Origin of the sequence: Kribbella pratensis (assembly GCF_004365355.1) — a bacterium.
GTDB lineage: Bacteria > Actinomycetota > Actinomycetes > Propionibacteriales > Kribbellaceae > Kribbella.
In genome coordinates this window covers 1,041,534-1,271,494 of sequence record NZ_SODP01000001.1, presented here as the reverse complement: position 1 = coordinate 1,271,494, position 229,961 = coordinate 1,041,534, and the positions used below count along the sequence as shown (strand labels likewise).

Here is a 229,961-nt window from a genome sequence, read left to right as displayed (position 1 = left end):
TCGATCTGGCCCTTGGTCGGCTTCACGATCACCTCGGGGTCGACCAGACCGGTCGGCCGGATGATCTGCTCGACGAACCCGTCGGACTTGTCCTGCTCGTACTGCCCCGGGGTCGCGGACAGGTAGACGGTCTGGCCGATCCGCTCGAGGAACTCCTCCCAGCGCAGCGGCCGGTTGTCCATCGCCGACGGCAGCCGGAACCCGTGCTCGACCAGGGTCCGCTTGCGGGACATGTCGCCCTCGTACATCCCGCCGATCTGCGGGACGGTCACGTGCGACTCGTCGATGACCAGCAGGAAGTCCTCGGGGAAGTAGTCGAGCAGGCAGTGCGGCGCCGTCCCGGCCTCCCGGCCGTCGGTGTGCCGCGAGTAGTTCTCGATCCCCGAGCAGGTCCCGATCTGGCGCATCATCTCGATGTCGTACGTCGTACGCATCCGGAGCCGCTGGGCTTCGAGCAGCTGCCCGTTGCGCTCGAGCTCGGCCAGCCGCTCCTCCAGCTCGGCCTCGATCGAGGTGATCGCGCGCTCCATCCGCTCCGGCGCGGTCACGTAGTGCGTGGCGGCGCCGATGTAGACCTCGTCCTCCTCGCTGATGACCTCGCCGGTCAGCGGGTGCAGCGTCATCACGCGCTCGATCTCGTCGCCGAAGAACTCCACCCGGACGGCGAGCTCCTGGTAGACCGGGAAGACCTCGAGCGTGTCGCCGCGGACCCGGAACGTGCCGCGGGTACCGGCCAGGTCGTTGCGCGCGTACTGCACGCCGACGAGCTTGCGGAGCAGGCCGTCGCGGTCCATCTCGGCGCCGACCTTCACGTGGATCATGCGGTTCAGGTACTCGTCGGCGGAGCCCAGGCCGTAGATGCAGGACACGGTCGCGACCACGATCACGTCGCGGCGGGTCAGCAGCGACCAGGTCGCGGAGTGGCGGAGGCGCTCGACCTCCTCGTTGATCGAGGAGTCCTTCTCGATGTAGGTGTCCGTCTGCGGTACATACGCCTCGGGCTGGTAGTAGTCGTAGTACGACACGAAGTACTCGACGGCGTTGGCGGGGAAGAACTGGCGCAACTCGTTCGCGAACTGGGCGGCGAGCGTCTTGTTCGGCTGCAGGATCAGCATCGGACGCTGGATCTTCTCGGCCAGCCACGCGATCGTCGCGGTCTTACCCGTACCGGTGGCGCCCAGTAGTACGACGTCCTGCTCGCCGGCGTTGATCCGCCGCTCCAGGTCCGCGATCGCAGCCGGTTGGTCACCCGCCGGATCGAAATCCGACACCACCTTCAGCGGGGCGACCATACGCTGGAGATCCGAGACCTGTCTCATGCCCTCCACCGTACGGCCCCACTCCGACAGTTTCTAAAAACCCCAGGTCAGAACCCCAAAAACACACCCGCCTCGCTCCGCTCGGCGGGTGGAAGTAGACGCAAGCCCCGCCTCGCGGTGGGAGGCGGCGCAAGCCCCGCACGTGGTGGGTCATGGCCTAGCCCCCGTGGCGGAGGCGGTGTGCCCGCCCGTGGCGGAGGCGGCGTAGCCCGCCCGTGGCGGGAGGCGGCTGCCCCGCCCGTGGCTGGCGCGCAAGCCCGCCCAGGGTGGGGCTAGAAGCTTTTGATGACGCTGTTGTTCATGTAGATGAGTTCGTTGACGCGGCGGGCGTAGACCCTTGCCTCCAGGGCTGCGTCGGTGGCGGTGACGCGCTTGAACTTGTCCTGGTAGGCGGTGACGAAGCCCCTCATCGCGATCTTCGCGCCGGTCTTGGTCACGTAGGTGCCGTTGTACTGGACCGCGTAGCAAGCCGTGATGTTCGGGTTCGGGGTCCGGCAGGCCACGGTCTTGCCGATCTTCACGCCCTGGTAGCTGGCCGACTCGATGTCGACGAGGTGCTCGGCGAAGCCCTTGGCGTCGTACAGCTCGGTCTGCCGGACCCAGTAGTACCCGTCGATCAGGCCGCGAGCGTTGAACTGCTGCAGGATCCAGTTCTGCCCGGAGTAGCTCTTGTCAGGCGACTTCAGCCAGCCCTTGGACGGGGTGAACCAGATCCCCCAGCCAACCTCGACACCGACGTCGTTCGGTCCCTTGGAGTCGTTCGGCGTCGGAGTCGGCGACGGCGTGTACAGCGTGCCGACCGGGTCGGGCGTCTGCTGGCTCACCGGCTTGTCCTTGCCGCTGCCGTTCACCAGCAGCACCACACCGGTCGCGACCAGCAGCACCGCGACGATCGCACCGGCCATGATGATCCACGCCGTACGGTTCGACTTCGGCGGCTGATGCGGCCGCTGCGGCCCCGGCCCCCAACCACCGCCAGGACGCCCACCACCAGCACCGCCGGCCCCCGCCGGTCCCCAGCCGCCAGGCGCCGTACCCGGCCCAGCGGTTCCCCAACCACCAGGAGCGGGAGCAGGTGCGGGCGGCGGGCCCGGGGGCGGACCGTACGGCTGACTCATAGTGTTTCCTCGCGGTAGTTCCGGTGGTTCGTCACAGGCTGTCGATCACGGACTTCTTCATGATCGCGGCGTCCGCCTCGGCCTTCTGGGCGAAGTCGACCCGGGTCCGAAAGTCCAGTGCGGTGACCACGTTGTCCTTGCGCCGGTACACCTCGACCGAGCCCTGGACCTTCACGTCCGCGCCGTTCTCCTTGGCCGTGGAGGTGTAGTCGATCGCGACGCACTCCACCAAGACGTCCTTCGGGCACGGCAGGTTCCGTACGTTGCCGAGCTGCGCGACCTCTTCCTCGGTCTCGCCCTCGACGATCCCGAGCAGGTACGCCTGAGCGGTGACGTTCTGCTTCTGCCGCACCCACAGGAACGCCCGCGCGTGCACGCTGTCGTTCGGCGGATACGTCGCGACCTGCTTGCCCTGCGTCTCCTTGGTGTACAGGCTCCAGCCCTGCACCGGGACGATCGAGACACCGAAGCCGACCGGTATCGCATTCGGCGGCGGCTGGTACGACGACTTCGGCGCGGTCGGCGTACCCACCGGCGTACTCGGCGTCGGATCGGCCTTGTCGTCGCCACCGCCGGACAGCAGCACCAGCGCGACGGCTACCAGCGCAACGACGATCAGACCGGCGCCGACCGGAATCAGCAGCGGCGGGATGCCGCGCTTCTTCTCCGGCGGCGGGCGCCGCAGCGACGGCGGCCCGACGTTCTCACCCCAGGCCGACGACGTCTCCGTAGCCGGACCTGGTCCCGGACCAGGTGCACCACCGCCGCCCCACGGCGACGGTGGTGGTGGCACCTCGAGATTCCACGGCGACGGCGGGAGCTGCTCCTCCGGCTCGGTGTCGTCAGCCTCCGGCCCGGGCTGGTTGACCCAGGGGTTGGTGCTGGAACCCTTGTCGCGTTTTCCGCTCACTGACTCTTGACCACCGACAACAACATCGCGTCCGAGTCCGTCTGGATCGTCGCGACCTTGTCCTTTCGCCCGTACACCCGGACGATCGTGATCACGCCGTCGTTGCGCTCGATCACGCCGACGAAGCCGACCACCGGGATGCTGCCGTTCTGGCTGCTGGAGATCGCGCTGAAGTTCTGCGTGGTGACGACCTTGACCGGAGTCTTGTCGTCCGGCCCGGGCTTGGTCACCTTCGGCTGACCGGTCTTCACCGAGGACAGGTCCTTGGTCTCGGCGTTCAGCAGCTTCGGCAGCACGGTGTCGGTGTTCTCGTCGGCCGCGGCCTTCCACGCGTCGACCATGAAGTACGCCTCACCCTGCTTGAGCAGGTACACACCGTCGAACCCGTCCAGGCTCTTGCGGATGTAGCCCGGCTGCGGCTTCACGTAGACGCCCTGGGAGACCTCGATGCCCTCGTCGACGTTCGTCGGCTGGGTGCTCTGGCCGGTCGTCGGCTGGGAGGTCGGCGTCGGGCTCGGGTCGGCCTTCTTGTCGTCACCCTTGAAGACGAGCGCCAGTACGACGCCGATGACCGCGACCACGGCGAACGCGCCACCGGCGATCAGCAGGGTCTTGCTGCCACCGCCCTTGCGCCGCGGCTGCTGGCTGTACTGAGCCCATGGCTGCTGGCCGCCGTACTGCGGCTGCTGGCCCGGATACCCCTGCTGGTACTGCTGCTGACCGGGGTAACCCTGTTGCTGGGGGTACTGCTGCTGCCCCGGGTAGCCCTGCTGCGGCGGCTGGCCCGGCTGAGGAGGCTGACCCTGCTGCGGCGGCTGGCCCTGCGGCGGGTACGGCGGCTGCGGCGGCTGCGGCGGACGCCCGTAGCCGGGCTGTCCCTGCGGCGGCTGCCCGTATCCAGGCTGGCCCTGCGGCTGGCCGTACCCGGGCGGCGGGCCATACCCAGGCTGCCCGCCCGGCTGCTGACCAGGCTGACCAGGCTGACCAGGCTGACCAGTCTGGCCCGGCCGGCCTCCGTACGGCTGCTGTCCGCCCTGGCCACCGCCGTACGGCGGCTGCTGGTTGCTCATGCCTGCGTCTCCCCAGTCGTCGCGGCGGTCGGTGCGGATACCCCGCGGGCGGACTTCGGCACGGAGCGCACCGAGTTGCCACAGGCGGAGCAGAAGTCGGACTGCGGGAGCAGCGGCATCTCACAGCGCGAGCAGAACGCCATGTCGCCCGACGCGTGGTTGGAGCCGCCCCGCGCGGCCGACTCGAGTGCAGCCTCGAGCAGGCCCTTGTGGAGCACGGTCCGCACCCGGATGATCAGCGCGCCGAGCAGCAGCAGGCCCCAGACCACACCGAGGATCGAGCCGATCGTCGAGCCGTGTCCGCCGACGAAGCCGAGCAGGTAGACACCGCCCTGGAAGAGCGCGTTCACCACCATCGCCTGGAGCAGACCGGCCACCCAGCGCGGTGTGAACCCGTCGTACCCCTCGCCGAGGCCGGAGAACTCCGCACCGGCCAGACCGGTCGCCGAGCCGTACACCAGCGGCTTGATGAAGCCGTGCAACAAGACAATCGAGATCCACGTGCCGGCACTGCTGCCCGGACCGGCGAAGCCGCCGCTGATCCAGCCCCAGTGCAGCACCAGCGTCTCGAAGCAGGCGTAGCCGACACCGGCCACCACACCGAAGGTGAAGCCGTCCATCAGGTCGTCGTACCGCGGCCGCGAGGCCAGGTAGAGCGGGCCGATCTGCCGGATGAGCTCCGAGACCACCGGCACAAGCAACAACAGGATCAGCAGGTCACGCCCGGACGGACCGGCGCTGTTGCCGCCGATGGTGTCCAGCGAGAGCGCCAGCTTGTCCTTCCACAGCCAGGTGAAGACAGCCGCGAGTACGCCGGTCAGCACGAAGGCCGCGGCGACCACCGGGATCGGCTCGTCCTCCCAGAGGTTCACGTCGTACAAGTAGATGATGTAGACGATCGGGATGGCGAAGGCCGCGATCATGATCGCCACCGGCAGCGCGCCCAGCGCGGCCGTCACCACGGTCAGCAGCAGGGCGATGCCGAGCGCGACCTTGTAGGTGTACGGCTGCTGGCCGGACCCCTGGGGCATGATCGTCGAGACCAGTCGGAACGACGCCACCGGCTCATCAGGCCTGGCGGCGTACGCCTTCTTGCGCTCGGCATCCCCGGTCCGCATGTCGTTGCCACAGTGGTGACAGAAATGCGAGACCTCGGGGACGTCAGAGCTGCAGCGCGGACACACCACGCCTTCCTCCCTACTTCGGACGTCCGGACCGGCGCGGGGCGCGCCGTCGGTGGCCGGCCTGCAGGCGTCACCCCGGGCCGGACCGGGACAGATTCTTGTACAGCCGGTCCCGGATTCATCATTTACCGCGCAGGGGTCACCTTTTCGTGTCCGGACCGTGGCCTGTGAGTTGTTCCCACACCTGGTCGAGCTGGCGGTCCAGGTCGGCCAGGCTGCCGGAGTTGTCCACCACCACGTCCGCGGCCGCGAGCCGGTCCTCCCGGGACGCCTGGCTGGCGATCCGCTGGTTCGCTTCCGCGTCAGTCATCCCGCGCTGCGCCGTCAGTCGCTGCACCTGCACATCGACCGGTACGTCGACCACGAGGACGACGTCGAACTTGCCGGCCTGCCCGGTCTCCACCAGCAGCGGGATGTCGTGCACCACGATCGCGTGCTCCGACGCCTGGTGCTCGATCTCGGCGGCGCGCGCCCGTACCCGCGGATGGATGATCGCCTCCAGCTTCCGCCGGGCGGTCTCGTCGCCGAACACGATCTTGCCGAGCGCCGGCCGGTCCAGCTCCCCGTCCGCAGTCAGTACGCCGGAACCGAACGCCGCGACCACCTCATCCAGCCCGTCGGTCCCCCGCGCGACGACCTCCCGAGCCAGTACGTCGGAGTCGATCACCACCGCGCCCCGCTCAGCCAGCCGCGACGACACCGCACTCTTCCCGGCCCCGATCCCGCCAGTCAGTCCCACTCTCAGCACCCCAGCACCCTATCCAGCGGCCTAGCATGGCGTATGGGGTGGTTACGACGGGGACGGGATGCGCAGGAGCTGAAGCATGTCCGCCGGATGGCCGAGGAGGACGTCGTCCAGTTCGGGGAGGAGCTGGCTCGGCTCGGTGAGCTGCTGGAGGGCGGTGCGCTCGACGCGGAGACCAGGCACGATTACCAGACCGCGCTGGACGCGTACGAGACCGCCGAGCGGCTGGTGGACCGGCTCAGCTCGTTCGAGGCGATCAGTGCGATCGTCGACACCCTGACCGCGGGTAGGTACGCGCTGGCGTGCGTCCGCGCCCGGGTCGCCGGCGATCCGCTGCCGGAACGCCGTACGCCGTGCTTCTTCAACCCGCAGCATGGTCCGGCCGCGCGCGAAGTGGTCTGGACACCACGCAGCGGCCCGACCCGGAAGGTGCCGGCCTGCGCACAGGACGCGGCCCGGATCCAGGCGGGCGAGGATCCGCCGGTCCGCCTGGTCCGGTACGGCGAGCAGGACGTCCCGGCCTGGGAAGCGGGCGCCCCGAACGAGCCGTACCGCATCGGCTTCTTCTCCGCCAGCGGCGCCCGCGCCCACGTTGTGGAACTGAAAATGCGCCTCAAAGGCGAAGGCCGCGGCCAATGGGGCACCGACCTAGGCAAACCCCGCATCCGCCGCCCCTACGACTGACACGAGCCTCGCCGAGTCGTGGCGAACGGTTCCGACCCCGAACGCCGAGTCGTGGATCCCGGCAGATTTTCCGAACCAATCTCCACGACTCGGCGAGCGGGCGGGGTTCGGCGGTCGGCGAAGCGAGCTGCTTGGGGAATGCGAGAACCCCCGCACCTGGTGGTGCGAGGGTTCTCGTTGGTACGACCGGAGGAACTCTCCGGGCAGGGGATCAGCCCTGGCCGGTGAGCTTCTCGCGGAGGGCCTGCAGGGCCTCGTCGGAAGCGAGCGCGCCCTCGACGGGGGCGTCGTCCTTCGGGGCAGCGGCCGAGGAGTACGTCGATGCCTCGCCGGCCTCGACGTCCGCCGTCTTGGCGTCCTCGATCTGCTTCTTGTGGGCCTCCCAGCGCTGGTGGGCCTCGGCGTACTGCCGCTCCCACTCCTCACGCTGCGCGTCGAAGCCCTCGAGCCACTCGCCCGTCTCCGGGTCGAAGCCCTCGGGGTAGATGTAGTTGCCCTGGTCGTCGTACGTCGCCGTCATGCCGTAGAGCGTCGGGTCGAAGTCGTCCGAGACCGGGTCCAGCCCCTCGTTGGCCTGCTTCAGCGACAGCGAGATCCGGCGACGCTCGAGGTCGATGTCGATGATCTTGACCATCGTGTCGTCGTTGACCTGGACGACCTGCTCCGGGATCTCGACGTGACGCTCGGCCAGCTCGGAGATGTGCACCAGACCCTCGATGCCCTCCTCCACGCGGACGAACGCACCGAACGGAACCAGCTTGGTGACCTTGCCGGGCACGATCTGGCCCATCTGGTGGGTCCGGGCGAACTGCTGCCACGGGTCTTCCTGGGTCGCCTTCAGCGACAGCGAGACGCGCTCGCGGTCCATGTCGACGTCCAGCACCTCGACGGTGACCTCCTGGCCGACCTCGACGACCTCGGTCGGGTGGTCGATGTGCTTCCAGGACAGCTCCGAGACGTGCACCAGACCGTCGACGCCGCCGAGGTCCACGAACGCACCGAAGTTGACGATCGAGGACACGACACCCTTGCGGATCTGGCCCTTCTGCAGCTGGGTGAGGAAGTTCATCCGCACCTCGGACTGCGTCTGCTCCAGCCACGCCCGGCGGGACAGGACCACGTTGTTGCGGTTCTTGTCCAGCTCGATGATCTTGGCCTCGATCTCCTGGCCGACGTACGGCTGGAGGTCGCGGACGCGACGCATCTCGACGAGCGAGGCCGGCAGGAAGCCACGGAGGCCGATGTCGAGGATGAGTCCACCCTTGACGACCTCGATGACGGTGCCGGTGACGACGCCGTCCTCTTCCTTGATCTTCTCGATCGTGCCCCAGGCCTTCTCGTACTGGGCGCGCTTCTTCGAGAGGATCAGACGGCCTTCCTTGTCCTCCTTCTGGAGAACCAGGGCCTCGACGTGATCGCCGACGTTGACGACCTCGTTCGGGTCGACGTCGTGCTTGATCGACAGCTCGCGGGAGGGGATCACGCCTTCGGTCTTGTAACCGATGTCGAGCAGGACCTCGTCCCGGTCGACCTTGACGATGGTGCCCTCGACGATGTCGCCGTCGTTGAAGTACTTGATGGTCTGATCGATCGCCGCGAGGAAGTCTTCCTCCGACCCGATGTCATTGACCGCTACCTGCGGGGTGTTGCGCACTGCGGGGTCGAGGGGAGCCTCGATGCTGGCCGTCATGTGGTGGGTTGCTCCGTGGACTGGTGGTGTCGTGCGGTTGCGTCATGAACCTTTGGATCGCACCAAACCGCGGGATTGCCTGAAGACGACAGATTCACCACCGACTGCTGCGAGTCACGAGCCTGCTCGGTCCGAGGTCGCGCGGGCCCATAGCGCATCTGACAGAATACCGGTCTTCACGAAGGCAGCACAACCTGGGGCACCCAGTGCCTACCGAGCGCCCGCCGAGGTCTCACGACGTGCCATTGACTTCAGAGTACGACGTCCAGGTCCGGACGGCCTGCGGAGAGGTCTCCCGTGTCCGCCATTCGGAAGACCAGCCGGTGCGCCGCGGCGGCGACCTCGTGCTCAGCCGACCGCGTGGCGAGGTCCAGCAGCGCCCACAGATCCGCCGCCCGGCCCAGATCGACGAGCCGCTCCCCCAGCCCGGTCGCCTGTAGCAGCCCGCTCCCCCGCAGTACGTCGAGGACGGCTCCCGCCAGCACCTGGTCCGTGCTGAAGCGCAACAGGTTGCCCAGGTCGGCGTACGGCGAACCGGCGTGGGCGAACTCCCAGTCGATGAGACCGGTGATGCGGCCCGTCGTCGGGTCGACCAGCAGGTTCTTCGGGTTGAAGTCGCTGTGCACGAGGCAGAACCGCTCGACGCCCTCGGCCAGCAGGTCCTCGGCGTACCTGAACACGCTCTCAAGGCCCTCCCGCTGCGTCGGGGTCATCCCGAGGTCCAGGCTGTCGACGTACTGCTCCAGGTCCCCGCGCAGCGGCTCGATCGCGAGGTCCCCGTCGCGGAACAGCCCGAACGAGCGGAACGGCATCCCGCTCAACCGCGCGAGCAGCTCGCCCAGCTGCTTCCCGACGTACCGCCGCTCGTCCTCCCCGGCCGTCGAGAGGTAGACCTCCAGGTTCACGCCCGGCAGCCGCTCGGTCAGCAGGTACGGCGGGTCGTCCGACGCGCCCTCCCGCTTCACGTCGAGCACTCGCGGCACCGGGAGCAGTCCACGTACCAACTGCAACAGCGCAGCGTCCACAGCTGCCCGCCCGGGGTCCTTCAGATAGAGCTTGAGTACGGCGTCCTCGCCGCCCGCACTGACCGCGTATGTCTGGCCCTGATAACCGCCTGGCAACGGAACAGCACTAGCGGCGAAGTCGCTCATGGTTTCGACACTAGAGTGTGCGAGGTGAACAGGCCGGTACGGGTGGAGCTGACCGAGGTGGAGACCTCGCGAGCCAGTCGTACCTACTGGGACTCGGCAGCTGACGAGTATCTGGAGGAGCACGGCGACTTCCTCGGCTCCGACCGGTTCATCTGGTCTCCGGAGGGTGTCGACGAGGAGGCAGCCCAGCTACTGGGGCTGGTCCGGGGCAAGCGCATCCTCGAGGTCGGCTGCGGCGCGGCCCAGTGCTCGCGGTGGCTGGTCGGCCAGGGCGCCGATGTCGTTGCCTTCGACATCTCTCTCGAGCAGCTCCGCATCGCGAAGGACCTCGATGCCCGGACCGGTACGTCGGTCCGCACCGTCGCCGCAGACGCGGTGGCGCTGCCGTACGCCGACAGCACGTTCGACATCGCCTGCTCAGCCTTCGGCGCACTGCCCTTCGTCGCCGACGTCGGTACTGCGTTCCGCCAACTGGAGCGCGTCCTCAAGCCAGGTGGTCTGCTCGTGTTCTCGGTGACCCACCCGTTCCGCTGGACCATGCCCGACGACCCGTCGCCGGCCGGACTACGCATCACCCACTCGTACTTCGACCGGACGCCGTACGTCGAGGTCGACGAGTCCGGTACGCCGGTGTACGCCGAGCATCACCGCACCGCCGGCGACTGGATCCGCGAACTGACCGGTGCGGGCTTCGTCGTCGATGACCTCCTCGAGCCGGAGTGGCCGGCCGGACACGAGCTGGTCTGGGGCGGTTGGGGTCCGGAGCGCGGCCGGTACGTCCCCGGAACTGCCATCTGGACCGCACACAAGGCACCGAACGCATGACCCGCTTCCCAGCAGTGGATGGGCTGCGGGCAATTGCAGCGCTCGCAGTGGTGACCGCACAGGTCGGTCTGCACACGCATGCGCCGCTCGCTGGCCTCGTGTCCCGGCTGGACGTCGGCTGGGCGATCTTCTGCGCGATCTCCGGCTTCCTGCTCTACCGGCCGCACGTCGTCGCGTGGTTCTCAGCCACCGAGCCGCCGCTCACATTGCCCTATCTGCGTGGCCGAGCGCTGCGGATCCTCCCGGCCTTGCTAATCACCGTCGTGCTGTCGATCGCCTTCGTAGCTCACCCGGCGACCACCTACCTCCGGTGGGCCGTCCTAACGCCACTCCCCTTCTACCTGCTCCTCCCGGGCCTGGGCAGACTGCTCACCGGGTACGAGCGACCGACTCGCCGCAGCGTCCGCTGGCGCCTCCTTGTCCTGGTCGCCCTGACTGTGCTCGGCCCGGTGTGGATGGCGGCGGTGACGGCGACCGATCACCCGCAGGCGAGCCTCTGGCTGCCCGGGTACCTCGGCTGGTTCGCAGTCGGCATGGGTCTGGCTCTGTGGCAGGTCTCCCGCGCCACAGGTCGGCTCGGTCCGTCGGCACTCGACACGTTGACCAGAGTCCCCGGAACCCTCTGGGGAATCGCCGCAGCGCTCCTCCTGGTCTCCGCGACCCCGCTCGCCGGACCGTACGACCACTCCGCTCCCACACCGGCACAAGCGCTGCTCAAGAGCCTGCTCTATACCGCTGTCGTGGCCTGCGTGCTGTTCCCGATCCTGACGCCCTCCGCGAAGACGGTCCGCGTGCTGGGTGGTCGCCCGGCGCAGATCGGTGCGCGACTCTCGTACGGCGTGGTGGTGTACGGGTTCGTCGTACTGGGCGTGATGCGCGGGCCGTTCGCAGTACAGCTGCTGGTGACGCTGGGCTGCGCGGTCGTGCTGGCCGCCGCGAGTTACCGCCTGATAGAGCGGCCAGTCCTGCGTTTCGGGAAGAAGACTCCAACGGCTAGGACGGTCAGCAGTGTGATCAGCCCGAGCAACAGCCCGGCGCGGTAGGTCCGTGCCGGCATGAAGCTGGCCGTGACGACCTGTTCGGGTCCGGCCGGCAGGACCCACCCCTGCTGCCAGCCGCCGATCCGGATCGGCGTCAGCTTCTGGCCGGTGCTGTCGTACGCCTCCCAGCCCTCGTTGTAGTTCTGCGCGACCGCCAGCACGGACTGGTCGTCCGCGTCGGGCACCTCGACGGTCAGCTCCGCCGGATTCGGACGCCAGACGTCCACGCCCTGCACCGGCGTCACAGACACGTCGCCGAATCCAGCCTTGACCAGCGTGGTCTCGATCGGCACGAAACCACCGCCTGCGAGCACCTCCACGTGGTGGCTCCCGGACCGCAGCGCTACCGACGTCGCCCCGCACAGGCTGAACGGCACCGTCCGCCGCTGCAGCACGTCCCGCATGGTCGCTGTCACCTGTGTCCGAGCCGGTACGCCGTCGACGCGTACCGCCGGACCGTTCCCGCAGTACGTCGGGACGCGGCGGTCCGGATCCACTGCCTTGCGCAGCTCGTCCGCGCCGAGCACGGCGACCTCTGTCACCCCGACCGGGCTCCGACGCGCGTCCTGCAACGGCTTCGTCGCAGTGAAGTCGATCTTGATCGTCCGCACGTGCCGCGCCGCGAACCGGACATACCCCTCGGCGTCGACTGTGGCCCGGATCGGTACGCCGCCGTCGAAATGCAGCATGACCTCGGCCGGCCGCGAGCCGTCCAGGTAGGTGTCGGACTGGAACCGCAGCCCGGCTACATCCCTTGCCACCGGCAACTTCAGTGTGAGACTCGGCTTCGGGTCATCCGGATCCGCCAGCCAGCTCGTCCCGGGATCACGGTCGACAGCCGCACCCGGCCGGCCCTCCGGCGCCGTGACCGCCCGCGAGGACGCCGTCGCGGTGATCGCACCCTGCACCGGCAACAGCCGTTCGAGCACATCACCGTCCTTGGGCAACGCCGTGCCCCGCAGCTCGTACGACGCAGCCTGCGGCAGCTGCACGCTCCGACTGAGGCCGTTCTCGGCCGCAGGGGTCGCCTGCTCCTGGTTGCACAACGCCCGCGCCCCGACATGCAGACAGCCGGATCGCCCGATCTGCTGAGTCCGCAGCACCACCGCACTCGGCTGCTCATCGACCGGCTTGCTGACCTCGGTCTCGATCAACGGCAGCCCGTCGACCTTGCCCGTAGCGTCTGACCGCAGTACCGCGCCCCCAGTCCCGCCAAGCGCTGTCACGACAGTCGGTACGTCGTCAGCGGTACCGACGACTGCCACGAGCCGGGACCGCGGGATCAGCCGCCCCGGCGTGGTCGCGCCGACGTCGTAGATCTCCACGCTCGGGTACGGGATGCGGGTATGCCCGCCAGGACCGAAGTACGCGACACGTCCGATGCCTGCGTCGGCCAGGCTCTCGTGGATCGCGAGCGTGTCCTCCAGGTCATTGCGCACCACGACGTACCGGACGCCATCGCGAGTGAGCTCCTGCCGCAGTGTCTGGTCGCCCACGCCGGAGCCGACGCGGCGCTCCACATCGTCGGTCAGAGCAGCCATCGGTCGCTTGACCAATGCGGTCAGCGGCTCGGTCGTGCTGGAGAGGAGTAGGACGCTGCCGGGGGCGGACTGCGAGTCCAGCCATGCTGCGGCTGCATTCCAGTGCCCTGGGATCGCGGCGGATGCTCCGTCCGGTCGTAGCAGCACGACGGGCGCGGCTGCAGCCACAGCCAGACATGCGACCACCGCCGGTACGACGCGACGGTTGACACCCCGAGATACGGACAGATTGGCCAGCCGGCGCAGGTACTGCGCTGCAGCGAGTGCGAGCGGCAGCCCGATGACCACTCCAATAACGGGCAACCAGCGCGGTCCCGGCGGCGCATCGCCGTACTGGAGGAGCAGCGCAAGCGGCGCCAGCCACCAGATCGACACGGCCACCACAAAGCCCAGCCAGCCCAGTGCGAGCTTCAGCTTGCGGTGGCTGACCAACCAGATCGCCGGTACGACAAGTGTCGCGGCGCCTGCGACCGGGTCTGCGCCGCCGATCAGCGCGAACGCCAGCGCCGACCAGCTGGCGCGCCACCAACCGGAGCGGGCGCGGGGCGACACGAGCGGCAGCATGATCCACGGAGCCATGGCCATCGGCCACACCTCGATCGGGAACTCACCGAAGACCCTTGGCACGAGCGCGTAGAGCAGTGCAACCGCGAAGCGGGTCCACGGGACGCCGTACTCCAGGACGTTGCAGAGCTTCCAGATACCGAGGAAGGCGACGCAGAGGACCAGCGACCACCACAGGCGTTGAGTGATCCAGTCCGGCACGGACAAGGCGTCCAGCAGCCAATGGAACGGCCCGATCGGCAGGAGGTAGCCGAAGGCGTCGCTCTGCACCTGACCGAAGGCGGTGTGCGGGTCCCACAAGTGCAGAGCCCGGGACAGGAACCGGCCAGGTGCCGCGGTCAGCTCGATCCTGCTGTCGGCAAGAATCTTGCCCGGAGCCTGCTGGAAGCACAGGGCCACCAGAGCCAGGCAGCCCAGCACGAGCCGCGCTCGCCAGACCACCTGCTCCGAACTGCCTGCTTTCAGCCTCCCCACCGGCGGGACATTAACGGATCCGGCGGCCTCCCGACGGCATCGTTGCCGTACCGTGAGGTCGGCAATATCACCCCATCGATATCCCACCGATCCGAGGCCGCACAGAATGACGTCGGGCACCACCCAACCGCAGGCGCCCCGCAGTGCCTTCCTGCGCAGCGCCACGGTGGTCGCCGTCGCGATGGCGATCATGAACGTGGCCGCCTACGGGTTCACGCTGATCGCCTCCCGCCGGCTGATACCGGAGCAGTTCGGAGCGATCACCGCCCTCCTGGGTCTGCTGCTGATCGGTAACGTCGCCTCACTCGGTCTGCAGGCTGCCGGCGCTCGCCAGCTCGCCACGCACACCGGGAAGGGCGCAGCCGCGCTGGCCGACGCGATGCTGCGTGCAGGCCGTCGGGCTGCTCTCGGGCTCACAGCGCTCTGCCTGGTACTGACGCCGCTGTTCATGTGGCTGCTCCACATCGACTCGATCGTCGCCATCCTGCTGCTCGCTCCGACGTTGGGCGGCCTCACGCTGATGGGTTCGCAGCTCGGCGTACTGCAGGGCAGCCAGCGCTGGACCGAGCTGGCCGCCGTCTATTTCTCCACCGGGGTCGGCCGGCTGGTCCTCGGCGGCGGTGCACTGCTGATCCACCCGTCGCTCGACTGGGCCATGGCCGGTCTCGCGCTCGGTGCCGCCGTACCGGCTGTGCTCGGTCAGTTCTTCCTGCGCGGCTCCAGCGGCTCGACAACTCAGCAGGTCAAGGACGTACTGCGAGAATCTGTGCACGGCACGCACACGCTGCTCGCGTTCTTCGCTCTGGCCAACGCCGATGTCCTCTTCGCCCGCGCCCTGCTCGACGAGAAGGACAGCGGGTACTACGCGGCCGGTCTGATCATCGCGAAAGCCTGCCTGTTCCTGCCGCAGTTCGTCATCGTGCTCGTGTTCCCATCGCTGGCCAACTCCCCCGGCGACACCCTCCGGCTGCGACGCTCGATCATGGCCGTCGCGGGTCTGGGCGTCTGCGCGGTCGTCGGCACGTTGATCCTGCCCGGCATCGTCGTCGAGGTCATCGGCGGCAAGGAGAAGTACGCGCCGCTCGGCCCGTACACCTGGCTGTTCGCAGTCGCCGGCTCGGCGTACGCCGTACTGCAGCTCGTCGTATACGCCGCGATCGCGCAGCAGGAGAAACGCGCGGCGCTGGTGATCTGGATCGGCCTCGTCGTCCTCGCGGTGGCCGCCGGAATCGTGCTCGGCACCGACATCGCCACCGGCCTGAACGGCGTGAAGGTGCTGGTCGCGATGACCAGCACCTGCGCGCTCCTGCTCTCGGCCGTCCTGGCGACCGGACTGCACCGGCAGGCCGCCGAGTAGCCCACCAGAGACTCGCCTACCAAAGACTGGCCTACCAAAGACTGCTTCGCGCGAATCGGCGGGCGAAGGTGTTCGCCAGCACCAGCAGCACCAAGCCGATCACCGATCTGAAAAGCCCGATCGCGGTCGCGTAGCTGAACTGCGGCACGGACGACGCCAGACCGATCTTGTAGACGTAGGTGTCGATCACCTCGGCCACGTCGAGATTCAGGCTGTTCTGCATCAGCAGCACCTTCTCGAACCCGACGGACAGGATCCTGCCGATGTCCAGGATCAGCAGGATCACCGCCACCGGCACGATCGCCGGCAGGTCGATGTGCCACATCCGCCGCAGCCGCGAGGCTCCGTCCACGATCGCCGCCTCGTGCAGCTCCGGCGGCACACTGGTCAGCGCGGCCAGGTAGATGATCGCCGCGAATCCCATCGTCTGCCACGCGCCGGACCAGACGTAGAGGTGCCGGAACATCCCCGAGTCCCCCATCAGGTTCTGCGGCCCGATGCCGAACAGACCGAGGAGCTTGTTGGTCACGCCGGTGTTCGGGCTGGTCAGCACGACGAGCAGACCCACCACAACGACCGTGGAGATGAAGTGCGGCGCGTAGGTGATCAGCTGCGAGGCCCGGCTGAACCACTTCTTGCGGATCGTGTTCAGGCACAGCGCGAGGATGATCGGCAACGGGAACGTCGCCACCAACTCGTAGACGTGCAGGTACACGGTGTTCTTGATCAACCGCCAGAACTGGTACGACTCGACGAACCGGTGGAAGTACTTCATGCCGGCCCACGGGCTGCCCCAGATCCCGGACACCACGTTGTAGTCCTTGAAGGCGATGATCACGCCGTACATCGGCCAGTAGGCGAAGATCGCCAGCCAGAGCAGCGGTAGCGCGAGCATCGCGTACAGCTGCCAGTTGCGGCGCATCCGCAGCCCGAGGCCGACCGCGTTCTTCGCCGTCCGGGTCCGCTTGTGGGCCGCGGACCGGACGGCCGAACGAGCTTCTGTCGAGGTCGTCATGCCGTCATCCCTTCAGCGAGCCGACCATGGCTCCCTTGACGAAGTGCTTCTGCACGAACGGATAGACCAGCAGCGGCGGGATCATGCCGATCACGATCAGCGAGTACTTCAGCTGCTGCTGCAGCTCCTGCATCTGCAGCAACTTGCTGGTGTCCTGCATCTGCGACGGGTCGACCTTCGACTGGATCAGGATCTGCCGCAGCACCACCTGCAGTGGGAACAGGTGCTCGTTGGTCAGGTAGATCAGCGCGTTGAAGAACGAGTTCCACTGCCCGACCGCGTAGAACAACAGGTTCACCGCGATGATCGGCTTGCTCAGCGGCAGCACGACCCGCCAGAAGAAGCCGAAGTCGCTGCAACCGTCGACCTTCCCGGCCTCGACCAGCTCCTCCGGGATCGTCACCATGAAGTAGGTCCGGGTGATGATCACGTTCCAGACCGCCATCGCGGTCGGCAGGATGATCGCCCACCGCGTGTTCAGCAGTCCCAGCTGGTCGACCACGAGGTACGTCGGGATCAGGCCGCCGTTGAACATCATCGTGAACACGAACGCGCCCATGATGATGCCCTTGCCCGGCAGCCCCTTGCGCGACAGCGGGTACGCCGCGAGCAGCGTGAGAACCGTTGCCACGAGCGCGCCGACGAGCGCGTAGTACACCGAGTTGCCGAAACTGCTGACGATCGCCTTGTAGTCGAAGATCGCCCGGTAGGCATCCAGCGTGAAGCCGACCGGCCACAGCCAGACCTCTCCGGCCGACACCTTCCTGGTGTTGCTGACCGACGCGCTGAGGACATAGACCAGCGGGTAGAGGATCGCCAGGCAGAACAGGCCGAGCGCGGTGTAGATGCAGGCCATCGCGATCTTGTCACCGCGGGTGTCCTGGATCGACGCGCCCACCGCCAGCCGCTGCTCGTCAGGCGGCAGAGTCCCGGCGCTCATGAGTTATACGTCTCGTAGGCGGCCTGCTGGAGCTCGAGATACGGCTTCACGCCGATCTTGCTGACCCGGTCCTTGTAGTCGTTCCAGGCGCCGTCGTCGTTCGGGTCGAGCTGCCCGGTGAGGAACTTCGCGAACGACTGATTCACCTCACCCTTGAGGTTGGTCTTCAGCTCCGCCTCCTGCGCGGCCTGGTCCTGATCCAGCGTGACCGGCGGGAACTGCATCTCCTGCGGCTGCTTCAGCGGGAAGAAGCGCTCCTTGGTCTGCTCGTAGAGTGGCTTCTCGAAGGTCAGATCGCCCGGCAGCACCCGTTCGCCCAGCCGGAAGTCCTGGGAGCGGTACATCGGGTTGTCCTGACCCCAGTTGAGGTTCTTCTGCGAGTTCCAGGTCGCGTCGAACCCGTACACCGCCTGCTTGCCGTTGATCCCGAGGTCACCCTTCTTCGCCCACGCGAACTTCGGACCGCCGTACCCGCGCAGGATCGCCTCCAGCTCGTACTGCGCGTCGGCCCACTGCACCAGCAGGTCCGGCTTGGCGCACTTCTTGGTGATCACCAGGTGCGCGACCTCGACGCCGACGTTCAGGTAGTCCCACGCGGCGTACTGGACGCCGTTCGGTCCCTTGAGCGGCGGGCAGGCCTCGTACTGGCGCCAACGCGCGTTCAGGTCCTTCTGGTCGATGTCGAGGAAGTTGCCCCAGTAGTTCGACCGGGCACCGCCGATCAGCGGTTTGCCCGGCGCGTTGCCGTAGCGCTTCAACTGGTCCCCGTCGGCGGTGAAGACGTCCCGGCTGATCAGACCTTCCTTGTAGAGACCGTTCACGTACTTCAGGCCCTCGCGCCATTCGTCCTTGTCGAACGCGACATCGACCTTGCCGTCCTTGACCACCAGCCACGGCTCGCCCGGATCGTAGAGGAACGCGTTCATGAAGAACGGGTCGAGCGGAGCCTCGTTGTAGCCCGCGAACGGGATCGTCTTGCCGTTGCCGGCCAGGTCCGCCTTCTTGAACGCACGCAGTACTTCGCGGAACTCGTCGGTGGTCTTCGGCATCGCCAGGCCGACCTGCTTGATCCAGTCGACGTTCAGCCATCCACGTCCGTCGATGGCCCGGCAGTGGAAGCAGTCGTTGATCCCCGGGAACGAGTAGATCTTCTTGTCCGGCGCCTGGATCAGCTTGCGCGTCTCCGGGTAGTCCTTCATCGCCTGCTGCAGGTTCAGTGCGTAGGCGTCGATGTGCTGACCGACGTCGGTGAAGAGCCCTTGGGCGCCGTACAGGAACAGCTGGGAGCGGGTGAAGCCGATACCCAGGAACGCGTCCGGGATGTCGCCGGCCGCGATCATCGCGTTGACCTTGGTCATCACGTCGTCGTCGGTGCCGCCGATCTGGCTCCACTCGATGTGCACGCCGGTCTTCTGCTCGAGCCACTTCGTGAAGGCGTTGGTCTTCCAGTCCCCGATCGTCACGTCCTGCTTGACGACGATCTTGAACGTCACCTTCTCGGTGGTGAGCGGTTGCAGCGTGCGGGCGACCGGCCCGACGTACCCCGGCGGGTACTGCACGGTGGTCAGCTTCGGGCCGAGGGTCACGCTCGGGGCGGCCTCGCCGGCGCCCGCGGCCGCGGCGCCGGCGTTGCTCTTGCCACTACACCCACTGAGCAGGCCGCCGCCGGCAGTCACCGCGGTCAGGCCGAGGGCCCCCGCGATCAATGATCGACGGCTGACTCCAAGGCGCGCGTCATCGTTCGGCATGGTTCCTCCTGGCGGCTGGTCGGAACAAAAGACGAAATATCCGAGAGCGATATCCGATAGGATCTCGGATCTTTGCCCCGGAGAATGACATAGAAAGCAGTTGCGCGGAAGACCTCATCGGACACTGACCGAGATCGGTCCATCACTGTCGGTATCTTGCGCGGCAAACGCTTACCGCTTGCGTTCGGTGACCAAACTTTCTTGCAGAAAGAAACCGCAACGGCCCGTTCTATAGGGTTTCGCTCATGGCGACCCCGAAGTTCATCCTCGACCTCCGCACGAAGATCGGGCACGACCTGCTCTGGCTCACGGGCATCACCGGTGTCGTCCTCAACGACGCGGACGAGGTCCTGCTGGTCCGGCGCGCGGACAACGGCCGCTGGAGCCTGGTCGCCGGCATCCTGGAGCCCGGCGAACAGCCGGCCGTCGGCCTGATCCGCGAGATCCAGGAGGAGACCGCGGTCGAGGCAGAGATCGTGCGGCTGGTCAGCATGGAGTCGCTCCCACCGGCCAGTTACCCGAACGGCGACCGGGTCCAGTTCCTCGACCTGTGCTTCCGCTGCCGTCCGCTGCGCGGTGAGCCGCGCGTCAACGACGACGAGTCACTCGACGTCCGTTGGTGGCCGCTGAACGACCTGCCCGACTTGACGGACCGGGAGCGGGCGTCCATCGAGAACGCCCTTTCCCCCGATCCGATGCCGGTGTACGTGACTCCCTAGTGGCTGTCCAGAGACCGTCCAGTGGGCGGCTAGTGGGCAGCTTCGTGCCAGGTGCGGCCGACGCCGACCGAGACATCCAGCGGAACGGCCATGTCGACGGCGTGGCCCATGTCGTGGCGGACCAGTTCCTCGAGGGCCTCGCGTTCGCCGGGGGCGATCTCGAAGACCAGTTCGTCGTGGACCTGGAGGAGCATCCGGGACTTCAGGCCGGAGTCACGCAGGGACGCGTCGACCTTGAGCATCGCCATCTTGATGACGTCGGCGGCCGAGCCCTGGATCGGTGCGTTCAGGGCCATCCGCTCGGCCATCTCGCGGCGCTGGCGGTTGTCGCTGGTCAGGTCCGGCAGGTACCGCCGGCGGCCCAGGATCGTCTCGGTGTACCCGGTCTTACCGGCGTCGATCACGATCGACCGCAGGTAGTCCCGCACGCCGCCGAAGCCCTCGAAGTACTCGTCCATCAGGCCCTTGGCCTCGTCCACGCCGATCTTCAGCTGCTGACTCAGTCCGTACGCCGACAGGCCGTAGGCGAGGCCGTAGTTCATCGCCTTGATCTTGGCGCGCTGCTCCTGCGTCACCGCCGACGGCTCGACCGAGAACACCCGGGACGCGGTCACCGAGTGGAAGTCCATCCCGGAGTTGAACGCGTCGATCAGGCCCTGGTCCTTCGACACGTGCGCCATGATCCGCATCTCGATCTGGCTGTAGTCCGCCGACATCAGCGACTCGTTGCCCTCGCCGACGATGAAGGCCTGCCGGATCCGGCGGCCCTCCTCGGTCCGGATCGGGATGTTCTGCAGGTTCGGGTCGGTGGAGCTGAGTCGCCCGGTCGCCGCGATCGTCTGGTTGAACGTGGTGTGGATCCGGCCGTCGCGCGGGCTGATCGTCTTCAGCAGGCCCTCGACCGTCTGCCGCAGCCGGGTCGCGTCCCGGTGCGCCAGCAGGTACGCCAGGAAGGGGTGCTCGGTCTTCTCGAACAGCGCCTGCAGCGAGTCGGCGTCCGTGGTGTACCCGGTCTTGGTCCGCTTGGTCTTCGGCATCTGCAGCTCGTCGAACAGCACCACCTGCAGTTGCTTCGGCGACCCGAGGTTGATCTCCTTGCCGATCACCTCGTACGCCGAGGTGGCGGCGTCCCGCACTCCGGTGGCGAACCGGTCCTCGAGCTGCTCCAGGTACGGCCGGTCGACCGCGATGCCGTCGCGCTCCATGGCGGCGATGACCTGGATCAACGGCAGCTCGACGTCCGCGAGCAGCCGAGTGCCGGCCTGCTTCTCGAGCTCGGCATCCAGCGTGTCGGCGAGATCGGCGATCGCGCGGGCGCGCAGCATCGTGTGGTCCGCGGCCGGGCCGCCCTCCACGTCGTCGAAGCTGAGCTGACCGTTCTCGGCCTCCTCGTTGCGCAGCTCGCGCTTGAGATACCGCACGGTCAGGTCGGCCAGGTCGTACGCACGCTGGTCCGGGCGGACCAGATACGCGCTCAGTTGGGTGTCCGAGCTCAGACCGCCGAGCGTCCAGCCACGCTCCATGAAGCCGAGGAGCGGACCGTTCACGTCGTGGAGCGCCTTCGGCTGCTTCTCGTCGGCCAGCCACGCCTGCCAGGCGGACTCGTCGTCAGGCGTCATCGTCGTCGGGTCGAACCAGGCTGCCGCTCCGGAGGTGTTCGCCAGGGCCAGCCCGGTGATCTGGCCGGTCCCGCCGCCCCAGCTGCCCTGCACCGCGACGCCGACGCGCTCACCCGTCATCACGTGTTCCTTCAGCCAGGCAGCCACCTCGCCCGGCTTCAGCTGCGTTCCCTCCAGCTCGAACCCGTGGTCGACGGTCGCGTCGACCTCCTCGTGCTCGGCGACGAGCCGCTCGCGCAACACCCGGAACTCCAGGCTGTCGAAGAGCGTGTGCACCTTGTCGCGGTCCCACGGTGTCCGGACCAGGTCGTCGACCGTGACGTCCAGGGTCAGGTCGCGGACCAGCTCGTTGATCTGGCGGTTCCGGATCACGTCGGCGAGGTGCTCGCGCAGCGACTCGCCGGCTTTGCCCTTGATCTCGTTGACCCGGTCGACCACATCGTTCAGCGAGCCGAACTGGTTCAGCCACTTGGCCGCGGTCTTCGGCCCGACACCGGGCACGCCCGGCAGGTTGTCGCTCTGCTCCCCGACCAGCGCGGCGAGATCCGGATACAGCTGCGGGGTGACGCCGTACTTCTCCTCGACCGCGGCCGGGTCCATCCGGGCGATCTCGGACACGCCACGCTTCGGGTACAGCACCGTGACGTCGTCGCTGACCAGCTGGAACGAATCCCGGTCACCGCTGCTGATCAGCACCTCGAAGCCCTGCTCGGACGCCTGCGTGGCGAGCGTGGCGATGATGTCGTCGGCCTCCCAGCCGTCGATCTCGGTGGTCGGGATCCGGAGTGCCTCCAGCACCTCCTTGACCAGCGAGACCTGCCCCTTGAACTCGTCCGGGGACTTCGAGCGACCCGCCTTGTACTCCGCGTACTGCTCCGAGCGGAAGGTCTTGCGGGACACGTCGAACGCCACGCAGATATGCGTCGGCTGCTCGTCGCGGAGCATGTTGATCAGCATCGAGGTGAACCCGTACACCGCGTTGGTGTGCTGCCCGGTGGTCGTGGAGAAGTTCTCCACCGGGAGCGCGTAGAACGCCCGGTACGCCAGCGAGTGCCCGTCCAGCAGCAGGATCCGCGGCCGGCCCGTGCCCGGGGCCGCGGCATCCTTGGTCATGGTCGAGGTGTTGGTATCTGGAGCCACACACCGACTCTAGTGGGTCCCGTGGACAGTTCTGACACACTGCTTCCGTGACAGATGAAACCAACCTCGGCCCGGGCATGGGCATGGAGGGCACGCTCCTCCAGCTGATGGGAATCGTTGTCAGCGAAGCGTCACCCGAGCGGGTGGTCGCGACGATGCCCGTCAAGGGCAACACCCAGCCGTACGGTCTGCTCCACGGCGGCGCGTCCTGCGTCCTGGCCGAGAGTCTCGGCTCGATCGGCTCCGCGCTGCACGCGGCGACGTACGGGAAGGTCGCGGTCGGCGTCGACATCAACGCGACCCATCACCGCGCGGTCCGCGAGGGCGTCGTCACAGGTGTCGCGACCCCGATCTACCTCGGCCGTACGACGACGTCGTACGAGGTGATCGTCACCGACGAGCGGGACAAACGGGTCTGCACCGCGCGGATCACTTGCCAGCTGATTCAGGCTCCGCCGGGGAGCTGACCACCGTGCCGTCGACCGTGCCGCCCACAGAGCCACCGGCAGTGCTGCCGCCAGAGCCGCCGAGCTGAGCGCGGCGGGCGAAGGCGGAGCGGCGGGACGAGAGCAGGGCCAGCAGGTTCGGCGCGTGCTCGGCGGCGAGCCGGCGACGGACCGTGTGCGTGTTCGCGAACCGCAGTACGCCGGCCTGTCCGAGACCGAGGCGGGCCAGGAACCGGTTCGCCTCGCGGGCGATCGCGGGCGCGACGACGGCCAGGTGCGCGCAGCCCTCGTGCTCGGCCCACGCGACCGCTTCCGCGATCAGGGCCTTGCCGAGACCGTGCCGGCGGGCGGAGTCGCTGACATGCAGGTATTCGACGGTGACCGTGGTGTCGTCGTGCAGCGGGCTGACCGCCGTCCGGCGCAGGTACGCCATGCCGTGGATCTCGCCGTCCAGTTCACCCACCAGCAGACGGCCGGACGGATCGTCCAGGTGCTTGCTCACGGCAACCTCGGCGGCGGCCGTCGACGGCGGCGCGGGCAACCGGGACGGCAGCCCGGCGGTGGTCAGCTCACGCCACAACGCGACCAGGTCGGCGGCGTCACTCACGCGCGCGTCCCTCACCTCGATGGCAGCCACCACAGCGACCTCCTGGGTCCGGTCCACCCCCGAGGTGAACGGACGGGCCGATACGCTCGTCCTCGCGCAACAGTAGGCCCTCGGGGGTCACATGCAAAGCTGACCAGAGCTGTCCGGAGGGACCAGTTTGTTCATCGGAATCGGGACCGTCGTGAACGTCGCGACGGTGCTCGTCGGATCGGTACTCGGCGTACTCGTCGGACATCGGCTCAGTCACCGCACCAGGGATCTGGTCACCGACGCGATCGGCCTGGTCACGCTGCTGATCGCGATCTCCTCCGCACTGACCGTCGGGGACAAGGCGCTCAGCGACGCGGTCGGTGACAGCGCCCCGGTCCTGATCGTGCTGGGCGCGATGCTGATCGGCGGGATCATCGGCTCGCTGCTGCACATCGAGGAACGGCTGGAAGGTTTCGGCGCCTGGATGCAGCGCCGGTTCGACCGCGGCGAAGGGCAGAGCACGTTCGTCGAAGGGTTCGTGTCGGCGTCGATGGTGTTCTGCGTCGGGCCGCTGACGTTCCTCGGTTCACTGTCCGACGGTCTCGGCCGCGGCGCGGATCAGCTGTATCTGAAGGCGGTTCTCGACGGTTTCACCTCGATCGCCTTCGCCGCATCCTTCGGCTGGGGTGTCGCGGCGTCGGCTCTCGTCGTACTCGTCGTCCAGGGGTCGATGACAGCAGTAGGTGCCCTGCTGGGCGACGTACTGCCGGACGCGCATGTGACGGCCCTCGGCGCTACCGGCGGCGTGATGCTGATCGGCGTAGCGCTCAGACTCCTGAAACTGAAGCAGGTAGCGGTCGCAGACCTGCTACCTGCCTTGATCGTGGCGCCGCTGCTGGTTCAGTTGCTCGTTGTCATCCGCAACTGAACCAGCAGCGACGACCTCTCAGTCCTCGCCCAGATAGGCTTTACGGACCGAGTCGTTCACCAAGAGATCGCTGCCGGAACCCGACAGCACGATCTTCCCGACCTCGAGCACGTAGCCGTAGTCGGCCCGCTTCAACGCAGCCTGCGCGTTCTGCTCGACCAGCAGGATCGTCGTCCCCTGCCGCTGCAGTTCGGTCACCGTGGACATGATCCGCTTCATCATGATCGGCGACAGACCCATCGACGGCTCGTCCAGCATCAGCAGCTTCGGCCGGCTCATCATCGCCCGGCCCATCGCCAGCATCTGCTGCTCACCGCCGGAGAACGTGCCGGCCGGCTGCTTGCGCCGCTCCCCCAGGATCGGGAACAGGTCGTACGCCGCGTCCAGATCGGTCCGCACGCCCGAGGGGTCCTTGCGGGCGAACGCGCCGAGCATCAGGTTCTCCTCGACCGACAGCCGGGGGAAGATCCGCCGGCCTTCCGGCGAGTGCGCCAGCCCACGCGCCACGATGTCGTGCGCGGCCACCTGCTCGATCCGCTCACCCTGGAACAGGATCTCGCCCGACGTCGGCCGGAGCAGCCCCGAGATCGTCCGCAGCGTGGTGGTCTTGCCGGCGCCGTTGGTGCCGATCAGCGACACCACCTGCCCCTGCTCCACGCTGAAGCTGATCTTCTTCACCGCAACGATCTTGCCGTAGGCAACTTCCAGGTCACGGACCTCGAGCATCGCGCTCACGGGGTCTCCTCCCCTTCGGCGGGGGCGTCCTGGAGGCGCTCCACCTCTTCCTCGTCGTCCTCCTCGCCGGTGCCGATGTAGGCCTCGATCACCCGCGGGTCGGACTGCACCTCGTGCGGCGTGCCCTCGATCAGGGCCTCGCCGCGGACCAGGCAGAGCACCCGGTCGCAGAGGTTGAAGATGAACCGCATGTCGTGCTCGATCACCACGACCGACAGCCCCGAGTCCCGGATCTTGAAGATCAGGTCACTGGCCTGCCGGGTCTCCAGCGGGTTCATACCGGCCGTCGGCTCGTCCAGCAGGATGAGCTTCGGGTCGGTGGCCAGCGCCCGCGCGATCTCGAGCCGGCGCTGGTCGCCGTACGGCATGTTCCGGGCCAGGTGCTCGGTCGACTTGCCAAGGCCCACGAACTCCAGGAGCTCCTGGGCGCGCGCCGTGGTGGCAGCCTCCTCGCGGCGGAACTTCGGCCCCCGCAGGACCGACGTGAGCGCGCCCGAGCTGGTCCGGCAGTACCGGCCGACCATCACGTTCTCGAGCGCGGTCATGTTGGCGAACAGGCGGATGTTCTGGAACGTCCGCGCCATCCCGGCCTTGACGACCGCCCGTGGCTTGGGCGGCAGCGGCGTACCGGAGAACCTGACCTGGCCGCTGGTCGGCTTGTAGAGGCCGGTCAGGCAGTTGAAGAAGGTCGTCTTGCCGGCCCCGTTCGGGCCGATCAGGCCGACGATCTCGCCTTCCCGGACGGTCAGGTTGACGTCGTTGACCGCGAGCAGACCACCGAACCGCATGGTCACGCCAGTGGCCTCCAGCACCGCGGCGCCAGGTGCTCGCGCCGGGGCCGGGTTCGATTCGGTGACGGTCATTTCGCCTCCTCCACCAGTAGGTGCTCATCGTCGATCTCGACGGCCAGCTGTTCGTCCTCTTCGTGGAACTCCAGCTGGCGGCGTCTGTTCGCGACCAGACCCTCGGGCCGGAACCGCATCATCAGCACCAGCAGCAGACCGAACAGCAGCAGCCGGTACTCCGAGAAGAACCGCAGCTTCTCCGGCAGCAGCTTCAGGATCGTTGCACCCAGCAACACACCGGCGATGGTGCCCATACCGCCGAGCACGATCGCGGCGAGCAGGAACGCCGACTCCAGGAAGATGTACTGGTCCGGGCTGACCGCGCCGTCCTGGTGGGCCTTGATGGTGCCCGCCAGGCCGGCCAGGAAGGCACCGACCGCGAACGCGAGCAGCTTCAGCCCGAACGTGTTCACGCCCATTGCCTCGGCTGCCTTCTCGTCCTCGCGGATCGCCACCCAGCCACGGCCGATCCGGCTGTTGTTCAGCCGGGAGAAGACCAGGATGACGAACGCGGTCAGGACCAGCAGCAGGAAGTAGTAGTTCGAGAACCGGCCGAGCTCGATCCCGGCGACCGTGTGCACCTCACCGAAGTTGAATCCGCCGATCTCCAGGTCCGGGATGCCGGGGACGCCGTTCGGGCCGTTGGTCAGGTTCGGGCCGTTGTTGCCGTCCAGGTTGAACATCGAGAACCGGAAGATCTCACCGAAGCCCAGCGTCACGATGGCCAGGTAGTCACCCGAGACCCGCAGGGTCGGCGTACCGATGATCAGACCCAGGGTCGCCGCGACGCCGGCACCGATCAGCATGACGACCAGGAACGGCGGCTTCCACCCGACGGTGGCGAACGCCGAGGTCGACATGGTGGCGGCGACGTATGCACCGGACCCGAGGAACGCGATGTACCCGAGGTCCAGCAGGCCGGCCAGACCGACCACGATGTTCAGGCCCATCGCGGTCGCCGCGAAGACCAGCACCTGAGTGGCGATCGACATGTTCGCGTCCGACCCGCCCTGGGTGAACGGGAACAGGAACGCGACCAGGAACGCCGACAGCGTGAGCACCTTGCGGTTGCGCTGGCTGACGTGGCCGATCCAGGTCAGCGACCCGGTCCGGAACAGTACGGTCACGAGTGCCGCGAGGAAGACCAGGCAGAGGATGAACGACCAGGCGTCCTCCAGGCCGAGCGCGTACGCCGCGACGAACAGCACCGCGGCCATCAGGACCGCGATCGCGAGGATCTCGAACCAGGCCGGCAGTCGCGCTTCGCTCATGTCCCGCAAGTGCCGCAACGGCAGCATCCAGGCGCTGACCAGGATCAGCACGGCGCCGCCGAGCGAGACGTAAGCACCGGGGTTCACGTTGATCAGGCCGTCGGAGTCGGCCGTGATCGCGATCACGACCAGCACCATGTACAGGGTGAGAGTCACGCCCAGTGCCCGCAGACCGGCGGTGGCGTCGAGCCACGCGCCCAGCTTGGTCAACGGACCCTTCTCGGCCAGCAGCAGGACCAGCGCGACCACAGCGAGAATGATCGCCAGGATCTGCAGGCCGCCGGGATAGAAGTTGATCGACAGGTCACCCAGGATCGAGCTGTCGTAGCTCCAGGACAGGAAGGAGCCGACGATCACGAGCACCACCCCGGCCAGACCGAGCGGCCAGGCCAGCGGCTTGGCTTCCGGCTCGGCCGCGGTCCCCGGCTCCGCCGGAGGCGTCTTCACATCGGTCATGCCCGGTCCACCACCCTCGCGCCGAGCAGGCCCTGCGGCCTGAACACCAGTACCAGAATCAGGATCACGAAGGCCCAGACGTCCTTCCAGGTGCTACCACCGAACTGGCCCGGGATGTACTGCGTCGCCATCGCCTCGATGACACCGAGCACCAGCCCGCCGACGACAGCGCCGTAGACGTTGCCGATACCACCCAGAACGGCGGCGGTGAACGCCTTCAGACCGGCCAGGAAGCCCATCCGGAAGTCGATGTTGTTGTTCTGCAGTCCCTGCGAGACACCCGCGATGGCCGCGAGTACGGCACCGAGCGCGAACGCGACCACGATGATCCGGTCGACGTTGATACCCATCAGCCGGGCGGTGTCCGGGTCCTGCGACACCGCCTGCATGCCACGTCCGAGCCTGGTCCGGTTGATGAAGAACCACAGCAGGGCGGCACAGATCGCCAGCGCGGCCATGGTGAAGATCGCGGACCGCTGGATCGTCACGCCGCCGACATCGAACGCGGTCCCGGTCACCACATCGATCTGCGGGAACGGGATGCGCTGCTTGGCGCTCGGCCAGGTGATGCTGCTGATGAGCTTCTCGAAGAGCACCCAGCCCACCACCGCGGCCACGGCCGCAGCGGCCGCAGCCGCGGCGATCGCCTGGATCTTGATCTCCGTGCGCGCCCTCCGGCGTACCACGAGACCGGCCAGCCAGCCGATCGCCGTACCGACGACCGCGCCGCCGACGATGACGAGCGCCACCATCACAGCGGTCAGGTCGCTGTCGACCTGCCGCACCACGACCCAGACGGCGACGGCGCCGACCACGGCGCCGATCAGCGCGGCACGGTCGTACCACTTGCTCACCGGGTGGTTCAGCTCGGCCTTCGCCACTCGCGCGCCGACGTAGTAGCCGACGCCCAGCGCCGCGAAGGCGAAGGCGAACAACGTCCAGCCCGGGCGCTCGTAGAACAGCCGGACGAACTCCTGCAAGAAGACCGAGATGCCGATCGCGGTGATCAGCGGTGCGAGTCGTGGCGCGTTCCGCAGGGGACGGTACGCGACACGTTCCATCGCCACGGCCGTGCCGACCGAGGCGAGGATGGCACCGATGATCATGATCGGCAGGATCCACAGGCTGGTCTTGCCGTCGAAGAACAACAGGTACGTCGTCAGTGCGCCGAACGCACCGATCATGAAGACCTCGCCGTGGGCGAAGTTGATGAGCTGCACGATGCCGTAGACGACGGTGTAGCCCACCGCGATCAAGGCGTACAGCGAGCCCAAGGTCAGCCCGTTGACGAGCTGCTGGAAGAACTGGTCCACGTCGACCTCCCATCTGCCTCAGTTATGACACGCCACGGGGGTGGGAGGATCGCTCCCACCCCCGAGACATGAGGGTCAACTTTGCTTACTTGTCTTCGAACGCCTTGGTCTCGACGGTGGCCCACTTGCCGCCGGCAACCTTGTAGACGGTGAGCACCTTCGAGGTGGTGTCGCCGTACTGGTCGAAGGAGACCTTGCCGGTCACGCCGTCGAACGAGACCTTGCTCATCGCGTCGACCGTCGCCTGACGCGCGGACTCGACGTCCTTGGCGTCCTTCAGCGAGGTCTTCAGCGCCGCGATGATCGCGTTGGCCGCGTCGAAGGAGTAGCCGCCGTACGCCGCGTACGGGTCCTTGTAGCCCGCCGCGTTGTAGTCGGAGACGAACTTCTTCGCCGACTCCAGCGTGTCGACCGGCGCACCGACCGAGGTGGCCAGGTCGTTGTCGCTGGTCTTACCGGCCAGGGTGATGTACTTCGGGTCGTAGATGCCGTCGCCGCCCATCAGCGGGACGTTCAGACCGGCGGCCTTCATCTGCTGCGAGAGCGGACCGGCCTGCGGGTACTCACCACCGTAGTAGACCGCCTGCGGGCCGGACGGCTTGATCGACGAGATCACGGCCTGGTAGTTCGAGTCGTCCGGGTTGATGGTCTGCGCCGCGACGACCTGACCACCCAGCTTCTTGAACTCCTCGGTGAAGGTGCCGACCAGGCCCTGGCCGTAGGCCTTCTTGTCGTGGATCGTGGCGACCTTGGTGATCTTCGCCGTCTCGTACAGGTACCGGGCCGCGAACGGACCCTGCACCGCGTCGGTGGTGCAGGTGCGGAAGTACGTCGGGTACGGCCGCTTCGGGTCGGTCTGCCAGTTGGCGCCCTGGGTCAGGCCCGGGCCGGTGTTGGCCGGCGAGACCTGGACGATCTTCGCCGAGGCGAGAACCGGCTGAACCTGCTGGCTGACGCTGGTGTTCAGCGTGCCGACGACGCCGACCACGTCCTTGTCACCGGCAAGCGCGGTGGCCGCGTTCTTACCCGGGTCCGGCTTCGCCTCGTCGTCCTTCGGCACGACCTCGAGCTTCCAGCCCGGAATCGCGTTGGAGTCGTTGGCCTGCTTCACGGCCAGCTCGACGGAGTGCTGGATACCCAGACCCAGGGCCGACAAGTCTCCGGACAGCGGCGCGATGACGCCGATCTTGGCAGTCTTCGTCGAACCCCCGGAGCTGCCCCCGGAGTCGTTGCCACTGCGTGAGCCGCAGGCAGTCAGGGCCAACGACGCAACGATCAGCGACGCGCCGACCCTTACTACGGAACGCTGGTGCACTGTTCCTCCCATGTCTGGATAGTCCGGCAAATCCCCGGACTCCCGCGTTTGCCGCGAGCATCCGCAGGTTAGACCTCGTGCGGCTCTCCAGGCGATGTGACAGAGCGTGTGTTGTGAGGTCGTTACAGCGGTAAGCAGCATGGGTTCGAATGGTGCTGTACCACCGCTCAGGGCGTTGAGCGGAGAGTGATTCAGTCGCTACTGCCAGCCTCGTCAACCACCAACTGCGCGACCTGGCGCATCGAAACTCTTTTATCCATTGCGGTTTTCTGGATCCAGCGGAACGAGTCCGGCTCGGACAACCCGAACTTGGTCTGCAGGATCGACTTGGCCCGGTCGACCAGCTTGCGCGTCTCCAGCCGCTCGGCCAGGTCCGCGACCTCGCGCTCCAGCTCGGCGAGCTCGACGTACCGGGACGCGGCGATCTCGATCGCGGGCAGCAGATCGGCCTTGGAGAACGGTTTCACCAAGTACGCCATCGCGCCGGCGTCACGCGCCCGCTCGACCAGCTCCCGCTGCGAGAACGCGGTCAGCATCAGCACCGGCGCGATCCGCTCCCCCGCGATCTTCTCCGCCGCACTCAACCCGTCCAGCTTGGGCATCTTCACATCGAGAATCACCAGATCCGGCCGCTGCTCCTCCGCCAGCCGGATCGCCTCTTCCCCGTCCCCCGCCTGCCCGACGACGTCATACCCCTCTTCCGCGAGCATCTCGGCCAGATCCATCCGAATCAGAGCCTCGTCCTCAGCGATCACCACACGCTTAGCAGTCACGCCCACACCTTAGCGACCTCACCCCTTAACCCCCACGAACCCGTCCAACACCGCCACCGCATCTTTCCGGCTGACCGCGATCGCGTTACGCCTCGGCTGCCGCCAGGCGATCCCCAACAGATCCAACGCATCGGTGAGAATCTTGCGGATGTCCTCCGACTCGTTCGAGAACATGTAGCGAACGTAGTAGTACCGCTTCTCACTCGCCGGCTTGCTAGCCCAGTTCACAAACCTGCACCCGTCCGAGTGAAACAGCCCTCGCAACAACTGTTCGGGGTACTTGGCAACTATCTCCAACTGCCACTCCTCGAGCGCGATCTTCCTCTCATGCTTCCGCCCGGGCCCATGCTGCGGGAAGAGGCATGGCCAGTGCTTCCACCGCGCCTCGATCCGGATCGCGTGACCGTTCCGCAGGCAGGGACTGGCGGTAGGTTTCACCAGTCGCATCGTGGCTGCGATCTCCTGGTTGAGGACCGGGTACTTCGGATCGTTCGAGATCGACAACACGTACACGCCCCGCCTGGCTTTCGCGATGTGGCCGTCGCCCAGGTACCACCCGAGCAACAACGCGTACGCCGACTCGTCCAACTCCGCCCCGTCACACCGAGGACAAGGAGTTCCCGGGTATGCAGTCCCTCGCGGCAAGCCACGCCGCTGGTACAGCCGACGCCACCGGCGAATCGTCTTGATGGCAACACCGTGGATCTCGGCGTTGATCTTGTCGCTGACCCCGTCATCCGACATCCGCAACGCAGAGTCCACCGTCTCCTGCGACCTGAAGTGAGCCATGCCCAAGCATCCGCAACCGCACCGACAGTTTCGGTAGTCATGTCGATGCGCGATGAGCCACGTCGATGCGCTAACATCTCTCTGGCCACGCCCTGGTATTCCAATTGGCAGAGAATGCGGATTCAAAACCCGTACAGTGTGGGTTCGAGTCCCACCCAGGGCACCTTCGTCATCGACCGCGATCTGTCGGTCGTCTCTGCGAGTCTCTCGTCATGTACGACGAGCAGATGCGCGTGATTGCCCGCGCCGCAATGGCTCGTGGGGAGAGTCTCAACTCGATCAGTCAGCGGCTCGGGGTGAGTCGGGCTACCCTGCGTGACTGGCGTGACCGCGACGGGCGTGCGTCGTACCCGGGCGACTGCCCGCGATGCACGAACGGCAAGCTGGAGGCTGCGTCGTACGCGCATTTGCTGGGGTTGTATCTGGGTGACGGAAGCCTGTCGAAGCACCGGCGCGAGGTGTACGCCCTCAGGATCGCGTGCGACGACGCCTACCCTCGGCTGATCGACGAGGCTGCCGAGGCGGTTGTCGCCGTACGTCCGGGTCGGCCGGTGCACCGGGTCCGGGCCGTGGGATACACGTCGCTCGTCGCCTACTGGAAGCACTGGCCGTGCTTGTTCCCCCAGCACGGCCCCGGCCCGAAGCATCACCGCCGCATCGAGCTGATGCCTTGGCAACAGGAGATCGTTGCCAACCACCCCGAACTCTTCCTCCGCGGCCTGTTCAACTCCGACGGCTGCCGAGTCGCAAACTGGACCGCCCGCACAGTCCGCGGCGAGGTCAAGCGCTACGAATACCCCCGCTACATGTTCGCCAACGAGTCCCCCGACATCATGCACCTCTGCCAGAGGTCCCTAGACCTACTAGCCATCCCCTGGCGCATGCCCCGCCCCAACGCCCTATCAGTCGCCCGCCGAGAAGCAGTCGCCCAACTAGACACCTTCATCGGCCCAAAGTCATAAGCAAACCAACCCAACCTCCAGCCGCCCGACCACCAAACCCGCCCAGTCCCAATCCCAGTTCTTCGCCCTTGCTCTTTCCCTGCACGAGCACCACCGATCCGCCAGCCGGCCACCCAAGCCAGCCACTTCTCAAATCTCTGTTTCTGGCTCGTACATGGGTGAGCCGGGCAGATGGTTGGCTGCCCGGCTCTGTTCAAGCTGTTGTTACGGGTTTTGGCTGCGGTAGGCGGGGGCTATTCCTTCGATGGCGTCGCCCATGCGGTGGACTCGGAGGGCGTTGGTGGAGCCGGGGATGCTGGGTGGGGAGCCGGCGACGATGACGACCAGGTCGCCCTTCTGGAGCTTGCCGAGTTCCAGGAGGCGCTGGTCTACTTGGCGGACCATTTCGTCGGTGTGTTCGACGGTCGGGACGATGTACGTCTCGATGCCCCACACGACGCTCAGCCAGGAGCTGACCGACGGGACCGGGGTGAAGGCGAGCAGCGGTACTTCGGTGCGGTACCGCGCCAACCTCAGCGCGGTGTCACCCGACTGCGTGAAGGCGATCAGGTACTTCGCGTCCAGCCGCTCGGCGACATCCGCGGCGGCCCGGGCGATCACGCCGCCCTTGGTCTTCGGCTCCCACTCGATCGCCTGGACCCGGCTGAGGCCGTGCTCCTCGGTGGACTCCACGATCCGCGCCATCGTCTTGACGGTCTCGATCGGGAACCGGCCGACGCTGGTCTCGCCGGACAGCATGACCGCGTCCGCACCGTCGAGTACGGCGTTCGCGACGTCGGATGCCTCGGCCCGCGTCGGGCGCGGCGCGGAGATCATCGACTCGAGCATCTGGGTGGCGACGATGACCGGCTTCGCGTTCAGCCGGGCCTGGTCGATGATCAGCTTCTGGACCAGCGGGACCTCCTCGAGCGGGAGCTCCACGCCGAGGTCGCCGCGGGCGACCATGAACCCGTCGAACGCCTCGATGATCTCGTCCAGGTTGGCGACCGCCTGCGGCTTCTCGATCTTGGCGATGACCGGGAGCCGCAGCCCCTCCTCGTCCATGATCTTGTGCACGAGCTGGATGTCGGCCGCGTTCCGCACGAACGACAGCGCGATCATGTCGGCCGGCAGGTGCAAGGCCCAGCGCAGGTCCTCGACGTCCTTCTCGGACATCGCCGGCACGCTGACCGCGACACCGGGCAGGTTGATGCCCTTGTGGTTCGACACCGGCCCGCCGACGGTGACCCGGCAGACCACGTCGGTCTCGGTCACCTCCTCGGCCACCAGCGCGATCCGGCCGTCGTCGATCAGCAGCTGGTCGCCCGGCCGCACGTCACGCGGCAGGCCGTCGTACGTCGTCCCGCAGATGGTCTGATCGCCCGGCACCTCCCGGGTGGTGATCGTGAAGCGTTCGCCGTAGGTCAGCGTTGCCTTGCCCTCGGCGAACTCGGCCAGCCGGATCTTCGGTCCCTGCAGGTCGACCAGGATGCCGACGTTGCTCCCGGTCTCCGCCGCAGCGGTGCGGATCCGCTGGTAGATGCGCTCATGCTCGGCATGGGCCCCATGGCTCAGGTTGAGCCTTGCGACGTCCATACCTGCTTGGACGAGTTCCGTGATGCGCTCCGGGGCGGCCGTAGCCGGGCCGAGCGTACAAACGATCTTTGCGCGACGCACGTCACAAAACCCTACTCCTGCAAACCACTGACCCCGCTGGTCCACCCCCGTTACTGGACGGTTAACACCTGATGGCAATCGTCCACAGAGCCTGAATCGTCAAGAACTCAAGGGGTTGTAGGGCCCGACCGTCACATCGCCGCTGGGTTGCGCGGTGACCGTCTGCAGGCCGACCGGCAGCCCCTTCTGGTACGTGATGAGGGTGACCTCGCCGGGCTTCCGCAGCGTGTAGCCCAGGGCGAAGGCGTACGCCGCTCCCCCGGTCGTCCCGTTCGTGTACGTCGTGACCTCGCGGTCGCCGACCGGCCCGGTCGTGGGGCCGACCTGGCGGTGCAGATGTCCGGACAGCAGCAGTGACGCACACCCGCGCTCGGCAGTGGCGGCGAACGAGGACGGGTCGTGCACGACCATCGTCGAGATCCGCTTGTCCTCCGGCTGGTCGCAGGCGATGTCCGCGAGCCGCTGGGACTGGTGCTCGATCGTCTCGTCCCCCGGGGTGTCCGCACTGCCCAGCCCGGTCTTGGTCGGGTCGCTGTCGCCGAGGAACCGGATCCCCTCCACCTCGACCGGCTTGCTGTCGAGCACGGTGAACCCGGCCTTGCGCATGAATTCCTCGACGTGTCCGCCCGCGTCGTGGTTGCCCGCCACCGCGACCACCTTGAAGTCCTTGAAGTGCTGCCGCAGCGAGTTGATGCTGAACGCTTCCCAACTCTGTCCCGACGAGGTGTCGTCACCGGCGTCGATCAGGAGCTTGGCGCCGCCGGCCTTCGCCACCTCGGACGCGAATCCGTCGATCCCGATGTTGTCGTGCCGGTCCGACACCAGCAGCGCGACCGTCTGCTCCTTGCCCGGCTGGTGGATCTCCGGCGCGACGTCGGCGACCCGGTTCTTGAGCCGGCCGTACAGCTCGGTGGACTTCCGATACGTCTCGACCAGCGTCCGGATCACCCCGACGCCGCCGGTGGTCGAGAACCCGGACGCGACCTCGACCTTCTTCAACCGGTTGTCGAACGACATCTCCGGCAGCAGCTTGAACAACGGCTGCCACTGCGTGGGCGGTACTTCGGCCGGTCGCATCCGGCCGGGTCCGTAGATCGAGGCGATCGTGATCAGCATCGCGACCAGGACGACGATGGCGCGGTGCTCGAACCGGCGTTCGTGCCGGTGGACCAGGTGCCACAGTTCGCGCCGGCGGCGTGCGCCGACGGCTGTCCAGAGCGTCGCGACCACGACGACCACGAGCAGGCCGGTACCGGCTCCGGCGACCGCGTTGTCGACGGCCATCTGCTGGATGACCTGCTTGATCTGCCCGATTTCACCGTCGGGCTGGGACGCGATCAGGGTGTCGCGGGTGAGCAGCTCGGTGAGGTTGTCGGCATCGGTCTCCTGGACGTCGATGTTGACGCCGATGCTGCCCGGAGTGTCGGCCGGGATCCGCAGCCGCGGGAGTACGGCGCCGAGGTCGAGCGTCGCGTACCCGTCGAAGGTGGGCGACACCGTGGCCGCGTGCGCACCGATCGTGACCCGCTCGGAGTCGTTCACGAAGCCGAGCAGACCCACCACGACCGACGTCACCACAAAGAGCAAGCTCAGCGCGGCCCACGGCGCAATTGCCCTGAGCCGCGCTCTTGTCACCAACCGCCCGACCACACCTACAACCTAGCGAAGCTCACACGGCGAGCGGACGTGCTGTCGGCGGGATCGGGGTCGGGAGGGTCGACGAGCCGGTGAGGTGACTGTCCACGCCGTTGGCGCAGGAGCGGCCCTCGGCGATCGCCCAGACGATCAGGGACTGACCGCGACCGGCGTCACCGCAGGCGAACACGCCCGCGACCGAGGTCTGGTAGTCCTTGTCCCGCTTGACGTTGCCGCGCTCGTCGAGCTCCACGCCGAGCTGCTCGAGGAAGCCCTCGCGCTCCGGGCCGAGGAAGCCCATCGCGAGCAGCACGAGCTGCGCCGGGATGGTCCGCTCGGTCCCTTCGACCGGGTTGAACCGGCCCTCGGAGAACTCGACCTCGACCAGCTTCAGGCCCGACACGTTGCCGTCGGCATCGGCCTCGAAGTTCACCGTCGAGACGGCGTACACGCGGTCGCCGCCCTCCTCGTGCGCGGAGGCAACCCGGTAGATCATCGGGTACGTCGGCCACGGCTGGTGGTCGGGCCGGTCGTCACCCGGGCGCGGCATGATCTCCAGCTGGGTCACCGTCCGGGCGCCCTGCCGGTGCGCCGTACCGAGGCAGTCGGCGCCGGTGTCGCCGCCGCCGATGATCACCACGTCCTTGCCGGTAGCAACGATCTGGTCGTCGACGGTCTGCCCGAGAGCGACCCGGTTGGCCTGCGGCAGGTACTCCATCGCCTGGTGGATGCCGCCGTACTCACGACCCGGCACGGGCAGGTCGCGGGCCGCGGTGGATCCGGTCGCGATGACGACAGCGTCGTACCGCTGCTTGAGCTGGGTGCCGGTCACGTCCACGCCGACGTTCACGCCCGAGCGGAAGACCGTGCCCTCCTCCTTCATCTGCTGGATCCGGCGGTCGACCTGGATCTTCTCCATCTTGAACTCGGGGATGCCGTACCGCAGCAGGCCGCCCGGGGCGTCGGCGCGCTCGTAGACCGCGACCGTGTGCCCCGCGCGGGTCAGCTGCTGCGCGGCGGCCAGGCCCGACGGACCGGAGCCGACGACCGCGATCGTCTTGCCGGTCAGCCACTCCGGCGGCTGGGGCCGGACGTCGCCCGCCTCCCACGCCTTGTCGATGATCGCGACCTCGACGTTCTTGATCGTCACCGGGTCCTGGTTGATGCCGAGCACGCAGGCGGTCTCGCACGGCGCCGGGCAGAGCCGGCCGGTGAACTCCGGGAAGTTGTTGGTCGCGTGCAGCCGCTCGATCGCGCTCGACCAGTCGTCCCGCCAGACCAGGTCGTTCCACTCCGGGATCAGGTTGCCCAGCGGGCAGCCGTTGTGGCAGAACGGGATACCGCAGTCCATACACCGGCCGGCCTGCTTGGTGATGATCGGCAGCAGCGCCTTGCCCGGCCCACCGGGGTAGACCTCTTTCCAGTCCTGCTTGCGTTCCTCCACCGGCCGCCGGTCGGCGACCTCCCGCGGGGTGGTCAGGAATCCCTTGGGATCAGCCATCAGATGGCCTCCATCATCGCTCGCGTGGTGGCGTCCTCGTCCAGCCCGTCGCGCTCGGCGGCCGCCTTGGCCGCCAGCACCCGGGCATAGTCGCGGGGCATCACCGTGGTGAACCTGGCGGCCGCGGCGGGCCAGTCGGCGAGCAGCTTGGCCGCCCGTTCCGATCCGGTCTCCTCGAAGTGCCTGCGGACCAGGTCGTGCAGCAGTTCGGACTCGTCGGTGGTGACCGGGTGCAGATCCACCAGTTCCGGGTTCACCAGGGTGTGGTCCAGGTCGATCACGTGGGCCACGCCGCCCGACATGCCGGCCGCGAAGTTCCTCCCGACGGCGCCCAGTACGACGACGCGGCCGCCGGTCATGTACTCGCAGGCGTGGTCGCCGACCGACTCGACGATCGCGGTCGCACCGGAGTTCCGGACGCAGAACCGTTGCCCGACGCCACCGCTGATGAACAGTTCACCCGACGTCGCGCCGTACGCGATCACGTTGCCGGCGATGATCTGGTCGGCCGCGTCGAACCGCGCACGGCGGTCCGGGCGGATGACCACGCGGCCGCCGGACAGGCCCTTGCCGACGTAGTCGTTGGCGTCACCCTCGAGTCGCAGGGTGACCCCGCTCGGCACGAAGGCGGCGAACGAGTTGCCGGCCGAACCGGTGAAGGTCAGGTCGATCGTCCCGTCGGCCAGGCCGGCCGCGCGGTACCGCTTGGTGATCTCGTGGCCGAGCATCGTGCCGACGGTGCGGTTGACGTTCCGGATCGCGAGCTGTGCCCGGACCGGTTCGCCGTTCTCCAGCGCCGGCCGGCAGATCCGGATCAGCTCGTTGTCGAGCGCCTTGTCCAGGCCGTGGTTCTGCTCGACGACCTGGTGCCGCGAGGCACCCTCCGGCAGCGACGGCACGTGCAGGATCGGCGTCAGGTCGAGGCCGTCCGCCTTCCAGTGGTCGACCGCGCGCTGCACGTCCAGCACCTCGGCGTGCCCGATCGCCTCATCCAGGGTCCGGAATCCCAGCTCTGCAAGGTATTCCCGGACTTCCTCGGCGATGAACTCGAAGAAGTTCACGACGAATTCGGGCTTGCCGGAGAAGCGCTCCCGCAGTACCGGGTTCTGCGTCGCGACGCCGACCGGGCACGTGTCGAGGTGGCACACCCGCATCATGATGCAGCCCGACACCACCAGCGGCGCGGTCGCGAAACCGAACTCCTCGGCGCCGAGCAGCGCCGCGATGATCACGTCCCGGCCGGTCTTCAGCTGGCCGTCGGTCTGCACGACGATGCGGTCGCGCAAACCGTTCAGCAGCAGGGTCTGCTGCGTCTCGGCGAGACCCAGCTCCCACGGACCACCGGCGTGCTTCAGCGACGTCAACGGCGCCGCGCCGGTACCGCCATCGTGGCCAGAGATCAGTACGACGTCCGCGTGAGCCTTCGAGACACCCGCGGCGATCGTGCCGACACCGACCTCGGAGACCAGCTTCACGTGGATCCGTGCAGACGGGTTCGCGTTCTTCAGGTCGTGGATCAGCTGGGCGAGATCCTCGATCGAGTAGATGTCGTGGTGCGGAGGCGGCGAGATCAGGCCGACACCCGGCGTCGAGTGCCGCGTGCTCGCCACCCACGGGTACACCTTCGGGCCGGGCAGCTGCCCGCCCTCGCCGGGCTTCGCACCCTGCGCCATCTTGATCTGGATGTCGTCGGAGTTCGTCAGGTACTCCGCGGTGACGCCGAACCGTCCCGAGGCGACCTGCTTGATCGAGCTCCGCCGGCTCGGGTCGTACAGCCGGTCGGCGTCCTCGCCGCCCTCACCGGTGTTCGACTTGCCGCCGAGCTGGTTCATCGCGATCGCCAGCGTCTGGTGCGCCTCGGCGCTGATCGAGCCGTAGCTCATCGCACCGGTGGAGAATCGCTTGACGATCTCGCTGACCGGCTCGACCTCGTCGATCGGGATCGGCTGCCTGTCACTGCCGAACCCGAACAGACCGCGCAGCGTCATCAGCCGCTCGGACTGCTCGTTCACCCGCGACGTGTACTGCTTGAAGATGTCGTAGCGGCCGGTCCGGGTGCTGTGCTGCAGGCGGAAGACCGTGTCCGGGTCGAACAGGTGCGGCTCGCCTTCGCGGCGCCACTGGTACTCGCCGCCGATCTCCAGCTTGCGGTGCGCAGGCAGGATCCCGTCCGCCGGGTACGCGCGCAGGTGCCGGCGGCGTACCTCCTCGGCGATCGTGTCCAGGCCGACGCCGCCGATCCTCGACGACGTACCGGTGAAGTAGATGTCGACCAGGAACGGGGACAGCCCGTTCGCCTCGAAGATCTGGGCGCCGGTGTACGACGCGACCGTCGAGACACCCATCTTCGACATGACCTTGAGCACGCCCTTGCCGAGCGACTTCACCACGTTGCGCACGGCCTGCTCGGGCTCGATACCCGGCAGGTAGGTGCCGTGCCGGCAGAGGTCCTCGACCGATTCGAGCGCAAGATACGGGTTGATCGCGGCCGCGCCGTACCCCATCAGGAGCGCGACGTGGTGCACCTCGCGGACGTCACCGGCCTCGACGACCAGACCGACCTGGGTGCGGGTCTTCTTCCGCACCAGGTGGTGATGAACCGCGGAGGTCAGCAGCAGCGACGGGATCGGCGCGCTGTCGGCGTTCGAGTGCCGGTCGGACAGCACCAGGATGCGGGTGCCGTCGCTGATCGCGGCGTCGGCCTCGGCGCAGATCTCGTCGAGGCGGGTCCGCAGCGCCTCGCCACCGCCCTCGACGTCGTACACACCGCGCAGGACCGTGGTGGCCAGGCCGGGCATGTCGCCGTCGAGGTTGATGTGCCGGAGCTTGGCCAGCTCGTCGTTGGTGATCACCGGGAACGGGATCACCACCTGCCGGCAGGACGCCGGGCTCGGGCTGAGCAGGTTCGACTCCGGGCCGAGGGACGACGACAGCGAGGTGACGAGCTCCTCGCGGATCGCGTCCAGCGGCGGGTTCGTGACCTGGGCGAACAGCTGCGCGAAGTAGTCGAACAGCAGCCGCGGCCGGTCGCTCAGCACCGCGATCGGCGTGTCGGTGCCCATCGAGCCGATCGGCTCGGCGCCGGACTTCGCCATCGGGGTGAGGATGAGACGCAGCTCCTCCTCGGTGTACCCGAAGACCTGCTGGCGCCGGGTCACCGACGCGTGGCTGTGGACGACGTGCTCGCGCTCGTGCAGGTCCTCGAACCGGATCAGGCCGCCGTGCAGCCATTCGTCGTACGGGTGTTCGTTGGCGAGGGCGTTCTTCACCTCGGCGTCGGTGATGATCCGGTGCGCGTCGACGTCGACCAGGAAGATCCGGCCCGGCTCGAGCCGGCCCTTCTCGGTCACGGTGGCCGGGTCGATGTCGAGCACGCCGGCCTCGGACGCAAGGACGACGAGGCCGTCCTCGGTCACCCAGTACCGCGAGGGGCGCAGACCGTTGCGGTCGAGGACCGCGCCGACCTTGGTGCCGTCGGAGAAGACCACCGACGCCGGGCCGTCCCACGGCTCCATCAGCGTCGAGTGGAACTCGTAGAACGCGCGCCGCTTCGGATCCATCGTGGTGGCGTTCTCCCACGCCTCCGGGATCATCATCAGCATCGCGTGCGGTAGCGAGCGGCCGCCGAGGTGCAGGAGCTCGAGCACCTCGTCGAACGACGCGGAGTCCGAGGCGCCCGGCGTACAGATCGGGTAGAGCTGCTCGAGGTCGCCGGGGATCAGGTCGCTGGCGAGGAGAGCCTCGCGGGCGCGCATCCAGTTCCGGTTGCCCTGGACGGTGTTGATCTCACCGTTGTGGGCGATGTAGCGGTACGGGTGGGCCAGCGGCCAGGAGGGGAACGTGTTCGTCGAGAACCGCGAGTGCACGATGCCGATCGCCGAGGCGAGATCGGGGTCGGTCAGCTCGGGGAAGAACTTGTCCAGCTGGTCGGTGGTGAGCATCCCCTTGTAGGTGATGGTCCGGCCGGACAGCGACGGGAAGTAGGTCTCCGTCTCCTTCTCGGCGCGCTTGCGCAGCCGGAACGCCATCCGCTCCAGCGCCAGGCCGAGCACGCGGCCGGCCTTCGCGCTGACGAACAGCTGCTTGAACGTCGGCATCACCGAACGCGCGGTCGCGCCGAGCAGGTCGGGCGTGGTCGGGATGTCCCGCCAGCCGACGACACTCAACTGCTCCTCGGCGGCCAGCTCCTCGATCCGGTTGATCGCCTTGGCGGCGTCGTCGGGATCGGCGGGCAGGAACGCGATACCGGTCGCGTAGCTGTGCGGCGCCGGCAGCTCGAACTCGCACACCTTGCGGTAGAAGGCGTCCGGGACCTGCAGCAGGATGCCGGCGCCGTCGCCGGAGTCCGGTTCGGCGCCGGACGCGCCGCGATGCTCGAGATTGCGCAGCGCAGTCAAGGCCTTGGCCACGATGTCGTGGCTCGGTTCACCGGTCAGGGTCGCGACGAACGCAACACCACAAGCGTCGTGCTCGTGCTGCCCGTCGTAGAGTCCCTCGCTGGGGCGGTGCCGGTCAAAGATGGGGGGGCGACCATACATCCAGGAGCTCCCGTCGTCCTACGGTCAAACAACTGGCCGCGGGACAACATTGGCCCAAGCCGGGTGTCCCGAGACTACCTCATGACGCCCACCAGATGGACTTTCCGTCCACCGCGCAACGCCTTGATGACCCACAGTAAGCAAGCGCTCACTACTAGCCTCCTATCTTCCCAGTCCACTGCCCCCACAACCACCCACGAGGCCTGAAATTCACCTGTCGAGACCGCCGGATCCTGATAGGCCGTTCCTATGTCCTGGCAGCCCTCCCCCGACTGGCGACCACTCACCTCCGGCACCGGCCAAGCCACCGGCGGTGTCTGGCTGACTCCCGACGGCCAGGTGGTCAAACGGCTGCTGCCCGGCGTCGAGGATCTACGCCATCACGCCTATTGGGAGCGCCAGGCGCTGGTCGCCGAGTCCGGCATCGTTGCGGGTACGCCGGGGCTTCGGGCGCCCGCCTGCTTGGCTGTGGATCGAGACGCGGCGGGGATCACGCTGCGGATGGCCTACGCGCCTGCCGCCTCATGGACTCCAGAGGGGCTGGCTGGGGCTCTGGGGCGGTTCGCGGGCTGTTCGGTGGCTGAGCCTGGATGGGGTGCTCGGGACGTACTGCGGACCGTCTGCGGACCGTGGAGCTGCGGGGTGGGTGGGATGCGCTGACACGAGCAGGCCTGAGTTCGCCGGCGATCGAGGAGCTGTGGGCTCGGCGCGAGGCGGCGCTGGCCGTACTGGATGGGCTTTCACGGGTGCCTACGCACGGGGACGCGCATCCGGTGAACCTGCTCGGACGGGACGGCGATGACGTGGTCGCGATCGACTGGGAGCAGTTCGGCCTCGGCCCGGCCGGCTTCGACCTGGGCTACCTACTGCTGGCAACCGACGCCCCACTGGACGACCTCGTGACGGCGTACGGAGGTGGGAGGTGCGGGGCGGTGTTGGTGGCGGCGTACACCGGCGTCTCCCGCGTCGCATGGGCGGTAGACCGACCGGACCCCGGCGAGCACCTCCAGCGGCTGGCGAAGCTGGCCGCGACCGTGGAGGAGGGGGTTGAGCTCGTGACGTGATCACGTCGAGTGTCCGTTCATGACCCTTGGTGGTGATAAATCTCCGCGATGCGATGGAGGCCTGGGGACGCCTGGACATTGCTCGCGCCCGCAAAGGGGATCGCGCACGCCGGCGTGTGGCGAACCCCGGACGGGACCGTGGTCAAAAGGCTGGTGCCCGGAGACGAACGACCGGGGCGGTACGGGTACTGGCGGCGTGAGGCCGAGGTCGCGCGGAGCGGCGTACTCGAGTGGACCAAGGGACTGCGGGCACCGAGAGCCGTGAAGGTCGAGAGCGATCCGGACGGGATCACGCTGAGGACCGAGGCGGTCGAACCAGGCCCGGTGTCAGTGGCCGAGGCAGCCGAGGCGATCGGCCGGTTCGGGCTCAACCGGGTGGAGCCGGCGAGCTGGTTCGCCCGGCGGATCCTGCGGGACCGGCTCGACGACGACGCGGCCCACGGCGGGTGGGCGGGCTGTGCGACGGCCGACGTCCTGCCGGCCGACGTACGGCGACTGTGCCGGGAGCTGTGGAACCGCCGGACGGACGTACTCCTGGAGCTCGATCGGCTGCCGCACCTGCTCGTGCACGGCGACATCCATCCGCCGAACCTGCTCCGGCGCGACGGTGACGACGTGATCGCGGTGGACTTCGACCAGTTCGGCATCGGACCGCTCGGGTTCGACCTCGGCTACCTGCTGCAGTCCACCCGGGCGCCGATCGACGAACTCGTCGACGCTTATCAGGCAGGCAGTTCTGGCGCGTGGCAGACGGCCGACGTACGCCGGGGCGCCGTGCTGACTGCGGCGATCACCCTCGTCGCCCGAGCCGCCTGGGCGCTGACGCAGCCCGACCCTGGCGAGCACCTCGACCGCCTGGTCGCTCAGCCGTCGATCGTGGACGAGGCGGTCAGCCATGCCTCGTGAAAGGCCCGGTAGGTCGGGAAGCGGGTTGTGGTGGCTTCGGTGAGTACGGCGTCGAGGGATGACCGTGGGTCCGTGAGGAAGATCTGGGCCGTGCGGGCCATCACGTAGGCGGTGGTTCGGGTGTCGATGAGGGCTCCCAGGACGTGCTCCTCGGGAGCCATGTAGCGGCTGGAGCCGAACATGCGGCCCATCGTGTTGACGAATGGGCCGCGGTGGTAGCTGTCGAGGTCTATGACCGTCAGGCGTTGCGCCGGGAAGTCGTACAGCATCGAGGAGTCGTAGAAGTCGCCTTCGACCCAGCCGGCCTCGTCGAGGGCGGCGTGGAGGTCGTACAGACTGTTGAGTGCGGCGAGGATCTCCTCGGTGGGGAGCGCCTTGAAGCGGTCGCGGGAGGCGCCGAGTAGCTCGCCGTCGCGCCATTCGTAGACGAGCACCGGGCCGGCTGGGGATTCGATTACCGCGTGCAGGGTCGGCAGGGCGGGATGGTCGACCGAGCGCGCGAACTCGACGGCGTTGCGGAGGAGAGCTACGCGGCCGTCGAAGTCGAGGTACGGCGTGGGGTTGTCCGGGTCGCCGGCGGTCTTGACGAAGTACCTGGCGTCGGCGGTTCGGACGCCGTACGAGATGTTTCCGGAGTCCTGGGTGTCGTTGCCGAAGCGGGCGAAGATGGTGCCGACTTGTTCGAGATAGGCGGCCGGGCGGAGGTCGGTCTCGGGCGGGAACACCCAGCTGACGGTAGTCCAACTGAGGAGGATCCATGTCGCTTGCCGACTTTCCGAGGTATCCGTTGTTGTTCGGTCCCAGCCCGGTGCATCCGCTCGAGCGGCTGTCGGCGTACTTGGGTGGGGCGAAGGTGTGGGCCAAGCGGGAGGACTGCAACTCGGGACTGGCGTACGGCGGGAACAAGACGCGGAAGCTCGAGTACCTGATCCCGGACGCGCTCGCGCAAGGAGCCGACACGTTGGTGTCGATCGGCGGGTACCAGTCGAACCACACCCGCCAGGTCGCCGCGGTCGCCGCGAAGGTGGGGTTGAAGGCGGTGCTGGTCCAGGAGAACTGGGTGGACTGGCCGGATGCGCTCAACGACCGGGTCGGCAACATTCTCCTCAGCCGGATCATGGGCGCCGAGGTGCGGCTCGATCCGGCCGGGTTCGGGATCGGGTTCAAGGACAGCTGGAAGCAGGCGCTCGAGGACGTGCAGGCACGCGGCGGTACGCCGTACGCCATCCCGGCCGGCGCCTCGGACCATCGGCTCGGCGGACTCGGGTTCGCGCAGTGGGCGTACGAGGTGGAGCAGCAGGAACAGGAGCTCGGGATCTTCTTCGACACGATCGTGGTGTGCTCGGTCACCGGATCGACGCACGCGGGGATGATCGCCGGGTTTGCCGGGCAGGACCGGCCGCGGCGGGTGATCGGGATCGACGCGAGCGCGAAACTGCAGGAGACGCGAGATCAGGTCGAGCGGATCGCCCGGGCGACCGCTTCGCTGATCGCATTGGGCCGCGAACTGCGGGACGACGAGATCACGGTGCTGGAGGGCTGGGCCGGGGACGAGTACGGCATCCCTGTGCAATCCACGCTCGACGCGATCCGGCTGACCGGGCAGCTCGAGGGGATGATCATCGACCCGGTCTACGAGGGGAAGTCGATGGCGGGCCTGATCGACCTGATCCGGAACGGCGACATCCCGAAGGACTCCACCGTCCTGTACGCCCACCTCGGCGGCCAGCCTGCACTCAACGCCTACAGCGGCCTGTTCACGCAGTCTCAGCCGATACAGCTACCAGCCGCCGGCGAAGAAGGATTCGAGGCCGGGTAGCGGCTGGGCCGCGGTGGTCGCGTTCGCCACCACGATGACTGCCAGTGCCAGCGTCAGCAGCGGGATGAAGACGCCGTACGCCGCCAGCAGTCGCCTGGCCCGCCGCTCGGCCCGATCCGTCCTCCTGAACCCGCGCCACAGCACGACGCTGAGGACGACGAGAACGATGACCACGATCGTGCCCTCCACAGCCATCACCGCGTGGAACTTGACATAGTCGCTGCGGATCACCTCCAGGGCGGGCGAGTTCTGCCCGTCGGCCAGGCGTTGCCTGATCTGGGACAGGGTGTCCGGCAGCGGGCCGGTTGAGGCGTTAGGAGCGCCGAACAGCATCGGTAAGAGGGAGCCGAACGGCGCCGCCATTCCGTGGATATTGGCCATCACCGCCGCCAGTGAGACCACCGCCAGAGCGGTCGACAGGACACCACTCACTGCGAGGCCGGCTGCGCGGACACCGCTGACCCGGAGGGACGTCCGCCAGCTCAGTACGCCGAGGACGATCAGTACCGCCAGCAACGCCGCGGCGAGGAGCGCCTTGGCCACGTGGTAGCGGAACCAGTAGTCGACGACAGGCTGGAGCTCAGAGCCGAAGCCGGCGGCACCGGTACGCCAGTAGCCGACGAACGCGCTGCGAAAGGTCGCGATGAGCCGGCTCTCACTCGCGAGGCCGGAGGTCGCCGCGGTGCTCGCGAGTGTGGCCGGAGCCAGCACGAAGGCGACGACGAGCGCCGCAGCAGTGAGTGCGACGGCGCTGAGCGCCTGCCACGGACGGAGGAAGGTGGTCGACGTCATGCGCTCAAGCTAAGGCGGAGCCGGCGGTCCGAACCATCACGCTGGATCGACTCCGTAGGTAGCGCCGGCGATACCCCGCCGTCGGTTCTCGGTCAGCCGATTCCTGGCCCGACCAGGGTGCCGACGAAGTAGGTGAGGGCGGCTGCGGCGGCGCCGAGGAGGAGCTGGCGGAGCCCGGAGTACCACCAGGAACGGCTGGTGACGCGGGAGACGACCGCGCCGCAGACGAACAGGGCCGTCAGGGAGAGGATCAGGGACGGTACGACGCTGCCTGCGCCGAACAGGTACGGCGCCAGCGGGATGAAGGCGCCGACCGCGAAGCAGATGAACGACGAGGCCGCCGCGATCACCGGATTCGGGAGGTCGGCGGGATCGATGCCGAGCTCTTCGCGGACGTGTTCCTCGAGGGCCTGCTCCGGGTTCGCGTGGAACTGCTTGGCGACCTTGCTGGCCAGGTCCGGGTCGAGGCCCTTCGCGCGGTACGTCTCGGCGAGCTCGATCTCCTCGTCGACGGGGTGCTTGTGGATCTCCTTGCGCTCGATCTCGATCTCGGCGTGGGCGAGCTCGCGCTGGGAGGCGACCGAGGTGTACTCCCCCGCCGCCATCGAGAACGCGCCCGCGGCCAGGCCGGCGAGGCCCGCCAGGATGATGAACTTCGAACCGGAGCTGGTGCCGCCGTCCATGCCGGCGATCAGCGCGAAGTTCGACACCAGGCCGTCCATCGCGCCGAACACGGCCGGCCTGAGCCAGCCGCCGTTCACATCACGGTGCGTGTGGTCCCCGTGATGCTCGTTCGAAGCCTGAGGCGACTCAGTCACGAGACCTATCTGAATCGGTGCCGTTCTTCACGTCAACCTTCGGCTGCGGTTTCCCCTCGGCAGCGGAGTCACCATCTGCGTCCGGGGCGCCGGACTCGGCCGGCGGCTCGCTCGCAGTCGCAGGGTCGGACGTCTCGTCTGTGGTCGCGTCCGCGTTCGCTTCGGTCGGCTCGACGGAGGCCTCCGTGGCCGGCTTGCCGGCGGCGGGCCCGGTGGAGATGTCTTCCTGGCCCGGGTAGCGCTTGGCGCTCACGATGAAGGCGACTACGGCGAGGACGAACAGGATCAGGGCGGTCCAGACGTTCAGGCGCAGGCCCAAAAAGTGGTTCACGGTGTCGATGCGCATGTTCTCGATCCAGGCGCGGCCGGCGGTGTAGCCGGCGACGTACAGGAAGAAGGCGCGGCCGTGGCCCAGTTTGTAGCGGCGGTCCACCAGGATGACCAGGGCGACGACACCCAGGTTCCAGACCGCTTCGTACAGGAACGTCGGGTGGAAGGTGGCGAAGTCGGCGTACCCGGCCGGGCGGTGTTCGGGTGAGATCTCCAGGCCCCACGGCTTCGTGGTCGGGCGGCCGAAGAGTTCCTGGTTGAAGTAGTTGCCGAAGCGGCCGAACACCTGCGCCAGCGCGATCCCGGGCGCCATCGCGTCCGCGACCGCCAGGAACGGGACCTTCGCGCGCCGGCAGGCGATCCACGCCCCAAGTGCGCCGAATCCGACCGCACCCCAGATGCCGAGCCCGCCGTGCCAGATCTTCAGCGCGTCGATCGGATGCCGGCCCTCGCCGAAGTACAGCTCGGCGTCGGTGACCACGTGGTAGATCCGCGCGCCGACCAGCCCGAACGGGATGGCCCAGAACATGATGTCGGCGAGCACCGGCGCGGACCCGCCGCGCGCCACCCAGCGGCGGCGACCGAGCCAGTAGCCGACGAAGATGCCAGCCAGGATGCACAGCGCGTACGCGCGGATCGGAAGGCCGAAGACGTGCCAGACACCCTGGCTCGGGCTGGGGATGAACGCCGGAACCATCACGGCGGGAATCAGACTAGACATGGCAAGGGGGAACGCTACTCGACCCACCAGACCACTGCCAGGAACGCACGGTCACGATGGGGCCTCAGCTTGCAACCGCGTCGACGGCGTTCTGCAGCCCCTCGGAGCTGAGCTGGTCCGCCGGCAACTGCTTGCCGTTGACGTAGACCGTCGGCGTCCCGGTCACCCCGCGCTCGTCGGCCGCCTTGCCGACCGACTCCAGCCAGCCCGCGTACGTGTTGTCCTGCAACGCCTGCTGGAACTTCTCGTCGCCGACGTCGAGCTGCTTGCCGAGTTCGATCAGCTGGTCCGTGGTCCAGGACTTCGAGAAGTCGCCGTACATCTCGTCGGCGAAGCTCAGCGCCTTGCCGTTGGCGGCGGCCGCGGCGAACGCGTTGGCCAGCCGCGGCGAGGCGTCCGGGTTCACGAACTGCAGCGGCCAGTAGGTCAGCGTGGCCGTACCGTCCTGGACGAGCTTGTCGACGGTCGCACCGCTCGCCTCCTCGAACTCCGCGCAGTGCGGGCAGCGGAAGTCGAGGTACAGGTCGATGTTGACCTTCGCGCCGGCCTTGCCGACCGTGATGCCCTTGCCGGACGTGCCCGGGCCGGTGATGACCGCGGGCTCGGGCCGGCCGTTCGAGCTGACCTCGACCTTGGAGTGACCGCGGTAGTACTGCACGCCGACGCCGGCGGCGAGCGCCAGGACCAGGACGATCACCACGACGATCCCAGGTGAGATCCGGCGCTTGTTCTGCTGCAGCAGCGGATTGGTGGTGCTCACGACGCGGTGACTCCTTGCGGTTCGGATACGACTGCGAACTTGCTGACCGGGTATATCCACAGCCAGACGGCCAGCGCCAGCAGGCCGACGTCCCGGAGGATCTCCTGCAGGTACTTCGTCTGGCCCGCGGCGACCTGACCGCCGCCGCCGAAGCAGCCGCAGTCGATCGACAGGCCGCGCGCCCAGGCGGACGACACCGCGGCGATGAACACGATCATGAAAACACCGGCGGCGACGGCCGAGGCGCGGACACCGAAACCGACGATCAACAGCAACCCGATCGCGATCTCCAGGAACGGCAGCCCCCAGCCGACCGGCTGGACCAGCGACGACGGCAGCAGCTCGTACGCGCGGACCGCCTGGGCAGCCGTCTCTGGATCGGTGACCTTCAACGCGCCGGCGACCAGCATCACACTGCCGAGGACGAGCCGCGCGATGAGCGAGACCCAGAGGAACCAAGCCTTCACTGGTTGTCCGCCACCAGCTTGCCGAAGTCGTGCGCCAGATCACCGATGGCGGCGTTGGACAGCCAGATCACGTTCGCCTTGTCGTTCTTGCCGAAGCCGATCACCTGCGCTCCGTGACCGACCTCGTACCCTCCGGACGGAAGCTTCTGCATCCCTTCCACCGGTACGCCGACCGCCTTGGCGACGTCCTTGATCGACGTCAGCGACCCGGTCAGCCCGGTGAACGACGGGTCGAACCGGTCCAGGTACTTGCGAATCACCGGACCGGTGTCGCGCGACGGGTCGGTGGTGATGAACAGCATCTGGATCTGGTCACGCGTCGGCTGATCGAGCTTCGTCAGCGCGGACGCCACATCGGCCATCACCGTCGGGCACACGTCCGGGCAGTTCGTGTAACCGAAGAACACCAGCGTGACCGGTTTCTTCGTCGAGGTGACCAGGTTGAACGGGTTCCCGCCGGTGTCGGTCAGTGTGGTCGCGGGCATCGAGTACGGCTGGTCGAGCGTGGCGCCGCGCAAGCCGTTCGGGTCCTGGCTGCTGCGAATGATCGCTCCGCCCGGATTGTCGGCCTTCTCTTGCTTGCCACTGCAGCCCGCGAGGGCGAGCAGAGCCACCGCGGCCAGGAGAAGCGCCCCTCCCTTGATCGGCCACACGGTTCTGGTTCGACTCACGGCGGGTCTAACGTTCGGCGGGCGCACGGGGTTCCCGGCGTACTCCGGCGGCCAGGTCCTCGGTCAGTGCCCGGACACCGGCCGCGCCGCCGTCTCCCAGGGCTCTGACGAGCGCCGCTCCGACGATCACCGCGTCTGCGAAGGCTCCCATTCCCGCGGCCTGGTCGCCGTTCGAGATCCCCAGCCCGACACCGACCGGCAGCTCGGTCGCCGCCTTGACCCGCGCCACCAGCGGCGCCGCGAGCTCCGACGGCTTGTCCCGGGCGCCGGTGACCCCCATCACAGCGGTCGCGTAGACGAATCCGCGACAGGCGGCCGTCGTCATCGCGATCCGCGCGTCCGTCGACGACGGCGAGACCAGGAACACCTTGTCCAGTTCGTGCTTGTCCGCGGCCGCGATCCACTCCGCGCCCTCGTCCGGGATCAGGTCCGGCGTGATCAGGCCCGCTCCCCCGACGCCGGCGAAGTCGGCGGCGAACCGGTCCACGCCGTACCGCTCGATCGGGTTCCAGTACGTCATCACCAGCACCGGGACGTCGGAGTACGCCGCGATCTTCTCGACTGTGCTGAGGACGTCGCGGGTCCGCACGCCACCCGCGAGCGCGATCTCGGTGGCGCGCTGGATCGTCACGCCGTCCATCACCGGGTCGCTGTACGGCAGACCGAGTTCGATCACGTCCGCACCGCCGTCGACCAGTGCCTTCAGGCCGTCGAGTGCGCCGTCGTACGACGGGAAGCCGGCCGGCAGGTACCCGACCACGGCCGCCCGGCCCTCGGCGTTCGCGGACCGGATCGCCGCGCCGGCCTTGCCCAGGGCAACGAGCTCACTCATCGCCGGCCTCCGTCCCGCCGAGGCCGAACCAGGTGGCGGCCGTGTCCATGTCCTTGTCCCCGCGCCCCGAGAGGTTCACCAGAATGGTTGCCTCTGGCCCCAACTCGCGCGCGATGTCCAGCGCACCGGCGACCGCGTGCGCGGACTCGATGGCCGGGATGATGCCCTCGGTCCGGGACAGCAACTGGAACGCGTCCATCGCCTCGGCGTCGGTGATCGGCCGGTACGACGCGCGCCCGGTCTCCGCCAGCCATGCGTGCTCCGGGCCGACGCCCGGATAATCCAGACCCGCGGAGATCGAGTGCGACTCGATCGTCTGCCCGTCGTCGTCCTGCAGCAGGAACGACCGCGCACCATGCAGTACGCCGACCTGCCCGGCGGTGATCGTCGCCGCGTGCCGACCGGTCTCGAACCCGTCGCCGCCCGGCTCGATGCCGTACAGCTTCACGGACTCGTCCGGGATGAACGCGGTGAACAGGCCGATCGCGTTCGACCCGCCGCCGACCGACGCGACCGCGGCGTCCGGCAGCTTGCCCAGCAGCTCGAGCGACTGCTCCCGCGCCTCGTCACCGATGCCGCGAACGAAGTCGCGAACCATCGCCGGGAACGGGTGCGAGCCCGCCGCCGTACCGAGGATGTAATGCGTCTTGTCCACACTGGCGACCCAGTCGCGCAGTGCCTCGTTGATCGCGTCCTTCAGCGTCCGGCTGCCGGTCTTGACCGAGATCACCTCGGCGCCGAGCAGCCGCATCCGGGCCACGTTCAGCGCCTGGCGCTCGGTGTCGACCTCGCCCATGTAGACGACGCACTCCAGGCCCAGGTACGCGCACGCGGTCGCCGTCGCGACGCCGTGCTGGCCGGCGCCGGTCTCGGCGATCACCCGCGGCTTGCCCATCCGCTTGGTCAGCAGCGCCTGGCCGATCGCGTTGCGGATCTTGTGCGCGCCGGTGTGGTTCAGGTCCTCGCGCTTCAGCAGGATCCGCGCGCCGGCCGCGTTGGACAGCCGGGTCGCGTCGTACAGCAGGCTCGGGGCGCCGATGTACTCGCGCAGCATCCGCTCGAACTCACCGGTGAACTCCGGGTCGGCCATGGCGTCGCGCCAGGCCTGGGTGAGCTCGTCGAGCGGCGCGATCAGCGCCTCCGGCATGAACCTGCCGCCGAAACGGCCGAAGTGCCCGAACTGGTCGGGCAGCACAGTAGACATCCGACAAACCTTCCAAACCCGGCTTTTACAGCACGGGAGAGTCTCTGTCCCGAGCCGTTTGGACCGGCCGGGAAGTACTAGTGCTCTAGGTGTGGTGTAGGTCGAGTGATAACGGTGTCCAGGTGCGTGCATCGTGGTGCTTGAGTAGTGGCCTCGATGCGGAGCATCGTGGGCGCTGCTCAAGTGCCGCGAGGTGCGTGCCTGGGCGCCGGTAGCGCCGACCTACACCACACCTAGAGCACTCTAGTGCCGCTGCTGGATGGCGGGGTGCGATCCGGCGGCGACGAGGTCGGCGACCGAGGCGCGAGGATCGCGGCCGGTCACCAGGGTTTCACCGACGAGGACGACATCGGCCCCGGCGCGCGCGAACTCGATTACATCATGCGGCCCGCGGACGCCGGACTCGGCCACCCGGACCAGCTCGGTCGGGATCGTCGGCGCGACCCGCGCGAACGTGTCCCGGTCGACCTCGAGCGTCTTCAGGTTGCGGTTGTTCACGCCGATCAGCTGAGCGCCGGCGTCCACCGCACGCCGGGTCTCCTCCTCGTCGTGCACCTCGACCAGCGGGCACAGGCCGATCGAGTGCGCACGCTCGATCAGCGAGACCAGGGCCTCCTGCTCCAGCGCGGCCGCGATCAGCAGGATCATGTCGGCGCCGGCCGCCCGGGCCTCCCACAGCTGGTACGACGAGATGACGAAGTCCTTGCGCAGGACGGGCACGTCGACCCGGCCGCGGACCGCGCGCAGGTCGTCGAGGCTGCCGTTGAAGCGGCGCTCTTCGGTGAGGACCGAAATCGCCGCCGCGCCGCCCAACTCGTACTCCCCGGCCAGCGCGGCGGGGTCGGTGATCTCGGCCAGCTCACCCTTGGACGGGCTGGACCGTTTCACCTCGGCGATCACCGCGATCCCGTCACCGCGGAACACCGGCATCGGGTCCTTCGCGTCGGGCTTGCGCTGGGCCTCCTGCTTCAGATCGTCCAGGCTGACCCGCGCCTGGCGCTCCGCAAGGTCCTCGCGGACCCCAGCGAGAATGTCGTCAAGCACAGTCATGTCCGTCCGCCCCTCAGTGGTCGCCGTCAGTCGGGACCCCGAAGCCCAGCAACTGCAGCACCTTACCGGCCAGCGCACCGAGCACCGCGATCGCGACGGAGATCCAGAACAGCACCCAGTTCGGCCCGAGCACCATCGCGATGGCGCCGAGCGTGAATGCGACCAGCACGATCACCACCGCGGTCCACGCCGCGGGGCTGTTGCCGTGCAGATCGTGAGGGGCTTCCTCGTCGATCCGACTGGACCCTTGATCCGCCACCGTATTGTCCATAGTTGGCGCCACTCCTCCTCGTCGTCCCGTCCTATTGTGGCGGTAGCCCGCCGCGATCAGAGAGTCGGGTCCTCCCCGGCGTCGATCGCCTTCCACTGATCGGCCGGTGAGGCAGCCGGATCACGCTCGTATCGTGCGGTCGGTCGCCGCCACTTGTGCGCCGTCAAGGCGGTGATCACACCCGCCGCGACCAGGGCGATGCCGCCTGTCAGTGCGAACCACGGCGCCACCCCCAGGCTCTGCGTGACCTGGTCGGCGATCACATCGCTCAGCTCGGGCCGCAGCCTGCTCAGCTCGGCGCCGCCAGGGCGCACGGTCAGCGCGACGATGACCGCGACCGCTCCGAGCAGCGCCACCAGACCGCCCAGAACTCTCCGCAGCAGCGTGCCGGCCAGCTTCGTGACCACGACCGCCACCACCGACGCCAGAGCCAGCGTGACCGGCGCCTTGGTGATCGTGTAGCCGTTGAACACCACGTCGGCGCGCCCGTTGCCCGGGTTGGCCGAGACCCACGTCAGGTATCCGGACAGCCCGAGCAGCACCAGCGCTACCAGCGCGAGCAGGTCGACCAGCCGTTGCGCCTTCATACGTCACTGCATACGTCGCTGAAGGTTCCTGCGACCGCGATCGCGTTGAGTACGGCGGCCGCCTTGGTCCGGCACTCGGCATCCTCCGCGGCCGGGTCGGAGTCCGCGACGATCCCGGCGCCGGCCTGCACGTACGCCGTTCCGCCGCGCAGCACCGCGGTGCGGATCGCGATCGCGGTATCCGCGTCGCCGGCGAAGTCCAGGTAGCCGACAACCCCGCCGTACACGCCGCGGCGGGTGACCTCGAGCTTGTCGATGATCTCCATCGCCCGCGGTTTCGGTGCCCCGGACAACGTTCCGGCCGGGAACGCGGCGGTCAGCGCGTCGAACGCGGTCATGCCGGCCTTGAGCTGCCCGGTGACGGTCGACTCGAGATGCATGACGTGGCTGTAGCGCCGCACGTCCATGAAGTCGACCACCTCGACCGTGCCGGGCGCGCACACCTTGCCGACGTCGTTGCGGCCGAGGTCGACCAGCATCAGGTGCTCGGCGCGCTCCTTGGCGTCGGCGCGCAGCTCCTCCTCCAGCGCGTGGTCCTCCTCCGGGGTCGCGCCGCGGCGGCGGGTGCCGGCGATCGGGTGCAGGATCACCTTGTTCTCGGTGACCTTGACCAGCGCCTCGGGGCTCGAGCCGACGATGTCGAAGCCGTCGAGACGGACCAGGTACATGTACGGGCTCGGGTTGGACCGGCGCAGCACCCGGTAGATGTCCAGGGCGCTCGCGGTGGTCTGCAGCTCGAACCGCTGCGAGACGACGATCTGGAACGCCTCACCGGCCCGGATCTCCTCCTTGGCGTGCTCGACCGCCTCCCGGTACTCCGCGCTGGAGCGCTGCCGGTGCGGGTCGGGCTGTGCCCGCCGGTCGGCGCGGACGACGTACGACGGGGTGGGCTGCGCGAGGTCGCGCTCCATCGCGTCGAGCCGCCGGACGGCGTCGGCGTACGCCTCGTCGACGCGCTCGTCGGAGTCGTCCCAGTTGACCGCGTTCGCGATCAGCCAGATCTCGCCGGTCTCGTGGTCGAGGGCGGCCAGATCGGTCGCGAACAGGAAGGTCAACTCGGGCAGGCCGAGGTCGTCGGTCGTTGTGTCGGGCAACCGCTCCAGGCGGCGCACGGCGTCGTACCCGAGGAAGCCGACCATGCCCCCGGTCAGTGGAGGCAGGTCGGGCAGCCGCGGCGTATGCAGGATCTCCAGCGTCTCACGCAGTGCCTTCAGCGGGTCACCGGTCTGCGGGAGGCCGACGGGCGGGTTGCCGGTCCAGACGGCCTCGCCGTCGCGCTCGGTCAGCGTCGCGGCGGAGCGAACGCCGATGAACGAGTAGCGCGACCAGACCCCGCCGTTCTCCGCCGACTCCAGCAGGAACGTGCCCTCGCGCTCGGCCGCGAGCTTGCCGTAGACACCGATCGGCGTCTCGGCGTCGGCGAGCAGCCGCCGCGTCACCGGGATGACCCGGCGGTCCTTCGCGTACTCGCGGAAGGTCTCCAGCTCGGGCGCCGTCATGCCGCCACCTCGATCTCGCCGTTCTCGAAGCAGCTGCGGGTGCCGGTGTGGCAGGCGGGGCCTTCCTGGTCGACGAGGACGAGCAGGGTGTCGGCGTCGCAGTCGACGAGGATCTGCTTCACGTGCTGACGGTGGCCGCTGGTTTCGCCCTTGACCCAGTACTCCTGCCGGCTGCGGGACCAGAACGTGCCCCGCTTCGTCTCCGCGGTACGGCGTACCGCCTCGGCGTTCATCCAGCCCACCATCAGGACCTCGCGCGTGTCGTACTGCTGCACCACCGCCGGGATCAACCCGGCCGCGTCGAAGGTCAACTCGTCGATAATCACCCACCCATTGTCTCCGATCCGGGGTTGGCTGTTGACCACGGTCCCGAACTGACAGGATGGCGGGATGACGAGTGAGGCGCGGGTCGCGGACGTGTTGCGGGAACATCCGGTGATCGACGGGCACAACGATCTGCCGATCGCGTTCTACGAGTTGTGCGACTACGACCTCGACGCGCACGATCTCGCGGGCTCGGTTCCGGAGCTGCACACGGACCTGCCGCGGCTGCGGGCGGGACACGTCGGCGCGCAGTTCTGGTCCTTGTGGGTGCCGCAGGACGAGCAGGCGGTACGGCGTACGTTCGAGCAACTGGACTTCGTCCTGCGATTCGTCGAGCGGTTCCCGGACGACCTGCAGCTCGCGTCGTCGGCCGATGACGTGGACGCCGCGATCAAGGCCGGCCGGATCGCGTCGCTGATGGGGATGGAGGGCGGTCACTCGATCGGCGAGTCCCTCGGCGTACTGCGGGTGATGCGCGAGCTCGGCGTGCGGTACATGACGCTCACGCACAACAACAACGTGTCGTGGGCCGACTCGGCCACCGACGAGCCGGTGCTCGGCGGGCTGAACGACTTCGGCGAGCAGGTCGTCCGCGAGATGAACCGGATCGGCATGCTGGTCGACCTCTCGCACGTCTCCGCGGACACCATGCGGCACGCGCTCCGCGTCACCAGCGCGCCGGCGATCTTCAGCCACTCGTCGTCCCGCGCGATCTGCAACGTGCCCCGGAACGCGCCCGACGACGTGCTCGAGACGCTGGCCGCCAACGACGGCGTGTGCATGGTCACCTTCGTCCCGTACTTCGTCTCGCAGGCGTACGTCGACTGGCTCGACGGCATGCGCGCGCTGGCCAAGGAACGCGGGCTCGAGGGCAAGGAGCACCGCAAGGAGCTCGAGGAGCTGTACGGCGTACCGCGCCCGGAGATCACGCTCGCGGACGTCGTCAAGCATGTCGAACACGTCCGCGAGGTGGCGGGTATCGACCACATGGGCGTCGGCGGCGACTACGACGGCTGCCCGGAGTTCCCGGTCGAGCTGCCCGACGTGTCATCGTACCCGGTGCTGTTCGGCGCGCTGGCCGACCGCGGCTGGAGCGACGAGGATCTCGGGAAGCTTGCTGGAGGCAACATCCTGCGCGTGCTCCGGGCCGCGGACGACGTGGCCGCCTGACGGTCGTGACGGTCCCGACGGTCCTGCCTAGGCGTTGCGGTTCTGCGCCCTGATCTCGGGCTGCGGCTCGAGACCGGCAGCGTGGTACGTCGCGATCGCGCCGTCGTTGGACGCCGGCGTACAGGTGTAGACGCTCGACGCGCCCAGCTCCTGTAACGCACGCGCACACGCGAGCACCATCGCCGTGCCATAACCACGCCCGCGGTGCAGGCGATGCACGCCCATCGGCTCGATATAGCCGGGACGTCCCTCGCCGGCTGACCACACGGTCGCAGCCGCCACGGACTCGCCCAGCTTGTTCCGCGCGATCAGGCACCGCGCTTCGGCGTACGGCACGCCGTCGGCCATCGCGAACCAGCGATCGTCGGTGAACGTCGACCCGTCGAACGAAGCCCGCTGTACGGCGGTCCGCTCGTGCGCATCCTCCGCGCCGACCACGTCGACCCGCAGCTCCGGATCCGGCACCAGACCGCTCAGGCTGCGCACCAGCGGGACCCACGGCTTGTCCGCGTCCCACCCGTCCTTGAAGAGCAGATCCTGCACAAGCGCCCCCATCGGCGTCTCGACCGCCACCTGACCGTCGATCAATACGCCGGTCTCCGGCGTCGAGACATCGTCGACGATCCGCCGCGCCAGCTCGTCGTCCCGCTGCAACTCCGGCGCGATCGCCATCCGCAGCCAATCAGGCTCGTCGAGCATCCCCACCGCGACGATCTCCCCGTCCCGCCGCCAGACCCGGGTCGCAGCCGCCGTCGCCTCCGCACCGAACCGCCAGAACCACCCCAGATCCCCCGGATGCAACTGCACTGGCAAGCTCTCCCGCTGCCACTCCCGCAACACCCCCACAACCTCGCCCAACTCACCGATCCCCGCCGCACTCAACGCAATCGCCATACCCCGATCCCACACCATGCCGGGGACAGTTCGCATCGGGGTTCTTTGAGCACCCGCCAACCAAGGATTCCGGCGGACTTTGGTTGGTGGGTGCTCAAAGACGCTTTTCCACAGGGAGCGGAAGGACGGTGCGGGGTGGCGTGGGCGCAGGGAGAATGCGGCGGTGGATCGGCTTGAGGATGTGGTGCGGGAGCGGCTGCGGTTCGCGGCGCGGACTCCGGTACGGCGTGGCGTGCTGCGCGAACTCGGACTGGGAGACGCCGACCTTCGGCGCTTGGTACGCCGGAAATCGCTGCACCATCACCACGGCCACTACATCGACGGACGCGTCGACGGACAGCTCGCGGTGATCGCTTGTGCTGCTGCGGCGTACCCGGACTCGGTCGTGAGTCATTTCAGCGCGGCTCGGCTGAGCGGGCTCCGGGTCTGGACAGACGCCCGGCGCTCGTCCGCACCCCCGGTCGACGCGACGTGGCTGACCCGTCCACCGACTGCCATGCGCAATCAGCGTCGCCCGGACGTCGTCGTACGACGAGCTGGTCTGACAACCGGTGATGTGTCACACCACGCTTGGCTGTCCGTGACAAGCGTCGCCCGAACCGTTGTGGATCTCGCAAGGGAGCTGCCCCTCCGGGAGGCGATCGTCACTGTCGACCACGCGCTGTCCCTCGGTCCGGCGGTTACCGAGCTGCAGGCCGTCGTCGGTCGTCAACAGCACTGGCCCGGGATCCGGAACGCCCGCGCGGCGATCGACTTCGGCGATGCGAGAGCCGAATCCGTGCTGGAGTCGCTCGCACGTCTGGCCTTCGCGGCGGCCGGATTGCCCGCACCGGTGCTTCAGGTTCAGTTCTTCGACGGATTCGGCTGGATGCCCGAGCGGGTCGACTTCTACTGGCCGGAGTTCCGCACGGTCGCGGAGGCCGACGGGCTGGCGAAGTACGAAGCGGATACGCCTGAGGAGCGACGGCGCCGGATGCGCGCGAGCCATCGCCGCGACCAGCGCCTGGCCGATCGGGGTGTCGAGCTCGTCCATTTCGGCTGGGAAGACGCAGTCGCGATGCACTCCGGCCTCTCCGCACGCCTTCGCGCCGCGTTCATCCGCGGTACCTCCCGTACCACCGCCCCTTCCACCTGGCGGGTCGCGCCCCACCTCCCCGCCCAGGTCGCCTGACCTTGGGCACGGGTCAACCATTCCGGCGGCGGACTCGTGGTTGGTGGGTGCTCAAGGTGGGGTGGGTTTGGCCCTGGGGGGATCGGGCACGGGACGGGCTCAAGTGTTAACCGACGGATGGAGTGGCTGTGCTGACCCTGACTGAGAACGCGACACTGGTGATCAAGAGCATCACTGGGGTCGAAGGCGCGCCGGAAGGGGCCGGGGTGCGGATCTCGCAGGAGAACCCGGCGGATCCGGCACTCGCGGTGACCACGACAGAGGCTCCGCAACCGGGTGACCAGGTCGTCGAGGAGGCGGGCGCACGGGTGTTCCTCGAGCACAACGCCGCGAACGCGCTCGACGACAAGATCCTGGACGCGGCAGTCGACGACAAGGGCGGTGTCGAGTTCCTGCTGGTGCCCCAGCCGGGCGCCGGTCACGAGAACGGAGCCGCTCCGACCCCCTGACCCGACCCCATTTGCCTGGTCAGCCAGCGAAACGGGGGGGTTCCACACCCTGAGAACGGGTCACGAACCCCCGATTTGCCTGGCTGGCCAGGCAAATCGCCTGGTCAGCCAGGCAAATTGGGTCAGACCGCGCTCCGTTGGGCGATCCAGCTGTCGTGGAGTTGCGTGTACACGCCACCGGCGCCGACCAGCTCGGCGTGCGGTCCGCGTTCGACGATCTTCCCGTCGTCGAACACCAGCACTTCATCAGCGGCCTCGGCCGTCGAGAGCCGGTGCGCGATCGTCACCGACGTACGCCCGGCCATCAGTCGCTCGAGCGCCGCGTTGACCCGCACCTCGGTGCCCGGGTCGACCGCGGACGTCGCCTCGTCGAGCACGAGCAGGTCCGGGTCCGCGATGTTGGCGCGGACCAGCGCGACCAGCTGCCGCTCCCCCGCCGACAGCGATTCACCGCGCTGGCCGACCGGCGATTGCAGACCGTCGGGCAACGACTCCAGCCAGTCCGTCAGCCCGAGCGACTCGAACGCCGTCACCAACTCCGCGTCGGTCACCTCGGGCCGGCCGAACCGAACGTTCTCGGCCAGTGACGCATCGAACAGGTACCCGTCCTGCGGCACCATCACGACCCGCTCCCGCAGCGACTCGAAGGAAATCTCGCGAGCGTCCACTCCGTCGAGCCTGACCGCGCCCGAGGTCGGGTCCATCAACCGGGTCAGCAGCTTCGCGAACGTCGTCTTCCCGGATCCGGTCTCGCCCACGACCGCGACCCGCCGATGCGGCGCGATCCGTGCGTTGACATCGCGGAGCACCAGCTCGCCTTCCGGATAAGCGAAATCGACGTGGTTGAACTCGACCGTGATCGGCCCGCGCGCCTGCTTCACACCGTCTTCGCCGGGGTCCACGACGTCGGCCGGCGTCGCGATCACGCCGAGCACCCGCCGCCACCCGGCGAACGCGCTCCGTGCGTCGGTCAGCACCTGCGTCGCGATCTGGACCGGGTCCGAGAACAGCGACACCAGGAACATGAACGCGAGCAGCTCGCCCAGCGTCGCCTGCTTGTCCACCCCGAGCAGTACGCCGACCGTCAGCACGCCCGCGTTCGCTAAACCGGCCGCCAGACCACCGATCGAGAAGGTCAGACCGGTGATCGCCTGCGCCTTGGTCGCGGTCTTGCGGTAGTCCTCGATCGACGCGTCGATGCGGTCCTGCGTCCGCTTCTCGATCGCGTACGAGCGGACCACCTGCGCGCCGACGACCGGCTCCGAGATCGCCGACAGCATCTCGCCGACCTTCGCGCGGACCACGCCGTACGCCGCCGACATCGCGCGCTGCAGGTACTTCAGGCTGGCGAACAGCGGGATGAAGCACAGCAGCACGACCAGCGCGAGCTGCCAGGAGTAGAAGAACATCACCACGGTCGCCAGCGCCATCTGCCCGAGGCTCACGATGAAGATGAACCCGCCGAACTGCAGGAACTGCGACACCGTGTCCACATCCGACGTGACCCGGCTGACCAGCGCGCCGCGCCGCTCGGTGCTCTGCGTGAGCACCGGCAGGTCGTGCACGTGCCGGAACGCCTTGATCCGCATCGTCGCCAGCCCGGACTCGGAGTTGATCGCGAGCCGGACAGTCGTCAGGTACGACGCTCCGGCGGTCAGGATCACGCCCAGCGCGCAGACGAGGCACATCCAGGCGACGTACGACATGTCCGGACCGTTGGGACCGGACAGTCCCTTGTCGATCGTCTGCTGCACAGCGATCGGTACGACGATCCGCCCGGCGGTCATCGTCAACGCGAGAATCCCGGTCAGCCCCCATCCGCGCCCCAACTCCGGTGAGACCTTCAAACCGTCCTTGAGGGTCTGCAGACCACCGGCATTGTCGCCATGGTCAAGCCGAGACGCTTCCGCGGCACTCACGCTGTTGCTCCTTCGGCATCGAGATCGAGCTCCGCCTCTTCCAGGCGGCGCTCGGCGTCGTTCTCGTACGCGTCGACCAGGTCCCGGTACGCCGGTGTCGACGACTGCAGCTCGGTATGGGTGCCGTGCGCCAAGATCCGGCCGTCGTCCATGAACAGCACCTCGTCGGCGAGCGAGATCGTCGCCTTCCGGTACGCGATCACCAGCACGGTTGTCGCCGCTCCGGCGTCGTCGTGGACGGCGCTTCGCAGCCCGGCCAGGATGCGTGCCTCCACCTGCGGGTCGACGGCGCTCGTCGCGTCGTCCAGGATCAGCAGCCGCGGTCGGCGTACGAGGGCACGGGCCAGCGCGATCCGCTGCCGCTGCCCGCCGGACAGCGTCGTACCGCGCTCGCCGACCTTGGTGTCGAGTCCCTCGGGCAGCGCCTTCACGAATCCGTCACCCTGCGCGATCCGCAGCGCCTCCCACACGTCGTCGTCGCTGTAGTCGCCGCCGAGCGTGATGTTGCCGCGGATCGTGTCGTCGAACAAGAACGCCGTCTGCGCGACCAGCGCGACCGAGCCGGCCAGTTCGTCGCGCGCCAGGTCCCGCAGATCGACCCCGTCGACCTTGACTGCGCCCTGCTCCGGGTCGACGAGCCGGGTGAGCAGCGTGGTCAGCGTGGACTTGCCGGCGCCCGTCGGCCCGACGACCGCGACCGTCCGCCCGGGCTCGATGGTGAAGTCCATCCCGGCGAGCACGTCACGCTCGGGCAGGTATCCGAACCGTACGCCGGCCACCTGCAGCCGGGCCGCCTTCGTCGACGTCAGCCGCGCCTCGCCGTACTCCATCCCGCCCGTGGCCGTCAGCACGCGCTGCACCCGGTCCCAGCCGACGACGGACCGCGGGAGCTCACCGAGCACCCAGCCGAGCGCCCGGATCGGGAAGCCGATCAGCGTGAACAGGAACGCCACCTGCACGACGTCACCGGCATCCGCGCCGCCGGACCGCACCCGGCCGACGCCGACCAGCAGCACGGCGAGGACGCCGAGCCGGGGCAGACCGTCGATGACCGGGTCGAACATGCCGCGGGCCTTGTTGACCGCGATGTTCGCGTCGCGCAGCGCGTTCGTGGGACCGCGGAACCGCTCGGTCTCGGCGGCCTCCCGGCCCAGCGTCTTGACCACGAGCGCGCCGTCGAACGACTCGTGCGCCACCTCGGAGACGTCGGCGCGAAGCTGCTGCGCCCGGGTCGCGAGCGGCTGCAGGTAGCGCTGGAAGATCACGTTCGCGATGAAGACCAGCGGGAACACCAGGCATCCCACCAGGGCCAGCCAGACGTCGGCCGCGAACATCGCGATCGTCGCGAACACCAGCATCGCGATCACGCCGATCGCCATCGGCAGCGGCGCGATCACGAACCAGGTCGACTCCACGTCGGCGTTCGCGTTCGACAGCAACATGCCGGTCGAGTGCTGGTGGTGCCACTCGAGCGGAAGCTTTAGGTACTGCCGGGTGACGCGGTTGCGGTACGTCGCCTGCAGCCGGAACTGCATCACGCCGGCCCCGAGGCGCCGCCCGACGACGCCGATCGCGTTCAGGATCGCGATCCCGAGGAACAGCGAGATCAGCGTGACGATCGCGCCGGTGGTGGTCTCGCCGCTCTCGAACGCGGGCCGGATCACGTGATCGGTCGACCAGCCCAGGGCCCAGCCGCCGGCCACCGTCATCCCGCCGTACAGCATGCTGGCGAGCACGGACAGCGCGAAGATGCCCGGCTCCTCCCAGATCGCGACCCGCAGCACCCCGAACCCCCGCCGGGTGACGCTGCCCTTGTCGGGGACTTTCGGGACAGGCAAGACACACTCCAGGCAGTCAGGTGCATACGTGGGACACAGGCATGACAACGATTGACATTCTGCCACCCGCACCCGACAACTACGATCGAGTATGTGACCGACTACAGCCGGGTAGAACGACTTGCGCTCAGTGACCTGCTCGACCAGCTGGGGCCTGATCAGCCCACGCTGTGTGAGGGGTGGGACACCTACGACCTCGCGGTCCACCTGTACGTCCGGGAGGCCGACCCGATGGCCGGTCCCGGGATCATGATCGCGGCGCTGGCCGACACCACCGAGCGAAGAATGAAGCGGGCCAAGGAGCGCTACAGCTTCACTGAGGTGGTCGACAAGGTCCGCAACGGGCCGCCCGCGGTCTCCATCTATGCCCTGCCGAAGATCGGTCACCAGCTCAACACGACCGAGTACTTCGTGCATCACGAAGACGTCCGCCGCGCGCAACCGGCGTACGTCGTTCGCACGCTGCCCGCCGATCAGCAGGAGGGCCTGTGGAAGGCGGTCCGGCTGGCATCGAAGACGATGACCCGGAAATCGCCGAGCGGCCTGGTCCTCAGGCGGCCCGACGGCACGACGGCGGTCGCGAAGCGGCCGACCGAGCTGGGTTCGGTGACCGTGACGGGTGAGCCGGGTGAGCTGGTGCTGTTCTGTTTCGGGCGTCAGCAGGTGGCCGACGTAGAACTGGACGGCGAGGCGGAGGCTGTGGATCAGCTCCGCAACGCGTCATTCGGGGTGTGACTTCCGCCGGGCGCGCTGGACCAGGCTGCTGACGACGGTGGTGAGGATGACCAGCACGATCGCCGCCAGCACGCCCTGCCACGGCTCGTCGAAGAGCGCGTAGCCGAGCAGTCCGATCGCCATGTAGACCGCGGCCCACAGCGAGGACGCGGCCAGATCGACCAGCGCGAACCGCTCCCACGGATACCCGGCCAGGCCGGCCGCCAGCAGCACGGGCACGCGTCCGCCGGGGATCAGCCGCGACGTCAGCAGTACGCCGATCTCGTGCTCGGACAACCTGTCCCGGAGCGCGTCGAGCGACGCGTTGTCCCGCAACCACCCGATCCGCTTGGCCAGTCGCTCGCCGCCGAAGCGGCACCCGGCGTACACGATCAGGTCGCCGATATAGGCACCCGCGGCGCCTGCGATCAGCACCCCGCCCAACCCGATCGGGTTGTTGTGCGACGCCAGTACGGCGCCGGCCGAGACCGCGGCGCCCGTCGGCAGCACAGGAAGCACCGCTCCGATCAGCACCGCCCCCGCCAAAGCCAACAGGTACCAAAGGTCGAACTTGGCGTCTCCGCTCACGCCTGCACCTCGAGCGATTCGCCCGGCACCAGGAGCTCCACCTTCACCGCGGGGTCCACCTCGGCCATCGCGGCCCGGAACCTGTCCCCCGGTGGGAGGAACAACTCCGGTTTGACCCAATCGAAGCCGATCGGCCAGAACGTCCCGAAATGTACCGGCACCGCCCTCGAAGCGCCGACCCGCCGCACCGCCTCAGCCGCCCGCACCGGATCCAGGTGTCCCGGCCCGAGCGACGGCCCCCATCCACCCACCGGCACCAGCGCAAGGTCGACCTGACCGGCCTCCGCCGCCAACCCGTCGTACAGGTCCGTGTCGCCGGCGAACCAGACACTCGGCGAGCTGTCGATCCGGTAGCCCACCGCCTGCGCGGAGTACGACGACCAGGGCAGGCGCCGCCCGTCGTGATGGGCCGTGACGACGGTGATCTCGAGCGATCCGATCGTGATTTGATTGCCCGGGGCAACTTCGATGCAGCGCTCGGAGTACGCCGGTCCGCTGTCGGCGTGGATCAGCTTCGCCGCGCCGCGCGGCACCACCAACGCGGCGTCCGGCGCGACCAGCGGCAGCGAGGTGAGGTGCAGGTGGTCGGCGTGCAGATGCGAGACCAGGACCGCGTCGCAGTGCCGCGCCTCGGGTGACGGGTTCGGACCGCGGCGGCGGCGCAGGTGCGCGATCCGCGAGGTCAGCACCGGATCGGTCAGGAGCCGCGTGCCGCTCGCCTCGATGGTGGTGGTGGCGTGCCCCCACCAGGTGATTCGCACGCTTCAGGCCTCAACCTTCGACTCGACCGGTTCCTTCAGGTCCTTGCGGTGCCCCAGCTGCTCCAGCCAGCCGACCAGCACTTCATGGACCGCGTCGGAGCCTACGGGAGTCTCGTTCAGCTCCCAGCGCGACGGGTGCACCAGGACCGCGTCGGTCTGCCAGCCGCCGATCCCGCCGTGGCAACCGACCAGCTCCTCGAACGCCGCCACCTCGTGCGTGTAATCGTCCAGCCGGCTGACCACGACGAGATCACCGTTGTGCGCCATCTCTGCCTGCCGGAGCATCGACGCGGCCGCCAGTTCGCCGAACGGCGCGAGCGGGTCCTCGCCCTCGACGCGCCCGGACCGCAGTACGCGAACTCCGGCCCGACCGATCGCGACCGGTCCTTCGGCGAGCGAGTCGACCACTACGAACCCGATGCCGGGATGCATCGCGAGGCCCGGGATCAGCTTCGGATGCAGCAGCTCGATCTCCTCCAACGGCACCCGACCAGGCGTCGTGGCAAGGTAGATCAGTGCCAGGTTCCCGGATGCGGTAACGACCATCTGCTCGTCGGGAGCGACCACCGGCTCGCAGTCCTTCGGACCGAGCTGGACCTCGCCGCTCTTCACGTGCAGCGCCCTGCGGGTCATGGAGCCGGCCACGCTGCGGCGCATCGCCAGCTCGGTGAGGAACGCGTTGACCGGACCCCAGCCCTCGGACTTGCCGACCGCCGCGACCGGCTCCTTGGTGGTGTCGACCAGGTCGTCGACCACCTCGGTCAGCGTCCGGCCGTACCGCTGGTGGAACGTGGAGCCCTGGCTCTGGCCGTGGTCGGACAGCACGACGATCTCGTACGAGTGCGGCAGGATGTCGATGATCCGCTGGAGCGCGCCGAGCACGCGGTCCAGTCCTTCGAGTGTCTGCAGCGACTCGGCCCGGGTCGGACCGGCGTGGTGTGCGACCTCGTCGTAGTCGACGAAGTCGCAGTAGATGACCGGTGTGCCCTTGACCAGCTCGTCGGTGATCAGCGAGACGTTCAGGTCGCGGAGCAGCACGTTGGTGATCGCGCGCAGGAAGATGTACCCACCGCCGCGTTTCACTCGCGGGACCAGATGCCGGACGCGTTGCCGCCGGGCCTGGTGCAGCTCCTTGATCATCTCCGCGACACACAGGATCAGCCCGCGGGCGGCACCCTGCGGACTCGAGAAGAACCGGACGTACCCGTGGCTGCGGCTGTTCGGCAGGGCGGCCCGGCTGAACACCAGCTCGCACTTCTCCGCGTCACCGGACCAGTTGTTGCTGATGCTGACACCGCCGTCCGCGAGCAGGCCGCGTCCGGTCGACATCCGTTCCTCGAGCTCCGCCGCGTCCCGGCCACGGTTCGTGACCATCACCCGGCCGGTCTCCTTCTCGTACCAACGGAACGCCGGGATGTGCTTCGACCCGCCGTGCAGGATGCCGGCCTGGCTCGCGGGCGTGGTCGCCGGTACGCCGGTGTGCCAGGCGAGCATCGAGTGGTTGCCCTCGCGGATCCAGCCGCCGAGGTTCGGCAGGTTGCCGGCCAGGACCATCCAGTTGAGCAGCGGCGCGGACAGCCCGTCGATCTGGATGATCAGCAGGCCGGTCTTCGGCGCGGGCTGGATCCGCCGGGCCCGGCGGTGCACGACCCGCATCACCTCCGCGACGTATGCGTCGTCACTGCCGGCGTACGCGACCCAGCCGACGAAGGCGCTGATCGAGGACATCCAGATCGCCACCAGCACCGGCGCCTCGACCCCACCGTGCAGGTCCACTCCGGGGTCGACGGTGATCGCGAGGTAGACGACCCCGAACTGTGACAGCAGCCCGCCGATCAGAACGCCGAGCGAGCCGATCAGCACCGCGACGCCGGCCAGCACCCAGCGCATCAGCACCGAGAACACCGCCAGCAGGACGACCAGCCGGAAGATCGGTAGCCGGCCGTCGCTGCTGATCTGCGGCAGCGTCCAGAACGTGATCACCAGCGAGATCAGCGACGCGAGACCGCCGTACAACATCGCCTGCAGGCCGCGACCGGTACGGCGGAGATCCAGCCACACCGGTCGCCGCCGCCGGTCGTCGTACACCTGTTCTGGTGGTTTCGCCATCGCTTGTTTCGTGCTCCCCGTCCGTCTCCTTGTGCAGTACGAGACTACGGGGTCGCGCCGACGGAACTACTGCACTTCGAGGTAGTCGACCTCGGTGTAGAGGTTGCCCTTCGTCAGCCGGATCGTGTTCCAGCCGGCGTTGAGCGTGACGGAGACCGAGCTCTCGTGCCAGTTGTCCCAGTCGGTGACCGGGTAGCTGACCGAGCCCGCGTTGTTGCCGTTGACAACGAGACCGTGGCTCGCGGTGGACGCCGATCCGTTGGCGTACCCGACGTGCAGGGTGTAACTGCCCGCGACCGGCGCGAAGACGGTGTTCTCGACCCAGGAGTCGGCGTAGTCGATGTACGCGACCACTTTGCCGTCCGAGGCGCCGGCGGCGTTGGCACGGACGCTGCAGTGGTTGAGTGTGCCGCGCTCAGCCTCGTACCGGACGCGGCTCCCACGGACCACGGGGTAGTCGTTCGCCCAGCCGATGTCCGCGACGTACAGATGCCGCTGATTCCCGACCCAGCCGTGCAGGAAGATCTTGTTGTCGACGACGTCGGCACCGCCAGGGCCACAGACCGCATTGTCGAACGTCGCGGTCGTCATCAATGGCCGGTACGCAGTTGTCCACGGGCCGCTGAGACTCGTCGAGGTCGCGTACGACGTGAGGTAGTTGCAGTCGTTGTACCCGCCGCCGGAGAAGAACAGCACGTACTGGCTGCCGCGTTGGACCAGGTCCGGCGCCTCGATGACACCGCTCGACGTGAGCATCGCGGTGTTGCCACCGACCAGGCTCCGGCCGTTGTTCGTCGTACGCGTGAGCCAGAGCGTGGACGGTTGGCCGATCGCGTTGCCGTCGTTCTTCCAGACCAGGTAGCGGGTGCCGTCGTTGGCCACGAACGTGTTGGGGTCGATCGCGCCGCCCAGGTCGAGCGGGCAGATCAGCGGCGTCGTACCGACCGGCTGGAACGGGCCGAGCGGCGAGGTCGCGGTAGCCACGCCGATGCACTGGTGGCCCGATGCCTTGTGCCATGCGGTGTAGGTGAGGGTGTAGGTGCCGTCGGCGTTCGGGTAGACGTCGGGCGCCCAGGTGCGTCCCGGCTGGGCCCAGGCGGCGGACGGGCCGCCGGGCATCGCGTCGCCGCGGATCGTCCACGGTCCGTTCGCGCTCGGGGCGGTCGCGACCGGGACGGTGCCGCGACCGTTGTTGGTCGAATACGCGTACCAGGTGCCGTTCTGCTGGAACACGTCCGGATCGGGGAAGTCCTCACCGACGATCTCGCTCGGGAAGACGGCCGAAGTGGTCGCGGCGTGCACCGGCGGCGAGAGGAACGCGGAGAGGCTGAGCACAGCCAGGGCAGCAATCAGAAGTCGTCGCATGGGACTCCTCAGGTGGGGGCGGATACCTGTACGAGCAACTTTTCCATCGATTCACCTGAAAGACACCCCCTCCCTTCTTTTTCCTTCTTCCTGCGATCCCTGGACCCGGGGCGCCGGGAGGTGTTGACTCCGGCTAGTTGTTTTCCGCCTGGTTTGAGGGAGTTTCTCGTGAGTCATTTACCGAGAGTGTCGGGGCGCGGGTTGGTCGCCGCGGTGGCCGCTGTCGCGGCAGTTGTCGGCGGCGTCGCCACGCAGTCGAGCGGCGCGCCGACCGCAGTACAAGAGACGGCTTTGCAGCAGCGGCTCGACAGCTTGCTGAACGACAGCCGGTACGACGGGTCGCAGGTCGAGCTCGTGGTCCTCGACGCGACCACCGGGGAGACGCTGTACAACCGCAACGGCGACCAGCGGATGCTGCCCGCCTCGAACACCAAGCTGTTCACGTCGACGGCCGCGATGCATGTGCTCGGCCCGTCGTACCGCTTCCACACCGACGTACTCGCCACCGCACCCGTCCGCGGTGGGAAGCTGCGCGGTGACCTCTACCTGAAGGGGTACGGCGACCCGACCGCACTGGAGTCCGACTACGTCGGCCTGGCCAAGCAGCTGAAGGCGGCCGGCGTCCGGCGGGTCGACGGCGACCTGATCGCGGACGACTCGTACTTCGACCACGTCCGGCTCGGCGACAGCTGGGCCTGGGACGACGAGCCGTACTACTACAACGCCCAGATCTCCGCGCTGACGCTGGCCCCGAACACCGACTACGACTCCGGTACGGCGATCGTCGAGACCCGTCCCGGGGCCGCGGCCGGGGCGCCGGTGAACCTGAACCTCGTCCCCGCGAACGGCGTGCTCAAGATCGTCAACACCGCGACGACCGGCGCGGCCGGGACCTCGAACACGATCAGCGTCGATCGCGACCACGGCACCAACGTCGTCCGGGTGACCGGCTCGATGCCGCTCGGGTCCGCGGTCGAGCAGGACTGGGTGACCGTCTGGGAGCCCGAGCTGTACGCCGCCGACGTGTTCCGCCGGGCGCTGACCGCGCAAGGCATCTCGGTCAGCGGCCACATCAAGAACGCGACCACCCCGACCGGCGCTTCCCGCCTGGCCCGGGACGAGTCGATGACCGTCGGCGAGCTGCTCACGCCGTTCCTCAAGCTCTCGAACAACATGCACGCCGAGACGCTGGTGAAGGCGATGGGCGCAGTCGTCGAGGCCGACGGCAGCTGGCCGGCCGGGCTGGACGTGGTGACGAACTACGCGAAGAGCGTCGGCGTCGACACCAGCCGGATCCGGCTGTCCGACGGTTCCGGCCTGTCGCGCAAGGTGAACGTGACCGGTGACGCGATCACCGACATCCTGATCGCCGCGCGCAAGGAGCCGTGGTTCCAGCAGTGGTACGACGCCCTGCCGATCGCCGGCAACCCGGACCGGTTCGTCGGTGGCACGCTTCGCAGCCGGATGCAGAACACCCCGGCCGCAAACAACCTGCACGGCAAGACCGGATCGCTCACCGGCGTCACCGCCCTGTCCGGCTACGTGTCGAACAAGGACGGCCGCAAGCTGGTGTTCTCGATGATCAGCAACAACTACCTGGTCAGCCCCCGCTCGATCGAGGACGCTGTCGGCGTCACGCTCGCGTCGTGGTCCGACCAGGGCACTCCCCCGGCCGCCGTCAGCAATTTGAAGACCGCTCAGACCACGTGTGACCTGGAGTGGGACAAGGCCTGCTAATCAGTTCGACAGTACGGCGGTCGTTCACCACCATGAGTGCATGACCGCCGTACTGCCATCCGCGTATACCGTCCGTCCGCCGGCGAAGGAGGACGCGCAGGCGCTCCTCGAGCTGGTGTCGGACTACAACACTCCGGTGATCGGCTTCGCCGACTACACGCTGGAGGATGCGGAGGACCAGCTCACCGAGCCTGGCTTCGACCCGTCCACCGACGGCTGGCTGGTGTACGACGGTTCGCGGCTGGTCGGCTACGGCGCAGTCTTCGGCAAGGGCGACCACCGCCAGGTCGAGCTGGACCTGGTCACCACAGACCTCGCCATCGAGACCTACCTGTTTGAGCGCATCCTCGGGCGTGCGGAAGAGTTTGCCCGGATGTACGGGCACCCGTCGATCCAGCTGGACGCCGTCAACTATCAGCTGGACGCCGCGCGCCGGGATCGCTTGGCCGGCTGCGGTTTCGAGCCCGGTACGACGTTCCACCGGATGCGGATCGATCACGCCGGGCCGGTCGCCGTACCAGAGGTTCCGGCCGGGGTGACGGTACGGCGGGGTGCGCCGGACGAGGCTGGTCAGCGCGCGGGGCACGCCGTACTGAACGATAGTTTCAAGGGGCAGTTCGGGTTCACGCCGCGGTCGTTCGAGGAGTGGCACGCGGCGCAGGAGAACTTCTCGGCGTTCGACTGGTCGCAGCTGACGTTGCTCGAACTCGACGGTGAGGTCGTGGCGATCCGGTCGTGCACGAACCAGTTCGTCGAGGACGAGAACTGCGGGTACATCGGGCGGTTGGGTGTCCTGGAGAAGGCGCGGGGCAAGGGTCTGGCGAAGTTCCTGCTGCGGGATCAGTTCGCGCTCGACGCGGCGGCGGGCCGAGCCGGCACGATCCTGCACGTCGACACCAACAACCCGACACCTGCCCTCGGCGTCTACCTGTCGGTCGGCATGCAACCCGTCCTGGTGATGGAGGTCTTGCGGCGCGAGGTAACCGCATGAGTCTTCCCGCCGGGTACACATCCCGCCCGATGGTTCTGGAAGACGCTCCCCTCATCGCCGAGCAGTCCGCGGCTTACACCTCCGCCCTTCTGGGCTTCCCCAAACACAGCTCCGAGGACGTCGCCAACTACCTCCGCGACCCCGGCATCAATCTCACCACTGACGGCTGGGTAGTACTCGCCCCCGACGGCCAGTTCGCCGGCTCCGCAACCGCGGTCACAACCAACACCCACGTGAACGTAGACATCCTGAGCGACCACCCAGCCGTCCTCCACTGGCTCCTAACCCAAGCCGAACACCGCGCCACCGACGCGAGCGGACGAGCTGGGACTCGCAGCCCTACCGGCCCAGCCAGCTCGGCTGACGCCACCCGCCCAGCTGGGCCTACCAGCCCCGCCAGCTCGACTGACGTCGGCGATCTCGCCTTCTCCGCCCGCCCAGCCGGCGCAGCCGGCGGGGCGGGCGAGCTTGTGGTGCGGGTCGGGGTGATCCGGCAGGATCGTTTGCTACCCGAGGTGCTGCTTGCACGAGGGTTTGTGATTGGCACCTCGGTGCAGCGGATGCGGATCGGGTTTGACGGGGCGGTCGCCGCGCCGACTGTGCCGGACGGGGTTGTTGTGCGGCGGGGGGCGCCGGACGAGGCGAGTAGGCGGGCGGCGCATGGTGTGTTGGTCGAGGCGTTCAAGGAGCAGCCGGGTGCGTTGCCGCGGCCGTTCGAGGAGTGGGTGGAGTCGCGAGAGAGCCGGTCGACGTTCGACTGGTCGATGGTGACGATCGTCGAGCTGGACGGGCAACCGGTCGCCGTGACCGAGTGCAACGACAACTTCGTCAGCACCGACAACTGCGGATACGTCGGCCGCCTCGCCGTCGTACCGGCTGCCCGCGGACGCGGGCTCGCCAAGTTCCTCCTCCGCACCGCTTTCGCCGCCGACGCAGCAGCCGGACGCGACGGCACGATCCTCCACGTCGACTCCAGCAACCCCACCCCCGCGGTCGCTCTCTACACCGGCGTCGGCATGCATCCCGACCTGATCAGCGACATCTGGCAGCGAACGAGCCGGCCGGCCTGAGGCAGTCGCGCCCCTTCAGCACAACACGTTCGCCGGTCGTCCCGGCGTACACCGTCCGATTCCCCAGCGGTGTCTTCAGGTCGACCTGGAGAGTCGTCGGCGCGGGTCCCGGATTGTTGCACTGGTGGCCTTCGTTCTGGTCCGGCGCGATGCCGTACCGGTACGCCGCGATCCGGACCGACCCGCCGTCCTGGGACAGGATCCGCACCACCGTGTTCGGCAGGCACGGCTCGATCGCGACCTCGTCCGGTTCGACTCCCACGGTCAGCAACGAGACCAGCTCCGGATCCGCCCGCGCCCACCTCACCGTGATCTCGCCCCGCAGCAGGATCACCGTCGTACCGAGCTTGTACTGCTGCGGCGCCGGCCCATCGACGGCGTACTTCGGCAGTTCGAGCCCGAGCGTCGGCTCGGTCGCAGCTCTCGGATAGCCGAGGACACCGGCGATCCCGGCCACGATCACCATCGCCACAACCGCTGCGGACACGACGTACCGTCGGCGCCGTAAGTCGCGCGCGGCCCGCTCGAGCTCCTCGAACGGCGGCGCCTCGTCCGGCGTCCGCTCCTCGACGTACTCGACGAGCAGGTCACGCATCCTCGAGCACCCGCCCGAGTGCGCGCCGGGCCCGGGCCAATCGCGCGTTCACCGCGCCGACCGGGAGCTCCAGGTCCACAGCGATCTGCTCGACCGGCAACTCCATCACGTCATGCAGTACGACGACCGCCCGCTGCTCCGGCGTGATCCCCGCCAACGCGGCCGCCACGTCACCAGCGGGCTCACCCACCGGAGCCGGACGACCGATGAGCCGGGCCGCCAGACGCGGCACCACCTCGCGACGACGCAACCGACCGACCATCGTCCGTACGGCGACCCCGCGCACCCACGCCTCCGGATCCTCGTACCGGCGGATGGCGTCCCAGCGCCCGAGCAGCCGCGCGTACGCGTCCTGCGCCACCAACTCGGCATCCAGGCGCGATCCGCCGATCGACACCAGTACACCGATCAGCGGCGGCCAGGTCTGCCGGTACAGAGCGGCAATATCCGCCCTTCGGTCATCCACGCACTCAGTGTCCCGCCGTACCCGGACCGGCGACAGAGGTTGCCTGCGCGAGATCTGAGAGATTACTCTCGAAACATGTCTCTCAGAAATCCGTACGGCGATTTCGAGATCACCGATCCGCAGGCGATGCGTGCGCTGGCGCATCCGGTCCGGCTCGCTGCGCTCAGCTACCTGCAGAAGAACGGCCCGGCCACAGCCACCCAGTTGTCCGAGCACGTCGGCGCCTCCCCCTCGGTGACCAGCTGGCACCTGCGCCACCTGGCGGACTTCGGACTGGTCATCGACGTGCCGCCGCCAACCGGGAGCGACCGCCGGCAACGCTGGTGGAACGCGGTCGCCCGCGGCTTCCGGTACGAGATGCCCGACACACCGGAGGGCGCCGTCGCCGGACGGCTACTGCGCGCCGAGATGATGAACCAGGCCCTCGAGACCGCCCAACGCTGGCTGGCCGAGACCGAACCCACGCTCGAGCCGGAGTGGAGCCGGCTCGCCGGATCTGCCAACACCCGGCTCGAGCTGACCGCCGCGGAGGCCGAGGAACTCGAGGCGGCGATCGAGCAGCTGATCGCGCCGTACGTCGGTCGCCGGGACGCCGGCCGCACCCCGGAGGGCGCCCGGCCGGTCCGGTTCATCCGCCTATCGTTGCCTGAAGCAACCGATCCGGAGGCTGGTTCGTGAGCACGCTCTCCGCCACCAGCCTGTGGCGCGATCGCCGGTTCCGCACGTTCTGGTCGGCGCAGACGATCTCGGCGTTCGGCGACCGGGTCACCGAGCTCGCGTTGCCGTTGATCGCCGTGACGCTGCTCGATGCCTCCCCGAGCCAGGTCGGCTTCCTGACCGCGGCGGTCTGGCTGCCGAACATCGCGTCGCTGTTCATCGGCACCTGGGTCGACCACCGCCGCGACAAACGCCCGCTGATGATCGCGGCCGACCTGGCCCGCACCGTCCTGCTGCTCTCACTGCCGGTCGCCTACTGGCTCGATCTCCTTGCCCTGGGCCACTTGTACGCGATCGCGATCCTGGCCGGCACGGCACAGGTCGTGTTCGGTACGGCATACGCGTCGTTCTTCGTGCGACTGGTCGATCGCGACCAGTTCATGGAGGCGAACAGCAAGCTCTCCGCGACCCACTCGATCTCGTTCATGGCCGGGCCGGCGGTGGGCGGCGCGCTCGTCCAGGCCCTCACTGCACCGGTCGCGATCATCGTCGACGCACTGTCGTTCGTCTTCTCGGCCATCCAGATCAGCCGCTTGAAGATCACTCCGGGAGTATCCGAGGAGTCGACCGAGCCACTCCTCCAGCGAGCTCGGGCCGGCATGCGCTACGTGCTCAAGCACCCGTATCTCAGCCGCAGCCTTGCCTGCGCGACCACGGTCAACTTCTTCAACCTGATGAGTACGGCGCTGCTCGTGCTGTTCGCGAGCCGCATCCTCGGGCTGTCCGCGGGGACGATCGGCCTGGCGTTCGGCATCGGCGCCTCCGGCGGTCTGCTCGGCGCCGTCAGCGCGTCCCCACTGAGCCGGCGGTTCGGCGCGGGTCCGGTGATTGCGGCCGGCGCGATCATCTTCCCCGCCTCGATCGCGATCGCCGCGTTCGCGGACGGTCCGACCTGGCTGAAGGCGGCCGCGCTCGGTGCGGCCGAGTTCGTCGGGGCGTTCGCGGTGATGTGTTTCGACGTACCGCTGAACTCGTTGCAGGCGGCCGTGATCCACGACCACATGCGGAGCCGGGTCGCGGGTGCGTTCAGCAGCATCAACTACGGCATCAGGCCGCTCGGCGCGGTCGTCGGAGGGTTCCTCGGCACCTGGATCGGTGTCCGCGAAACCCTCCTCGTGTCCGCAGCCGGCGGCCTGCTTGCCGTGCTGTGGCTGATCGGCTCACCAATCATCCGCACCCGCGAACTGACCGGCCTGGAGCCTCCCGAGCTCTAGTCGTGCACGCTGCTGTCGACCAGGTCCTCGACGTCGACCTTGTTGACGGTCTTGCGGAGCGGGACCTCCTTGATGAACAGCACCGCGATCAGTGCGACAGCCGCACACGCGGCCGCGATCAGGAAGATCCGCCCGGTCGCATCGCCGTACGACTGCCGCACCAGCTCGGCCAGCTGCGGCGGCAGGTGACCGACGTCGAGCAGGCTCGTGCTGCCGGAGCCACCCTCCTGGAGCTTGCGCGCCGCCTCGGCACCGCCCGGACCGGCGAGCACGCCGGCGACGATCAGGCTCTTCACGTGAGCCGCGAGGACAGCGCCCAGCGCGGACACGCCGACCGCACCGCCCAGGCTGCGGAAGAACGCCACGGTCGCACTCGACGCGCCGATCTCCCGGACGTCCACGGTGTTTTGTACGGCGAGGACCAGGTTCTGCATGGTCATGCCCATACCGAGACCCATCGCCAGCATGCCGAGTCCGACGTACCAGTACGGCGAGGTGTGGTCGATCGTGCCGAGGATCAGCAGGCCGATGAGCAGCAGTACGCCGCCGGAGACCAGGTACCGCTTCCACTTGCCGAAGCGGCTGATCAGCTGGCCGGAGCCCGCCGAACCGAAGAACGAGCCGAGCATCATCGGGATCGTCAGCAGGCCGGCCTCGGTCGGGCTGTAGCCGCGGGCGATCTGGAAGTACTGCCCGAGGAACAGCGCGCTGCCAAACATCGCGACGCCGACCGCGAGGCTGGCGACGATCGCCAGTGCGGTGGTCCGCTCGCGGACGACCTTGAGAGGGACCAGCGGCTCCTTCACCCGGTTCTCGACCATCACGGCGACGAACCCGACGAGCAGTGTGCCGCCGACGAACAGCGCGGACTGCCACGACATCCAGGCGAAGTCCGTGCCGGCGAAGGTGACCCACAGCAGCGGCAGGCTGGCCGCGATGCTGATCAGGACGGCGCCGACGTAGTCGATCCGGACCTCACGCTTGATCAGCGGCAGGTGCAGGTACTTCTGCAGGATCACCAGGCTGACCACGGCCAGCGGGACGCAGACGTAGAAACACCAGCGCCAGCCGAGCCACGAGGTATCGACGATGACACCGCCGATGAGCGGGCCGCTGACGGTCGCGACCGCCATCACAGCACCCATGTAGCCGGAGTAGCGTCCGCGGGACCGGGGCGGGATCGCGGCGCCGATGATGGCCTGGGCCAGCGCCATCAGACCGCCCATCGCGAGGCCCTGCAGGACGCGGGCGCCGATCAGGAACGGCACGTTGTGGGACAGGCCGGCCAGCGCGGACCCGATCACGAAGACCGAGATCGCCAGCTGGACCAGCAGTTTCTTGCTCACCAGGTCCGCGAGCTTGCCCCAGATCGGCGTGGACACCGTGGTGGCCAGCAGGCTCGCTGTGAGGACCCAGGTGTACTGCGTCTGGGAACCCTCGAGGTCGGCGATGATCGTCGGCAGGGCATTGCTGACGATCGTCGAGCTCAGCATCGCCGTGAACAGCGCGGCGAGCAGGCCGATCAGGATCTCGAGGATCTCGCGGTGGGTGAGTTCCGGCGCGGCGGGCCCAGAATTGGACGCCCCCTGCTGCCGGGTCTCGGTGACAGTCATCAGTCTCCAGTCGATTGTGTGCGCCTCACGACCTGGTTGACCTCGGTGATGGCGTGCGCGATCCGCTGCATGGTCTCCGCAGCGGACAGCAGCGCGTCGTCGTCGAGGTCGGCCAGGGCCGCACGAAGGTGCTGGGTGTAGGACGAGTAGAGGGCCTCCAGCTGGGCCTTTCCGGCGGGCGCCAGGCTGACCAGCCCGACCCGGGCATCGGCCGGGTCGGGTCGACGGCTCACCAGTCCGTCGGCCTCCAGCGCTGCTACCTGCCGGCTCACCACCGACGCGTCGACGCCGAGCTTGGCCGCGATCTCCCCGCCGCGCTGCTCGCCGCCCTTGTACAGGATCTTGAGCACGCTCGCGTCGGACCGCCGCAGCCCGCTGTCGGGCATCAGGTGCCGGTGTTCGATACATCGCACCGCGCGGATCAGCGAACTGACCCCTTCGAGGACCTCCTGCGCCGGTGCGTCCCGCTCTACCCCCGGGACAAGGGGTTGCTGAGCTAGTTGCATAACCCAACTATATACCCAGATAGTTGGTTTCCACAACCATATGCACACCCTGTGGACAACCGATCACCAACGGCCAACCGCGACCCAACCCGCCCCGCCTCCGCCCCCCGCCTCCGCCCCCCGGCCCCGCTCCCCGGCCCCGCTCCCCGGCCCCGCCCCCCGCCTCCGCTCCCCGCCCCGCTCCCGGGTGCACGTCTCAGGGGTCAACCCCTCAGCTGGTCGGTTCGGCACGCAGATTCATGGGGCCTAACCGACCACCTCGGGGTTGACCCCTGAGACGGGCACGCTCGAGCCGGCGGGGCCCCACCACCCGGCGACCGGGTTGGGGTGGCGGGCGGGGAGCGCCGGGTTGGCGTGGCGGGCGGGGAGCGCCGGGTTGGCGTGGCGGGCGGGGAGCACCGGTTGGCGTGGCGGGCGGGGAGCACCGGTTGGCCTGGTGAGCGGGGAGCACCGGTTGGCCTGGTGAGCGGGGAGCACCGGGTTGGCCTGGTGAGCGGGGAGCACCGGGTTGGCCTGGTGAGCGGGGAACGCCGGGTTGGCCTGGTGAGCGGGGAACGCCGGGTTGGCCTGGTGAGCAGGGAACGCCGGGTTGGCCTGGTGAGCAGGGAACGCCGGGTTGGCCTGGTGAGCAGGGAACGCCGGGTTGGCCTGGTGAGCAGGGAACGCCGGGTTGGCCTGGTGAGCAGGGAACGCCAGGTTGGCCTGGTGAGCGGGAAGCGCCGGTGGGGTGGGTCAGCCGAGATCGGTGTTCAGGCGGGCCAGGAGGCGGCCCAGATCGGCGAGGTCCGTCGGGTTCCAGCGGTCCAGGATGGCGCGGAACTCGGTCTGGCGTTGGGTGCGCATGGCCTCGTAGCGCTCGGCGCCGGTGGTGGTCAGGCGAAGCAGGCGGGCGCGGCCGTCGTCCGGGTCGCCGACCCGCTCGATCAGGCCAAGGTTCTCGAGCTGGGTGATGCCGCGGCTGACGGTCGACTTGTCGAGGCCGAGGACGTGGGCGACATCGGAGGCCCGTACGCCGGCGCCGTTGCCGGTCCCCATCTCGATCTGGGAGATCAGCGCGTATCCGGCGGCGTCCATCTCGGGGTGAACCCGCCGCGCCAGCCGGAGCGAGGCCGAGCGCGAACGACGGAACAACGCGGACAGCTCCTGCTCGATCGCCGCGACCATCTCCTCCGAGCGCTCCACCTGCATGCTCATCGACGTCCTCGCTTCGCTCCGGGCGCCGACGAGACACGCGTGCGCTGTGTTGTTTTGATGCGCTCGCTCCGCCCCGTCATCGGACCACGATCCCGGCGTCGCGGAGGGCCTTCTTCACGTCGGCGATCCGGAAGTCGCCGAAGTGGAACACGCTGGCCGCGAGCACGGCGTCTGCCCCGGCCTGGACTGCGGGTGGGAAGTGTTCCGGCGCCCCCGCTCCCCCGCTGGCGATCAGCGGTACGTCGACCACCGCGCGCACCGCCTTGATCAGCTCCAGGTCGAACCCCTGCTTGGTCCCGTCGGCGTCCATCGAGTTCAGCAGGATCTCCCCCGCGCCCAGCTCGCAGCCGCGCTGCGCCCACTCGATCGCGTCCAGCCCGGCCGACCTCCGCCCGCCGTGGGTCGTCACCTCGAACCCGCTCGGTTGCTCGGCGGACCGGCGTACGTCGAGGGACAGCACCAGCACCTGGTTGCCGAAGCGGTGTGCGATCTCGCGGATCACTTCGGGCCGGGCGATCGCGCCGGTATTGATGCCGACCTTGTCCGCACCCGCGCGAAGCAGCCGGTCGACGTCGGTCACCTCACGGACGCCGCCGCCGACGGTCAGCGGGATGAACACCTGCTCGGCGGTCCGCCCGACCACGTCGTACGTCGTCTCGCGCGATCCCGACGACGCGGTGATGTCGAGGAACGTGAGCTCGTCGGCCCCCTCCGCGTCGTACACCTGGGCCATCTCGACCGGGTCGCCGGCGTCGCGCAGGTCGGCGAAGTTCACGCCCTTCACGACGCGTCCCGCGTCGACGTCCAGGCAGGGGATCACTCGTACGGCAAGGCTCACGCGGAAAGGGTACCGTCAGCCACCCAGGACCCAGACGTCGTCACGCAGCAGGACGACCGGTCCGTCGGGTGTCGTGGCGGTGACCGTCAGCCCGTCACCGCCGACCACGACGTCGGTGTGGACGGTCGCGTTGTTCAGCCCCAGCTCGGCTCGCTCGTCCGGCGTCAATTGCATGCCGTCGGCAACGGCGAACGGGAAGCTCTGTCCCCAGGCGATGTGGCTACCGGCGTTCTCGTCGAACAGGGTGTTGTGGAAGACGATGCCCGCCTGCGCAACCTTGGAGTCCTTGTCGACCAGGGCGACCTCGCCGAGGCTGCGGGCGCCGGGGTCGACATCGAGCTGGGCCCGGACCAGGTCGGCGCCGGTCGTCGCGTCCACGTCGGTGATCCGGCCGGCCTCGAAGGTGAGCTGCAGCCCCTCCACGAGCTGACCTGCGATGACGACCGGCTTGGTCACCCGCGCGACGCCGTCCGCGCGGCGACGATCCGGGCTGGTGAAGACCTCTTCGGTCGGAATGTTCGGGAGGTACGCGATCCCCGCCGGATCCGTCACGGACCCGCCCGTCCAGCGACAATCGGGCAGCAAGCCGACTCTCAGGTCGGTCCCTTCACCGGCGTAGTGGAGCTCGGTGATCTGCAGCTCGTCGAGGGCCGCACACCGCTCAGCCAGTACGGCGGAACGCTCCCGCCACGCGGCCACCGGATCAGCCTCGTCGAGCCGCATCGCCCGGGCGACCGCATCCGAGAGCCGGTCGACGTCGGGTTCGCCGTACACCTGGGTGGCCCAGCCCGCGTTCGGCGCCGCGATCACGGTCCAGCGCCACCGCCCGCTCATCACCGCCTGCTGCCGAGCAGCCATCTCCTGCCTCCGTACGGCGGCCACGCGGGCGGGGTCGATCCCGGCGTACAGACCCGAGTCCGGCGTACCGGTCAAGGCGATCGTTGCGATCCCCTCCTCCACCCAGCCGCGGATGCGCTCGAGCGACCAGGGCCGGTCGGCGCTCAGCGTCTGCAGGTCGGAGTGGACGAGATCCGACCGGCGTACGTGCCCGTCGGACCAGAGCACCTCCACCCATTTCGCGCCGGCGACGTACGCGCGCTCGACCACAGCCCTGGCGATGTCCGCCTGGGCGATGTCGGCGTTCACCACGACGCCCTGGCCGGGTTGGACGTTCACGCCGACACGGACGACCAGGTCGGCGAAGCGCTCCAGCAGCTCGTTGTCCATCCATGAACCATAAACTAGTTGCATTGACACTAGTAGCACTGCAACTATCGATTCTCCGAACGAGAGGATCGAGATGCGTACCAGGAAGTACTTGGGTGTTGGTCTGGGCGTCGTGGCTCTGGTGGCCGCGGGGATGGGTGGAGCGTCGGCAGAGGCTCAGACCCGGCCGGCGGGCTGGTCGGCGGGCCGGTCGGCGGGCTGGTCAGCTGCTTGGGCTAGTGCGATGCAGGCGCCCACCGCCGCGGACGGCAATTGGAGCCAGGCAGGGTTCGACCACCAGACGATCCGGCAGACCGTCCGGATGAGCACCGGCGGCCGGAGCCTGCGGATCCGGCTGTCGAACCTGTACGGGACCAAGCCGCTGCAGATCACCGGTATCACGGTGGCCGGCACCGACGTGACGTTCCACGGCTCACGCCGTACGACGATCGCCGCCGGCCGGACGACGACATCGGACGCAGTGGCCGTCTCCACCGCAGCCGGGGAGCAACTCGTTGTCTCCCTGTACGTCGACGGCGTGACCGGACCGGCGACCTTCCACGAGGACGGCCTCACCACGACGTTCACCTCCGCCGGCAATCACCTGCACGACAACGCCCCCGGCACCGCGACCAGCCACGCGTTCTACTACCTCACCGGCGTCGACGTCACCGGAGCGGCGGGAACGATCGTCACCTACGGCGACTCGATCACCAACGGGCACAACTCCACGCCCGACGTCGATCACCGGTACTCCGACGACCTGGCGCAACGACTGGGGAAGAGACGGCTCGGCGTGGCCAACGTCGGCATCAGCGGAAACCTGTTGCTGCACGAGTTGCCCTGCTTCGGCGAGGTCGGTGTGACGAGGTTCCGGCGCGACGCACTCGGGCAGCCCGGGGTTCGCACGGTGATCGTCGAGGAAGGCGAGAACGACATCTGGGACAGCGAGTTCAACTTCGGCTGCGGCGTCACGCCCAGGATCACGGCAGACCAGCTGATCGCCGGCTACCGCAGCATGATCGCCGCCGCCCACGCTCGCGGTGTGCGGATCATCGGCGGCACCATCACCCCGTTCAAAGCCGACTACATGCAACCGGCCGACTTCGCCCGGGCCGAGGCGATCCGAACGCAGGCCAACCAGTGGATCCGGACCTCAGGCGAGTACGACGCCGTCGCCGACTTCGCCCGGGCCGTCGGGGATCCGGCCGACGAGCAGCGGATCGACCCGGCGTTGGACTCCGGTGACCACCTGCACCCGAACGACGCCGGGTACGCGGCCATGGCCGTGGTTGCGTCCGAAGCGCTCCCCGGACGCAACCAGCGGTAGCTACTTCCAGGCGCGGCGGCGGCCGTCGGTGGACTTCATCGGGCGGGTCGACTCCCACACCCGGCGCCAGCGGGCGGCTTCCGGGCCGGTCTGGGACGGCGAGGCGCCGAGCGCGGCCCGGCGGCGGGCCTCGTACCAGGTGGTCGATTCCTCGTCGAGCAACGCCGACACCGCCGCCGCGATCCGGGGCGCGAAGTCGCGAGCGCTCTCCCCTTCGGCGGCGTGCAGCGGGTCGCCGTACCGGACGTGCACCGCGGGGCGGCCCGGGACCGGCCAGCCGCGGCCGCGCGGCATCGCGGCGAACGAGCCCTTGATGCCGACCGGGATGATCGGGACGTTGTGCTCGACGGCCAGGTACGCCGCGCCCATCCGGAACCGCTGGATCCAGCCGTCCGGCGAGCGCGTGCCCTCCGGGAACACGACCACGTTCCAGCCGTCGGCGAGCAGGTCACCCGGGGTCGAGCTCAGGTTGCCGCCGCGGCGCTCGATCGGGAAGGTGTTGAACACGATCGCCGACCCGGCCGCCCGCCACCAGGTGTCGAAGAAGTAGTCGGCCGCGGCCGCGAACGCCGTCTTGCGGCGCATCGCGTCCGGCAGCGACAGCAGCAGCAACGGGGTGTCCAGGTGCGACGAGTGGTTCGCGACGATGATCGCCGGGCCGTCGAGCTTCAGCAGCGAGTCGAGTCCGCTCACCTGCGGGCTCACCTCGAAGTTGAGGATCGCGTTCAGCGGGCCCTTCTGGATCAGGTCGCGGACCGCGATCGCGCCCGGCGTACGGGCCCACTTGGTCGGGAAGACCGTGGACTCCTTCGGGATCACGTACGGCTCGGCCGACCGCGGCACCTGCGGCCGCCGGCCCCACCGCCACCCGCGCGCGACCTGCTTCACGTCACGCGCGGTGTCGCGGCTGAACTTCACCAAGCTGGTACCCATCAGCGCACGTCCGCGAGCAGGTGTGGCGGGTTGTGCAGGTACGTGATCGACGGCGACCGGCCGACCGAGTGGCTGACCATCTCGAGCGCGTCCTGCAGCGTCGATGCGGACCGGAAGCCCATCCGCTCAACGGTCTTGCGGTTCGCGCCGACCCAGACGATGTCGCCGCAGTGGTCCAGCGCGTGCGAGATCCAGTACCACATGTAGAACGGGTGCACGCCGTGGTACGCGTACGACGTCCGGTACAGGTGGATGTACCACGGGTCCTCGGCGTACTGCTTCTCGAACTTCGCCTCGATCGTGGCCGGATCGGTGCTCTCGGCAAGCACTTCCTCGAAGAAGTCGACGTACGACGGGTGGTGCAGCTGGCTGAACTCGTAGTCGACCGGGTGGTACAGGATCACCGCCCCGTCCTTGCGGACGATCGGGTTGCCCCGGTACGAGTTGAAGTAGTACCCCAGGCCCATGCAGGCCGCCAGGATCGGGTTCATCACCGAGTTCACGTTGTACGGGCCGACGAACGGCACGCCCATGATCGCGACATCGGACTGGCCCTGTACTTCGACCAGGTGCTGGCGGTGCACGTTCTCCAGCGTCTTGTCGTGCACCGGCTCGATCTTGCCGGCGTGCACCCCGGTCAGGCCGTAGGTCGACCGGACGTCGGTGAAGATCTTGTGCCGCAACTTGCTCGGCGCCGCCGCGAGCGCCCGCTTGGTGCCGAGCATCGAGGCCTGGTCCTTGAGCGACCACTCCCACTCGCGCTTCTGCAGGAACTCCAGCGGCCCGCCGAAGATGTCGTTGTTCAGCGTGGTCTCGATTTGGAAGACCTTGACGTGCTGGGTGAGGATCTCGCCCATCCGCCACGCCGACTCGTGCATCTTGGACCGCTTGTGGTCCATGAACGACCGCGAGTGGATCATCGTGTGGCTGTTGTGGTGGTGCTTCAGCGACTTGTACGACGCCAGGCCGATCGACGTCGACTTGTGGCCGCCGTCCATCGCCACCAGGTTCACGTTCACGTAGACGAGCAGGTCCGACTCGGCCGCCCGCTTGGAGATCTCGACGTCCTCGCCGTGCCGGGTCTGGCCCAGGTGGGTCAGGTTGGCGCTGTCCTCGGCGTCGAAGTTGTAGAGCTTGCCGTCGGGGAAGAACGACCGGAACACCCGCTCGCCGACGATGTCGCGCAGCTCGTTCGGGGTGAGCCTGCGGTGCAGCGCGTTGGCGGAGATCAGCTCGACGTCGTCGACGCCGGCCTGCGCGGCCAGCTCGAGCACGGCCTCGATGATGCGCTGCCGGATGTCCGGCTTCTTCATCGGCGGCAGCGGGATCGAGATGTCGTCGAACGCGATCGTCAGCCGCATCCCGGCGCGCAGCAGCTCGGGCAGCGGCTCAGACTCGATCGGGTTGAGCAGCGCGTTCTGGATCGCCTCGTCGACGTCGCGCACCGGCGGCAGCGCCTCCGGCGGGTACACCACCCGGGTGCCGAGCGGGAACCGCTCGAGCAGGAAGCCCTCACCGTTGTGCACGAGCAGCGGCGGGGTGCGGTCGTCCACCTCAAGCACAAAACCTGGCCGAGACATGTTCAGAACCTCTCTCGTCGTACGTTCAGCGCCCTCATGAGGCCCTCACATCGAAAGCAACCTTGACTGTTCCCAGCCGGCCGGCGGAGTGCGCGTGGTCGAGCGCCTCACGCCAGCGGTACAGCGGGTACCGCGCACCGACGATCCCGTCCAGCGGGGCTCGTCCGGCCAGCTCCAGCGCGGTCTCGAACGCCGGGCGGCCGTTCGGCTCCTCCCGCGCGGACGCGTACGTACCGGTGACCTCCAGCTCGCGGAACCACACCGGCGACAGGTCGGCGCCGCTGGCCGGCATCCCGGACAGCACTACCCGGCCGCCGGCCTTGGTGACCCGCAGGACGGTGTCGATCGAGTCCTTGCTGCCGACCGCGTCGACCGCGACGTCCACACCGCCGAGCAGGAACTCGCCCGCGCCGAAGTCCGGCTTCAGCCGGAACGCACCGGTCGCTCGCCGTACGCCGCGGAACACCTCGTCGGGCGCGACCACATCGCTGGCGCCGAACGCTCGCGCGAGTTCACGCTGCTTGGGGTGCTTGGCGACCACGGTGATCCGCCCGGCCTGCGTCAGCTCGCGCAACGCGAGCGTCGCGAACAGCCCGACCGCACCTGCGCCACTGACCAACACCGACTGCCCCGGCTGCACCTTCGCCCGCAGCGCCGAGTGCACGGCGCCGGCAAGCGGCTCGACCAGCACTGCGCGCTCGTTGGTCAGTGCCTCAGGTACGGCGTACAGCTGGCTGCGGTGGGCGACGAGCATATTGCCCCAGCCGCCGCCGGTGTCCTGGCAGAACCCCGTCTGCAGACCCGGCGCGACATGGCCGACCGTGATCCGGTCGCACCGGTTGGTGTTCCCGGTCACGCAGTTCTCGCACAGCTCGACGCCGCGCGCTTCGCAGGTCAGCACGGAGTCCATCACGACCCGCGTGCCCTTCGGCAGGTCCTCGCAGTCGTCGAGCAGCTCGCCGACGATCTCGTGACCGGGGACGAACGGCATCGACACCACAGCGGAGAAGTACAGCTTGGTCGAGCCCGTCACCATGCCGAGGTCCGAGCCGCAGATGCCGGACAGGATCGGCCGGATCCGCGCCCAGCCGGGCCGCTCGGCCTTCGGCTCGTTGATCGTGACGAGGCGCAGCGGCGCGGCCGGTCCGGTCAGGATGCCGGGGATGCGGCCGCCGACCGCCTTGGCCGCCAGGAACTTGGCCGGCGACCGGTACATCTCGAGAGCGAGCATCATCGAACGTTCACCCCAGGGAGCTCCAGACGGGACGACGTGGACGGGGTCTTCCAGTCGACGATCTGCCAGCGCGCGGCCCGGGCGGCCCGGAACAACGACACGTCAGGCGAGACGGCGACCGGATTGCCGACGGTCTCCAGCATCGGCAGGTCCGAGTGGCTGTCGGCGTAGGCGTACGACTTCGACAGGTCGATGTTGGTCGTCCGGGCGTGGTGCTTGATCCACGCCGCCCGGGACTCACCGACCAGCGGCGGCCCGGACAGGAAGCCGGTGCAGCGACCGCGGTCGTCGACGGCCAGCTCGGCCGCGACGATCTCGTCGAACAGCGGCTCCAGCGGGCGGGTCAGCGGGCGGACCGCGCCGGTGATCAGGATCGTCTTGTGTCCGGCGGCGCGGTGCTCACGGATCCGTCGTACGGCGGCGCCGCTCAGGCGTTCGAGCACGTGCTCGGCGAGGATCTCGTCGACGATCTGGTTCAGCTCCTCCAGATCGGCACCGGCGTACCGGCGGTAGATCGTGCGGAGGAACGTGCCGCGGTCCTTGCGCTCGGCCGCGATCAGCTTCGGCAGCTTGCGCAGCATCGCGCCGAGCTCGCCGACCCGCTGCGGGCCGTCCAGCTCGGGCAGCCGCATCCACAGGTAGGTCTCGATCACGTTCGAGGACAGCAGCGTGCCGTCCATGTCGAACGCCGCGATCACCTTGGACTCCGAGGAAGGCTCGACCTTCTTCAGTACGCCGGCGGACTCGGCGAGCGCCTTGTTCCGCTTCTTGCGGACGACGTCCAGCCGGCGCATGGACTCCGTGACGCTCGGGCAGTGCAGCTCCTGCAGGTAGTACTGCCAGTCCACGATCGAGGTGTCGCACCAGAACTTCTCCCGGTCGTCACCCTCGAGCGCGTTGTGCAGCGCCAGCACGTTGTCGTCGATGAACTGCAGTTCGGCCTGCGCGTACTCGGAGTACAGATCCATGTAGCGGCGGAGGAAGTCGAGCCGGCGCTTCTGCACGTCGAGCTCGCGCGCGTACTTGCGGACGCGTTCGCTCCGCGGCACGGTGGTGATGATCTTGTCGGCGATCTTGTGGGCCTTCTCGCCGTACCGGAGCATGCTCTCGACCGAGTCGCCGCCGGGGAACTTCCAGACCGGGAGCCGGACCGCGCCGCGCTCACCGAGGTCGAACGGGTGCTTGGAGAAGTACGCGCGGACACCGGCGTACAACTGCTCGAAGGTCAGCGGGTTCCGGGCGCCGGAGCTGACGTGGTAGTACTCCGGCTTGCTCAGCTCGGGCTCGGTCGCCATCACCGCGCAGATCGCGCCGACCACGTGGTCGACCGGGATGATCTCGACGACGGAGTCAGGGCTGGCCGGGAACTCCGGCAGCTCACCGCGGCCGTAGGCCAGGATCAGCGGCTCGGCCATCTTGAAGCCTTCGATCCAGCCCGGGTGCGGCGACTGCAGCGCGGACTCGATGATGGCCGGCCGGACGATCGACGTCGGCAGTTTGCCGGCGAACTCCTCGACCACGCGCTCGCCGAGCGCCTTGGTGAACGTGTAGCAGTCGGTCCAGCCGAGGCTGCGGGCGCGCTCGGTGCCGGTCTCGACCAGCTTCTTCGCGACCCACTCGGTCCGGCGCCGCTCGGTGTCGGCCGCCGCGGTCAGGTGGCCGGCCCGGCGGTGCAGCTTCTCGGCCTCCTTGCGGAACCTGGCCAGCATCGGCGCGGACCGGGACTGCTCCTCGATCCGGGCCTTCATCGCCATCCCGGCCTCGGCCTCGGTCCGCCAGTCGACGGTGTGCTCGACCGGCGCCTCCGGGATCGCGCCCCGCCGGCGGCCCGCGGTGTAGGCGGTGGAGATGTGCACGTAGTGGATCCGGCGATCGGTCCCCTGCCGGCTCTCGTCGATCCGCTCGAGCAGACTCTTTGTGCCGAGCACGTTCGTCGTGAACGCCTCGTGGATCGGTGGGTCGAAGCTGACGTCACCGGCGCAGTGCACGACGATGTCGAGATCCGTCGGCAGTTCCGGTACGTCGGACAGGTCGCCGTCGATGACGTGGATCCGGGCCGCGCACAGTGCTTCGGCGTCGGCGTACTGCGTGCCCTCGCCGTAGAACGGCTTGAAGATGTCCTTGCGGAGCATCTGTGCCATCCGGTCGGCGCCGGACAGCGAGCCCTTCGGCCGGATGATCGCGGCCACGGTGGTGCCGGGCAGCTCGCCGATGATCCGGTGCAGCAGCGCCTCACCGACGAATCCGGTGACGCCGGTGACAAGGACCTTCTTGTCCTTGAGCTTGTCGGCCAGACTCACTTGTCGCCTCCACGCGTGAGCTCGAGTGCCTCGGTCAGGGTGAACGCGCCGGCGTACAGGGCCTTGCCGACGATCACGCCTTCGACGCCGTCCGGCACCAGCGTGCTCAGAGCCCTGAGATCGTCGAGGCTCGAGACGCCGCCGGACGCGATGATCGGCTTGTCGGTGCGCGCACACAGGTCGCGGTACAGCTCCAGGTTCGGGCCCTGGAGCATGCCGTCCTTGGTGACGTCGGTGACCACGTAGCGCTCGCAGCCGGCCGCTTCCAGCCGGTCGAGCACCTCGTACAGGTCGCCGCCTTCCTTGGTCCAGCCGCGCGCGGCCAGCGTCCGGCCGCGGACGTCGAGACCGATCGCGATCCGGTCGCCGTACTGCTGGATGATCCGGTCGCACCACTCCGGGTCCTCGAGCGCGGCGGTGCCGATGTTTACCCGGCGGGCACCGGTCGCGAGGGCGGCTGCCAGGGAGTCGTCGTCGCGGATGCCGCCGGACAGCTCGACCTGGACGTCGAGCTTGCCGGTCACCTCGGCGAGCAGCTCCCGGTTGCTGCCGCGGCCGAACGCCGCGTCCAGGTCGACCAGGTGGATCCACTCCGCGCCGGCCTCCTGCCAGGCCATCGCGGCAGCCAGCGGATCGCCGTACGACGTCTCGCTCCCGGCCTCGCCCTGCACGAGCCGAACCGCCTGCCCGTCCGCCACATCGACGGCAGGCAGCAGCACCAAATGGCCTGACCGGGGCGGTGGGGTGGGGGATGAATCTGACACCGACATGGCCCACACCCTAGAGGGCGTTCCTGAAGGATTCGTAACCCGGAGGCCTGCTGAGTCGTTCATATCCGATCTGTCTCAGCAATACCAGCAGGGTCAGTGGTCCTATCATTACGCTGGTCGGGTGGTGACTGTCGAGCAACTCGAAACCGACCCGCATCCGACGCTTGCCGCCATCCGGCCGATCGGGTGGATCGAGGCGCTGAACACCTGGATGGTCACCTCCCGTGCGCTGGTGCTGAAGGTCCTGCGCGATCCGGAGACGTTCACGGTCGACGATTCGAGGTTCTCGACGGCACAAGTCGTCGGTCCGTCGATGCTTTCGCTCGACGGCGCCGGCCATAAGGCCCATCGGGATCCGTTCGAGTCCCCGTTCACGCTGGCCGAGACCCGGCGTCGCTTCGTCGGCCCGGTGCAGCAAACCGTCGACGAGCTGATGGCCGCATTTCAGTCCGATCGCGCCGGTGTCGCCCCGGCCGCGGACCTCCGCACCGCGCTTGCAGGGCCGTTGTCCGTCGCGGTGGTCGCGTTGTCGCTCGGGTTGCCGCCTGCGTCGGCTTCGACGGTGCTCGACTGGTACACGGCGATCTCCGCGTCCGTATCGGGCGTCTCCGCCGGCCACCCGGTGACCGCCGAGGGCGCCGCCGCGTTCGGTGAGCTGCACAAACATGTTGCCGCAGGCATCGACTCGTCGGACTCGCTGATCGCGGCCGCCGCACAGGCCGGGCTGGGCGTCGACGAGGTCGTCGCGAACGCCGCCGTACTGATGTTCGGCGGTATCGAGACCACCGAGGGCATGATCACCAACGCCCTCTGGCACCTCCTGACCAACCGCGACCAGCTCGACCTCGTCCTCGCCGATCCGACGCTCCTGCCCAACGCCATGGAGGAGTCACTCCGCCTCGAGCCGGCCGCCGCGGTGGTCGACCGCTACGCCACCCGTGACATCGAGCTCGCCGGCGCGCAGATCCGCCGCGGCGACATGGTGACCGTCTCCCTCGCCGGCGCCGGCCGCGATCCCGAGATGTTCGAGTCACCCGATACGTTCGACGTACGCCGATCCAACGCGCGCCGGCACCTCGCCTTCGCGAGTGGACCGCACATCTGCCTCGGCATGCACCTGACCCGGCTCGAAACGCTCACGGCGCTGGAAGCCGTCCTTCAGCTCCCCGGCCTCCGCCTCGCAGCGGACTCACCCGCTCCGAGAGGTCTCGTCTTCCGTAAGCCGTCCGCGCTGCGCGTCAGCTGGGACGCCTGAGAACCAGCATTGTCGCTGAGTACACCGGCATCAAACGGTCCGGATCCTGCTCGGCATCCGCAGCGAACCGCTCGAACCCCGGCCCGACTTCGTCCTCCGGCAGGTACTCGAACGTCGAGAACGCCCGATGACTGAGCCGCTGGTAGCTCTCACTGAAAGTCCGCGGCTCCTCGGCGGTGATCCGTACGACGTCCTCGTCCGGAACCAACCCTGCCTCGGTCGCGAGCGCCTTCGCCTCCCCGACCGAGACGTACATCGCCGCGTCGACCGCCCGCGCGGACGGGAAGTACTCGTACCAGAACAGGTCCGGCATCACGTCCGAGAACTGGCTGCGCAGCAACGCCACTCCCCCGGGCCGCAGGACCCGGTGCACCTCGCGCAGAGCCTGTAGCTGATCGGGGAAATGATGGAACGACAGAAACATCAGCACCGCATCAACCGATGCCTCAGGCAACGGAATCTGCTCGGCGCTGCCGCTCAGATAGGTCACGGCCGGATGCTGCTGGGCCGCGGCACGCATGCGGTCGGACGGCTCCACGCCGTACACCCGGCCCTGGAACTCCTCGGCGAGTCCCGGGCTCAGCCGACCGGTCCCACTCCCGAGATCGAGCACATCCAACGGCCGCCGCTGCGGCAGATACGTCGCGAACGCCGAGGTCCAGCGGCGTACTTCTGCGGGCTGCATCCCACGGCCCGCGACGTACACACTGCCCATCCGACCGTTGTAGTCGACCATCTCAAGACCCTACCGTGCGAAGAACACGTCGTACGCGAGTCTCAGGATCAGGGCGGACACGACGACCAGGAAGATCACCCGGACGAACCGGCTGCCACGGGCTACCGCCGTCCGGGCGCCGAGGAGGCCGCCGAGCATGTTGGCGGCGCCCATGATCAGGCCGAGGCCCCACAGCGGTGCGCCGTGGAGGGCGAAGACCAGGATCGCGCCGAGGTTGGTGGCGACGTTCGCGATCTTCGCCTTGGCGCTGGCCTGCAGGAAGTTGTAGCCGAGGAGACCGACGAGGGCGAAGATCAGGAACGAGCCGGTCCCCGGTCCGACCGCGCCGTCGTAGAAGCCGATGAGTACGCCGACCCCACTCGCCGCGAGGTAGTGGTCGCGGCCGTCGAAGCGCAGCGCGGTCCGTGCACCGAGTGACGGCTTCATCGCGGTGTAGATCGCGACCACGATCAGCAGCACCAGCACGATCGGCTTGAACCACGACATCGGGATCTTCGTCGCGACCAACGCACCGGTCGCCGCGCCGAGCCCGGCGAGGATCGCGAGCGGCAGGACGGTCTTCTTGTCCGGCCGGACCTTCACGCCGAACGTGACGGCACTGGTCGTCGTACCGCACAGCGACGAGATCTTGTTCGTCGACAGGATCTGCGCCGGCGAAGCGTTCGGCAGACCGAGCAGCATCGCCGGTAATTGCAGTAGCCCTCCGCCGCCGACCACGGCATCGATCCAGCCCGCCGCAAAGGCGGCGATCACCAGGAACAACAACGTCCACAACGAAATATCAGGCACAGCGGCAGATCCTCACGGACCCGATGATCAGGTAAGGGCGTTGTACGACTCAACCCTTACGGACCCTTATGCTGCCCGGTGAGAGCTATGACACCCGATCCGCGAGAATGGCGGCGTGAAGTTCCTACTGCTGATCCACAACAACACCGAAGCGCTCAAGCAGTTCACCGAACAGCAGCTGGTCGAGATGTCCGGCGGCGGCGAGGAGGTCGCCGCGACCGCGCGCGAGCTGTTCGCCACCGGGGAGCTGGTATCGATCCTCGGACTCAAGGACCCCGGTGAGGAGAAGGACATCCAGCTGGTCGCCGGCACGCCGGTGATCTCGGACCGTCCGCTGCTGGAGACGAAGGAGTTCCTGGCCGGCGCGATGGTGCTGCACTGCGAGTCGGTGGAGCGGGCGCTGGAGATCGCGGCGCGGATCCCGCTGGCGAACTTCCGTCGCGTCGAGCTCCGCGAGATCCGTCTCGACCAGGACGACTTCCTGGCCCAGCTGGACGGTTTCCTGACTGGACGGCCCGGCGAATCGTGAGCGATCCCGCGGTGCCTGAGCTCGAAGCGGCGATTCGGGCGGCGGCGCCGCGGGCACTGGCGGTTCTCGTCCGGCGGTACGACGCGTTCGACCAGTGCGAGGACGCGGTCCAGGAGGCGCTCGTCGACGCGTTCGTGCAGTGGGGCGCGAACGGCGTACCGGAGCACCCGGTCGGTTGGCTGATCAGCGTCGCATCCCGCCGGATGATGGACGGCTGGCGACGCGACAACGCGCGGCGGCAGCGCGAGCTGAACGACTTCCTGCGGGCGCCGGCCGACCAGTACGACCCTGACGAGTACCACGAGGACGCCGACGATACGGTCCGGCTCCTCGTCCTGTGTTGTCATCCCGCGCTGACGCCCGCGTCACAGATCGCGCTGACCTTGCGCTCGGTCGGCGGTCTCACCACGGCCGAGGTGGCCGCCGCTCTGCTGGTCAGCGAGAGCACGGTCGCACAGCGCATCAGCCGGGCGAAGCGGTTGATCAAGGATGCCCGGTTCGAGCTCCCGACGGCCGAGGAGTACGACGAGCGGCTGGCCGCCGTACTGCAGGTCCTCTACCTGATCTTCAACGAAGGCCACACCGCGAGCGCCGGCGATTCGTTGCAGCGCGTGGATCTCGCCGAGGAGGCGCTCCGGATCACCCGCTTGCTGTGTCAGGCCACCGGCGAAGCCGGAGAGGTGGCCGGCCTGCTCGCGTTGATGATCCTCACCCACGCCCGCCGCGACGCACGGACCGGGCCCGGCGGCGACCTGATCCCGGCCGATCGGCAGGACCGCTCCCGCTGGTACGCCGACGAGATCGCCCAGGGCACACGCATCGTCGAGGAGACGCTGCGCACCGGCGCCGTCGGCCCGTACCAGCTGGAAGCAGCGATCGCCGCCGTGCACAGCGAGGCCGACTCGGTCGAGACCACCGACTGGGAACAGATCGCCGGCCTCTATCGCCTCCTCGAGAAGGTCGACCCGAGTCCGATGGTGAGGCTCGGCGCGGCCGTCGCGATCGCGATGACCGAGGGCCCGGAGGCCGGCATCGCGATCGTCGAAGGACTGGCCGACGACAAGTACCTCGGCGAGCACCATCGCCGCCTGTCGGTCCTCGCCCACCTGCACGAGCTCGCCGGCCGACCGGACCTGGCGCGCTCCAACTACCTCGCGGCGTTGGAGCGCACCCGGAACACGGCCGAGCAGAACTATCTGCGCGACCGCATCGCCCACCTCATCAAATGACGGCGTCCGCCGGTCCACTCCGGCCGCGGTGGCACACTCAAGGCGCTGCGGAAGACGTGCCCCGGATCGACCGCCTGCTTGAGTGCGGCAAGCCTGGCGCGGTGTGATTCCGGGTAGCAGCTGTCGAGGTCCGCGTCGGTCGGGTCGGACAGGAAGTTCACGTACGCGCCGTTCGGCCGCAGGGTCTGCCAGAAGGCGTCGAACTCCGCGGGCTGCGAGCCTTGGGCTTCGCGCGTTCCCATCAGCACCGAGTTGACCATGAACTGCGCGTCGCGGTGGGCGAACGCGGTCGCGTCCGCCGGCATCGCACCGAACGCGCCACCGAGCGCCCGGATCTCCATCGCCATCGCCGGCAGCTGCTGACGTGCCTCGAGCAGCCTGCCGGTGAGATCGGGCCACCACATGTCGAAGAGGCCGTTGCGGATCCGCGGACGCCAATCCGCGGGCATCGACATGTCTGAGAACACCTCGGCGTACGGCACCTCGGCGACCTTGTCGGTCAGCAACGTGCCGAGGTTGCGCAGCGGTTCGAGGAGCGCGGGGTCTCCGGCGACGCACACCATCACGGCGACGGGGACCTGGCGATCTGCCATCATCGTCGGCGCGAGCTGCAGCGAGGACGTGACCTCAGCCGGCGCATGCGCTGCGTACTCCGCCCAGCTGTTGAGCACCTGCTCCGTCTGGGTCCACGGATACAACAGGGTGCCGAAGTGCACGGTCGGCTGTCGCACGGCGGTGATGTCGTACGACGTGACCACGCCGAGACTGCCCGCCGCGCCGCGCAGTCCCCAGAACAGCTCGGGTTCGTTCACGGCGTCGACCCGGCGTACCGAACCGTCCGCGGTGACCACCTGGGCCGACACCACGTTGTCGATCGCCAGCCCGTGCTTGCGGACCATCCAGCCGATGCCGCCGCCGGCCATCAACCCGCCGACGCCGACGCTCGCCGTATCCCCCGACGAGATCGCCAGCCCGAGCTCTCCAAGTCGCGCGGCCACGTCTCCCCAGGTCGCGCCGACGCCTACGCGAACGACGTCGTCCGCCAGTACCTTGACCTCGTCCATCGGCCGTACGTCGATGACCACGCCGCCGTCGTTCGTACCGAACCCGGCCGCGTTGTGCCCACCGCTCCGTACGGCGACGGGCAGGTCCTGCGCCTCGGCGTATCTCAAGGCAGCAACCACATCAGCGGCACCCGTACAGCGCACCACCACGCTCGGCCGGCCCTCGGCCATGATCACCCGCCCGGCATCGGCGTACCCGGCGTCTCCGTCCACGAGGACCTCACCCAGCACAGCGCCGCGAAGCTCGCCGATCCCCCGGCCAACTACTACAGATTCCGTCATCGCCAACTCCCTAGATCCGAGACACCCCCTCTGGCGTCTCACCCCGGGATCGGAGCCGACCGGCGTTCCTCGACACACTCGACCGAAGAAGTTTCAGGTCGATGGGGTGGAACCAGGGAGAGCTACACCGGCCGCTCCCTCAAGAGCGCGGGCACCGCAGAGGTCGCTGACAAGTACTCGCCAAGGTCGGGATCGATCAGGCCACCGAGCGCAGTCACCTTGGCCGCCTCACGTGAAAGGTTCTCGGTGATCAACGGCTCGTGGTGGGCGACGCGGTTGCGCAGGCGGTGGAGAGCAGCAACCTTGCTGTCCACGTCCCGCTTCCGATCCGTACCAGCCGGAAAGGCCTGGTGGAGATAAGGCACCCAGACCGACTTTTCGTGGGCCGAGGAGCTGAGAAAGCGCCAGAAGCCGAAGGTAAGCTCGGCAATCACCTTGCCTGGCGCGCCCGTAGGGCCGACCCGCTCACAGGCCTGTTCGAGCTGGTCGCGTTGCCAGACTCCATTCATACAAGGCCAGCGCACGGGACAGGTCGCCGGCCGGCTCATTGCGGTACTTCGCAAGCCTCGCCGCACTCAACCATCGCAAGACCCATGGCCCTACCGGCGGCTTTGCGGGGTCCGTGGACACCACAGAGACTTGCTCCTTTTCGGTGGTAGCATGAGTGTCGAAAGCCCCGGTGGACCGCTGACTCAGGTCATGTCGCCGGGGCCACGTCTTTCTCGGGCGGTTTGTTTGCGCGTCGAGCGAATTGGCCGCGGACCCGCTGGGTCGGGCCCCGCCTGAGCGGGGCCCGACGCAAGTCAGCCGCGGACGGCCGCGACCAGGTGGTCGACGACGTCGGCGAGCGGTACGTCGGCGCGGTCGCCGGAGCGGCGGTCCTTGACCTCGATGGTGCCGTCGGCAAGGCCCTTGCCGACGACCGCGATGGTCGGCACGCCGATCAGCTCGGCGTCCTTGAACTTCACGCCCGGCGAGACCTTCTCACGGTCGTCGTAGATGACCGACAGGCCGCGGGACTCCAGCCCTGCCGCGAGCTCGGCCGCCTTCGCGAAGACCTCGGAATCCTTGCCGGTGGCAACAAGGTGGACGTCGGCCGGCGCGATCTCGCGCGGCCAGACCAGACCGAGCTCGTCGTGGTTGCCCTCGGCGATCGCGGCCACCGCCCGGGTGACGCCGACACCGTATGAGCCCATGGTGACCGTGACGAGCTTGCCGTTCTGGTCGAGGACCTTCAGGTCGAGGGCGTCGGCGTACTTGCGGCCGAGCTGGAAGATGTGGCCCATCTCGATACCGCGCGCCGTTTCCAGCGGACCCGAACCGTCCGGCGCCTGGTCGCCGTCGCGCACCTCAGCGGCCTGGATCGTGCCGTCCGCGGTGAAGTCGCGACCATGCACCAGGTTGATGACGTGGAAGCCCGTCCTGTCCGCGCCGGTCACCCACGCCGACCCCTCGGCCACCCGCGGGTCGAGCAGGTACCGGATCTTCGACGTGTTCTCGGCCCCCAGCACGCCGGGCCCGATGTAGCCCTTCGCCAGCGACGGGTTCTTCTCGAAGTCCGCCTCCTCGAAGGCCACGACCTCGGCCGGCTCCACCTGCGCACCCAGGCGCTTCTCGTCGATCGCCCGGTCCCCCGGCACGCCGATCGCCAGCGGCTCCCGGGTCCCGTCCGGGTGCACGAGCATGACGAGCACGTTCTTCAACGTGTCGGCCGCGCTCCACTCCCGGCCGTCGGTCCGCGGGTGCTTCGCGTTCAGCGCGTCGACCAGGGTGTCGATGGTCGGCGTGTCCGGCGTGTCCACGACCTCCGCGGCCGGTACGCCGGACGCGTCGACGGCCGGCGACTGCGGCACCACGACCGCCTCGACGTTGGCGGCGTACCCACCCGGGGAGCGGACGAAGGTGTCCTCGCCGTTCTCCGCGATCGCGAGGAACTCCTCCGACCGCGAGCCGCCCATCGCGCCGGACATGGCCTGCACGATCACGTAGTCGAACCCGAGCCGGTCGAAGATCTTGATGTAGGCCTCGCGATGCTTCTCGTACGACGCGGCGAGGCCGTCGTCGTCGACATCGAACGAGTACGAGTCCTTCATCACGAACTCACGCCCGCGCAGCACGCCGGCCCGCGGCCGCGCCTCGTCGCGGTACTTGTTCTGGATCTGGTAGATCGACAGCGGCAGGTCCTTGTACGACGAGTACAGGTCCTTCACGACCAGCGTGAACATCTCCTCGTGCGTCGGACCGAGCAGCATGTCGGCGCCCTTGCGGTCCTTCAGCCGGAAGATGTTCGGCCCGTACTCCGTCCAGCGGCCGGTCGCCTCGTAGGGCTCGCGGGGCAGCAGCGCCGGGAAGACCAGCTCCTGCGCGCCGATCGCGTCCATCTCCTCGCGGACGATCCGCTCGACGTTGCGCAGCACTCGCAGGCCCAGCGGCAGCCAGGTGTAGATGCCGGGCGCGGCGCGACGGATGTACCCGGCGCGGACGAGCAGCTTGTGGCTCGGGACCTCCGCGTCCGCCGGGTCCTCGCGAAGCGTGCGGAGGAACAGCGACGACATACGCAAAATCACGGGAGTCTCCAAGCGTGCAAAAGTGGACAACGGGACGTCACAGAGAATATCCGCCCGGCGGATATGGTCTCACCACGTTATCCACAGGTCACTCGCGGGCCGCCTTGAGCGCCCATCTGATCAACGGGAGCTGCAGCGGCAACCGCGCGAACGCGATCGCCTGTGCCGTCCGCGAGCCCTTGGATCGCAGGTCGACAGCCATCTGCACGTTCGCCGGGAACACGGCGACCAGCAGGCCGGCGCTCACCAGTCCGGCCAACCGCCGCGTGCGCGGGTGGAGCAGACTCGCCGCGCAGGCCAGTTCGGCCACGCCGGACGCGTAGACGAGTTCCTTCTTGCGCGGCAGCGCGTGCGGCACAATCCGCTCGAACGGCTCGGGCTTCAGGAAATGCAGCGATCCGAGCACGCCGAACAGAACGGACAGGCCGGTGGTCGTCTTGCTCCGCGACATGCGCCGGAGCTTACCCGACGGTAATCACGGTAATTGCCCGTACGGCGTCGCGGCGGCCTTCGCGGCATAAACCAACGCTGGTTTCAGCAACGGCCAGAACGTCGAGGCAATACACGAGTACGGCGGCAGGAAACCGGCGCACCACCCCGTCCTCGGCCCGATCTCGAAGGTGTACGACGGCACGCCGCGCGTCCCGTACAACCAGTCGCTGGTCGAACCCGGTGTCAGGTACCCGATCCCGCCGTCCCCCGTGAACACCGGATAACCCGTGAAACCGCCCATCTTGTTGCCCAGGGCCACCAACGCGGCCTGGTCCGGAGCGGCCGTCCTCGTGTACCCCCATGGCGCCAGGATGTCGTTCCCGTAGCTGTGCAGCGTCACGAATACGCCGGTCGTGCTCGCGGCGGCCGGAGCGTCCACAGCGCCTTTGGTGTCGGGGAAGATCTTGGCCAGAAACCCCTGGATCGCCACGGTCTCCGGCTCGGATGCCGCCTTCGCACCCGGGTACATCTCCGTGCACGGATCGCCTTGGTTCGCGTCCCACCGGAACGACGAGTTCCGGTTCAGGTCGACTCCGGGGTAGCCCGCCTGGCATTCGCCGGCGCTGTCGTCGACGTTCTTCCGTTGCAGCAGCGGGCGCGCCGGGTTCGACGCGACGACGTCGACGCCGTCCGGGTTCGCGATCGGCACGATCCACAGCTCGCGGGTGTCGAGCAGCTCGGTGATCTCGGGATCGACGCCGTGCGACGAGACGAGCAGGTCGATCCACTGGTACGCGATCTCGCCGGTCGCGATTTCGCGCGCATGGATCTGCGCGTGCAGGACGAACTTGGGCTTCTTCCCGGTGCTGTTCAGGGCGCAGTCGTCGGGCGCGAGCTTCGTGATGCACAGGGCCTGGATGTCGTGCCCGCCCTGTCCCTGCGCCTTCGTCCACGAGTCGCCGATGTCGTACAGCTTCACCAGCTCCGGATGTGCCGCGGCGACGGCCGCGTTGTGCTGCTCGTGGCCGACGACGGTGTGGTACCCCCCGTAGTACGTCGCGCCGGCCGCCAAGTTGGGCGCCGAGTAGGCCGTCGAGGACAGCAACATCAGGGCAAAGGTGCACAGAAGAGCCGCCGGCCTTCGCATGCCGATCAGCCAACCCGACAACCGCCGGCTCCGGATCACGGAGAGTAAGCAGTATCAGAACAGAATCGTCGCGAAGGTCTCGATCGTGCGGAAGCCGACCCGCTCGTACGCCGCGCGCGCCGGCAGGTTGAAGGCGTTGACGTACAGCGTGACCACGGGCGCGATCTGCCGGGCCAGCTCCACCACCGCCGCCATACCGGGCGCAGCGAGCCCACGACCGCGGTACTCGGGATCGACCCACACACCCTGGATCTGGCACACGCCCGAGCCGACCGAGCCGACCTCGGCCTTGAACACCACCCGGCCGTCCTCGATCCGCGCGAACGCGCGGCCGGCCCGGATCAGCTCCGCGACCCGCGACCGGTAGAACGTCCCGTCCGGACCGGTCTGCGGCGGTACGCCGACCTCCTCGGTGTACATCGCGACGCACGCCGGATACAGGATCGGAAGCTCGACCGGCTCCACCTCGCGGACCAGCGGATCCGGTGCGATCAGCGGCGATCCCTCGATCACCATGAACGGCTGGTCGTCCCGCACCTCGCGGGCCGGACCCCAGTGCGGCTCGAGGATGCTCCACAGCTGATCGACCGCGCGAGCCTGTCCGAGGATCTGGAAGCAGTTCCGCCCGCGCCGCATCGCGTACGCCGCGAACGCACGCAGCGCCGCGTCGTCCGCGCCCACCGGCACCATGTTTCCGCCGGCGTGACACAGGGCCTCCAGCGCGCCCTTGTCGACGTACCCCCAGACCTCGGCGCCGCGCCGCGGGTCGAGTCCGGACGCCTGGACCAGGCTGTCGACGAACACATTCACCACCGGATCGCGGGCGATGACCGCGCGCGCCGCCGCGAGGTCGCGAGGACCGAGAACCCGTACGCCCACGCGCAGAACCTAGCGGATGAACGCCGTACTCGTATGCAACGGGGCCGGGTCAGGAAAGCTCGGCGTCCTGTCCGGCCGCGATCCGGCGCAACGGCGAGGTCCACGCGAAGACCACGCCGACGCATCCGCACAGCCCCATCAGCACCATTCCGGTGCGCGGTCCGAAGGCGTTGCCGAGCACTCCGCCGACCACTGAGCCCAGCGTCCACCCGACGCCCCAGGACAGCATCCGGCCCGCTGTGTTGACCCGGCCGAGCAGCTTCTCGGGAGTCACCTGCTGGCGGTACGAGATCGCGTTGACGATCACCAGCACGTACGCCGAACCCCAGACGAGCGTTGCAAACGCAGCGGCGACCCAGTCGGGTGACAGCGGTGTGAGCACGCCCAGGAGCGCAGAGACCGGCAGTGCGTACAGCGTGATCGCTGCGGGCGGCATCCGCTTCAGCAACCGGGGCAGACTGAGTGCGGCGATCAGTCCGCCGATGCCCCAGGTCCCCCAGACCAGTCCGAACCGGAGTCCCGACGTACCGATGTGGAGGACGCGGTCGCACCAGACCACGATCAGCGCCATGAATCCACCGCCGGCGAACGACTGGACGCTGCCGACGATCGTCATGGTCCGTACGCCGGCGTGGTGGATCAGATACCGCAGTCCGTCACCGATGTCGGTCAGTACTACCCGCGGCCGGAGCGGTGGCTGACCCGCCCGGGACTCGGACATCGCCCGCACGATCCCCCGGACTGCGAACGCGGACGCTGCGAAGCTGAGCGCGTCCAGCGTGAGCAGACTGGCCGGATCGAGTACGGCGAGGGTCAGACCGGTCAGTGGCGGGACGAACAGCTCGATCAGGCTCGACGCCGTCCAGACTGCGGAGTTTGCCTGCGCTACCCGGGCCCGGCCGACCAGGACCGGCAGTGCGCCGAAGTTCGCGCCGTCGAAGAACGTATAGACGGATTGAACGGTGAACGCGACCACTAGCACGTGCGCGATCGACAGCACGCCAAGCAGATGCGCAACCGGCACCGAGCCGACGAGTACGGCGTTGACGCAGTCCGCGGTGATCATCACGCGCCGCCGGTTCCAACGGTCTGCCAGCGCACCCGCGAACAGTCCGGTCAGCAGGTATGGCGCCGACTCCAGCGCTGTCACCAGCGCGGTCAGGACGGTCGAACCACTCAGCCGGTAGACGAGCACCGGGAGTGCGATCGCTGTGACCATCGACCCGGTGATCGACAACGCGCGGGCGGTCCAGTACCGCCGGAAGTCCGGGTCGTCGCGCAGCCGATCAGGCACCACTGTCGTCATGGCGGCATCCTGCATGTTCATGTGCGGTCGAGGTCAAGGAACAAGTCGCCGGCGAGCTCGGGGCGGCGTACGGCGGTCATCCGTGCACCACGACCAACTGGCCGTCGGGGTCCACGATCTCCAGTCCGGTCGCGGTGCGCGTCACGTCGTACGTGTCGAGCCGGCTTTCGACTTCGTCCAGGGGCTCCGTGGTGCTGAGGTCGAGCCGTACGGCGAACGCGCCGTCGGCGGGTCCGAACCGCACAGGGGTCTGCAGGCCGACGCCTTCGAAGAAGCGGCGCCAGGCCGGCTCCTCCGCACCCGTCAGGTACGGCGTGACCGACCAGCGCTCGTCCGGACGCGCGTCGTGCAGCTTGTACCCGTACATGTCCTCGGAGCGCTCGTCGACCCAGATGACGACGCTGTCCGGTCCCGTCACGGACAGCACGCGCCCGTACGCCTCGTCGAAGACGGTCGCGTCGACGAATCCCACTTGCTCGAGCCGGTCCCGCAGCTCGTCGATCTTCTCCGCCTCGAAGGACAGCGTGGTCTGCCCCGGCCGGCCGCCGGTACTGCTGCTCGCCGCGTCGTGCAGCGCGACCATGCCTCGACCGGCCATCATGTCGACCCAGCCGCCCCGCTCGGACTCGATCCGCGACCGCAGCCCGAGCGTCTCGAGGAACGCACGCATCCCTTCCACGTCGGCCGTGAACCGCAACGGCCTGATCGTCACGCTGCTCATCCCCGCGCCTCCCCATGCTTTTCCAGGTACTCCGCCAGCGCCTGCTCGACCAGCGCCGACAGACTCGCGCCCTCGTCGATCGCCTTGTGCTTCACCCGCCGCACCAGCCCAGGCGGCAGATACACGTTGAACTGCACCTTCTTGCCACCCTCATCCGCCATGGCTATATTGCTAGCATCCTAGACAGCTAACCGTCAACCGGCAGGGAGATCCGACGATGAACCTCCGCTTCGACCACCTCGGTCTACTCACCGACACCCGCGAGAAGAACCAGGACCTGGCCGACTTCTTCGCCGGCATCCTCGGCCTGGAGATCTCCGGCACCGCGAGCGAGGGGTACGCCGAGGTGAAGGCCGGCGCGATGACGATCGCACTGCACACCGGCGCGATGGTCGACGGCTTCGGCCCGCTCGGCGGCACCCTCCTGCAGTTCAGCAGCGACGACGTCCGCGCCGACATCGAAGAGATCCGCCGCCGAGGCGGCAACGTCGTCCTCGAGCCGACCGAAACCGACTGGGGCACTACCTCGGCGTACGTCGCCGGTCCGCACGGCGTGCTGGTCGAGCTCTACAAGTTCAGGGGCTAGACGGCGGTCAGGAGGGCGTCGTCCAGTTCTTTCTGGAGGCGTGCCTTCGGGCGGGCGCCTACGACGGACCAGATCATTTCGCCGTGGTGGAACAGGATCAGGGTCGGGAGCGCCATCACGCGGTAGCGGGCGGAGATGGACGGGTTCTCGTCGGAGTTCAGTTTCACGACCGTCAGCTGATCGGCGCGGTCGGCGGCGATCTGGGCGAGGACCGGCGCGATCTGGTGGCAGGGTGGGCACCACTCGGCCCAGAAGTCCACCAGCACAGGCTTTTCGGACCGCAGCACGACCTCGTCGAAGGTGGCCTCGTCGACGGTACGCAGTTCACTCATAGTTGTTTCATCCTCCAGCTCTCGGCATCGGTCAGGAGGTCGGTCAGCCGGGCCCGCAGATCGGTCAGCTCGGCGATCCGCCGGTCCACGTCCGCGATCCGGGTCCGGTACGCCGTGAGCGACGCCGGACAAACATCCGCGCGCTCGTTGCCGGCGCGCAGGCACTCGATGAACGGGTACGTCTGCTCTGCGGTCAGCCCGAGACTGAGCAGCGCCTTCACCTCACGCACCACGACCACGTCGTCCGCGTCGTACGCCCGGTACCCGTTCGCCTCGCGCCGAGGTTTGAGCAGCCCCTGCGCCTCGTAGTACCGCACGGCCTTGACCGTCACACCGGCCTCGGCCGCCAGATCGCTGATCCGCATCCCGCCTCCTTCACCCCGACGCTAAACCTTGCCCCCAGGGTCAAGGTCAAGCCAGGATAGTCAGTGGCCCCGGAACGCTTCCTCCAGCCACCAGGACGGCTGATCCGCGACGACCTTCGCGTCCACGAGCATCGGCACCGAACGCGGCCCGTCCAGCCAGTCCTGCACCGCGGCGAGGTCGCCGGCAGTGCGGACGGTCACGGCCTCGAAGCCGTAGCCCTGCGCGATCGCGGCGATATCGGTCGGCGGGAACCTCACGGTGTCCAACGCGTGCCCGCCGGGAGCGAAGTGGTGCACCTCGGCGCCGTACGCGTCGTCGTTGTACACGACGACCAGCATCGGTAGTCCGAGCCGTCGGACCGTGTCCAGTTCTGCCGCACTCATCAGTGCGCCGCCGTCGCCGAGCGCGGCCACCGGCAGCCGGTGCGGCTGGGCCAGCGCGGCGCCGATCGCGGTGGCGAGGCCGAGGCCGATCGACTGGAACGCCTGGGTGAAGCACAGGCCGTTCTCGTCGGGCACGTCGAGGTATGCGCTCGGGTAGCCCATGAAGTTGCCGGAGTCGACGGCGACGACGCGTTCGGCCGGAAGTACGTCGTCGAGCGCGATGCTCAGCGTCCGCGGGTCGATCCGCTCCGCAGTACTCGTGTCGTCGTACTCGACGTCCCGCCAGCGCACGCCGCCGAGCTCGATCCTGCGATAGCCGGTGTGTTGTTCGCCGAATGCGTCGAGAGCAAGCTTGGCGGTCAGGCCGACGTCGCCGGTGACTCCCAACTGGATCTCGCGATGCGCGCCGAGCGCCGACGCGTCGTCGTCGACCTGCACCACGGTCGCGTCGGGTCCGATCAGCTGACCGTGGCGCATCGTCCACATGTTCAGCGCGCAGCCCCAGCCGACGATGAGGTCGGCGTCGCGGATCAATTCCGCAGTACGCGGTGACGCGAAGCCTCCCGAGATCCCGAGCGACCAGGGGTTGCCGTGGAACAGGCCGTGCGCGACGGCCGAGGTCGCGAGGAGTGCGCCGGATCGTTCCGCCAGCGCTTCGAGGATCCGGCGATGTCCGCGAGCTCCGCGGCCTGCGACGAAGACGGGTTTTTCGGCACGCCGTAGCAGGTCGGTGAGGGCAGCGACCTCGGCGCCGTCCGGCACCACCGCGTCTCTCGACGGCAATTGCTGGGCGGCCGCGGGTGGCGGAATTTCCAACGCCTGCACGGGAAGTGGCACGTTCAGCAGCACCGTCCTGCGCTCGCGTACTGCGATCGCCACCGCGTCTTGCGCCTCCGCTATCGCGGTCTCCGGCGAGCTGGTCCGTACCGGGACGGCGCCGACCGCGCGAGCCAGCGCCGCTTGGTCGACGTAGAAGTTCGAGCGCGGCTCGAGGACCTCGGCCGCGACCACGACCATCGGCGTACGGCTCTTGGCGGCTTCGGCGATCCCGGTCATCGCGTTCGTCAGACCGCAGCCTTGGTGAACCGTGAGCGCGGCGACCGTCCCGCTCATCCGTGAGTAGGCGTCGGCCATCGTGGCCGCGCCGCCCTCGTGGCGGGCGGCGACGAACCGCGCGCCCGCGGCGACCATCGCGTTCGTCAGGTGGAAGTTGCCAGACCCGACCACGCCGAAGACGTCGCGGACGCCCGCGGCCACCAACGCCCGGCCGACGGCGTCCGCGACATTCATCAGCGTTCGACCAGCGCGAGCACCCGGGCAGGAGCCCCCGAACCGCCGACGATCGGCAACGGTCCCGCGATGATGACGGCGCCGGTCGGCGGGAGCTGCGCGAGGTTCTGGAGTTGGGTCAGCCCGTACTTGTCGCTGCCCATCAGGTAGGAGTGGCACGGGAACGGTGGGTCGAACGAGTGCGCCTTCCCGGCATCGGTGCCGACGGTCTCGACACCCATGCCGAGGACGGGCGACTCCTGCGCGACCCAGCGCGCGCACTCCGGCGACAGGCCCGGCGTGTGCGGTCCGTTCTCGTCGGCGTTGAGGAAGGTCTCCTGCGAGTGCGATCGAGCATCCCAGCCCGTGCGTACGAACAGCCAGCCGCCGGCGGGCAGCGGGACGTTCTCCGCCTCCCAGGCCTTCAGATGGTCGACCTCGACGAGGAAGTCGGGGTTCTTCTCCACCTCGGCCGTAAAGTCGAGCACGACGGCCGGAGCGATCAACCGGTTCGCCGGGACCGAGGCGATGTCGGCTAGGTCCTTGCCTGTGACCCAGTGGTTCGGTGCGTCGAAGTGCGTGCCGGTGTGCTCGCCGCTGGTGAAGTTGTTCCAGTACCAGGCCGGGCCGCGATCGTCGTACCTGCTGATCTCCTCCAGCGCGAATCGCGCCGTCTGGCCGAACTCCGGCGGCAACTGGATGACCGGCGTCGTCGCGGACAACGGCGACGTCAGATCCACCACCTCGATCGACCCATCCGCAAGCGCACTCGTCAGCGCCGTCAGAACCGAAGAACCGGCCATATGAACCTCCAGCAACTGGCGTACTTGACCCAAGGCCAAGTCAGCATAGACCGCATGCTCCTCGCCACCTTTCGTTCACCTGAACTCGCTTGTGGCGGACGTGTGGTCGAACGCACTGCGGTCCGCGGGGTGCTCTTCCGCGGGCCGGAGTTGCTGCTGCTCGCGTCCCGCCATGGCGACTACAAGTTCCCTGGCGGCGGCGTCGAACCGGGTGAGTCCTTCGAGTCCGCGCTACGCCGCGAGTTCCGTGAGGAGTGCGCGTACGACGCGGTTGCCGTCGGCGCCGAGCTGGCAACGACCCGCGAGGAGGTGCCTGCGATCGACGCGGAGTACGACGTGTTCGGCATGACGTCGTACTACTTCGAATGCTCGGGCGGAACGCCAGCTGACGATCAGCAGTTGGAGGGCTACGAGGCCGAGCTGGAACTCACGCCGCAGTGGGTGACTGTCGACACCGCGCTGGCGGCGAACCGCGGGGTGATGGAGAGCGGCGTCGGCGTGATGCGCTGGCTGGCGCGCGAGACCGTCGTACTGGAGTGGCTCAGCGCACGTAGTTGCTGACCCACTCCCCCAGGACCTTGGCGCTCGCATCCACCAGGGCCGGCCAGTCGAGGGCTGCCTCGTCCGCTGAGTCGGACACGTGCTTCACGACGCGGACCGGTACGCCGTACTCGCGGCACGCGTACACGACGCCGTACGCCTCCATGTCCACCAGATGCGCCCGCTCCGCCAGCCGCTGCCGCACCAGCGAGTCCGTCACGAACACATCCCCTGACGCGAGCACCGTCCCGTCCCCGCCCTCGATGTGCAGCTCATCCTGCGGGTCGAGCCCGATAGCCCGAACGGCCTCCGCATTCACGTCGTGATTGATCACTGTGCTCGGCAGAAACAGTCCGGACAGGCCGTCCCGCAACGCCCCGGTCGTGCCGACATTCAGCACCACCAGGTCAGACGTATCGCGCTCAGCCAGCGCCCGGCTCACGGCAACGGCAGCCGGAGTCTTCCCAACCCCGGTAACCACCAGCGGCACCCCCGCCGGCACATAGCGAGCCTCCCCGGCAACGGCACAGACAACCAGATACTCGGACATCCTCAGAGGGACCCTTTCGGCAGAGGTTCGTCGGCTGCGAGGAGCTTCACCATCAGGGCGATGAACTGCCGGCGTTGCGCGCTCGTCAGCGGCTTCAGGACCTGCTCCTGGATACCGTCGATGACATTGTCGAGCTCCAGGAGTTGGGCGATCCCCGCAGGGGTGATGGTGACGATATTGCGACGCTTGTGCCTCGGGTCGACCGACCGCTCGACGAGCCCACGCCCCTCGAGCTCGGACAGTGCCGCAGTGACGTCACTGCGATCGATCCCGGTCCCCCGGCCCAGGTCGGCCTGACTCGCCGGCCCCCACTCCTCGAGCGCGGCCAACAGCCGGTAGTGGTAGCTGCGAAGTCCGCTGCCGTGCGACTCGAACCCGGCGGCGAGCAGACCCGACGAGCGGGCGAAGGTCCGGCTGATGAGCCAGGTCGGACGATCCTTGACGCGATCGGGAGTACGACGCGGCGCGTGATCCATCGGCATGGACCGACGATACCAGTTGTTGGCACGACCAACACTTGCTATGTTGGCCATACCAACACTGAAATCTCGGGAGACCGGCTCATGGGCGAATCAATCACCAGCAGACCCGAACGGATTCTGGTCATCGGCAGGAGTCCGGGCGTGATCCTCGACGCCACCGGCATCCTGCGCAGCAAGGGCTTCCACGCGGACGCGACAAATCAGTTCGACGACGTTCTGACGGAGTACGACACGACGAACCTCGATGTCGTGATGTTCGGCGGGATGGTTCCGGCCGGCACCAAGCAATACCTCAGCGAGGCGATCTCGCAGGTCAACGGTCAGGTCACCTTTGTCCAGGGCCTCGCCGGAATCGCAGGCCTTATCGCTGCCCAGGTCGAGAGCGTCCTGTCGACTGCCAGCGACGACAACGGGGTGGCCTATGACGCCACCAACAGGACGGTACGAATCACCCTGCAGGAACCGTCCCAGGTCGTCGTCGAGGCCTGGTGGGCCACGTCATTCACCCCACCCGAACCTGCGAGCACCTCCATGCGGATCGTCGACTCCCACTTCGGTCCAGGTGAGCACCTCGTTCCGCTCCCTGCCGACGTCCCGACCGTGGCGTCGTTCGTCACCGCGTCCGTCGGACCGGCCGTCCACGCGTTCACGGTCGGCGCCATGCCGGCCGCAGTACGACGCATGGTCCCAACGGACGACCCGACCCAACCACCCGCGCTGCCGCCGGTCAGACCAATAGCAACCCACAACGACGACGACAGGGCGCCGACCGGGTCCGCGAACCACTGAAGTCGTCCGCAGACCAGGGCACCGAGGCAGCAGGTCTGGCGGGAGTTGAGCACCAGACCTTGGCGCAGGGCTGGTGTTTGTCAGCTGATGGAGACGGTGGGCTCGCCGGGTTCGGCGGTTTCCATGGTTTCGGCGATGCGCATGGCCTCTTCGATGAGGGTCTCCACGATCGCCGACTCCGGGACGGTCTTGATGACCTCGCCCTTGACGAAGATCTGGCCCTTGCCGTTGCCGGAGGCGACGCCGAGGTCAGCTTCGCGGGCTTCGCCGGGGCCGTTGACGACGCAGCCCATCACGGCGACGCGGAGCGGGACCTCCATGCCCTCGAGGCCGGCGGTGACCTGCTCGGCGAGCGTGTACACGTCCACCTGGGCGCGGCCGCAGGACGGGCAGGAGACGATCTCGAGCTTGCGCTCGCGCAGGTTCAGCGACTGCAGGATCTGCAGGCCGACCTTGACCTCCTCGACCGGCGGCGCGGACAGCGACACCCGGATCGTGTCACCGATGCCCTTCGACAGCAGCGCACCGAAGGCCACCGACGACTTGATCGTGCCCTGGAACGCCGGACCTGCCTCGGTGACGCCGAGGTGCAGCGGCCAGTCACCGCGCTCGGCCAGCATCTCGTACGCCTGCACCATCACGACCGGGTCGTTGTGCTTGACCGAGATCTTGAAGTCGTGGAAGTCGTGCTCCTCGAACAGCGAGGCTTCCCACACGGCCGACTCGACCAGCGCCTCCGGCGTGGCCTTGCCGTACTTCTCCAGCAGCCGCTTGTCCAGCGATCCGGCGTTCACGCCGATGCGCAGCGACGTACCGTGGTCCTTCGCCGCCTGGGCGATCTCCTTGACCTGGTCGTCGAACCTGCGGATGTTCCCCGGGTTCACCCGGACCGCGGCGCAGCCGGCCTCGATCGCGGCGAACACGTAGCTCGGCTGGAAGTGGATGTCGGCGATCACCGGGATCTGCGAGTGCCTCGCGATCTCCGGCAGCGCGTCGGCGTCCTCCTGCCGCGGGCAGGCGACCCGGACGATGTCGCAGCCCGCCGCGGTCAGCTCGGCGATCTGCTGCAGCGTCTTGTTGACGTCGTTGGTCGGCGTGGTCGTCATCGACTGCACCGAGATCGGTGCGTCGCCGCCGACCAGCACGCTGCCGACCTTGATCTGACGGGTCTTGCGGCGCGGCGCGAGGGTCGGAGGCGGCAGCGCGGGCATGCCCAGGTTGATGCTCATGAGTCCTTAACCAGTGTCGGTGACGGTCAGCCGTTGAAGAGCTTGATGGGGTTCACGATGTCGGCGATGACGAGCAGCACGCCCATCACCACGATCGCGCTCGCTGCGACGTACGCGATCGGGAGCAGTTTGGCCACGTCGACGTACCCGGGGTCGGGGCGGCGGAACAGCTTGGCGAAGCCGCGCCGGATGCCTTCCCAGATCGCGCCGATCATGTGGCCGCCGTCCAGCGGCAGCAGCGGGATGAAGTTGAACAGGGCAAGGAACAGGTTCAGCGAGGCGAGCAGCAGGATCCCGGTGGCGATCTTCTGGCCGACGCCCAGGTCGCTGGAGGCGACCTCACCGGCGACCCGGCTCGCGCCGACGACGCTCATCGGGCTGTCCTGGTCGCGCTGACCGCCGACGATCGACTTGGCGACCCCGACGAGCTTCTCCGGGAACTTGCCGAGCGCCTGCACGGTGCTGACGGTCAGCTTGCCCATCTGGTCGACGACGAAGCCGAAGCTCTGCCGCTCCACCTTCTCGGTCGGCGAGATGCCGAGGAACCCGACCGACACGAGCTTGTCGGAGGTGGCGCTCTCCTGCACCTGGTTCACGATCGTGTTGGTCTGCAGCGTCTTCTGGGCACCGTTGCGCTCGACAACGATCGTGGCCGGCTTGTCGGTGTTCGCGCGGATCAGCGGGGTGAGCTGGTCCCAGCTGCTGATCCGCGTGCCGTTGAAGGAGACGATCTTGTCACCGACCTGGAAGCCGGCGACCTTGGCCGGCGAGACCTTGTCGGTGTCGGTGCACTGCCTGTCGGCCGATGCCTGGTTGGCCGGGATCACGCAGTCGGTGACGGTGGAGACCGTGGTCTGCGCGACCGGCGTCCCGTAGAGCATGTACAGCCCGCCGAACAGCACGAACGCGATCACCACGTTCACCAGCGGTCCGGACGCCATCACGATCAGCTTCTTCCACCACACCTTCTGGTAGAAGAGCCGGCCGTCGTCCTCAGGGGAGATCGTCTCGTACTCCGCGGACCGCGCGTTCTCGACCAGCGACTGGATCGGTCCGGTGTTGGCCTTGCGGACCTTCGTCGGGTCCTGCCCCTTGCCCGGCGGCAGCATCCCGATGATCCGGACGAACCCGCCGGCCGGGATCGCCTTGATGCCGTACTCCGTCTCGCCGCGTCTGGTCGACCAGACGGTCCGGCCGAAGCCGACGAAGAACTGCGTGACCTTCATCCCGAACGCCTTCGCCGGGAGCATGTGGCCCATCTCGTGCAGCGCCACGGAGATCAGGACCCCCAGCACGAACAGCACGATGCCGACGGTGGTGAGAAGCACGGTCATGCCTTCTGGTTCTCCTGGCTGCTATCGGTGGCCGGTAGTGATCTCGCGAGCCCGGTTCCGGGCCCAGGCGTCCGCGGCGAGCACGTCGTCGACAGACAGTTCCACATACGAGGGTACGTCGTGTTCGGTCACCACCCGGGCGATCGTGTCGACGATCCCGGTGAACGGCAGCCGTCCGGCCCGGAACGCCTCGACGCAGACCTCGTTCGCCGCGTTGAACACGGCGGGCGCCGTACCGCCCCGGGTACCTGCCTCGCGGGCCAGGCCGACCGACGGGAATTCGTCGTCGTCGACCGGCTGGAACGTCCAGGTGCTCGCCTCGGCGAAGTTCCACGGCGGCGAGGCGTCCGCTATCCGGTCAGGCCAGCCGAGCGCGAGCGCGATCGGCACGGTCATCGTCGGCACGCCGACCTGCGCGATCGTGGCGCCGTCGAAGAACTCGACCATCGAGTGGATCGCCTGCTGCCGGTGGATCACGACGTCGATCCGGTCCATCGGGATGCCGAAGAGCAGATGCGCCTCGATCAGCTCCAGACCCTTGTTGACCAGTGTGGCGGAGTTGATCGTGACGACCGGGCCCATCGCGAAGTTCGGGTGGGCAAGGGCTTGCTCGACCGTGACATCGGCCAGCTCGCTCCGGGGCCGCCCGAGGAACGGGCCGCCGCTCGCGGTCAGCAGGAGCTTGCGGACCTCGTTCGGCGTACCGCCACGCAGGCACTGGGCGATCGCGCTGTGCTCGGAGTCCACCGGGACGATCTGGCCGGGCTTGGCCCGCCGCGTGACGATCGGGCCGCCGACCACCAGCGACTCCTTGTTGGCCAGAGCCAGCGTGTTCCCGGCGTCCAGGGCGGCCAGCGTCGCGTGCAGGCCGACCGATCCATTGATTCCGTTGAGAACCACGTCACACGGCATCGCGGCGAGCTCGCTGGCGGCATCCGGCCCGGTGACGATCTTCGGGATCCGGAACTCGCCCTGCGCGTACCCCTTCCGCTGCGCCTCCGCGTAGAACGCCAGCTGGAGGTCCTGCGCGACCGTGGCCTTCGCCACCGCGACGACCTCGACGTCGAACTCGAGCGCCTGCTCGGCCAGCAACCCGACGTTGTCGCCGCCGGCGGACAGCGCGAGCACGCGGAAGCGGTCGCGGTTCCGGCCGATCAGCTCGAGCGCCGTAGTACCGATCGAGCCGGTCGAGCCGAGGATGACGACGCTGCGTGAGTTCACGGCGCCATTGTTCCAGGTCCGGTGCCAGATCGGGTCAGCCGAGGTACAAGCGGAACGGCAGCGCGCCGAGCCGGATCTCGTCGCCGTCACCGACCATCGCGGTCTCGATCCGTACGCCGTTCACCGACGTCCCGTTGGTGGACCCGAGATCCCGCAGCTCGTAGCTGGTTGCATCGATCCGCAGCAGCTCCGCGTGGTGGCGGCTGACCTCCTGGCGGTCGATGATCACGTCGCAGTCCGGCGCGCGTCCGATGCGGACCAGGTCGAGCAGCGGCACGACGTCGCCGTCCTCCCCCACGAGCACGGGCTGCGGCCCGGTCTCCAGCGCGTTCGCGATCTCGCCTACCCCGGCCGTGCGGATCGACAGCGAGACGATCAGGTCGTCGCCCTTGTCCACGTGCAGGTTGTGCTGAGCGCCATACCCCTGCAGCAGTTCGGCGTACTCATCGATGACCACAGCGGACACGTGGTAGTACCCCGGCGGCAGCTGTGCGTACGCCGCTGAGCCGAGCGAGGTCGTCAGCACTACTGCGTCGTACTCGTGGTGAGAGACGTCGGTGACCGTGATGAGGACCGGGTTGTTGGCGGTGAGGTGTGCCTCGGCGCCGGTGTCGCCCGGGGTGAACTCGACCGTCAGTAGAGGCGCCGGCCGGCTCTCGTCCAGCCCGACGAGCCGGTCGACTGCGGGCACGGTTCCGGTTGGGATGGCGAGCGGCACGTACTGACCGTGCGACCGCACCAGGAGGTCGAGCTGTGGCGTCCGCACTCGGTTGCGGCGGGCCAGCAGGTACGCGTTAACCAGACCCTTGCCGAAGATGAAGGCCACGTCCCCCACCACGGCACGCACGAATCCACTGATCGGCTCCATCTGCACCCCCAGTGCATCAGTATCCAGGAATCACGACTCCGGTACGGCGGCGTCCGGTGTGCCGCGTACCGTGGCCCGGTGACCACGCCGACTTCCGTGCTGATGATCGAGAACGACGAGGGCAGCGGTCCGGGCAAGCTGCTCGGCTGGCTCGATGACCGTGGAATCACTCCCGTCGTCGTCCGGGCCTGGGACGGTGAGCCGGTGCCCACGAGCGTGGACGGTCATGCGGGACTGATCCTGCTCGGCGGCGGGATGCTGCCCGACGAGGACGAGCGGTCGCCGTGGCTGCCGGCCGAGCGATCGCTGCTGCGTGACGCGCATGGCCGCGTGCCTGTGCTCGGGATCTGCCTGGGCGGTCAGTTGCTGGCGCACACGTTCGGCGGCGAGGTGAAGGGGAAGTACGGACTGCCGGAGAAGGGTGTGACGTCGCTGACAGTTCTGCCCGCTGCCGCGGACGATCCGTTGGTCAGCGGCCTGCCGTCGACGGTGCGGGCGGTGGAGAGCCACCAGGACCAGATCACCCGGCTGCCGGAGGACGCCGTACTGCTGATGTCCAGTGAGCGGTGCCCGATCCAGATGCTGCGTGTCGGCGACCGGAGCTGGGGTGTGCAATTCCACCCCGAGGTGGAGGGCGATCGGGTACGCCGCTGGAACCCGGAGCGGCTGCGGTCGATGGGGTTCGATCCGGACACTGTCGTCGCGGATGCCGAGCGGTATGCCGAGGAGCTGGACAAGACGTGGTCGGCGGTCGTCGGGACGTTCCTGTCGTTCTGCGCGGACCGGTAGCGGCGCTACCCTTCGTCGCATGAGTCTGGAGCAGCCGCCGCCCGGTCACCGGGCATCCGACAACGACCGCGAACGTGCCGCCGCCGTGGTCCAGGAAGCGCATACCGACGGGCGGCTGGACTTCGAGGAACTGGACGAGCGGCTGACCCAGATCTACTCGGCCAAGACCCAGCTCGAACTGCGCAACGCGACCGCCGACCTGATGCCGATCGCCCACGGCAGCTCCCAGGAGCTCACCCTTCGCGCGAGGCACAGCGCGCAGAAGCGCGAGGGCGCGTGGGTCGTGCCCGAACGGCTGACCGCGATCGCGGAACACTCGTCGGTCAAACTCGACTTCACCGACGCGGTCGTCCACTGGGCCGACATCCACGTCGACGCCCACGCCATCCACAGCTCCGTCGTGATGGTGATCCCCGAGGGCTGGAGCGTCGACATCGACCAGGTCGACGTCCACCACAGCAGCGCCAAGAACAAGGCCGTGGCCCCGCGCCCCGGCGGAGTACGCCTCCACGTCACGGGCAAGGCCAAACACGCCAACGTCATCGTCCGTCATCCCCGCAAACGCCACTGGTGGTGGCCCTGGTACCGCAAGTGATCGATTAGCGTTCGGGTATGACGGTTTCGCTGGATCTTGTGGATGTCGACTCCCTGCTGACTGCGGAGGAGGTCGACGTTCGGGCGGCGGCTCGGCGGTTCGCGGATGAGCGGCTGCGGCCGGCGTTGCCGGAGTGGTTCGAGACGGCTTCGATTCCGGCGCGGGAGCTGGCGAAGGAGCTGGGGGCGCTCGGGTTCCTCGGGATGCACCTGACCGGGTACGGATGTGCCGGTCTCGGCCCGGTCGCGTACGGGCTTGCCTGCTTGGAGATCGAGGCGGCGGACTCGGGGATGCGGTCGCTCGTCTCCGTGCAGGGCTCGCTCGCGATGTACGCGATCTGGAAGTACGGGAGTGACGAGCAGAAGAACGAGTGGCTCCCCCGGATGTCCGCAGGCGAGGCGATCGGGTGCTTCGGGCTGACCGAGCCCGACTTCGGGTCGAATCCGGCCGGCATGCGCACCAACGCCCGCCGCGACGGCGACGACTGGGTGCTGAACGGTTCGAAGATGTGGATCACCAACGGCTCGGTCGCCGACGTCGCGGTGGTCTGGGCGCGGACCGACGACGGGGTCCGCGGCTTCGTCGTACCGACCTCGACGCCGGGTTTCTCGGCGCCGGAGATCAAGCAGAAGATGTCGCTGCGCGCGTCTGTCACCTCCGAGCTGGTGCTGTCGGATGTGCGGCTGCCCGGCTCAGCTTTGTTGCCTGAGGCACGCGGATTGTCCGGTCCGCTCGGCTGCCTGAACGAGGCCCGGTTCGGCATCATCTTCGGCGCGATGGGCGCGGCCCGTGACTGCCTGGAGACCGCGATCGCGTACGCCGGTGAGCGGATCGTGTTCGACAAGCCGCTCACGGCGTACCAGCTGACCCAGGCCAAGCTCGCCGACATGGCGGTCGAGCTGAACAAGGGCATCCTGCTCGCCGTACACCTCGGCCGGCTGAAGGAGAAGGGCACGCTCCGCCCCGAGCAGGTGTCGGTCGGCAAGCTCAACAACGTCCGCGAGGCCATCGCGATCGCCCGCGAATGCCGCACGATCCTCGCGGCGAACGGCATCAGCGGCGAGTACCCGATCATGCGGCACGCCAACAATCTCGAGTCCGTCCTCACCTACGAAGGCACGTCCGAGGTCCACCAGCTCGTCATCGGCCAGGCACTGACGGGGCAGTCCGCCTTCCGCTGAGCGCATACAACCGACCTGTTCTGGGCACGGGGAGTGAGATCAGCTACTCCGTGTTGATGGAAGGAGCAGGTATGCGGATCGGGGCCGGGATCGCACTCGTCGTGATCGGCGCTGTCCTCGCTTTCGCCGTACGGGACACGTTCGACACGTTCAACCTGACCGCTCTCGGGATCATCATCATGCTCGGCGGCGCGGCCGGCATCTGGCTGTCCTACCGCCTCGCCAACCAGCGCCGACTCACCGACAAGCCCGTCATCGACCCGGAGGTCGAGCGCCAGTACCGCACGGACCCGCCGGAACGCGTCTCCGACGAGCCGATCGACGTCACGCCGCGGACCGCCCGGACCCGCCCGAGAAGGTAGTCGCCCTCGTCGGCGCGAGCCGGGTGCACCATGAGTTCATGGACAACCGTGAACTGCTCGAACGCCTGTGGACGTCCGACAGCGAACTCGTGCTCTCGGCGGAGGCCGAGCACGAGATGCGCACGGAGGACTACGTCCTGGAGATGCCGCAGTCCGGCGAACGCATCGTCGGACGGGACACCATGCGCGCGATGCAGCAGGAGTACCCGAACCCGCCGTCGATCCAGATCCTCCGCATCACCGGCTCCGGCGACCACTTCGTCATCCTCGGCCGGTCGGACTACAGCGGCGACATCTACTACGTGGCAAATGTCGTCGAGTTCCGCGACGGCCGCATCGCCCGCGAGACCCGGATCTACGGGGCTCCGTTCGACCCGCCGGCGTGGCGGGCGAAGTACGCTACTTCGCCACCTCAGTAGCCCTGGACTCGCGGACCACGGTCACCCGGATCTGGCCCGGGTACGTGAGCTCCTCCTCGACCTGTTTCGCGATGTCGCGTGCCATCACCTGCGCCGCGATGTCGTCGACGGCGTCCGGTAGGACCATCACCCGGATCTCGCGGCCGGCCTGCATCGCGAACACCTTCTCGACGCCGTCGTGCTGCATCGCGATCTCCTCGAGCCGTTCAAGCCGCTGGACGTACGCCTCCAACGACTCCCGCCGCGCGCCCGGCCGGCCGCCGCTCACCGCATCCGCAGCCTGCGTCAGCACAGCCTCGACGGTCCGGACCTCGACCTCGTTGTGGTGCGCCTCGATGCAGTGCACGACGTCGTCGTTCTCGCCGTACTTACGGGCCAGCTCGGCGCCCACGATCGCGTGACTGCCCTCGGACTCGTGCGTGAGCGCCTTGCCGATGTCGTGCAGGAACGCGCCGCGCTTGCAGAGCTTCGGATCCAGCCCGAGCTCGGCCGCCATCATCCCGGCGATGTGCGCGGACTCGATCAGGTGCTTCAACACGTTCTGCCCGTACGACGTCCGGTAGCGCAGCAGCCCCATCGTGCGGACGAGCTCCGGATGGAGATCGGTGATCCCGACATCGGCCATCGCGTCCTCGGCGGCTCGCTGGCACAGCTCGGCGACCTCGCCCTTGCTGCGCTCGTAGATCTCCTCGATGCGGCTCGGGTGGATCCGGCCGTCGAGCACGAGCGAGTCCAGCGTCAGCCGCGCCGTCTCCCGGCGAACCGGATCGAAGCACGACAGCAGCACCGCTTCGGGGGTGTCGTCGATGATCAGGTTCACGCCGGTGGTCTGCTCGAACGACCGGATGTTGCGGCCTTCGCGGCCGATGATCCGGCCCTTCATGTCGTCACTCGGCAGGTGTACGACCGAGACGACCGACTCGCTGGTCTGCTCGGATGCCAGCCGCTGCACCGCGCCGGTGATGATCTCGCGGGCCTTGATCTCGCCCTCGTCCTGGGCCTGCCGCTCGATCTCGCGGACGATCGTGTGCGCGTGCCGCTTGGCCTCGTCCTCGATTGCCGCGACCAGCTCGGCCTTCGCCTGCTCGGTGGTCAGGTTCGCGACGCCTTCGAGGATCCGCCGGCGCTCGTCTTCCAGGTCCTTGATCTCGCTCTTGCGCTTCTCCAGCTCGCCAAGCAGCGCGGTCAGCTCGGTCTGGCGTTCCTCGAGCGCGCGGTGCTGCTCGTCGGCCCGCTCCTCGCGCTCGGTCAGCCGGTGATCGCGGCGCTCCATCTCGAGACGCTGCTCCCGCAGGTCGTCCCGGATCGACTGCGCCTCCGCCTCGGCTTCTCGCCGGATGTCGGACGCCCGCTGCTCGGCATCACGCCGCACCTCGGACGCTCGGTCCTCGGCGCTGCGGCGGATCTCCTCGCCGCGTTGTTCGGCCGCCTCGGCGCGGGTCCGCAGTACGGCGGCCTCTTCCTCGGCCTGCCGTCGGATCAGCTCGGCCGCGGACTTCGCGCCGGCGGTCAACTGCGCGGCCTCGAGTTGCGCGGTCGAGTTGTCGGCGGCTTTCCGGCGGGAGAGGTTCAGGCCGATCCAGGCCAGCAATCCTGCGATCAGCAATCCGATCAGGGCCAGGCCAACGGACATCGCAGTCATCGGCGTCTCCCCTCTCCGTCGAGTCCCAAGCGGGACTGTGGCCGTCTGTCGAAGGGACTCCCCACCGGTACGGCTGAAGGCGCCGCCGAGGTCCGGCGGCTATCGGGGTACGGCAGTGCCGGTGCCGCCTGGTAGGGCGGTACCGGTGTCTACCGTTGCGACGGTATAGCTGTGCTCGCCTCCGTGGACGCCGCGTGGTGCGGCTTTCCGGCGTTGCTTGCCTCGCTTGCTCACCGTGAGTCGCCGCCGACAACGCGAAGATCGCGGTGACGCCGCTCGCGCCCTTGCCGGCCAGGTAGCCGTCCGGGTTTTGCGTGCGGTGCCGTCTATCGACAGCGCGTGGCGCCGTCGTCCTTCCTTCAGCTCAGTCGAGCGTGGTTGCGTCATTTTTACCGGTCAGTCGGCCTGTTTCACCCGACTCACCGATCGTTATATCCGCCACCGTTGCGGGTGGATTCATCCCTTCTTGATCCCGAGGCTAGGCGCGGCCCATCACGCGGTCAAGACGGACACTCCCCCGTGACTCGCCGGATGAGACCACTCCGGGCACTGGCCTACTCCACAACGGGCAGAGGTGTACGTCGCGAGCCGATCTCCAGCACCCGCGGCGCTGAGGCGGCCGCGGGGCTGCAGAGGTGGACCTGGTCAGCTGGCGGGCCCTTGCGCGGGCCTGTCGGGCTGCGTGCTCTCCGCCGTACCTGCGGTGGTGGACTCCGAGGTCGTTTCGGCAGGTGTCTGTTCCGCCTGGGCCGGCTCTTCGTTGGACTGGTTGTCGACGTACGTGCCGACCTTCTGCTGGACCGAGTCGACCTTCTCCGCGTACTTCCCGCCGGTCTGCTTGTCGAGCAGGTCGCCGGCCTTCTCGACGCCGGCTTTGATCTTGTCCGGGTTCTGCTTGACGACATTCCGGAGCCAGTTCTTCGCCTGTTCCTGGAAATCGTTCATTGCACCCTCCGCGGTGTCTGGGGCGGATCGACGGAAAATCCCAGCCTACGGACCGGTCCAAATACCAGTCCTACCTCGGATAACACACCGTCGCACCGCACCCGTCAACGCCCCTCGCCGCTCACCGGACCCGAAACCACTTCACTCTCCGTCACCGCCCGTCGAGGTGCGCCTTCGCGACCGACGCCGGGGCGTACACCAACCACCCGTCGAGCAGTGCGTCCCGGAGCACGTCTTCCGGCACCTTGTCGAGCTGCACGAGCACCGCGGCGTACCCGTTGAAATGCGGAATCGTGAAGAACCCGTCCCCTGCCCGGGCGGCCAGCACTGCTTCCTTCTCGGCGAGATCCTCGACCCTGATCGCCAGGATCGGCCCGTCGGGCGGCGTCTCGTCGCCGTACCGCTTCAGATCCGCCTTACTGAACGGCCGCTCCCACGCAAACCCCTTGCCGGCAACCGCCCAGGTCCGACGCCCGTGCTGCGTCGTCTCCTCGGTCTCCGGCAACTGCCCCACCAACCGCTCCACATCCTCCAAACTCACCATGCCGCTGACGCTACTCCCGGGACGACCACCGCGCTCCTGCTGCGACCGCCGTCGAGGTCGCGAAGGTCGGCCGGCGACTACGCCGCCTCGTACGTCGCCAGGTCCAGCCGTGCACCCGTCTCGAGCAGCACCGGCGGCCTGCTGATGCAGTCGTGGCAGACCACGGACGTAAGGTCATCGAATGTCTTCCGACACCGCTGGCTGATGCTCGGCTCCTGTACGCCAGTGAGCCTCTCGAGGAACCGCAGCACCCACCGTGCGGTGAACTTCTGGCTGCTCACCCATCCACCCGCGGTCCACGGCGAGACCGCCATGCACGCCACCCCGAACCCGCGACCGATTGGCCGGTCGAGCGCACGCTCCTACGCGACCGCCTGCAGCGGCTCCGACACGGTCCGACCTACCCACCGGTGCGGGTCGGCAGTCCGCCACGGTCCGACCTACCCACCGGCTCGGTCGGGAGTCCGCCATGGTCGAACAGGCCGTCGTTTCGTCGTACCAGCCGCCGGCCGAAGTGTGCCGAGATACGGGAACCTCGCCAGCACTGCCGGGCCACCTACCGGGCACGACCTTTAGCAAGGTAAACAGCTCAGGCGGACCTATGCCGGTTGGCCTGCCGTGGCCCAGAGCCAGCGACCGGTGCATCGCCTGAACCCGGCGCGCAGGTAGAACTCGGCTGCCTCTTCGTCGGCAGCCGATACGAAGACCACCTCAGCGCCCAACGCTTCGAGCCAGGACTTGCACTGCGCGAGCAAGGCAGCGCCCGTCCCGGAGCCGCGGCTCGCTGGATCTACTACGAGCTCCTCCACCACGCCATACGGCTCGTGCCCGTAGTCGACGAACGTCGCCACGAGGAGGCCAACGATTTCGTCCTCTCCGGCAACGAACGTCCGCGCCTGCTGACGAATCTCGGGCAGGGTTGTCCCGTCCGCACCATCTCCGTGCAATTCACGCAGCAGCCGCTGGATCCCAGCGCGATCCGCCGCTGTGGCTTCACGCACGTCGGACGTCATTCAGGACCTAAACCGGATGAATCGATGAGCGGGAACTCGTCGTGCGAGGCGTCCAGCTCCTCCTTCACGATGCTCATCGCCATGCCGCCCGGATACCCCTTCCGCGCAAGCATCCCGAGCAAGCGCCGCATCGCCACCTGCCGCTCCAGCGAACGCATCGACCGCAACTTCCGCCGTACCAGCTGTCGCGCCGTCTCTTCTTCCTGCTCCGGTTCCAGCTCCTCGAGCGCGTCCCGGGCAAGCTCTTCATCCACGCCCCGCCGCCGAAGCTCCTGCGCCAGTGCGCGCTTTCCCAACCCACGCCCCCGATGTCGCGACTCCACCCAGGCATTCGCAAACGCGGCATCGTCAATCAGCCCGACCTCCGTGAACCGATCCAGCACCTCATCGGCCACGTCGTCCGGAATCTCCCGCTCAGCCAGCACATCAGCCAACTCAGCCCGAGTCCGCGGCTGCCCCGTCAACTTGTCCAGCAAAATCGTCCGAGCCACCGAATGAGGATCAGCTTCCTGCTCCATCACAGCATCCCCAAGCCGCTCCGGCTCCTCACTCCCCCGCCTCTTCCGTCCCCGCCCAAACCCTCCCCCCACCGTCCGCCGCCCCCGACTCCCCTGCCCACCAGCCCGCCCAGCAGACCCCGAAGGCTCCACCGCAGCAGCCTCGCCGTCGGGCGCACCGCCACCCGCCGTGCCACCCTCGCCACCGGACCTACGTCCGCCAGACGCCAAGCGATCGGCAGGCGCCGAGCGATCCGCGGTGAGAGACTCGCCGCCGGACGCATCGGCGCCCACATTCCCAGGGCCATCCCCAGCCCCGCCTCGTTCCGCCGCGACAGACCCGCCCGCCGACCAGAGCCCGCCTGCACGCAGTGCACCATCCCCACGCGCCACGCCATCCGCACGCGACGACCCACCAGACGTGAGCGACTTACCGGAGGCGGTCGACTCCCCGCCCAGCGCGCCCTCAGCCGCAGGAACAGCGCGATCCCCAGGCACCACGCGATCCGTCGGCGTCGAGCGATCTGCAGTGATGGACTCGCCGCTCGACGTGCCGTCGCCTGTACCCAGCTGAGGATCCGCATCCCTGGCCCGATCCGCCGCACCCACCTGGCGCTCTGCAGCTCTCGCCCCATCCGCCGCGAGAGACGCGTCGACCGGCGTGCTCTTGTTCGGCCGTACTGCGTCATCGGCCGGAGCCTCGTGGTCAACCGGATGAGGCTCGTCGGACGGCGTGCTGTCATCCTCGGGCAGCGCCCGTCGAGGGGCCGCGCTCGAGGGCGGTGAAAACTCGTCGGTCGGTGAGGGCTGGTCTTCGCGGGGTGTGCGCTCCGCCGTAGACCTTTGGCTTGCCGGAGCGTGAGGGCTCGGGGAGGTGCTGGCGGAGGGTTCGACGGCAGCTGGTGAATCCGTGTCTGCCCACGGATCGAACTGTTCTGGCGGGGTAGCGACGTCCGCGGCCCGCGCAGGCGCGTCGTCTGCGAAGGCGCGTGCTTCCGCCAACCGATCCGCGGCCTGCGTCTCGAACGTATGGGCAGGGCGCTCATCCTGCTCACCCCAAGGATCAGCAGAACTCGGATTCGACGCTCGACTCGACGTACGCCGCCGTTTTGTTGCCGGTCGAGCCTTCTCCGGCTCGTCCTGCTGTTCGTCCCACGGATCGACGTTGCCGGCAGTTCGCCTGATGGAGCCCGTACGCCGGCGGGAACTGTCCCACCCCGACTCGTCGTCCCCCACGAATTCATCCGCATCGGCCCCGCGACGCGCCCTCGACGTACGAGCACGCCCCGAGCCCGGACCGGAACGACGAGCTGCACCGGGATCGTCACCACGACCTCGCTCAGCGCCGCCAGCTCGGTCAGTACTGCGATCGGACCCGGACCGCTGGCTCGTGCCGTTGGAAGGTGTCGAGGTGTCTGTGCCTGCCGCCAGGAGCTTGCGGGCCAGCGCGAGGCGCTCGTCGTGGGGTAGAGACAGTGCCGCGGGGGCAGCGTCGTCGGCAGCGGTGGGCTGCCGGGGGACGCTGCCGCCCGCGGTGGGTCGGTCAGAAGTCGACATCGACCTCGGCCGTGGCGGCCTCGCCGGCCGGCTGGTCAAGGGTCGGGCCGATGCCCATCTTCTCCTTGATCTTCTTCTCCAGCTCGTTGGCCAGATCGGGGTTGTCGCGCAGGAAGTTCCGCGCGTTCTCCCGGCCCTGGCCGAGCTGGTCACTCTCGTAGGTGAACCAGGCGCCGGCCTTGCGGACGAAGCCCTGATCCACACCGAGGTCGAGCAGGCTGCCCTCGCGGCTGATGCCCTGGCCGTAGATGATGTCGAACTCGGCCTGCTTGAACGGCGGGGCCACCTTGTTCTTCACGACCTTGACCCGGGTCCGGTTGCCGACCACGTCGGTCCCGTCCTTCAGCGACTCGATCCGGCGCACGTCCAGCCGCACGGACGCGTAGAACTTCAGCGCCTTACCACCGGTCGTCGTCTCCGGGGAGCCGAACATCACGCCGATCTTCTCGCGCAGCTGGTTGATGAAGATCGCGGTCGTGTTGGTCCCGCTGACCGCACCGGTCATCTTTCGCAGCGCCTGGCTCATCAGCCGGGCCTGCAGACCGACGTGGCTGTCGCCCATCTCGCCCTCGATCTCGGCTCGCGGCACCAGCGCGGCCACCGAGTCGATCACGACGATGTCGATCGCGCCGGAGCGGACCAGCATGTCGGCGATCTCCAGCGCCTGCTCACCGGAGTCGGGCTGCGAGACCAGCAGCGCGTCGGTGTCGACGCCCAGCTTCCGCGCGTACTCCGGGTCGAGCGCGTGCTCGGCGTCGATGAACGCCGCGATCCCGCCGGCCCGCTGCGCGTTCGCGACCGCGTGCAGGGCGACCGTCGTCTTACCGGAGGACTCCGGACCGTAGATCTCGACCACGCGGCCGCGCGGCAGACCACCGATCCCGAGCGCGATGTCGAGCGAGATCGACCCGGTCGGGATGACCTCGATCGGCGGCCTGTTCTGCTCCCCCAAACGCATGACCGAACCCTTGCCACACTGCCGCTCGATCTGCGTCAGCGCGGTCGCAAGCGCCTTCTCGCGATCGGCCACCGCGCGCTCCGCACTCGCTGCACCCGCCATGTGAATGCCACCTGACCCATCTCATAATCGGGGCCGCTTCCCAGCCGCCCGGAGGACTTCTCGTGTCGCAAGTGAAGGTATCCATCACGTCGGACAGTTTTCGTCGCCACTTCCGAATCTGTGGACAACTCGGCCGTCCGGCACACCTTCCGCGCACAAAGTATCCCGAACACGTGTTCGAATCACAACTGACACGCCGAAGCTGCCCCGGCAACCGATCTGACCCGCCGGATCCCTACCCTTGCGGGCGTGAGCGACCGTCCCGACGTGCCCGATTCCGCCGTGATCCTGGCCCTCAGCAGGGTCGAGTTCGGGATCGACACCGTACTCGACGCGCTCCGCACCCCGGACCCGTTCGGCGTCCGCAGCATCCTGACCGGGTACTCCGCCCAGGAGAAGCCCAACCTGGCCGAGAAGGCCCTGATCCTCGCGATCGACCGGCTGCTGATGATGAAGGTGCCGGGGCACGCAGAGTGGCCGAAGCTGCCGCTCGCCAGGCGCTGCGACTGGTGGGTGGAGCGGCTCGGCGGATTCGCGGCCGTCGTCGCAGCCCTCCCCCGGATCAGCGGTGCGGCCGCCGACCGGCTCCCGATCAAGGACACCCTCGGCGCGGCCGTGCAAGCGATGGTGATCGGCGCGATCTGCCGTGAGTACGGCGTGGAGGCGCACGCGGACCGTACTGCGGTCATCGCACGCGTTCTGACCGACCGTCCGATCACTCCGGACGAGGTACTCGAGTACGACGACCCGACCGCAGCCGGACAGGACGTGGCGAAGCAGCTCGGTCTCGGTGACAACTCCGAGGAGGCAGGACTGCGCCAAGGCATCCGTCTGCTCTGGCGGATCAGCAAGCTGTTCGGTGGGCTCGGTGAGGTGTTCGAGGAACGTCCACGCGGCAGCCTTGGCGCCCGGTTCGTCGGCAAGCTCCCGGGCATCGGCATGGTCGGCGGGTACTTCGACGAGCGCAAAGCCATCCGCAAAGCGGCGTACGAGGCGGCGGACCTGCTCACGGGCAACGCGTTCCGGGTCAAACCTGTCTGAAGGACTGGGACCGGCCGCCGCAGTACTGGGATGATCTCCGCATGACTGGGATCGTCATCGCACGACCGGACGAGAGCTGGCCCTCGCAGTACGAGAAGACCGCGCACGTGATCGGCGGACTGCTCGGCGAACTGGCCCAGCGGATCGACCACATCGGCTCCACCTCGGTACCCCGCCTGCCGGCCAAGGACATCCTGGACATCCAGGTCACAGTCGGCACGGAGCCGGAGCTGGACGACGTGGCGGAGCGCATGGTCGCTGCAGACTGGGAGCTACGTCCGCCGCGGCGCGATCATCCGGTGCCAGGTCTGCCCAGCGATGACATGCAGTGGGTGAAGCGGATGCTGGTCGAGCCGATGTACCGACGCCGGGTCAATCTGCACATCCGGGTGGCCGGTCGCGCCAACCAGCGGTACGCGCTGCTCTTCCGCGACTACTTGCGCAGTCATCCGGAGACGGCACGCGCGTACGCGGCCTTCAAGCAGCACGCTGCGGCGCTCCGGCTCGAGATCGGCGACTACTCCGACCTCAAGGACCCGGTCTGCGACCTCATCTATCTACCGGCCGAGGAGTGGGCGTCCCGCACCGGATGGACGGTCTAGAGCGTTAGTTGCCTAGAGCATCAGCGTTCGCTGGCCGGCAGGTTCAGGTGCGCCCACACGGCACGCCAGACCACCTTCGCGGCCTCCCCCTCGGCCAGGGCCTCGACGACCGTACGGCCGCCGAGTTCCTGTACCACCTGGGTCTCGGCCCAGGTCCGTGCGTATGCCGGACCGAGATGGTGATCCATCCGAGCCCAGAACTCCGTCAGTCTCATTCCTGCCCGTCATCGTTCCTCGGCGGCGGTCCCCAACCGCCCTGCTGCCCCGGCTGGGGTCCCGAAGGACCACCCTGCTGCGGCGGCTGCTGACCGTACTGACCAGGCTGCCCCTGGCCGGGCTGCTGTCCCCAGCCGCCGGGCCCCTGCTGAGGCGGCTGTCCCTGCTGGGGCGGCGTCTGCTGACCCGGTTGCGGACCCCACTGCCCCGGCTGAGGCTGCCCAGGGTACTGCGGCTGACCAGGCTGACCGCCGTACGGCGGCTGTCCCGGCTGCCCCGGGTACTGCCCCGGCGGACCGTACTGACCAGGCTGCCCTTGCGGACCGCCGTACGGACCGGGCTGACCCGGGTACTGCCCACCGGGGCCAGGCTGCTGCCCGTACCCCGGCTGCCCCGCGTACGGCCCTGGGCCGCCGTACTGGCCCGGCTGGCCCGGGTACTGCCCCGGGTATGGCTGTCCGTAACCGTGCTGATTCTTACGCCTGCGGCTGCGCAGCAGGAAGAACACCACCGCGCCGATCGCCAGCAGCACCAGCACGATGATCAGAATCAGCGCCCACGTCGGGAATCCGCCGCCCGCCTCGGACGTCAGCGAGATCTTGCCGAGCTTGTCGAGGCTGTCGTACGTCGCCGTGCGGCCGCTGATCCTCGCACCGTCGTCGTGCTCGAGGATCTTGCCCGGCATGGTGATCTTGAAGTTCACCTCGGGCTGACTGCCGGACGGCACGCTGCCGAGGTTGCCGGCCTTCACGGTCACCATGACCTTGTTGCCGTCCTTGCGGAAGCTGACGCCGTCGCCGCTCGAGGTGCCCATCTTGTCGAACGGCACGCTCTCGAAGACGCAGTTCGACCCGACGTACTTGTCGTCCTCGAACGAGTTGCAGTTGACCCCTTCGGTGGTCGTCTGCCTGATGCCGCTCTCGATCTGCTGGCGGACCTTGTCGAGGGACTGGCCGCTGGACTGCAGCAGCTGCTTGTCGACCCCGATCTTCATGGAGCCCGAGACCGTCTCGTTCGACCCGACCTTCAGATCGGCGTCGAGCTTGACGCACCCGGTCAGAGCGACCAGGCAGGCCACGACGACGAGCGCTGCGCGTACGCGGTTGATCATGTCGTCGATCATTCCAGACGATGGGGACAACCTCTGCACCGGACGGAAAGCGTCTCCTCACGGTCTGCGACGAACGGCTCGTGAAAATTGTCGGCGGGACCCGGCAAGATGGTCAGCGTGAAGAAGACCAGCGCGTTGAGCCGGTTCTCGCCCGCGACCCGGGCGTGGTTCGGCGACGTCTTCGAGGCGGCCACCCCGGCCCAGCTCGAGGCGTGGGACGCCATCACCGCGGGCCGGGACGCGCTGGTGGTCGCCCCGACGGGTTCAGGCAAGACGCTGGCAGCCTTCCTCTGGGCCCTCGACCGCCTCGCCACGACGCCCCCACCGGACGATCCGAAGCTGCGCTGCCGGGTGCTGTACGTATCACCGCTGAAGGCGCTCGCGGTCGACGTCGAGCGCAACCTCCGCGCACCGCTGATCGGCATCCGGGAGACCGCGCGCCGGCTGGGTGAGGCGCCGATCGACGTCGAGGTCGCGGTGCGTTCGGGCGACACCCCGGCCAGTGAGCGGCGACGGTTCGCCACCCGGCCTTCCGACGTACTGATCACAACCCCGGAGTCACTGTTCTTGTTGCTGACCTCGCAGGGCCGGGAGTCGTTGCGCGGGGTTGAGACAGTCATCGTCGACGAGGTCCACGCGGTCGCCGGGACCAAGCGGGGCGCCCACTTGGCGCTCACCCTCGAGCGCCTCGACACGTTGTTACCGAAGCCTGCGCAGCGGATCGGTCTGTCCGCGACGGTGCGACCGGTGGAGGAGGTCGCTCGGTTCCTTGGTGGCGAGCGGCCGGTGACCGTGGTGCAGCCCAAGTTCACCAAGCAGTGGGATCTGAGCGTTGTCGTTCCGGTCGAGGACATGGCCGAGCTGGCCGCCACGGAGGTGGAGACCTCCGGATCCGCGGCGAGTCCGCAGCAGCACGCATCGATCTGGCCGCATGTCGAAGAGCATGTCTTCGATCTGATCTCCCAGCACAAGTCGACGATCGTCTTCTCCAACTCGCGACGGCTGGCCGAGCGACTGACCGCGCGGCTCAACGAGATCGCAGCAGAGCGGGCAGAGCTGGAGCTGCCTGAGTTGGGCTCACCGGCTCAGCTGATGGCCCAGTCCGGCGGATCACTCGCGGCGCCTCCGTTGATCGCGCGAGCCCACCACGGCTCGGTCAGCAAAGAGCAGAGAGCGCTGATCGAGGCGGATCTGAAGTCGGGTCGGCTGCCGTGCGTGGTGGCGACAAGCAGCCTCGAGCTCGGCATCGACATGGGTGCGGTCGATCTGGTGATCCAGGTCGAGGCGCCGCCGTCCGTCGCGAGTGGATTGCAGCGCGTGGGTCGTGCTGGTCACCAAGTTGGAGCGGTGTCGCGCGGCGTGCTGTTCCCGAAGTTCCGTGGCGATCTGATCGACACAGCCGTCGTCGTTCAGCGGATGCGCGACGGGATGATCGAGAGCCTGCACATCCCGGCCAACCCGCTCGACGTGCTGGCTCAGCAGATCGTGTCGATCGTCGCCCTCGATTCGGTGGACGTCGACGAGCTGTTTGCTCTGGTACGTCGCTGTGCGCCGTTCGCCACGTTGCCGCGATCGGCGTACGACGGGGTTCTCGACATGCTCTCGGGTCGGTATCCGTCGGACGAATTCGCGGAGCTGCGACCGCGGATCGTGTTCGATCGGGTGAGTGGCGAGATCTCCGGTCGACCGGGCGCGCAACGGCTAGCGGTGACCAGCGGCGGGACGATCCCGGACCGCGGACTGTTCGGGGTTTTCCTGGTCGGCGAGTCGACGAATCATCGCGTCGGCGAGCTCGACGAGGAGATGGTGTATGAGTCGCGCGTCGGCGACGTATTCACGCTCGGCGCGTCGAGCTGGCGGATCGAGGACATCACCCACGACCGAGTGCTGGTCTCCCCCGCACCCGGTCAGCCGGGCAGGCTGCCCTTCTGGAAGGGCGATGCGGTCGGGCGGCCCGCTGAGCTTGGCGCCGCGACCGGCGCGTTCGTCCGCAAGATGGCGTCATTGCCTGCCGCCAAAGCGATCGAGCGCGCGCGGACCGCGGGCCTCGACGAGTTCGCTGCCAACAACCTCGTGTCCTACCTCGCCGAGCAGCGGGACGCGACGAGTCGCGTGCCGGACGACGTGACGATTGTTGTCGAGCGGTTCCGTGACGAGCTGGGTGACTGGCGTGTCTGCGTGCATTCGCCGTACGGCGGTCAAGTACACGGCCCGTGGGCCCTTGCGATCGCGGCTCGGCTCCGGGACCGGTACGGGATGGACGCACAGTCGGTCTCGGGCGACGACGGGATCGTGCTGCGACTGCCCGAGACCGACGAGGCACCGCCGGGCGCGGATCTCGTGCTGTTCGATCCGCAGGACATCGAGGATCTGGTGACCACCGAGGTCGGCGGGTCGGCGTTGTTCGCAGCTCGGTTCAGGGAGTGTGCCGCGCGGGCCTTGTTGCTCCCGCGACGCAATCCGGGGCGGCGATCACCGCTGTGGCAGCAACGGCAGCGAGCGTCGCAGTTGTTGAGTGTGGCAAGCAAGTTCGGGTCGTTCCCGATCGTGCTCGAGACGTTGCGCGAGGTCCTGCAGGACGTCTACGACCTGCCGGCGTTGAAGGATCTGCTGACGGGGATCAGCGAGCGCCGGATCTCGGTCGTCGAGGTCGAGACGTCGGAAGCCTCTCCGTTCGCGAAGTCCCTGCTCTTCGGCTATGTGGGCGCCTTCATGTACGAGGGCGACAGTCCGCTCGCGGAGAAGCGCGCGGCCGCACTCTCGCTTGACCAGAGCTTGCTGGCAGAACTGCTTGGGCGCACCGAACTGCGCGAACTGCTCGATGCGGAGGTCGTTCTTCGGACCGAGGCCGAGCTGCAGCGACTGGCCGAGGATCGACGAGCGCGTGATGCCGAAGGCCTGTTCGACGTCCTGCGGATGGTCGGTCCACTGTCGTTGCCGGAGGCAACGCAGCGGTGCGTCGACGGTTCGGATGCCGAGTCGTGGCTGACCTCGTTGGCGGCCGCTCGCCGGGTGGTGCGAGTGCGAATCGCGGGCGAGCATCGGTGGGCAGTGGTCGAAGACGTGGCGCGGTTGCGGGACGCACTCGGCGTGCCGTTGCCGCCTGGAGTGGCGGAGGCGCACGCGGAGCCGGTCGCCGATCCGCTCGGCGATCTGGTGTCTCGATATGCACGAACGCATGGGCCGTTCCGGGCGATCGATCTGGCGACACATCTCGGGATCGGGGTTGCCGTCGTCAGCGAAGCGCTGCGACGGTTGGCTGCGGCCGGACGAGTCGTTGAAGGCGAGTTCCTGCCGGGTGGGATCGCGCTCGAGTGGTGTGACAGCGAGGTCCTCCGACTGTTGCGGAGGCGATCTCTTGCTGCGTTGCGCAAGGAGGTCGAGCCAGTTGATCCGTCCGCGCTGGCCCGGTTCCTGCCTGCCTGGCAAGGGATCACGAGCAGCCGAGGCCGCGGGTACGACGTACTGCTCGGAGCCGTCGAGCAACTAGCAGGATGCGCGGTGCCGGCGTCCGCGTTGGAGTCGATCGTGCTGCCTTCGCGAGTGCCTGGATATCAGCAGTCGATGCTGGACGAGCTGACGGCGACTGGCGAAGTCGTGTGGGCGGGTTCGGGCTCGTTGCCCGGGACGGACGGTTGGGTGTCGCTTCATCTCGCGGACAACTATGACCTGACGTTGCCTGATCCTGATCCGGAGCTCGAGCTGAGTGAGACGCACCAGGCTGTGCTCGACGCGTTGTCGGGCGGCGGCGCGTTCTTCTTCCGCCAGCTGAGCGATGCGGTTGGATCCGCGTCCGGAGTGGTGGACGACGAGACGTTGGTCAGCGTCCTCTGGGATCTTGTCTGGGCTGGGTACCTGACTAACGACACCCTCACACCGGTCCGGTCACTCGTTGGCGGTGGGCGAGGCAGTCATCGAACACGTCGTGCAACGCCACGGGCGCGACCCGGTCGTCCCATGCGTCCTGGGCGGCCGTCGATGCCCGCGCGGAGTGGTCCGCCCACAGCAGGCGGACGATGGTCGTTGCTACCGGCCCGCAGTTCGGATGCGACCCGGCGGGCACATGCGGCAGCGGAGACGCTGCTGGATCGCTATGGGATCGTCACGCGAGGGTCGGTGATCACCGAGCGGACTCCAGGTGGGTTCGCGGCCGTTTACAAGGTGCTGAGCGCGTTCGAGGAGTCGGGACGGTGCCGCCGCGGGTACTTCGTCGCCGGGCTCGGCGCAGCTCAATTCGCCTTACCCGGAGCCGTCGACCGCTTGCGCGCGCTTGCGGAGCTGCCGACCTCGGCGTCACCAGCGCCTGACGGTCCGTTCGGTCCTGCCGGACGATTCGGGCCGGGTGGTGCACGACCCGGAGGTGGCAGCCGTGGCCGGAAGGACGAGGAACTGAACGCGCGGGCCGTCGTACTCGCGGCTTCCGATCCGGCGAATCCGTATGGCGCCGCCTTGCCTTGGCCCGAGCGAGAGAGCGCAGGCGGTCATCGCCCTGGCCGGAAGGCCGGTGCGTTGGTCGTCATGGTCGACGGACAACTGATCGTGTACGTCGAGCGCGGCGGGCGGACTGTGCTGAGCTTTACCGAGGACCCTGACCTGCTCCAGCCTGCAGTTGATGCGCTGGCGTTGTCGATCCGGGACGGTCAGCTCGGCAAGCTGAGTGTCGAGACGGCTGATGGTGAGCAAGTGCGGCACACGGCGTTCGGCGATGCGCTGGCGAAGGCCGGTTTCCATGCGACACCACGCGGTCTGCGTCTGCGGGCTTGATATCGGGAGCGATCGGTCATGCCCGAAGGAGACACCGTCTGGCGAGCCTGCAAGCGGCTGAACCAGGCGCTCGCAGGACAGGGGCTCGTGCGTACGGACTTCCGCGTGCCGTCGCTCGCAACAACAAACCTGAGCGGGCGGACGATGCTCGAGGTCGTTGCGCGCGGCAAGCACATCCTGATGCGTCTCTCGGGTGGATTGACGCTGCACAGCCATTTCCGGATGGACGGCAGCTGGCACCTGTACCGTCCGGGTGAGCGGTGGCACGGCGGGCCTGATCATCAGATCCGCGTGGTCCTAGAAACCGCGCCCTGGACGGCTGTCGGTTATCGGCTGCCGGTGCTCGACCTCGTCGCGACGGACGACGAGGACAGCGTGGTCGGGCACCTCGGACCTGATCTGCTGTCGCCGTCGTTCGACCGGGCTCTCGCTATCGCGAACCTCGAATCCGATCCCGAGCGGACCGTCAGCGAGGCGCTGCTCGACCAACGGAATCTCGCCGGGATCGGCAACTTCTATCGCACCGAGGTCTGCTTTCTCCTCGGTCTGCACCCGTGGCGCCCGATCTCGGCCGTAGATGTCCCCGCCGCCGTAGACCTCAGCCGGAAGCTGCTCAAGGCAAACGTCCGCCGCGGCGCGCAAGTCAGCACCGGCGTCGACCGCCCGGGGCAACGCACATGGGTGTTCGAACGCGCGGGCAAACCGTGTCACCGCTGCGGCACGACGATCCTCACCGCATCACTCGGCGAACCGACCCGCGAACGGGTTACGTACTGGTGCCCGGCCTGCCAACCCGAGAGCTGACTGGAACCGGCCTGTGGACAACGCCGGCGGCGGACAAGAACGCGGATATCTTCTCTGACACATCGAACAAATGTTCGATCGAGAGGAGAAGGCGATGTGCGACCGGTGCAGTGGTGTGAGCGACGAGCAGATCTCGCGGCAGATCGAGGAAAACATCCAGACCTTTGGCTGGACGATGCAGTACGTCGAGGGCGACGGTGCCCGCAATCCAGCCTTCGGGTACACGCTAGGGCTCAGCCTCTACCGGCATCCGGAGATCATCGTGTTCGATCCCGAGCCGTGCTGGGCGTACCTCGGGCTCAAACCGCTCGCGTGGGCGGTGATGGGCGGAGCGGTGTTCGACGAGGGTGACGATCTGTCCGGCTTCTTCCCGCCTCCGGAGACGGCGCAGCTTCTCCGGTTTCCCGACTCGATCCATCACTTGTACACGGCGAATCAGATGTTCCGGCAGCCAGGCGATCCGCCGCTGCCCGCGCTGCAATTGATCTGGCCCTCGCGCGTGGCATTGATCCAGCCGTCCGGCAGCAGCCCTACTCCGGACGGGAGCGGGCGATGACCAGGGGCTCAGGCCGCGGAGGCCACGACCTCCGACTCGATGGTCGGGTGCGCCAGCACCAGAGCCTCTTCGCGGGCCAGATCCTCGCTCACCTCGGCGAAGACCGTCGACAGCGGAACGTCGAGCGCCGTACAGATGGCTGCCAGCAGCTCGCTGGAGGCTTCTTTCTGGCCACGCTCGACCTCGGACAGGTAGCCGAGACTGACGCGGGCGTCAGCCGACACCTCGCGGAGGGTGCGCCCCTGGCGCAGCCGCTTACGCCGCAGCACGTCGCCCAGCAGGCCGCGAACCAGCACCATGAGGTTTCTCCCTTCCGCCTGTCCGGTCGTGTCTACTCGCACGGTAGCTCGACCGTAGGAACCAACGGTACCTGTTGCTGGGTCACTACCTCTCGCAATGTCCACCTTCGGTGCGCCGCGCCAGTCTGCCTTACCTGTCACCATGCTGGTCCTAACACCCCGTTCAGTCGAGTTCTTCCGCCACAACGGCGGCTCCGAGTTCGAGGACGGCCTGCACGCTCCCCCGACGCACTGCCGTTCGGTCACCGGACAACTGCAGTTTGCGCACCTGTACGGACCCCGGTCCGGCCGCGGCGACGTACACCGTGCCGGCCTCGATGCCCGCCTGCGGGTCGGGACCGGCCACACCGGTCGTGGCGAGCCCGTAGTCCGCCTCCAGACGCTCCCGTACGCCGGTGGCCAATGCAGCAGCCGTGTCCGCGTGGACCGGGCCTACAGCAGCCAGCAGATCGTCGGGCACGCCAGCGAGCTTGGCCTTCAGGTCGGTCGCATAGACGATCACGCCACCCCGATACACAGCCGACACCCCCGGCACATCCGTCAGAACCGCCCCGACCATCCCACCTGTCAACGACTCAGCGGTCGCAAGCGTCACGCGACGCTCCATCAGTAGGTCCACCAACCGCCCGACCGCCAAATCAAGCCCGTCCTCGGCCACCCGATACCTCCCGCGCTCCCGATCTGTACCCAACGCATTGTTGAACAAGATCCGCCGCTAGACGAGTGGGCTAAATCCGTTTCCGCTGTAGATCACTGCTCGCGGCCGCGGCGTCGGACTACGAATCCGCCAGCCACGCCAGCATCTGACCACGCAACCAGCAGCGGCCTGCCGCTTCGGCGTACAGGGTCGAATGGTCGAAGACCGCGAGGCCGATGATGCTGTGGCCGGATGCCGGACGGTCGCCGAACGTCGGGATCGCGGGCGCAACTCCGACCCCTTCCACCGACACCCAGGCGACCGGCCGGTTTGTCGCCGCTGCGTCGAGACGCTGCAGGAAGCGAAGGCGGCTCTCGAGCGGGAGGTCGGAGAGTGCCCATGTCGTCGTGACCACGGGCAGGGCATCTGCCGGCACTCGAGCGAGCGCGTCGGGCAGGAGATCGACTTTGTCACCTTGCATCAAGAACGGAGGCACCGATTCTGCCAACTCCAGCTCGCCTTCGAGCCGTGCGATCCGCTCCGGCTGATCGGGTGGCACGCAAGCACGCAACCATCGAGCCTCGTCCGCGTCCCGCGTATCGATCGGCTCGAGGTCGATGCCGATCCGGGCGACGACCTCGGGTATCGCGTGCACCGGGATGGCCCGATCCCCCATGACCGACGCGGACACCTGGACGGGAGACGACGGGTCACCAAGCGTCTGCTCGTTGCCGTAGTTGATGGCGGCGCGATCGACGTTCAGGTTGAACCCAGCCGAGCAACCCACGTCGATCAGTCCGACGGTGCCCGCGCCGATCCTTCGTGCCACCTCGGCAATCGCCGGGTACAGCACGGCGTGATTGCCAGCCGGATTCGTCCGCACTTTCCGGTGCGCGACAAGTGCAATCACGGCCTCCGTCATCTCGACCAGCGTCTGAATCGCAGCGTCGGTCGCCAGGTCGACGTTCGCGGTCGCATCAGGGTCCGTGGGTGCCGGCGAGGCGGATACCGCTTCGTAGGCGGTGGCGAGGGTTGGGGCTTGGCCGGTAAGGGCCAGGTGGTGGAGGGCAGCGAGGACGAGGGCTGGGCTTCGCTTGCGGGCGGGAACGGCTTCGATCGCGCTGAGGGCTTCATCGGACTCGCTCAGGGCGAGGGCGATGTGCTCGTACAGAGGCGAGATCTTCGCGGCGTCCACCTCCGCGAACCGCCGGTACGTCTGCGCGAGCTTGCCGTCCTTGCCAGTACTCGCACTTCCAGCACTCGACCTCGGCACCCCAACGAGTCTAGTCACCCAACAGCCCACCCAGCCGACCTACAGAACGTGGGGGTTATGGGAGAGGGCGTTTGGCGGCGGCGCGGAGGCGGAGGGCTCGGCCTACGTAGTCGAGGCCGGTGATGATGGTGACGAGTACGGCGGCGGCCATGAAGGTGACGGCGGTCCAGTGGAGGATTTTCACTTCCTGCCACGGGAGGAGGTAGAGGCCCAGGGCGATTGCCTGGAGGACGGTCTTGAGCTTGCCGCCGCGGCTGGCGGGCATGACGCCGTGGCGGATTACCCAGAAGCGGAGGGCTGTGACGCCCCACTCGCGGACCATCACCACGATGGTGACCCACCAGGGGAGTTCGCCCAGGTACGAGAGGCCTAGGAAGGCTGCTCCGGTGAGGGCCTTGTCGGCGATGGGGTCGGCGATCTTGCCGAAGTTCGTGACGAGGTTCCAGCGGCGGGCGATGTCGCCGTCGAAGCGGTCGGTGACGATCGCGACCACGAACGCGGCGGTGGCGAGCAGGCGGTTGCTGTCGGTGTGACCGCCTTCGCGGAGCAGGAGCCAGACGAACAGCGGTACGAGGACCAGCCGAAGAACCGTGAGCGCGTTGGGCACGTTCCAGGCGCTGGGCGCGTGGAGAGGGCCGCCCGCTGCGCGCGGCGCCGGGTTCGTCGGCGGGTTGCTCACGCGGTCAGGTTAGCTGCCGGACGGGCGTCCGGGGTGCTCACGAGCGCGGCAAACTCGGCGATCAGGTCGACACCGTCGCTCGCCACCACCTTCGCAGACACCAGATCGCCGACCCGCACCCCGTCCGGGAGCCCGGTCACCGTCGTCGATCCATCCACCTCCGGCCCCTGGTGCGCGGCCCGACCTTCACCAGTTCGCCCGGCCCCAGCCGTCAGAACACCGTCCAGCCCGACCCGGCGACCAGCCGCGCCGAGTTCGACCTCGTCCAGCTCGGCTCCGTCCGGCCCGACCCGGTCTGGACCAGCGGCGTCCAGCTCGGCGTCGTCCAGCTCGGCCTCGCCCAGGTCGGCGTCGCCCATGTCGGCGTCGCCCATGTCGGCCCCGTCCAGCTCGACCCCGTCCAGCTCGGCTCCATCCAAGTCGTCCTCGTCCGACTGGGCGTCGTAGGACCCTGGGTTGGTTGAGTCTGTGGATTCGATGAGGACTTCGAGGAGTTCGCCGATGCGGGATTCGGCTCGGGCGGAGGTTAGGTCTTCGGCGAGGCGAGTGACTCGGTCGAGGCGGGCGGCGATGGTGTCTTCGTCGAGTTTGCCGTCGTACGTTTCGGCTTCGGTGCCGTCCTCGTCGGAGTAGCCGAAGACGCCGATCGCGTCGAGGCCGGCGCGGGACAGGAAGTCGCAGAGGATGTCGACGTCTTCCTCGGTCTCGCCCGGGAAGCCGACGATGACGTTGCTGCGGATGCCGGCCGTCGGGGCGGTCGCGCGGACCTGGGCGATCAGTTCGAGGAAGCGTTCGGAGTCGCCGAAGCGGCGCATGCGGCGCAGCAGCGGGCCGGATGCGTGCTGGAAGGACAGGTCGAAGTACGGAACGACGCCCGGGGTGGAGGTCATCGCGCTGATCAGCGTCGGGCGCATCTCGGCGGGCTGCAGGTACGACACGCGCACGCGGATGATGCCGGGGACCTGGGCGATCTCGCCGACGAGGGTCTCGAGCAGGCGGAGGTCGCCGAGATCCTTGCCGTAGGAGGTGGAGTTCTCGGAGACCAGGAAGAGTTCGCGTACGCCGTTCTCCGCCAGCCATTCGGCCTCACGCAGTACCTCGGCGGGGCGGCGGGACATGAACGCGCCGCGGAACATCGGGATCGCGCAGAACGCGCACCGCCGGTCGCACCCAGAGGCGAGCTTGAGCGGCGCCATCGGGCCGCCGTCGAGGCGCCGACGCACCACGCGGGGACCGCTGGCCGGAGCGGTTGCGAGGTCGGGGGCGTCGATCTTCAGCTCCTCCGGCGCGCCGGTGACGAAGCGTCCCTTGAGTCCGTCCGTCTGCTCGCCGGAACGAGCAGCACCCGTGGGCCGGAGCTGCTCGGGAATGTGCGAGCCGATGCCGGCCACCCGCGCATCGCCGGCCGACAGCTCGCCGCCGGCAAGCCGGCCCGCGCCCCCCGCCTGACCCGCGCTGGTCGGCTGACCCCCGCTGGTCGGCTGTTCCGCACCACTCGCCTGACCTCCGCCGGTCGGCTGACCTGCGGTGGTTGGCTGGTCGCCGTGGCCGGGGACGGCTGGCGCGGGGGCCGAGTGGCGGTCGGCCGGGGCCAGCGGGAGGAGCTTGCGGCGGTCGCGCGGTACGTGCGGCTGGTGCTTGTTGCCGGCGAGGATCGAGCGGAGGCGGTCCGAGATGTCGGTGTAGTCGTCGAAGCTCAGGACCGCGTCGGTTTCCGGCAGAGCCTCGGCGAGCTGGTCGCCGTACCGTTCGGCGAGGCAGCCGACCGCGACGACGGCCTGCGTCCGGCCGGACTCCTTGTAGTCGGCGGCGGCCAGCAAGGTGTCGACGGAGTCCTTCTTCGCGGCCTCGACGAATCCGCAGGTGTTCACCACCACCGTGTCCGCCTCAGCGGCGTCGTCGACCAATCGGAAACCACCGGCCTCGAGCCGGCCAGCCAGTTCCTCGGAGTCGACATCGTTACGGGCACAGCCCAGCGTGACCAGGGCGACAGTGGTGGGTGGCGTATTCATCACTACGAGTATGACTCGCCGTACACTCCCCGACCTAACTCACCAACGCATCTCACAGCGCGGCACCCAGGGCTAGGAGGTGCCGGCGGTCTTGCTGAGAGTCCCGTTCGGGTGCGCGGTGAACTTGTACAGCTTGGTCGGGACGCGTTTCCCGTTCAACGTGACGATTAGGTTGCCCGGATTGCCAACCGTCACACGGATGTCGCCGGAACTGGTGACCGACTGCGCGATACCAGGGCTCAGACGCCCCTGGAACAGCCGGCGGTTCTTCTTGTCGCGGACCGTCAAGTACGTACCGTCGTTCTTCGCCGTCAGCGTCAGCGCGGTCATCAGCACCGGCGGCTTGGCGGTCGTCGGCTGAGTGGTCGGCTTGACGGTCGGCTGAGGCGTTGCCTTCGGGGTCGGCGTCGTGACCGTTGCCGTGGTGACGGCGGTCTTCGACGCGTTCGCCTCGATGTCACTGGGCAGCGTGAACAGCCGCACCATCCCCCAGCCCATCAGGATGACCAGGATCGCGCCGACCACGATCGCCCAGCGCGGACGGGCGGGGCGGAGCGTCGGGCCCTTGGCCGCGGCGCGTTCCTCGCGGCGGGACTTCTCCTCCTCGACGGCATGCTCGGCGTCGAAGCTGGCGATCAACGGAGCGGGGTCGGCCTTCACCACGCGGGCGATCGCGCGGATGTGCCCGCGAGCGTAGAAGTTCCCGCCACAGCGGGAGAAATCGTCGGCCTCCATGGCGATCAGCAGCCCGGTTCTGATCCGGGTCGCAGCGCTCAGCTGCTCGATCGTCATGTCGGCCCGCTCGCGGGCCGCCGTGAGATCGCTGCCGATGCTCACTTCCCCACCATCCTTCCGTTCGTCCGATCGCCTGTGCGGACTGTCGCCGCCCCTGGTCGGACCGCCGACATCAAGTCAACGGCCTTGGTACGACGGGGTCACGCGCGAGTCAGAGTTGTTCCCTGACCGGGCATCTGGCATCCGCAAGCATGTGCAACGCCTGCACCACCGCCCCGTTCGACGGCCGTGCCGTCAACCCGAACGGTACCGCGAGTGAGGATCCCGTCAGGCGACGGTTGGCATCAGTTGTCTTGCGGGTCGAGCTCGGCATCGCGCCGAGGATCGGCCCAGGATCCTGCAGATGTACGGCGATCCGCCCGTCGTCGAGCGGATGCCGGCGCTGCAGCACCGTGACCTCTTCGATGTCTTCCCACCGCGTGCCGATCCATTCGCTGCCGATCCGCAGCCGGATGCCGACGTCGTCGGCGACCAGCATCTCCCCCACTGTCAGAGCGCGGGCGCACACCAGTGCGAGAGCGGCGAAGGCTGCCGCGGCGAGCCAGCGCAGAATGCCGGTCGGACTCGTGGACGCGGACGCGGCGAACCCGATCGCGACCAGCGCGGCGCCGACGGTGAGCCCGCCGTGCACCTTCTGGGATCCCCGCACGGTGAACGGCACGGGCTCGGGGTCGACGTCGAAACGTTCCTGCCTGGGCAGTGCGCTCGCGGCGGTCACGATGTCACTCTCCTCGGAGGGTGGTGATGAAGTCCTCTAGGTCGTCAGGCTTGACCAGGACGTCCCTGGCCTTCGAACCTTCACTGGGACCGACGACGCCGCGGCTCTCCAGGATGTCCATCAGCCGGCCGGCCTTGGCGAAACCGACGCGGAGCTTACGCTGCAACATCGACGTCGAGCCGAACTGGGTGGAAACGATGAGTTCGGCGGCCTGCACCACCAGGTCGAGATCGTCGCCGATCTCGTCGTCGAGATCCTTGCTCGGGCCGGCCGCGACCGTGACGTCCTCGCGGTACGTCGGCTCGAGCTGCGTCTTGCAGTGCTCGACCACTCCGCGGATCTCGGACTCGGTGACCCACGCGCCCTGGATACGCATCGGCTTGCTCGCGCCCATCGGCAGGAACAGACCGTCGCCCTGGCCGACCAGCTTCTCCGCACCTGGCTGGTCGAGGATGACCCGGCTGTCGGCCAGCGACGAGGTCGCGAACGCCAACCGGGACGGCACGTTCGCCTTGATCAGACCGGTCACGACGTCCACCGACGGCCGCTGCGTGGCGAGCACCAGGTGGATGCCGGCCGCGCGTGCCAGCTGGGTGATCCGGACGATCGAGTCCTCGACGTCGCGCGGCGCGACCATCATCAGGTCGGCGAGCTCGTCGACGATCACCAGCAGATACGGGTACGGCGTGAGCACGCGTTCCGACCCCGGCGGCGGCTTCACCTTGCCGCCGCGGACGGCCTTGTTGAAGTCGTCGACGTGCCGGAACCCGAACGCCGCGAGGTCGTCGTACCGCATGTCCATCTCGCGGACGACCCACTGCAGGGCCTCGGCCGCCTTCTTGGCGTTGGTGATGATCGGCGTGATCAGGTGCGGGATGCCCTCGTAGTTGTTCAGCTCGACCCGCTTGGGGTCGACGAGGATCATCCGCACCTCGTCGGGCGTGGCCCGCATCAGGATCGAGGTGATCAGCGAGTTGACGAACGACGACTTACCCGAGCCGGTCGCACCCGCGACCAGCAGGTGCGGCATCTTCGCCATGTTCGCGACGACGAAGCCGCCTTCGACGTCCTTGCCCAGGCCGGCCACCATCGGGTGGTGGTCGTTGCGCGCGGTCGCCGAACGGATCACGTCGCCGAGGCTGACGATCTCCTTGTCGGTGTTCGGGATCTCGATGCCGATCGCGGACTTACCCGGGATCGGCGACAGGATGCGTACGTCGGCCGAGGCCACCGCGTAGGCGATGTTCTTCGACAGCGCGGTGACCTTCTCGACCTTGACCGCGGAGCCGAGCTCGACCTCGTACCGCGTGACGGTCGGACCGCGCGTGTAGCCGGTGACCTGGGCGTCGATGCCGAACTGGTCGAAGACCTCGGTCAGCCGGTCGACGACCTGGTCGGACGCCTTGGTCCGGGCCTTGTGCACCGAGCCGGGCTTGAGCATCTGGCCGTCGGGCAGCGTGTACGTGATGTCGCCGGACAGGCTCAGCTGCTCGACGCGCTGCGGCAGCGGCGTGTGCGGCGGCGGCTCGGGCGGCGGGGCCGACGGTTTGCTGGGGGCCGGCTCGAAGGCAGGCTCAGAGGCTGCGGCGGCTTCGGCGTTGTCGACGTCATACGCGTCTTCATCCACCGGCTGGGCCTTCGCCTTGCGGCCGCGCTTGGAGATCTCGCGACCCTCGAGAACCGGCGAGTCATACGGCTTGACCGTCGGCTCACCGTCGTCCTCGAGCTCTGCTGCCTTCGCACGCCGCTGCTTACGCGTCAGCCGGACAGTGTCGTCGGTCGGCGCGGCCACCACGGACGGAGCGTCCTCCGGCAGCGCAGTACGTCCCATCAGTACGTCGAAGGCCGCGCGGAACCGCAGCGGGATCGCGTACACCGGCGTACCGGTGATGACCAGCGCGCCGAAGATCGAGAGCAGGACGAGCAGCGGCGCAGCGACGTACTGTGTGAGTAGGTCCGACAGGAACGACGAGATGAAGTACCCGATCGCGCCGCCGGCAGCACTCAACGGGCCGTCGGCGGGGTTGCTCGGCCGGGGCAGACCGTTGGCGATGTGGATCAGGCCCAGTACGCCGAGGCAGACCGCGGTCCAACCGATCACCTGACGACCCGCGGGCCCATTGTGGTCCGGGTGACGCAGCGTGCGGACAGCGATGAGCAGCAGCATCAATGGCAACGCCCAACCGAGCATGCCGATGCTGCCACCGACGACCGTGCGTACGCCGTTGCCGACCGCGCCCGGGAGATCCCACCAGATCGCGGCAGCGACTACGACCGCCAGGCCGATCAGAAACAGGCCGGCGCCGTCACGGCGATGCTCGGGCTCCAGGTCGCGGGCGCTGTGGCCGATCCCCCGCACCATGCTGCCGAGCAGATGGGCGATGCCGATCCAGACCTTCACCACCCCGCGGCACAGAGCGAGCATGGCGGCCGCGAACGGGCCCGGTCCGCTGTTTTTGGGCGTGCTGGTCCGCGCCGCGGATGTTCCGCCGCGCTTCGTGCTCTGCCCACGCTTCTGGGCGCCGGACGGACGGGAGCGTCCACCAGCAGCCGAACGAGCCGTGCTCGGCCGTTTGGCTGCCGACTTCTGCGCCCGCGCCGGGGAAGACGTGCGGGTCGCCATATTGGTCAGGCTACCCCGATAACCCCTTGAGTCCCACGTGTCACACGCCGATCACGCTGCCCCATCCGTAGCGTCACAGCGTGACCACGCGCCTCCGGAAGCGCATCAGGTGCCAGACGACCACGTACGACGCGACCGCCGCGAGCCCGCCGGAGACGAGACCGGAAAGCGCGAGCCGAACGGCCGTCTCGCCGCTCAGCTCGCCGTCGGCGCGACCGATTTCGACGATGGCGCCCGTGGCGGCCAGCAGCAGACCGAAGAGGACCGCCGCGTACCGAAATCGCGGCGCGACGAGGTCACCGGGAGTGACCGACGGCGTCGTACGGCGGTACCAGCGGTAGAGCCAGATGGCCAGGACGAGGCAGCCGCCGAGCGTGCTGACGTACTGGAGGATGCGGTTCACGTCCCACGCCGGCGTCACTGCGGCGCGGAAGACCCCGGGGAAGTGTCGGACGAAGTACCCGTCACCGTGGGTGAAGGAATCCCACACGACGTGGGTCATTGCGCCGAGGATCGCAGACACGAGGCTCCACACGAGCGTGGCCCGGCCCACGGAAGGGGCAGCCGGGAGGCGCGCGGCGAGGGCCGCGGGAGCCAGTGCGGTGAGCGGGCGCCTGACGACGACGTTGTAGATCCCGAGCATCAGGAGCGCCAGGAGCGGATCGAGCCAGAGCGCCGAGGTGAACTCGTGGGTGAGGGTCAGCGTGAAGTTGCCGTTGATGTGCTGCGTGGCGAGCCGGTAGATCGGGTCGACGTACAGCAGATCCGGAGCCACTGCGCCGGCGACCAGGGCCGAGGCCACGAAGGGCCGCCGGATCAGTGGAAGGACGGCCGCGGGGTGGACGAGGGTGAACGGCACGGCGGCAGCCTAGAAGTGCTGGAGGTCGTGTTACGCGCCCGTTGTGCCGTCGAGTTGCTCTCGCAAGAGGTCGGCGTGGCCGCAGTGCCGGCCGTACTCACCGATCAGGTGGATGTAGATCATCCGCAGCGTCGACTCGGTCCCGCCGAACGTGAAGCGGTCGTCCAGCGAGTGATCGGCGGCGGCCTCGTCGGAGAGCTTCCACTCCGCGATCAGGCCTTCGTACGCCGCCTGCGCGTCGGCCGGGTCGATCAGCTCGAAGTCCGAGTCCTTGCCGAGCTCGGGCGCGAACAGCGGCTCGGCCGGTGCATCGGCGAAGTGGATGCGGAACCAGATCCGCTCGACCTTGGTGAGGTGCCGGATCAGGCCGAGCAGCGACAGGTTGGACGGCGGTGACGGCCGCTCGGCCAGCTGTTCGGCGGTCAGCCCGGCGCACTTGAACAGCAGCGTGGTGCGATAGAAGTTCAGATAGCCCTGCAGCAGCTCGCGTTCGGGTGCGGTCAGCGAGCCATCCGGTCGCTCGACAGCAGGTGCTCTCCACACAGCGGCATCCAACGTCATGGCGCCCATCCAACACGTCAGCAACGCCGACGGCGAAATCGATCAGGCGTTCACCGGCGGAGCCCAGCCCGGGCGCGGGATCAGACAGAACGGGTGACCGGCCGGATCCTCGTACACCGTCCCGGCGAGCTTCCGGGCGCCGAGTGCGAGCACCTCCGGCCCGGCCGCCTCTACGTCGTCGACCATGACGTCGAGATGCATCTGCTGTGGCCGCTCCGGGTCCGGCCACTGCGGGCGCCGATGATCGACGGCGCGCTGGAAGCCCAGGCCTGAGGTGTGGTCGTTGTCGGCGACAACCACCCAGTCGTCGCTCTGGTAGGTGATGGGCTTGCCGAGCAGCGCCGAGTAGAACCGCGCCAGTTCGAGCGGCTCCGGGCAGTCGATCGCGAGGTGGTGCAGTCGTCCGATCATGCCCACCAGTGTGCGCCGTCTCAGAATATGTGCGCTAGTCCCGGAATATGAGATAGGCACTGGCGGTCCTCGTGGCCGGTTCGTTACCGTACTCGGCAGGTCATGAGTGTCAGCGACAAGCCCCGGCTCGCTGGCCGGCAACCCTCCTCCGCGGTGGGGTGCCCCGGGTGAAGACCAGGCCGTGCGGATACCCCGCTCGGCAAGTGCGGACTTCCTGGGAGCAGCAGCATGTCGATCTTGTCCATCCTCGAGCCTGCCAGCACGACGACTGCGCGGCCGACGGTCGCCCGCCTCGTCACCGGCAGCATCCCCGCCACGGTCGGATCGGACCTCCTGGTCCCGCTGTCCGACGGCCGGGTCACGGACTACGCGAACTTCGACCACGGTGCCAGCGCGCCGTGCCTGGAGTCGGTGCGGGCCAGCGTGGAGGCGGCGCTGCCGTCGTACGCGTCGGTGCACCGTGGCAACGGATACGCGTCGCGCATCACCACACAGTGGTACGAGCGGGCTCGCGAAGAGGTGCACGCCTTCGTCGGCGCGCGCTCCGACGACCAGGTGATCTTCACCCGGCAGACCACCGACGCGCTCAACCTGCTGGCCCGTGCGGTGCCGGCGGACGCGACCGTGATCGTGTTCGAGTCCGAGCACCACGCCGCGCTTCTCCCCTGGCCGGCGGAGCGGACTGTTCGCCTCACAGCGCCGACCAGCCAGACCGATGCCGTGACGAGCGTCGCCGACGCACTCCGCCAGGCGCCTGAGGGTCCGCGCCTCGTCGTGATCACCGGCGCCTCGAACGTCACTGGCGAGATCTTCCCGATCGCGGAGATCGCCAAGGTGGCCAAGGCCCACGGTGCACGAGTTTGTCTGGACGCGGCACAGCTGGCGCCGCACCGTCCGGTCGACATCTCCACCCTGGATGTCGACTGGGTCGCGCTGTCGGGTCACAAGCTCTACGCGCCGTACGGCGCCGGTGCGCTGATCGGTCGCTCCGACTGGCTCGACGCCGCAGATCCCTACCTGTACGGCGGTGGCGCGACGCATGCCGTCACCGAGGACACCGTGGTGTGGGCGACCGGTCCGGCGCGGCACGAGGGCGGCTCCCCCAACGTCATCGGAGCGATTGCTCTGGCGAGTGCCTGCGCCGCGATCAGCAAGCACCGCGACGCGATCGAGCAGCACGAGCGCAGCCTGCTGGCCCGTCTGCGGACCGGGCTGGCCCAGATCGACAACGTCACGACGTACTCGATCTTCGGTGAGGACGCGGACCGGGTCGGCACGGTGTGCTTCACGATCGCCGGTCTGACCTCCACGCTGGTTTCCGCGGCCCTCAGCGCGGAGTACGGCGTCGGCGTACGCGACGGCAAGTTCTGCGCGCACCCGCTCGTCGGCCATCTCCTCGCCGACTCCCCCGAGCACGGTACGGCGGTCCGCGCCAGCCTCGGCCTCGGGACGACGCGCGAGCACGTGGATCGGCTTGTCGACGCAGTACGCACGCTGGCCACGAGTGGTCCGCGGGCGGAGTACGCGGAGACCGCGCACGGCTGTCAGCCGTCCGACGACCCCCGCGACCTCGACGCTCCGCGGATCTGGTGACCCAGCCTCCTACTGCTCAGGAGCACGCCTGCGAAAGGTGAGCAGCCGACGCCCGCAGGCCGTCCTCACTTCCAAGCCGGACATCCAGCGCCGACGCGGGAATGACGGACATCACCGCTGAGCCACCCACGACGCGATCTGACTGCGCGTACTGAACCCCAGCTTGTCCAGGATGTGCACGACATGAGACTCGGCTGTCCGCCGGCTGATGACCAGGCGGGCAGCGATCTCCTTGTTCGTCATCCCCTGCCCCACCAGCTCGGCCACCTGCTCTTCCCGGGCGCTCAACGGACCACCTGTCCGGCCGGAACCCACCGAAGCCGGTCCAGCGCCGACGACAGCCGTGATCGCGCGGTCGAAGTCTGCCGCCAACGCTGCCCCACGCTCGAAGGCGACCCGGTACCGCTCGGCGCCCAGAGCCTCGCTGACCTCGGCCGCGCAGGTGTCGTGTGCCTCGCGCATGTGGAGTGACCCCAGCATCGGGCTCGCGCCTCCGGTCGACCAGATCCGGTCCGCGATCCCCAGCAGCTCAGCCGCACGGCTGTGCTCTCCCTGGGCAGCCTTCACCCAGCAGAGAACCTCGACCGCGATGACCGTTCCGAGTACGTCGTTGAACGTGCGGGCCAGCTTGACGGCCTCGACGAGTCCAGCCTCCGCCTCGGCGTACGCTTCCAACGCCCACTGAGCCAGCGAACGCGCGAACAGCAGGCTGCTCCGGGCAAACTGCTCGCCGCTGGCCTCACACAGTTCCAGCCCGCGCCGGGCCAGCTCCAAACCCTCCAAGGCGCGTCCCTGCCAGACATACGGCTGGGCAAGCGCCGAGTGCAGCTGAAGCAGCACACTGCTCGGGCGGCCGGTGGCCTCCAACAGCTCGATCGCCTGCTCGAACAGCGGCTCGCATCGCGAACCGTCCCCGGTCAGGAACCAGTAGCCTCCCAGCACCAGCAGGGCGTGGGCGAGCACCTCGTCGTCGCCGTTGTCCCGTGCCCAGGCCTCAGCCTCGACGCCGTAGGGACGGACGGTCGAGGCGTAACCGGTCAGGCAACGCGCGAAGGCACACATCCACAACGCCTGCGCGCGGTCATGGCTCGGCCCCGGATTCTGCTCCAATGCGCGCTCGAGCCAGTGCCGGCCCTCAGCCGGGTGTCCGCAGAACAACCAGTGGTAGTGCAGAGCGACGACCAACCGCAGCCCGGTCGCCTCCTGGCCCGGTGTGCTCAGGCTGAACTCGAGAGCCGCCCGGAGATTGGCATGCTCCGGCTCCGTGAACCGGTGCGCCTCGATCTGTGCGTTCGCGCGGGTCCAGTCCCGGCTGTACCGCTCGGCCAGTCGCAGGTAGTGGTCCCGGTGCAGCACGCGTACGGCGTCCGCCGAGCCGTCCGCCCGCAGCCGCTCCAAGCCGTACTGGCGGACCGTCTCCAACAGCTGGAGACGTCCGCCGACGGACTGCACGATGGACTTGTCGACCAGACCGGAGAGCACCTCGAGGTCCGCACAAGAGACCGACTCCGCGGCCGCGAGGTCGAAGCCGCCCACGAACGCGGACAAACGGGACCAGAGCAACCGCTCCGCCGGCGTGCAGAGCTCCCAGCTCCAGTCCAGGATCTCTGCTCGGCCCGGTGCCAGCGTCTCCATCCGCGCCAGCAGGTCGTCGACCGAGAGCACCCGCAACCAGGCAGCGGCCAGCTCGACGGCGAGCGGGATCCCGTCCAGCCGGCGGCAGATCTCCACGACTTGTGCCCGGTCGGCGGCGTCGATCCTGCAGCCCACGGCGGCTGCCCGGTCCTCGAACAGTTCGGTGATCTCCGCGAGCGGCTGCACCGAGTACACCCGCTCGCCGCGTACGCCGAGACGCTGCCGGCTGGTCGCGAGCACGCGGATCCCGGGCGCTGCCTTGAGGAGCAGCTCGATCAGCTCGGCGCACGCGTCGCGCAGATGCTCGCAGTTGTCCAGAACCAGCAGCAGCGCCCGGTCCTCCAGATACTTGGTCAGTCGGCCGACGGGATCGTCGTCCGCGTCCCGAAGCCCGAACGCCGCGCTGACCGTCCGGGCGAGATCGGCCGGGTCCTGCACGACCGCGAGCTCCGCCAGCCAGACGCCGTCCGGGAACGTCCGGGCGACCTGCGCCGCGGTCCGCAGCCCGAGCCGGGTCTTACCGACACCGCCCGGCCCGGTCAGCGTTACCAGCCGGCCGGTGGACAAGACGGCCCGGACGTCGCGCAGCTCTTGGCGACGTCCGATGAAGCTGGTGAGCTCAGCCGGCAGGGTCCCCATCTCAGGGGCGAGAATATGCCAGATTCACTCGAGGTAGTGCGCCAGATCCGCCGCCACGTGCCGGAACTCGGCCCGCACCGACGGCAGGTCGTGAATCGGGTTCAGCAGCGCCATGTCGTGGATCTGCCCGACGTACATCACCGAGACCACGTCGACGCCGGCCTCGTCCAGCTTGTGCCCGTAGGCCTGGCCCTCGTCCCGCAGTACGTCGTTGCCCGAGGTGTGGATGACCGCCGGCGGCAGACCCCGCAGCTGGTCCGGACGTGCTTGCAGCGGCGCGGCGTACGGGTTGCGCCGGGTGGCCTCGTCCGGCGCATAGACGTCCCAGCCGAACTTCATGAAGTCCAGTGGAAGGAACCGTCCGTCGGCGAACTCCTGGTACGACTCGGTGTCGAAGCGAGCGTCGGTAGCCGGGTAGAGCAGCAGCTGGACCTTGATCTCCGGGCCGTCGTGGTCGCGCGCATACATGGTCAGCGCGGCACTGAGGTTGCCGCCTACGCTGTTGCCCGCGACGGCCAACCGGCTCGCGTCGAGTCCGGCACCTGAACCCTCGCTAGCGATCCATTGCAGTGCCGCGTAGCACTCCTCGAGCTGCGTCGGGAAGACGGCATCGGGGATCGGTGTGTACTCGACGAACACCACCGCATACCCAGTCGATGTGACGAGGTCGTGCGTCAGACGCTGGTGGTTGTCGAAGTCGCCCGCGATCCAGACTCCGCCGTGCAGGAACAGCACGACCGGCAGTGGACCGTCGACTCCGGACGGGCGCTGGATGTACAGCTTGGTCCGTACGCCGTCGACCTCGATGTCCTGCTCGGTGACGTCGACCCCGCCCAGGTCGACCGGCACGGTCGCCTGCAGGCCGCTCAGCGTCGCCCGGACCTGGTCGCCGGGCAGCAGCCAGAACGGGTCGGGGTTCTTGTTCAGCTCGGTCAGGAACTCGCGGACCCGGCGTTCGATCCTGAGGTCGCTGCCGGCATCGGGTACGTCGCTCATCGGGCTGCCTCCCTGCTCGGGGTGGGAACTGGTGCGAACGAGTCCACCAGCCGCCACCCTGAGCAGGCATCCGGCAAAATACCGACCGGCTACCCCACCCGTAGTCCGGTGTGGTGCGCAGCGAACGCCAGGAGGTCGGCCCACTCGGCCGCGACCATCGCGGCAGGTTTGCCGAAGCCGTGGCCGGTGTTGACCTCTACCCGGGTGAGGATCGGCGCGGGTCCGGACTGGGCGTGCTGCAGGGCAGCGATGTATTTGTGGCTGTGCAGCGGTACGACGCGGTCGTCGTGATCACCGGTGACCACCAGCGTCGCGGGGTACGCCGTACCCTCTGCCACGCGGTGCAGTGGCGAGTAGGCCAGGAGGTCCTGGAACTGTTCAGGGTCCTCCGGCGATCCGAAGTCGGAGACCCACGCAGCACCCACTGTGAACTTGTGGAAGCGGAGCATGTCCAGCACTCCGACACCGGGCAGCGCGACCTTGAACAGGTCCGGCCGCTGGGTCATGACCGCTCCGATGAGCAGTCCGCCGTTGCTGCGGCCGTGCATGGCCAACTGGTCGGACGTGGTGACGCCGGTCTCCTGGAGGTGCTCAGCGACCGCGATGAAGTCGTCGAAGACGTTCTGCTTGTTCTTCAACCGGCCGGCGTCGTGCCAGTCGCTCCCGTACTCACCGCCGCCGCGCAGGTTGGTGATCACCAGCACTCCTCCAGCGGCCAGCCAGCCCGACCAGCCGGGGCGGTAGTCGGTCTGGATCGGGATGCGGAAACCGCCGTACCCCCACATCAGCGTCGGGCGCGGGGCGCTGTAGTCGAGGTCGGAGCGGGTGATGACGAAGTACGGCACGTCGCGCCCTGGTGCGACTCGGCGCTCCACGGAGACGGCCGGCGGCGTGAAGGTGCTGGTGCCGCGGACCAGCTCCGGAAGCGCACGCGCTGCACCCGTCGAGGCAGAGACGACGTACGAGAGCGTGGGGTCGGTGACGGTGGACAGGCCGACGAAGAAGTCGGCGTTCTTGGCAGAGGAGTTGAGACCGACCACGGCGCCGTCGGAGATCTCGACCTGCCGCGCACCGGAGCCGTCGAGCGCGTAGACGGTCACGACGGATTGCGCGTCGACCAGTGTCAGCGTGACGAACCCGTGCTCGGTCGGGCTGACCGCCTGCAGCGTGGACTCGCCCTCGGGCACGAGGTCGGTGAAGTCGCCGTCCAGCGTCGACAGCACCACGCGGCCGCGGGAGGCGTCACGATCCGTCTGCAGCACCAGCTGGTCGCCGGACATCCGGACGAAGAGGATCTCGTCCCGGTACTCGTCGACGACCTTGATCGGCTCGCCGAGGCCGTCGGACGTGATCGGGAACAGCCACAGTTTGGCCGCGGGGTCGGTGCCCTCAGTGATCAGCGCTACGACGTACCGGTCGTCGTCGCTGACCTCCGTCGAGATGAAGGTGCTCTGCTCCTCGAAGTGCAGCACCAGCGTGTCCTCGGACTGCGGCGTGCCGATCTTGTGCATGGTCAGCCGCCCGCTGCTCAGGCCGCTCGTCTCGGTGCCCTCGCTGCCGTCGCTGACCGGGTAGTGCAGGTACAGGTAGCCCGAGCTGTCCGGCAGCCAGACCGCCTCGCTGAACTTGGACTGCGTGACCACGTCGTCCACCGGCTCGCCGCTGGCGATGTCGAGCAGCCGGAACGTCGTCCAGTCGCTGCCGCTCTCGTTGATGCCGTACGCGAAGTACTTGCCGTCCGGGCTGACCGTGAACGTGCCGAGCGAGTCGGTGCCGTCCTCGGACAGGGTGTTCGGATCGATGAGCACCCGGCCGCCGGAGAGCAGTTCGTCGAGCGACTCGGCGACGTAGATGACGTCCTGGGCCTGCGTGCCGTCGTTGCGGCCGACGAAGTACCAGCCTGCTTTCTTGGCGGGGACACCTGCCCGCGGCCGCGCGAGAATCGCGGACATCGTGGTCTGGAACCACGCCCGCTCCGGATACCCGGAGAGCTCGGTCTCGGTGAACTCGTTCTGCCTGCGGACCCAGTCCTGGGTGTCAGGTGAGTCAGGATCTTCCAGCCAGCGATACGGGTCGGCGATCTCCTGCCCATGCAGTATCTCGACCACATCGTCGCGGCGGCTCTCGGGGAAAGCGGTCATGGGCCCAACCTAACTCGATGCCGGCGTCGTCCTCACCCGCTCCGGTGGGCGGCATCCCGCGCAGGCACCGGAGCCGGGTGAGTCCGACGGGCCCAGCTCAGTGGCGGGCCGGGGTGATGTCCTTCTTCCACAACACGTCGCCGAACAGGTTGCGGAGCGAGACCGAGAAGACGCCGGTCCGCGGGTCGATGCTGGTGTGACCGAAGAACTGGTTGCCACTGGCCGGCGACTGGCTCGCGAAGTCGGCTGCCTTGACGAAGACGGCCTCCGGGCCGAAGGTCGGGTCGAGCGCGTTCGGTCCGAAGGTGCCCGCGTTGATCGGACCGGCGACGATCTCCCAGAACGGGTCGAAGTCGGTGAACACCGCGCGGGACGGGTCGTAATGGTGCGCGGCCGCGTAGTGCACGTCGGCGGTCAGCCAGACCGCGTTCCGCACCTTGTGCTTCTTGAACTGGCTCAGCACCCACGCGATCTCATGCTCGCGGCCGCCGGGACCGCCGGGCAGACCGTTCGCGACCGCCTCGATCAGGTCGCCGTCCGGCACCAGTAGGCCGAGCGGCATGTCGCTCGCGATCACCTTCCAGGTCGCCCGCGACGCCGCGACCTCGCGCACCAGCCAGGCAGCCTGCTCGGCGCCGAGCATGGCGACCGGCCCGACGGTCGAGGGCACCGGGTTCGCGCCGCGGTAGGTACGCATGTCCAGGCAGAACACGTCGAGCAGCGGCCCGTAGCTCACCTTGCGATAGATCCGGTCACGCCCGGACACGTGCTCCATCGGCAGGTACTCGAGGAACGCCTTCTTCGCCCGCGCCGCGAGCACGTCGACGCGCTTCTCGGTGTACCGGTCGTCGGTGAGGATCTCCCCCGGGTACCAGTTGTTCAGCGTCTCGTGGTCGTCCCACTGCGCGACCAGCGGTACGTCGGCGTACAGGGCGCGCACGTTCTGGTCCATCAGGTTGTACTTGTACCGGCCGCGATACTCGGCCAGCGTCTCGGCGACCTTCGAGACCTCCTCGGTCACGACGTTCTTCCAAACGGTGCCATCGGCAACTTTCAGCTCGGCCGCGATCGGACCGTCGGCGTAGATGTTGTCGCCGGAGTGCAGGAAGAAGTCCGGCCGCGTCTCGTGCATCGCCTTGTACGCGATCATCCCGCCGAGCTCCGGGTTGATGCCGTAGCCCTGGCCGGCGGTGTCGCCGGTGAACACGAACGAAACCGGCCGGTTGCGGCCCGGGGTGGTGAACGAGCCGTCGAGCGTCTCGCCGATCCGGCCGTTCGCGTCCTCGAAGCCCAGGCGGTAGTCGTACCGCTGCCCCGGCCGCAGACCGCGCAGCGGCAGCCGCGCGGTGAAGTCGTCGTCGGCCGAGGTCTTCGGGCCGCGCAGGTGGATCGCCCGGTCGAAACGGCCGTGGCTCGCCAGCTGTACGACGAGCCGGCCGGGCCGGTCGGTCTTCGACCAGACGACGGCCGAGGACGGCGTCACGTCGGCACTTGCGATGCCTGAAGGCAGCGTGGGCCGGTCGCGGCGGACCAGGCTCGGGGCGGCGGAGGCGATCCCGGGTACGGCGAGGGAGGCTCCGGCGACCGTGGATGCGGCCAGGAGCTGGCGGCGGCTCAGTTTCATGACCCGAAGGTGCGCCCCGCTGATGACGGTCAGGTGAAAGCCGGGCGAACTGGGTATCAAATCGCCCGGGGAGCCTGTCGCCAACTTGTGTGCGACTACTCGACGTGGTTCCGTTGAGTGCCACAGCACCTTTCTCGTGACGCTGCCCCGGACCTGGTAGCGCATCGACCGATGCACTACTGGAACCGGAGTGTTTCTCATGTCACAGCTGCTTGCCGAAGACCACGACCCGTTACGGGCTCAACACAGATATACGAACCTGTACACCGACCTGCTCCGCACCGTCCGCGAACTGGGGCTGCTGCGACGACGTCGGGGGTACTACTTCATCCGGATCGGCCTCGTCGTGGCCGCGTTCATCGGGGTCTGGGTCGGCTTCGGTCTGCTCGGCAACTCATGGCTCCAGCTGCTGATGGCGGGTGCGCTGGCGCTCGTGCTCACCCAGGTCGCGTTCCTCAGCCACGACAGCGCGCACCGGCAGATCTTCGACTCCGCGAAGTGGAACGACTGGACCGCGCGACTGCTGGCCGGCGGACTCGTCGGCATGAGCGCGAGCTGGTGGCGGTCGAAGCACAGCCGGCACCACCAGGCGCCGAACCAGCTGAAGAAGGACCCGGATATCGACATCGGCGTCATCGCGTTCACCCCGGAGCACGTCGGCCGGCGCACCGGCTTCCAGGCCTGGCTGACCCGTCGCCAGGGCTGGCTGTTCTTCCCGCTGCTCACGCTCGAAGGTCTCAGCCTGTACGTCGCGAGCGTGCAGCACCTGCTCCGCCGTTCGGCGACCAAGGTCGAGCGGATCGAGGCGGCGATCGTGGTCAGCCGCCTGGCCGGGTACCTGACCGTGCTGTTCCTCCTGCTGCCGATCGGCAAGGCGGGAGCGTTCCTCGGGCTGCAGCTCGCGATCTTCGGGATCTGCCTGGGCGGTTCATTCGCGCCGAACCACAAGGGGATGCCGCTCGTCCCGGCCACCATGAAGCTCGACTTCCTGCGCCGCCAGGTGCTGATGTCGCGCAACATCCGCGGCGGAGTGTTCACCGACTTCGCAATGGGTAGCCTCAACTACCAGATCGAGCATCACCTGTTCCCGAACATGCCGAGCCCGACCCTGCGGCGCGTCCAGCCGATCGTGCGCGAGTACTGCGAGCTGCACGGAGTGAAGTACACCGAGGTCAGCCTGCCGTCGTCGTACCGGATCGTCGTCAACTACCTGAACAACGTCGGGCTCCGGGCCCGCGACCCGTTCGAATGCCCGCTTGTTGCGACCTACCGGGGGTAGCACTTTGCCAAGCAGACCTCGCCGGGCCATCTGGCCGCACGCCCGGCGTCACGCCACGACCTCACTCTGGCCAGCGTGAGCGCGCAGCAGCAGTACGTCAGCATGTACACGGATCTCCTGCGGACCGTGCGTGAACTGGGTCTGTTCCGCCGCCGGCAGGGCTACTACTTCACCCGGATCGGCATCGTCGGCGGCGCCCTGCTCGGGGTGGTAGCGGGCATGATCGTGCTCGGCAACACCTGGCACCAGCTCTGGCTCGCGGGCGCGTTGGCGCTCGTCCTGGTGCAGGTCGCCTTCCTCAGCCACGACAGTGCGCACCGGCAGATCTTCCACTCGAACGCGCGCAACGACTGGACCGCGCGCATCCTGGCCGGCTGCATCCTCGGCATGAGCGCGAGCTGGTGGCGCAGCAAGCACAACAAACATCACGCCGCACCGAACCAGACCGACCGTGATCCCGACGTCCAGCTCAAGGTGCTCGCCTTCACGCCCGAGGCGGTCGTCGACCGCGGGCCGATCGGCCGGTGGCTCGCCGCGCGGCAAGGCTGGTTCTTCTTCCCGCTCCTCACCCTCGAAGGCGTCGGCCTGCACGCATCCAGCCTGCGACACCTGCTGCGCAAGGACGCCGGCCGCGCGGACCGCATCGACGCGATCGTGGTCGCCGCACGCATCACGGCGTACGTCGCTGCGCTCTACGTGCTGCTGCCGCCAGGAAAGGCCACTGCGTTCCTCGGGTTGCAGCTCGCGGTGTTCGGGGTCTGCCTCGGCGCCGCGTTCGCCCCGAACCACAAGGGCATGCCGATCGTCCCGGCCGGGTCGAAGCTCGACTTCCTCCGCCGGCAGGTGCTGATGTCGCGCAACATCCGCGGCGGCATCCTCACCGACTTCGCGATGGGCGGGCTCAACTACCAGATCGAGCACCACCTGTTCCCCAGCATGCCGCGGCCGACGCTCCGGCGGGTGCAGCCGATCGTGCGCGAGTACTGCGAACTCCAAGGGATCGCGTACTCCGAGGTCGGCCTGTTCAGGTCGTACCGGATCGTCGTCGACTACCTCAACAACGTCGGCCTGCGGGCCCGCGACCCGTTCGACTGCCCGCTCGCGGCCGAACTCCGGTCAACGCGGGGGAATCTCGCCTGAGCCCCGGATCGTCAGCTTCACCGGGACCCGGACCGTGCGTCCGGGCCGGTGCGGCTCCGGCAGGCGCTCGGTCATCAGCTGGATCGCGGTCCGCGCCATCACGTCGGCCGACTGCGCGACCGCGGTCAGACCCGGGCTGAGCAGATCCCCCAGCGCCAGGTCGTCGAACGACACCAGCGCGACCCGATCGCGGCGGCCGGCCAAGCCACGCAGTACCTCGGCCGTCGTCATGTTGTTTGCCGACAGCAACGCAGTCGCCGGCTCGGCCCGATCCAGTACTGCGGACAGCGTGATGCCGATGCCCTCGGTCGTCGGCTCGGACAGGTGGACCAGGTCCTCGTCCACCTCGATGCGGTGCCGGGCCATCGCAGCCCGGTACGCGACGACGCGCTCCCGCGCGGTGAAGATGCGCTCGTCGTCACCGAGGTACGCGATCCGGCGATGCCCCTGCCGGACGAGGTGATCGATCGCCTGGTCGATCCCGCCGGCGTTGTCCGCGAGCACGGCGTCCGCCTCGATGCCGTGGGCGGGACGGTCGATCGTGACGACCGCCATCCCGGCGTCGACATGCGGCGCGAGGTACTCCTGGGTCTCGCCGATCGGCGCCATGATCAGCGCGTCCGGCCGGCGGGCGACGAACTCGAGGCAGACGTCCCTCTCCCGCTCCGGATCCTCGTCGGTCAGCCCGATCATCACCACCGAGCCGGACGAGCGCGCCCACAGCTCGACCGCTCGGCCGAGCGAGGCGAAGAACGGGTCGCCGATGTCACGGATGACGACGGCGATCGTCCCGGTCTTGCCGCGGCGCAGCATCCGGGCGGACTCGTTCGGTGTGTAGTTCAGGTCCTTGATCGCGGCCTGGACCTTCGCGGTCAGCTCAGGGCTCACGTTCGGCTCTTCGTTCACCACCCGGGAGACGGTCTTCAGTGCGACCCCCGCCCGGGCGGCGACCTCCTTCATCGTGGGCCGGCGCTGACCCGTCCCGTTCACCCCGCTGACACTCATCGCCGGCCCACCCTTTCGATAGCTCGCGCCGAACGCTACACCGAGTAGTGCCTAGCTCTCGACCACAACCGGAATGATCATCGGGCGGCGGCGGTGGGTATCGCTGACCCACTTGCCCACCACCCGGCGGATCACCTGCTGCAGCTGGTACATGTCGTCGACCCCGCCGCCGATCGCTTTCTCGATCTCGGCCTCGATCTTCGGCTTGAGGTCGTCGAAGACAGTGTCGTCCTCGGCGAACCCGCGCGCCTGGATCTCCGGCCCGGCGGTCAGCTTGCCGGTGACCGAGTCCATCACCGCGATGACCGAGATGAACCCTTCGTCACCGAGGATCCGGCGGTCCTTGAGCGAGGTCTCGGTGATGTCGCCGACGGTCGAGCCGTCGACGAACACGTACCCGCAGTCGACCTTGCCCGCCACCACGGCCTTGCGGTCGATCAGGTCGACCACCACGCCGTCCTCGACGACGACCACGTTCTCCCGCGGTACGCCGGTCTGCACCGCCAGGTCGGCGTTCGCGTGCAGGTGCCGGACCTCGCCGTGCACGGGCATCACGTTGCGCGGCTTGACGATGTTGTAGCAGTACAGGAGCTCGCCGGCGCTGGCGTGACCGGACACGTGCACGAGCGCGTTGCCCTTGTGGATCACGTTCGCACCGTGCCGGATCAGGCCGTTGATCACCCGGTACACCGAGTTCTCGTTGCCCGGGATCAGCGACGACGCGAGTACTACGGTGTCGCCGGGCTGCAGGTGTACGACGTTGTGGTCGTTCGCGGCGATCCGGGACAGCGCCGACATCGGCTCGCCCTGCGAACCGGTCGAGACCAGCACGACCCGCTCCGGCGGGTAGTCGTCGAGCTCGCGCATGTCGATCAGCGTGTCGCCGGGGACGTTCAGGAAACCGAGATCACGGGCGACGCCCATGTTGCGGACCATCGAGCGTCCGACGTACGCGACCTTGCGGTTGTGCTTCACGGCCGCGTCCATCACCTGCTGCACGCGGTGCACGTGCGAGGCGAAGCAGGCGACGATGATCCGCTGGTTCTTCGCGTTGGTGAAGACCCGGTCCAGCACCGGCGCGATGTCGCGCTCGTGGGTGGTGAAGCCGGGCACCTCGGAGTTCGTGGAGTCGACCATGAACAGGTCGACGCCCTCCTCGCCGAGCCGCGCGAACGCGCGCAGGTCGGTGATCCGGTTGTCCAGCGGCAGCTGGTCCATCTTGAAGTCGCCGGTGTGCAGTACGACGCCGGCCGGCGTCTTGATCGCGACCGCGAGCGCGTCCGGGATCGAGTGGTTGACCGCGACGAACTCACAGATGAACGGGCCGATCTGCAGGGTCTCCCCCTCGGCCACGATCTGCTGCGGCACGTTGCGGTGCCGGTGCTCCTTCAGCTTGCCCTCGAGCAGCGCGAGCGTGAGCTGCGATCCCACCACCGGGATGTCGCCCCGCTCACGCAGCAGGTAGGGCAACCCGCCGATGTGGTCCTCGTGGCCGTGCGTCAGAACGACCGCGACGACGTCGCCGAGCCGGTCCCGGATCGGCTCGAAGTCCGGCAGGATCAGGTCCACGCCGGGCTGGTTCTCGTCCGGGAAGAGTACGCCGCAGTCGACGATCAGCAGCTTGCCGTCGTACTCGAACACGGTCATGTTCCGGCCGACCTCGCCGAGGCCGCCGAGCGGGATGACCCGCAAAGCGCCCGGAGTCAGAGGTCCGGGCGCGTCGAGATCTGGATGGGGATGGCTCATGCAATCAGTCCTGCCGTCTTGAGGTCGGTGGTGAGCCAGTCCACTTGCTCGGCGGTCGCCTCAACCAGCGGCAACCGGAGGGTCGCGTGCTCGATGACGCCGGCCAGCTTCAGCGCGGCCTTCACCATGATGGCGCCCTGGGTCTTGGTCATGATCGTCTCGACGGCGGGCACCAGCCGTCGATCAATCTCCTGTGCGGTGGCAAGGTCGCCGGCCACCACGGCGTCGATCAGCTGCCGGTACTCGCGGCTCGCGACGTGGGCCACCACGCTCGCGATACCGACCGCGCCGATCGCCAGCGAAGCGAGGTTCAGCTCGTCGGCACCGCAGTAGTAGAACAGATCAGTGTTCGCCAGCACCTTGGTGGTCCCGGCGATGTCGCCCTTGGCGTCCTTCACCGCGACGATCCGCGGGTGCTCGGCGAGCGCGATCAGCGTCTCGGTCTTGATCGCCACCCCGGCCCGGGCGGGGATGTCGTACAGCATGTTCGGCAGGCCGGTGGCGTCGGCGACCGCGGTGAAGTGCGCGCGCAGCCCGTCCTGCGGAGGCTTGTTGTAGTACGGCGTGACGACGAGCAGACCGTCGGCTCCGGCCGCCTCGGCCTGCTTGGCGCACTCGATCGTGTGCGCGGTGTCGTTCGTGCCGACACCGGCGACGATCTTCGCGCGGCCGTCGAGGGCCTCGCGGACGGCCTCGATCAGCTGGACCTTCTCCTGGTCGGAGGTGGTCGGCGCCTCGCCGGTGGTCCCGTTCAGCACGAGGGCGTCGTTCCCGCCGTCCACCAGGTGCTTGGCGACCTTCTGGGCAGCGTCGAGATCGAGGGACCCGTCGGGACGGAACGGCGTGATCATCGCGGTCGTCAGACGGCCGAACGGCAGCGTCGACGAGGGCGTGGATTCTGGCGAGGACATGGCCCTCAGATTACCGCTCCCAAGCCCCGGAGAAATGGGTAGGCCTGGTGGCTGTCCGCTCGGGGGTCCGGGCAGCCACCAGGCTCACTCGTCCTATCGGGCCCGCCCCAGGAGTCGTTACAGCTTCTTCGAAAAAAGTCCGGAAAAACTTCTGGAAATACTCTGCGTGATCAGATGACTGCATTCCGTCCAGATCTTGTGACTTCGGATGCATTAGTCTCACCGGCGTGTCGACATCTGCCGCCGCTCCAGCCGCCCGCCAAAGCCTGATTATGGTCTGTGCCACAATGGCTTCCGCGATGCCGTTGATCACCCTCGTGCTGTGGTTCGTTCTCGCCACCGACGGTATCGGCGACTTCCCGGCGAGCTGGGTCCCGCTTGTAGTGCTTGCCGTAGCCGTCGGCGCGTATTCGATCTGCGAACTGGTCGGCTTCCGCACTCCGCCGCTCGAGTACTCCGCTCGGTCGGCGGCCGAGATCGAGGCGGATTCGTGGCGGCGGTTCACGACCTCTACCTTCACGCGCTTCGCGATGTGCGAGGCGGTGTTCCTGGTGTCGGTCGCACTCGCGTTCGTGGTGGAGAGTTTCTGGGTCGTGCTGATCGGCCTTGTGCTCGCGTTGCCGTTGTTCTTGCTGGAGGCGTGGCCGGGGGTGCGCAACCAGCGCAGATTCGCGGCGGCGCTCGAGTCGCGCGGCGTGCCGTCGTACCTGAGCGGTCGGCTTCAGGACTGACCGGCGATCCAGATCTGGGTTGCGTCGAAGAGTTGCTTGACCGCATGGAAGGCTCCGGGCAGAAGGAGTACGCCGACGACCAGCAGGATCGGGGCGACTAGCAGCCGCTCGACCCAGCTGTCGGTGCTGAAGCGGAGGGGGCGCGGGAGACGGAGTTCGTACCAGGTCTCGCCACGGATCGGGAGCGGCCAGAGCCATGGGCAGCCGGAGCGGGTGAGGCTGTCACCCAGGCAATGGACGAACATGCCGACCGCTACAGCGACACCGATCCAACTGCCGATCTGTGCCAGACCTGCTTGTACTGCGTCAGCTGCCGCCGTACCGGGCAATGGTGTGAGCGGATCGGCCGTGCCGACGACGGACCAGCCGGCTGCGGCGAGGACCGCGAGGATGATCCAGTCCCCCAGCACGTCAGCCGCGAGCACCAGACCGGTCACCGCGACGGCCAGGACGGCCCACTTGCCGCGGTCACCGAGGTTGGCGGCGAGGAAGCCTAATAAGACTGCCGCCGCGAGCGTGTGGGTCGCGTGACGGTGCTTGCCTGTGCCCTCCTCGTCGCGTGGGCCTTTGGTCAGGTTGTAGAGCACGCCGGAGAACGCCCGTACCGCACCTGAGACCAGCTCGGTCACCGGGCCGAGCAACCGCGACGCACTCGCTCCCGGGTGGTCGAGGTCTGGCAGCAACGCGTACCCAGCAGTGGCTGCCGCGAACGGCACCACCTCCGCAACCGACGTCAACCCCACCAACGGCGCCACCGCCAGCCCCGCACACCACCCCGACAACGCATGCGACCGCCCCATCATCCGAAGCCTCACTCCCCTCAACCGACCCCCATCCTCCCCCACCCACCCCACCAGCCCCACCAGCCACGCTGACCACGCCCACCCTCCACCCCCCTCAGATGGTGGGTTGACCCCTGAGACGACGGCGCAAGGGAGCGGCGCAGGCGGCGCAGGCGTGCGCGGCGCAGGCGGCGGGCCGGCCTCCACTGCTTTGCGCGCCATCTGAGGGGTTGACCCCTCAGTTGGCCGGTTGGCCCCCAAGAATCTGGGTCCGCAACCCACCAACTCCGGGGTTGACCCCTGAGACGACGGCGCAACAGAGGCGGCGCAGGCTGTGCGCGGCGCAGGTGTGCGGCGTAGGCGGCGGGGCCGGCCCCAACTCCCCGCTTGCCATTTGAGGGGTTGACCCCTCAGTTGGCCGGTTGGCCCCGGAAATCTGGGTCCGCAACCCACCAACTCGAGGGTTGACCCCTGAGACGACGGCGCAGGCGGCGCAGGCGGCGCAGGCGGTGCAGGCGGTGCAGGCGGTGCAGGCGGCGGGGCCTGCCCCAACTCCCCTGCTCGCCATTTGAGGGTTGACCCCTCAAATGGCCGGTTGGCCCCCGAAAATCTGGGTCCGCAACCCACCAACTCCGGGGTTGACCCCTGAGACGACGGCGCGAGAGCGGGCAGGTCGAGGCCGCTTTGCATAATCATGCAGGAGGGTGCATACTTTTCCTGTGTCCAAGGTGCTTACTTCTTTGCCGGTTGGTGAGCGGGTCGGGATTGCCTTTTCTGGGGGTCTCGACACGTCGGTTGCGGTTGCGTGGATGCGGGACAAGGGTGCGATCCCGTGCACGTACACCGCCGATCTCGGGCAGGCCGACGAGCCTGACATCGAGTCGGTGCCGGGCCGCGCGACGGCGTACGGCGCCGAGATCACGCGGCTGGTGGACTGCCGTTCGGCGATGGTCGAGGAAGGGCTCGCGGCGCTGGCGTGCGGCGCGTTCCACATCCGGTCGGCCGGGCGGACGTACTTCAACACCACCCCGATCGGCCGGGCCGTGACCGGCACGCTGCTGGTTCGGGCGATGCTGGACGACGACGTGCAGATCTGGGGCGACGGGTCGACGTTCAAGGGCAACGACATCGAGCGCTTCTACCGGTACGGCCTGCTCGCGAACCCGCAGCTGCGGATCTACAAGCCGTGGCTGGACGCGCAGTTCGTGCACGAGCTCGGCGGACGGAAAGAGATGTCCGAGTGGCTGGTCACCCACGGCCTGCCGTACCGGGACAGCACCGAGAAGGCGTACTCCACCGACGCCAACATCTGGGGTGCGACGCACGAGGCGAAGACGCTCGAGCACCTCGACACCGGGCTCGAGACCGTCGACCCGATCATGGGTGTGAAGCACTGGGACCCATCGGTCGTGATCGAGGCCGAGGACGTGACGATCGGCTTCCAGCAGGGCCGGCCGGTGACGATCAACGGCAAGGAGTTCGGCTCCGCGGTCGACCTGGTGCTCGAGGCGAACGCGATCGGCGGCCTGCACGGCCTGGGCATGTCCGACCAGATCGAGAACCGCGTCATCGAGGCGAAGAGCCGGGGCATCTACGAGGCGCCGGGGATGGCGCTGCTGCACGCGGCGTACGAGCGGCTGGTCAACGCGATCCACAACGAGGACACGATCGCGAACTACCACAACGAGGGCCGGCGGCTCGGGCGGCTGATGTACGAAGGTCGTTGGCTGGACCCACAATCATTGATGCTGCGGGAGTCCCTGCAGCGGTGGGTCGGTACGGCGGTCACCGGCGAGGTCACGCTGCGGCTCCGGCGGGGCGAGGACTACTCGATCCTCGACACCACCGGCCCGGCGCTCAGCTACCACCCGGACAAGCTGTCGATGGAGCGGATCGAGGACTCGGCGTTCGGCCCGGTCGACCGGATCGGTCAGCTGACGATGCGGAACCTGGACATCGCCGACTCCCGCTCGAAGCTGGAGCAGTACGCCGGCCTCGGGATGTTCGGCAGCTCCAACCCGGCGCTCGCCTCCTCCACCGACCTGATCGGCGAGCTCCCGACGGGCGGCGCCGAAGCCATCGCTTCCCGCGGCGAAGCGACGGAAGAGGACGAGCTCCTCGACCGCGCCGCGATGGAGTCCGGCACCGACTGACCACCGAGTCGTGGCGAACGGCTCGGCCCCCGATCTCCGAGTCGTGGATTGTGGTTGCGCTGGGCGACCATAATTCACGACTCGGCGGCGGTGGTCAGTCGCGTGCAGTTCCTTGGGCTTGGGGGCGGGTCGCGCGTGCGGCCGACGGCTGGGCGGGGGCGGTGCTGGTGGACTCGTTGGCGGACTCAGCAGCGGGGCGGGTGGTCGGCGAGACGACGCCGGCGCCGGCATGGCGCTGGACGTCTGCCAACTCCTGAAAGTGGGCTCGCGTGATCGCGCCACTCATGACCAGGTGTGCCTCGTCCCCCGCCTCGTGTGCCACGGTCTCGTACTCGCCGCGCAGGACGCGGTCAGCCGCCCGGCCGGCCAATCGACCGAGCCGGCTGTCGCCGGCTTCGACCGTCAGGCGAGCGTCGACCTGGGTGGCGATGGCCAGCGCCGCCCGTCCCGCGGTCGCCGTCCGATCGTCCGCCGGCACGCGGTCGAAGTGACGGCTGGAATTCATGGTCGCCTCGACAACCGTCTGCAGGCGCTCCCCCGGCAAGGCGGCCGCCAACTGGCTGGAGAGCTCCGCCGCGGGCCGGCCGGACGGCCCCAGGTCGTGCACGATCGCGTCGAGCAACGCGGGACGCAGCGAGCTCTCGACGTTCGCGATGAACTCCCGTTCCTGGGTGCTGATCGGACGTGGGGCGGGAATGGGCTCGGTCATGCGACCGGAGTGAATCAGGCCGAGGGGTCAGGCGTCGAAGTCGAGGGTGACTGTTGGGGTCGTGGGGTGGGATTGGCAGGTGAGGACGTAGCCGGCGCGGATCTCGTCGGGCTCGAGGGCCCAGTTGGTGTCCATGGTCACGGAGCCTTCCAGGAGCTTGGCCCGGCAGGTGCCGCAGACGCCGCCCTTGCAGGCAAAGGGTGCGTCGGAGCGTACGGCGAGGGTCGCGTCGAGCACCGCCTTCGAGTGCTCGCCCAGCGGGAACGTCGAGCGTCGGCCGTCGAGGATGATCGTGACTTGCGCGGCGTCCTCGTCCGTGGTCGTTTCCTCGATCGGGGCCTTCGGGGCTTCGTCTCCGACGTGGAACAACTCGGCGTGGACGTGCTCGCGCGGCACCCCCTTGCCCAGCAGGAGTTCCTGCGAGTCGACGACCATCGCGTACGGCCCGCACAGGAACCACTCGTCGACGGACTCCAGCGGCAGGATCGTCGCGAACATCCGCTGCAGGCGATCAGCGTCGATCCGTCCGCTGAACAGCTCGACCTCGGTCGTCTCCCGGGACAGCACGTGGACGAGGTGGAGGCGTTCGGCGTACCGGTCCTTCAGGTCGGCCAGCTCATCGGCGAACATCACCGACCCCGCGGTGCGGTTGCCGTACAGCAACGTGACACGGCTGAAACGCTCGACGGCCAGGATCGTCGCGACGAGCGACAGCACCGGCGTGATGCCACTGCCCGCGGCGACGAACGCGTAGTGCTTGGTCTGCGAGGGATCGAGGGTCGTGCCGAATCGGCCGAGGGGCGTCATCACCTCGAGTTCGTCCCCGACCTCCAGTTCCTGGGCGGCGTACGCCGAGAACTCGCCGCCGGGGATCCGCTTGACGCCGATCCGCAGTACGCCGGAATCGGCCGGCGAGCAGATCGAGTAGCTCCGGCGGATCTCCTCGCCGCGGCGGCGGATCGTCAGGTGCTGGCCGGCGGTGAATTCGTACTCCCCCGCCAGCTCGCGGGGTACGGCGAACGTGATCGCGACCGAGTCGTCGGTGATCGCGTCGATCGCGGCGACCTTCAGCGGGTGGAAGGTGGCGCGGCGGCGGGGGGCGACGGTCGTCGTCATCAGATCGCCTTGCTGTGTTGGTTGTTCACAGGGATTTGAAGTGGTCGAAGGGTTCGCGGCAGGTGTTGCAGCGCCAGAGCGATTTACACGAGGTGGAGCCGAAGTGGCTGAGCTCTGTGGTGTCCGGGGAACCGCACAGCGGACAGCGAATGCTCAACCGCAGCATCACCGGCCCAGATGCAGAGGGCGGCGCAATGCCGTAGTCGACGAGTTTCGCCTTGCCTGACTCGCTCATCCAGTCGGTTGTCCAGGCCGGCGAGAGGACGGTTTCTACTCGACCGTCCACGTTCAACGACTGCAGCGTCAGCTCTACCTCGTGCCGGATCAAGTCCATGGCAGGGCAGCCGGAGTACGTCGGCGTGATCGTTACGACGACCTCGTCGCCTTCGTGGCGGACACCGCGGAGTACGCCGAGGTCGGCGATCGTCAGGACCGGGACCTCGGGATCCGGGACCTCGCCGACCGCCTCGAGGATGGCTGCGTCGGTCACCATGTCGCACCAGGGTGGGATCGCGCGACGTGCTGGAGCTCGGCCAGCAGGTAGCCCATGTGCTCGGTGTGACGTCCGAGCCGGCCGCCGGTGTGCTGGTACGAGGACGAGGGTCGCTCGCACGTGGACTCGTCAATGACGGCCAGTACTCGCTCGAGCCAAGCATCGTGGAGCGTTGACGGGTCCACGGCAACCGGCAGGCGCTGCACGAGCGGGTCGGACTCGAAGAGCTCTGCGGTGTAGGGCCAAAGGGCATCCAAACCGGCCTGCATGCGGCGGTGGCTCTCCTCGGTCCCGTCGCCCAGACGGAGCACCCACTGCATCGCATGGTCGACGTGGTACGCGACCTCCTTGACGGCCTTCCCCGCCACACCGGCCAGTGTCTCGTCAGCGCTCGACCGCAGCTCGTCGTACAGCAGGTGCTGGTACGTCGCGAAGTACAGCAACCGCGCCATCGCGAACCCGAAGTCCCCGTTCGGCAGCTCGCACAGCTGCGCATTCAGGAACTCACGCTCGTCGCGGAAGTACGCCAGGTCGTCCTCGGTCCGCCCGTCGAGAGATCCGGCGTACTGCAACAGCGATCGCGCCTGCCCCAGCTGGTCGAGCCCGATGTTGCCGAGGGCAACGTCCTCCTCGAGCTGCGGGGCGGCCGCGATCCACTCAGCGGTGCGCTGCGCGGAGATCAGCGCATCGTCACCGAGCCGGAGTGTGTAGACGAACAGGTCGTTCACAGGTGCTCGACACCTTCCGGGACCTGGTAGAAGGTCGGATGCCGGTACACCTTGTCGCCGGCCGGGTCGAAGAACTCGTCCTTCTCGTCCGGCGACGACGCGGTGATGTCAGCAGCGCGCACCACCCAGATCGACACGCCCTCCTGCCGGCGCGTGTAGACGTCGCGCGCGTTCCGCAACGCCATCGTCGCGTCCGGGGCGTGCAAGCTGCCGACATGGGTGTGCGACAACCCACGACGCGACCGGACGAAAACCTCCCACAGTGGCTCGATCATGCTGCTCGAGCCTCCTTCTTGGCGGCATAAGCGGCCGCGGCCTCGCGCACCCAGGCGCCGTCCTCGTGCGCCTTCACGCGATGCGCCAGCCGCTGCTGGTTGCACGGGCCGTTGCCCTTCACCACGTCGTACAGCTCGGTGTAGTCAGGCTCGGTGAACCGGTAGTGCCCGTCCTCGTACACCAGCCCGTCATCGGGAACCCGGAGCCCGAGCACGTCGGCCTGCGGAACGGTCATGTCGACGAAACGCTGCCGCAGCTCGTCGTTGCTGTGCCGCTTGATCCCCCACGCCATCGACTGCTCGGAGTGCGTCGACGCGGTGTCCGGCGGACCGAACATCATCAGCGACGGCCACCACCAGCGGTCGAGCGCATCCTGGGCCATCGCCTTCTGCTCGGGAGTCCCGTTGCACAGTGTGTAGAGGATCTCGAACCCCTGCCGCTGGTGGAACGACTCCTCCTTGCACACCCGCACCATCGCCCGCGCGTACGGACCGTACGAGCAGCGGCAGAGCGGGACCTGGTTCACGATCGCGGCGCCGTCGACTAGCCAGCCGATCGCCCCGATGTCGGCCCAGGTCAGCGTCGGGTAGTTGAAGATGCTGGAGTACTTCTGCCGGCCGCTGTGCAGCAGGTCGAGCAGATCCGCCCGGTCCACGCCGAGCGTCTCGGCGGCGGCGTACAGATAAAGACCGTGGCCCGCCTCGTCCTGCACCTTGGCCATCAGGATCGCCTTGCGGCGCAGCGACGGCGCGCGACTGATCCAGTTGCCCTCCGGCTGCATGCCGATGATCTCGGAGTGCGCGTGCTGCGCGATCTGCCGGATCAGGGTCTTGCGGTACCCGTCCGGCATCGCGTCCCGCGGCTCGATCCGGCCGTCGGCGTCGATGGTCGCCTGGAAGTCCATACCCGCAGCATATGTGACACTTTTCGTCTGAATCAACAACAAGTGTCACAAAGGTGGTTCTAGGCCCACCGCGGGAGTGGATTCAGGACGCTGGGTACGGCGGCCGACGGCCGGGAGGATCGAGGTAACAGTTCAAGACCTAAACAGTTTTGGAGATCCTCCCGTGACTACCACCCTCGCTCCGGCCATATCAGCCCACTCAGATCATCGCGGGCCTGTCACCGGCAGAGAACGTGCCCTCGCCCCCGACCTGATCCGCGGCGCGATGCTGCTGCTGATCGGCCTGGCCAACAGCGCGAACTTCGCCTTCGCCGGCCAGCCCGGCGTGGAGAGCGCACCGCACGGCTTCGAGCGCATCCTGAACTTCCTCAAACTCACCTTCGTCGACGCCCGGGCGTACCCGGTCTTCGCGGTGATGTTCGGCTACGGCCTGGTCCAGCTCGCCCGCCGGCAGCGGACGTCCGGTACGACGCCGAGCGCAGTACGGCGGATCCTGCTCAAGCGCAACGGCTGGCTGGTCGCGTTCGGCCTGCTGCACGCGACCCTGCTGTACTTCGGTGACTTCCTCGGCGCGTACGGCGTCGTCGGGATCATCTGCACCCTGTTCCTGCTGAATCGCGGCGACAAGTTCCACCGGATCATCCTCGGCGTCTGGGCCTTCATGGCGGTCCAGGTCGTCGTCTTCGCGGCCCGGGGCGTGCTTGCCGTCGTCAACAGCTCCGGTCCCGCGCACCCGCTGACCAATGAGCCGAACCCCTCGCTGGCCGCGACGTCGTACTTCGCGAGCATGGTCGACCGGCTGCACGAGTACCCGACGCACTTCGCCAGTGTCCTGGGCTTCATCGTCATCGTCTGGCTGGGTATCTGGGCCGCCCGCAAGCAGATCCTCGAGAACCCGGCCGCCCACAGGCCCTTGCTGGTCTCGGTTGCCTCGGTCGGTCTCGGCCTCACCGTCCTCGGCGGTCTGCCGTTGGCATTCGTCGGCGCCGGCTGGCTGCACGTGGACGAGTCGGCCGTCGGCGCGCTCAGCTACCTGTCCCACGTCAGCGGGATGTTCGGCGGACCCGGATACGTCGCCCTCTTCGGGCTGCTCGTCGCCCGGATGAACAAGCTTTCCCTACCGGTCCGCGCGATCTCTGCACTCGGTCAGCGGTCGCTGTCGGGCTACCTGTTCCAGTCGGTGGCGTGGATGGTTCTGCTCGCACCCTTCACGCTGGACCTGCGCTTCGGGAGTACGGCGTACACCGCGGCGCTGGTCGCGATCGGGGTCTGGATCATCTCCGTCGTCGGCGCGTACGCGATGAGCAGGCGTTCCTACCGCGGGCCGGCCGAGACCCTGCTGCGGCGGCTCGTGTACTGACTTGCGAGGATGAGAGACATGAGTGACTTCGGCGTACCGGAACCCGCCAACCTCTCCGATCTCTCCGGACAATCCGGTGAGACCCCGGTGGCCGAGACCAGCGTGCGGCTCGCATTGCCGGCGGAGGCGAACGAGATCGGCGAGATTCAGGTCGCGGCCTGGCGGTCGGCGTACGCCGGACTCCTGCCCGCCGACGTCCTGGCCGACCTCGACCCGGCGCAGTTCGCAGCCCAGTGGCGGGCCGCGCTGCTCGCGCCGGGCGAGGCCCGGAACCGGGTGATGGTCGCACTGGCCGGCCGTACGCTGGTCGGCTTCGCGGCCATCACGCCGTCGGACGATCCGGACGCCGACCCGCAGCGGGACGCCGTGATCGCCGAGCTCGCAGTACAGCCGGACGCCACCCGTGCGGGCCACGGCTCCCGGCTGCTGAACGCCGTCGTCGACACGATCCGCGCCGACGGATTCAGCCGGTTGACCGTCTGGGTCAACTCCACCGACGACGTTCTCCGCGCCTTCTACACCGAGGCCGGCTGGGCTCCGGACGGCGCCCACCGTGAGCTGGACCTGTACGGCGACGAGTCGGTCCGCATCAAGCAGATCCGGCTGCACACCGATCCAGGAGACGCGTAGCAGTCGCTCGATCGGCGACGAGCCGGGGGTGGTGCTCGACCGGGTGGCGTGGACATGACAGGTTGTCACGGTCCGATCACGTAACGCCATCCGCTGGAGTTCTGCATGAAGTACCTGACCCTGGCCGTCGGCCTGGGCATTTCCGCTGCTGCCGTTCTCGTCGTACCGGGGTCCGGGGCCACCGCCTCGATGCAGACGGCGACCGTTGTCGACAAGCCGCATCGGGTGGCGAACAAGTACCTCGAGCAGAGACCCGACTGGATCCAGTGCGGCGAAGCCGAGTTCCGCACGTACTGCGCGAAGATCACCGTGCCGCGCGACTGGGCCAACCAGTACTCCGGGAACGACCTCCAGATCGCTGTCAGCAAGGTCGCGCCCGCCAAGGGCAAGCCGAGCCGCGTGGTGTTCGGCAACCCGGGCGGACCGGGTGGCGCCGGCCTCGGCATGGCGCCGTACCTCGCGAGCCAGGCGCCGCTCGCCAAGGACCACCTCACCGTCGGCTTCGACCCGCGAGGCACCGGCGGCAGCACCAACGTCAGCTGCGACGGCAGCCCCGGGTACACGATGGACCCGCGTGACCGCGATCCTGCGAACCAGGCCCTGATCTCCGAGGCCTCGGCCATGGTCAAGCCGTACTGCGACCGCCAGTCCCGCGGGCTCCTCCCCTACATCACCACCGCGCAGACCGTGCAGGACATGGACCTGATCCGGCAACTGCTCGGCTTCGACAAGATCGACTATGTCGGGTACTCCGGCGGCACCTGGCTCGGGGCGTACTACCAGACCTATTTCCCCGACCACGTCGGCCGCTTCGTGCTGGACTCGAACACGGACTTCACCAAGACCTGGTTCGACACGTTCGTCAGCCAGCCGCAGGCGTTCGAGCGCCGGTTCCGCGAGGACTTCGCGCCGTGGGCAGCGAAGTACGACGCCCAACTGCACCTCGGTTCGTCACCCAGTGAAGTCATCCGGACCTACGAACGCCTGCGGCGGGCACTGAAGGAGCGGCCCGCGGTCGAGGAGTTCCTGGACGCGGCAGTTCAGGTGACATACGACCAGAACGCGTTGGACATGATGGTGTCCAACGATATGTATACAAAACTCGACTTCTATTCTCTCGCGGTCGATATGGCATTTATCCGCGACCTTTCCGCGGCACAGGCAAAAGGAGGGCCGCAGGCCGCGCAGCGCCAGGTCGACGGCTTGTCCCTGGCCCGCCAGCAGCAGCTCGTGCAGCGGGCGAACCGGGCACCGGTCGGGCTCCGCACGTTCGGCACGTTCGGCACAGTCGACTCCGAGGATGCGACCTTCAACGCGATCACCTGTAACGACACCGCGTGGCCGCAAGGCCCCGAGACCGGCGCACAGCTGGCCGCGCGCCTCGGTCCGCACTTCCCGCTGATCGGCTGGACGATGACCGAGAACCCCTGCTTCTACTGGAACCGCCCCAACCTCACCATGCCGACGCCGACCGGCAACGGCTTGCCCACAACGCTGATGGTGCAGTCGGTGCACGACCCGGCCACCAGCTACGGCCTCGCCGTCTCGGCCCACAGCAGGTACGCCGGTTCGCGACTGCTGACCGTCACGAACGAAGGCGACCATGGTGTGTACGGCGGCGTGAACCGCTGCGCGGACAGGATCGTCAACACGTTCCTGACCACGGGGAAGGCGCCGGCCAAGGACGTCAGCTGCGCCGGCGAAGGCATCCCGGCACCGGACAAGCTGATGCCCGGCCTCGACGATGCAGGCACCGGCTACAGCAAGGAAACTCCTTTACGAAGGATCGCCGGATTCACAAAAGCTGTTTCCGGATATTTGCGCTGACGACCGTTCGACCGGGGATGTTCGACGGTGGCCGGAATTCGCCTACACACGGGCAGATTCCGATCACCACCGGCGAATTCCGGCCGCTGCTTTCGTTGTCAGGACATATTTGTCAGGGCGATGTCAGGGTTACGTCCCTGTGCGACAGAGCGTGATCACGGCAACCTTGAGTCAGCGCGGAGGAACCGGTCGTCGACTGGGAGGGCTCGATGACGGGTGACCATCGCGGACGTGGCTTCGGCCGGCTGTGAGGTGGGGGGACTGCCTGGGGGGTCAGACAGAAGGCACAGCCGGCCGGGTCACGAAACGCGTGCTCGCGCCTCCAGATCCCTCGCGGGGTACCGTCGATCCCCCAGGTCGTGGTGCCTCGCGAGGCATGTTCAGGTCAGTGTTCAGGCCGGTGTTCAGGCCGGTGTTCAGGCCGGTGTTCAGGTCAGGGTCGGTGAGTCGGCCGCGGCGCCGCCGGGCGGCGGGTAACCGTCGGCCACCGCGGCCAGCGGCACGGCCCGGCCGGCCGACCAGGCGGCCCGGAAGGCCCGCCGTTCCAGCGCGGCTTCGACCGCGGCTCGCGTGGTCTCGCAGTCAGCCTTCTCGATCACCGGCACAGGCGCGCGGATGACCTCCCGCACCCCGTCCGCGGCACCGAGCAGGAACGCGGCGTACTCGCTCCGCTCGCGCTGCTGCGCGACCGCCGCGAGTTCCTCGAGCACACTGGCCGACCGCCACCGATCGCCCAGGTCGCGATGCTCGGCGAGACTCTCGTCCAGCAGGTGTACGGCGCGCTCGGTGTAGCCGCGACGCCGCTCTATGATGCCGAGCTGGTTCAGCGACCAGGCCACGCCCTCGCGGTACCCGAGTCGCTGCGACAGCGCGAGGCTCTCCTGCAACAGGTCCTCCGCCTCGACCAGCTCACCGCTGTACTGCGCGATCGCGCCGAGGCTGATCAGCGACCAGGCCAGGCCTTCCCCGTCGCCGACGATCCGGAAGGCGTCGCGGGCGCGCCGGCACCGGCGCGCGCCGATGTCCAGGTCGCCGCGCAGCCAGGCCACGAAGCCGAGGTGGTTGTGCGCCCAGGCCATCCCGGCGCGGTCGCCGAGACTCTCGTAGAGGTCGTAACTCTCGCAGTGCAGATCCTCTGCGGCGCCGTAGTCCCCGCGTTCGCGAGCAACTCCACCGAGGCGTTGCAGCACGAGCGCAGTACCGGCGGCGTCGTTCAACTCCTTGTACTGACGCAGGGCGGTCTGCAGGCGGTCGGTCGCGGCGTCGTACTCGCACTGGAGGAACGCCAGCGTTCCAGCGCCGAGGTTTGCCTTTGCGCAGGCCGGGGACAGCTCAGCCATCAGGTCGGCGGGCAACGAGTCTCCGAGCGCCAACGCTCGCTCCAGCCAGCGACTGCCCTCGGCGTAGTGGCCGTGCATCGAGCAGAACAGCCACAGGCCGGCGGACAAGCGCAGCGCGGCAGCGGGCGAGCTCGTCCGCAGTGCCCATGCCATCGCGGCCCGCAGGTTGTCCAGCTCGTTCTCCAGGCGGTCGAGCCATTCCTCCTGCGCGGGACCGCGCAGATGTCCCTCAGCCTCTTCGGCCAGGCTGATGTAGAACTGGGCGTGCCGCTCGGCTGCCTCGTCGGTCCGGCCGACAGCCATCAGCCGGTCGGCCGCGAACTCCCGGATCACCGCGAGCATGTAGTACCGCGTGACACCACGCCGCCGGGTCACTCGGATCAAGGACTTGTCGGCCAGCCGTCCGGTGAGGTCCAGCGCTTCAGCTCGCTCCAACGGACCGGGATGCGCCTGCCCGGACATGACCGTCGCGGCCGCGTTCAGCGTCCACCCGCCGACGAAGACCGAGAGCTGGGCGAACACGTCCCGCTCGGCCGGAGTGAGCAGGGCATAGCTCCACTCGATCGCGCCGTACATCGACTGCTGGCGGGGGGACGCGGTCCGCGAACCGCCGGCCAGGATGCCGAACGACGTTTCGAGTTCGGACGCGAGCTCCTCGATCGTCATCACGTTCGTCCGCGCGGCGGCCAGCTCGATCGCCAGCGGCATGCCCTCGAGTCGGCGTACGACGCGGGCGACCTGGTCGAGCTGGCCGGTCGTGTCGTAGCCGCGCGCGGTCGCTCGCTCGACGAAGAGCCGGACGGCCTCCGAGGTCTCCAACTGGTCCTCGTCATGCGGTAACGAGAGCGCCGGCACGACGTACACGCTCTCGCCGGGCAGTCGTAGGAGCTCGCGGCTCGAGGCGAGGATCGACAGGTTCGGGCAGTACTCCAGCAGCGCAGCGCTGATCTGGCCGACCGTCGCCACCACGTGCGAACAGTTGTCGAAGACCAGCAGCATCGCGCTCCGGCCGATCTGCTCGGCGATCTCCTCGACCAGGCGCGTGCTCTCCAGCGGATGCAGGCCCACGGCCGCGGCGACCGCCGGTACGACGCCGGCCGGGTCGGTGAGCGCAGCGAGCTGCACCCAGCAGACGCCGTCCTGGAAACTGTCGGCGACCTCGTTCGCCAGCGCCAGCGTCAGTCTCGTCTTGCCGACCCCGCCAGGTCCCGTCAACGTAAGCAAACGCGTGATTCGCTGCCCCAGCAGGCGACTCGTCGCGGTCAGTTCGGTCGTGCGGCCGATCAGTTCGTTCGTCGGCGCCGGCGGCTGCCGCATCGGCGTACGAGTCGTGTCCGCCTCTTTGCGGGCGGCCGCGGTGAGCCGGGAGCGGTCGGGGTCGCCGAGTCGCAGCGCGTCAGCGAGCAGGCGCAGCGTGTGCGCCCGCGGCGCTCGCCGCCGGCCACGCTCCAACGCCGCGATCGCATCGACGCTCAGTCCGGCTCGTTCGGCCAGCGCCTCCTGCGACAGCCCGGCTTCACGCCGGTGCCGACGCAACAGGCCACCGAATCCGGCCCCCTGCACGTCGTCCGAGCCGCGGCGAGACCCCTCTGATGGCACAGGACGGCCCCACCCAGTCTCCGACCTTTACGTGGCGGCTGCCACGTACCTTCACGAAGGTATCCCGTTCAGCCCCGCGTTGTCAGTGTTCTCGGGTCCTTCACCCTGAACTCCCAAGTAACTCACGAGGTTCTGTCGTGCTGGGAGATCGCGGCCCGCATGGTCGCGCGGGCCCGCTTCCGGTCCCCTGCCGCGTCGTACGCCGTCGACAACCGGAACCAGACGCGCCAGTCGTCGGGGGCTGCTTCCGCCTCGGCCTTGTACTTGCCGAACGCCTCGTCCGCGGCCGCCCGATCGATCCGCCCGGACGGCCGCCGCGGCAGATCGTCGACCGGCAAACCGCCCGACGCCTCCAGCTCGCGCGCCAGTACTTCGGTCTGCCGGCCGAACTGCAGCTCCCGCCACACCAGGTACGCACCCAGCAGCGGGATAACGAGCACGGCGATCCCCAGCACGATCGCGACCGGATCACCGGTCCCGATCAGCAGCACACCGCGCCAGCCAAGCAGGACGGCGTACGCGACGAAAACGACCGCGAGCACGATCGCCGTCCGCTTGGCGCTCATCTACGACAGATCCATGAAGTGTTCGAGGCCGACAGTCAGGCCGGGGGTGCTGCCGATGCGGCGTACGCCGAGGAGGACGCCGGCCATGAACGACGTCCGGGCCATCGAGTCGTGGCGGATCGTCAGGGTCTCGCCCTCGTCGCCCAGCAGGACCTCCTGGTGTGCGATCAGGCCGCGGAGCCGGACGCCGTGTACCCGGATCCCGTCGACGTCCGCGCCGCGGGCGCCGTCGAGGGCGGTCGTGGTCGCATCCGGGATCGGCTTGGACCCGGCCTCACGACGCGCGTCCGCGATGAGCTCCGCCGTACGCCGGGCTGTGCCGGACGGGGCGTCGACCTTGTCCGGGTGATGCAGCTCGACGATCTCGACCGACTCGTAGTACGGCGCAGCCTTCGCGGCGAACTGCATCATCAGCACAGCGCCGATCGAGAAGTTCGGCGCGATCAGTACGCCGGTGGACGGGCTGCCGGCGAGCTGTGAACGCAGCGTGGCCAACCGCTCCTCGTCGAACCCAGTGGTGCCGACGACCGCGTTGATGCCGTGCTCGATGCACCAGGCGAGGTTGTCCATCACGACCTCGGGCCGGGTGAAGTCGACGACCACCTCGGCGCCCGCCGCGGTCAGCTCGTCGAGCTCGTCGCCCTGGTCGAGCCGCGCGACCAACTCACAGTCGGCGGCCTCCTCGACCGCGAGGCACGTCTGAGCGCCCATCTTGCCTTTGGCCCCCAGCACACCGACCTTGATCATGCGTACCCTTCCTGTCCGGCCTGTGGATTGGTGGGCAACAGGATCTCATCCTCGGGACCGGGCGCCCCGCTCGGCCTTGGGCACCCAGACCTGCAGCCCCATCGTCTGCTGGGCCGGGGCGAGCTGCCGGTAGTCGGCACGGAAGTCGAGCCCGCACGACTGCAACGCGGTGATCTCCGAATCCGAGATCTGCCGGTTCAGGAGGATCAGCGGAGCACGCTCCGGGTGGCTCTTCCGGCAGACCTCCTCGATGCCGGCCGCGGTCCGGGCCCGCTCGGCCGGCGCGATCCACGCCTCGCCCAGCGGCTTGCCGCCGAGGATCAGCACCAGGCCGGCCATCTTGTCGAACGCCAGCATCGGCCGGCCGCCGGGCTCGGTGTACGGGCGGAGAGCGTCGGCCAGCTTGCTGTAGTTCTCCGCGGCGGCCGGCGAAAGATACAGCCCTTTCAAGGCGGGCAACTTCGACGGCGCGGTCAGCTGGGAATGCCCGACCGAACGGTACGGATACCGGAACAATCCGGTGTAGGCGATCGAGGCGGTCGCGACCAGGGATCCCACCAGGACGAGTCCGAGCGTCACGCGCGCCACGATCGGTGTAGCCCAGATCCCGGTCAGTACTGCGATCATCACCGCGGCCCAGGCGGCGAACGCGTTGAACCCGATCGTGTACAGCGCGGTGTTCGTCCCGAACGCCTGCACCAGCGGCAGCAGCACGAGCACAGCGAGGATCACCCACGTGCGCGTGTTCTCGCGGCTCAGCCGAGAGCACTCCGTCACGCCGAACCGGTGCGCGATCACGGCGCCGGCGGCGGCGACCACCGCGACAAGTACGGCGGCCAGCAGCGTCACGGCGTACGTCGCGGTGTGCTGCGATCCGCCGATGGCGGCGCCGTCGACGACAACGCGTCGTACGGACAGGATCAAGGCCAGCAGGGCGAAGACCGCGGCGACGATCCGGAGCCAGCGCCAGCGGGCGATCACGGTGAGTGCGGTCGCGAGCAGCAGGAGGCCGTGGTCGCGGAAGGTCTGGCCGAGCAGTCTGATGCCGCTGGACCAGTAGAACTGGAGCAGCTCGGTCGGCGAGTACGACGTACCCGCGATGAACTTGTTGACGGTCAGGATGCCCGGCACCGCGACGTCGAGGCGGACCACGAACAGCTGGACGACGAGCGCCACCACCGCGACCCCGCCCAGGGCGAAAACGATGCCTCGGGCAACGGACCGCCACCCCTGACCGGCCAGCACGACCACCGCGGCGATCACGATCAGTCCGATCACCACGACCGAGGTCCACTTGGCCAGCACCATCAGGCCGATCACCAGTCCGGCCACGACCGGCAGCCAGAACGGCACGGGATCGCCGCGGTCGACCGCCGTCGCCATCCACAGCACGCAGGACACCAAGGTCAGCGCGCCGAGCAGGACGACATCGTTGTACCCGGGCGACTGCGGCAGCCAGGCGTAACACATGCCGCCCGCGGCCAGGATGATCGCCATCCCGGCCGGCTCCCACAGCTTCGTCGCCTGCATCCCCGGCCGCCGCCCGCGCAACCAGCGCATGAAGCTGTACCCGAAGAGCAGATGGACCACGATCACCGTGAACAGCCGGAACAGCCGCAGCCGCTCGATGTTGTACCCGAACCATTCGAAGATCGGGCCGTACAGGTACTGCACCCCGGTCAGCGCCAGCGGGTTGCTGTCCCACCACCGATACGACAGCAGGTAGTAGCCCTCGTCGGTGATGTCGAAGCCCTCGTTGGCGGCCCGGCCGGCGGTCAGGATCCACCACGCCGCCAGGCCGCCGGCGACCACGATCACCCCTACGAGCAGCGCCGTTCGCCTGCTCGCCGAGGAAACACCCACGGCCGCCACCCTAGGCCATCACTCAACAGCTATTGCTCCCGCCGCGGAGTAGGCACTCTGCGCATCCTCGGCGAAATGGCACGAAACGGTCTGCCCGGACGCGATCTCCCGCAGCTCGGGTACGTCGGTGCTGCACCTGGCCTCGGCCCGCAGGCAGCGGGTGTGGAACCGGCATCCGGACGGGGGCATCACCGGCGACGGCGGGTCACCGGCCAGCACGATCCGCTCGCGACCCTTCCGGGCCAGCCCGGGCTCCGCGGACAGCAGCGCCTGCGTGTACGGGTGCGCGGGAACGTCGTACACCTGCTGGTGCTCGCCCAGCTCGGCGACCTTGCCGAGGTACATCACCGCGACCCGGTCGGAGACGTGGCGGACCACGGACAGGTCGTGGGCGACGAAGATGATGCTGAGACCAAGCTCACGCTGCAGCCGCATCAACAGGTTCACCACCTGCGCCTGGACCGACAGGTCGAGCGCCGACACCGGCTCGTCACACAGCAGTACGTCGGGGTTGAGCGCGATCGCGCGCGCGATGCCGATCCGCTGCCGCTGGCCGCCGGAGAACTGGTGCGGGAACTTCGTCTCGTCCTCCGGCCGCAGACCGACCAGTTCGAGCAGCTCGCGGACCCGCGCGCGGACGTCGAGGCCCTTGCCGACGTCCGGGTGGACCTCGAACGGCTCGCCGACGATCTCGCCGACGCGCATGCGCGGGTTCAGGCTCGAGTACGGGTCCTGGAACACCACCTGGACGTTGCGCCGCCAGCGCCGCAGCTCGCGGCCGCTGAGCTTGCTGACGTCCACGCCGTTGTACTCGATCTGCCCCGCCGTCGGCTTCTCCAGGGCGGCGAGCAGCCGGACCAGCGTGGACTTCCCGCAGCCGGACTCGCCGACGATGCCGAGCGACTCGCCCTTGCGGAGCGTCAGGTCGACGCCGTCGACCGCGCGGACCAGGGTCTTGGCGCCGAAGTTCAGTGCCGGGCTGATGTCGTAGTGCTTGACGACATCGGTTGCCACCAGCAACTCGCTGCTCGTCTCTGGCATCACACCGCCTCCTTCTCGGCGAGCGTCGTACGGCGGATGCAGGCGGCGTCGCGTCCTGGCCCGACCGTGAGCAGCGGCGGCACCTCGGCGGCGCAGTCGTCGATCGCGATCGGGCACCGGGTCCGGAACGCACACCCGGACGGGATCGCCCGCAACGACGGCGGCGTACCGGGGATCGTCGGCAGCTCCTGGCCCTTGAGGTCGGCCGACGGCATCGAGCCCAGAAGCCCTTCGGTATAAGGGTGAACGGGATACTCCAGCGCCTCCGCCGTGGCGGCACGCTCGACGACGTGCCCGGCGTACATCACGACGACGTTGTCCGCGACATCCGCGACCACGCCGAGGTCGTGCGTGATCAGCACGACGCCCATCTGCCGCTCGGCCTGGAGCTCAGCGATCAACTCGAGGATCTGCGCCTGCACGGTGACGTCGAGCGCGGTGGTCGGCTCGTCGGCGATCAGTACGTCGGGATCGAGCGCGAGCGCCATCGCCAGCATCACGCGCTGGCGCATACCGCCGGAGAATTCGTGCGGGTAGTCGTTCACCCGCTTGGCCGCGGCCGGGATCCGCACCTGGTCGAGCATCTCCGCGGCTTTTGTGAGAGCGTCCCGCTTGGACAGCCCGCGGTGCACGCGATAGCACTCGGCGATCTGCGTCCCGACCGATTGGACCGGGTTCAGCGCGGACAGCGAGTCCTGGAACACCATCGTGATCCGGTCCCCGACGATCCGCCGCCGTTCCTTGGTGGTCATCTGGATCAGGTCGGCGCCGCGGTACTCCGCCGTACCTTTCAGGATCCGGCCGGGCGGCATCTCGAGGATGCCGGTCAGAGCCTGGGTCGAGACGCTCTTGCCGGACCCGGACTCCCCCAGGATCGCCAGCGTCTCGCCCGCACGCACCTGCCACGAGACACCATCGACGGCCCGCACCGGGCCGCGTGGTGTGTCGAACTCGACGGTCAGGTCGTCGACCTTGAGCAGTACTTCGCCGTTCTTGTGTGCAGTCATCTGTGCAGTCATCGCAGCAACTTCGGGTCGAGGGCGTCCCGGATCGAGTCGCCGATGATCATGAACGAGATCGTCATCGTGGAGATGAACAACGCCGGCCAGATGAACAGGTGCGGCGTGTCGCGGTACGACGCGGCCACGCCGAACTGCGAACCCCACGAGATCGACGGCGGCTGCAGACCGACGCCGAGGAAGGTCAGCGCGGCCTCCAGCCCGACCATGCCGCCGATGCCGAGCGTGGTCATCGCCAGCAGCGGCGCCATGGCGTTCGGGAACACGTGTTTGCGCAGGATCCGGATCGGCGGCACACCGATCGACCGGGCCGCCAGCACGTACTCGCGGTTGCGGACCGAGAACACCGTGGCGCGCATCAGCCGCATGCCGCCCGGCCAGCCGATCAGGAAGATGACGCCGACGATGATCCAGATGCTCCGGTTCTGCACGGAGTTCAGGATCACGATCAGCACCACGATGCCGGGGATCGAGAACAGTACGTCGGCCGTCCGCGAGATCAGGCCGTCGACGAAGCCGGGGAAGTATCCGGCCAGCAGACCGAGCGAACCGGCCAGGATGAACACGCCGAAGCTCGCACAGATGCTGACCAGCACCGACGGGCGGGCGCCGTAGATAACGTTGGCGAAATAGTCGCAGCCCTGGATGTCGAAGCCGAACGGATGCCCCGGGCCGCGGCCCTGCCGGCTCTTGGCGAGCTCGCAGAACCGCGGATCGGCGGACGTGAACAGCTTCGGTACCGCCGCCATCGTGAAGAACGCCAGCAGCAGCAGACTGCACAGCACGAACTGCGGCTTGCGCAGCAGCGCCCGCAGCAGTTCGCGGTTGGACAGGGTGCGGCCGTCGCCGAGCTCCTGCGCCTCGGCGCCGACGGCCGCGGTGATCTGTTGGACGTCAGACATTGCGCACCCTCGGATCCACGACGCCGTACAGCACGTCGACCAGCAGGTTGATCACGATGAACGAGATGAAGGCGAGAGTCGACAGCAGCACCACGACCCCGCCCTCCTTCAGCTTGATCGCCTGGAACATGAACTGGCCGAGCCCGGGCAGGTTGAAGATGCTCTCGGTGATGATCGCGCCGCCGAACATGCCGGCCAGGTCGAGCCCGATGAACGTGATCACCGGGAGCAGCGCGTTCGGCAGGATGTGCCGCCAGAGCACCCGCTGCTCCCCCAGTCCCTTGGCCCGCGCGGTCTTCACGAAGTCCGCGTTGACCGTCTCGACGATCGACGTCCGCAGCAGCCGGGCCAGCCCGGCGAACCCGAGGACGCCGATCACCAGCGCGGGCAGCAGGTACGACCTCGGGAACCCTTCGAGCACACCCGACACCGGGAACCACTTCAGCTCGACCCCGAACAGGTACTGCGCGGCGAAGTACGCCACCAGTCCGGGGACCGCGAGCAGCACCAATGTTGTCAGCAGCAACGACCGGTCCACCCAGCCGTTGCGCTTGAACCCGGCGTAGATCCCGAAGAACAGCCCGAGCGTCCACTGGAACGCGTTCGCGAGCAGTGTCAGCTTGAGCGTCACCGGGATCCGCAGCCGGAGTTGATCGGCGATGTCGGCTCCGGCGAACGTCGTACCGAAATGCCCGGTGAGGATGTCCTTCATGCTCAGCAGGTACTGGACGATGAAGGGGTCGTCGAGGTGGAACTGGGCCCGTTTGGCCGCCAGCACGGCCGCCGGGATCGGCTTGTCGCCGGCCAGTTCCCGCAGGGGGTCTCCGGGCATCGCGAAGACGAGCGCGTAGACCCCCAGCGTGACGACCAGTCCGATCGGGATCGCCGCGAGCACGCGGCGAAGGACGAAACGAATCACTTGAACGTGGCCCAGAGCGCCGAGACACCGACGTACTTCGACACGCGCGGCTCGATCTTGGCCGAGTGCAGGTACGCGTTCGACTTGGTGTACAGCGGGATCAGCGGCATGTCCTCGAGCGCGATGTCCTCGGCCTGCTGGTACAGCTTGATCGCCTTCTCCTGGTCCGGCTCGGCGTCGCCCTTGGCCAGGACGGCGTCCAGCGCCGGGTTGCTGTAGCCGGCGAAGTTCGCGTCACCGTTGGTCTTGAACATCGGCGTCAGGTAGTCCTCGATCGACGGGTAGTCGTGACCCCAGCCGCCGAACCGCAGACCGTCCAGCTTGCGGCTGTCGGCCAGCTCGGTGATCTCCGAACCCTGCTTGCCCGTGTATTTCACCTGCAGGCCGAGGTTCTGCCGGAGCATGTTGCCGATCGCCTCGGCGAAGATCTGACCGGTCGCGGACGTGGTGCTGTAGCTGATGTTGACCACACCGGAGAAGCCGCCCGCTTCCTGCAACAGCTGCTTGGCCTTGGTCGCGTCGAAGTCGCAGTACTTGCAGGCGTCGGGGCGGTAGCCGTTGATGTCCGGCGCGATCAGGCCCTTGGCCGGGTCGGACAGGCCGACGAGATCGGCGAAGGCCTTGCGGTCGATCGCCTCCGAGAACGCGTGCCGCAGCTTCGGGTTCTTGTACCGCGGGTCCCAGGCCGGGAACACCAGGTAGTTCGCGCCGGAGCTGACGCTGGTCACCCACTGGTCGGGCGCATCGGTCTTGAAGCTCTTCACCTTGGTCGACGGCACGTCGGTGAAGTCGACGTTGCCGGCCAGGAACTCGTTGTACGCCGTGTCCGCGTTCGGGATGAACCGGTACGTGATCGAGTCGGCCTCGGGCGCGGCAGAAGCCTTGTAGCCGTCCCACTTGGCCAGCTTGATGTCGTCACCGGCGTTCCAGTCGGCGGCCAGCTTGTACGGGCCGTTGCCGATCGGCTTGCGCTTGTAGGCGTCCGGGTTCTTCCGGACTTCCTCCGGCAGCGGGGCCAGACCGAGGTACTGCAGGGTCAGGCCGAACTGCGAGAACGGCACCTTCAGCTTCACCGTGAAGGTCAGGTTGTCGACCTGCTTCAGACCGCTCAGCGTCTTCACCGCGGTCGGCTTCGGCGTCGCGCCGTCGGCCGTCGGCGGGTTCAGCGCGTCGTACCCGTCGACCTTGGAGAAGAACCCGTTGTTCTTCCAGGCGTTCGAGCCCTCGGCGGTCATGTTCCAGCTGTCGACGTAGTCCTTCGCGGTGACCGGCTGGCCGTTCTGGAAGGTGTTGCCGGGCTTCAGCTTGATCGTCCAGGTCTGGCTGGTCTTGTCCGGTGTGACCGAGTCGGCCATCACGTTCTGCAGCTTGCCGGTGTTCGGGTCCGTGGTCACCAGCGGGGCGAACATCGCCATCGCGATCTGGATCCCCGGACTGCCGTTCTCGTTCAGCGGGTTGATGTACTCCAGCGGGTCGGCGGCGATCGCGATCACCTCGCTCTTGGCGCCTCCGCTGCCGGAGCCTCCATCGCTGCTCTTGCCGTCTCCACATGAGGCGAGCACCAGCGCTAAGCCGAGTGCCGCCCCCACTACCCCAGACAGACGTCGCACGGTCAAACCAACTTCCTCGGCGGGAGGGCCGCTAGGCGGGCGGATCAAGCGTCATGGTGGCTGGTCGAAACTGCGCATGTCAACGTTGTCAGGCACAAAGCGGCGGCGCGTAACGTAGGCGTTACTTTGCCAAGACCTCAGATGACCAGCCGCTCCTCGCGGAGCGAGCCCTCACTTAATCAGATCAGTCCGTCAGAGTCATCAGATGACAGGAGAGATCACAGCAATTTGGCCATGTGCTCACAAATGCGCAGTACCCCACTGCACCGAGTATTCGAACGCCTGCACGCAGTGGTCGCTCACTCCCGCTAGGCCGCGAACAACCGAGCGAACCGGCCGGTTTGCCGAGCCATCAATTCGGGGTAGGTTCCTTCCTGCACCACCGCGCCGCCGTCGATCACGTAGATGCGATCCATCTCACGAAGCGTCCACGCGCGGTGCGAGACCACGATCGTGACGCGTTCTTCCTTGGTACGCCGGAGCTCCGCGAAGATCTCGCGCTCCGCTTCCGCATCGATCGCCGACGTGGGTTCGTCAAGGATCCAGACCCCGGCGCCCCGCAGCCGGATCCGCGCCAGCGCAAGTCGTTGCCATTGACCCCAGAGATCCCAGTGCCGGCGAGCCGCCTCGCCTTGGTCAGGTTCGTCGCGGTCGCCTTCCCCGCGCCGTTCACGCCGACCAGCGCGACGACTTCGCCAGGGCGCCTCGATGCAGAGGTCGCGCAGCACGGGCACATCGCCGTACCTGAAGCTGACATGCTCGAGGGCAAGCGACTCGACCTGCGGGAGCACGAGCTGTCGGGCGGCAGGCGGCACGCTACGTACGAATCGCCTGTCGGTCACATCGAGTACGACGTCAGCCATCCGGGAGGGACCCGGACGGCATCGAGCAACGAATCGCGGGCAGTACGGAACGCATCTAGCACGAGGATCCTCTTTCACGCAGACAGGCCGGAGCCGCGCCGGGTGACCGGCGCCGCTCACCTCAGCCGTCAGATGCGTGTCATCCCTGAATCGAGCGCCGCCCGTTCAGCTGGGATCCAGTGGCAGATCATGTGGGACGCGTACCGACCCACGCTAGTACCAGTCCAGGCCAAACCTAGGCCGCGCCAGCCCGGGGTGGGTCGCCGAACCGCTCAGGGGTTGACCCCCGAGACGGCCGGTTAGGTCGGACGACGCGATGCGGTGCCTGCTCGCCCCAGCCCGGCGATCGCAGACGGGTTTCACCTGCAGCTCGACTGGACGTATACCTACGCTGCCGACCAGCGTCCGCCCACGCACACCTGAATCCAGCCCCCACCCCCGAACACGTCCTGTCGAGCTGCAGACACCACCCCCACTCGCACCACTCCACCCCCACCACTCCACACGCAGTCACCACCAACTCGCCACACCACACCAGCGACCAGACCTGGGCGGCGCCGGCCTGGGCGGCGCCGGCCTGGGCGGCGCGGGCCTGGGCGGCGGCCGCACTGGACGCTTGAACCGCTCGGGGGTTGACCCCTGAGACGGTCGGTTGGCCCCTGGCATACAGCAGGGATAACCGACCAGCTCGAGGGTTGACCCCTGAGACGCGCCAGTACGAACCCGGGCAAACGGGGCGGCGGGTCAAAGCCGGAGGCCCCGGGCAGCGGGGGGCGGTTACGGCGCGAGGCCGCGGGCGGCAGGGCGGCGGGTTACGGCGCGAGGCCCGGGGTGGCGGGGGACGACCCGGATTGCTTGGGGCGGCGCTAGTGGGGTGGGAGGAGTTGTGTCACGAGCGCGTCCGCGGTCCAGTGTTCCCAGCGGGTGGGTGACCAGCCGCGGCGTGTGGTGAAGAACTGGTACATCTCCGGGCTCTGTAGGGCGAGGGCGATGTCGGTGGCCATCGCAGTGTCGAGGCCGTCGCGTAACGGTGTCTTGGCGGCGAGGGCGGTGATGAAGCGGTCCATCACGACGGCGCGCTGGGCGTTGTTGGTCATCCATAGCTCGTGGATCTCGGGGTCGCCCGGTGCGGCATGCGCGACGACCTGGAGGACGGGTGCGACCCGCTCGTAGATCGCGCGGGCGATCCCCGCCAGCTCCCGCAACTGCGCCACCGGATCGGGATTGTCGATGGCGGCGAGCACCCGGGGCCGTTCCAACGTCGGCACCGGCTCGTCGTCGCCGGCGATCGCGACGTCGAGCAGCTCGCTGAGCAGGGCGCGCTTGGTGCGGAAGGTGAAGTACAGCGTCTGCACGGCCATTCCGGCCTCGTCGGCGATCGCCTGCATCGACGTCGCGGAGTACCCCCGGCTGGTGAACAGGGTCTGCGCTGCCGCCCGCATCCGCTGCCGGTTGGCCTGCGCTTTCTCCGCTCTCACGCTCATGCCGCCAGGTTACCAGTTGACTAGAGTGAGGCACTAGTGATTCGCTAGAGCAATACTCTAGTGAAATCGGAGCAGTGATGACCGAGACCCTTCCGGCGCCGACCGGCCTGCGTCGGCAACTCCACACCACCGCACGACTGACCGCGTTCATCGGCGGGCCGGTGTTCTGGCTCGGGACGCTGCTGCACCCGGCCCGCGACGGCTGGAGCATCGCGAACGTCGGCGAGCGGTACGGGCTGACGCACGACATCCAGGCGGCCGGCCTGGCGCTGCAGATCGTCTGCCTGGCCAGCATGCTTGCGCTGGGCAACCAAATCGGCCGCCGGCGCGATCTCGGTGCCTGGTACGCCGCGTTGGTCGGCACGCTGCTCTGGTTCGCGCTGATCATCTTCGACGGCTCGCACAACCCGGTGCGGGCGGAGTACGCGCCGAGCATGGTGCACGAACCCGCGGATCTCGACACACCTGCGGCGCTGATCGTCTTCCCGGCGCTGCTCGTCTTCCCGCTGAGCTATCTCTGGCTGGGCTGGACCCTGCGGAAGCGGCTACGGCTGGTCGGCCTGCTGCTGGGTGCCGGGGCCCTCGCCTACACGATCGGCGGTCTTTTCATCTTCACCGCGGGTCCGAAGTTCGGCCTGATCCAGATTTTCGAGGTTGCCGGCGCGACCGTGTACGCCGTCGGCTACATCCTGCTCGGGCGGCGGGCATGAACCTCATCGAGTCCCTGCTGTCACCGGCCGGCCGGGCCGATCCGTTCCCCTTGTACGCCGAGGCGCATCGTCTCGGTCCGGTGCTGCCGATCGCCGACACCGTCTTCGTGATCGTCGGCTACGCGGCGGTCAACGAAGTACTGCGGAACCCGGGCTTCGGGATCCGGACCGATCCGTCGAGCCAACCGGCGCTGGAGTTGATGCAGCGATCGATCCTGCGGGCGAACCCTCCGGATCACGGGCGGATGCGGTCGCTGATCTCGCAGGTCTTCACCCCCCGGCGCGTCGCGGCTCTGCAGCCGGCGATCGAGAGCGCGGTCGACGACCTGCTCGACGGTCTCCCGGCCGAGGTGGACTTCATGGACCGGTTCGCCTTCCAGTTGCCGGTCACGGTCATCTGCGAGCTGCTCGGCGTACCGACCTCCGAGCGGGATCGCTTCCGCCCGCTCGCGTCCGACCTGACCGCGGCGCTGGAGCTCACCGACTCGTCGGACGAGGCGGCGGACGCGGCGGCGCGTGAGCTGGGTGAGTACTTCGTCCGGCTCATCCGCGACCCCGCGCCCGACAGTCTGGTCAGCGCGCTCCTCGCCGCCCGAGACGCGGGCGACGGGCGGCTGTCCGACGAGGAACTGCTCGCCAACCTGATCCTGCTGCTCGTCGCCGGCTTCGAAACCACCACCGACCTGCTCGGCAACGGCCTGGCGATCCTGCTCGACCAGCCGGAACTCGGCTCAGACCCCGCCGCCTTCGTCGAGGAGGTACTCCGCTACGACTCCCCCGTGCAGGTCACGACCCGCATCGCCCGCGCGGACGGACTGTCGGCCGGCGGCATCCCGATGCCCGCGGGCAGCGATCTCATCCTGCTGCTCGGCGCCGCGAACCGTGATCCGGTCCGCTTCCCGCAGCCCGATCGCTTCGATCCGGCGCGCGCCGACAACAAACCACTGAGCTTCGGCGCCGGCGCGCACATCTGCCTGGGCAACAGCCTGGCTCGCCTCGAAGCGAAGGTGGCCTTCGCTCGCCTGCTCGACCGCTTCCCGACAATTTCCGCGGCCGGACCAGCCACCCGCCGCGACCGGCTCGTCCTCCGCGGCTACCAAACACTGCCGGTCCGGCTCAGTTCGGCGGAATGTTCTGGTTCAGGTGGAACAGGTTCCCAGGATCGTACTTCTGCTTGAGCGCCTGCAGCCGGTCGTATGTCGTCGCGCCGTACGCCGCCCGGATCCGGTCGCTGCCCTCGTCGGTCAGGAAGTTGACGTACACGCCGGCCTGATGAGGTTCCAGCGCCCGGGACGACTCCCGGACCCATTCGCGCTGCGCGTCGAACCCGTCCGGACCGAGGGTCGCCCCAACGAAGTTGAACGCGTGCCCGTGCGAGCGACCGCCGTACGCCGTACTGTCCGGGTCCATCCGCGCGATCGCGCCGCCGAGGTGGAAGATCGGGAACAGCGAGTACGGCGAATCGATCGCGAGCCCCCGCTCGACCGCGATGTCGATCACCTCGTCGGTCAGCTCGTCGACGTCGCACGCGCGGGTGTAGTACCAGCGGCCGTGCGGGAAGGTCGGGTCGAGCATCGACTGCAGGCTGAGGAACGGCCGCGGCGTGCAGAGATCCAGCATGGGCGGCGCGAACGCCTTCAGCGGTGCAACCACCCGCTCACCGTTCTCGACCGAACCCGAGTAGCTCACGACCACGACCACTGCCGGCCGGGCGTGCAGTTCGGACGGGATCGTCGGCAGCGAAGGCAGACACCGGTGCACCACCGCGGTGGTCAGCTCGTCCGGAACGTCAGCGATCCAGTCGCGATAGAAACGCAGGACCTCCGGAGACTGCTCCATCGGCCAGGCGACGATTCCGGCGTACACCGTCGGGCCGACGGGATGTAGCTGGAACTCGAACTCGGTGACCACGCCGAAGTTCCCGCCACCACCCCGGATTCCCCAGAACAGCTCGGCGTTGGTGTCCGCACTCGCCGTCAGCAGTTCCCCCTCAGCCGTGACGACGTCGACCGACAGCAGGTTGTCGATCGTCAGCCCGTACTTGCGCATCAGCCAGCCGATCCCGCCGCCGAGGGTCAGTCCGGCAAGCCCCGTATGCGTGACGATCCCGGCCGGCGTCGCCAGTCCGTACTCCTGCGTCTCGCGATCGAGCTCCCCCAGCAGTACGCCGGCCTGCGCGCGAGCGGTACGACGTACCGGATCGACCCGGATCCCCTTGAGCAGGCTGAGATCCAGCACGATCCCGCCGTCACAGGTCGAGTGGCCCGGGAAGCTGTGCCCGCCCCCACGCACCGCGACCGGCCCGCCGGTACGACGGGCGTACGCGAGCGCACTTCGGATATCGGCGACCCCTGTACAGCGTGCGATCACCCCGGGCCGACGATCGATCGACCCGTTCCACACCTTGCGATACTCGTCGTACGACGGATCGCCGGGCTGAATCAGCTCACCCCGGAAGTCCTCGACCGTGCCCATGACCTGCCCCCAAGCCTCCCCCAGGCCAGTTGTCAGTCTGCCACCAGAGAGCTACACGGTGAAGGCGGTGGTGTCCTCGTCGAACGGGCCCATGACGGTTAGGGCGGGTGTGCCGGCGTAGAGCTCGGCAGCCAGTGCGGTGACGTCGTCGAGGGTGACCGAGTCGATCCGGTGCAGGATCTCGTCGACCGTCGGGAGCTCGCCGTAGACCAGCTCGGCCTTGGCGATGCGGGTCATCTTGGCGCCGGTGTCCTCGAGGCCCATCACGACCGAGCCGCGCATCTGGCCCTTGCCGCGGAGCAGTTCGTCCGGCGTGATGTTGCCGCTGGCAATCGACTCGAGCTCGGCGCGGATCACGTCGAGTACTTCGGGGGCCTTCTTCGGCAGGCAACCGGCGTACACGCCGACCATGCCTGAGTCGGCGTACGCCGAGCCGAACGTGAACACCGAGTACGCCAGGCCGCGCTTCTCCCGCACTTCCTGGAAGAGCCGCGACGACATCCCGCCGCCGACGATCCCGTGCAGGACGCCGGCGATGTAGCGGCGCTCGTCGCTCCGGACCAGGCCGGGCATGCCGAGCACCAGATGTGCCTGCTCGACATCGCGGTGGTGCACCCGCACACCGCCGTACGTCGGGACGCGCTTGCCGGGAGCACGCCGTACGGCGACGGGTTCGGCCTCCGCGGTGACCCAGTGACGCTCGAACGCCTTGCGGACCAGGCGAACGACCTCGGCGTGATCGACGTTACCGGCCACCGAGACGACGATGTTGGACGGCTTGTAGCGGCGCCGGTACCAGCCGACGATCTGCTGACGGGACAGACCGGCGAGCGTTTCCGGCGTACCGGTGATCGAACGGCCGAGCGGGGACTTGCCCCACAACTGCTCGGCGAACAGGTCGTGGATGTGGTCCGACGTCTCGTCGGCGTGCATCGCGATCTCTTCGTCGATGACGTCGCGCTCGCTCTCCACGTCCGCGGGGGTCAGCGTGGCGGAGGTGATCATGTCGCAGATGACGTCGACCGCGAGCGGCAGGTCGGAGTCGAGCACCCGCGCGTAGTAGCAGGTGTATTCCTTGCCGGTGAAGGCGTTCATCTCACCGCCGACCGCATCGATCGCGGCGGAGATCTCCAGCGCGTCGCGGCGCTCGGTGCCCTTGAACAGCAGGTGCTCGAGGAAGTGTGTGGCGCCGGCCAGCTGTTCCGGTTCGTCCCGGGAGCCGACGCCGACCCAGAGCCCGAACGTCACCGATCGGAAGCCTGGGACGGATTGGGAGAGCACACGAAGCCCGGAGGGCAGGACGGTCCGTTTGACCGGACCGCCCGCCTCCGGGCTCAGCAGTGTGCTGGTGATTGCACGAGTCACTCGGCCGCGGACTCTGCCTTCTTCTCGTCGTCCTTCTTGCCTTCTTCACCCTCGATGACCGGGATCAGCGAGAGCTTGCCGCGGTCGTCGATCTCGGCGATCTCGACCTGCAGCTTCTGGCCGACCGAGAGCACGTCCTCGACGGCCTCGACCCGCTTGCCACCGGCCAGCGGACGCAGCTTGCTGATGTGCAGCAGGCCGTCCTTGCCCGGCAGCAGGCTGATGAACGCACCGAAGTTGGTCGTCTTCACGACCGTACCCAGGTAGCGCTCGCCCTTCTCCGGCATCGTCGGGTTCGCGATCGCGTTGATCGCGGCCCGGGCTGCCTCGGCCGACGGGCCGTCGGTCGCGCCGATGTACACCGTGCCGTCGTCCTCGATCGAGATGTCGGCGCCGGTGTCCTCGGTGATCTGGTTGATCATCTTGCCCTTCGGGCCGATGACCTCGCCGATCTTGTCGACCGGGACCTTCACCGAGATGACCCGCGGGGCGAACTCGCTCATCTCACCCGGCGCGTCGATGGCCTTGGCCATCACGTCCAGGATCGTCAGGCGGGCGTCCTTGGCCTGGGTCAGCGCACCGGCCAGCACGCTGGCCGGGATGCCGTCCAGCTTGGTGTCCAGCTGCAGGGCGGTGACGAAGTCCTTCGTGCCGGCGACCTTGAAGTCCATGTCGCCGAACGCGTCCTCCGCGCCCAGGATGTCGGTGAGTGCGACGTACTGCGTCTCGCCGTCGATCTCGCCCGAGATCAGGCCCATCGCGATACCGGCGACCGGCGCCTTCAGCGGCACACCGGCCGACAGCAGCGACAGCGTCGAGGCGCAGACCGACCCCATCGAGGTCGAGCCGTTCGAGCCGAGCGCCTCGGACACCTGACGCAGCGCGTACGGGAAGTCCTCGCGCGACGGCAGCACCGGCACCAGGGCCCGCTCGGCCAGCGCGCCGTGACCGATCTCGCGGCGCTTCGGCGAACCCACCCGGCCGGTCTCACCGGTCGAGTACGGCGGGAAGTTGTAGTTGTGCATGTAGCGCTTGCGGGTCTCCGGGGAGAGCGTGTCCAGCTGCTGCTCCATCCGGAGCATGTTCAGCGTGGTGACACCCAGGATCTGGGTCTCGCCGCGCTCGAACAGCGCCGAGCCGTGCACGCGCGGGAGCACCCGCACCTGCGCCTTGAGCGGCCGGATGTCGGTCAGCCCACGGCCGTCGATCCGGACCTTCTCCTTCAGCACGCGCTGCCGGACCAGCTTCTTGGTCAGCGAGCGGAAGGCTGCGGACAGCTCCTTCTCGCGGCCCTCGAAGTCGGCGGCCAGCTTGTCCACGGTCGCGGCCTTGACCGCGTCGGTGGCGTCGTCACGCTCGTGCTTGCCGGCGATGGTCAGCGCCTGGGCGAGCTCCTCGCTCGCCGAGGCCTCGACCGCGGCGAACGCGTCGTCGGCGTAGTCCGGGAAGACCGGGAACTCGCCGGTCGGCTTCGCGGCCCGCGCGGCCAGGTCGGCCTGCGCCTCGACCAGGGTCTTGATGAACGCCTTGGAGGCCTCGAGGCCCTCGGCGACGATCTCCTCGGTCGGCGCCTGCACACCGGAGGCGACCTTCTCGAAGGTGCCCGGGGTCGACTCGGCCTCGACCATCATGATCGCGACGTCACCGGAGTCGGTCACGCGACCGGCCACCACCATGTCGAAGACCGCGTCCTCGAGCTCGGTGTGGGTCGGGAACGCCACCCACTGGCCCTCGATCAGCGCGACGCGGACGCCGCCGATCGGGCCGGAGAACGGCAGGCCGGCCAGCTGGGTCGACATCGAGGCCGCGTTGATCGCGAGCACGTCGTACAGCTTGTCCGGGTTGAGCGCCAGGACCGTGATGACGACCTGGATCTCGTTACGCAGGCCGGACACGAACGACGGCCGCAGCGGGCGGTCGATCAGCCGGCAGGTCAGGATCGCCTCTTCGGACGGGCGGCCCTCGCGGCGGAAGAACGAGCCGGGGATGCGACCCGCGGCGTACATCCGCTCCTCGACGTCCACCGTCAACGGGAAGAAGTCGAACTGGTCCTTGGGCTTCTTGCTGGCCGTGGTGGCCGACAGCACCATCGTGTCGCCGTCGAGGTAGGCGGCCGCGGAGCCCGCGGCCTGCTGGGCCAGACGGCCCGTCTCGAAGCGGATGGTGCGGGTGCCGAAGCTGCCGTTGTCGATGACGGCCTCAGCGAATTCGGCGCCCTCCATGGGCGCACTTGTGGATCCCGACACGGGATACCCCTCTCTCACAGTGTGACGACTGCGAGGCGCGAGCTGCCGGGGTGCCGGTCTTCGATCGAGGCCCGCGGAAACTGTTGTTCCGAAGGCCACTACCGAGGACCGGTCGTCCTCCCGCTACGCGCTTCGCGTCGCCTCGTACGTCTTGTCTGTATTCAGTTGTGCCGCGACCGGGATTTCACCCGGGCGCGGATACGCCAGGAGCGGCCACCCAGGTTTCGGGGGCCGCTCCTCGCGACGTCATCGGCGAAGGCCGAGCCGCTCGATCAAGGACCGGTAGCGGTTGATGTCCTTCTTCGCCAGGTAGTTCAGCAGCCGGCGGCGCTGGCCGACGAGCAGCAGCAGGCCACGACGGCTGTGGTGGTCGTGCTTGTGCTCTTTCAGGTGCTCGGTGAGGTGTGCGATGCGGTGCGTCAGCAGCGCGACCTGGACCTCGGGGGACCCGGTGTCACCCTCGGTCAGGGCGTACTCACCCATGATTTGCTTCTTCGTTGCGGCATCAACAGATGACACAGGTTTCCTCTCGATTTCCGTTGCGCGGCGCACCGGGGCATTCTTCACCCGAGCACTCTCTGTCCGCGGCCGTTCAGACGGCAGCAGCCAGCGTATCAGTCCGTGGACGCGTCACCCTAATCCCTGGCCAGCAGGGTGCGGGCGCCGTCGACGTCGGCCTTCATCTGCACGAGCAGGTCGTCGATGGTGTCGAAGCGGATCTGCGTGCCGCGCAGCCGGGCCACGAAGTCGATCGCGACCTTGGCGCCGTACAACTCGAGGTCGTCGCGGTCCAGCACGTACGACTCGACCCGGCGGTCCACGCCGTCGAACGTCGGGTTGCTCCCGACGCTGATCGCCGCGGGCAGCGGGTCCGGGTACGCCGGAGCGCCGGACGCCGGTGTCAGCACGGTCAGCCAGCCGGCGTACACGCCGTCCTGTGGCACCGCGGCGCCCGGGTCGGCCGGGATGTTGGCGGTCGGGTAGCCGAGCTCGCGGCCGCGCTTGTCGCCCTCGATGACCACACCGGTGACCCGGAACGGCCTGCCGAGCGCCTCGGCGGCCGCCTCGACGTCACCGTCGGCGAGCCGCTCACGCACGTACGTCGACGACCAGGGCTGCTGCTCCCCCGCCAGGCTCAATCCCTCGACCTGGAAGCCGTACTGCGCGCCCGCCTGGACGAGCGTGTCGACGTGTCCGGCCGCCTTGTGGCCGAAGCGGAAGTTCTCGCCGACCACGACCGCCTTCGCGTGCAGCGCCGTGACCAGCACCCGCTCGATGAACTCCTCCGGCGACCAGCCCGACACCTCCTTGGTGAACGGGAGGATCAGCACCGCGTCGGCGCCGTACCGGCCGAGCAGCTCGGCGCGCTGTTCGGGCTCGCTGAGCATCAGCGGCGCGTGGTCGGGCCGCAGTACCCGCATCGGGTGCGGGTCGAAGGTGAGCGCGACGACCGGCAAGCCGCCCAGCTCGGCCGCCCGCGCCTTGGCGTGCGCGAGCACCTCCTGGTGACCGCGGTGCACACCGTCGAAGTTGCCGATCGTGACGACCGTCGGCCCGAAGTCCGGGCTCACCTGGTCCAATCCGTGCCAGACACGCATGGCAGCAGGATTCCATGGTCGGCCGACACTGCGTGCACCAGGTCCGCCATCACCCCTTGTGATCGAGTGGTAACTCAACTTAGGGTGGGGCCGCACTGCCGAGCCCCTGGGGAGGTCTGGTGAAGCTCCGCCGTCTGGTCGCCGCCTGCGCGGCCCTGGTCCTGCTGGGCGGGTTGCCCGCTGCGAACGCTGCGGCCGCACCCCGTTTCACGAACTACGTCGCGCTCGGCGACTCGTACACGTCGGCGCCGTTCGTCCCGCTGCCGGATCTGCTGTCGCTCGGGTGCGTCCGGTCGTACAGCAACTACCCGAAGCTGCTCGCGGCCGCCCTGCACGTGCGTCTGACCGACGTCAGCTGTGGCGGCGCCGACACGACCAACATGACCCAGCCGCAGAGCACGGTGCTGGGGACGGCGGCGCCGCAGTTCGACGCGCTCACGCCGGACACCGATCTCGTCACGCTCGGGATCGGCGGCAACGACTTCGGCGTGTTCGGCAGCATCATCGACACCTGCCCCGGGCTGCGGGCCTCCGATCCGACCGGCGCGCCGTGCAAGGCGCACTTCACCGTCGACGGGGTGGACACGCTGCGGGAGAAGATCGCGCAGACCCAGACCCGGATCGCAATCGTTGTCCAGGGCATCAAAGCCCGGTCGCCGAAGGCAACGATCCTGCTGGTCGGCTACCCGAAGATCGCGCCGGAGCACGGCACCTGCCCGTCGGTGTTGCCGTTCGCGGACGGCGACTACGCCTATCTGTACTCGATCGAGCAGGCCTTGAACGCGGCTGTCGCCAACGCGGCCGCGGCGGGCGGAGCGACGTACGTCGACACGTTCGGGCCGTCCACCGGGCACGACGCCTGCGCGCCGGACGGGCAGGCGTGGATCCAGGGCAAGGACATCAACCTGCTCCGGGCCTTCAACTACCACCCGCGCTACGAGGGCGAGGCCGGTATGGCGTCGCTCACCTACAAGACGCTGACCGGCGCGCCGGCCACGGTGACCGCGGCGGAGCAGTCCGCGTGGGCAGCCAAGGCGCGGACGCTGGCGAAGCAGGCTGCCTCCCAGAAGACCACCATTGCACCGCGGGCCCTCGAGGCCTCCCTGAACCGCGTACGGACCAGCGCGCAACGCTGACCCTTTCCAATCCGTACTGCGGACTCCGGGCCGGGCCACCTCACGCGTGGCCCGGCCCGGTGGTTTCTTCCAGCAGTTCGGTCAGGGCTCGGCCCAACGGCAGATTGACCCGCTGGGTCGCGTACGGATCGCCGCGGGTCAGCCCCTGGTTGATGATCAGCACCGGCGTACCTGCCTTGGCCGCGTGCCGGACGAAGCGGAAGCCGGACATGACCGTGAGGGACGAGCCCAGGACGAGTACGGCGTTCGCGTTGTCGATCAGGTTGTAGCAGCGCTCGACGCGGGGCCGCGGCACGTTCTCGCCGAAGAAGACCACGTCGGGTTTGAGGATGCCGCCGCACGTGGTGCAGTCGACCAGCTGGAACGTGCTGACTGCCTCGGCCGGGAGCTCGGCGTCGCCGTCGGGATTGATCCGGGTGACCTCGGCCTCGAAGTCCGGGTTCGCGTCCTTCAGCCGGCGGTCGAGGGCTTCGCGGGCGGACGTCGTACCACAGTTGAGGCAGATGACGCGGTCGAGGTTGCCGTGCAGCTCGATCACATCGCGGGCGCCGGCTGCTTGGTGGAGGCCGTCGACGTTCTGGGTGATGACGCCGCTGAGGAAACCGCGGGCCTGGAGCGCGGCGACCGCGCGGTGGCCGTCGTTCGGGGCGGCGCGCGCGATCGTACGCCAGCCGAGGTGGCTGCGCGCCCAGTACCGCTGCCGGCCTGACTCGCTGGCCACGAAATCGCCGTACGTCATCGGGGTGTGGGTCCGCAGGCTGCCGCTCTCACCCCGGTAGTCGGGGATGCCGGACTCGGTGGAGATGCCGGCACCGCTCAGTACGACGACTCCGCCGGCGGCCACGGTCTGCGCGACCGGGCCGATGTCCGTCGACCCCGGCTCCAATGCCAGCACCTCGGGCCCAGGGGCCCATGCCAAGGTCGGACGAGAACGCACCACTCCAGCGTACGTGCTCAGTCGATACGAGGCGGGCCGGCTTTGAGTCGGCGTTCAGAGGCCTCGCGCACGACGTCGCGATCCATCGAGGACCAGTCCGCGTCGATCCACCAGGTGGCACCCGCCTCGGCCCACAGACGGACCGTGTCCGCGGCGTTTCGGTCCTCGGCGCGGGTGCTGCCTTCGGCGACGACGTCGTACCCGTCCATGGTCAGATCGTGGGCGGCACGTTCCCGGCGGATCCAGTCGACGCCTTCGGCCAGATGCGTCGGGGTCAGGTCGCCCGGCTCCCCGCCCGGCGGGACGATGTAGTTCGGCAACCAGCCATCCTGCAGCGCGGCCCGGCGCATCGACTTCGGTCGCGGCCACGCGCCGACCATCCAGGTGGTCACTCGCGGCTGCTGCACCGGAGGCGGTGGTGCCGGCGGCATCAGCTCGGCGACCTTCTTCGCGCGATAGTGCTTCCCGGAGTACTCGAAGGGCTCGTCACGCCACAGGTGCGACAGCATCTCCAAGGACTCGTCCATCAGCTCCGCGCGCACCTTGCGGCCCGGATCGTCCTCGAACAGCCAGAACCGCTCATCCCCGGTCACCCCCAGGCCGGCCGCAAGGATCACCCGCCCACCGCTCAGGTTGTCAACGGTCGACACCTGCCCGGCCAGGTCCCACGGTTTTCGTCGCGGCACCGGCGTGAGCATCGTCCCCAGCCGGATCCGTCGGGTCGTCATCGCAGCGGCACCGAGCATCACCCAGGCGTCGATCCCCCAGATCGACTCCCACACGAAGAACCCGTCCCACCCGTTCTCCTCGGCGATCACCGCCAGTTCCGCGGCATCGCGCGCGTCGCCGTACGCCATCACGAATCCGTATTTCATGCTTCAGCACGCTACGGGACCGAGCCGACAGATTTGACCGCGTGCACCAGCTGAGCGGTGACCTGACGCGTGGTGAGGAGATGGGACAGCATCTGGCTCCGTTGCTCGGACTCTTGCCACCGAGGGTCGTCCCCGTGCCGCTTCGCGAGCAGCTCGTCAACCCGGTCCGCGCGGCGCCGCCACTCAGTCGGCGTGGACCCGGACGGCGTCTCGCTCAGCCGGCGCCACGCAAAGCCGGCCTCGGCGACCAGCCCTCGCAGCTCGTCCGCACTGGGAAACTCGTTCCCGTCCGGTACTTCGCTGTGCAATCCGGAACCGGCTACCAGCACCATCATCCCGAGCGAACCACCCGGCCGCAGCACGCGGCACAGCTCGCGTAACAACGCCGGCTTGTCGTGCACCGTGCACAGCACGCCGATGCACCACACGACATCAAACCGATTGTCGGCGTACGGGAGCGTCTCTCCCCTGGCACAGACCGCCGAGCGGTCGAACATTCGCCGTACGGCGCGGCATGCGGCTTCCATCGGATCGACGAGGACGGGATTCACGCCGTAGGCTTCCGCCGCCCAAGCGGCCGCTCCGCCGAGGCCCGCACCGACGTCGAGCAGCGCGGACTCCGGTCCGACCTCGCAGGCCTGGGCCAACCAGTCCAGCAGCGCCGGATCGCCACTCCCTCGGCACCCGGCGACGATCGCGTACTCGTCGCCCAACTCGTCGACGACGTCAGCCGTCCATTCCGCGACGGTCCCGAACTCGACCGCCATCCCCTGCTCGCCCATGGGTCCGAGTATCCACCGGCTCAGCTGACGAAGACCGCCGTGGGTTTGGCGAGCGGGCCGTGGGGTTCGTAGAGGGCCAGGAAGGTCCCGGTGGGGTCGAACATCGCGGTCTGGCCCGGCTCGAGGTTGAGGCCGGGCAGCGGGCGGCCGGTGCGGATCGCGGCAGCCTGGGCGTCGTCGGCGTCGTACCGAGGAAAGGTGCCGGCGGCAACATCCGCGATCGGCAGCCAGTCGAAGGACTCGGCCAGCGAGTCCAGGCTGCGGGCTGCCTTCAGGTCGAACGAGCCCACGCGGGTACGGCGCAGCGCGGTCAGGTGACCGCCGACGCCGAGCTCGGCGCCGAGATCGCGAGCAAGCGCCCGGATGTACGTGCCGCTGGAGCAGTCGACCGACACGTCCACGTCGATCGCGTCCGCGCCGACCCGGACGTCGAGGATGTCGTACCGCGAGACCGTGACCGCACGGGCCTTGAGTGCGACCTCCTCGCCGGCCCGGACGCGTTCGTACGCACGCTTGCCGTCGACCTTGATCGCGGACACCTTCGACGGCACCTGCGAGATCTCCCCGCGGAAGCCGTCCACTGCCGCCGAGATCGCCTCCGCGGTCACGCCGTCGACCGGGAACGTCGACACGATCTCGCCCTCGGCGTCGTCCGTCGTCGTGGTCACGCCGAGGCGGATCGTCGCGTCGTACGACTTGTCCGCCAGCTGGAGATGGCCGAGCAGCCGGGTGGCGCGGTTGAGGCCGACGACGAGGACGCCGGTCGCCATCGGGTCCAGGGTGCCGGCGTGGCCGACCTTCCTGGTCCCGGCGATCCGGCGGATCCGCGCGACCACAGTGTGCGAGGTCATCCCCGCCGGCTTGTCGACGACCACGATGCCGTCGGAGGCGGGGGTGAAGGAACCGGTCACGCAGTACTCAGTCCTCGTCGTCCTCGTCGTCGTCCTTGCGCTTGTACGGATCGGCGTCGCCGGCCGGCTTGGCGCCCGCGGCGGACTTGGCCACCTCGGCGTCGGCCTCGCGGGCCTTGGCCAGCAGCTCCTCGATCTGCCCGGCGTTCTCCGGGACGGCGTCCAGGAAGAACGCCACGCTCGGCGCGTGCCGCAGCCCCAGCGCCTTGCCGACCTCGCTGCGGATCAGGCCCTTGGCCGACTCCAGCGCGGCGGCGGTCGACGCGCGCGACTGCTCGTCGCCGTACACCGTGTAGAAGACGCTGGCCTCGCGCAGGTCGCCGGTCAGCCGGGCATCCGTCACCGTGACGAAACCCAGCCGCGGGTCCTTGACCCGGCGCTCGAGCAGCTCCGCGACGAGCACCTGGATCCGGTCGGCCAGCTGCTTCGCCCTTGCTTCACCCATCAGGGCTCACTCCCTCATTCATGAGTACGTCCGGGGAGAACACCGTCTCCCCGGACGTTACTCCGACGGCCCGGACCTCCCGGCCCGGGCCGTCACCGAACTATCAGCTGCGCGGCTTCTCGCGGAGCTCGAACGCCTCGACGACGTCACCGATCTTGATGTCGTTGAAGTTGTTGATGGTCAGACCGCACTCGAAGCCCTCGCGGACCTCGGCTGCGTCGTCCTTGAACCTCTTCAGCGACGACAACTCGGTGTTGTCGACGACCACCGCGCCGTCCCGGATCAACCGGACCTTCGCGTTGCGCCTGATCAGGCCACTGGTCACCCAGCAACCGGCGATGTTGCCCACCTTCGAGGAGCGGAAGATCTCGCGGATCTCCGCCTGGCCGAGAGTGACCTCCTCGTAGATCGGCTTCAGCATGCCCTTCAGGGCGGCCTCGATGTCGTCGATCGCCGAGTAGATGACCGAGTAGTACCGGACATCCACGCCCTCGCGCTCGGCCAGGTCCCCGGCCTTGCCCGCCGGCCGCACGTTGAAGCCGATGATGACGGCGTTCGACGCGATGGCCAGGTTGACGTCGTTCTCGTTGATCGCACCGACACCGCGGTCGATGATCCGCAGGTTCACCTCGTCGCCGACCTCGATCCGGACCAGCGCGTCTTCCAGCGCCTCGACCGAACCGGACACGTCGCCCTTGAGGATCAGCAGCAGCTCCTGGGCCTCACCCTTCTCCATCGAGGCCATGAAGTCCTCGAGGGTACGACGGGCGCGACGCTTGGCGTTGGCGGCCGCACGGGCACGGGCTTCACGCTTCTCGGCGATCTGCCGTGCCATCCGGTCGTCGTCGACCACCAGGAACTTGTCACCCGCACCCGGCACCGCGGTCAGACCGAGCACCAGGACCGGACGCGACGGGGTTGCCTCCTCGACGCTGTTGCCGTGCTCGTCGAGCATGGCCCGGACCCGGCCGTACGCCGGACCGACCACCATCGAGTCGCCGACCCGCAGCGTGCCGCGCTGAACCAGCACGGTCGCCACCGGACCACGGCCCTTGTCGAGGTTCGCCTCGATCGCGATGCCCTCGGCGTGCATCTTCGGGTTGGCCCGCAGGTCGAGTGCCGCGTCCGCGGTCAGCACGACCCCTTCGAGCAGCCCGTCGATGTTGATCCGGGACTTCGCCGAGACGTCGACGAACATCGTGTCGCCGCCGTACTCCTCGGGGACCAGGCCGTACTCGGTCAGCTGACCGCGCACCTTGGCCGGGTCCGCACTCGGGACGTCGATCTTGTTCACCGCGACCACGATCGGGACGTTCGCCGCCCGGGCGTGGTTCAGTGCCTCGATCGTCTGCGGCATCACGCCGTCGTCGGCCGCGACCACCAGGATGACGATGTCGGTGGCCTGCGCACCACGGGCACGCATGGCGGTGAACGCCTCGTGACCCGGGGTGTCGACGAAGGTGATGGCACGCTCTTCGCCGTCGACCTCGGTCGTCACCTGGTAGGCGCCGATGTGCTGGGTGATACCGCCGGCTTCCTTGGCAACGACGTTCGCCATCCGGATCGCGTCCAGCAGCTTGGTCTTACCGTGGTCGACGTGACCCATCACGGTCACCACCGGCGGCCGCGGCGCCAGGTCGCCCTCGTCGCCCTCGTCGTTACCGAAGTCGATGTCGAACGACTGCAGCAGCTCGCGGTCCTCGTCCTCGGGCGAGACCAGCTGGACGTCGTAGTTCAGCTCGGTGCCGAGCAGTTCCAGCGTCTCCTCGTTGACCGACTGGGTCGCGGTCACCATCTCGCCGAGGTGGAACAGCACCTGGACGAGCGACGCCGGGTCGACTCCGACCTTCTCGGCGAAGTCCGTCAGCGACGCGCCACGGGGCAGCTTCACGACCTCGCCGTCACCGTGCTTGACGCGGACGCCGCCGACCGCCGGGGCCTGCATGTTGTCGAATTCCTGGCGCTTCGCGCGCTTCGACTTGCGGCCACGACGGGCTGGACCACCCGGACGCCCGAAGGCGCCCTGTGTCCCGCCACGACCCCGGTTGCCCGGACCCGGACGGCCACCGCCGCCACCGGGTGGGCCACTGGGGCCGCCGCCACCCGGACGGAAGCCACCGCCGGCGCCACCGCCGCCACCGCGCGGACCTGCACCAGGACCGCCGCCGGGACGACCGCCGCCGCCTCCGCCGCGGCCACCGCCACCGCCGCCACCGGGACCGCTCGGGCGGCCGGTGAACGTGCCGGCAGAGGACTTCGGCATCATCGCCGGGTTGGGGCGCGGAGCGCCGGGCACACCACTCGGGCGCGGCCGGTCGTTACCACCGCGGTCGCGGTCGTTACCGCCACGACCCTGCGGCGGACGCGGCGCCATACCGGCCGGGCTCGGAGCACCCTGCCGGTCGGAACCGCCGCCGCCCTGACCCGGACGCGCGCCACCGCGCTGCATGCCCTGGGTGGAGCTGAACGGGTTGTTGCCCGGACGCGGAGCACCCGGACGCGGACCGCCGCCCTGGCCGCCCTGACGGGGCGCACCGGGACGCGGGGCACCCGGACGGGGCGCACCCGGACGCGGAGCAGAACCCTGACCACCCGGACGCGGACCGGCGCCCTGGCCACCCGGCCGCGGGGAGCCCGGCGTGGCCGGACGCGGACCCGGACGACCCGCGGACTCGCCACCCGTACGACGGGGGGCGGGTGCCGGAGCTTCCGGAGCCGATGCCGCCGCGGCCGGAGCCTCGAACGACGGGGTCGCCGGGGATGCCGGGGTCTCGGCCTTCGCCGCCGGAGCGGACTCGACCGGTGCGGCCTCGACCGGAGCGGTCTCGCGGCGCGGACCCGGCTTCGGGCCCGGACGCGGGCCCGGCCTGGCGCCGGGAGCCGGAGCGGCCTTCGCCGGGGCAGACTCGACTGCCGGCGCGGACTCGGCCACCGCAGCGGACTCGGCCCTGGTCACCGGAGCTTCGGCGGCCGGAGCAGGAGCCGACTCGGCGACGGGCGCGGGGCGCTCCGCCGGAGCCTTCGGGGTGGCCGGCTGGGCCGGCTTCTGTGCCGGAGCTGCAGGTGCGACCGGTGCGGTCGCCTGCGGCGCGGCAGACGTGCTTGCGGCGGCCTTCTTGGCCGCGCGCTTCTTCGGCGGGTTCTTCTCGAACTCTTCCGCCAACCGTCGTACGACGGGTGCCTCGATCGTCGAGGACGCCGATCGGACGAACTCTCCCATGTCGTTCAGCCTGGTCAGAACGACCTTGCTGGTAACTCCGAGCTCTTTCGCGAGCTCGTAGACCCGGACCTTTGCCACTACTCTCCCTCTGGTCCGAGCCTGGGGCGCGGACCGTTAGTTGACGTACATGCTCATCGCATTGCACTCATCGTTCGACACTCATCGAGTGGTCATGAGTCGATGACCCGCCTTCATGTCGTCACGACGGCACGGTCGCACCGTCGTGGGCGGCCGGGTGGCCGCCGTTTGTCCTGCCTTACTTCTTACAGCTTCTTACATATCACGCTGCGCGACGTACTCCCGCAGCCCGGTCACGTCGAGCGGCCCCGGGACCTTGAAGGCCCGTGGGAACGCCTTGCGCCGGACCGCGAGGTCGAAGCACTCGGTCGCCGGGTGCAGGTGCGCTCCGCGGCCGGGTGCCCGACGATCGGGATCCGGGAGAACCGTGAGACTTCCTGGTCCTCCGGACACCGTCATCCGCAGCAAGTCAGCCGGACTGGACCGCTTCCGGCACCCGATGCAGGTGCGCTCCCGGGCTTTGCCAGGGCGCGCGTCCGCACTCTTTGTCACTGGTACCTCAGGGTGTGGTTGCGACTCAGTCGACCGACCGAGAGATCAGTCTACCTTCTCCGGCTCAGGCGTCACATCGGTATCCGGCCGGATGTCGATCCGCCAGCCGGTGAGCCGGGCGGCGAGGCGGGCGTTCTGCCCTTCCTTGCCGATCGCGAGCGACAGCTGATAGTCGGGGACGACGACGCGCGCGGCACGGGCCGCGGCGTCGACCACCTCCACAGACGTAACCTGCGCCGGGGACAGCGCATTCCCGACGAAGGTCGCCGGGTCGTCGCTGTGGTCGATGATGTCGATCTTCTCGCCGTGCAGCTCGTGCATGATGTTGCGCACCCGCTGACCCATCGGCCCGATGCAGGCGCCTTTCCCGTTCACCGACGGGTTCAGCGTCCGGACGGCGATCTTGGTCCGGTGACCGGCCTCACGCGCGATCGCGGTGATCTCCACCGTTCCGTCGGCGATCTCCGGGACCTCGAGCGCGAACAGCTTCTTGACCAGGTTCGGGTGGGTCCGGCTGACCGTGATCTGCGGGCCCTTGAAGCCCTTGCGGACGCCGACGACGTACACCCGGAGGCGGGAGCCATGCTCGTACTTCTCCCCCGGCACCTGCTCGGGCGCCGGCAGCACGGCCTCGATCTTGCCGAGGTCGACCATCACCGACCGCGGGTCGCGGCCCTGCTGGACGACGCCGGAGACGATGTCGCCCTCCTTGCCGGAGAACTCGCCGTACCGGACCTCGTCCTCGGCGTCGCGCAGCCGCTGCAGGATGATCTGCTTGGCCGTGGTGGCCGCGATCCGGCCGAAGTCGGCCGGCGTGTCGTCGTACTCGCGGGCCAGGGTGCCGTCCTCGGCCAGTTCGCGCGCGAACACCGTCACGTGCCCGGTCTTGCGGTCGAGCTCGACCCGGGCGTGCTGCTGGGCTCCCTCGGTCCGGTGGTACGCGACCAGCAGCGCCGCCTCGATCGCCTCGACGACGACCTCGAGGGCGATGTCCTTCTCCCGTTCGAGCGACCGCAGTACGGCCATGTCGATGTCCATGTCAGTTCTCCTCCACCGTGCCGTCGGCAGGTGTTTCTACGCCGTCAAATGTCTCAGTGTCGTTGCCGGCAGCCCGGTTGAACTCGATCTGGACCTTGGCCTTGGCCACATCGGCGTACGCGATCGTCCGCGCCTTGCCGTTCACGTCCAGCTCGGCCGCCTCGTCGGAGGCGGACTTGATCCGGCCGGTCACCTTGCCACCTGAGTTCAGCGTGACGGCGACCAGGCGCTTCACGTTGCGGCGCCAGTGCCGGGGCAGGGTCAACGGCCGGTCGACGCCTGGGCTCGAAACCTCGAGCGTGTACGCGCCGTCGCCCATGATGTCGTCGGTGTCGAGCGCCTTGGAGATGGCCCGCGTGACGTCGGCGACGTCGTCGAGGCTGATCCCGCCGTCGCGGTCGACGAGGACGCGCAGCAGCCGGCGGCGGCCGGCCGGTGTCACGTCCGCGGCCTCCAGGTCGCAGCCGAACTGCTCGACGATCGGCCGCAGGAAGTTCTCGAGGCTCGTGGTGTCCGTGTGGCCCGTCTGGTCTGGCTTTCGGCTCACAGGTTGACCTGCCTCTCTCTCCAGTTGTGCACCCGTTCCACCCGAGGCGGTCGCGCCAAGGGCAGTAGCCCACCCTATCCGGCCGGTCCCGCGATCCGGGTCACCGGCTCGTCCCAGGCCGGTGTCGGCGCGTCACCGGGTATCGTTCCGGCGTGCTCGAACGCCGCCTGACCCGACGCGCCGCCGTCGTGACTGCCGTCCTCGTCCCTGGCGCGGTCGCGCTGACCGGTTGCAAGGACGACGCTGCCGCCGGGGCCGGTACGCCGGGTGCCGTCAACGGCGGGCCGTCGTCCTCCCAGAACCCGGCCGGGGAGACTCCGACCACGGATCCGGCAGTCGTCGCGGCGCTCACTGTGGCGGCGACCCAGGTGACTCAATTGTCCCAGCTCTACGCAAACGTCAGCCGCAAGTTCCCCGCACTGCGGGCCCAGCTCGCGGCGGGGGCGAAGTACCACGCGAGTCACCTGGTGAAGCTGAAGGAGACCGACGGCGTTGCGGCCAAGGCTGCGAAGGCCGTCGTGGTGCCTACCTCCTCGGTGGCCGCGCTGACGACGCTCGCCACTCGGGAGGCGGCCGCGGCGGCCACGAACGCAGCGGCCGCAGCCAAGCTGTCCGGCCCACCGGCCCGCCTGCTCGCCGAGATCGCCGCCGCCCAGACCCAGCTGAGCTCCACGCTGACTCCGCCGAAGAAGAGGGACAAATCGTGAATCAGGTGGATGCCCTGCAGGCCGCTCTCGCCGGTGAGCATGCGGCGTTGTACGGCGTGGGCGTGGCCGGCGGCAAGCTCAACGGTGCCAGGTTCCAGGAGGCGACCGACACGTTCGCCCGGCATCGCGACAACCGCGATCACCTGAGCGCGCTGCTCGTCTCCGCCGGCAAGACCCCGGTGGCGGCCGAACCGGCGTACGACCTCCCCCAAGCGGTCACGAACGCCGCAACGGCCACCGCGCTGGTCCTGGTCATCGAGCGCCGGATCGCCGCGGTGTACGGCGACCTGATCGAGGCCGCCGAACAACCCGCCGTCCGCGCATGGGCCATCGAGGCCCTGCTCGGCACTGCGAACAGCCAGCTGGTCTGGGGCGGCGCACCGGTCGCCTTCCCAGGCGCCTAGAGCGAGCGGACCCAGTTCTCCAGGAGAGTGGCGCCGGCGTCGCCGGACTTCTCGGGGTGGAACTGCGTGGCGGTGAGCGGGCCGTTCTCGACGGCGGCGACGAAGCGGTCTCCGCCGTACGTCGTCCAGGTGACCAGCGGGGACACCGACTCGCGCGTGTCGACGAGCTCCCAGCGGCGGACGCCGTACGAATGGACGAAGTAGAACCGGTCCTTCTCGATGCCGTCGAACAGCGTGCTGCCGGACGGCACGTCGACCGTGTTCCAGCCCATGTGCGGGACCGGCTGGGCCTCCTCCGGCTGCAGGCGCTCGACGGTGCCGGGCCATTGGTCGCAGCCGTCGGTCTCGACGCCGTGCTCGATGCCGCGCGCGAACAGGATCTGCATGCCGACGCAGATGCCGAGCACCGGCCGACCGCCGCTGAGCCGCCGATCCACCGCGACATCACCGCGAACGGCAGTCAGACCGGTCATGCAGGCCTCGAACGCCCCGACGCCCGGAACCAGCAGGCCGTCGGCGTTGCAGGCCTGATCGAAATCCGAGGTCACTGTCACGTCCGCGCCGACGCGCTGGAGTGCCCGCTCCCCCGATCGGATGTTCCCCGAGCCGTAGTCGAGGAGGACGACCTTCTTCGTCACAGGGCGCCCTTGGTCGACGGGATGCCCGGCTGCCGCGGGTCGAGCTCGGCGGCGGCCCGCAGGGCGCGGGCGAACGCCTTGAACTGGGCCTCGACGATGTGGTGCGGGTCGCGACCGGACAGCACCCGGATGTGGATGCAGATCGCGGCGTTGAACGCGAGCGTCTCGAACACGTGCTGGGTCAGCGAACCGGCGTAGTCGCCGCCGATGATCGCGTAGACCTGACCGTCGGGCTCGCCGGTGTGCACGCAGTACGGCCGGCCGGACAGGTCGACCGTGCAGTGCACGAGCGCCTCGTCCAGCGGAACGGTCGCGTCGCCGAAGCGCCGGATGCCGCGCTTGTCACCCAGCGCTTCCTTCAAAGCCTGGCCGATGCCGATCGCGGTGTCCTCGACGGTGTGGTGCGCGTCGATCTCGAGATCGCCGACGGTGTTGACGTGCAGGTCGAGCAGCGCGTGCTTGGCCAGCGCGTTGAGCATGTGGTCGTAGAACCCGACGCCGGTCGAGATATCGGCCCGACCGGTGCCGTCCAGGTCGAGCTCGACCAGGACCTTGGACTCGCTGGTCTCCCGGTCGATCCGGCCAGTGCGCGTCATGTCAGCCTTCCAGTGTCTGTCTTGAGGATGCGCTCCAGCGAAGCCCGGAACGCGGCCATCTCCTCGCTGGTGCCGATCGAGACCCGCAGCCAGCCGTCGGGTCCGGTCTCACGGATCAGTACGCCGTCGTCGAGCAACGCCTGCCAGACCGCGTGCCGGTCGGCGAAGGTGCCGAACAGCACGAAGTTCGCGTCGGAGTCGACCGCGCGCAGGCCCTGCGCGCGCAGCCAGTCGACGGTCTCGTCGCGCTCGACCCGCAGCTGCTCGACCCGGCCGAGCAGCTCGTCGGAGTGCCGCAGCGCGGCCCGCGCGACTGCCTGCGTCACCGCGGACAAGTGGTACGGCAGGCGGACGATCCGCAGTGCGTCGACGAACTGCTTGCTCGCGGCAAGGTATCCGACCCGCCCGCCGGCCATCGCGAACGCCTTCGACATCGTCCGTGCGACGGCGAGATTCGGGTACGACGGCAGCAGCGAGACCGCGCTCGGAGTGCCGGCGCGGCGGAACTCGGCGTACGCCTCGTCGACCACGAGGACCGAACCCAGCGCCGCGGTCCGGGCCGCGATCGCCTCGACCACCTCGATCGGCAGCGCCGTCCCGGTCGGGTTGTTGGGCGAGGCCAGCAGCACGACCGACGGGTGGTGCCGGGAGATCGCGGCCAGCGCCTTGCTCTGGTCGAGGGTGAAGTCCTCGGCCCGGCGGCCGGCGACCCAGGCCGTGTTCGTGTCCCGCGCGTACTCCGGATACATCGAGTACGTCGGGGCGAACGACAGCGCCGTACGACCGGGGCCGCCGAAGGCCTGCAGGATGTGCAGCATGACCTCGTTGGACCCATTCGCCGCCCAGATCTGCTCGGGGGCGAGCTGGGCGCCGGACTCACGGGCCAGGTACGCCGCGAGGTCCGCGCGCAGGTCCATGAACTCGCGGTCCGGGTAGCGGTTCATCCCGCGGGCGGCGACCGCCACCGCGGCAGCGATGTCCGCGACGGTCTCCTCGCTCGCCGGATACGGGTTCTCGTTGACGTTGAGCAGGACGGGTACGTCGAGCTGCGGGGCGCCGTACGGCTCGAAGCTCTTCAGCTCGTCGCGGATCGGCAGCCCGTCGAAACGGCCCATCAGTGCTCTCCGGGGAATCGGGCGGAAACGGCGGCGCCGTGGGCCGGAAGGTCCTCGGCGTGGGCGAGCGCGAGCACGTGGCCGGCGACCTCGTGCAGCGCGTCGCGGGAGTAGTTGACGACGTGGACCGCCTTCAGGAAGCTGCGCACGGACAGGCCGGACGAGTGGCAGGCACAACCGGCCGTCGGGAGGACGTGGTTGGACCCGGCGCAGTAGTCGCCGAGTGACACCGGCGACCAGCCGCCGACGAAGATCGCGCCGGCGTTGGTGATCAGCCCCGCCCGCTCCTCCGCGTCGACGGTCTGGATCTCGAGGTGCTCCGCGGCGTACGCATCGACGACCGCGGTGCCCTGGTCGAGATCGTCAACCAGCACGACGGCAGACTGCTGACCGGCCAGGGCCTCGGCGACGCGCTCGTGGTGCTTGGTCTGCGCGACCTGGGTCGGCAGCTCGGCTTCGACAGCTGCCGCGAGGACCTCGCTCGGTGTGACGAGGACGCTGGCTGCCATCGGGTCGTGCTCGGCCTGGCTGATCAGGTCGGCGGCGACGTGCTTCGGGTCGGCGGTGTCGTCGGCCAGGATCGCGATCTCGGTCGGGCCGGCCTCGGAGTCGATGCCGACCTCGCCCAGCAGCTCGCGCTTGGCGGCGACGACGTAGATGTTGCCCGGACCCGTGATCAGGTTGACCTTGCGGCAGCCGTCGAAGCCGTACGCGAACCCGGCGATCGCCTGGGCGCCGCCCATCGCGTAGACCTCGTCGATCCCGAGCAGCGCGCACACGGCCAGCACCGTCGGGTGCGGCAGACCGCCGAACTCCTTCTGCGGCGGGGATGCGACAGCCAGGGACGGCACGCCGGCCACCTGCGCCGGAACGACGTTCATTACCACTGAAGACGCCAGCGGCGCGCGGCCGCCCGGCACGTACAGGCCCACCCGCTGGACCGGCACGAAGCGCTGGGTCACCCGGCCGCCTGGTGCGGGCTCGGAGGCGATGTCAGGGGTGAGCTCGTCCTGGCTGACTTCACGGACGCGGCGGATCGACTCCTCGAACGCGCTGCGCACCTCGGGGTCGAGCTCCTCGAGCGCGGTCTTCAGCGCCTCGGCCGGGACCCGGATGTCCTCGACGCGCACATGGTCGAACTTCTCGCCGTACTCCCTGATCGCCTCGAGGCCGCGATGGCGGACGTCCAGGCAGATGGGTCGGACGACGTCGAGAGCTGCCTCGACGTCGAACACGGCTCGGGGGACCAGGGCTTCGAGGTTCAGGACCTCTCCGGCTGCCACTCGGCCCCGCAGGTCGACGCGGCGAATCATGCCGTCAGTCTAGTGGTGAGGGCCCGTCGTCCCTGCGCCGTATCCACAAGCCGGGCTGTCACCCCGCGTAATGGTCAAGTGGATGGCCTAGGCTCCGTTGTATGGACTCCCGCCTGCCGTTGCTCACTGTCGACACGGTGATCTTTCCCGGGCTGGTGCTCCCGATTCCGGTGACCGACGTCCAGGGCCGCGCGGTGGTCCGCGACCTGGTCGAGAACGGCGGCGAACTGGTGTGCGGGGCACTCGCCGTCCGGGACGGGTACGAGCTGGGTGAGCGGGTGTTCCGGTCGCTGTACGGGACCGGCTGCGCGGCGACGATCTCCGAGATCACGCTCGACGCGGACGACGACGGCCCGGTCGAGGTGACGTTGACCGGCAACCGGCGCTTCAAGGTCTCCGAGCTCGACGGCACCGGCGACTACCTGGTCGCGGACGTCGAGTGGCTGGACGACGACCTCGGCGACGACCCGCTCGGTACGGCGATGGTCGCGGTCAAGCGTTTCCGGAAGTACGCCGAGGCCGTCAGCGAGATCAGCCGCCCCGGCCTGCACCTCGGCGAACTCCCCGACGACCCCAGCACGCTGTCCTACCTGATGTCCGCGGCCATGAAACTCATGACCCCCGACCGCCAGAAACTCCTCGAGGCCACCGATGTCACCACCCGCCTGGCCCAACTAGTAGGCCTCATCGACAACGAACTGGCCGCCATCACCGCCCTCCCCTCCCTCCCCGCCTTCGACCTCATCAGCTGGTCCACCCTCTCCCCCAACTGAGTCGGTCGGACCGCCCTACCGAGATGAATCCCGGGGCGGTATGGTTTTGGTATGAGTAAGCAGATTACGGTCCGGCTGCCGGATGAGCTGGTGGACTTCATGGATGAGCTTGTGGCGACCGACAAGGCGACGAGTCGGGCGTCTGTGGTGGCGCGGGCGATGGAGCGGGAGCGTCGGCGGGAGCTGGCCGCGCGCGATCTGGCGATTCTGAGCGAGCAGGGTGGGTACGACGATCTGGACGGGCTCGCGACCGCGGTCTCGGGCACCGTGCTCAGCGATCTCGACTGATGCGCGCGCTGCACATCGCCCGGCTCGACAAACCGCGGCCGGTGGTGGTGCTGACCCGGGAGCTGATCCGCCCTCGCCTCACCAACGTCACCGTCGCGCCGATCACCAGCACGATCCGCGGGCTGTCCACCGAAGTACTGGTCGGTCCGGACAACGGGCTCGATCACCCGAGCGCGATCTCCTGCGACAACATCCAGACCATTCCGAAGGCCCAGCTCGGTCGTCTGATCGGCCACCTGCACCCTGACCAGGAGCCGCTCCTGGCCGAGGCGATCAACCTGGCGTTCGACCTCGAGCTCTGACAGCACCGCTCAAGGCCTCTTCGCAGAGGAAATCGCCGAAGCCGGCCGTGAGGTCCAGGCCGGTCAGACCCTGGACGAACAGGAACTGCCCTTGCGGGTTCAGCTCGAGCCAGACCGGCCGACCGTCGGGATCGAGTTTGAGGTCGACCACCCCCATACGCAGGTCCAGCAGTTCCAGCACGCGCGCCAGCGCTTGCTGGATCACCGGGTCAAGGCTCACCGGCTCGATCGGTACGTCGAGGTTCCGCCGCCAGTCGAGATCCGGCGAATCGATCGCCACGGCGTACGACGTCGTACCGCAGCACAACACGCGCAGGTGCCGCGTCCCGGGCACATACTCCTGGAAGATCGTCGGACAGAGCCGCAGCGCATCGTCGTCGGCCAGATGATCGGGCGTCACCGGCAGCGTGTAGAGCTGACTGCTCGGCGTGCCACGAACAGCCTTGAGAATGACCTGCGCGCCGAGCACCGAGCAGAAGCGCCGGATCTCGGCCGGATCCTGGCTGACCAGCGTCCGCGGTACGACGAACCCGGCGTCCGCGGCCGCCCGCAACTGGATCAGCTTGTTCTCGGCCCGCCGGGTCGCGTCCGGGTGACTCACCCAGCGCCCGTCGAACTCGTTGCGCAAGGCCCCCATCAGGGTGCTCGCACAACTCGCGTCGACGACCTCCCGATGCGCCTCCTCGGTCAACTCGCGTCCGGCCCGCTGCGGATGGTTCCAGCGCCGGAACCAGATCGCGTCGCAGCCGGCCAGATCGAGCCGGCCGCCGTCGCGCGTCGGCACCGACGTACCGAATCCCGGTTCCGTCGACCAGCTCAGTCCATCGGGCCGATCCGCCATCGAGTCCACCTCGACGACCTCACAGAGCGCGCCGCGGTTGCGGCGGAGGTGCGCCTGGACCACCAGCGCGTGCAGATCATCGGTGAACGTCAGTACCGCGATCGACGGCCGGGTCATCTATTCGGCCAGGTAGTCGCAGTCGTCCATGCAGTCGTTCGGCAACGTCGCGGACAAGCACTCCGATCCACCGCCGTTGCGCGCGAACTCCACCGGCAGCCCGACGTCGTCGCGGACGCGCTGCTCCCACTCGTGCAGCTTGTCCGTCGGCACCAGATCGAACCGCGACGGCTGGTACATGAAGACCACCGGCGCCTTGCTGCTACCCGCGTTCGGTTCCGTCATCGCCCCGGCCCCTCACTCGTGCCAGTCGGAGTCGTCGGCGCAGATCTGGCCGTTGCCGCAGTTCGACCACGACGCGGATCGCAGCAACACGTCCCGTTCGAACCCGTACGTGTTCAGGCCGAAACCCTCCTGGACACTGCGTTCCCACTCCGAGAGCCGCTCCGGCGTCACCTGCTCGAAGCTCGTCGGCTGGAACATGAACACCGCCGGCTTGCGCCCCTCGTCGAGCGCAGCACGGAATCGTTCCTCCCGCTCGTCCCCCATGACCCCTCCCCAGGTCAGGCATCCCCTGCGACCAAGCTACGCCCGGCAGCGGTACCGCCACAATGAGTCGGCAAGGGAAGTCGCGCAGGGCATCAGCCCAGCTTGGAGACGTCCCGGACGGCGCCGCGGTCGGCGCTGGTCGCCATCGCGGCGTACGCCCGGAGCGCGGCGGAGACCTTGCGCTCGCGGTTCTTCGGCGCGTACACACCGCCGAGGGCCTCTCGGCGGGAGGTCAGCTCGGCCTCGTCGACCAGCAGCTCGATGGAACGGCCGGGGATGTCGATGCGGATCTGGTCGCCGTCCTGGACCAGGGCGATCGTGCCGCCGGACGCCGCTTCGGGAGAAGCGTGCCCGATCGAGAGTCCCGACGTACCGCCGGAGAAGCGGCCGTCGGTGACCAATGCGCAGACCTTGCCCAGACCGCGGCCCTTGAGGAACGACGTCGGGTACAGCATCTCCTGCATCCCCGGCCCGCCCTTGGGCCCCTCGTACCGGATCACGACGACGTCACCCGGCTGCACCTGCTTGGCCAGGATCTTCTCGACGGCCTCCTCCTGCGACTCACACACGACCGCGGGTCCCTGGAAGGACCAGATCGACTCGTCCACGCCGGCCGTCTTCACGACACAGCCGTCGACGGCCAGGTTGCCCTTCAGTACGGCGAGACCACCGTCCTTCGAGTACGCGTGCTCGAGATCGCGGATGCACCCGCCGGCCGCGTCGGTGTCGAGCGTCTCCCACCGCTCGGACTGCGAGAAGGCAGTCGCGGATCGCTTGCAGCCCGGCGCCGCGTGCCACAGCTCGACGGCCTCCGGCGACGGTGATCCGCCACGCAGGTCCCACGTCTTCAGCCACTCGTCGATCGAGTCGCTGTGCACGGTGTGGATGTTCTCGTTCAGCAGTCCGGCGCGGTGCAGCTCGCCGAGGATGGCGGGGATGCCGCCGGCGCGGTGCACGTCCTCCATGTAGTACGTGCCGCCGGGCGCGACGTTCGGCGCGACCTTGGCCAGGCACGGGACCCGGCGCGAGACCGCGTTGATGTCGTCGAGGTCGAAGCCGACCTCGGCCTCCTGCGCGGCCGCGAGCAGGTGCAGGATCGTGTTGGTCGACCCGCCCATCGCGATGTCCAGTGCCATCGCGTTCCCGAAGGCTTCCTTGGTCGCGATGTTCCGCGGCAGCACGGTCGCGTCGTCGTTGTCGTAGTACCGCTTGGTGATCTGTACGACGGTCTCGCCGGCCTTCTCGTACAGCGCGCGGCGGGCGGTGTGGGTGGCGAGCACGGAACCGTTGCCAGGCAGCGAGAGGCCGATCGCCTCGGTCAGGCAGTTCATCGAGTTCGCGGTAAACATGCCCGAGCACGAACCGCAGGTCGGGCAGGCGTTCTCCTCGATCCGCAGGATGTCGGCGTCGGAGACGTTCTCGTTGACGGCCTCGGACATCGCGTCGATCAGGTCGAGCTTGCGGACGGTGCCGTCGACCAGCGTGGCCCGGCCGGCCTCCATCGGGCCGCCGGAGACGAACACGGTCGGGATGTTCAGCCGGAGTGCGGCGTTCAGCATGCCGGGGGTGATCTTGTCGCAGTTCGAGATGCAGACCAGCGCGTCGGCGCAGTGCGCCTCGACCATGTACTCGACCGAGTCGGCGATCAGGTCCCGCGACGGCAGGCTGTACAGCATGCCGCCGTGGCCCATCGCGATCCCGTCGTCGACGGCGATCGTGTTGAACTCGCGGGCGATGCCACCGGCCGCGTGGATCGCCTCGGAGACGATCCGCCCGACGGGTGCGAGGTGGGTGTGGCCGGGGACAAACTCGGTGAAGCTGTTCGCGACCGCGATGATCGGTTTGCCGAAGTCCTCGCGGGCTACCCCGGAGGCCTGCATGAGCGCGCGGGCGCCTGCCATGTTGCGGCCGTGGGTGACGGTACGGGACCTCAGAGCAGGCACGACGACATCTCCTCGCAGTAGAACGACGCTACTGATGTTGCCACGCTCGTCCGGATGGCGGTACGCGGGTCCCGGATTGTGGAGTGGGTGAATCTGTCCGGGGCTGGATCTAGCCTGTGGTCATGGCAGGGATGGAGCACCACACGCGGCCGGTCCACCCTGCCCTGCGGCCGTATGTCGGCGACCTCATCGGCTACGCCTCGGACGGGTATCCGCCCGAGCTGCACCGCGGCCTGCCGTCGCGCTTCATGACGCTCGTCATCACGCTCGACGAGCCGCTCGGCGTCGCATGGCCGGGCAGACCAGTCGACAAGTACGACGCCCTGGCCGGCGGGCTGCACTCCACCGCCGTGCACATCGGCCAGACCGACAGCCGCGCCGGCGTGCAGGTCTCGCTCACTCCCCCGGCGGCCCGCGAGCTGCTCGGGCTGCCGGCAGGTCAGCTCGCGTCGATCGTGGTCGGGCTCGACGAGGTGTTCGGCCGGTCGGCGCGTGAGCTGACCGAGCAGCTGCGCGAGGAGCCGAGCTGGGACAGACGATTCGACCTGATCGAAGGCTTGCTGCTCGAGCAACTCGGTCAACGCAACGCGGGCACGGCCCAGCCGGAGGTCGGCTGGGCCTGGCAGCGGCTCTGCACATCGCACGGAGCGATCGGCATCCAGGAGCTCGCGACCGAGGTCGGCTGGAGCCGGCGTCATCTCACCGACCGCTTCACGCGGGAGCTCGGCCTGGCGCCGAAGGTCGCGGCTCGGGTACTGCGTTTCGAACGCGTCACCGGACACCTCCGCCGCCATCCGAGGACCCGGCTGGCCGATCTGTCCGCCGCAGCCGGGTACGCCGATCAGGCGCACCTGACCCGCGAGTTCCAGGCGATCGCCGGCTGCTCGCCGCGTCAGTGGATGACCGAGGAACTCCCAAACCTTCAAGACTTCATCCCCGCCAGTGCACAAGTCTCGAAGGTATGAACACTGCGACAGAGAAGAATGTGATCGGCGTCTGGCCCGGCCTGCACTACCGGGACGGACAGGCAGCACTGAAGTTTCTCACCGAAGGACTCGGCTTCACCGTCATTGCGTCGTACGAAGGCGCCGTGGAGGGCTCGATCGCCCACGCGGAGCTGTCCTGGCCGACCGGCGGCGGGATCATGCTGGGCTCGGCCGACGCGAAGACCGAGCCGGACGAGTTCACCGCGCTGACCGATCAGCGGCAGTCGGTCTATCTCGTGCACGACGATCCCGACAGCCTGATCGGCGGGGCGATCGGCGCGGGCGCGGTCGTCGTCCGCGGGCTGGAGGACACCGATTACGGGTCGCGCGGGTTCACCGTGCGCGATTTCGAGGGCAATCTGTGGAGCGTCGGCACGTATGCGGGCGCAATCTCCCAGTAGTCCACGGCGGTATCCACAGGCTGCGGAGCTGGGGTCGGCATCTGTCGGTTGATCTCACTAGACTCGCCGGGGTGAGCGAGACAACCGGACTGCCTGACTCCGAAGCCCTGCAAGTGCTGCGGCGCGTCTTCGGGTACGACGCCTTTCGCGGTCAGCAGGCCGAGATCATCGACACCGTGGTCGCGGGCGGCGACGCGCTGGTGCTGATGCCGACCGGTGGCGGGAAGTCGCTGTGCTACCAGATCCCGGCGCTGGTGCGGTCCGGCGTCGGGGTGGTGATCTCGCCGCTGATCGCGTTGATGCAGGACCAGGTCGATGCGCTGACAGCTCTCGGCGTGCGCGCTGGATTCCTCAACTCCACGCAGGACTTCGACCAGCGGCGCGAGGTCGAGCAGGCGTTCCTCGCCGGCGAGCTCGACCTGCTCTACCTCGCGCCCGAGCGCTTGCGGGTCGAGTCGACCGTGCGGCTGCTCGACCAGGGCAAGATCGCGCTGTTCGCGATCGACGAAGCGCACTGCGTGTCGCAGTGGGGGCACGACTTCCGGCCCGACTACCTGATGCTGTCCGAGTTGCACGAGCGCTGGCCAGACGTGCCGCGGATCGCGTTGACCGCGACGGCGACCGAGGCGACACACAAGGAGATCGCCACCCGGCTGAACCTGTCCGAGGCCAAGCATTTCGTCGCGAGCTTCGACCGGCCGAACATCCAGTACCGGATCGTTCCGAAGGACAACCCGCAGCGGCAACTGCTCGACCTGCTGCGCACCGAGCACGCCGGCGACGCGGGCATCGTGTATTGCCTGTCCCGCAACAGTGTCGAGAAGACCGCGGCCTTCCTGACGCAGAACGGGATCGAGGCCGTGCCGTACCACGCCGGCCTCGACAGCCGGACCCGCGCGGAGAACCAGTCGCGCTTCCTTCGTGAAGACGGGCTGGTCGTCGTTGCGACGATCGCCTTCGGGATGGGCATCGACAAGCCGGATGTCCGGTTCGTCGCGCATCTCGATCTGCCGAAGTCGGTCGAGGGCTACTACCAGGAGACCGGTCGCGCCGGACGGGACGGACTACCGTCGACGGCCTGGCTCGCATACGGCCTGCAGGACGTCGTGCAGCAGCGGAAGATGATCGACACGTCCGAGGGTGACCTCGCGCATCGACGGCGGCTCGGTTCACACCTCGACGCGATGCTCGCGCTGTGCGAGACCGTGCAATGCCGTCGGTCCCAGTTGCTCGCGTACTTCGGACAGCACGGCGACACGTGCGGGAACTGCGACACCTGCTTGACGCCGCCCGAGTCCTGGGACGGGACGATCGCGGCGCAGAAGCTGCTTTCGACGGTGTATCGGCTGCAGCACGAGCGCGGGCAGAAGTTCGGCGCCGGGCAACTGGTCGACATCCTGCTCGGCAAGGAGACCGACAAGGTCAAGCAGTTCCGGCACAACGAGCTGACGGTCTTCGGGATCGGCACCGAGTTGAAGGACACCGAGTGGCGCGGGGTGGTCCGGCAGTTGCTGGCGCTGCGGCTGCTGGCCGTCGAGGGTGACTACGGCACGCTCGTGCTGACCGAGGAGAGCGGCGAGGTGCTCGGTCGGCGGCGTGAGGTGATGATGCGTCGGGAGCCCGAGCGGGTCCGCTCCTCGTCCAGGTCGTCCGGCGGGAAGAAGGCGGCGGTCGATCTGGCACCGGAGGCGGCGCCGGTCTTCGAGCGGCTGCGCGCCTGGCGGGGCGCGGTGGCCAAGGAGCAGGGCGTTCCGGCGTACGTGATCTTCCACGACGCGACGCTGCGGCAGATCGCGACCGACCTGCCGTCATCGCTGGCCGAGCTGGGCCGGATCAGCGGCGTCGGCGAGAACAAGCTGGCCAAGTACGGGGACGGCGTGCTGGAAACACTCGCCGCGGACTGATGTCGAATGCGGGCGGTTCTCTTCGACGCGAAGGCAGAGAGGGTGCGGGTCAGCCGCACCCCCGAGCCAAGGAGAACGCTCATGTCGTCAGCTGTGTTGTTGATGTCGATGTCCGCCGACGGCTACATCGCCGGCCCGAATGACGGCGTGGGGAACCCGGGTGGCGACGAGTTCATGCGGCTGCACGAGTGGTACCTGAACGAGGACGGCGAGGTCGGCCGGCCCGCGGGCGAGGCCGCCGTGATCTGGGACGAGCTGGAGGCGACCGGCGCGATCGTGGTCGGCCGCCGTACGGGCGAGCAGGTCGACTTCTACGGCGGCGACCACCACGGCGTACCGATCTTTGTGGTCACCAGCGACCCGACCGCGACCTCGCCGTACGAGAAGGTCACGTTCGTGGGCGACGTCGAGACCGCGATCGCCCAGGCGAAGGCAGCTGCCGGCGACAAGGATGTGCTGGTGCACGGTGCGGTCACGGCGCAGAAGGCGTTGGCGGCCGGCGTGCTCGACGAGCTGCAGATCGACCAGGTGCCGGTGCTCTTCGGCGGCGGCCTGCGACTGTTCGACGTACTGCCCGAACGCATCGAGCTCGAGATCGCGCGAGTGATCGACACCCCGCAGGCAACCCACATCCGCTACCGCGTTCGCCACTGACTCACCAGCGGCCGCTCGTCTAAGGGGTCCAGGCGACCTGCGGTGCGATTGCGGCGAAGTCGTGGATGAGCCGCGAACGGCGCGAGGAGACCCAGGCCAGGCAGACGGCGTTGAGTGCGAGATCGTCGACCGGGACCGCGACGACGTCGGAGCGTTGGTAGAAGGTGGCGACGGAGAGCGGGATGATCGAGATCCCGCGGCCGGTGGCGACGTGTTCGAGTTTCTCCTCGACACTGCGCATCATGGGGATGGGCTTCGCGGTGCGGGTGCGGAGTTCACGGGCGATGTCGCGCCATTCCGGTACGGCGTCCGGATCCTGCAGCAGGTGCTCGTCGGCGAGATCGGTGATGTCGATGACGGGCTTGCCCGCGAGGCGGTGATCGGACGGGAGCATCGCGACCCGCGGCTCCTCGAACAGTGGGCGGACGGTCAACCCGGCCTGGTCGATCGGCAGCCGGACGATGCTCACGTCGACCCGCCCGTCATGCAGTACGTCGACCTGGTCGTTCCAGGTGGTCCGGATCAGCTCGACGTCGATGTCGGGGTGGCTCGCGCCGAACGCCCGGACCGCTTCGGTCACAGTGAGACCCGGCATGAAGCCGATCGTGAACGTCTTCGACCCCCGCGCCGCTCGGGCCACCCGTCGACGCGCCGCGTCCGCCGCGGACAGCAGGGGCCGCGCGTCGTCGAGCAGTTGCCGCCCGGCCGGGGTCAGCTCCGTGGCCCGCTTGGTGCGGACGAACAGCTGAGCCCTGACCTCGTCCTCAAGGGCCCGGATCTGCCGGGACAGCACCGGCTGCGCGATGTGCAGCCGCTCCGCCGCCCGGCCGAAGTGCAGTTCCTCGGCGACGGCCACGAAGTACCGGAGCTTGCGGAGATCGAGGTCCATAATACCTTCAGGGTATTACAGCGGCCGGAACAGGTCTTGGACGGCGGCAGCCCGACGACCGCATCGTGGAAAGGAATCCCCCACCACGAAAGGTCATGTCATGTCCCTGCAGAACCAGCGCGTCGTCGTCCTCGGCGGTACGTCGGGCATCGGCCTCGCCACCGCCCGACTCGCCGCCGACCAGGGTGCGACCGTGATCGTTGCCTCCAGCAACCCGGAATCGGTGAAGCGTGCGCTCGAAGCCCTTCCGGACTCCGCGTCCGGCGAAGCCGTCGACCTCACCGACTCCGCCGCCGTCGCCGCCTTCTTCAACGGGATCGAGCCCTTCGACCACTTGGTGTTCACGGCCGGCGAAGCGCTGACCTTGCTCGAGATCGACTCACTCGACCTCGACAAGGCCAGGCGGGCCTTCGAGCTGCGCTACTTCGCCGCGTTGGGCGCGGTCAGCGCGGCGGCATCCAAGATCCGGCCGGGCGGTTCCGTCGTACTCACCACCGGGGCAGCCGGCGATCGCCCGGGGCCGGGCTGGTCGGTCGCCGCGAGCATCTGCGGCGCGATCGACTCCGCTGTACGGGCGCTTGCCCTCGAGCTGGCGCCGATCCGCGTGAACGCCGTCAAGCCGGGCGTCGTCCGTACGCCGCTGTGGCGCGGCGGACTCGACTACGACGAGACCGCGCGCCAACTGCCGGTCCAACGCGTCGGCGAACCCGAGGACATCGCGTCGGCGTACGTCTACCTGATGAACCAGCCCTACTCGACCGGCTCGATCGTCTCCGTCGACGGCGGCCATGTGCTGGTCTGAGGCAGAGTGGGACCTGTGACTCGGACATTGATCACCGGTTCGGCGGACGGTCTCGGACAGATGCTCGCGCAGGAGCTGGTCGCGCAAGGGCACGAGGTCGTGCTGCACGCACGCAATCAGCAGCGTGCCCGCGATGCACTCGCGGCTGTGCCCGGAGCGGCCGCGGCTCTCGTCGGCGACCTCGCGAGTATCGACGAGACTCGGGATCTGGCGCGGCAGGCGAACGAGTCCGGCCGGTTCGAGGTCGTCGTACACAATGCGGCGGTCGGTTACCAGGAGCCGTGGATCGAGACGGTCGACGGGCTGGAGCACGTGTTCGCGATCAACGCGCTCGCGGCGTACCTGCTGACCGCGCTGATCGACCGGCCGGACCGGCTGATCTACCTCAGCTCAGGCATGCACCTCGGCGGAGAGCTGGTGCTGGACGACCTCCAATGGGTACGACGGCGATGGCGTGGGGCCCAGGCATACTCCGACTCCAAGCTGCACGACGTACTGCTGACCTTCGCGGTCGCCCGGCTGTGGCCGGAGGTGGAAGCGAACGCGGTGGACCCCGGCTGGGTTCCGACCAAGATGGGTGGCCGGGGTGCGCCGGGCGATCTCGGCCAGGCACACCTGACCCAGGCGTGGCTGGCGACCGCGACCGGCGTGGGAAGCGGCGGGTACTACTACCACCAGCAGCCGCATCGGACTCATCCAGTGGCTTCGGATCGCGAGGCGCAGGAAGGATTTCTGGAGGCCTGCGCCTCGCTCACCGGCGTACGGCTGTAGTCAGACCTGCGAGATGTAGAGCCGATTTCCGTCCTGGTCGCGGAGGCTGAACATCGGCGGGATGCCGGGCCACTCGAGGAGTTCGTCGGTGTCCACGCCGGCGTCGAGGAAGTGCTGGTGGGCGGCCTTGGCATCAGGGCTGCCCATGCGGATCCCGGTGTCGACGCCGGCCGGGTTGCCGTCCGACGCCGGCACGAGGGCGATGCTCGCGGACGAACCGGCCGGCGCGACGAGGAGCCAGCGGCCGCCGAACTGCGGCAGCGGGGTGTCCATCAGGACCTCGAAGCCCAGGGTCTCGGTGTAGAAGGCGACCGCACGGTCCTGGTCGGTCACCGGTACGCCGACGGTCCGGATCTCGCTGATGTGGTTCATGGTGGTTCTCCTTCGCGTGAAGGTGCTTTCACTCAGGAGGTAGATCCCGATCCCGGCTTTTCGACATCACCCGGCAAAGAATCCAGCCAGTGGCGGGCCGCGGTGACGAGTGCGTCGACGCCGATCTCGATCGTCGGGCTGGCGACGGGGTGGTAGTGCGGAGAGTGGTTGGACGGCAGGTCGGCCACAACCCGGACAATCTGCTCCATCGACTCGGCACCGGCGAACTCGGCCGGGTCGGCTCCACCGAGCAGCCAGTAGACGATCGGCACATCGGCGGCCTGGGCGAGAATGCCGACGTCCTCGCTGCCGGTGATCAGGCCCGGGTCGACCACCCGTCCGGCGCCGACGACGGATTCCAGCACCCGCCGCGTCGGTTCGGTGGCGGCAGCATCGTTGATCACGGCAGGCACGGCCTCGAGTCGCTCGACCGTCGGCGGTCGCGGGGCCCCGGCAGCCTGCGCCTCGGCGGCGACGATGCGCTCGATCGCTCCGAGCACCCGGCCGCGAACCTCCTCGGTGTAGCTGCGCACACTCAGCAGCAGTTCGGCCGTGTCGGGAATGATGTTGGCCTTCGTGCCGGCGTTGATCGCCCCGACCGTCAGTACGGCGGTGTCGTTGCCGGCCACCTCCCGGGAGACCACGGTGTGCAACCGGACGGTGGTCGTCGCCGCGAGCAGGACCGGATCGACCGTCGCCTCCGGGCGGGAGCCGTGACCGCCGACGCCGAACAAGGTGACTCGCAGCGTATCGGCGGACGCGAACGACGGCCCGGGCCGCAACCCCAGTGTGCCCGCCGGGATCGGGGCCACGTGCTGGCCGAGAACGATGTCGGGTTTCGGCACCTTCTGGTACAAGCCGTCGTCGACCATGTCCTGAGCTCCGGCGCCGATCTCCTCGGCGGGCTGGAACACGACCACCAGCGTCCCGCGCCAGGCGTCGCGGGCGGCGGCCAGCTCGGCCGCGGCGCCGAGGAGGCAGGTGACGTGCATGTCATGGCCGCAGGCATGCATGACGCCGTCGACCGTGCTCGCGTACGGGAGACCAGTTTCTTCGGCGACCGGCAAGGCGTCCATGTCGGCACGCAGCAACACCGTCGGGCCGTCGCCCTGGCTCAGCACCCCGGCGACACCGGCTCCGCCGATGCCCTCGTGGACGTCGAAGCCCTGCTCACGCAACCAGCCGGCGACGATTCCCGCCGTACGGTGCTCGTCGCCGGACAGCTCCGGATGGGCGTGCAGATCCTCGTAGGTCGACCGCAACCGTGCCACCAGGTCCGTGTCCATGTCCGCACTGTAGACGGTCGCGAAGAAGCCCCGGGCCATCCACGTGCGGACGATCCGGGGCTTTTTCGGCGAGTTGCTACTTCGCGACGACCCGCAGGCTGAACTCGGCCTGACCGTCGCCGGTCGAGCGGGTGACGATACCCGCCGAGCGGAGCGCCGCCAGGTCCTTGTCGTCCGCGAACCGCTCGCTGACCGCGCCCGCGGCCTCGAAGTCGACGTACCCGATCATCACGGCGCCCTTGGTGTCCGGCAGCGCCTGCTTGAAGTTGTCCGTCCCACCGAGGTTGCCGCCCTGCAGCACCTGGTCGGCGTACTCCTTGCTGGTCGAGACCACCAGCGTGTCGTCGTCCTTCGCGGTCTCGATCGGGATGTCGGCCGACGAACGCTGCCGCAGCAGCGAGGTCAGCTTCTGCACCACCGGCTCCGCCTTCGCCGGGTCGGTCTCCATCCGGGCCGCGATCTTCGGCCCGTTCGCGGTGTCCTTGTCCATCGCGACCGCGAGGTTCTTACCGACCAGGCTCTTCAGGTCGTCCGGCAGGGTCAGGCCGGTCTCCTCGGTGATCCGGTCGAGCATCGGCTTGAGGTTCTCGCCGCCCGCCTTCTGCACCTGCTGCCACGCGGTGTCGATCAGGTTGTCGCCGCCGGAGACCGCGATCGCGCCGGCCGTGGTGTCCGGCAGCTTCGAGATCAGGTCGGCGGCGTCGGCGCCCGAGTTCACCTTGATGCTCTTGTCGCCCTGGCCGATCCCCTTCAGCTCGACGTACGACGCGTCGAACCGCAGCGCGACCGCCGTCGTGGCGTCGCCGAGGCCGGCGATCTGACCCGAGTCGACCTTGCCGGTGATCGAGGCGACCCCCTTCACGTCCGCCCAGCCCGACAGGAAGCCCTGCTCGCCGAGCTTGTCCATGTCCGCGCTGAACTTGGCGTTCTTGGTCAGCGGGTTGTCCTTGGCGGTCGCGACAGCCGAGTCGACGGTCGCCTGGTCGTCCGAGAGCAGCATGTACCCGTCGCTGAACGCACGACCGGGCTTCTTGTCCTCGTTCGCCAGCAGCTTGTCCATGCCCTTGTTCGCGGCGTCCTGGTTCTTCACCTGGACCGCGACCACGACGGTCGGCTCCCGCTTGCCGTCGGCCGGCGGAACCGCGGCGATGCCGGCGCGGTCGCCGAGCCAGGGCTTGATGTCCTTGTCGTAGTCGACGTCGGCGAGGTCGTCGCCGGAGGACTTCTTGATCTGCTCGAACAGCTTCTGCCGCAGATCGTCCGTGTCGCCGGTCAGGCCGAGCTTGTCCTTCACCGACGGGAACTTCATCATGAACCGGATCGCCGCGACCTTCTGGCCCGCGGACGGGTTCAGGTCGACGCGGGCATACGCGACGGCGGTGCCCGGCAGGACGTCGGCCGGCTGCTTACCGCCGGCAAGCTTGCCGTAGGCAAAGATTCCGCCGCCGGCCACGACCAGGACCATCGCCAGTGCGGCGACGATCGGGATCACCTTGCCGCGCTTCTTCTTCTGCTCCGGCTGCCACTGCGGCTGGCCCTGCTGACCGCCGTACCCCGGACCCTGCGGCGGCTGACCGCCGATGTGCATCTGCTCGTACGACGCCTGTCCCGGCTGCCCGTACTGCGGTCCGCCCTGGCTGTGCTGCTGGCCATGCTGCTGCCCGTACTGCTGGCCCTGCTGCGGCCCGCCGTACTGCGGCTGACCCTGCTGCGGGTGCATCGGCTGCTGCGGGTACCCCGGCTGCTGTCCGTACTGCGGCTGTCCCTGCGGTTGCCCCTGCGGCCCCCGCGGCGGCTGACCCTGCTGCGGCGGAACCGGCGGCCGGCCCTGCTGCGGCCAAGGGTTCTGGCCGGGCTGCTGACCGGGCGGCGGACCGTACTGCGGGCCGCCGGCGCCTGGGTACTGCGGGTTGGGGGGTTGGTTCTGGTCGGACATAAGCTCCCTCGCTGGCTCCGGTGGCCTCACCCGCCGGACCTGCAAAGGCTAGTGGACCGGGGGCGCAGGGTCTGACGCAGCAGGTTGCGAAGTGGTTGCAACCGGAGCAACAGGGTCCGCGCGCCACGTCGCGGCCGCGATGACGGCACACGCCAGCGATGCGCCGACCAGCCAGGCGGCCGCGGGTGTCCAGGTATGCAACTCCAGCGGAGCCGCCACCAGATCACCCGGCCGGGCAGCCTGCAGCCGTGGCTCGATCGGGTCGTGCCCGAGCAGCATGCCGACGCCCCAGCAGATCCCCGACCCCAAGCAGGCGCCGAGGGCAACAATCGCCACCGACCACGGACCGTAGTTCCGCAGCCACCAGAACAGCGCACCGCCGAGCACCAGCGCGGTGAGGAACCCGATCGAGGTGAACGTCCCGTCCGGCCCGAAGATCCGGGTCATCTGCTCCTCGCCCAAAGCACCGCCCTGCTCGTCCACGGTGTACTGCGCCAGCGGCGAGAACTCCTGCCACGCCCAGCCGGCAACCACACCGGCCACGAGGAACACCGCCACCGTCACCAGCACGGCCTTCGCCCACGGCAGCGGGCGGTCCTCCACCGGAGGCGCGCCGAACGGATTGCTCGACGGCGGCGCCACGTACGGCGAAGGCTGAGACGACTCTTGACTCACGTCGACAGTGTGCCGCATCGGCTCCGGCGCCGATCAGCTGGCCAGGCAGGAGGGACCGAGAAGCGCCTTCAGGTCCGCCATCAGCGAAGCCGTCGGGGTGACGCGGTACTGGTCCGCGATCCGCCAGATCTCGGTCTTCTGCCGCGCCTGCAGCTTGAGCTGCACCTCGGTCATCCCCGGATGCGACTTCAGCACGTCCCGCAGCTGCGTGACGACCGGCGGCGTACACCGGTTGGCTGCCATCGTGATCACGACCGGTCCGCTCGGGCCCTCGGTGAGGTCGGGAACGACGACCTCGTCACCGCTCAGCTCGAGCCGGTCCTCGCGCCGGCGTACCCGGCCCTTCATCAGGATGATCGCGTCGTTGGTGAGCAGGTGCGCGTGCAGCTGGTACGCCGAGGAGAACATCATCACCTCGATCGAGCCTTCGAGGTCCTCGATGGTGACGATCGCGTAGATGTCGCCGCGTTTGTTCACCTTCCGCTGGACCGCGGTGACCAGGCCGCCGATCGTGACCCGGCTGCCGTCCGGACGGTCCTCGTCGGCGAGCAGCTGCCCGATCGTGCAGTCGCTGCCGTTGGTGAGCACGTGCTCGACGCCGAACAGCGGGTGGTCGGACACGTACAGCCCCAGCATGTCGCGCTCGTGCGCCAGCTTGGTCGCCTTGTCCCACTCCTCGATCTCGGGGACGGTGACGGTCAGGCGGCTGTTGCCCTCACCCTCGTCGGCCTCGTCGTCGCCCATCGAGAACAGGTCGAACTGGCCGTGCGCCTCGTTCCGCTTGAGGTCGATGGCTTCGTCGACGGCCTGCTCGTGCACTGCGACCACAGCCCGGCGCGCGTGGTTCATCGAGTCGAACGAACCGGCCTTGGCCAGCGACTCGATCACCCGCTTGTTGCAGACCGGCAGCGACACCTTGTCGATGAAGTCGACGAAGTCGGTGAACCGCCCCTTCTCCTCGCGGGCCGCGACGATCTCGGCGACCACGTTCACGCCGACGTTGCGGATCGCGGACAGACCGAAGCGGATGTCGGTGCCGACCGGGGTGAAGTTCGAGTCGGACTCGTTGACGTCCGGCGGCAGCACCTTGATGCCCATCCGCCGGCACTCGTTCAGGTAGATGGCCATCTTGTCCTTGTCGTCCTTCACGGACGTCAGAACAGCGGCCATGTACTCCGCCGGGTAGTTCGCCTTCAGGTACGCCGTCCAGTACGACACCAGGCCGTACGCCGCGGAGTGCGCCTTGTTGAAGGCGTAGTCGGAGAACGGGACCAGCACGTCCCAGAGCGCCTTGATCGACTGGTCGGAGAAGCCGTTCGCCTTCATGCCCTCGGAGAAGCCGACGTACTCGGCGTCCAGGACCTCGCGCTTCTTCTTGCCCATCGCCCGGCGGAGCAGATCCGCCTTGCCGAGCGTGTAGCCGGCCAGCTGCTGGGCGATCGCCATCACCTGCTCCTGGTAGACGATCAGACCGTAGGTCGTCCCCAGGATCGGTTCGAGCGCGACGGCGAGTTCGTCGTGCGGGTAGCTGATCTCCTGCTGCTTGTTCTTGCGCAGGGCGTAGTTGGTGTGGCTGTTCGCGCCCATCGGACCGGGCCGGTAGAGCGCGCCGACCGCGGAGATGTCCTCGAAGTTGTCCGGCTTCATCAGCCGCAGCAGCGCCCGCATCGGACCACCGTCGAACTGGAACACGCCGAGCGTGTCACCGCGGCCGAGCAGCTCGAAGGTCGGCCCGTCGTCCAGGCTCTTGGCCAGCTGGTCCAGGTCCAGCGTGATGCCGCGGCTGGCCTCGACGTTCTTGACCGCGTCGTCCATGATCGTCAGGTTGCGCAGGCCCAGGAAGTCCATCTTGACCAGGCCGAGCGTCTCGCAGCTCGGGTAGTCGAACTGGGTGATGACCTGGCCGTCCTGCTCGCGGCGCATGATCGGGATCAGCTCGATCAGCGGCTCGCTGGACATGATCACGCCGGCCGCGTGCACACCCCACTGGCGCTTCAGGTTCTCCAGGCCGCGGGCGGTGTCGACGATCTTGCGGACGTCCTGGTCGGCCTCGTACAGCTGCCGGAACTCACCGGCCTCGGAGTACCGCTTGTGCTGCGAGTCGAAGATGCCGGACAGCGGGATGTCCTTGCCCATCACCGCCGGCGGCATCGCCTTGGTGATCCGGTCGCCCATCGCGAACGGGTAGTCCAGCACCCGGCCGGCGTCCTTGATCGCCTGCTTGGCCTTGATCGTGCCGTAGGTGACGATCATCGCGACCCGGTCGTCGCCGTACTTCTCGGTGACGTAGCGGATCACCTCGGGGCGGCGGCGGTCGTCGAAGTCGATGTCGAAGTCGGGCATCGACATGCGCTCAGGGTTCAGGAAGCGCTCGAAGATCAGGCCGTGCTGGAGCGGGTCCAGGTCGGTGATCCGCATCGCGTACGCGCACATCGAGCCGGCGCCGGAACCACGGCCCGGACCGACCCTGATGCCGTGTTGCTTGGCCCAGTTGATGAAGTCCGCGACGACCAGGAAGTAGCCCGCGTAACCCTTCGAGGTGATGACCTCGATCTCGTACTCGGCCTGCTTGCGGACGTGGTCGGGGACACCGCCGGGGTAACGCTTGTGCAGACCGGTCTCGACCTCGGCGACGAACCAGGACTCCTCGTTGTGGCCGTCCGGGCAGGGGAAGCGCGGCATGAACCGGCCCTCGCCCTCGGTGAAGCTGACGTCGCACTGCTCGGCGATCAGCAGCGTGTTGTCACAGGCTTCCGGGAGGTCCTTCCAGACCTCGCGCATCTCGGCGGCCGTCTTGACGTAGAACTCGTTCGCGTCGAACTTGAACCGGTTCGGGTCGGACAGCGTCGAGCCGGACTGGACACACAGCAGTGCGGCGTGGGCGGTGGCGTCCTCGGGCTTGGTGTAGTGCAGGTCGTTGGTCGCGACCAGCGGGAGGCCGAGGTCCTTGGCCAGTTTGAGCAGGTCCTTCTGGATGTCCCGCTCGATGCCGAGGCCGTGGTCCATCAGCTCGCAGTAGAAGTTCTCCTTGCCGAAGATGTCGCGGAACTCCGCGGCGGCCTCGACGGCCTCCTTGTACTGCCCGAGGCGGAGCCGGGTCTGCACCTCACCGGACGGACAGCCGGTGGTCGCGATCAGGCCCTGGCCGTAGGTGTTCAGCAGCTCGCGGTCCATCCGGGGCTTGAAGTAGTAGCCCTCGAGGCTGGCCAGCGAGCTCATCTTGAACAGGTTGTGCATGCCGGAGGTGTTCTTCGCCAGCAGCGTCATGTGCGTGTACGCACCCGAGCCGGAGACGTCGTCGCGGCCGGAGTTCGCGTCGCCCCACTTGACCCGCTTCCGCTCCGAGCGGTGGGTGTGCGGCGTCAGGTACGCCTCGACGCCGATGATCGGCTTGACGTCGTACTTCTTCGCGGTCTTCCAGAACTCGTACGCCCCGAACACGTAGCCGTGGTCGGTCGTGGCGATGGCCGGCTGCCCCATCTCCTGGGCAGTCTTGAACAACTCGTCGATCCGCGCGGCGCCGTCCAGCATGGAGTACTCGGTGTGCACGTGGAGATGCACAAAACTGTCGCTGGACGCCATATCGACGCGGACCTCCCAGGGCGCGGAGTGAGGTGGACTGGGACAGCCTATGCGGCCCCGCCGACACTTCCGGACCGGCTCACCGGCGGCGTCCCGCAGCGCCCGCTATCCGGGCGTGGAGCACACCACTTCCACACCAGTTCAGGTGGCATGGAACGGCGGACCTGGCGCCGAGCAGGGGTCTCAGGACGCCAGGTCCGCCGGCCGGGCTGCCGCCCGGGCCGGAGGAGAGCCAGGCGGCAGGGTCGCGGGAGGGGACCGCGGCAACGTCGTGGGACGACAACGTTGTCCAACAGCTTCCCCGGATCGCGGCGGGCGGGCATCGGGACGACTACGGATCTGACTACGTAGGTGCGTGATCGGCGTCGCGACCGTTACCGGTCAGGATGCTCGGTGACCCAGCTCGCCACCTGGGCGCGGGAGGCGAAGCCCAGCTTGGTGAGGATGTGCTCGACGTGGGTCTCGGCGGTGCGCTGGGAGATGACCAGGCGGACGGCGATCTCCCGGTTGCTCAGACCTTCGCCGATCAGCACGGCGATCTCGTGCTCGCGAGGCGTCAGCCGGCCCGCCATCCCCGACTTGGCCACCCCGTCGCGCTCGGCTTCCTCCCCGAGCGCGAGCGCGACAGCCTGCTCGAAGGAGTACGCGGCGCCGCGCGCGAACGCCCGGTCGAATGCGGCGCTACCGATCGCCGCCCGGATCCGCTCCTCGGTCCGATCGTCGAACTGGCTGTACGGCGTGGTCTCGTCGACATGCGCACCGCTGGAGCGCCAGACGGCCCGGGATGCCCCCATGAGGCGAGCGGCGCTCTCGTCGGGCGCCGCGGACCCGCGACACCAGGACAGTGCCTGGACGCAGAACCCGATCCCGGTGCGGTCGTTCAGCGGCTGCCACAGCCGGATCGCGTCCCGCAGCGACCGCGTCGCCGCGGCGACCTCCTCGTGATCCCGCCACTGCACGATCCCGACGCTCCACAGCGCGTACGCCCTCGACGACGCGGCGCCATGGGCCTCGGCCAGGTTCAACGCCTCCTGGCTGAACTCCCCGACCCGCGGATCACCCAGGAAAAACGTTGCCGCGGACAACAAGATGAGGATGTCGAACTCACCGAGCGCGTCCCCCACGGCGCGATAGCCGGCCAGTGCCGGCTCCAAACGATCGACGGCTCCGGCCAGATCGCCCTGGTAGATCGCCGCGTGCCCTGACACCTCCGCGATCCGGGCTCGGAGCCGATGATCGTCGTACCGTTCGGCGAGTTCGTCGCACTCGGTCAGCAACCGGCTGAGCTGGTCCGCCTCCCCGAGGAACATGGCGAGGTAGCTCCCGGCCCACAACCCCACTGCCCGCAGCGGTGTCTGCTCCGGCGCGGCATCGAGCGCGCGGGTGAGATAGCGGTGGCCCTCGCGCAGGAATCCCGCGAACCAGAAGTTCCAGATGGGGGCCGCGATCTCCAGTGCGGCCGGGCCCTCGCCCGGCTCAGCCAGGCAGAAGTCCAGCGCCGCTCGCACGTTGTCGTGCTCGCGACGCATCCGCAGGTACCAGTCGGCCTGCCGAGGGCTGAAGCAGTCCGCCTCCCACTGCGCGGCCAGTGTCCGGTAGTGGTCGCGGTGGCGGAGCCGGTACTCGCGGGTCCGGTCGGCCAGCCGCAGGCCGCCGTACTGACTGATCGTCGTGAGCATCTCGTACCAGGCGGTCGGATGGGTACCGGCCGCTCGGCGCGTGATGATCGACTTGTTCAACAGGCCGGCGACCAGGCCGAGCACGTCGGCCCGGGCGATGCCGTCACCCGTGCAGACCTCCTCCGCGCCCTCCAGGTCGAAGCCGCCCGAGAAGACCGACAGCCGAGCCCAGAGCATCTGCTCCGGCGGCGAGCACAGGTCGTAACTCCAGCCGATCGCGGCATCCAGCGCCTGTTGCCTCGGCGGCCCGGCCGGTCGGCCGCTCGAGAGCAAGCCGAAGCGGTCTTCGAGCCGTTCGATGATCTGCGACAGCGACAGCGTCCGCATCCAGACCGCCGCGAGCTCCAGCGCGAGTGGTACGCCGTCCAGCCGCCGGCACACCTCGATCACCTGGGCCCGGTTGGTCTGGTCGATCACGAACTCGGGCAGCACCGCGCGGACCCGATCGGTGAAGAGAAGCAATGACTCGTACTGGTCGGCGTCGGCGGCCGGGCCCTCCTCGGGGGGCGTCGACAGCGGAGGCACTGAAAGGACCTGCTCCCCTTCCACTCCGAGTACGTGGCGGCTGGTCGCAAGGATTCTGAGCTGTGGTGCGGCCGCGAGCAGCTTGCTGACGATGACGGCGCACGCCTCGGCAACCTGCTCACAGTTGTCGAGCACCAGCAGAAGGTGCTTGTCCTCCAGGTAGTCCGCGAGATCCGCGGTCGGATTCGCCGAGACCTGACTCAGCTCGAGTGCGTTCGCCAGCGTGAGCCCCAGCAGACCGGCGTCCCGGAGAGCGGCGAGTTCGACGAACCACACGCCGTCGGAGAACGTACGCCGTACCTCCGTGGCCATCCGGAGCGCCAGCCGGGTCTTGCCGACGCCACCGGAGCCGGTCAGGGTCAGCAGACGGCTGCCCGACAACAGTCGCCTGGTCGCGCTCAGCTCGCGACGCCGTCCGACGAAACTCGTCAACTCGGCCGGAAGCCGCCCACGAGCCGTCCCCGTGACCTTCGACTCGGCCATGCCTCAGCCTACGGCCTGAGCCGAGCTTCAG

Annotated in this window: 214 protein-coding genes, 1 tRNA gene, 1 pseudogene and 1 riboswitch (2 of these 217 cut by a window edge); of the genes and pseudogenes, 61 read left to right on the top strand and 155 right to left on the bottom strand. The window is 68.5% G+C overall.

Going from position 1 to position 229,961, the window contains the following annotated elements:
- The 6 genes from uvrB to coaE form a co-directional block, all read right to left on the bottom strand.
- Positions 1-1,319 carry the 5' portion of an excinuclease ABC subunit UvrB gene (gene uvrB / locus EV653_RS05920; RefSeq protein WP_134098698.1) on the bottom strand. The gene continues 787 nt to the left of window position 1, outside the view, so the window shows 1,319 of its 2,106 coding nt (coding positions 1-1,319); the start codon lies at positions 1,317-1,319; its stop codon lies off the left edge, out of view.
- A gap of 272 nt (positions 1,320-1,591) precedes the next feature.
- Positions 1,592-2,437, bottom strand: a complete 846-nt coding sequence (locus EV653_RS05915; RefSeq protein WP_134098696.1) for a hypothetical protein — start codon at positions 2,435-2,437, stop codon at positions 1,592-1,594.
- A gap of 31 nt (positions 2,438-2,468) precedes the next feature.
- On the bottom strand, positions 2,469-3,347 hold the full coding sequence (locus tag EV653_RS05910; protein ID WP_134098694.1) for a hypothetical protein: 879 nt from the start codon (positions 3,345-3,347) through the stop codon (positions 2,469-2,471).
- Positions 3,344-4,417 (bottom strand): hypothetical protein, encoded by a 1,074-nt coding sequence (locus EV653_RS05905; RefSeq protein ID WP_134098691.1) that lies wholly within the window; start codon positions 4,415-4,417, stop codon positions 3,344-3,346. Before EV653_RS05905 ends, EV653_RS05910 begins: the two co-directional genes overlap by 4 nt.
- Positions 4,414-5,535, bottom strand: coding sequence for a PrsW family glutamic-type intramembrane protease (locus tag EV653_RS05900; RefSeq protein WP_238159588.1), 1,122 nt, complete (start codon positions 5,533-5,535; stop codon positions 4,414-4,416). Before EV653_RS05900 ends, EV653_RS05905 begins: the two co-directional genes overlap by 4 nt.
- 205 nt (positions 5,536-5,740) lie before the next feature.
- Positions 5,741-6,349 carry a dephospho-CoA kinase gene (coaE, locus tag EV653_RS05895; RefSeq protein ID WP_134098688.1) on the bottom strand — a complete coding sequence of 203 codons (609 nt, stop codon included), beginning with the start codon at positions 6,347-6,349 and terminating at the stop codon, positions 5,741-5,743.
- 33 nt (positions 6,350-6,382) lie between these two features.
- Here coaE and EV653_RS05890 point away from each other — a divergent pair, with 33 nt between their 5' ends.
- Positions 6,383-7,030: a hypothetical protein gene (locus tag EV653_RS05890; RefSeq protein WP_134098686.1), complete on the top strand. Its 648-nt coding sequence runs from the start codon at positions 6,383-6,385 to the stop codon at positions 7,028-7,030.
- A gap of 211 nt (positions 7,031-7,241) precedes the next feature.
- On the opposite strand, the gene rpsA is transcribed toward EV653_RS05890, so the two are convergent.
- Positions 7,242-8,720: a 30S ribosomal protein S1 gene (gene rpsA, locus EV653_RS05885; RefSeq protein ID WP_134098684.1), complete on the bottom strand. Its 1,479-nt coding sequence runs from the start codon at positions 8,718-8,720 to the stop codon at positions 7,242-7,244.
- A 251-nt stretch (positions 8,721-8,971) separates the two neighbouring features.
- Complete coding sequence (locus EV653_RS05880; RefSeq protein WP_134098682.1) at positions 8,972-9,871, bottom strand: phosphotransferase family protein; 900 nt, start codon at positions 9,869-9,871, stop codon at positions 8,972-8,974.
- Positions 9,872-9,895: 24 nt separating this feature from the next.
- On the opposite strand from EV653_RS05880, the gene EV653_RS05875 reads away from it, so the two are divergent.
- Both EV653_RS05875 and EV653_RS05870 read left to right on the top strand, forming a co-directional pair.
- Positions 9,896-10,696: a class I SAM-dependent methyltransferase gene (locus EV653_RS05875; protein ID WP_166679297.1), complete on the top strand. Its 801-nt coding sequence runs from the start codon at positions 9,896-9,898 to the stop codon at positions 10,694-10,696.
- Positions 10,693-11,739, top strand: coding sequence for an acyltransferase family protein (locus EV653_RS05870; protein ID WP_134098680.1), 1,047 nt, complete (start codon positions 10,693-10,695; stop codon positions 11,737-11,739). Before EV653_RS05875 ends, EV653_RS05870 begins: the two co-directional genes overlap by 4 nt.
- On the opposite strand, the gene EV653_RS05865 is transcribed toward EV653_RS05870, so the two are convergent.
- Positions 11,637-14,315, bottom strand: coding sequence for an alpha-(1->3)-arabinofuranosyltransferase domain-containing protein (locus EV653_RS05865; protein ID WP_238159587.1), 2,679 nt, complete (start codon positions 14,313-14,315; stop codon positions 11,637-11,639). The genes EV653_RS05870 and EV653_RS05865 overlap by 103 nt on opposite strands.
- Before the next feature lie 106 nt (positions 14,316-14,421).
- Between EV653_RS05865 and EV653_RS05860 the strand changes: the two genes are divergently transcribed.
- Entirely contained in the window at positions 14,422-15,672 is a 1,251-nt protein-coding gene (locus EV653_RS05860; protein ID WP_134098676.1) for an oligosaccharide flippase family protein, read from the top strand.
- A 31-nt stretch (positions 15,673-15,703) separates the two neighbouring features.
- On the opposite strand, the gene EV653_RS05855 is transcribed toward EV653_RS05860, so the two are convergent.
- Genes EV653_RS05855 through EV653_RS05845 form a run of 3 tightly spaced genes read right to left on the bottom strand, consistent with a single transcriptional unit; the run spans position 15,704 to position 19,375 of the window.
- Entirely contained in the window at positions 15,704-16,687 is a 984-nt protein-coding gene (locus tag EV653_RS05855; RefSeq protein WP_134098674.1) for an ABC transporter permease, read from the bottom strand.
- Between the two features lie 4 nt (positions 16,688-16,691).
- Positions 16,692-17,627, bottom strand: coding sequence for a carbohydrate ABC transporter permease (locus EV653_RS05850; protein ID WP_134098672.1), 936 nt, complete (start codon positions 17,625-17,627; stop codon positions 16,692-16,694).
- Positions 17,624-19,375, bottom strand: coding sequence for an extracellular solute-binding protein (locus EV653_RS05845; protein ID WP_134098670.1), 1,752 nt, complete (start codon positions 19,373-19,375; stop codon positions 17,624-17,626). The genes EV653_RS05850 and EV653_RS05845 overlap by 4 nt, the downstream gene beginning before the upstream one ends.
- Positions 19,376-19,620: 245 nt before the next feature.
- Between EV653_RS05845 and EV653_RS05840 the strand changes: the two genes are divergently transcribed.
- Positions 19,621-20,094: an NUDIX hydrolase gene (locus EV653_RS05840; protein ID WP_134098669.1), complete on the top strand. Its 474-nt coding sequence runs from the start codon at positions 19,621-19,623 to the stop codon at positions 20,092-20,094.
- A 29-nt stretch (positions 20,095-20,123) separates the two neighbouring features.
- On the opposite strand, the gene polA is transcribed toward EV653_RS05840, so the two are convergent.
- A complete protein-coding gene (gene polA, locus EV653_RS05835; RefSeq protein WP_134103951.1) occupies positions 20,124-22,826 on the bottom strand; it encodes a DNA polymerase I in 2,703 nt (900 codons plus the stop codon).
- A gap of 104 nt (positions 22,827-22,930) precedes the next feature.
- Here polA and EV653_RS05830 point away from each other — a divergent pair, with 104 nt between their 5' ends.
- Positions 22,931-23,320 carry a hotdog fold thioesterase gene (locus EV653_RS05830; RefSeq protein ID WP_134103949.1) on the top strand — a complete coding sequence of 130 codons (390 nt, stop codon included), beginning with the start codon at positions 22,931-22,933 and terminating at the stop codon, positions 23,318-23,320.
- Here the strand turns inward: EV653_RS05830 and EV653_RS05825 are convergent.
- Positions 23,283-23,906 carry a GNAT family N-acetyltransferase gene (locus EV653_RS05825; protein WP_238159586.1) on the bottom strand — a complete coding sequence of 208 codons (624 nt, stop codon included), beginning with the start codon at positions 23,904-23,906 and terminating at the stop codon, positions 23,283-23,285. The two genes, EV653_RS05830 and EV653_RS05825, sit on opposite strands and share 38 nt — an antisense overlap.
- Before the next feature lie 157 nt (positions 23,907-24,063).
- On the opposite strand from EV653_RS05825, the gene EV653_RS05820 reads away from it, so the two are divergent.
- Positions 24,064-24,804, top strand: coding sequence for a DUF554 domain-containing protein (locus EV653_RS05820; RefSeq protein ID WP_134098664.1), 741 nt, complete (start codon positions 24,064-24,066; stop codon positions 24,802-24,804).
- An 18-nt stretch (positions 24,805-24,822) separates the two neighbouring features.
- Here EV653_RS05820 and EV653_RS05815 read toward each other — a convergent pair whose 3' ends face one another.
- The 7 genes from EV653_RS05815 to EV653_RS05785 form a co-directional block, all read right to left on the bottom strand.
- Positions 24,823-25,539 carry an ABC transporter ATP-binding protein gene (locus EV653_RS05815; protein ID WP_134098662.1) on the bottom strand — a complete coding sequence of 239 codons (717 nt, stop codon included), beginning with the start codon at positions 25,537-25,539 and terminating at the stop codon, positions 24,823-24,825.
- Positions 25,536-26,402 (bottom strand): ABC transporter ATP-binding protein, encoded by an 867-nt coding sequence (locus tag EV653_RS05810; protein WP_134098659.1) that lies wholly within the window; start codon positions 26,400-26,402, stop codon positions 25,536-25,538. Before EV653_RS05810 ends, EV653_RS05815 begins: the two co-directional genes overlap by 4 nt.
- A complete protein-coding gene (locus tag EV653_RS05805) occupies positions 26,399-28,111 on the bottom strand; it encodes a branched-chain amino acid ABC transporter permease (protein WP_134098657.1) in 1,713 nt (570 codons plus the stop codon). Before EV653_RS05805 ends, EV653_RS05810 begins: the two co-directional genes overlap by 4 nt.
- Complete coding sequence (locus EV653_RS05800; protein WP_134098655.1) at positions 28,108-29,424, bottom strand: branched-chain amino acid ABC transporter permease; 1,317 nt, start codon at positions 29,422-29,424, stop codon at positions 28,108-28,110. The genes EV653_RS05805 and EV653_RS05800 overlap by 4 nt, the downstream gene beginning before the upstream one ends.
- An 85-nt stretch (positions 29,425-29,509) precedes the next feature.
- On the bottom strand, positions 29,510-30,751 hold the full coding sequence (locus EV653_RS05795; RefSeq protein ID WP_238159585.1) for a branched-chain amino acid ABC transporter substrate-binding protein: 1,242 nt from the start codon (positions 30,749-30,751) through the stop codon (positions 29,510-29,512).
- A 179-nt stretch (positions 30,752-30,930) separates the two neighbouring features.
- On the bottom strand, positions 30,931-31,512 hold the full coding sequence (locus tag EV653_RS05790) for an ANTAR domain-containing response regulator (RefSeq protein WP_134098654.1): 582 nt from the start codon (positions 31,510-31,512) through the stop codon (positions 30,931-30,933).
- 18 nt (positions 31,513-31,530) lie between these two features.
- Complete coding sequence (locus EV653_RS05785; protein WP_238159584.1) at positions 31,531-32,100, bottom strand: transcriptional regulator; 570 nt, start codon at positions 32,098-32,100, stop codon at positions 31,531-31,533.
- 290 nt (positions 32,101-32,390) lie between these two features.
- Here EV653_RS05785 and EV653_RS05780 point away from each other — a divergent pair.
- Together EV653_RS05780 and EV653_RS05775 are read left to right on the top strand one after the other, a co-directional pair.
- A tRNA-Leu gene (locus EV653_RS05780) sits at positions 32,391-32,464 on the top strand.
- Between the two features lie 49 nt (positions 32,465-32,513).
- Positions 32,514-33,263, top strand: a complete 750-nt coding sequence (locus tag EV653_RS05775; protein WP_134098650.1) for a transcriptional regulator — start codon at positions 32,514-32,516, stop codon at positions 33,261-33,263.
- A gap of 204 nt (positions 33,264-33,467) precedes the next feature.
- On the opposite strand, the gene pyk is transcribed toward EV653_RS05775, so the two are convergent.
- The 4 genes from pyk to gltB form a co-directional block, all read right to left on the bottom strand.
- Positions 33,468-34,919, bottom strand: a complete 1,452-nt coding sequence (pyk, locus tag EV653_RS05770; protein ID WP_134098648.1) for a pyruvate kinase — start codon at positions 34,917-34,919, stop codon at positions 33,468-33,470.
- Between the two features lie 99 nt (positions 34,920-35,018).
- Entirely contained in the window at positions 35,019-36,554 is a 1,536-nt protein-coding gene (locus EV653_RS05765) for a metallophosphoesterase family protein (RefSeq protein WP_134098646.1), read from the bottom strand.
- A 34-nt stretch (positions 36,555-36,588) separates the two neighbouring features.
- Positions 36,589-38,055 carry a glutamate synthase subunit beta gene (locus tag EV653_RS05760; RefSeq protein ID WP_134098644.1) on the bottom strand — a complete coding sequence of 489 codons (1,467 nt, stop codon included), beginning with the start codon at positions 38,053-38,055 and terminating at the stop codon, positions 36,589-36,591.
- Positions 38,055-42,593 carry a glutamate synthase large subunit gene (gene gltB, locus EV653_RS05755; RefSeq protein ID WP_134098642.1) on the bottom strand — a complete coding sequence of 1,513 codons (4,539 nt, stop codon included), beginning with the start codon at positions 42,591-42,593 and terminating at the stop codon, positions 38,055-38,057. Before gltB ends, EV653_RS05760 begins: the two co-directional genes overlap by 1 nt.
- 249 nt (positions 42,594-42,842) lie before the next feature.
- Between gltB and EV653_RS05750 the strand changes: the two genes are divergently transcribed.
- The 3 genes from EV653_RS05750 to EV653_RS05740 are packed head-to-tail and all read left to right on the top strand — an operon-like array spanning position 42,843 to position 44,563.
- A complete protein-coding gene (locus tag EV653_RS05750) occupies positions 42,843-43,253 on the top strand; it encodes a hypothetical protein (RefSeq protein WP_134098640.1) in 411 nt (136 codons plus the stop codon).
- Positions 43,223-43,657, top strand: a complete 435-nt coding sequence (locus EV653_RS05745) for a phosphotransferase family protein (RefSeq protein ID WP_166679295.1) — start codon at positions 43,223-43,225, stop codon at positions 43,655-43,657. The genes EV653_RS05750 and EV653_RS05745 overlap by 31 nt, the downstream gene beginning before the upstream one ends.
- 48 nt (positions 43,658-43,705) lie before the next feature.
- Complete coding sequence (locus EV653_RS05740) at positions 43,706-44,563, top strand: aminoglycoside phosphotransferase family protein (RefSeq protein ID WP_134098636.1); 858 nt, start codon at positions 43,706-43,708, stop codon at positions 44,561-44,563.
- On the opposite strand, the gene EV653_RS05735 is transcribed toward EV653_RS05740, so the two are convergent.
- Positions 44,521-45,288: a serine/threonine protein kinase gene (locus EV653_RS05735; RefSeq protein WP_134098634.1), complete on the bottom strand. Its 768-nt coding sequence runs from the start codon at positions 45,286-45,288 to the stop codon at positions 44,521-44,523. The two genes, EV653_RS05740 and EV653_RS05735, sit on opposite strands and share 43 nt — an antisense overlap.
- Before the next feature lie 32 nt (positions 45,289-45,320).
- On the opposite strand from EV653_RS05735, the gene EV653_RS05730 reads away from it, so the two are divergent.
- Positions 45,321-46,382, top strand: coding sequence for a 1-aminocyclopropane-1-carboxylate deaminase (locus EV653_RS05730; RefSeq protein ID WP_134098632.1), 1,062 nt, complete (start codon positions 45,321-45,323; stop codon positions 46,380-46,382).
- On the opposite strand, the gene EV653_RS05725 is transcribed toward EV653_RS05730, so the two are convergent.
- The 13 genes from EV653_RS05725 to hisI form a co-directional block, all read right to left on the bottom strand.
- A complete protein-coding gene (locus tag EV653_RS05725; RefSeq protein WP_134098630.1) occupies positions 46,344-47,174 on the bottom strand; it encodes a hypothetical protein in 831 nt (276 codons plus the stop codon). The two genes, EV653_RS05730 and EV653_RS05725, sit on opposite strands and share 39 nt — an antisense overlap.
- Before the next feature lie 92 nt (positions 47,175-47,266).
- On the bottom strand, positions 47,267-47,992 hold the full coding sequence (locus EV653_RS05720; protein WP_238159583.1) for a VIT1/CCC1 transporter family protein: 726 nt from the start codon (positions 47,990-47,992) through the stop codon (positions 47,267-47,269).
- Entirely contained in the window at positions 47,985-49,043 is a 1,059-nt protein-coding gene (gene lgt, locus EV653_RS05715; protein ID WP_202871493.1) for a prolipoprotein diacylglyceryl transferase, read from the bottom strand. Before lgt ends, EV653_RS05720 begins: the two co-directional genes overlap by 8 nt.
- 64 nt (positions 49,044-49,107) lie before the next feature.
- On the bottom strand, positions 49,108-49,803 hold the full coding sequence (locus tag EV653_RS05710; protein ID WP_134098628.1) for a DsbA family protein: 696 nt from the start codon (positions 49,801-49,803) through the stop codon (positions 49,108-49,110).
- Positions 49,800-50,270 carry a MauE/DoxX family redox-associated membrane protein gene (locus EV653_RS05705; protein ID WP_134098626.1) on the bottom strand — a complete coding sequence of 157 codons (471 nt, stop codon included), beginning with the start codon at positions 50,268-50,270 and terminating at the stop codon, positions 49,800-49,802. Before EV653_RS05705 ends, EV653_RS05710 begins: the two co-directional genes overlap by 4 nt.
- A complete protein-coding gene (locus EV653_RS05700; RefSeq protein ID WP_238159582.1) occupies positions 50,267-50,941 on the bottom strand; it encodes an SCO family protein in 675 nt (224 codons plus the stop codon). The genes EV653_RS05705 and EV653_RS05700 overlap by 4 nt, the downstream gene beginning before the upstream one ends.
- Before the next feature lie 7 nt (positions 50,942-50,948).
- Positions 50,949-51,773, bottom strand: coding sequence for a tryptophan synthase subunit alpha (gene trpA / locus EV653_RS05695; protein WP_134098624.1), 825 nt, complete (start codon positions 51,771-51,773; stop codon positions 50,949-50,951).
- Positions 51,766-52,977 (bottom strand): tryptophan synthase subunit beta, encoded by a 1,212-nt coding sequence (gene trpB / locus EV653_RS05690; protein WP_134098622.1) that lies wholly within the window; start codon positions 52,975-52,977, stop codon positions 51,766-51,768. The genes trpA and trpB overlap by 8 nt, the downstream gene beginning before the upstream one ends.
- A gap of 243 nt (positions 52,978-53,220) precedes the next feature.
- The gene (gene trpC / locus EV653_RS05685) at positions 53,221-54,027 is read right to left on the bottom strand and encodes an indole-3-glycerol phosphate synthase TrpC (protein WP_134098620.1); all 807 of its coding nucleotides are present in this window, start codon (positions 54,025-54,027) and stop codon (positions 53,221-53,223) included.
- A gap of 13 nt (positions 54,028-54,040) precedes the next feature.
- The gene (locus tag EV653_RS05680; protein WP_166679294.1) at positions 54,041-54,298 is read right to left on the bottom strand and encodes an HGxxPAAW family protein; all 258 of its coding nucleotides are present in this window, start codon (positions 54,296-54,298) and stop codon (positions 54,041-54,043) included.
- Positions 54,299-54,354: 56 nt separating this feature from the next.
- Complete coding sequence (locus EV653_RS05675) at positions 54,355-54,885, bottom strand: Trp biosynthesis-associated membrane protein (protein ID WP_134098618.1); 531 nt, start codon at positions 54,883-54,885, stop codon at positions 54,355-54,357.
- Positions 54,882-56,384, bottom strand: coding sequence for an anthranilate synthase component I (locus tag EV653_RS05670; RefSeq protein WP_134098616.1), 1,503 nt, complete (start codon positions 56,382-56,384; stop codon positions 54,882-54,884). Before EV653_RS05670 ends, EV653_RS05675 begins: the two co-directional genes overlap by 4 nt.
- Positions 56,381-56,710, bottom strand: a complete 330-nt coding sequence (gene hisI, locus EV653_RS05665; RefSeq protein WP_134098614.1) for a phosphoribosyl-AMP cyclohydrolase — start codon at positions 56,708-56,710, stop codon at positions 56,381-56,383. Before hisI ends, EV653_RS05670 begins: the two co-directional genes overlap by 4 nt.
- A gap of 64 nt (positions 56,711-56,774) precedes the next feature.
- Between hisI and EV653_RS05660 the strand changes: the two genes are divergently transcribed.
- Positions 56,775-57,878, top strand: a complete 1,104-nt coding sequence (locus EV653_RS05660; protein WP_134098612.1) for a dipeptidase — start codon at positions 56,775-56,777, stop codon at positions 57,876-57,878.
- 27 nt (positions 57,879-57,905) lie between these two features.
- Here EV653_RS05660 and EV653_RS05655 read toward each other — a convergent pair whose 3' ends face one another.
- Positions 57,906-58,808: a GNAT family N-acetyltransferase gene (locus EV653_RS05655; protein WP_238159581.1), complete on the bottom strand. Its 903-nt coding sequence runs from the start codon at positions 58,806-58,808 to the stop codon at positions 57,906-57,908.
- A gap of 127 nt (positions 58,809-58,935) precedes the next feature.
- Between EV653_RS05655 and EV653_RS05650 the strand changes: the two genes are divergently transcribed.
- Positions 58,936-59,943, top strand: coding sequence for a hypothetical protein (locus tag EV653_RS05650; RefSeq protein ID WP_134098610.1), 1,008 nt, complete (start codon positions 58,936-58,938; stop codon positions 59,941-59,943).
- Positions 59,944-60,071: 128 nt separating this feature from the next.
- Positions 60,072-60,392, top strand: a complete 321-nt coding sequence (locus EV653_RS05645) for a Fe-S cluster assembly protein HesB (protein ID WP_134098608.1) — start codon at positions 60,072-60,074, stop codon at positions 60,390-60,392.
- A gap of 122 nt (positions 60,393-60,514) precedes the next feature.
- On the opposite strand, the gene EV653_RS05640 is transcribed toward EV653_RS05645, so the two are convergent.
- Both EV653_RS05640 and EV653_RS05635 read right to left on the bottom strand, forming a co-directional pair.
- On the bottom strand, positions 60,515-62,311 hold the full coding sequence (locus tag EV653_RS05640; protein WP_134098606.1) for an ABC transporter ATP-binding protein: 1,797 nt from the start codon (positions 62,309-62,311) through the stop codon (positions 60,515-60,517).
- Positions 62,308-64,149, bottom strand: a complete 1,842-nt coding sequence (locus EV653_RS05635) for an ABC transporter ATP-binding protein (RefSeq protein ID WP_134098604.1) — start codon at positions 64,147-64,149, stop codon at positions 62,308-62,310. Before EV653_RS05635 ends, EV653_RS05640 begins: the two co-directional genes overlap by 4 nt.
- 93 nt (positions 64,150-64,242) lie before the next feature.
- Here EV653_RS05635 and EV653_RS05630 point away from each other — a divergent pair, with 93 nt between their 5' ends.
- Complete coding sequence (locus EV653_RS05630) at positions 64,243-64,884, top strand: TIGR03085 family metal-binding protein (protein WP_134098601.1); 642 nt, start codon at positions 64,243-64,245, stop codon at positions 64,882-64,884.
- Here the strand turns inward: EV653_RS05630 and EV653_RS05625 are convergent.
- The 4 genes from EV653_RS05625 to EV653_RS05610 form a co-directional block, all read right to left on the bottom strand.
- On the bottom strand, positions 64,870-65,451 hold the full coding sequence (locus tag EV653_RS05625; protein WP_134098599.1) for a DedA family protein: 582 nt from the start codon (positions 65,449-65,451) through the stop codon (positions 64,870-64,872). The two genes, EV653_RS05630 and EV653_RS05625, sit on opposite strands and share 15 nt — an antisense overlap.
- Positions 65,448-66,212 carry an MBL fold metallo-hydrolase gene (locus EV653_RS05620; protein WP_134098597.1) on the bottom strand — a complete coding sequence of 255 codons (765 nt, stop codon included), beginning with the start codon at positions 66,210-66,212 and terminating at the stop codon, positions 65,448-65,450. Before EV653_RS05620 ends, EV653_RS05625 begins: the two co-directional genes overlap by 4 nt.
- Before the next feature lie 3 nt (positions 66,213-66,215).
- Complete coding sequence (locus EV653_RS05615) at positions 66,216-68,321, bottom strand: alkaline phosphatase family protein (RefSeq protein ID WP_134098595.1); 2,106 nt, start codon at positions 68,319-68,321, stop codon at positions 66,216-66,218.
- 66 nt (positions 68,322-68,387) lie between these two features.
- Positions 68,388-69,686 (bottom strand): family 43 glycosylhydrolase, encoded by a 1,299-nt coding sequence (locus EV653_RS05610; protein WP_134098593.1) that lies wholly within the window; start codon positions 69,684-69,686, stop codon positions 68,388-68,390.
- A 168-nt stretch (positions 69,687-69,854) separates the two neighbouring features.
- Here EV653_RS05610 and dacB point away from each other — a divergent pair, with 168 nt between their 5' ends.
- Genes dacB through EV653_RS05595 form a run of 3 tightly spaced genes read left to right on the top strand, consistent with a single transcriptional unit; the run spans position 69,855 to position 73,484 of the window.
- Positions 69,855-71,423, top strand: a complete 1,569-nt coding sequence (dacB, locus tag EV653_RS05605; protein WP_134098591.1) for a D-alanyl-D-alanine carboxypeptidase/D-alanyl-D-alanine endopeptidase — start codon at positions 69,855-69,857, stop codon at positions 71,421-71,423.
- Positions 71,424-71,463: 40 nt separating this feature from the next.
- Complete coding sequence (locus EV653_RS05600) at positions 71,464-72,414, top strand: GNAT family N-acetyltransferase (protein WP_134098589.1); 951 nt, start codon at positions 71,464-71,466, stop codon at positions 72,412-72,414.
- Positions 72,411-73,484, top strand: a complete 1,074-nt coding sequence (locus tag EV653_RS05595; RefSeq protein ID WP_238159580.1) for a GNAT family N-acetyltransferase — start codon at positions 72,411-72,413, stop codon at positions 73,482-73,484. Before EV653_RS05600 ends, EV653_RS05595 begins: the two co-directional genes overlap by 4 nt.
- On the opposite strand, the gene EV653_RS05590 is transcribed toward EV653_RS05595, so the two are convergent.
- Entirely contained in the window at positions 73,447-74,079 is a 633-nt protein-coding gene (locus EV653_RS05590; RefSeq protein ID WP_134098587.1) for a hypothetical protein, read from the bottom strand. The genes EV653_RS05595 and EV653_RS05590 overlap by 38 nt on opposite strands.
- Complete coding sequence (locus tag EV653_RS05585) at positions 74,072-74,545, bottom strand: sigma factor-like helix-turn-helix DNA-binding protein (RefSeq protein WP_166679293.1); 474 nt, start codon at positions 74,543-74,545, stop codon at positions 74,072-74,074. Before EV653_RS05585 ends, EV653_RS05590 begins: the two co-directional genes overlap by 8 nt.
- 75 nt (positions 74,546-74,620) lie before the next feature.
- Between EV653_RS05585 and EV653_RS05580 the strand changes: the two genes are divergently transcribed.
- The gene (locus EV653_RS05580; RefSeq protein WP_134098582.1) at positions 74,621-75,223 is read left to right on the top strand and encodes an ArsR family transcriptional regulator; all 603 of its coding nucleotides are present in this window, start codon (positions 74,621-74,623) and stop codon (positions 75,221-75,223) included.
- Entirely contained in the window at positions 75,220-76,476 is a 1,257-nt protein-coding gene (locus EV653_RS05575) for an MFS transporter (RefSeq protein WP_134098580.1), read from the top strand. The genes EV653_RS05580 and EV653_RS05575 overlap by 4 nt, the downstream gene beginning before the upstream one ends.
- On the opposite strand, the gene EV653_RS05570 is transcribed toward EV653_RS05575, so the two are convergent.
- The 5 genes from EV653_RS05570 to EV653_RS05540 form a co-directional block, all read right to left on the bottom strand.
- Positions 76,473-78,089, bottom strand: a complete 1,617-nt coding sequence (locus EV653_RS05570) for an MDR family MFS transporter (RefSeq protein ID WP_134098578.1) — start codon at positions 78,087-78,089, stop codon at positions 76,473-76,475. The two genes, EV653_RS05575 and EV653_RS05570, sit on opposite strands and share 4 nt — an antisense overlap.
- Positions 78,089-78,595 carry a MarR family winged helix-turn-helix transcriptional regulator gene (locus EV653_RS05565; RefSeq protein ID WP_134098576.1) on the bottom strand — a complete coding sequence of 169 codons (507 nt, stop codon included), beginning with the start codon at positions 78,593-78,595 and terminating at the stop codon, positions 78,089-78,091. Before EV653_RS05565 ends, EV653_RS05570 begins: the two co-directional genes overlap by 1 nt.
- 732 nt (positions 78,596-79,327) lie before the next feature.
- The gene (locus EV653_RS05550) at positions 79,328-79,789 is read right to left on the bottom strand and encodes a MarR family winged helix-turn-helix transcriptional regulator (RefSeq protein ID WP_134098572.1); all 462 of its coding nucleotides are present in this window, start codon (positions 79,787-79,789) and stop codon (positions 79,328-79,330) included.
- A 76-nt stretch (positions 79,790-79,865) separates the two neighbouring features.
- On the bottom strand, positions 79,866-80,627 hold the full coding sequence (hisF, locus tag EV653_RS05545) for an imidazole glycerol phosphate synthase subunit HisF (RefSeq protein ID WP_134098570.1): 762 nt from the start codon (positions 80,625-80,627) through the stop codon (positions 79,866-79,868).
- A gap of 15 nt (positions 80,628-80,642) precedes the next feature.
- Positions 80,643-81,854, bottom strand: a complete 1,212-nt coding sequence (locus EV653_RS05540; protein ID WP_134098568.1) for an aminopeptidase — start codon at positions 81,852-81,854, stop codon at positions 80,643-80,645.
- Between the two features lie 73 nt (positions 81,855-81,927).
- Here EV653_RS05540 and EV653_RS05535 point away from each other — a divergent pair, with 73 nt between their 5' ends.
- Entirely contained in the window at positions 81,928-83,163 is a 1,236-nt protein-coding gene (locus EV653_RS05535) for an SGNH/GDSL hydrolase family protein (RefSeq protein WP_134098566.1), read from the top strand.
- Here EV653_RS05535 and EV653_RS05530 read toward each other — a convergent pair whose 3' ends face one another.
- The 5 genes from EV653_RS05530 to priA are packed head-to-tail and all read right to left on the bottom strand — an operon-like array spanning position 83,164 to position 89,980.
- Positions 83,164-84,096 (bottom strand): lysophospholipid acyltransferase family protein, encoded by a 933-nt coding sequence (locus tag EV653_RS05530; protein WP_134098564.1) that lies wholly within the window; start codon positions 84,094-84,096, stop codon positions 83,164-83,166.
- Complete coding sequence (locus EV653_RS05525) at positions 84,096-85,676, bottom strand: lactate racemase domain-containing protein (RefSeq protein ID WP_134098562.1); 1,581 nt, start codon at positions 85,674-85,676, stop codon at positions 84,096-84,098. The genes EV653_RS05530 and EV653_RS05525 overlap by 1 nt, the downstream gene beginning before the upstream one ends.
- Before the next feature lie 34 nt (positions 85,677-85,710).
- On the bottom strand, positions 85,711-86,910 hold the full coding sequence (locus EV653_RS05520; protein ID WP_134098560.1) for a zinc-dependent alcohol dehydrogenase: 1,200 nt from the start codon (positions 86,908-86,910) through the stop codon (positions 85,711-85,713).
- Positions 86,907-89,210 (bottom strand): HAD-IB family hydrolase, encoded by a 2,304-nt coding sequence (locus EV653_RS05515; protein WP_134098558.1) that lies wholly within the window; start codon positions 89,208-89,210, stop codon positions 86,907-86,909. Before EV653_RS05515 ends, EV653_RS05520 begins: the two co-directional genes overlap by 4 nt.
- Complete coding sequence (priA, locus tag EV653_RS05510; RefSeq protein ID WP_134098556.1) at positions 89,207-89,980, bottom strand: bifunctional 1-(5-phosphoribosyl)-5-((5-phosphoribosylamino)methylideneamino)imidazole-4-carboxamide isomerase/phosphoribosylanthranilate isomerase PriA; 774 nt, start codon at positions 89,978-89,980, stop codon at positions 89,207-89,209. The genes EV653_RS05515 and priA overlap by 4 nt, the downstream gene beginning before the upstream one ends.
- A 121-nt stretch (positions 89,981-90,101) precedes the next feature.
- Here priA and EV653_RS05505 point away from each other — a divergent pair, with 121 nt between their 5' ends.
- A complete protein-coding gene (locus EV653_RS05505) occupies positions 90,102-91,235 on the top strand; it encodes a cytochrome P450 (RefSeq protein WP_202871492.1) in 1,134 nt (377 codons plus the stop codon).
- On the opposite strand, the gene EV653_RS05500 is transcribed toward EV653_RS05505, so the two are convergent.
- Both EV653_RS05500 and EV653_RS05495 read right to left on the bottom strand, forming a co-directional pair.
- On the bottom strand, positions 91,219-91,971 hold the full coding sequence (locus EV653_RS05500; RefSeq protein ID WP_134098552.1) for a class I SAM-dependent methyltransferase: 753 nt from the start codon (positions 91,969-91,971) through the stop codon (positions 91,219-91,221). The two genes, EV653_RS05505 and EV653_RS05500, sit on opposite strands and share 17 nt — an antisense overlap.
- 9 nt (positions 91,972-91,980) lie before the next feature.
- On the bottom strand, positions 91,981-92,760 hold the full coding sequence (locus EV653_RS05495; RefSeq protein WP_134098550.1) for a sulfite exporter TauE/SafE family protein: 780 nt from the start codon (positions 92,758-92,760) through the stop codon (positions 91,981-91,983).
- Positions 92,761-92,875: 115 nt separating this feature from the next.
- Between EV653_RS05495 and EV653_RS05490 the strand changes: the two genes are divergently transcribed.
- Together EV653_RS05490 and EV653_RS05485 are read left to right on the top strand one after the other, a co-directional pair.
- Positions 92,876-93,289, top strand: a complete 414-nt coding sequence (locus EV653_RS05490; protein WP_134098548.1) for a YciI family protein — start codon at positions 92,876-92,878, stop codon at positions 93,287-93,289.
- A gap of 11 nt (positions 93,290-93,300) precedes the next feature.
- Positions 93,301-94,518, top strand: coding sequence for an RNA polymerase sigma factor (locus tag EV653_RS05485; RefSeq protein WP_134098546.1), 1,218 nt, complete (start codon positions 93,301-93,303; stop codon positions 94,516-94,518).
- Here EV653_RS05485 and EV653_RS05480 read toward each other — a convergent pair.
- The 9 genes from EV653_RS05480 to EV653_RS05440 form a co-directional block, all read right to left on the bottom strand.
- Complete coding sequence (locus EV653_RS05480; protein WP_134098544.1) at positions 94,482-95,864, bottom strand: FAD-binding oxidoreductase; 1,383 nt, start codon at positions 95,862-95,864, stop codon at positions 94,482-94,484. The two genes, EV653_RS05485 and EV653_RS05480, sit on opposite strands and share 37 nt — an antisense overlap.
- A 122-nt stretch (positions 95,865-95,986) precedes the next feature.
- Positions 95,987-96,373 carry a hypothetical protein gene (locus tag EV653_RS05475; RefSeq protein ID WP_134098542.1) on the bottom strand — a complete coding sequence of 129 codons (387 nt, stop codon included), beginning with the start codon at positions 96,371-96,373 and terminating at the stop codon, positions 95,987-95,989.
- A gap of 294 nt (positions 96,374-96,667) precedes the next feature.
- Entirely contained in the window at positions 96,668-98,431 is a 1,764-nt protein-coding gene (locus tag EV653_RS05470; RefSeq protein ID WP_134098540.1) for a proline--tRNA ligase, read from the bottom strand.
- An 88-nt stretch (positions 98,432-98,519) separates the two neighbouring features.
- Positions 98,520-98,882 carry a DoxX family protein gene (locus EV653_RS05465; protein ID WP_134098538.1) on the bottom strand — a complete coding sequence of 121 codons (363 nt, stop codon included), beginning with the start codon at positions 98,880-98,882 and terminating at the stop codon, positions 98,520-98,522.
- A 24-nt stretch (positions 98,883-98,906) separates the two neighbouring features.
- Positions 98,907-99,971 (bottom strand): M14 family zinc carboxypeptidase, encoded by a 1,065-nt coding sequence (locus EV653_RS05460; RefSeq protein WP_238159579.1) that lies wholly within the window; start codon positions 99,969-99,971, stop codon positions 98,907-98,909.
- A 93-nt stretch (positions 99,972-100,064) separates the two neighbouring features.
- Positions 100,065-100,889, bottom strand: coding sequence for a GNAT family N-acetyltransferase (locus tag EV653_RS05455; protein ID WP_134098534.1), 825 nt, complete (start codon positions 100,887-100,889; stop codon positions 100,065-100,067).
- 49 nt (positions 100,890-100,938) lie between these two features.
- A complete protein-coding gene (locus EV653_RS05450) occupies positions 100,939-102,195 on the bottom strand; it encodes an MFS transporter (protein ID WP_166679292.1) in 1,257 nt (418 codons plus the stop codon).
- Between the two features lie 76 nt (positions 102,196-102,271).
- Complete coding sequence (locus tag EV653_RS05445) at positions 102,272-102,916, bottom strand: VOC family protein (RefSeq protein ID WP_134098530.1); 645 nt, start codon at positions 102,914-102,916, stop codon at positions 102,272-102,274.
- Positions 102,913-103,077, bottom strand: a complete 165-nt coding sequence (locus EV653_RS05440; RefSeq protein WP_134098528.1) for a CopG family transcriptional regulator — start codon at positions 103,075-103,077, stop codon at positions 102,913-102,915. Before EV653_RS05440 ends, EV653_RS05445 begins: the two co-directional genes overlap by 4 nt.
- Before the next feature lie 56 nt (positions 103,078-103,133).
- Here EV653_RS05440 and EV653_RS05435 point away from each other — a divergent pair, with 56 nt between their 5' ends.
- Positions 103,134-103,502, top strand: a complete 369-nt coding sequence (locus tag EV653_RS05435) for a VOC family protein (protein ID WP_134098526.1) — start codon at positions 103,134-103,136, stop codon at positions 103,500-103,502.
- On the opposite strand, the gene trxA is transcribed toward EV653_RS05435, so the two are convergent.
- Genes trxA through EV653_RS05415 form a run of 4 tightly spaced genes read right to left on the bottom strand, consistent with a single transcriptional unit; the run spans position 103,499 to position 106,655 of the window.
- Positions 103,499-103,834: a thioredoxin gene (gene trxA / locus EV653_RS05430; protein WP_134098524.1), complete on the bottom strand. Its 336-nt coding sequence runs from the start codon at positions 103,832-103,834 to the stop codon at positions 103,499-103,501. The genes EV653_RS05435 and trxA overlap by 4 nt on opposite strands.
- Positions 103,831-104,199, bottom strand: coding sequence for a MerR family transcriptional regulator (locus EV653_RS05425; protein ID WP_134098522.1), 369 nt, complete (start codon positions 104,197-104,199; stop codon positions 103,831-103,833). The genes trxA and EV653_RS05425 overlap by 4 nt, the downstream gene beginning before the upstream one ends.
- Before the next feature lie 60 nt (positions 104,200-104,259).
- A complete protein-coding gene (locus tag EV653_RS05420) occupies positions 104,260-105,873 on the bottom strand; it encodes a thiamine pyrophosphate-binding protein (RefSeq protein WP_134098519.1) in 1,614 nt (537 codons plus the stop codon).
- Complete coding sequence (locus tag EV653_RS05415; protein WP_134098517.1) at positions 105,873-106,655, bottom strand: cyclase family protein; 783 nt, start codon at positions 106,653-106,655, stop codon at positions 105,873-105,875. Before EV653_RS05415 ends, EV653_RS05420 begins: the two co-directional genes overlap by 1 nt.
- A 102-nt stretch (positions 106,656-106,757) precedes the next feature.
- On the opposite strand from EV653_RS05415, the gene EV653_RS05410 reads away from it, so the two are divergent.
- Complete coding sequence (locus EV653_RS05410) at positions 106,758-107,216, top strand: NUDIX domain-containing protein (RefSeq protein WP_166679291.1); 459 nt, start codon at positions 106,758-106,760, stop codon at positions 107,214-107,216.
- Here the strand turns inward: EV653_RS05410 and EV653_RS05405 are convergent.
- Entirely contained in the window at positions 107,197-107,745 is a 549-nt protein-coding gene (locus EV653_RS05405; protein WP_134098513.1) for a nucleosidase, read from the bottom strand. The genes EV653_RS05410 and EV653_RS05405 overlap by 20 nt on opposite strands.
- A gap of 2 nt (positions 107,746-107,747) precedes the next feature.
- Positions 107,748-108,227, bottom strand: a complete 480-nt coding sequence (locus tag EV653_RS05400) for a MarR family winged helix-turn-helix transcriptional regulator (protein WP_202871491.1) — start codon at positions 108,225-108,227, stop codon at positions 107,748-107,750.
- A gap of 81 nt (positions 108,228-108,308) precedes the next feature.
- Here EV653_RS05400 and EV653_RS05395 point away from each other — a divergent pair, with 81 nt between their 5' ends.
- Positions 108,309-109,016, top strand: coding sequence for a hypothetical protein (locus EV653_RS05395; RefSeq protein WP_134098511.1), 708 nt, complete (start codon positions 108,309-108,311; stop codon positions 109,014-109,016).
- Between the two features lie 80 nt (positions 109,017-109,096).
- On the opposite strand, the gene ispG is transcribed toward EV653_RS05395, so the two are convergent.
- From ispG to EV653_RS05375, 4 genes are read right to left on the bottom strand one after another with little or no spacing between them, the layout of a single operon-like run.
- Positions 109,097-110,245: a flavodoxin-dependent (E)-4-hydroxy-3-methylbut-2-enyl-diphosphate synthase gene (gene ispG, locus EV653_RS05390; RefSeq protein WP_134098509.1), complete on the bottom strand. Its 1,149-nt coding sequence runs from the start codon at positions 110,243-110,245 to the stop codon at positions 109,097-109,099.
- Between the two features lie 26 nt (positions 110,246-110,271).
- Entirely contained in the window at positions 110,272-111,579 is a 1,308-nt protein-coding gene (locus tag EV653_RS05385) for a M50 family metallopeptidase (RefSeq protein ID WP_134098507.1), read from the bottom strand.
- A 21-nt stretch (positions 111,580-111,600) separates the two neighbouring features.
- The gene (gene dxr, locus EV653_RS05380; RefSeq protein WP_134098505.1) at positions 111,601-112,800 is read right to left on the bottom strand and encodes a 1-deoxy-D-xylulose-5-phosphate reductoisomerase; all 1,200 of its coding nucleotides are present in this window, start codon (positions 112,798-112,800) and stop codon (positions 111,601-111,603) included.
- Between the two features lie 34 nt (positions 112,801-112,834).
- Positions 112,835-113,668 (bottom strand): FHA domain-containing protein, encoded by an 834-nt coding sequence (locus EV653_RS05375; RefSeq protein WP_134098503.1) that lies wholly within the window; start codon positions 113,666-113,668, stop codon positions 112,835-112,837.
- 78 nt (positions 113,669-113,746) lie between these two features.
- On the opposite strand from EV653_RS05375, the gene EV653_RS05370 reads away from it, so the two are divergent.
- From EV653_RS05370 to EV653_RS05350, 5 genes are all read left to right on the top strand, one after another.
- Positions 113,747-114,457 carry a type 1 glutamine amidotransferase gene (locus EV653_RS05370; protein WP_134098501.1) on the top strand — a complete coding sequence of 237 codons (711 nt, stop codon included), beginning with the start codon at positions 113,747-113,749 and terminating at the stop codon, positions 114,455-114,457.
- A 19-nt stretch (positions 114,458-114,476) separates the two neighbouring features.
- Entirely contained in the window at positions 114,477-115,052 is a 576-nt protein-coding gene (locus EV653_RS05365) for a DUF1707 SHOCT-like domain-containing protein (RefSeq protein ID WP_134098499.1), read from the top strand.
- A 17-nt stretch (positions 115,053-115,069) separates the two neighbouring features.
- A complete protein-coding gene (locus tag EV653_RS05360; protein WP_134098497.1) occupies positions 115,070-116,233 on the top strand; it encodes an acyl-CoA dehydrogenase family protein in 1,164 nt (387 codons plus the stop codon).
- A gap of 71 nt (positions 116,234-116,304) precedes the next feature.
- A complete protein-coding gene (locus tag EV653_RS05355) occupies positions 116,305-116,595 on the top strand; it encodes a DUF6458 family protein (protein ID WP_202871490.1) in 291 nt (96 codons plus the stop codon).
- 38 nt (positions 116,596-116,633) lie between these two features.
- A complete protein-coding gene (locus tag EV653_RS05350) occupies positions 116,634-117,014 on the top strand; it encodes a nuclear transport factor 2 family protein (protein WP_134098495.1) in 381 nt (126 codons plus the stop codon).
- Here EV653_RS05350 and rny read toward each other — a convergent pair.
- The 7 genes from rny to recA form a co-directional block, all read right to left on the bottom strand.
- Positions 116,995-118,656: a ribonuclease Y gene (gene rny / locus EV653_RS05345; protein ID WP_134098493.1), complete on the bottom strand. Its 1,662-nt coding sequence runs from the start codon at positions 118,654-118,656 to the stop codon at positions 116,995-116,997. The genes EV653_RS05350 and rny overlap by 20 nt on opposite strands.
- Positions 118,657-119,301: 645 nt before the next feature.
- Positions 119,302-119,601, bottom strand: a complete 300-nt coding sequence (locus tag EV653_RS05340) for an antitoxin (protein ID WP_134098491.1) — start codon at positions 119,599-119,601, stop codon at positions 119,302-119,304.
- Positions 119,602-119,752: 151 nt separating this feature from the next.
- Positions 119,753-120,145 carry an MmcQ/YjbR family DNA-binding protein gene (locus EV653_RS05335; RefSeq protein ID WP_134098489.1) on the bottom strand — a complete coding sequence of 131 codons (393 nt, stop codon included), beginning with the start codon at positions 120,143-120,145 and terminating at the stop codon, positions 119,753-119,755.
- 77 nt (positions 120,146-120,222) lie between these two features.
- Positions 120,223-120,486, bottom strand: coding sequence for a hypothetical protein (locus tag EV653_RS05330; RefSeq protein ID WP_255510755.1), 264 nt, complete (start codon positions 120,484-120,486; stop codon positions 120,223-120,225).
- 258 nt (positions 120,487-120,744) lie between these two features.
- The gene (locus EV653_RS05325; RefSeq protein WP_134098486.1) at positions 120,745-121,158 is read right to left on the bottom strand and encodes a GNAT family N-acetyltransferase; all 414 of its coding nucleotides are present in this window, start codon (positions 121,156-121,158) and stop codon (positions 120,745-120,747) included.
- A complete protein-coding gene (locus EV653_RS05320) occupies positions 121,155-121,676 on the bottom strand; it encodes a regulatory protein RecX (protein WP_238159578.1) in 522 nt (173 codons plus the stop codon). The genes EV653_RS05325 and EV653_RS05320 overlap by 4 nt, the downstream gene beginning before the upstream one ends.
- 1,522 nt (positions 121,677-123,198) lie before the next feature.
- Positions 123,199-124,272, bottom strand: a complete 1,074-nt coding sequence (gene recA / locus EV653_RS05315) for a recombinase RecA (protein WP_134098484.1) — start codon at positions 124,270-124,272, stop codon at positions 123,199-123,201.
- A gap of 249 nt (positions 124,273-124,521) precedes the next feature.
- On the opposite strand from recA, the gene EV653_RS05310 reads away from it, so the two are divergent.
- Both EV653_RS05310 and EV653_RS05305 read left to right on the top strand, forming a co-directional pair.
- Positions 124,522-125,313: a hypothetical protein gene (locus EV653_RS05310; protein ID WP_134098482.1), complete on the top strand. Its 792-nt coding sequence runs from the start codon at positions 124,522-124,524 to the stop codon at positions 125,311-125,313.
- A 41-nt stretch (positions 125,314-125,354) separates the two neighbouring features.
- Positions 125,355-125,915: a GrpB family protein gene (locus tag EV653_RS05305; protein ID WP_134098480.1), complete on the top strand. Its 561-nt coding sequence runs from the start codon at positions 125,355-125,357 to the stop codon at positions 125,913-125,915.
- A 20-nt stretch (positions 125,916-125,935) separates the two neighbouring features.
- Here EV653_RS05305 and EV653_RS05300 read toward each other — a convergent pair whose 3' ends face one another.
- Together EV653_RS05300 and EV653_RS05295 are read right to left on the bottom strand one after the other, a co-directional pair.
- Complete coding sequence (locus EV653_RS05300) at positions 125,936-126,130, bottom strand: DUF3046 domain-containing protein (RefSeq protein ID WP_134098478.1); 195 nt, start codon at positions 126,128-126,130, stop codon at positions 125,936-125,938.
- Positions 126,127-127,242: an LppM family (lipo)protein gene (locus EV653_RS05295; RefSeq protein WP_134098476.1), complete on the bottom strand. Its 1,116-nt coding sequence runs from the start codon at positions 127,240-127,242 to the stop codon at positions 126,127-126,129. Before EV653_RS05295 ends, EV653_RS05300 begins: the two co-directional genes overlap by 4 nt.
- A gap of 108 nt (positions 127,243-127,350) precedes the next feature.
- On the opposite strand from EV653_RS05295, the gene EV653_RS05290 reads away from it, so the two are divergent.
- From EV653_RS05290 to EV653_RS05280, 3 genes are all read left to right on the top strand, one after another.
- Positions 127,351-132,006, top strand: a complete 4,656-nt coding sequence (locus EV653_RS05290; protein ID WP_134098475.1) for an ATP-dependent helicase — start codon at positions 127,351-127,353, stop codon at positions 132,004-132,006.
- Between the two features lie 18 nt (positions 132,007-132,024).
- Entirely contained in the window at positions 132,025-132,810 is a 786-nt protein-coding gene (locus tag EV653_RS05285; protein WP_134098473.1) for an Fpg/Nei family DNA glycosylase, read from the top strand.
- A gap of 70 nt (positions 132,811-132,880) precedes the next feature.
- The gene (locus tag EV653_RS05280) at positions 132,881-133,366 is read left to right on the top strand and encodes a DUF4262 domain-containing protein (protein ID WP_134098471.1); all 486 of its coding nucleotides are present in this window, start codon (positions 132,881-132,883) and stop codon (positions 133,364-133,366) included.
- A gap of 8 nt (positions 133,367-133,374) precedes the next feature.
- Here the strand turns inward: EV653_RS05280 and EV653_RS05275 are convergent, their stop codons facing one another.
- The 12 genes and pseudogenes from EV653_RS05275 to EV653_RS05225 all read right to left on the bottom strand — a co-directional run bounded on the left by EV653_RS05275 (position 133,375) and on the right by EV653_RS05225 (position 144,233).
- Positions 133,375-133,665 carry a helix-turn-helix domain-containing protein gene (locus EV653_RS05275; RefSeq protein WP_134098469.1) on the bottom strand — a complete coding sequence of 97 codons (291 nt, stop codon included), beginning with the start codon at positions 133,663-133,665 and terminating at the stop codon, positions 133,375-133,377.
- Positions 133,666-133,828: 163 nt separating this feature from the next.
- Positions 133,829-134,284 (bottom strand): CinA family protein, encoded by a 456-nt coding sequence (locus EV653_RS05270; RefSeq protein ID WP_370357942.1) that lies wholly within the window; start codon positions 134,282-134,284, stop codon positions 133,829-133,831.
- A 157-nt stretch (positions 134,285-134,441) separates the two neighbouring features.
- On the bottom strand, positions 134,442-135,575 hold the full coding sequence (locus EV653_RS05265) for a DUF2332 domain-containing protein (protein ID WP_202871488.1): 1,134 nt from the start codon (positions 135,573-135,575) through the stop codon (positions 134,442-134,444).
- 55 nt (positions 135,576-135,630) lie between these two features.
- Entirely contained in the window at positions 135,631-136,254 is a 624-nt protein-coding gene (pgsA, locus tag EV653_RS05260; RefSeq protein ID WP_134098465.1) for a CDP-diacylglycerol--glycerol-3-phosphate 3-phosphatidyltransferase, read from the bottom strand.
- Positions 136,251-136,613, bottom strand: coding sequence for a hypothetical protein (locus EV653_RS42845; protein ID WP_441294974.1), 363 nt, complete (start codon positions 136,611-136,613; stop codon positions 136,251-136,253). Before EV653_RS42845 ends, pgsA begins: the two co-directional genes overlap by 4 nt.
- 60 nt (positions 136,614-136,673) lie before the next feature.
- Positions 136,674-138,266 (bottom strand): annotated as a pseudogene (locus EV653_RS41565) (MiaB/RimO family radical SAM methylthiotransferase); the annotation flags it as partial.
- A 72-nt stretch (positions 138,267-138,338) separates the two neighbouring features.
- Positions 138,339-139,103, bottom strand: a complete 765-nt coding sequence (locus EV653_RS05250) for a helix-turn-helix domain-containing protein (RefSeq protein WP_238159577.1) — start codon at positions 139,101-139,103, stop codon at positions 138,339-138,341.
- A gap of 109 nt (positions 139,104-139,212) precedes the next feature.
- Positions 139,213-139,779 carry a hypothetical protein gene (locus EV653_RS05245; protein ID WP_134098463.1) on the bottom strand — a complete coding sequence of 189 codons (567 nt, stop codon included), beginning with the start codon at positions 139,777-139,779 and terminating at the stop codon, positions 139,213-139,215.
- A gap of 4 nt (positions 139,780-139,783) precedes the next feature.
- The gene (locus tag EV653_RS05240; RefSeq protein ID WP_202871486.1) at positions 139,784-142,402 is read right to left on the bottom strand and encodes an FtsK/SpoIIIE family DNA translocase; all 2,619 of its coding nucleotides are present in this window, start codon (positions 142,400-142,402) and stop codon (positions 139,784-139,786) included.
- Positions 142,403-142,475: 73 nt separating this feature from the next.
- Positions 142,476-143,261, bottom strand: coding sequence for a DUF4184 family protein (locus EV653_RS05235; RefSeq protein ID WP_134098461.1), 786 nt, complete (start codon positions 143,259-143,261; stop codon positions 142,476-142,478).
- Between the two features lie 30 nt (positions 143,262-143,291).
- Positions 143,292-143,822: a DinB family protein gene (locus tag EV653_RS05230; RefSeq protein ID WP_134098459.1), complete on the bottom strand. Its 531-nt coding sequence runs from the start codon at positions 143,820-143,822 to the stop codon at positions 143,292-143,294.
- 42 nt (positions 143,823-143,864) lie between these two features.
- Positions 143,865-144,233: a VOC family protein gene (locus EV653_RS05225; RefSeq protein WP_134098457.1), complete on the bottom strand. Its 369-nt coding sequence runs from the start codon at positions 144,231-144,233 to the stop codon at positions 143,865-143,867.
- A gap of 98 nt (positions 144,234-144,331) precedes the next feature.
- A riboswitch (SAM riboswitch) is annotated at positions 144,332-144,445 on the top strand.
- 16 nt (positions 144,446-144,461) lie between these two features.
- Between EV653_RS05225 and EV653_RS05220 the strand changes: the two genes are divergently transcribed.
- A complete protein-coding gene (locus EV653_RS05220; protein WP_134098455.1) occupies positions 144,462-145,826 on the top strand; it encodes an aminotransferase class V-fold PLP-dependent enzyme in 1,365 nt (454 codons plus the stop codon).
- 111 nt (positions 145,827-145,937) lie between these two features.
- Here the strand turns inward: EV653_RS05220 and EV653_RS05215 are convergent, their stop codons facing one another.
- The 4 genes from EV653_RS05215 to EV653_RS05200 form a co-directional block, all read right to left on the bottom strand.
- Entirely contained in the window at positions 145,938-148,100 is a 2,163-nt protein-coding gene (locus EV653_RS05215; RefSeq protein WP_134098453.1) for an ATP-binding protein, read from the bottom strand.
- A gap of 24 nt (positions 148,101-148,124) precedes the next feature.
- The gene (locus EV653_RS05210) at positions 148,125-149,096 is read right to left on the bottom strand and encodes an alpha/beta hydrolase (RefSeq protein WP_134098451.1); all 972 of its coding nucleotides are present in this window, start codon (positions 149,094-149,096) and stop codon (positions 148,125-148,127) included.
- Positions 149,097-149,185: 89 nt separating this feature from the next.
- Positions 149,186-151,237, bottom strand: coding sequence for a prolyl oligopeptidase family serine peptidase (locus EV653_RS05205; protein WP_134098449.1), 2,052 nt, complete (start codon positions 151,235-151,237; stop codon positions 149,186-149,188).
- Positions 151,238-151,334: 97 nt separating this feature from the next.
- Positions 151,335-152,861 carry an alkaline phosphatase D family protein gene (locus EV653_RS05200; RefSeq protein ID WP_134098447.1) on the bottom strand — a complete coding sequence of 509 codons (1,527 nt, stop codon included), beginning with the start codon at positions 152,859-152,861 and terminating at the stop codon, positions 151,335-151,337.
- A 199-nt stretch (positions 152,862-153,060) separates the two neighbouring features.
- Between EV653_RS05200 and EV653_RS05195 the strand changes: the two genes are divergently transcribed.
- Positions 153,061-154,140 carry a fatty acid desaturase family protein gene (locus EV653_RS05195; RefSeq protein ID WP_134098445.1) on the top strand — a complete coding sequence of 360 codons (1,080 nt, stop codon included), beginning with the start codon at positions 153,061-153,063 and terminating at the stop codon, positions 154,138-154,140.
- A gap of 75 nt (positions 154,141-154,215) precedes the next feature.
- Complete coding sequence (locus EV653_RS05190; protein ID WP_238159576.1) at positions 154,216-155,280, top strand: fatty acid desaturase family protein; 1,065 nt, start codon at positions 154,216-154,218, stop codon at positions 155,278-155,280.
- Here the strand turns inward: EV653_RS05190 and EV653_RS05185 are convergent.
- The 3 genes from EV653_RS05185 to dapA are packed head-to-tail and all read right to left on the bottom strand — an operon-like array spanning position 155,257 to position 158,942.
- Positions 155,257-156,285 carry a LacI family DNA-binding transcriptional regulator gene (locus EV653_RS05185; protein WP_134098443.1) on the bottom strand — a complete coding sequence of 343 codons (1,029 nt, stop codon included), beginning with the start codon at positions 156,283-156,285 and terminating at the stop codon, positions 155,257-155,259. The two genes, EV653_RS05190 and EV653_RS05185, sit on opposite strands and share 24 nt — an antisense overlap.
- 51 nt (positions 156,286-156,336) lie before the next feature.
- Positions 156,337-158,031 (bottom strand): ribonuclease J, encoded by a 1,695-nt coding sequence (locus tag EV653_RS05180; RefSeq protein WP_134098441.1) that lies wholly within the window; start codon positions 158,029-158,031, stop codon positions 156,337-156,339.
- Complete coding sequence (gene dapA / locus EV653_RS05175; protein ID WP_134098439.1) at positions 158,028-158,942, bottom strand: 4-hydroxy-tetrahydrodipicolinate synthase; 915 nt, start codon at positions 158,940-158,942, stop codon at positions 158,028-158,030. The genes EV653_RS05180 and dapA overlap by 4 nt, the downstream gene beginning before the upstream one ends.
- A gap of 299 nt (positions 158,943-159,241) precedes the next feature.
- Here dapA and EV653_RS05170 point away from each other — a divergent pair, with 299 nt between their 5' ends.
- The gene (locus tag EV653_RS05170) at positions 159,242-159,673 is read left to right on the top strand and encodes a hypothetical protein (protein ID WP_134098437.1); all 432 of its coding nucleotides are present in this window, start codon (positions 159,242-159,244) and stop codon (positions 159,671-159,673) included.
- Here the strand turns inward: EV653_RS05170 and EV653_RS05165 are convergent.
- Positions 159,664-160,473 (bottom strand): metal-dependent hydrolase, encoded by an 810-nt coding sequence (locus tag EV653_RS05165; RefSeq protein WP_134098435.1) that lies wholly within the window; start codon positions 160,471-160,473, stop codon positions 159,664-159,666. The genes EV653_RS05170 and EV653_RS05165 overlap by 10 nt on opposite strands.
- A gap of 701 nt (positions 160,474-161,174) precedes the next feature.
- Between EV653_RS05165 and argG the strand changes: the two genes are divergently transcribed.
- Entirely contained in the window at positions 161,175-162,608 is a 1,434-nt protein-coding gene (argG, locus tag EV653_RS05160; RefSeq protein WP_134098433.1) for an argininosuccinate synthase, read from the top strand.
- A gap of 94 nt (positions 162,609-162,702) precedes the next feature.
- Here the strand turns inward: argG and EV653_RS05155 are convergent, their stop codons facing one another.
- From EV653_RS05155 to paaA, 6 genes are read right to left on the bottom strand one after another with little or no spacing between them, the layout of a single operon-like run.
- On the bottom strand, positions 162,703-163,317 hold the full coding sequence (locus tag EV653_RS05155) for a hypothetical protein (protein ID WP_134098431.1): 615 nt from the start codon (positions 163,315-163,317) through the stop codon (positions 162,703-162,705).
- Positions 163,318-163,344: 27 nt separating this feature from the next.
- Positions 163,345-164,433 (bottom strand): 1,2-phenylacetyl-CoA epoxidase subunit PaaE, encoded by a 1,089-nt coding sequence (gene paaE / locus EV653_RS05150; RefSeq protein ID WP_134098429.1) that lies wholly within the window; start codon positions 164,431-164,433, stop codon positions 163,345-163,347.
- A gap of 25 nt (positions 164,434-164,458) precedes the next feature.
- Positions 164,459-164,926: a 1,2-phenylacetyl-CoA epoxidase subunit PaaD gene (paaD, locus tag EV653_RS05145; protein WP_134098427.1), complete on the bottom strand. Its 468-nt coding sequence runs from the start codon at positions 164,924-164,926 to the stop codon at positions 164,459-164,461.
- Positions 164,920-165,654 carry a 1,2-phenylacetyl-CoA epoxidase subunit PaaC gene (gene paaC / locus EV653_RS05140; protein WP_134098425.1) on the bottom strand — a complete coding sequence of 245 codons (735 nt, stop codon included), beginning with the start codon at positions 165,652-165,654 and terminating at the stop codon, positions 164,920-164,922. Before paaC ends, paaD begins: the two co-directional genes overlap by 7 nt.
- Positions 165,651-165,929 carry a 1,2-phenylacetyl-CoA epoxidase subunit PaaB gene (gene paaB / locus EV653_RS05135; RefSeq protein ID WP_131351625.1) on the bottom strand — a complete coding sequence of 93 codons (279 nt, stop codon included), beginning with the start codon at positions 165,927-165,929 and terminating at the stop codon, positions 165,651-165,653. The genes paaC and paaB overlap by 4 nt, the downstream gene beginning before the upstream one ends.
- Positions 165,926-166,834, bottom strand: a complete 909-nt coding sequence (paaA, locus tag EV653_RS05130; RefSeq protein ID WP_134098423.1) for a 1,2-phenylacetyl-CoA epoxidase subunit PaaA — start codon at positions 166,832-166,834, stop codon at positions 165,926-165,928. Before paaA ends, paaB begins: the two co-directional genes overlap by 4 nt.
- A gap of 163 nt (positions 166,835-166,997) precedes the next feature.
- Between paaA and EV653_RS05125 the strand changes: the two genes are divergently transcribed.
- From EV653_RS05125 to EV653_RS05115, 3 genes are all read left to right on the top strand, one after another.
- Positions 166,998-168,194, top strand: coding sequence for a DUF418 domain-containing protein (locus EV653_RS05125; protein ID WP_238159575.1), 1,197 nt, complete (start codon positions 166,998-167,000; stop codon positions 168,192-168,194).
- Positions 168,195-168,212: 18 nt separating this feature from the next.
- Positions 168,213-168,824, top strand: coding sequence for a GNAT family N-acetyltransferase (locus tag EV653_RS05120; protein ID WP_134098421.1), 612 nt, complete (start codon positions 168,213-168,215; stop codon positions 168,822-168,824).
- A 105-nt stretch (positions 168,825-168,929) separates the two neighbouring features.
- Positions 168,930-170,651 (top strand): alpha/beta fold hydrolase, encoded by a 1,722-nt coding sequence (locus EV653_RS05115; RefSeq protein ID WP_134098419.1) that lies wholly within the window; start codon positions 168,930-168,932, stop codon positions 170,649-170,651.
- Positions 170,652-171,079: 428 nt separating this feature from the next.
- On the opposite strand, the gene EV653_RS05110 is transcribed toward EV653_RS05115, so the two are convergent.
- The 11 genes from EV653_RS05110 to EV653_RS05060 form a co-directional block, all read right to left on the bottom strand.
- On the bottom strand, positions 171,080-173,590 hold the full coding sequence (locus EV653_RS05110; protein ID WP_134098417.1) for an ATP-binding protein: 2,511 nt from the start codon (positions 173,588-173,590) through the stop codon (positions 171,080-171,082).
- Positions 173,591-173,712: 122 nt separating this feature from the next.
- Complete coding sequence (locus EV653_RS05105; RefSeq protein WP_134098415.1) at positions 173,713-174,156, bottom strand: hypothetical protein; 444 nt, start codon at positions 174,154-174,156, stop codon at positions 173,713-173,715.
- Positions 174,157-174,903 carry a 4-hydroxy-tetrahydrodipicolinate reductase gene (dapB, locus tag EV653_RS05100; RefSeq protein WP_134098413.1) on the bottom strand — a complete coding sequence of 249 codons (747 nt, stop codon included), beginning with the start codon at positions 174,901-174,903 and terminating at the stop codon, positions 174,157-174,159.
- A 45-nt stretch (positions 174,904-174,948) separates the two neighbouring features.
- Positions 174,949-176,766, bottom strand: coding sequence for a hypothetical protein (locus EV653_RS05095; RefSeq protein WP_134098411.1), 1,818 nt, complete (start codon positions 176,764-176,766; stop codon positions 174,949-174,951).
- Between the two features lie 18 nt (positions 176,767-176,784).
- Positions 176,785-177,807: an ABC transporter ATP-binding protein gene (locus EV653_RS05090; RefSeq protein WP_134098409.1), complete on the bottom strand. Its 1,023-nt coding sequence runs from the start codon at positions 177,805-177,807 to the stop codon at positions 176,785-176,787.
- On the bottom strand, positions 177,807-178,826 hold the full coding sequence (locus EV653_RS05085; protein ID WP_238159574.1) for an ABC transporter ATP-binding protein: 1,020 nt from the start codon (positions 178,824-178,826) through the stop codon (positions 177,807-177,809). The genes EV653_RS05090 and EV653_RS05085 overlap by 1 nt, the downstream gene beginning before the upstream one ends.
- On the bottom strand, positions 178,823-179,728 hold the full coding sequence (locus tag EV653_RS05080) for an ABC transporter permease (protein WP_134098407.1): 906 nt from the start codon (positions 179,726-179,728) through the stop codon (positions 178,823-178,825). The genes EV653_RS05085 and EV653_RS05080 overlap by 4 nt, the downstream gene beginning before the upstream one ends.
- Positions 179,721-180,647, bottom strand: coding sequence for an ABC transporter permease (locus tag EV653_RS05075; RefSeq protein WP_130446612.1), 927 nt, complete (start codon positions 180,645-180,647; stop codon positions 179,721-179,723). Before EV653_RS05075 ends, EV653_RS05080 begins: the two co-directional genes overlap by 8 nt.
- A complete protein-coding gene (locus EV653_RS05070; protein WP_134098405.1) occupies positions 180,644-182,257 on the bottom strand; it encodes a peptide ABC transporter substrate-binding protein in 1,614 nt (537 codons plus the stop codon). Before EV653_RS05070 ends, EV653_RS05075 begins: the two co-directional genes overlap by 4 nt.
- A gap of 308 nt (positions 182,258-182,565) precedes the next feature.
- The gene (locus EV653_RS41560) at positions 182,566-183,120 is read right to left on the bottom strand and encodes a hypothetical protein (protein WP_202871485.1); all 555 of its coding nucleotides are present in this window, start codon (positions 183,118-183,120) and stop codon (positions 182,566-182,568) included.
- A gap of 866 nt (positions 183,121-183,986) precedes the next feature.
- Entirely contained in the window at positions 183,987-184,604 is a 618-nt protein-coding gene (locus EV653_RS05060; RefSeq protein WP_202871484.1) for a TetR/AcrR family transcriptional regulator, read from the bottom strand.
- Between the two features lie 77 nt (positions 184,605-184,681).
- On the opposite strand from EV653_RS05060, the gene EV653_RS05055 reads away from it, so the two are divergent.
- Both EV653_RS05055 and EV653_RS05050 read left to right on the top strand, forming a co-directional pair.
- Complete coding sequence (locus EV653_RS05055) at positions 184,682-185,314, top strand: hypothetical protein (RefSeq protein WP_134098403.1); 633 nt, start codon at positions 184,682-184,684, stop codon at positions 185,312-185,314.
- Positions 185,311-186,492: a cytochrome P450 gene (locus EV653_RS05050; RefSeq protein WP_134098400.1), complete on the top strand. Its 1,182-nt coding sequence runs from the start codon at positions 185,311-185,313 to the stop codon at positions 186,490-186,492. The genes EV653_RS05055 and EV653_RS05050 overlap by 4 nt, the downstream gene beginning before the upstream one ends.
- Here the strand turns inward: EV653_RS05050 and EV653_RS05045 are convergent.
- From EV653_RS05045 to EV653_RS05025, 5 genes are all read right to left on the bottom strand, one after another.
- Positions 186,431-187,789, bottom strand: a complete 1,359-nt coding sequence (locus EV653_RS05045) for an FAD-binding oxidoreductase (protein ID WP_134098398.1) — start codon at positions 187,787-187,789, stop codon at positions 186,431-186,433. The two genes, EV653_RS05050 and EV653_RS05045, sit on opposite strands and share 62 nt — an antisense overlap.
- Positions 187,790-187,840: 51 nt before the next feature.
- Positions 187,841-189,037, bottom strand: a complete 1,197-nt coding sequence (locus tag EV653_RS05040; RefSeq protein ID WP_238159573.1) for a M16 family metallopeptidase — start codon at positions 189,035-189,037, stop codon at positions 187,841-187,843.
- A 113-nt stretch (positions 189,038-189,150) separates the two neighbouring features.
- A complete protein-coding gene (locus tag EV653_RS05035; protein WP_134098394.1) occupies positions 189,151-191,376 on the bottom strand; it encodes a polyribonucleotide nucleotidyltransferase in 2,226 nt (741 codons plus the stop codon).
- A gap of 270 nt (positions 191,377-191,646) precedes the next feature.
- Entirely contained in the window at positions 191,647-191,919 is a 273-nt protein-coding gene (rpsO, locus tag EV653_RS05030; RefSeq protein ID WP_134098392.1) for a 30S ribosomal protein S15, read from the bottom strand.
- A gap of 116 nt (positions 191,920-192,035) precedes the next feature.
- Entirely contained in the window at positions 192,036-192,998 is a 963-nt protein-coding gene (locus EV653_RS05025) for a bifunctional riboflavin kinase/FAD synthetase (protein ID WP_134098390.1), read from the bottom strand.
- Positions 192,999-193,117: 119 nt separating this feature from the next.
- Between EV653_RS05025 and EV653_RS05020 the strand changes: the two genes are divergently transcribed.
- Complete coding sequence (locus EV653_RS05020; protein ID WP_134098388.1) at positions 193,118-194,134, top strand: SGNH/GDSL hydrolase family protein; 1,017 nt, start codon at positions 193,118-193,120, stop codon at positions 194,132-194,134.
- Positions 194,135-194,174: 40 nt separating this feature from the next.
- Here EV653_RS05020 and EV653_RS05015 read toward each other — a convergent pair whose 3' ends face one another.
- The 9 genes from EV653_RS05015 to rimP form a co-directional block, all read right to left on the bottom strand.
- Positions 194,175-195,071, bottom strand: a complete 897-nt coding sequence (locus EV653_RS05015) for an NAD-dependent protein deacetylase (RefSeq protein WP_134098386.1) — start codon at positions 195,069-195,071, stop codon at positions 194,175-194,177.
- Positions 195,072-195,088: 17 nt separating this feature from the next.
- Entirely contained in the window at positions 195,089-195,946 is an 858-nt protein-coding gene (locus EV653_RS05010; RefSeq protein ID WP_134098385.1) for an LLM class flavin-dependent oxidoreductase, read from the bottom strand.
- A gap of 11 nt (positions 195,947-195,957) precedes the next feature.
- Complete coding sequence (locus EV653_RS05005) at positions 195,958-196,728, bottom strand: class I SAM-dependent methyltransferase (RefSeq protein WP_134098382.1); 771 nt, start codon at positions 196,726-196,728, stop codon at positions 195,958-195,960.
- 20 nt (positions 196,729-196,748) lie between these two features.
- Positions 196,749-197,639, bottom strand: coding sequence for a tRNA pseudouridine(55) synthase TruB (gene truB, locus EV653_RS05000; protein WP_134098380.1), 891 nt, complete (start codon positions 197,637-197,639; stop codon positions 196,749-196,751).
- Positions 197,640-197,646: 7 nt separating this feature from the next.
- A complete protein-coding gene (gene rbfA / locus EV653_RS04995) occupies positions 197,647-198,084 on the bottom strand; it encodes a 30S ribosome-binding factor RbfA (protein WP_202871483.1) in 438 nt (145 codons plus the stop codon).
- 103 nt (positions 198,085-198,187) lie between these two features.
- Entirely contained in the window at positions 198,188-201,382 is a 3,195-nt protein-coding gene (gene infB / locus EV653_RS04990; protein WP_134098377.1) for a translation initiation factor IF-2, read from the bottom strand.
- A 195-nt stretch (positions 201,383-201,577) separates the two neighbouring features.
- Positions 201,578-201,874 carry a YlxR family protein gene (locus EV653_RS04985; RefSeq protein WP_134098375.1) on the bottom strand — a complete coding sequence of 99 codons (297 nt, stop codon included), beginning with the start codon at positions 201,872-201,874 and terminating at the stop codon, positions 201,578-201,580.
- A 45-nt stretch (positions 201,875-201,919) separates the two neighbouring features.
- Positions 201,920-202,912, bottom strand: coding sequence for a transcription termination factor NusA (nusA, locus tag EV653_RS04980; RefSeq protein ID WP_134098372.1), 993 nt, complete (start codon positions 202,910-202,912; stop codon positions 201,920-201,922).
- Between the two features lies 1 nt (position 202,913).
- Positions 202,914-203,459, bottom strand: a complete 546-nt coding sequence (gene rimP / locus EV653_RS04975) for a ribosome maturation factor RimP (RefSeq protein WP_134098370.1) — start codon at positions 203,457-203,459, stop codon at positions 202,914-202,916.
- A gap of 152 nt (positions 203,460-203,611) precedes the next feature.
- Here rimP and EV653_RS04970 point away from each other — a divergent pair, with 152 nt between their 5' ends.
- Both EV653_RS04970 and EV653_RS04965 read left to right on the top strand, forming a co-directional pair.
- Positions 203,612-204,166, top strand: coding sequence for a cell division protein FtsK (locus EV653_RS04970; protein ID WP_134098368.1), 555 nt, complete (start codon positions 203,612-203,614; stop codon positions 204,164-204,166).
- Entirely contained in the window at positions 204,163-204,570 is a 408-nt protein-coding gene (locus EV653_RS04965) for a ferritin-like domain-containing protein (RefSeq protein ID WP_134098366.1), read from the top strand. The genes EV653_RS04970 and EV653_RS04965 overlap by 4 nt, the downstream gene beginning before the upstream one ends.
- Here the strand turns inward: EV653_RS04965 and hisH are convergent.
- Genes hisH through hisD form a run of 4 tightly spaced genes read right to left on the bottom strand, consistent with a single transcriptional unit; the run spans position 204,567 to position 208,232 of the window.
- Positions 204,567-205,208 (bottom strand): imidazole glycerol phosphate synthase subunit HisH, encoded by a 642-nt coding sequence (gene hisH, locus EV653_RS04960; RefSeq protein WP_134098364.1) that lies wholly within the window; start codon positions 205,206-205,208, stop codon positions 204,567-204,569. The two genes, EV653_RS04965 and hisH, sit on opposite strands and share 4 nt — an antisense overlap.
- The gene (hisB, locus tag EV653_RS04955; RefSeq protein WP_134098362.1) at positions 205,205-205,804 is read right to left on the bottom strand and encodes an imidazoleglycerol-phosphate dehydratase HisB; all 600 of its coding nucleotides are present in this window, start codon (positions 205,802-205,804) and stop codon (positions 205,205-205,207) included. The genes hisH and hisB overlap by 4 nt, the downstream gene beginning before the upstream one ends.
- On the bottom strand, positions 205,801-206,919 hold the full coding sequence (locus EV653_RS04950) for a histidinol-phosphate transaminase (RefSeq protein WP_134098360.1): 1,119 nt from the start codon (positions 206,917-206,919) through the stop codon (positions 205,801-205,803). Before EV653_RS04950 ends, hisB begins: the two co-directional genes overlap by 4 nt.
- Positions 206,919-208,232 carry a histidinol dehydrogenase gene (gene hisD, locus EV653_RS04945; RefSeq protein ID WP_134098358.1) on the bottom strand — a complete coding sequence of 438 codons (1,314 nt, stop codon included), beginning with the start codon at positions 208,230-208,232 and terminating at the stop codon, positions 206,919-206,921. Before hisD ends, EV653_RS04950 begins: the two co-directional genes overlap by 1 nt.
- Positions 208,233-208,333: 101 nt before the next feature.
- Between hisD and EV653_RS04940 the strand changes: the two genes are divergently transcribed.
- The 3 genes from EV653_RS04940 to EV653_RS04930 are packed head-to-tail and all read left to right on the top strand — an operon-like array spanning position 208,334 to position 209,595.
- Entirely contained in the window at positions 208,334-209,005 is a 672-nt protein-coding gene (locus tag EV653_RS04940) for an LON peptidase substrate-binding domain-containing protein (protein ID WP_134098356.1), read from the top strand.
- 51 nt (positions 209,006-209,056) lie between these two features.
- Positions 209,057-209,293 carry a ribbon-helix-helix domain-containing protein gene (locus tag EV653_RS04935; RefSeq protein WP_134098354.1) on the top strand — a complete coding sequence of 79 codons (237 nt, stop codon included), beginning with the start codon at positions 209,057-209,059 and terminating at the stop codon, positions 209,291-209,293.
- Positions 209,293-209,595 carry a type II toxin-antitoxin system PemK/MazF family toxin gene (locus EV653_RS04930; RefSeq protein ID WP_130446637.1) on the top strand — a complete coding sequence of 101 codons (303 nt, stop codon included), beginning with the start codon at positions 209,293-209,295 and terminating at the stop codon, positions 209,593-209,595. Before EV653_RS04935 ends, EV653_RS04930 begins: the two co-directional genes overlap by 1 nt.
- Here EV653_RS04930 and EV653_RS04925 read toward each other — a convergent pair.
- The 4 genes from EV653_RS04925 to ilvD form a co-directional block, all read right to left on the bottom strand.
- Positions 209,567-210,553, bottom strand: coding sequence for an ATP-grasp domain-containing protein (locus tag EV653_RS04925; RefSeq protein ID WP_134098353.1), 987 nt, complete (start codon positions 210,551-210,553; stop codon positions 209,567-209,569). The two genes, EV653_RS04930 and EV653_RS04925, sit on opposite strands and share 29 nt — an antisense overlap.
- Positions 210,554-210,778: a hypothetical protein gene (locus EV653_RS04920; RefSeq protein ID WP_134098351.1), complete on the bottom strand. Its 225-nt coding sequence runs from the start codon at positions 210,776-210,778 to the stop codon at positions 210,554-210,556.
- Between the two features lie 12 nt (positions 210,779-210,790).
- Positions 210,791-211,042 carry a hypothetical protein gene (locus EV653_RS04915; protein WP_134098349.1) on the bottom strand — a complete coding sequence of 84 codons (252 nt, stop codon included), beginning with the start codon at positions 211,040-211,042 and terminating at the stop codon, positions 210,791-210,793.
- 92 nt (positions 211,043-211,134) lie between these two features.
- Positions 211,135-212,985 (bottom strand): dihydroxy-acid dehydratase, encoded by a 1,851-nt coding sequence (gene ilvD / locus EV653_RS04910; protein WP_134098347.1) that lies wholly within the window; start codon positions 212,983-212,985, stop codon positions 211,135-211,137.
- A 122-nt stretch (positions 212,986-213,107) separates the two neighbouring features.
- Between ilvD and EV653_RS04905 the strand changes: the two genes are divergently transcribed.
- The 4 genes from EV653_RS04905 (at position 213,108) to EV653_RS04890 (ending at position 216,930) form a co-directional block, all read left to right on the top strand.
- Complete coding sequence (locus EV653_RS04905) at positions 213,108-213,950, top strand: AraC family transcriptional regulator (RefSeq protein WP_134098345.1); 843 nt, start codon at positions 213,108-213,110, stop codon at positions 213,948-213,950.
- The gene (locus EV653_RS04900) at positions 213,947-214,372 is read left to right on the top strand and encodes a VOC family protein (protein ID WP_134098343.1); all 426 of its coding nucleotides are present in this window, start codon (positions 213,947-213,949) and stop codon (positions 214,370-214,372) included. Before EV653_RS04905 ends, EV653_RS04900 begins: the two co-directional genes overlap by 4 nt.
- A 71-nt stretch (positions 214,373-214,443) precedes the next feature.
- Positions 214,444-216,276 carry a DNA helicase RecQ gene (recQ, locus tag EV653_RS04895; RefSeq protein WP_134098341.1) on the top strand — a complete coding sequence of 611 codons (1,833 nt, stop codon included), beginning with the start codon at positions 214,444-214,446 and terminating at the stop codon, positions 216,274-216,276.
- An 81-nt stretch (positions 216,277-216,357) separates the two neighbouring features.
- Entirely contained in the window at positions 216,358-216,930 is a 573-nt protein-coding gene (locus tag EV653_RS04890; protein WP_134098339.1) for a dihydrofolate reductase family protein, read from the top strand.
- Positions 216,931-216,949: 19 nt separating this feature from the next.
- On the opposite strand, the gene EV653_RS04885 is transcribed toward EV653_RS04890, so the two are convergent.
- Entirely contained in the window at positions 216,950-217,819 is an 870-nt protein-coding gene (locus EV653_RS04885) for a LysR family transcriptional regulator (RefSeq protein WP_134098337.1), read from the bottom strand.
- Positions 217,820-217,919: 100 nt separating this feature from the next.
- Between EV653_RS04885 and EV653_RS04880 the strand changes: the two genes are divergently transcribed.
- On the top strand, positions 217,920-218,621 hold the full coding sequence (locus EV653_RS04880; protein ID WP_134098335.1) for an SDR family oxidoreductase: 702 nt from the start codon (positions 217,920-217,922) through the stop codon (positions 218,619-218,621).
- Positions 218,622-218,636: 15 nt separating this feature from the next.
- The gene (locus EV653_RS04875) at positions 218,637-219,392 is read left to right on the top strand and encodes an SDR family NAD(P)-dependent oxidoreductase (protein WP_134098333.1); all 756 of its coding nucleotides are present in this window, start codon (positions 218,637-218,639) and stop codon (positions 219,390-219,392) included.
- Here EV653_RS04875 and EV653_RS04870 read toward each other — a convergent pair whose 3' ends face one another.
- From EV653_RS04870 to EV653_RS04840, 7 genes are all read right to left on the bottom strand, one after another.
- Positions 219,393-219,764: a VOC family protein gene (locus EV653_RS04870; protein WP_134098331.1), complete on the bottom strand. Its 372-nt coding sequence runs from the start codon at positions 219,762-219,764 to the stop codon at positions 219,393-219,395.
- Between the two features lie 32 nt (positions 219,765-219,796).
- On the bottom strand, positions 219,797-221,050 hold the full coding sequence (locus EV653_RS04865; protein ID WP_134098329.1) for an amidohydrolase: 1,254 nt from the start codon (positions 221,048-221,050) through the stop codon (positions 219,797-219,799).
- Positions 221,051-221,126: 76 nt separating this feature from the next.
- Entirely contained in the window at positions 221,127-222,986 is a 1,860-nt protein-coding gene (locus tag EV653_RS04860) for a DUF3352 domain-containing protein (RefSeq protein WP_134098327.1), read from the bottom strand.
- Between the two features lie 48 nt (positions 222,987-223,034).
- Positions 223,035-223,661: a hypothetical protein gene (locus tag EV653_RS04855; protein WP_134098325.1), complete on the bottom strand. Its 627-nt coding sequence runs from the start codon at positions 223,659-223,661 to the stop codon at positions 223,035-223,037.
- A gap of 33 nt (positions 223,662-223,694) precedes the next feature.
- A complete protein-coding gene (dnaE, locus tag EV653_RS04850) occupies positions 223,695-227,243 on the bottom strand; it encodes a DNA polymerase III subunit alpha (RefSeq protein ID WP_134098323.1) in 3,549 nt (1,182 codons plus the stop codon).
- Between the two features lie 374 nt (positions 227,244-227,617).
- Entirely contained in the window at positions 227,618-229,930 is a 2,313-nt protein-coding gene (locus EV653_RS04845; protein ID WP_134098321.1) for an ATP-binding protein, read from the bottom strand.
- Positions 229,931-229,957: 27 nt separating this feature from the next.
- Positions 229,958-229,961, bottom strand: the end of a protein-coding gene (locus EV653_RS04840) for an RluA family pseudouridine synthase (protein WP_134103916.1). Its footprint extends 902 nt past the window's final position; 4 of the gene's 906 nt are visible here — the last part of the coding sequence; its start codon lies off the right edge, out of view; it ends in the stop codon at positions 229,958-229,960.

Bases quoted from the DNA above. Each gene is read 5' to 3' on its own strand.
- EV653_RS05915 (WP_134098696.1), bottom strand. From the start codon at position 2,437: ATGAGTCAGCCGTACGGTCCGCCCCCGGGCCCGCCGCCCGCACCTGCT.
- EV653_RS05905 (WP_134098691.1), bottom strand. From the start codon at position 4,417: ATGAGCAACCAGCAGCCGCCGTACGGCGGTGGCCAGGGCGGACAGCAG.
- EV653_RS05900 (WP_238159588.1), bottom strand. From the start codon at position 5,535: ATGCGGACCGGGGATGCCGAGCGCAAGAAGGCGTACGCCGCCAGGCCT.
- EV653_RS05890 (WP_134098686.1), top strand. From the start codon at position 6,383: ATGGGGTGGTTACGACGGGGACGGGATGCGCAGGAGCTGAAGCATGTC.
- rpsA (WP_134098684.1), bottom strand. From the start codon at position 8,720: ATGACGGCCAGCATCGAGGCTCCCCTCGACCCCGCAGTGCGCAACACC.
- EV653_RS05880 (WP_134098682.1), bottom strand. From the start codon at position 9,871: ATGAGCGACTTCGCCGCTAGTGCTGTTCCGTTGCCAGGCGGTTATCAG.
- EV653_RS05870 (WP_134098680.1), top strand. From the start codon at position 10,693: ATGACCCGCTTCCCAGCAGTGGATGGGCTGCGGGCAATTGCAGCGCTC.
- EV653_RS05860 (WP_134098676.1), top strand. From the start codon at position 14,422: ATGACGTCGGGCACCACCCAACCGCAGGCGCCCCGCAGTGCCTTCCTG.
- EV653_RS05855 (WP_134098674.1), bottom strand. From the start codon at position 16,687: ATGACGACCTCGACAGAAGCTCGTTCGGCCGTCCGGTCCGCGGCCCAC.
- EV653_RS05850 (WP_134098672.1), bottom strand. From the start codon at position 17,627: ATGAGCGCCGGGACTCTGCCGCCTGACGAGCAGCGGCTGGCGGTGGGC.
- EV653_RS05845 (WP_134098670.1), bottom strand. From the start codon at position 19,375: ATGCCGAACGATGACGCGCGCCTTGGAGTCAGCCGTCGATCATTGATC.
- EV653_RS05840 (WP_134098669.1), top strand. From the start codon at position 19,621: ATGGCGACCCCGAAGTTCATCCTCGACCTCCGCACGAAGATCGGGCAC.
- polA (WP_134103951.1), bottom strand. From the start codon at position 22,826: ATGACCAAGGATGCCGCGGCCCCGGGCACGGGCCGGCCGCGGATCCTG.
- EV653_RS05830 (WP_134103949.1), top strand. From the start codon at position 22,931: ATGGGCATGGAGGGCACGCTCCTCCAGCTGATGGGAATCGTTGTCAGC.
- EV653_RS05810 (WP_134098659.1), bottom strand. From the start codon at position 26,402: ATGACCGTCACCGAATCGAACCCGGCCCCGGCGCGAGCACCTGGCGCC.
- EV653_RS05805 (WP_134098657.1), bottom strand. From the start codon at position 28,111: ATGACCGATGTGAAGACGCCTCCGGCGGAGCCGGGGACCGCGGCCGAG.
- EV653_RS05795 (WP_238159585.1), bottom strand. From the start codon at position 30,751: ATGGGAGGAACAGTGCACCAGCGTTCCGTAGTAAGGGTCGGCGCGTCG.
- EV653_RS05775 (WP_134098650.1), top strand. From the start codon at position 32,514: ATGTACGACGAGCAGATGCGCGTGATTGCCCGCGCCGCAATGGCTCGT.
- EV653_RS05760 (WP_134098644.1), bottom strand. From the start codon at position 38,055: ATGGCTGATCCCAAGGGATTCCTGACCACCCCGCGGGAGGTCGCCGAC.
- gltB (WP_134098642.1), bottom strand. From the start codon at position 42,593: ATGTATGGTCGCCCCCCCATCTTTGACCGGCACCGCCCCAGCGAGGGA.
- EV653_RS05750 (WP_134098640.1), top strand. From the start codon at position 42,843: ATGTCCTGGCAGCCCTCCCCCGACTGGCGACCACTCACCTCCGGCACC.
- EV653_RS05740 (WP_134098636.1), top strand. From the start codon at position 43,706: ATGCGATGGAGGCCTGGGGACGCCTGGACATTGCTCGCGCCCGCAAAG.
- EV653_RS05730 (WP_134098632.1), top strand. From the start codon at position 45,321: ATGTCGCTTGCCGACTTTCCGAGGTATCCGTTGTTGTTCGGTCCCAGC.
- EV653_RS05725 (WP_134098630.1), bottom strand. From the start codon at position 47,174: ATGACGTCGACCACCTTCCTCCGTCCGTGGCAGGCGCTCAGCGCCGTC.
- lgt (WP_202871493.1), bottom strand. From the start codon at position 49,043: ATGTCTAGTCTGATTCCCGCCGTGATGGTTCCGGCGTTCATCCCCAGC.
- trpA (WP_134098624.1), bottom strand. From the start codon at position 51,773: ATGAGTGAGCTCGTTGCCCTGGGCAAGGCCGGCGCGGCGATCCGGTCC.
- trpB (WP_134098622.1), bottom strand. From the start codon at position 52,977: ATGTCTACTGTGCTGCCCGACCAGTTCGGGCACTTCGGCCGTTTCGGC.
- trpC (WP_134098620.1), bottom strand. From the start codon at position 54,027: ATGACTGTGCTTGACGACATTCTCGCTGGGGTCCGCGAGGACCTTGCG.
- EV653_RS05680 (WP_166679294.1), bottom strand. From the start codon at position 54,298: ATGGACAATACGGTGGCGGATCAAGGGTCCAGTCGGATCGACGAGGAA.
- EV653_RS05675 (WP_134098618.1), bottom strand. From the start codon at position 54,885: ATGAAGGCGCAACGGCTGGTCGACCTGCTCGCGCTGGTAGCGCTGGTG.
- EV653_RS05670 (WP_134098616.1), bottom strand. From the start codon at position 56,384: ATGACGGCGCCCGAGCTGGAGACCTTCCGCGAGTACGCGAAGGACCGC.
- EV653_RS05660 (WP_134098612.1), top strand. From the start codon at position 56,775: ATGACGAGTGAGGCGCGGGTCGCGGACGTGTTGCGGGAACATCCGGTG.
- EV653_RS05655 (WP_238159581.1), bottom strand. From the start codon at position 58,808: ATGCGAACTGTCCCCGGCATGGTGTGGGATCGGGGTATGGCGATTGCG.
- EV653_RS05615 (WP_134098595.1), bottom strand. From the start codon at position 68,321: ATGGCGAAACCACCAGAACAGGTGTACGACGACCGGCGGCGGCGACCG.
- EV653_RS05610 (WP_134098593.1), bottom strand. From the start codon at position 69,686: ATGCGACGACTTCTGATTGCTGCCCTGGCTGTGCTCAGCCTCTCCGCG.
- EV653_RS05600 (WP_134098589.1), top strand. From the start codon at position 71,464: ATGACCGCCGTACTGCCATCCGCGTATACCGTCCGTCCGCCGGCGAAG.
- EV653_RS05595 (WP_238159580.1), top strand. From the start codon at position 72,411: ATGAGTCTTCCCGCCGGGTACACATCCCGCCCGATGGTTCTGGAAGAC.
- EV653_RS05590 (WP_134098587.1), bottom strand. From the start codon at position 74,079: ATGCGTGACCTGCTCGTCGAGTACGTCGAGGAGCGGACGCCGGACGAG.
- EV653_RS05580 (WP_134098582.1), top strand. From the start codon at position 74,621: ATGTCTCTCAGAAATCCGTACGGCGATTTCGAGATCACCGATCCGCAG.
- EV653_RS05570 (WP_134098578.1), bottom strand. From the start codon at position 78,089: ATGACTGTCACCGAGACCCGGCAGCAGGGGGCGTCCAATTCTGGGCCC.
- EV653_RS05565 (WP_134098576.1), bottom strand. From the start codon at position 78,595: ATGCAACTAGCTCAGCAACCCCTTGTCCCGGGGGTAGAGCGGGACGCA.
- EV653_RS05550 (WP_134098572.1), bottom strand. From the start codon at position 79,789: ATGAGCATGCAGGTGGAGCGCTCGGAGGAGATGGTCGCGGCGATCGAG.
- EV653_RS05540 (WP_134098568.1), bottom strand. From the start codon at position 81,854: ATGGACAACGAGCTGCTGGAGCGCTTCGCCGACCTGGTCGTCCGTGTC.
- EV653_RS05535 (WP_134098566.1), top strand. From the start codon at position 81,928: ATGCGTACCAGGAAGTACTTGGGTGTTGGTCTGGGCGTCGTGGCTCTG.
- EV653_RS05530 (WP_134098564.1), bottom strand. From the start codon at position 84,096: ATGGGTACCAGCTTGGTGAAGTTCAGCCGCGACACCGCGCGTGACGTG.
- EV653_RS05525 (WP_134098562.1), bottom strand. From the start codon at position 85,676: ATGTCTCGGCCAGGTTTTGTGCTTGAGGTGGACGACCGCACCCCGCCG.
- EV653_RS05520 (WP_134098560.1), bottom strand. From the start codon at position 86,910: ATGATGCTCGCTCTCGAGATGTACCGGTCGCCGGCCAAGTTCCTGGCG.
- priA (WP_134098556.1), bottom strand. From the start codon at position 89,980: ATGTCGGTGTCAGATTCATCCCCCACCCCACCGCCCCGGTCAGGCCAT.
- EV653_RS05500 (WP_134098552.1), bottom strand. From the start codon at position 91,971: ATGGTCGACTACAACGGTCGGATGGGCAGTGTGTACGTCGCGGGCCGT.
- EV653_RS05480 (WP_134098544.1), bottom strand. From the start codon at position 95,864: ATGACGGAATCTGTAGTAGTTGGCCGGGGGATCGGCGAGCTTCGCGGC.
- EV653_RS05475 (WP_134098542.1), bottom strand. From the start codon at position 96,373: ATGAATGGAGTCTGGCAACGCGACCAGCTCGAACAGGCCTGTGAGCGG.
- EV653_RS05465 (WP_134098538.1), bottom strand. From the start codon at position 98,882: ATGTCGCGGAGCAAGACGACCACCGGCCTGTCCGTTCTGTTCGGCGTG.
- EV653_RS05460 (WP_238159579.1), bottom strand. From the start codon at position 99,971: ATGTTGCTGTCCTCGACGGCCTACTCGGCGCCCAACTTGGCGGCCGGC.
- EV653_RS05450 (WP_166679292.1), bottom strand. From the start codon at position 102,195: ATGACGACAGTGGTGCCTGATCGGCTGCGCGACGACCCGGACTTCCGG.
- EV653_RS05445 (WP_134098530.1), bottom strand. From the start codon at position 102,916: ATGAGCAGCGTGACGATCAGGCCGTTGCGGTTCACGGCCGACGTGGAA.
- EV653_RS05440 (WP_134098528.1), bottom strand. From the start codon at position 103,077: ATGGCGGATGAGGGTGGCAAGAAGGTGCAGTTCAACGTGTATCTGCCG.
- EV653_RS05435 (WP_134098526.1), top strand. From the start codon at position 103,134: ATGAACCTCCGCTTCGACCACCTCGGTCTACTCACCGACACCCGCGAG.
- trxA (WP_134098524.1), bottom strand. From the start codon at position 103,834: ATGAGTGAACTGCGTACCGTCGACGAGGCCACCTTCGACGAGGTCGTG.
- EV653_RS05425 (WP_134098522.1), bottom strand. From the start codon at position 104,199: ATGCGGATCAGCGATCTGGCGGCCGAGGCCGGTGTGACGGTCAAGGCC.
- EV653_RS05420 (WP_134098519.1), bottom strand. From the start codon at position 105,873: ATGAATGTCGCGGACGCCGTCGGCCGGGCGTTGGTGGCCGCGGGCGTC.
- EV653_RS05415 (WP_134098517.1), bottom strand. From the start codon at position 106,655: ATGGCCGGTTCTTCGGTTCTGACGGCGCTGACGAGTGCGCTTGCGGAT.
- EV653_RS05405 (WP_134098513.1), bottom strand. From the start codon at position 107,745: ATGTCCGAGTATCTGGTTGTCTGTGCCGTTGCCGGGGAGGCTCGCTAT.
- EV653_RS05400 (WP_202871491.1), bottom strand. From the start codon at position 108,227: ATGCCGATGGATCACGCGCCGCGTCGTACTCCCGATCGCGTCAAGGAT.
- EV653_RS05395 (WP_134098511.1), top strand. From the start codon at position 108,309: ATGGGCGAATCAATCACCAGCAGACCCGAACGGATTCTGGTCATCGGC.
- ispG (WP_134098509.1), bottom strand. From the start codon at position 110,245: ATGAGCATCAACCTGGGCATGCCCGCGCTGCCGCCTCCGACCCTCGCG.
- EV653_RS05385 (WP_134098507.1), bottom strand. From the start codon at position 111,579: ATGACCGTGCTTCTCACCACCGTCGGCATCGTGCTGTTCGTGCTGGGG.
- EV653_RS05375 (WP_134098503.1), bottom strand. From the start codon at position 113,668: ATGGAGCCGATCAGTGGATTCGTGCGTGCCGTGGTGGGGGACGTGGCC.
- EV653_RS05365 (WP_134098499.1), top strand. From the start codon at position 114,477: ATGAGTCTGGAGCAGCCGCCGCCCGGTCACCGGGCATCCGACAACGAC.
- EV653_RS05360 (WP_134098497.1), top strand. From the start codon at position 115,070: ATGACGGTTTCGCTGGATCTTGTGGATGTCGACTCCCTGCTGACTGCG.
- EV653_RS05355 (WP_202871490.1), top strand. From the start codon at position 116,305: ATGCGGATCGGGGCCGGGATCGCACTCGTCGTGATCGGCGCTGTCCTC.
- EV653_RS05350 (WP_134098495.1), top strand. From the start codon at position 116,634: ATGGACAACCGTGAACTGCTCGAACGCCTGTGGACGTCCGACAGCGAA.
- rny (WP_134098493.1), bottom strand. From the start codon at position 118,656: ATGACTGCGATGTCCGTTGGCCTGGCCCTGATCGGATTGCTGATCGCA.
- EV653_RS05340 (WP_134098491.1), bottom strand. From the start codon at position 119,601: ATGAACGATTTCCAGGAACAGGCGAAGAACTGGCTCCGGAATGTCGTC.
- EV653_RS05335 (WP_134098489.1), bottom strand. From the start codon at position 120,145: ATGGTGAGTTTGGAGGATGTGGAGCGGTTGGTGGGGCAGTTGCCGGAG.
- EV653_RS05325 (WP_134098486.1), bottom strand. From the start codon at position 121,158: ATGACGTCCGACGTGCGTGAAGCCACAGCGGCGGATCGCGCTGGGATC.
- EV653_RS05320 (WP_238159578.1), bottom strand. From the start codon at position 121,676: ATGGAGCAGGAAGCTGATCCTCATTCGGTGGCTCGGACGATTTTGCTG.
- recA (WP_134098484.1), bottom strand. From the start codon at position 124,272: ATGGCGGGTGCAGCGAGTGCGGAGCGCGCGGTGGCCGATCGCGAGAAG.
- EV653_RS05305 (WP_134098480.1), top strand. From the start codon at position 125,355: ATGACTGGGATCGTCATCGCACGACCGGACGAGAGCTGGCCCTCGCAG.
- EV653_RS05300 (WP_134098478.1), bottom strand. From the start codon at position 126,130: ATGAGACTGACGGAGTTCTGGGCTCGGATGGATCACCATCTCGGTCCG.
- EV653_RS05295 (WP_134098476.1), bottom strand. From the start codon at position 127,242: ATGATCAACCGCGTACGCGCAGCGCTCGTCGTCGTGGCCTGCCTGGTC.
- EV653_RS05290 (WP_134098475.1), top strand. From the start codon at position 127,351: ATGGTCAGCGTGAAGAAGACCAGCGCGTTGAGCCGGTTCTCGCCCGCG.
- EV653_RS05285 (WP_134098473.1), top strand. From the start codon at position 132,025: ATGCCCGAAGGAGACACCGTCTGGCGAGCCTGCAAGCGGCTGAACCAG.
- EV653_RS05280 (WP_134098471.1), top strand. From the start codon at position 132,881: ATGTTCGATCGAGAGGAGAAGGCGATGTGCGACCGGTGCAGTGGTGTG.
- EV653_RS05275 (WP_134098469.1), bottom strand. From the start codon at position 133,665: ATGGTGCTGGTTCGCGGCCTGCTGGGCGACGTGCTGCGGCGTAAGCGG.
- EV653_RS42845 (WP_441294974.1), bottom strand. From the start codon at position 136,613: ATGGGCGACGCCGACCTGGGCGAGGCCGAGCTGGACGACGCCGAGCTG.
- EV653_RS05240 (WP_202871486.1), bottom strand. From the start codon at position 142,402: ATGGCGACCCGCACGTCTTCCCCGGCGCGGGCGCAGAAGTCGGCAGCC.
- EV653_RS05230 (WP_134098459.1), bottom strand. From the start codon at position 143,822: ATGACGTTGGATGCCGCTGTGTGGAGAGCACCTGCTGTCGAGCGACCG.
- EV653_RS05225 (WP_134098457.1), bottom strand. From the start codon at position 144,233: ATGATCGGACGACTGCACCACCTCGCGATCGACTGCCCGGAGCCGCTC.
- EV653_RS05220 (WP_134098455.1), top strand. From the start codon at position 144,462: ATGTCGATCTTGTCCATCCTCGAGCCTGCCAGCACGACGACTGCGCGG.
- EV653_RS05215 (WP_134098453.1), bottom strand. From the start codon at position 148,100: ATGGGGACCCTGCCGGCTGAGCTCACCAGCTTCATCGGACGTCGCCAA.
- EV653_RS05210 (WP_134098451.1), bottom strand. From the start codon at position 149,096: ATGAGCGACGTACCCGATGCCGGCAGCGACCTCAGGATCGAACGCCGG.
- EV653_RS05205 (WP_134098449.1), bottom strand. From the start codon at position 151,237: ATGACCGCTTTCCCCGAGAGCCGCCGCGACGATGTGGTCGAGATACTG.
- EV653_RS05200 (WP_134098447.1), bottom strand. From the start codon at position 152,861: ATGAAACTGAGCCGCCGCCAGCTCCTGGCCGCATCCACGGTCGCCGGA.
- EV653_RS05195 (WP_134098445.1), top strand. From the start codon at position 153,061: ATGTCACAGCTGCTTGCCGAAGACCACGACCCGTTACGGGCTCAACAC.
- EV653_RS05185 (WP_134098443.1), bottom strand. From the start codon at position 156,285: ATGAGTGTCAGCGGGGTGAACGGGACGGGTCAGCGCCGGCCCACGATG.
- EV653_RS05180 (WP_134098441.1), bottom strand. From the start codon at position 158,031: ATGAGCCATCCCCATCCAGATCTCGACGCGCCCGGACCTCTGACTCCG.
- dapA (WP_134098439.1), bottom strand. From the start codon at position 158,942: ATGTCCTCGCCAGAATCCACGCCCTCGTCGACGCTGCCGTTCGGCCGT.
- EV653_RS05170 (WP_134098437.1), top strand. From the start codon at position 159,242: ATGCCGTTGATCACCCTCGTGCTGTGGTTCGTTCTCGCCACCGACGGT.
- EV653_RS05165 (WP_134098435.1), bottom strand. From the start codon at position 160,473: ATGGGGCGGTCGCATGCGTTGTCGGGGTGGTGTGCGGGGCTGGCGGTG.
- EV653_RS05155 (WP_134098431.1), bottom strand. From the start codon at position 163,317: ATGACCGAGCCCATTCCCGCCCCACGTCCGATCAGCACCCAGGAACGG.
- paaE (WP_134098429.1), bottom strand. From the start codon at position 164,433: ATGACGACGACCGTCGCCCCCCGCCGCCGCGCCACCTTCCACCCGCTG.
- paaD (WP_134098427.1), bottom strand. From the start codon at position 164,926: ATGGTGACCGACGCAGCCATCCTCGAGGCGGTCGGCGAGGTCCCGGAT.
- paaB (WP_131351625.1), bottom strand. From the start codon at position 165,929: ATGATCGAGCCACTGTGGGAGGTTTTCGTCCGGTCGCGTCGTGGGTTG.
- paaA (WP_134098423.1), bottom strand. From the start codon at position 166,834: ATGGACTTCCAGGCGACCATCGACGCCGACGGCCGGATCGAGCCGCGG.
- EV653_RS05120 (WP_134098421.1), top strand. From the start codon at position 168,213: ATGAGTGACTTCGGCGTACCGGAACCCGCCAACCTCTCCGATCTCTCC.
- EV653_RS05115 (WP_134098419.1), top strand. From the start codon at position 168,930: ATGAAGTACCTGACCCTGGCCGTCGGCCTGGGCATTTCCGCTGCTGCC.
- EV653_RS05105 (WP_134098415.1), bottom strand. From the start codon at position 174,156: ATGAGCGCCAAGCGGACGGCGATCGTGCTCGCGGTCGTTTTCGTCGCG.
- dapB (WP_134098413.1), bottom strand. From the start codon at position 174,903: ATGATCAAGGTCGGTGTGCTGGGGGCCAAAGGCAAGATGGGCGCTCAG.
- EV653_RS05090 (WP_134098409.1), bottom strand. From the start codon at position 177,807: ATGCCAGAGACGAGCAGCGAGTTGCTGGTGGCAACCGATGTCGTCAAG.
- EV653_RS05085 (WP_238159574.1), bottom strand. From the start codon at position 178,826: ATGACTGCACAGATGACTGCACACAAGAACGGCGAAGTACTGCTCAAG.
- EV653_RS05080 (WP_134098407.1), bottom strand. From the start codon at position 179,728: ATGTCTGACGTCCAACAGATCACCGCGGCCGTCGGCGCCGAGGCGCAG.
- EV653_RS41560 (WP_202871485.1), bottom strand. From the start codon at position 183,120: ATGGCTGACGTCGTACTCGATGTGACCGACAGGCGATTCGTACGTAGC.
- EV653_RS05060 (WP_202871484.1), bottom strand. From the start codon at position 184,604: ATGAGCGTGAGAGCGGAGAAAGCGCAGGCCAACCGGCAGCGGATGCGG.
- EV653_RS05055 (WP_134098403.1), top strand. From the start codon at position 184,682: ATGACCGAGACCCTTCCGGCGCCGACCGGCCTGCGTCGGCAACTCCAC.
- EV653_RS05050 (WP_134098400.1), top strand. From the start codon at position 185,311: ATGAACCTCATCGAGTCCCTGCTGTCACCGGCCGGCCGGGCCGATCCG.
- EV653_RS05045 (WP_134098398.1), bottom strand. From the start codon at position 187,789: ATGGGCACGGTCGAGGACTTCCGGGGTGAGCTGATTCAGCCCGGCGAT.
- EV653_RS05035 (WP_134098394.1), bottom strand. From the start codon at position 191,376: ATGGAGGGCGCCGAATTCGCTGAGGCCGTCATCGACAACGGCAGCTTC.
- EV653_RS05025 (WP_134098390.1), bottom strand. From the start codon at position 192,998: ATGCGTGTCTGGCACGGATTGGACCAGGTGAGCCCGGACTTCGGGCCG.
- EV653_RS05010 (WP_134098385.1), bottom strand. From the start codon at position 195,946: ATGAAATACGGATTCGTGATGGCGTACGGCGACGCGCGCGATGCCGCG.
- EV653_RS05005 (WP_134098382.1), bottom strand. From the start codon at position 196,728: ATGGGCGAGCAGGGGATGGCGGTCGAGTTCGGGACCGTCGCGGAATGG.
- rbfA (WP_202871483.1), bottom strand. From the start codon at position 198,084: ATGGGTGAAGCAAGGGCGAAGCAGCTGGCCGACCGGATCCAGGTGCTC.
- nusA (WP_134098372.1), bottom strand. From the start codon at position 202,912: ATGGACATCGACATGGCCGTACTGCGGTCGCTCGAACGGGAGAAGGAC.
- hisB (WP_134098362.1), bottom strand. From the start codon at position 205,804: ATGACGCGCACTGGCCGGATCGACCGGGAGACCAGCGAGTCCAAGGTC.
- EV653_RS04950 (WP_134098360.1), bottom strand. From the start codon at position 206,919: ATGGGCCGTTTCGACGGGCTGCCGATCCGCGACGAGCTGAAGAGCTTC.
- hisD (WP_134098358.1), bottom strand. From the start codon at position 208,232: ATGATTCGCCGCGTCGACCTGCGGGGCCGAGTGGCAGCCGGAGAGGTC.
- EV653_RS04940 (WP_134098356.1), top strand. From the start codon at position 208,334: ATGGACTCCCGCCTGCCGTTGCTCACTGTCGACACGGTGATCTTTCCC.
- EV653_RS04935 (WP_134098354.1), top strand. From the start codon at position 209,057: ATGAGTAAGCAGATTACGGTCCGGCTGCCGGATGAGCTGGTGGACTTC.
- EV653_RS04930 (WP_130446637.1), top strand. From the start codon at position 209,293: ATGCGCGCGCTGCACATCGCCCGGCTCGACAAACCGCGGCCGGTGGTG.
- EV653_RS04925 (WP_134098353.1), bottom strand. From the start codon at position 210,553: ATGACCCGGCCGTCGATCGCGGTACTGACGTTCACCGATGATCTGCAC.
- EV653_RS04920 (WP_134098351.1), bottom strand. From the start codon at position 210,778: ATGACGGAACCGAACGCGGGTAGCAGCAAGGCGCCGGTGGTCTTCATG.
- EV653_RS04915 (WP_134098349.1), bottom strand. From the start codon at position 211,042: ATGGGGGACGAGCGGGAGGAACGATTCCGTGCTGCGCTCGACGAGGGG.
- EV653_RS04905 (WP_134098345.1), top strand. From the start codon at position 213,108: ATGGCAGGGATGGAGCACCACACGCGGCCGGTCCACCCTGCCCTGCGG.
- EV653_RS04900 (WP_134098343.1), top strand. From the start codon at position 213,947: ATGAACACTGCGACAGAGAAGAATGTGATCGGCGTCTGGCCCGGCCTG.
- EV653_RS04890 (WP_134098339.1), top strand. From the start codon at position 216,358: ATGTCGTCAGCTGTGTTGTTGATGTCGATGTCCGCCGACGGCTACATC.
- EV653_RS04885 (WP_134098337.1), bottom strand. From the start codon at position 217,819: ATGGACCTCGATCTCCGCAAGCTCCGGTACTTCGTGGCCGTCGCCGAG.
- EV653_RS04880 (WP_134098335.1), top strand. From the start codon at position 217,920: ATGTCCCTGCAGAACCAGCGCGTCGTCGTCCTCGGCGGTACGTCGGGC.
- EV653_RS04870 (WP_134098331.1), bottom strand. From the start codon at position 219,764: ATGAACCACATCAGCGAGATCCGGACCGTCGGCGTACCGGTGACCGAC.
- EV653_RS04865 (WP_134098329.1), bottom strand. From the start codon at position 221,050: ATGGACACGGACCTGGTGGCACGGTTGCGGTCGACCTACGAGGATCTG.
- EV653_RS04860 (WP_134098327.1), bottom strand. From the start codon at position 222,986: ATGTCCGACCAGAACCAACCCCCCAACCCGCAGTACCCAGGCGCCGGC.
- dnaE (WP_134098323.1), bottom strand. From the start codon at position 227,243: ATGGCGTCCAGCGACAGTTTTGTGCATCTCCACGTGCACACCGAGTAC.
- EV653_RS04845 (WP_134098321.1), bottom strand. From the start codon at position 229,930: ATGGCCGAGTCGAAGGTCACGGGGACGGCTCGTGGGCGGCTTCCGGCC.